The following is a 230,686-nucleotide window of genomic DNA, read 5'->3' as shown; positions in this document are numbered from 1 at the left end:
AGGTTTTTATCTAATCTTAAAACCTAAAAAAAATCAAAACTTTGATCAGTATTTTGAGAAGAAACCTGTTGATTTTACTAATAAAGAAAGCTAAAATTCTTAACTCCATCATATATCTTAAAAAGGGACATTTTTTAACAATGTCCCTTTTTTATGCTTGATAGCAAAGGGCAGGGAGCTTTGAGCTTTGCGCTATGGTCCTCTGCTCCATGCCATTTGCATTTTTGCCAAAAAAGAAACGGGGATCCCACCCTCAGGCAGTATCCCCGTCATCTAAATTAACGCTCTCATATACATAAACGCTGTAAACAAAATATATTGTGTTCAGCTTTATTTTTTTTGGTTTTTTTCGAGATATGGATAAATCTGGGAAAAGCATTGCTTAGCCACAACATTTATACGCTAAATTTTACGTAAGAACTAACTTCAAATGTTAAAATAAGTTAAAACTAAACAGCTAGTTTAGTTAGAGGCTTTTCAGAACCAAATATTGTTAACTTTGGGTATTGTAAAAAAACCGAACACCATACAGGAAGCTATTATGATTTTTAGACCTTACCGAGAACCATCATAATACCTTACCGCCATTAAACATTTATACGAATGAAAAAGAGCCTTTTATTCATAATCGCTTTATTATTTACAACTACCGCATTTTCTCAGAATGTGATTCAGCTTTTCAACGGCGCAAACGATTTTTTTAAGCTGTTACAGGAAGAAAAATTTAAAGATGCACATGCTTTCTTTGATGACACTTTGAAAACTAAATTAACAGAAGAAAATTTAAAGAAACTTTGGGGAGATATCAGAACAAAATATGGGAAGGCAGAATCATTAGATGCCATTCAAAGTAAAGCTCAGGGCGATTTTTTTGCTGTAACGGTTGAAGGTAAATTTGCTAATGGTGATCAGAACTTTATTTTAGGTTTTAATAAACAACAGAAAATTGTTGGAATCTTCCTAGCACCTTCCAGAAGAACATCATCCTATTTGAAACCGACCTATGTAGATACCAGTTTATACCAGGAAAAGTCGGTATATATTGGTCCGGCAGGAAAACAATTGGCCGCTATTATTACCACACCAAAAAATGTCAAAAATTTTCCTATTGTTGTTTTTGTGCATGGCTCCGGCCCTGCTGACATGGATGAAACCATTGGTGCGAATAAGCCTTTTAAAGATATTGCTGGCGGTTTAGCTTCTAAAGGAATTGCCTCTGTTCGATACGTAAAAAGGACTTTAATCTATCCTAACGAATTTAACAAAGCTTTTACCGTAAAAGAAGAGGTGCTGGATGATGCAGCTGCAGCTATAACACTTGCCAAAACAGTTGTTGGGGCTAATCCAAAAGCTATTTATGTATTCGGTCATAGTTTAGGCGGAATGTTAGCCCCTAAAATTGCCAGTCTGACGCCTGATTTAGCAGGTATTATTATGGCGGCAACACCAGCAAGAAAATTAAGTGATATTATTGTTGATCAGAATAAATATATGTTCGATCTGGCCAATGATACAACGGCTGCCTTTAAAAAACAATTGGCAGATGCTGCTGTGGAAATTGATAAAAGTAGAATTTCGCAGTTAGGAACTACCATAAAACCTGATTCTATTATTTTAGGTTTGCCGGCAAAATATTGGGCAGATTTAAATAGCTATAGCCAGGTTAATGTAGCTAAAAACCTTTCAAAACCTAAAATCTACATATTGCAAGGTGGTAATGATTTTCAGGTAGGTAAAGTAGATTTTGATTTATGGAATGATGCTTTGGGTAAAAAGAAAAATGTGGTTCTTAAATTTTATCCGGATTTAAATCACTTGTTGAGTTCGCAAACCGAAAAGGGGACAATGGCTCAATACCAGGCAGCTGTAAGCGTATCCGAAATTTTGATTAACGATCTTGCATCATGGATTAAGGCCAAATAAATCTGAAATCACTTATTGCAAAAGAACAAAGCTCCGATCAAAATCAGGAGCTTTTTTTGTGTGGTTAACTTCTTCTCACTCCCTCTTTGTTTATAATTTACAAACAATTCAAAAAAGAAGCGGTTTAAGTTTAGAGTAACTCATCTAAAATAATTTGTTTATGGAAAAGCGGAAAATCACTTTAAAAGGAATATGGGGCGTTTTAAAAGCATCGTTTACGGGATTTAACGATCATAAGGTAACGAAACTTAGTGGCTCTTTGGCCTATTATACCGTATTTTCCATGGCCCCATTATTAGTGGTGATTATTTCTCTATGTGGTATATTCCTGGGTAGGGAAATAGCGGAAGGGCAGGTTTATGCCCAACTTGAAGGTTTTCTAGGCAGGGAATCTGCGCTCTCACTGCAACAGTTGATCAAGAATGCTTATTTGGATGGAAAAGGCACAATCGCGCTAATTATTGGTATTATTACTTTATTAATTGGTGCAACAACCGTTTTCGGTGATATCCAGGATTCTATCAATACCATTTGGGGATTAAAGCCAAAACCGAAAAGAGGGTGGGTGAAAATGTTGCAGAATCGCTTTTTGTCTTTCTCGGTAATTATTAGCTTAGGCTTCGTATTATTGGTTTCACTGGCCGTTACTTCGGTATTAGATGCTTTTAGCAGTCGTTTACAGGCCAGATTTGCAGAAGTATCTGTTATTGTATTTTACATTGTCAACCAGATCGTAACCCTTGCAGTAATTTCATTAATATTCGGTGTAATATTTAAGGTACTACCTGATGCGATTATCAAATGGCGTGATGTAATTGCCGGTGCAATAGTTACTGCTGTATTGTTTATGATTGGTAAATTTGCCATCTCTATTTATATTGGGCAAAGCGATGTGGGAAGTACCTATGGTGCAACAGGTTCTTTAGTAGTTGTACTTTTGTGGACTTACTATTCTTCCATCATTTTATATTTTGGTGCCGAGTTTACCAAGGCTTATGCCGTTGCTTTCGGTTCAGAAATTTACCCTTCACATTATGCGGTAACAACCAAAGAAATTGAAGTAGAAACGGATGGTAAATCTATTCAGGATAATCACCCTGAAATTAAGGAAGAAGTACATAAAGCATAATTATTCTCCCCAGGCAGTGATTGTTAATCTTCTTTGTCCACCATGATTGCGGTGTTCGCAAAGGTAAATACCTTGCCAGGTACCAAGCGCTAACCTGCCATTTCTGATCGGGATAGTTACAGAGCTACCTAAAAGCGCAGCTTTTAAATGTGCAGGCATATCGTCTGATCCTTCATAGTCGTGCTTATAACCGGGGTCATTTTCTTTAACTGTTTTGTTAAAGAACATTTCAAAATCCATACGCACAGTTGGATCGGCATTTTCGTTAATCGTAAGGGAAGCAGAGGTATGTTGTATAAAAACCTGGCAAATGCCGATGTTAATCTCACTGATTTGCGGTAGTGCATCTTCAACCTCGTCGGTAATGATATGGAAACCCCTTCTATGTTCTCTTAATGCTATTGTTTGTTGGTATATTTTCATTTGAATTAATTCTCAATGACTTTGATAAAATCCTTTTCGCTAGGTAAAACGGTTAAATACTTACTTGCGAAAATTTGTTCGTTATTTTCCGGAAGTGTATATCTCACGACAGATTCACTTTTATCCTGGCAAAGGATAATGCCGATGGTTTTGTTTTCGTCCTCAAGTTTTATTTCTCTGTCAAAATAGTGCACATACATTTGCATCTGCCCAATATCCTGATGTTTGAGTTCTCCGATTTTTAAATCAATCAATACAAAACACCGTAAAATTCGATTATAGAAAACCAAGTCAATTTTAAAATGCTTTTCTTCAAAAGTTATTCTTTTTTGACGGGCTACAAAGGTAAAGCCATTACCCAGTTCTAATAGAAAGTGTTCAAGTTTATCAATCAATTTTTGCTCTAAATCACTTTCTGAATAAGTGTTTAGTTCCGGTAAACCCAAGAATTCCAATATATACGGATCTTTCACTAAGTCCTTGTTCTTTTCAATTATTTGTCCTTTTTGGCCAAGTGATCTTATCTCTTCCTTGTTTTTGCTTATCGCTAAACGAGTATATAGTGCGGAGTCATATTGACGTTGGAGTTCACGTAAGCTCCAATTATTCTTTATAGCCTCTATTTCATAAAAATTACGCTCATTCGCATCTGTTATCCTCATTAATTTAAGATAGTGCGACCAAGTGAGTTTGAATTGCATAGGCAGTGCCTGCTGATTTATAGATTTGCGAAATGCTGTATCAGCAATTTCTTTGTTTTTGAATTCGTTAGAGGCTGTTTGTTCTTTTCCTAATTCAGCAGACAGTGTCTGCTGAATTGAATAGAGTAAATAAAAATTACGTATTTGCCTCAAATTTGTTTCAGAAAAGCCTTTGCCAAATTCGGCTACTAATTTTTTGGATAGCTCTTTTAAAACCTGTTTACCATACTCAGCTTTTTCTTTTCCTTGTTGCTCTTCTTCAACAATCATTCTGCCAATTTCGAAGTATGCAATAGCCATTGTATTATTAATGGTTTGTGCTACGTTTTGCCTCGCTTGGTTAAGCAATTCAATAACTTTACTGTACAAATTTTGCTTTTCAACTTGCATGTTTACAACAATAGAATATATTTAATCTTATACGATTAAGCATTGATCAAATGAAATTAGTTTTTAAGGTTACTTCAAAAACTCCACATTCCATATTTTCTCTGCTTTTCTGCCAATCAACCAAAAAGAAGCCGCCAGTACAGAGAAGAATAAAGCTTTGTGCCAGCTATCCCAAAAATATTCGAAATATCGTGTGTAGAGATTGATAAAAAGAAAAGTAATGCCGAATTCACGGGCAATATCATCATGATACTTTAAGCCAAAAAGCGTACTGGCTATACAAATAGCCGCAGAAATTAATGCCCAGTAAAACAAACTCAATTGTCGTACCTGATACCATTCTTCTAGATTGGCAAAATTGCCAAATACCGACAACAGCCAGAGTGAAACAAAAAGATAAACCATGCCCGCGATATAGGTAACCTGAAAGAAATTTTGTGTTTTGGGGAAAGCTTTCATCAGGAATGATGCTGCTGTTAATGATGCACCGAAAATCACAAAACGCAACGGATAGTTCATGCCAAGGAAATAATAATTCCAACGGCTTAGATAGCCTGTTTCTGTACCGAACCATGCACCTAAAGAGATTAAGGCGAAAATCCAGATTAAACGCGAATTGAAAATATAACCCAAAGCACCATAAATGAAAAAGGATATTAATATCAGGACAGAAAAATTACCTGAACCATTATCTAAGGCCTTTCCAAAATAAGCAATAGCATTTGCCGTGAGCAAAATGGCAGAAAATACAATGGCTTCATTACTAAATTTTAGGTGTGCCAGCTTCTTTTTCCGATTAAAACCCAAGATATAAAGCCAGGCCGCTAATCCGCCTGAAACAATAGCTATCACAATATTTGGCGTGTTATAAACCCGCTTTAAATAGTTTAGGATCGAATTATCTATAAGGAGTGATCCAAGTGCAATAAAACCACAAGCCAGGGCTACCCAAAAAGCATACTGTGCCAGGCGCAACCAATCGAAGTTCTTGGCTTCATAACTTTTACGGAGTTTGTCACCTGTTTCATGATCAATTAAGCCGTCGCTTTGCCACTGCTCAATCATATCGTCAAGAAACTCACTCTTTTCTCTGTCAACTTTCATAGGTTAGGCTATACACGAAGATATAAAATTATATCGTCATTGCGAGGAGGTACGACGAAGCAATCTTTTGATTATGAGCGAGCGTTGTAAGATTGCTTCCCCGAAAAGTCGGGACAGGCTGTCGGCTGAAAAAGCCTTCTCGCAATGACAATCACCACTATATAACCTCCTTGATCTTCTTATTATTGCCTACAATCCAGATTACGTCACCCTTATCGAACACAAAATCTGATGAGGGGTTTAAGATGCGGTCGGCACCTCGTTCTATACCCACAATTAAAGCCTGTGCTTTTTCGCGGATCCCCGCATTTCTGATACTTAGGCCATAAACAGGCGATTCGGTATGAACCACAACTTTTTGCAAGGTCATTTCTTTATCCGGGAAATTACTTTCTTCGGCTGTTTCCGGGGCGTTAACTTCCAAAAGTGATTTAACAGCTGCAAGCTGGTCATCCGCACCGATTAATAACAGTTTATCATGTGGATAAAGCCGCTCATCTCTACCCGGTGTTGGGATATTATTTCTACCACGTTCAATTAAGGCAATATTCACCCCGTATTTTTCCCTGATCATCAATTCAGTAAGCGTTTTTCCAACAACTTCTGATTCTGGTGATACCTTAAGCTCGGTTAGATGGGTATCCCAAGGTAAAATATCTGGTTTCTGATTTTCCCTGGCATTTAAATTCCGGATAAACCGGCGTTCTAGTTTATCATAAAACGACTGCAGTTTTCTGGAAAAAATAACCATTCCAAGCACAATTAAAGACAAAGCAATCAAGGCTGCGACCCAGGTATCGAAAAACTCATACATCAAAAATCCGACAAAGAATATGCCTAGCGCAATCCTAAAAAACTCAATAGCAATCAGTGGACCGCGCGTATATTTTTTATTTAACCATAGGTGTGAGTAAGCGGTTTTCTGAATCCGGCGGATAGAAAGCGCCCATAGAAATGGAGACATCAAAATAAAGGAAAGTGCAACACTGATTAAGATGGAAGGCAGTCCATTGGTAATGTTTTTTACCATAAATGGCTGTAAAAACCTTGAAGTAAGAAAAATGATGGCAATAATAATTACAGAGTGGATAATGGTATTAAAAATATAAGAACGTAGCAAGATCTTCCAGTCGCTTAATGTGGTAATGCCGGCTGTACTGGAACTGTATCTCTGAATTCCATCCAACCATTTTTGTGGTAAAATCCGGTTTAAAAAGTTATAAAAACCTTCTGAAGACTTAATTAAATAGGGGGTTGTAAAGGTTGTAATGGCCGAAGCAGCTACAGCAATCGGATAAAGAAATTCGCTGGTAACCTTAAGTGTTAAACCCAGTGTGGCTATGATGAATGAAAATTCGCCGATTTGTGCAAGGCTCATCCCTGCCTGTACAGAGGTTTTTAAAGGCTGGCCAGATAATAATGCCCCTAAAGAGCTACTGATCAACTTACCAACGATTGTAGCGATGGTAACGACAACAATCGGAAAAGCGTAATCAACCAAAACTTTGGGATCAATTAACATACCCACAGAAACAAAGAAAACCGCGGCAAACAAATCTTTAACAGATTTTGTCAGGTGCTCTATTTTTTCAGCCTGGGTCGTTTCAGCTAAGATCGACCCCATAATAAATGCGCCAAGTGCGGGAGAAAAACCAACTTTTACCGCCAACAATACCATAACCAGGCATAGCGCTAAAGAAACCACCAACATGGTTTCATCATTCATCAATTTTCGCGTAGCTTTTAGGAAAGTTGGAATAAGAAAAATGCCTGCTAAAAACCATAATACAAGAAAAAAGGCAAGCTTTAATATAGAAATGAGCATTTCCGAGCCGGCAAATTGCTGACTTACCGCTAATGTAGAAAGCAGTACCAATAATAAAATGGCTACTAAATCTTCTACAATCAGCACGCCGAAAACCAATCCAGCGAATTTCTTATGTTTCACGCCAAGTTCCTCAAAAGCCCGGATAATAATTGTTGTGGAAGATACTGATAAGATTCCGCCAAGGAAGATGCTGTCCATTGTATTCCAGCCCATAAGCGAACCAGCTGCATAGCCAATTAAAAGCATAAACAGCACTTCAACAATGGCAGTAATTGAAGAAGAACCGCCAACTTTGACCAGCTTTTTAAAACTAAATTCTAAACCTAAACTGAATAAAAGAAATATGACACCTATTTCAGCCCAAATGGTTATACTTTTCTGGTCGGTTACTGTTGGCAGAAAACTGAAATGCGGACCAACCATTAAGCCAGCCAATATATAGCCTAGTACGAGTGGCTGTTTAATTTTTTTAAATAATAATGTTGTTATACCTGCAGCGGCGAGTATTAATCCTAAATCGGCAATTAAATCTGGTAAATGAATCATTTGATTTTTAAAATATTAAAAACTAAAAATTTTAAACTCGGCTGAAGCAATGGCATATATTGATGGACGCTGGCAGCCGTATAATGGATTGATTTACCAAAAAACGTGTTTTGGATAGAGCATCTTAAACAAGCACCAATAATTATACTTTAATCTTTTGATTATAACTTTGGTATGGTTGGTTTTGTTCTTAAGAAGCAGAAATAGCAAAAAAGTGATCAGGACAAAAGCACTGAAAGATATTTTTACAGAGGAAATATTAATAAAATCTTTTTGTAGGCTTTCGTTATCCTGATTAAAACCGAAGTGTTGCTTGATGATCTTTTTGTTTGTAACAGAACTTATTTTTGTGTATTTTAATTGCACCTCATTTCTGTTTTTTTGCGATGCGGCACCTGCAAAATTTATGGAAAGGGATAGAAATAAAATGATGTAAAATAGCCTCATTGCCGCTAATATAGCTAAAATAAGGCTTTTTTGAAAGGAAAATTAGGTAAAACTGACTTTTGAATTGGATTACCAAAATTGAATTTTGTAAAATCATATGCTCTCAAGTTATCGTCCTTTCGAGCGGAGTGCAACGAAGTCGAGAAATCTATTTAAATAGATCTCTCCCAGCCTGTATGGGCAGGCCTGTCCGCACAGGCGGGTATTCCACTGCGTTTCAGTCGAGATGACGACCTTAGGATAAGCTGAAAACTAACTACCCGCCAAAGTAAGCTAAAGTAGCTTCCTTATCTTTTTTTAACTGAACAGTTAAAGCCTCTAATCCGGTAAATTTTACATCGTGACGAAGAAATTTTAAGAAATTCATTTTAATATCCTGTCCATAAATTTCCTGGTTAAAATCAAAAATATTAACCTCAATATTTCTGGTCATCCCGTTAATGGTTGGTCTTTGCCCGATGTAAGCCATACCTTGATAAGGTTTAAGGTTCAGGGTTGAGGTTTTAGGGTTGAGAGTTGAGGGATGATGGGCCAGAACTTCGGACTCCATTTCAACCGTAACTGCATAAATGCCATCGCCTGGGATCAGTTTGTAAGTTTCCTCCACAAAGATATTTGCTGTTGGGAAGCCAATCGTTCTGCCTATTTTATCGCCTTTAATTACCCTGCCAAAAATAGAGAAAGGGTAGCCCAGGTAATCGTTTGCCAGCCCCACATCGCCGGCCAGAAGTGCCTGGCGGATCTTGGTTGAACTTACTGCCACATCGTGGATATCCTGTTCCATTATTTCTTCAACGGTAAAACCGAAATGTGTGCCGGCAGCTTTTAAAACGCTTAAATTGCCAGAGCGGTCTTTACCAAAACGGTGATCATAGCCAATAATAATATGTTTGGTGCCAATATTGTCAACTAGGATATTTTTAATATAATCTTCCGGTAACTGATTGGAGAAATCGCGGGTGAAAGGAGTAATAATTAAGTGATCTACGCCTAAACCCTTTAAAATTTCTGCTTTTTCATTGATGGTATTAATCATTTTCAGATCCTGGTTTTCAGGATCAATAATCATTCTGGGGTGTGGGAAAAAAGTTAATATTACACTTTCTCCGTGATCTGTCTTTGCTTTTTGTACCAGTTGTTTAATGATTTTTTGGTGCCCGAAATGCACACCATCAAAAGTACCAATGGTAACAATTGCATTATCTAACTTTTTAAATTCCGAAAGGTTGTGGTATATCTTCAATGGTAAAATTTATTTTGTGGGTTTTTTGTAAACGATGAAAGCGTAAATCCCGAACCTGCTCACAGCTTAGAAGCACACCCAAATTTTATTATTAATGTAAAGCATGGCGTTTAACCACCCCGCCTTTTAAATCGGCAATCTGTTGTTGTATCACAAAGGCATCCGAATCAATCTGCCTGATCGCCGTTTGTAATTTGCTCATTTCCAATTTGGTCACAACGGTAAAGATAATATCGATATCTTTTTTTTCACCATAGCCACCTTCGCCTTTATAAATGGTAACACCTCGTTTCATATCGTTAATGATAAATGCCTTAATGGCTTCCTGATGCTCCGAGATCACGGTAACCCCGGTATATTGCTCTAAGCCATTAACGATAAAATCGATTGTGCTTGAAGCTGATAAATAGGTTAAAATGGCGTATAGCGCCGTTTCAATGTTTAAGAAATAAGCAGCAAAGGCAAAAATAATGATATTCAAAATCAGGATGATATTGCCAACAGTTAAAATGCTGTTTTTGCTGATATAAAGTGCTAAAACCTCTGTACCATCAATTACACAGCCACCACGCATAGCCAGGCCAATCCCACCACCTAGAAACAAACCGCCAAAAAATGCAATCAGTAATTTATCGTGTGTAATGGGTTGGAAAGGTAAGATAATTAGTGCCAGTGAAAGTGTCGCAATTGCAATAGCTGTCTTAAATGCGAAGCCTTTACCAATCTGCCTGTAACCTAAAATCACAAATGGAATGTTGATAATAGCTATAAGGTATGATAAATTCCACCCAGTTAAGGTGCTGATCAAAAGTGAGATACCGGTAACGCCACCATCGATAAAATGACTGGGCATTAAAAAGCTTTTTAAGCCAAAACATGCCGAAGTTACACCTGCAATAATTAAAAGAATTTCTTTTACAAACCTGGTGTTCCTGTTTTTGATGTGGTTCATACTGTTGCTTCGGTTTTAGCTTGTTCTTTCTTGCTACGAATATAATCAACAAGTTCTAATACCTCAAACGCATCTTTAAGCATAAAGTTTCCACTTCGGGTGCGGATTAGTTTAGAAAGATAAGCACCGCTATTTAAAGTTTTACCAAAATCGGATATCAATGAACGGATATACGTGCCTTTGCTGCAAACAATCCTGAAATCGATTTCTGGAAGTTCGATTTTGGTAATTTCAAATTCTGGCACACTTACAAAACGTTTTCGTAATTCAACTTCTTCCCCCAATCTGGCTTTTACATATAAACGTTCGCCATTTACCTTTACAGCAGAGTGGGCAGGTGGATATTGTTCTATATCTCCAATAAATGGTTTGCAGGCTGCATAAATACCTTCTTCGGTGATGTTACTGATATCGAATGTTTCATCAACCTCGGTTTCCATATCAAATGATGGGGTAGTAGCCCCTAAAATCATGGTACCTGTATATTCTTTCTCTTCAGCCTGAAAAGTATCGATCTGTTTGGTCAGCTTACCTGTACAGATAATCAACAGACCTGTAGCAAGTGGATCTAAAGTGCCGGCATGGCCAACCTTTAATTTTAGCGGTTTTAAAGAATTACGGATTTTGCCCACCACGTCAAATGATGTCCATTTGTACGGTTTATTAATTAAAAGCAATTCGCCTTCAGCAAAATTGAAATCTTTGAATTTAGGATTTTCGGTACTCACAAATCTTTTTTGCGCAAAGATACGGATTCAATGTGGTTTGCCTAAGTTTTTTTAACCACAGATATACACAGATAAACAAGGATGATTGTTGTGTGTATGCCGCCCTTTTAACTGTGATTAAAATATTTACGTGAATTATATGATCTGTAAATTGTGTCCACTTAATAACAGGATGATAATGATTAAACCTGCTGCAATCCTATACCATCCAAAAACTTTGAAACCATGTTTGTTCAGGTATCCAATAAAACTTTTGATGGCCAAAAGTGCCACAATAAATGCAACAACGTTTCCAATAATGAGCATATTGGTTTGATCATGCGTAATGGTATGCCCTTCTTTATAAAAGTCGTACAGTTTTTTTGCGGTTGCAGCAAACATAGTAGGCACAGCCAGGAAAAACGAAAATTCTGCAGCTACTTTTCTGCTTAATTTCTGACTCATACCACCGACAATGGTTGCTCCCGAACGCGATACCCCCGGTAACATGGCAATACACTGAAAAAAGCCTATTTTAAGTGCCGTTAAATAGCTTATTTCTTCCTCTTCATTAATAGTTGGTTTATTAAACCATTTATCTACAAATAATAAAATTATACCGCCAACCAATAAAGAAATACCCACGGCCATAGGGCTTTCCAGTAACTCGTCGATTTTTTTGCTCAATAACAAACCAAATACCGCTGCCGGAATAAAGGCCACGAGCAATTTAATATAGAAATTTATCGATTTAAAGAATCTTTTAAAATACAGTACAACAACCGAAAGTATCGCGCCGAGTTGGATCACAATGGTAAACAGTTTTACAAATGGTTCTGATGCAATACCCATAAGCGACGATGCGATGATCATGTGGCCAGTGCTTGATACAGGTAAAAATTCAGTTAATCCTTCAACAATGGCAAGGACAATAGCTTCAAACGAATTCATATTGTTTAGTTAATGGGTTATTCCCACTGTAATTTTATTTTATAGTTTTTAAATTTTTCGTCTCGTGAAATCAATCCTAATTCTCTGAAATATCTTGAGATACAATAGTCCGATCAAAAGGGGGCATTAGTAATAAATTCAAGGTTTAGTAATCTTGCTCAAAAAGCAAGATGTACCGATATCAGATAACTTTTTTTGATTGAAAGCGACAATTGGTCATCACTGCCACAAACCATAAAAATGTTATGAGTATCTAATAAATAGGCCATAAATATTATTAACAAAATATTTCTAGAGGCTCGTCGAAATCATCTGATAATTTGATCTTGCCTTTTGCGTACCCAAATTCACGTGATTTTAATTTTGGCTTACTCTTATGTTTTGTTTTTAAGAATTCAACAAAATCTGCAACCTCCTGCCTAAGGTTTAGTGGAAACGAATTAATTTCAATCTGCAAATTTGTTGTTGTCATATTATAAAGTTAAAGCACACTTTACTGGATACAAAACATTTATTTTTTTAAGATGGCATAAATACCAAAAGCAAAACCAGCTAATACCACCAATGGCGCCAATAAAGTTCTTCTGAAATCGTAAATATCACCAGTGGTGCCCATCATCAGGATAAAACCAACTGCTACAATGGCAATGCTGATTAACAATAACTGATAGTTTTTTTTGGTGAAAACCAATTCGTTTTTAACGTCCTTTAAAACCGGACCTGTTTTTTTTTCTGCCATTATCTATAAAGATGATAAGATTTTAAACGTAAATACCTGCTTACTGCAAACCATGTACTAATGCCTGTTATAAAAATTCCCACTATTAAAAGGCCTATAAACACAAAGCCAAATTCCTGGTAGTTATTTAAAATAATAATTTCAGGCACTTCTTTGCGCGCATAAATTAAAGTGGCCAATAATATGATAATGGCTATAAATGCAGCTATTAAGCCATGTAAGGCAGCGTACAGTAAGAAAGGACGTCGGATAAAATTTTTTGTTGCACCAACCAGCTGCATACTTTTAATTAAAAAACGCTGTGAGTAGATTGCCAATCTTATGGTGTTGTTAATCAATGCTATAGAAATAATTAACAACAATACTGCGAAAGCTAAAATAATTAAACCAATGGTATTGATATTTTTGTTTACCATATCAATTAAAGAACTTTGATAAACTACTTCTTTAACTACAGGGTTTTTAGAAATACTTGTTTTTAACGCATCTATGCTTTTATTGTTTGCATATTCTGCTTTTAAATACACGTCAAAGGTAGAGGTTAGTGGATTGTATCCTAGGAAATTAACAAAATCTTCACCTAAATCCTGTGTTAAATTTCTGGCCGCAAGTTCCTTATTTACATACTGGGTTTGCTTTACCGCGGGATTGGCATTCAGTTCCTTCTGGAAAGCCAACACATCAGCTTCTTTGGCGCCTTCATCAACAATAATGTTTAAAACAATGTTTTCTTTAACGTAGTTAGATAGGTTTTTGGCATGTACAAGTACTAAACCAAGTAGCCCCAGCATTAATAAAACCAATGCAATACTGATGATGGTAGAAATATAAACGGTTTTGGTTTTCTTAGATGCATCACTTACTTCGAATTCTTCCATGTATTTCATTTTTGTTTCTGCGAAAATATAAATTATACCTGATAAACACCAATTAATGATTGCTAAATGAATACTAACGTAAGCAATTGGCTTTTAGTTTAGAGATTTAATTCTTCAGCAAAATCTGATTCTTTTTTTAAAGGCGGTACGAAATTTGCATAAATGGCGTTAATTATGAATATCTGAAAACTAAATTTAACTATGAAAAGACAAATTACCATTCTGAGCCTATTTTTACTTATCGCCTCTAATTTGATTTCTTGCAAAAAAGATACTACTTCTTTAAAAGCTCGAATGTTAGGGAAATGGACACTAAATAAAATTGTAACTTCTGGCTACACCCCTGAAGAAACATTGAAAGATCCAAAAAAGATAAATGGAACGGTGAACTATGGTACCACAAGTGACTATATTGACTTCAAGCCAAACAATGATGACCAAGTAGAATTGAGTTTATCAGGAAACAGGACAATTGGCACCTATGTGATCATATATTCCGATCAGTTTAGCATGGATATTAACGATGGACTGAATTATTGTATGGTAAATAGTATTACGGAGAACAAATTAGAGTTTACAGCCAAAATTGATAAAACAAACGTAACTAAAATATATTCCTTATCAAGATAAGAATTTAATCCCAATTATTTACTGCGCCATTGGTTTTGAAATCAATGGCGCTTTTTTATGGCGTCGGTTGTTACCAGCCGGCGCTAAACGATGATTGTTTGCTTGAAATTGTTAGATTAGGCAATACATAGATCAGCGTTTAGCTGTGGTGTCAGTTATTACCAGTCGACACTGAATAGCATATAGATTAATTTAATAGCAAGTCAGATGGTAACATTTGACCTAACAGGGAAATCATTTTTGATGGGGGAAATTCACAAACTACATTCTCGGTATCCAATTATTGTGGTGTCAGTTGTTTCCAACTAACACAAAACACCATTAAGATTTCACTTATCTGCTCCAATAGTTAAGTAGAAACTTCTGACTATACATAAAAGGCCAGGATTTTAGTGTTAACTTATTCTAATTCTGCATTTATATTAGCTAAATATTATCCTGAATCCACTTTTTAAAGCCCCTTAATTTCCGTATTTTTGCAGCTTTAGAAATTTAAAACTTGCAATGGATTACCAATTCAAAGAAATAGAACAAAAGTGGCAGAAATTTTGGGCAGATCATCAAACGTTTAAAGCCGAAAGCAATTCTGAGAAACCAAAATATTATGTGTTAGATATGTTTCCTTATCCTTCAGGAGCAGGCTTACACGTTGGTCACCCGCTGGGCTACATTGCATCAGATATTTTTTCAAGATATAAACGCCTTAAAGGCTTTAACGTATTGCACCCCATGGGCTACGATTCGTTCGGGTTACCAGCAGAGCAATACGCCATACAAACCGGGCAACATCCAGCCATTACCACTGAAGCTAATATTGCAACGTACCGCAGGCAGCTAGACCAGATCGGTTTTTCTTTCGATTGGAGCAGGGAAGTTCGCACCAGTGAACCTTCTTACTATAAGTGGACACAATGGATTTTTATGCAGTTGTTCAATTCCTGGTATAATATCGAAAACGATAGGGCTGAAGATATTAGTACACTGATCGAAAAATTCAATGCTTCTGGCACAACTGATGTAAAGGCGGTTTGTGATGAAGATACCAGGGTATTTTTGCCTAGTGATTGGGCAACCTTTACTGAAGAGGAAAAGCAGATTGAATTACTAAAGTACCGTTTGACCTATCTACGTGAGAGTACGGTGAACTGGTGCCCTGCTTTGGGAACGGTTTTGGCGAATGATGAAGTGAAAGACGGTTTTTCTGAACGTGGAGGTTTCCCGGTTGAGCAGAAGAAAATGATGCAGTGGAGTATGCGGATTACGGCTTATTCAGATCGCCTTTTGCAAGGTTTGGATACCATCGATTGGCCAGAACCGATTAAAGAAATGCAACGCAACTGGATCGGTAAAAGTGTTGGGGCATCCGTAAAGTTTGCAGTTGACAATTCGCAGTTGGCAGTTGAAGAAACTGAAAACTCAGAACCGAAAACTCGAAAATATATTGAGGTTTTCACCACCCGTGTGGATACCATTTTTGGTGTTTCATACCTGGTATTGGCTCCGGAACATGAGTGGGTTGCCGAATTGACCACTCCTGATCAGAAACAGGCTGTTGAGGAGTATATTGCTTTAACGAAAAAGAAATCGGAGTTAGACCGTATGGCCGATACCAAAACGGTATCTGGTGCTTTTACGGGTACATATGTAGTTAACCCGGTAAGTGGCGAACGCGTGCAGTTGTGGATTGCTGATTATGTATTGGCAGGATATGGAACCGGTGCTGTGATGGGCGTTCCTAGTGGCGATCAACGCGACTGGTTATTTGCTAAACACTTTAATTTGCCAATTGTACAGATTTTGGATGCACAGAAAGATATTGATATACAGGCAGATCCAACAAAAGAAGGGAGATATATCAATTCTGGTTTTATTAACGGGATGGAATACAAAGAGGCAGTTGCCTTTTTAAATAACTGGTTAGAAGAACGGGGTGCTGGCAAGGCAAAGGTAAACTTCCGTCAGCGCGATGCGATTTTTGGTCGCCAGCGTTATTGGGGTGAGCCAATTCCGGTTTATTTTAAAGATGGATTGCCTTATTTAGTTAAGGAAGAAGAATTGCCATTGTTGCTTCCGGAAATTGATAAATATTTACCAACTGAAAGCGGAGAGCCTCCATTGGCCAGGGCCGAAAACTGGTTGCCAAAAGAAGGCGGACATTATGAGCTAAGCACCATGCCAGGCTGGGCTGGAAGCAGCTGGTACTGGTACCGTTATATGGATGCGAATAACAACGACGATTTTGCCTCAATAGACGCGGTTGAATACTGGAAAGATGTTGATTTGTATATTGGTGGTTCTGAACATGCAACCGGCCACTTGTTATACAGCCGTTTCTGGAACAAATTTTTGAAAGATTTGGGTTACACCAAAGAAGAAGAGCCTTTCAAAAAACTGATCAACCAGGGGATGATTCAGGGAAGAAGTAATTTTGTTTATAGAGTAGGTAATTTTAGTTCGGCTTCAACAGGAGATATAGATCCTAATTCAATCTTAAGAAAAACTTTTATTTCTTTTGAAATTGTAGATAAAATCCAAAAAATATTTAAAAAATATTTAAAGTTTAAATCAATTTCATTTCATAGAGATAACTTTTCCACATACGGAGATGGAAGCGTTGAGTTTGAAAAGCAAGAATTGGATTTGTTAAATAAATTTAATACTTCATTATTTGATGTTTTAGGTGATATAAGGACTTCTTCAATAACAATCTATCCGGATACTTTTGTGCCTATACATGTAGATGTCAACATTGTCGAGAATGATATTTTAGATGTTAGTAAGCTGAAAACTTGGCGACCAGAATTCGAAGAAGCTCAATTTATTCTAGAAGGTGGAAAATACATTTGTGGTGTTGAAGTAGAAAAAATGTCGAAATCAAAATTCAACGTGGTCAATCCAGATGATTTGATAGAACGTTATGGTGCCGATACTTTGCGCATGTACGAAATGTTCTTAGGCCCGTTGGAGCAGAGTAAACCCTGGAATACCAATGGTATTGAAGGTGTATTTAAATTCTTGCGTAAATTCTGGAGATTGTTCCACAATGAGGCATGGGAATTCACCATATCGGATATTGAACCTACTAAGGCAGAACTGAAATCATTGCACAAAATCATAAAAAAGGTGCAGGACGATATTGAGCGTTTCTCATTTAACACTTCTGTATCAAGTTTTATGATTGCGGTAAATGAATTAACGGATCTGAAATGTAAAAACCGCCAGATTTTGAAAGATATGGTGATTATTCTTTCACCTTATGCACCACATATTTGTGAAGAACTTTGGGTATTATTGGGTAATGAAGCAGGAACTTTGTCATACGCCGCTTTCCCGACATTTAATCCGGAGTATTTGGTAGAAGATGAATTTGCTTATCCTGTTTCCATCAACGGTAAAATGAAAATGAACCTGAATTTGAGTTTGACATTAGCGCAACCAGAAGTAGAGCGCATTTTATTGGCTGATGAGCAATTCCAGAAATTTTTAGATGGAAAAGAGCCTAAGAAAATCATTTTCGTTAAAGGAAAGATTATTAATGTGGTTGTTTAGAGGTGGAAGGCGGAAGGTATAGGGTAGAGGGTTTTCCTTGCATTCGTCCTTAGAGAGGTGGAAGGCAGAAGGCAATAGGGTAGAGGGTTTTCCTTGCGCTTGCCTAAGCTAAAAGTACAAAAACCCGGGTTACGTTTCGTAACACGGGTTTTTTAATTAAGTATCGTCATTCCCGCGCAGGCGGGAATCTTAAAGCTTATTACATTAAGATTCCCAATCAAGTTGGGACGCTTTTTAATTTTTTAATCACCTTGTAGCTACTGCGTGGTCAGCATCTTCCTGCTATAAAGACCCTGAAATAAATTCAGGGTGACGGAGTAAATTAAATAAACGGGTATTTGATGTTTAAAGATGAATTAAACCTTCCACCTTTCAACCTTCAGCCTCACTAGTCTCTCTTCCTTCTGTTTCCGCCAAATTTCCTGTTGTTGCTGGCGTTGCGCGGTTTGCCGCTCATATTGCCGTCTCCACCTTTTTTAGCACCACCACCGCCTTTAGATTGAGCTTGAGGTTTACGTTTTACCTGGTTTTTGGCCAACATATTTTCCCAGCTTAATGGATACGGATGATCATCTACAACCGGAAGCGTAATTTTAATTAGTTTCTGAATATCCAATAAGTATTCATTTTCTTCCGCATCACAGAAAGAAATGGCAATACCGTTTGCACCGGCACGGCCTGTACGACCAATCCGGTGTACGTAAGATTCAGGAATATTTGGTAACTCAAAATTGAACACATGGGATAACTGATCAATATCAATACCGCGTGCAGCAATATCGGTAGCCACCAAAACACGTATTTTTCTATCTTTAAAATCGGTCAATGCCCTTTGTCTGGCATTTTGCGATTTATTACCATGGATAGCCGCCGCTTTGATCCCGGCATGACCTAAATCCTTCACAATACGGTCTGCGCCATGTTTGGTACGCGTAAAAACTAGGGCGGTCTGGATATTTTTATCCTCCAGAAGATGGATCAATAATTTCTTTTTATCTGGCTTATCTACAAAATAAACCGACTGAACGATGGTTTCTGCTGTGGAAGAAATCGGGGTCACTTCGACTTTCGTCGGACTAGATAAAATGGTGTTGGCCAACTTCTGGATTTCATCTGGCATGGTTGCCGAGAAAAATAAAGTCTGGCGTTTAGCTGGTAATTTAGCCACCACTCTTTTCACATCATGAATAAAGCCCATATCCAACATACGGTCAGCTTCATCTAATACGAAAAGTTCGATGGTATTTAAACTGATGAAACCCTGGTTCATTAAATCTAATAAACGGCCAGGGGTGGCCACTAAAATATCAACTCCTTTTTTTAATGCCTCTACCTGCGAAAACTGATTTACGCCACCAAAAATTACCAGATGGCGAAGATTCAAATTTTTGCCATAAGCTTTAAAGCTTTCCTCAATCTGAATGGCCAGTTCGCGAGTTGGTGTCAAAACCAACGCCTTGATATTTTTGGTTGCTTTGGTATTAATGTGTTTTTCGTGGAGTAACTGCAGCATCGGAATGGCAAAAGCCGCTGTTTTTCCGGTACCGGTTTGCGCGCAGCCCAATAAATCTTTGCCTTTTAATATGGTTGGTATGGATTGCTCCTGTATGGGGGTTGGTTGTGAATAACCTTCGGTCTCAAGCGCCTTTAAAATAGGCTCAATGAGGTTTAATTCTTTGAATAACATGTATGTTTTTTATAATTTATCGAAGAAGCTAGAACAATCAAATTGTTGAAGGACTAACTTGCGGAGAGAATATGCCATTCAGAATGGCAAGCCCTTATTCCTGCTTCGGCGGCAAAGATACAAAAAAATGTATAATGAACATATGTTCCAATGTCAATCATTATTACTCTGCATCAGCCTATATGTATTATTACGGTATATTATTTTTAATTAGTATTTTATAGATATATAATTTGTAGTATAATTATTTTTATATGTATATTTATTTTTATTTAAGTGTATATTTTACACTAATACATGATTAACGTTGGAATAAAATGTTATGTAAAGTGTAAATAAAAGCAACTAAAAAACCTGTCTAACCAACTATTTATGAGAAAAAAATTACTTACCCACAGGAGAAATCCATTCTTCTTACATGACTGCCTTATTTTTAAAACTAGCATAACCAGGCAAAATCAACTTGATAAATACTTCATCGTAAACTGATTGAAATAACTGATGCTGTTTGGCTTATCAAGCTAAATCGAACCCGAGTATAAATACGCATTATTTAACTAATCAATATAAACCTATGAAACAAAATTTATGCTGTATCAGGAGGAGGTTTCTTCTCTTGTGTTTGGGAATGTTATTTGCACTTGGTGCAATGGCTCAAACAAAAATCACTGGTAAAGTTATCGCGAGTGATGACAAATTACCGGTTGTTGGTGCTACAATCAAAATTAAGAATGGTACTGGAGGCACAACCACAGATGCCAACGGAACATTCTCTTTAAATGCAAAACCTGGCGATGTATTAGTGGTTTCCTTTATTGGATATGGGGGTAAGGAAGTAACAGTAGGCTCACAAACCAGTATTACAGTTATTCTGCAGGCTGAAAACAACAGTTTAACCGAAGTAGTGGTTACCGGTTATTCCGCTCAAAGAAAAAAAGACTTAACTGGTGCCGTTGCAGTGGTAAGCATGGATTTACTAAAAGCTCAGCCCGCCGCAAGTGCGGTAGAGGCACTTCAAGGTAAAGCTACCGGGGTACAGATCGTAAATGACGGCGCTCCAGGTTCCACACCACAAATCAGAATCAGGGGAAACAGTACCATTAATAATAACGACCCGCTTTATGTGATTGATGGAGTGCCTTTTGAAGGAAAGTTATCCTGGCTCAATCAAAATGATATCGAAAGTATGCAAGTTCTAAAAGATGCATCTTCAGCTTCTATCTATGGGGCGCGGGCAAATAATGGTGTCGTAATTATCACTACAAAAAAAGGTATATCCGGTGCACCAAAAATTTCACTTGATTCTTACTACGGTACGCAAGTACCAAGGCGAAGCAGCTTTCCTGAAATGATGAATCCTCAGCAATATGCACAATATGTATTTGACGGATACACCAATGCGGGCAAACCGATTGCTGCCGGTAAAAATTACGGTTCAGGTTCTACACCAATATTACCCGAATATTTAGTGGCAGGTTTGAAACTTGGTCAGGAGGTTACCGCGGCAGATGCAGACCCTTCCAAATATAATTACAGTCGTGATCCGAATCTATTTTACCAAATTACAAGGGCCAATAAAGAGGGTACCAATTGGTTTAGGGAAATTACGGAGGCTGCACCTGTTCAAAATTATCAGCTTAGTGCTTCAGGTGGCGGAGAAAATGCAACTTATGCCGTTAGTGCCGGATATCTCAATCAAAAAGGAACAATCAAGTATACCGATTTTAAACGTTATAGTTTTAGATCCAATACCGGGATATCTGCTTTTAATAAACGTGTGCGTTTTGGAGAGAATGCCCAATATAGTTATACTGAAGGTTACGGATTCGGGGTTAATCCCAACACCCCAGGTGGGTACCAGGATCAGGGAAGTGCACTAGGCTGGGCATACCGGATCCCTACCATTATTCCTGTTTATGATATTGCCGGAAACTTTGCCGGTAGTCGTGGTAGCCAGTTAGGTAATGCGGAAAATCCGCTTGCCTTTCTATATAGAGCCAAAGATAATATCAACAGAAACAATTTCTTTTTTGGTAACATTTTTGGCGAGGGTGATATCATTCCCGGGTTGGTATTAAAAACTAATTTTGGTATACGTTATGAAAACTATAATGGTTTATCTATGCGTTATCCAAACCTTGAATTTTCTGAAGGTAATAATTCAAACAATTTGAATGAGTATCAAGGATATAATACAGAATGGACCTGGACAAATACCTTAAATTATAGTAAAGTGTTCAATGAAAAACACAAGATAAATGCCCTAATTGGTACCGAGGCGATCAGGTCGAGATCCAGGCAATTAAATGGAGGCCGTAATGATTTTTTTCTCTTGGGTAATCCTGATTATTATTACCTGACTACTGGTTCTTCAAACATTAGCAACTCCAGTACCGGGGCCATAGGATCATTATTCTCCGTATTTGGTAAACTTGATTATTCCTTTAAAGATCGCTACCTGGCTAGTTTTACTATTCGTAGGGATGGTTCATCTAACTTTGGAGCAGCTAACAAATATGGTAATTTTCCAGCGGTTAGTGCCGGATGGCGGGTATCTGAAGAGGAATTTATGAAGAGTGTAAAATGGATTTCCGATTTAAAACTTCGCGGCGGTTACGGAGAAACCGGTAACCAGCGGATACCACCATATAATTACATGAACAGGTACGAAAGCTCTATTGCCAACGCTGCTTATGCAGTTGGTGGAGGAAATGGCCTTACCACTGGTGTGCGCCAAAATGCTTATCAAAATCCTGATATCAAATGGGAAGCAGTAAAATCTCTAAATATTGGTCTTGATTTTACCCTACTAGGCGGAGCTGTTGATGGATCGGTTGATTGGTATAACAAAAAAACAACTGATATGCTTTATCCTGTGCCTTTACCATCAAGTGTAGTTGGTTTAGGAAGTTCGCCTTTCGTAAACATCGGTGATATGAGCAATAAAGGGGTTGAATTTAATGTAGGTTATCATTATGGAAGAAATGCAGATAGCCCTTTTAAATTTGACGTTGGTTTAAACTTTTCAAAAAATAATAATAAAATTGTAAAGCTGGCACCTGGTATTTTTAACCAGGTATATGGTAATTACAGGAGTTTACAAACCAGTGTATTACAAGAAGGTTCACCTCTTGGCTCTTTTTTTGGATATAAAACAGCAGGAATTTATCAGAGCGCAGCCGATATTCAGAATAATCCTTCTTATTCAGGTGCAAGGGTTGGTGGATTACGTTATCAGGATATTAATGGTGATGGGATAATCGATCCGAAAGACCGCACTATAATTGGAAATCCGAATCCTGATTTTACCTATGGGGTAAACTTAAATGCATCTTATAAAAACTTCGATATTTCTGCTTTCTTATATGGTGTTCAGGGAAATGACATTTTTGAAGCTACACGTTATTTTACCGATTTTCCTTCCTTTGACGGTGCGAAAAGTGTTAGATTACTTAATGCATGGAGCCCAACCAATACCTCAAGTCTGATCCCGTCTTCTTATGCAGGTGCTTCAGATCTGGAGTTTGCTTCGTCAAGCTATTACATCCAAAAAGGAAGCTTTTTGAGGTTGAAAAATTTACAAATCGGCTATTCTATTCCAACGGCTAAAGTTTTTGGTCAAAATTCTGGTATCAGTAAATTACGGGTGTATGTTAGTACAAGTAACTTATTTACCATTACAAAATACACAGGTCTGGATCCAGAAATCAGTCAGATTGTAGACACTTTCACTGCTCCAGGAGTAGATCAAGGGGTTTACCCGTCACCACGTCAATTTTTAATCGGTATTAATGTTGGATTTTAATTAAAAGATATCAAGATGAAACATATAAAATATATTCTTCTTTCCTTTTTAGTTTGTATTACGTTTTCATGCAAGAAGGAATTTTTAACACTTCAGCCTCAAGGTCAACTATCAGAAGAACAGCTAATGAGCCAGGATGGAGTTGAGGGGCTTTTAATAGGTGCCTACGGCCTGTTAAACGGTAATGTGAATGGTACCTGGGGCAATTACGGTGCAGCACCCAGTCAATGGTTATTTGGTGAAGTCGCCTCAGATAATGCGCATAAAGGAAGCAGTACAGGCGATCAGCCTCCAATGAATGCCATTGAACAACATTCGCCAACCAGTACAAACGATAATTTATCAAATCTTTGGGACCGGTGTTTTGAGGGAATACAGCGTTGTAACAGTACGCTCAGAGTTTTAGCCAGTCTACAGGCCGGAGGAGGTTCTGCTAAATTTAATGATGCCCGTGCCAAGGAAATCCAGGGCGAAGCCAGGTTACTGCGTGCGCATTATTATTTCTTTTTGGTACGGGTATTTAAATCAGTACCTTATGTTACAGAAGCCAGTAATGGTACTTTTGTTCCAAATGATAAAGATATTTATCCTAATATTATAGCTGATCTTCAATTTGCTGTAGCCAATTTGAGTACCACAAAACCCAAAAACCAAAAAGGTAGGGTAGATAAATATGCTGCACAAGCTTATCTTGGGAAAGTTTATCTATATCAGAAAAAATATACTGAAGCATACGACCTACTAAACACGGTAATTTTGGCCAAGGCAGATTTAACCACAATGCCTTATTCAGATAATTTCGATATTACCAAAGAAGATGGTCCCGAAACGATTATGTCCGTTCAGCACTCCGTGGGTACGGATGGTACAGGCGGAGATAATGGAAACGTTGGCGATATGCTTAATTTTCCCTATGGTAATGCGCCAATTAACTGTTGTGGCTTCTTTCAACCTTCTATTGATTTAGCCAACTCTTTTAAAGTGAATGCTTTAGGTTTACCATTGTTGGATGGAAGCTATCGCAACGATCCATATAAATCTGATTTGGGATTGAGCGGTTCAGCTAAAGATAATTATGTGGTAGATAAAACTTTACCTTTAGATCCTAGAATTGAATCTACCATAGGGAGAAGGGGCGTTCCATACCGTGACTGGGGTTTAATGGCGGGCGACACCTGGATTCGTGATTCTAGTAATGGAGGGCCCTTTATCGCAGTTAAAAATACCATCGATATTGCTCAGTTAACCAGCGGAACCGCGCCAGGTTCTACCAACGTAAGTGGATTAAATGTGAATTTGATTCGTTTAAGCGATGTTTATTTAATGGCAGCAGAATGTGCGGTAGAAAATGGCGATTTAAACAGAGCATTAACGCTTGTAAATGCGGTAAGGGCACGTGCCGCTAAAATAACACCACAAACGATAAATGGAACACCGGCAGCTGCATATAAAGTTAGTCAGTACCTGGCATTTCCAGATGCTACTTATGCCAGAAATGCGGTACGTTTTGAACGGAGGTTAGAATTGGCATTGGAAGGACACCGTTTTTTTGATTTGGTACGTTGGGGAATAGTCAAACAAACCCTTGAAAGCTACTTCGCTTTTGAAGGCGGGTATTTTAACTACTTAAAAGGAATTACCATTGAAGCCAGGGATGAATATTTTCCTTTACCACAGGATCAGATTGACAGAAGTAAGGGTACATTAAAACAAAATACTGGATATTAGGCGAATTTTTAAATCGAATACACCTGTGGAGCGATGCTCAAAAGATTGCTCCGCAGATGTATTCTTACGTGATTTTAGGTCTTAATCTTTTTGCTGTAAGGGTGGCTTTTTGATAATCAGCAACTTTTGTTTTTCCAGATCATTTCACGGTCTCTGCCGATTGAAAAAAGTATTTTGCTTGGTAGAGGTTTAGCTGACTATAATATCGTTACTAAGGTTAGTTAAATAAATCCCTACCCGTTGCAGGTGGGCAACCGACAGCATTACCCCGATTATTTTATATGTTTTACTTACGGGAATTAAGCAAAGGGCAGCACTACTTTAACCGATACGGCACCGCAATTACTTTCCATAAAAAGATAGATATTATAGCAGTGTGCTGCTGATAAGGCTTTCAGGTTCGAACTTTTCAGATCCTTAAATTACTTTTCCTCTTTAAATCTGCTAAAAACCAACAGCGCTATTAAACAAAGCCCAAAACCTACCACGCCATTTAACCTTAATCCATAATCGTTGCCAGGATCTTTACCATAAATGGTGAGCATAGCGAAAATGGCAATTCCCAGGGTTTGACCAAGTTTTACAAAAAGATATTTCACCGCGAAGAACATGCCTTCGTGGTTTTCACCCGTTTTCAAAGTGTCTTTTTGGGCAATATCGGCCAAAATCGCAGTAGGTAAAATGCCCAGTGCTGCTAATGGAAAAGAGGCTGATAATACCAGGATGTAAATCTGCGTATATGGCCCAAATGGCAATTTACCTAAAAAGAAAATAGTAACGAAGATTAAACATAATACACCAAAGGCAAGCAATACAAAAGGTTTTTTGCCAATTTTAGCAGAACCAAAATTTACCAATGGATAAAATAACAAAGAAGCCATAACCATGGCGCCCATAAATTTTCCTCCTTCTGATTCTGGCAGGCCTAATAATACCGTACAGAAAAATAATAAACCGCTTGATATAATGCTCAACGCGGTATAAAAGGCAAAATCAGATATGAGGTAGTATTTAAAATTGCTGTTTTTAAACGTACTTTTTATAGCTGGCCATAATGGAACGTGAGTGGGCTTGGCAACGGTAAATTCTTTTTCGTTAATGAAAAGAATGGGTAATAACATCACCAATCCGGATAAGATACACAAACCCCATATGGCCGCCTGAATGGCTTCGCTGCGGTTGGCTACATGAAAATTAGCTTCAACCAGATCGGCAAAGTTGTTGGTGCAGGCAGATAAAATAATGCCGATAACGAAACCGACCTGCTGGTAGCTGGATAGTTTAACTTTTTGCCTGGGTGTATTGGTTACTTCGGCCAGTAAAGCATTATAAGGAATAATGTAGGTGGTAACCGATATAAAGAATAAACAAAGTGTAATGATGAGCCACCAGGCATTATGCAAACTTTCTGTTTTTTGGATGGGGTAAAAAACCAATCCGCAGAAAAGCATGGCTGGCACAATAGCCCATTTCATAAAAGGCATCCTGCGGCCGTTTTTGTCGGTACTCGCATCGCTTCTGGAGGCGATGAAAGGATCGTAAATGGCATCTACCAACCTGCCCGAGGCAGCAATTATAGAAAGGATATTAAATGCACCTAATAAAACAAGCTGTGGCACCAAAGGCGGTAAGCCAGCGTTACTTGGGGGCAGATAGAAATAGGGAAGCATGACGATGATGATGTTGGTCATCGTACTCCAGCCAATCATACCGGCGGCGTAAGCAATTTCTTGTTTTAAGGAGAGTGTTTTGTTCATTAATTATTTAAAAGGTGTTTTCTAAACTTCGCAGGTTTCAAAAACCTGCGAAGTTTGAATCGTGAATAAACTATTTTTTCTTAAACCACCTGCTCACAAAATAAATAGCCAGAAAGCCAGCAAAAATATATAAACCATTTAGCGCCGCATTTTGATCATCAGCATAAATACTGAAAGCAACAAAAGTATAAGCTGCAATAAATATAATAGGCAATATAGGATATAATGGCACAGTGTAGATGGTTTTTTTATCAAGATGCGCAGTTCTTTTTCGAAGAATGAAAATGGTGGCTGCAGAACTGGCCATACTGATGCTTTCTAAAAAAATGGTATAGTTTAAAATTTTATCGAAGGTTTTAGCATAGAAAATAATCACTACAGCAATCAAGGTGAAACCGGTTAAACTAATGGTAATTACTTCTGTTTTTTTGTTCATCCTGCTAAAAATTTTTGGCAGCGCACCTTCTTCGCCCATGGCAAACATAGCCCTTGGGTTGCTTAACAGATTTACATTGACATAACCCATTACCGAGAAAAAAATAATGACCGAAAGTGCATTAAATCCGGCCGGGCCAAATATTTTTGAAGCCAATATTGCTGCTATACTTTCGGCCGATTTTAACTCTTCGAAACCAATTACCTTTACGTATACATAATTAATGGCCAGGTAAAGAATTACGATGATGGTTAAACCGATAATAATAGAACGAGGAATTACTTTTTTAGCTTCTTTAACTTCGCCGCCAAAGTTGATGGTTTGTGCATATCCTGCATAAGAAAAAGAAACGGCAATCAAACAAAGGCCTAAAGCTTTTCCATAATCAGACCAGCTTGGTAAGGCACCGGTTGCGGTTTTAAAAATGGGTATAATGCTTTGTGTCTGGTTACCAAAAAATACCGCACAGATAAGCGTTAAAATCATTCCGATTTTAATAACCGTTAATACATTTTGTGTTTTGGCACTCGCTTTTAAGCCTAACAGATTAATTAAGTAAAACACCAGAATGGTGGTGATGGCTATGGCTACCCTTGATGTTTCGGTTTGTGCAGCCTGTGGTAAAATAATTTTGCTCAGGTATTCTGCTCCAATAATTGATATGGCTGCTACTGATGCCGCGCTTGAAATAATCACAATGCAGTTAATGGCAAAGGCAATGGAAGGATGGTAAGCCACCGAAAAAATTTTGTAATAGCCACCAGTTACCGGAAAACGTGATCCGATTTCGGCATAAGTTAATGCCCCACAAAAAGCCACAAAACCACCGATAAACCAGGCCAGGTAAAACAATTCGGGAATTTGCGCTTTCGCTGCTACGTTTACAGGTGTGCGGAAAACACCCATTCCAATAACCAAACTCACCACAATCATGGATAAATCAAAGAGCGACAGCTGTTTTTTCGGTTGCATCAATAAGAATATGAAATTAAGTGATGAAGATAGGGAAATTATGTAAAGATGTAATATGGATAATGGAAGAGGGAAGATGGATAATGGAAGATAGAAAAGGTTAGAAAGAGGATGAATTGGATCATGGTCTTTGGTTCATACTATGAACTATCAACCATCAAACAATCGACCATATGCTACCAGGCCTTATCCATTTTAACTATTCCATCCTTCATGTTTGTATGTTGAAACTTTCTTTTGTTTGCCTCGCGGAATAAATTTATTATTGTATGATAATTCTGAGGAACTTATTTAGAGATGTTTTTATTTCAATCATCAGGGTTATTTCTATACATTCTTCATCACTTTGCAGATCAAAAAATGCAGGGTTTTTTATTGAAGAACAGACGAACACATTATGGCAGAAGTAATTTATAACGACGACAGTATCCGCTCATTAGATTGGAAAGAGCACATCAGGTTACGCCCGGGTATGTATATCGGTAAACTTGGTGATGGCTCTGCACAGGATGATGGTATTTATGTTTTGTTAAAGGAAATTGTAGATAACTCTATTGATGAGTTTGTAATGGGAACCGGAAAAACCATTGAAATTACACTATCCGAACAAAAAGTGAACGTTCGCGATTATGGCCGGGGTATTCCGTTAGGTAAAGTAATTGATTGTGTAAGCAAAATCAATACAGGGGGTAAATACGATAGTAATGCTTTCCAAAAATCGGTGGGTTTAAATGGTGTGGGAACAAAAGCAGTAAATGCATTGTCGACCAGTTTTACCGTTCAGTCGTACCGCGATGGAAAAACCAAAAAAGTAGAATTTTCTAAAGGTGAAATTGTAACTGAAAACCCGGTTATTGACACCACGCAACGTAATGGTACTGCTATTACTTTTTATCCCGACGAAAGTATTTTCAGAAATTATCATTATATCCCCGATTTTGTAGAAAGCATGGTTTGGAACTATGTTTTCTTAAATACAGGTTTAACGATAAATTTCAATAATCAGAAATATTTTTCGGAGAGAGGCCTTTACGACCTGCTTTCTAAATTTAATAAACCCGAAGAAATCAGGTACCCGATTATTCACATGGTTGGTCCTGACATCGAAATTGCGATGACCCACGGTCAGCAATATGGCGAAGATTACCATTCATTTGTCAACGGGCAACATACCACACAAGGCGGAACCCATCAGGCAGCTTTTAGAGCAGCGGTGGTGAAAACCATTCGCGAGTTTTTCAAAAAGGAGTTTGATGCAGCTGATGTGCGTTCGTCCATTATTGCAGCCATTTCCGTACGCGTACAGGAACCTGTATTCGAATCGCAAACCAAAACCAAACTGGGATCACAGAACATGGGGCCGGAAGGGCCGTCTGTAGCTACCTTCATCAACGATTTTGTTAAGAAAGAACTGGATGATTATCTGCACAAGAATCCGGATGTTGCTGATGCCTTGCTAAAAAGAATTATGCAATCGGAGCGGGAGCGTAAGGATATTGCGGGGATTAAAAAACTGGCTAATGACAGAGCTAAAAAGGCATCTCTGCACAATAAAAAATTGCGCGATTGTAAGGTTCACTTCAACAGCACGCACGAAAAACGTTACGAAACTACTTTGTTTATTACAGAAGGAGATTCGGCTTCTGGTTCAATTACCAAATCGCGCGATGTAGATACCCAGGCCGTATTTAGTTTGAAAGGGAAACCGCTTAACTGTTACGAGCTGACCAAAAAGGTAGTATATGAAAATGAAGAGTTTAACCTGCTACAACATGCTTTAAATATTGAAGATGGTTTAGATGGATTACACTATAACAATATCGTAATTGCTACTGATGCCGACGTGGACGGCATGCATATCCGTCTACTGATGATGACTTTTTTTCTGCAGTTTTTCCCCGATCTGGTAAAAGCAGGCCATGTATATATTTTGCAGACACCGCTTTTCAGGGTCCGGAATAAAAAAGAAACCATTTATTGCTACAGCGATGAGGAACGTAAAAATGCGATCGAAAAACTGGGCAACAAACCTGAAATAACCCGATTTAAAGGATTGGGTGAAATTTCTCCGGATGAATTTGGTTTGTTTATTGGCAAAGACATTAGATTGGATCCTGTTATTTTGAAAGATCAGACCATTAAAAGCCTGTTAGAATATTACATGGGGAAAAACACCCCAGATAGGCAGCAGCATATTATCCGTAACCTCAGGATAGAGAAGGATGAGGTAACTGAAGAACCTAAAATGATTACGGAAGAGGTAGCTTAGCTATCCGTAGTTTATGTCTGTAGGAACCAGTTTTTCTTGCTAGTAAAAAGAGGTCAAGTTTTTAAAACTTCACCTCTTTTTTGTTTATTTAAAAAAAAATACTTTTTATTTTGGGCTTAAACACCATACAGTCAATGCCAAACGCTAATTAATACAGATTATAAATCTCCTTAATATCTTTCAAAATATTTTCGAAATCTATTTTAAGGTCGATTAATTTACCGGTGTGAATATCGAAAACCCAGCCGTGAACGGTTATTCCACGTTCGGTGATGGCTTGCTGTACCGCTGCGGTTTTTAACAGGTTAACACATTGTTCCTGCACATTCAGTTCTACCAATCTGTTATAACGCGCACCTTCATCCTCAATGGCATTTAACTCATCTTTATGGATACGGTAAACATCGCGGATATTTCTTAACCACGGATTTAATATACCCATATCAGCAGGTTGCATGGCAGCTTTAACGCCTCCACAGTTATAATGGCCGCAAACCACAATATGGTTCACTTTTAAATGCCGTACAGCGTAATTTAAAACAGTCATTACGTTTAAATCAACGTTGTTTACCAAATTGGCCACATTCCGGTGCACAAAAGCCTGCCCAGGTTGTATACCCATTAAGTCTTCAGCCGTAACACGACTATCTGAACATCCGATATACAAAAACTCCGGACTTTGTCCTTTAGACAGTTCAGTAAAATAATTGGGATCAATTGACAATTTTTCTGCGATCCATTTTTCATTGTTCTTAAAAACGTCTTCTACATTCATATTTATGCTTTAATTGGGTTTTTCGAGATAAATTGTTACTAAACTATTTATTCAATGATAATACCAAGGATAATCTTCTGCTACTAACGCATCAAAGTTAAAACGCCTCACAGTAGATTTCTTTTTAATAGAGTTATTAACAAAGTTTTATCCCTAAATGTTTAAGACCTGACAGATATTTAGAAAGGAAAGCTCCATGCGAAATTAAAGTTATGGTGTAGATTTTCAATGAAAGGAATTTACGGATTAGACTGACTTTAGCGGGTTCATAGGAAATAATTTATCCCAGGATTTATATTTTTAAAAGTATTGTTCCCTGTAAAAGTAGTTAAATTCGGTTATTTAAAGGATCATAAAAATGAATGGCTGATATTTGGCTTCTGGGTTCATAATTTAAATACTTCCCGTTATTTTAATCTTTCCAGTAGCTTTTTCATATTGGCTAGCTGGAGGGTATTTTTAAATTCAGATGTATCAAAATCTCCTTTAATTACAATCTGTTTTAAACTTCTGTTAAAGCTTCTTACGGAAATGCCGAGATAGGCTGCCATATCTTCTTTAGAAATGGAAATATGCTCATCAGCCTGTAGTTTGAGCAATTTTAAAAGTGCATATTCCAGGGTATACAATTGCTGGAAAGATGCACGTGTACTGGTTTGTATAATTCTTGTAGATAATTCCTGGAGTAAGAGCGTGGTGAATTCGTTATTTTTATCAATCAAAGAAAGAAAAAGAGGGTGAGGTATAACATAGGCCATAACATCATTAATTGCAGCAACATTGCACAGGCAAGTAATCTTTTTTAGCGCTTCCAGCTCGCCAACGACTTCGCCCTTACCTAAAAATTCGATAATAAAGTCCTTACCGTTTTCCTCAGAAATAAAACATTTGCTGATTCCATCTTTAATGATGTAAATATTACTGATTTTTTCCCCCTGTTCAATAAATCTATATCCTGCTTTAAAGTTTTTAAGCGTAATATCTGCCTCCTCGTTTTCAGCACAAAAGCGATCAATAAAAGATAAGAAAGTAAGGTTTGTACGTAGCATATTTATTTAATCGAGACAAATGTCCTTTTTTAAAGGGAATCGTTGCTTTACTTTTGAGGTACTAAAGTAAGCATAACCATGAAAAATCAAATTACTGTAATTGCTTTTGATGCAGATGATACGCTTTGGGTAAACGAGCCTTATTTCAGGGAAACCGAAAATCAGTTTGCAGGTCTTTTAGAAGATTTTATGCCACACCATAACATCCTGGCGGAGCTTTATAAAACGGAAATAGCCAATTTGCCGCTTTATGGTTACGGAATTAAAGGTTTTGTATTGAGTATGATCGAAACTGTTCTAAAAATAACAGACGGCAAAATAGATCCAATGGTAATTAACAGAGCGATAGAACTGGGACAGGAGATGCTTCAAAAACCGGTAGAATTGCTAGATGGGGTAGAAGAAGTGCTAAAAGCCTTAAATGGAAAATATAAACTGGTGGTGGCTACCAAAGGTGATTTATTGGATCAACAACGAAAATTAACCAAATCAGGATTGGATCATTATTTTCACCATATCGAAATTATGAGTGATAAACAGGAAAGAGATTATCTAAAACTGATCAAACACCTGGATTGTAAGCCTGAGGAATTCTTAATGTTGGGTAATTCCTTAAAATCGGATGTTTTACCCGTATTGAATATTGGTGGACATGCCGTTCATATCCCTTTTCATACTACATGGGTGCATGAGCATATTGATCATACCATTGAGCATACAAATTTTTACCAAATGGAAACGTTATCTGAAGTTTTACCAAAATTAATTGAATGAAAGAGAAAATAGATATCAATACCTGGATCAGAAAGGATCATTTTAAATTTTTCAGTGCCTTTGAAGAACCTTTCTTTGGTTTAACTGTGGAATTAGATTGTACCGCTACCTATAAAGAAGCAAAGGAACAAAACGTTTCCTTTTTCCTGCTTTATCTGCACAAATCATTAGTGGCCGCTAATCAGTTAGAACCTTTTAAGTTCCGCATTATTAATGATGAAGTTTGGAAATACGATACTGTAAATGCTGCGGCCACCATTAACCGCCCCAATGGAACTTTTGGATTTGGTTATATGGATTTTTATGAGGGTTTTGAAGATTTTAGAATTGCAGCTAACCAGGAAATTGAAAAAGTAAAAACCAGTACTGGTTTAATCCCTTCCGCATCAGGCGAAAATGTGATCCATTATTCTGCACTGCCCTGGTTAAATTTCACTTCTTTGTCACATGCCCGTAACTACGCTTATCAGGATAGTTGCCCTAAAATATCTTTTGGCAAGCTTAGGGATAAAAACGAAAGAAAAATAATGTCGGTTTCTATCCATGTAAATCATGCTCTGATGGATGGGTTTAACGTTGCCCAATTTGTAGATTGCTATCAGGCGCTGTTAGATAACAAAGAAGTTAATGTATATATCTAGTCTAAACCTTTAATTAAAAAACTAAATAACATTTAATATTTGGTTAACATTCGAAATTAATATTGGGTAATGTTTATCGTAGCCGTTATTATTATTCCTTTCTACCTTTTGGCGCTTATAGCCATGTGTTATATGGAGTGCCTTAAAGGCTATAATGTTTTGTATTATATTATTGGTTGCCATATTTGTATTCTTTCTGTGCATCAAATATCCCATGCAATCTGCTCTTGCGATAATCTGTTTAATGGCGTTGTTTGCTTTTAAATTTAAAGATTAATTAAATTTTAAATTATCATTTGCATTCGAGAAAGTATTTGTTATTTTTGCTGCTCAAGCAGGGAAGCTTGTTATTCAATGCGAAATTATTGAATAGTAAAAATTGGGGGATTAGCTCATTTGGCTAGAGCGCTTCGCTGGCAGTGAAGAGGTGATCGGTTCGAATCCGATATTCTCCACCATAATTAAAAACCTTTCAGGAAGCTGAAAGGTTTTTTTGCTTACATGATCCCTGTACTGCAAATAGGAACACTTAGTATTTTAATCATGCTAAGGATATTCAAAGATTCAGCTTAATTCACTTTTCTGATAAGAATACAGGCGCCACCACCAGGCGCGAGTTTAACGTGAACTATACTGCCAGATGTAACACTTATTTCTTTCGAGGTATAGCCTTCTTTATGCGTACGATAATCAGAGTCTTTACTATCCTGAATAACAGTTGCATGGTAGTTGCCTTTACCTAAGAAAGCTAACGGTATTTCGAGATCGCGTGGCTCCTCATTAGTAGCTGCACCCACCAGCCATGTTCCATCGGCTGATTGCCTGGCCATGGTAATGTATTCTCCAATAACACCACTAAGGGTTTTACTTTCTCTCCAGGGCATCTTTTCTGAAGCGTAAAACGCTAATATTTCCGGATGTTTTTTGTAATTTTCGGGGATATCCGGGATTACCGTAACACCTGAAAACATGATCAAAGTCCGCGCTGCTTCACCAACCAAAGTAGAGGGGACAGGTGAAGGTTCGTCAACGCGGCCAGCCTGAGTAAGGTCAGCCAGTCCATTATTCATATCAATAGGGCCAGCGAGCATGTTGACAAATACTTCTGTTACAAATGTTTTAGGGGCAACCACGCGATGCGCATCCAGTTGAGCAGGGCCATACTCGCGCGTTAGCGCATTTGGCCAGGTACGCATCTGTCCATATGGATGAACAGGGCCATCATGAAAATCGCATAACAAATGGTATTTGGCACATAATTCTGTGATGAGCTTGGTCCGGATATTTTTTTCTTCCGGATCGCCAATCATAAAGCCATATTTTATCCCTGCTGCACCCCAATCACTGTATTGTTTTAATGTTTGCTCAATTGGATATTTACGGCCGCCAACATCATTGATATAAAGCCAGATACCAATACCTTTAGTTTTGGCATAAGTAATAATTTCATGCACTTGGGCCACCTTGCCACCTTTAACCGGATCAGAACCTTCTGCAAATTCTGGCCCGTACCAATCAGCATCCAGCATCAGGTAACGCATACTGCTTTGCGCTGCGAAATCAACCATACGCTTCCATGATGGTAGCGACATTTTATACTCGAAGTTATCTACTCTGGCACCATTAATTCGCCAATCCCATACTGCAACTCCAGGTTTTACCCATGAAAAGTCAGTGTTTTTTGCTGGCGGTGGGTTTAATAGTTCTATCAAATGTGAGTCAACCAATTCTCCAGGTGTGCGTCCATACATTACAACCCGCCAGGCAGAATTAGACTTTGAAGCTATGGTTAAGTTTTTTGAGCCTTTTTTTGATTCCAGTATAAGCGGTTCACCCTGCTCTAAATCAGCCTCATGCACCGCCATATAATTATGGTCATCAGCCATTACCGTCATCACCGGCAAACGCTTTCCATCTACATCTGTTAATTTTTGCGGACCAATATTGTGAAGTTCTCCATTGTAAAACCATGCGGTGTAATCTCCCTGAAAATTAAATTGTGTTAAATCTTTTGTTCTGAGTCTTCCCGGAGGCAACAGGTATCTAATCGCAAAACCATTATTATATGCCCGTGCAACTATTTTATAGGCTTTTAAATCCAATGTAATTTCATTAAATTGATCTGGTACAACGGTTCGTTTTCCCCATACAGGCTTCCATACAGCATTTACTGATCGACGGCTTGCCCTGATAAATCGGGTTTGCTTTAAACTATCCAAACCCAGTGCCGATGGTCCAATTAGTATTTTTCCGTATGCGGTAAATGCATATGTGACTTGTTTTAGGTCTGAAAAATTAAAAGAAATTAGGAGTTTGCCATCAGGCGATTTAAGGGTTTCGGCTTTACGGGCTATTTGTGAAAAAACAGCGTTTACACTAAATGCGAAAAAAGCAATTGCTAAGCAACTTAACTTTAAAAATTTAATTTTATTCATAGTGCTAATCATCACCAAGGCTATTTATGCCTTGGTGATTTTGAAAAATGTAATGGCCAAAGGGGGTGCGATGCGTCCAGGGCCTTTTAATTGAATTCATAGAGCATGTTAAGCGGCCCGAAGAATCCACATCTCATATCTTGATAAGTAAGCCTTATCAGGTTGGTTATTTTAGCGAGACCCTTTTAAACTCATATTTAGGTAATTGCATTTTTTATTAATAGATGCGCTAAAATTAAACTTAAGGCGAGTGCCTTCATGAGGAATTGATTTCGCTGTTTCTCATACTAAATGTATTTAGTTAGTTATTGGCGAATCATCGATCAAAATTGATTGTATGGCTTTAATCCGCTGATACAAAACTACTTTCTGCTACATTTAAAATTTTGGTGCAAATGGACTTTTTTTTGTACAAATCCGACATATTTTGAATTTGTTAACAAGAATAGAAATATTTTTTAGTTTTTAAAAGAGAAAATATTTAGCGTTTAATCAATTTCATTTAGATAGTTATCGCCATACTTTACAAGCGTGACTATCATTGAGATGGCCAATGGAATTTTAGGCTTTTCTAAGTATATATAAAGATCACATAAATCTGGGGCAAGTGAAACTATATTGAATTATAATGACTGTTACCGATTTATTATACAGATGGAGGGAGGAGAAGATTATGAAATCAAGCCGTAACTAAGTTTATCGATTGCTTTGTTTTCCTTGCGTAAACTTCGCATGCATTGCGGCTAAATAAACCAAAAACTATTCTAAATTTGATCGATAAAATCCAAGCTCATGTTTACAACCTCGGACCTGAAAAAGTCCTTACTACTGATAACTTTTCTTTTTAGTTCTTATTTTGCTTCAGCACAGTTTAATCAATCCGCCTTCGAAAACAGGATCCGTTCGGATAGCAGTTTAACCAATGAGGTTCATCTTAACTTTTATAATTTAAACTACGTTCGTAATTACGAGTATACCAACGATTTTCATGACGGTTATACGCTATATGGAACACAGTTACAGCCTCAGTTGGTGTATTACGCACATCCAAACCTGGCCATCACCGCAGGTGCTTTTATCAGGAAAGATTTCGGGCGGAACGGAATTTCTGATGCGAAACCCTTGTTTAGTGTAAAATACCATAAGCGTAACCTCACTTTAATTTTTGGTAGTTTAGAAGGAAATATCCAGCATAAGTATATCGAGCCTTTATACGATTTCGAAAGGATTTTGACTACGCCGATTGAATATGGAACACAATTATTGGTAGAACGTAAGAAATTTACTTTAGATGCATGGATTGCCTGGCAAAAAATGATTTATAAGGGTGATCCAACCAAAGAAGAAATTATCGGTGGATTATCAACAGAGAGTTTTTTAATCAAGAACGATGACTGGAAGTTGAGCATTCCCGCACAGTTTTTAGCTTTCCATCAAGGTGGGCAGATAGATGTGCTAAAAGAAATCCCGATTACAACCATGTTTAATGGTGCAACGGGTATAAAGTTGCATAGAGACATTAATAGCAATATTAAACAGGTCTATACGGATAACTATATCGCTGTTTACAAAGATTTTTCTCCTGATAAAAGAAGGGCCTACCAAGGTGGTTTTGGTTTATGGTTAAATGCAGGGGTAGAAAGTAAATGGGGAAGTTTAGTAGCGTCTTACTGGAAAGGCAATAACTTTATTTCGATTAAAGGGATGCCGCTATACGAGTCAGTTTCCGATAATTTATATAGTCCGGGCTTAAAGCAAAGCTCCAGAAACCTTGTTTCGTTGCGTTATGCTTACCAAAAAGAATTGATCCCACATTTATACTTTGATGTGCGTTTTGAACCACATATTGATTTAGATCATACCGATAAACAACTTCAGTTTAACCATTCGTTTTTTATAACTTATAAGCAAGATTTTAAATTGTTTAAGGCGAAAAAGGAGGGAAGGTAGAGGGTAAAAAGGTAGAGGGTTTAAGGTTTAGGGTGTAGGGTTGAAATTCATCCATATCAAACCCATAGTTTTAAAAAGCTAAGGGATTTGTTATTTTTAAGCATTGCCTTTGGTTCTTAAACCCCTGCCCGTGCAGGCGGGCGATAGCAGCGGGAAACACGAAGGAGAGGAACGAGCCGAGGCTTTGAAGTGGATAGCGGGACGAACACTTTAAGATTGCTTCTGCCTTTGCTTTCCAAATCAGAAATCTATATCTTTCCTTAAAATTGTATGTAACCATTTGTTTTTCCTGAGTTATAAGCAGGATTTTAAATTGTTTACGGCGAAAAAGGAGGGAAGGTATAAGGTAAAAAGGTAGAGGGTTTAGGGTGTAGGGTTGAAATTCATCCATATCAAACCCATAGTTTTAAAAGCTAAGGGATTTGTTATTTTTAAGCATTGCCTTTGGTTCCTAAACCCGATAGCAGCGGAAAACACGAAGGAGAGGAACGAGCCGAGGCTTTGAAGCGGATAGCGGGACGAACACTTTAAGATTGCTTCTGCCTTTGCTTTCCAAATCACAAATCTATATCTTTCCTAAAAAATCTTAAGTAATTTATCTATTTGATAATCAGGTTTATAAATGATTTTTTAACATTATTTAACTTTTTTTCTCTCTCCATGCAACCATTGTTTGTAATCTGCCATCTTCTATATACAAACACACAATGAAATTGACGCGAAGCTATACAATAAACGATTTGATGGAAGGCTGCAAAGCTGGCGACCGGAAGATGCAAGAGTTGCTTTACAAGCAAACAGCATCAAAGATGTTGGCCGTTTGTATGCGCTACGCTAAAGATAGGATGGAGGCTGAAGATGTATTGCAGATGGGCTACATTAAAGTTTTTCAGAAAATTAAGGAATACCGGGGCGAAGGTTCTTTTGAAGGTTGGATTAGGCGGGTAATGGTGAATACCGCTATTGAGAGTTACCGTAAAAATTTACGCAGCTTAAATGTAGTGGAAATGGATGAGGCTTATGAACAACCATCAACCGGATTTGATTTTAGCCGTTTGGGTATGCAAGACCTGATGAAAGTGATACAAAAACTAGCTGATGGTTACCGGATGGTTTTTAACATGTATGTGATTGAGGGGTACTCACACAAGGAAATCGGCGAAACATTAGGCATCTCGGAAGGGGCGAGCAAATCGCAATTATCGAGAGCGAGAGCAATATTAAAAGAAGAAATTATAAAAATGGAGGGATTTGGTTATGCAACCTATACGGGATAAGGATTTTGATCAATTATTTAAGGATGCTTTTGCTGATGCGGAAGTAATACCCTCGAGAGATTTGTGGAGCAATATAGAAAGCGAAATCGCACCGAAGAAAAAAAGAATTATACCCATATATTGGTTATCGGCTGCAGCGATTTTATTGATCGCCACGATTGGAATTCTGATTTATCAGCAACAAAATGCAACCATTGCGGGTAAAAAATTAGTTAGTAATGCTATTAAAAACACTAAACCGGAGGTAGAGGAATCAATTGCTAAAGATACAGCTGGTACAATACGTGAAAATGTTGAACCAGTTTTACCAGTTGAACCTAAAGCCGTTAGCGCTGTTGCCAAAACAGATGTTAAAAAGGAAATAAAACCTACGGTATTAAAAGAAAAGAAAAGCATTGTTACCGCACCTGAAATGCTGAAAGAGGAAACCCTTATAGCTAAAGTTGAGGAGCCTAAAAAAGACCTTAAAACGAAAATTGAAGAAGCGATTCTGCAACCAAAAGAAGAGGTAATAACCGCGGCTGTTACAACTCCGGTTAAAACAGATGAACCTGTTAACGATAATGAACAAAGTAAGGGCATCCGTAATGTGGGCGATGTGGTAAACCTGATCGTTAACAAAATGGATAAAAGAAAAGATAAACTGATCCAGTTTCGTACTGATGATGATGATTCTTCCCTTTCATCAATCAATATCGGACCTTTTAAATTTGGTAAACGGAAAAAATAGCAGTTTTAGTTAACAGTTGCCAGTTTGCAGTTTTCAATTGGCTGTGTCCAACATTATAACTTTACAACATTCAAACAATATAAAACACACAAAGATATGAAACGTCTAATTTATACAACACTTTTGGTAAGCGGACTTGCCGGTGTTATGGCTCCTGGTGCTTTTGCTCAACAAGATAGTACTAAAAAGAAAACAGATTATAGTGAGGGACATGGCATCATCATTAAAACCAAAGCTGCAGATTCAGTAAAAAAGGGCCGTTTTGTGGGTGGTATTACTTTCACCCGTGTAGATTTAGGTTTCTCCAGGTTAATTGATAATGGCAGCTTCAATTTATCGCCAAATAACGATTTCCTGGATTATAAAGGCGGCAAAACCAGTACCTTCTCTTTCGATGTTTTGCAATTTGGATACCGTTTTAATTCAAACTTTAAGGTTTATGTAGCGGGAGGGTTTGACTGGACTTTGATCCGTTTAAGAAAAGATATTACCATTGCTAAAAACACGAACGAATTTGTTTACACAGATCAGTCGCCGGTACATTTCTCTAAAAACCGTTTCTCAAGCAGCTATGTACACATTCCATTGAATTTTGAATTCCGTACTGCAGAAAACAAAAATGGCAAAAGGTTTTACCTGGTATTAGGTCCGGAGGTTAGCTTCTTGTTAAACGGAAAAATTAAACAGGTTAGCGAAGAACGCGGTAAAGAGAAACAATACGATAACTACCACTTTCAATCAGTTCGTTACGGTGGTACCATTAGGTTTGGTTATGGCGGTTTAGGTCTGTTTACCAAATACTATTTCAACGATATGTTTACCACGCCACAACAAGCTGGTTTAAAAAATATGAGCTTCGGGGTTACTTTCGGCTTAAATTAGCCCCTATCAATTTAATAGACTAATCAAGTCTCTCCTTTAGGAGAGATGTCCGAAGGACAGAGAGGTTAACACACAAATAAACAGATCCTGTTTCGGTTAGGCGGAACAGGATTTTTTGTTCTATAATGTTTTTAGAAACATTTCAGGAGTGAGAACACTTAATTTACTCTTTTTATAATCTTTAATATTTCTGGTAATTATAGTACTGATTAAGCCATCCTTTTCGGCAGCAAAGTTTTGCAGCCCATCTTCAAAATCAGAAAATTCTGAATCGATGGATTGTAAGATAACTTCTTTGTTTACAATTATTACATCCAAAAATTTTAATAAATCCTTTATGCCATGTAGTATCGATTTAGGACTATGTTCTTTCCTTAATAAATAATATATATTAGCAATAGCGATTCCAGTTATAAAACCTTTTAGTTTTCCAATCTCACACAATGCTAAAACCTTTGATGAATCGTCAGAAAAAGGTTTTCTATCAAGAAAATAGTCAAGAATGATATCTGAATCTATGAATACATTATTGATTTTCATTACTTATGTATTTTTGATATCGCTCTTCTCTGATTTTATTTAATTCTTCTTCATAGTCAAAATCTGGAGACATTTTAAATGCACCTTTTAATGATTTAACTATAGGTGGGAGCTCATCATCTTTGCTCGCGACTTCTTCCTTTTTGATTACAGCTTTTAAATAATTTTCTACCACTGCAGACAAACTTCTTCCTTGCTGTTCTGCATAAGCCTTTGCCTGCTTAATAACAGACTTATCTATAGTTAATGTTAATTTGGTGTTCATATTACTTAATAATTGATGTCTCTATATGATGATATAAATATATAAACATATCCTTATACGTGCAAAAATAAAATATAACACACGTGTAATTTGCTTTCAGCTTTAGTCTTTCTGCTTTAACCTTTTACCTTCAGCCTCCAAACCCTCCACCTTTTTCTTATCTTTACCCGGTGAGCAATATCCTAATCAGTGTTAAAAATTTAACCAAGCAATATCAGGCAGAACAGGCTGGTGGCATTAAAAATGTAAGTTTCGACATTAACCGCGGCGATGTAGTTGCCATTATTGGCGAAAGCGGGAGTGGAAAGTCTACCTTACTAAAATCCATTTATGGTTTGTTAAAAACCGATGAAGGCGAAATCTATTTTGAAGATAAACGCGTTAAAGGACCAGATGAGCAGTTGATTCCTGGCCACAAGCAGATGAAAATGGTTACACAGGATTTTTCGCTTAATATTTATGCGAAAGTATACGATAATATTGCCTCCCAATTATCCAATACCGACCTGAAAACCAAAGCCGAAAAAACTTTGGCCATTATGGAACATTTACGGATTTCACCGCTCCAGAATAAGAAAATTATTGAACTAAGTGGGGGTGAGCAACAGCGTGTAGCCATCGCTAAAGCTATGGTTTCGGATACGCAGGTGTTACTTTTAGATGAGCCTTTCAGCCAGGTTGATGCTTTGCTTAAAAACCAGTTGCGTGCCGATATCAAACGTATCGCTGCAGAAACCGGTGTAACGGTAATATTGGTATCGCATGATCCTGCCGATGGTTTATTTTTAGCTGATCAGTTATTGATTTTGCGCAATGGCGAACTTTTGCAAACGGGAAAACCAGCTGAAATTTACCAGCAGCCTAAACATATTTATACTGCACAAATTTTAGGCAATGCTGTAGTTTTAACACGGGATGATGCGGAAAAAATTGGTTTAAAAACACAAAAAAATCATGTAGTTTTTTATCCTGAATGGGTAGAGATTAATAATAACTGGAGCAGTAGACGTTACGAGGTGAAAGATGTGTACTACAAAGGTTTTTATGACGAACTGTTGTTGGAAAGGAATGGCGTTAATATCCGTGCAATACAACTAAATAGGGGAGAACATCAAAAAAATGATTATGTTCAGTTAAATTTTAGTAGGCATTTAGAGTTTTAACTGTAGTTAAAAGAAAAAAAACGACCAATGTTCAGAGCTGAACATTGGTCGTTTTTTTAAACTTTAAATGCTTTTTTATTATTGAGAAGAAGTTACTATAACAACTCTTAAACCTATTGGTGCTGTAGGTTTTGTTGGTGTAAGTACATTATCTCCGGAAGTTTGAATGTCAATCGTGATTGAACCTCTTCTTACTATGTAGCTATAAGCTTGAGCATCAAATACCATTGGCAATTGTTTATATTCTGCAACGGAATTATTAGGATAAATATAAACTAATATGCCATCATTCTTGAAAGTAGCATCGTCGATTTCTGGAAAACTAATTGTCGTAGATAATCTTGTATTGTTTTCAGAATAAGTCCATTGATTTGCATTAATAACTGTTTCAATTGTTTGATTTGGAAGTCCAGTATCTGGAACAAGAACTTCTTTCTTGCATGAAGCCAGACCTAGTGTGGCAATGCAAAGCATTAGGATGGTAAATTTTTTCATGTTGATTAGTTTTTATTTGTGTGTGATTTTGATATTACAAATCTGCTGCCAAAAATGCTGCGTCCCATTTATGGATTAATTATTGTACAGTTAGCAACAGATATCCATTATAAAATTGCATTTATTTACACCATATGAAGGTCTTTTTTCGTCTCTTGCCCTGGTTAATCCTTTTGGTTGCAGCTTACTTTTTTATCGCCAAAAAGTTCAGTATCAATACCACTGTAGAAAGCAAACATCAGCTTTTGGTGGATAAAATTGAAGCTATAGGTAAATTAGAGCTGGTCAGGTACCAAATCAGCGATGTTTTGGAGCATAAGAATAAAACAGATTTTCTGCCGGAAGCCAGTGTTTTATTGATTGTTAAGGCCGAAGCGGTAGGTTGTATCGATCTCACTAAAATTGCCAAAGAAGATATTAGCATAGATGCGGACACTGCTGTAGTAAATTTACCACAGCCCGAAATCTGCTATGTAAAAATTGATCATAAAAACTCACGTGTTTACGATACCAAAATGGCTTTTTTTAGAGAGGCTAGTTTGGTAGATGAAGCCTACAAAGCCGCAGAAAGACAAATTACTGCTGAAGTTAAAAAATCGAGCATTTTAGCACAGACTAAAACCAATGCTACCACCGTGCTTAAGCCTATTATTGAGGGTTTGGGTTACAAAAATGTGAGGTTTACTTTTGAATGAGGTGAAAGGTTTGAGGTGGAAGGTAAAAGGTTTAAGGCGAAAGGTTTAGGGTAGAAGGTTCCTGGCGATCGTCACACCAGATTTCGTCATCTCGACTGAAGCAAAGCGTAATGGAAAGATCTACCTCTGGAAATCTAAGGAACATATTTCTGAAGTTTGCGTGGTATGTGAGCAGGGAAAATCTCGGAAGTCTGCATAGACCCTGAAATAAATTCAGGGTCACGTAATTAGGAAATCTTCCCTATGCGGATTAAAAATATCAACCAGTAATCCAGCTTCTAAACAAACCACGCCGTGAAAAACGTTTGATGGTGCAAAAAATACATCACCCTCGTTTAAGACCTTTTTATCATCACCCATGCTTACTTCAAAAATCCCTTTGGCAACATAACTCATCTGTAAATGCGGGTGATTGTGAATGGTACCAATGGCATCTTTCTCAAATGCTACTTTAACCAACATCAGGTTGTTATCATACGCCATGATTTTGCGCTTTACCCCATCCCCTAAATCTTCCCAGTCAATATCGCTGTCCGAAATTAAAGCTTTGTTGTTTAAGTATTTGAAATTCATTTTTTATATTTTATTTTTTACGTCACCCTGAACCGAGCCTTAGCGAGCTCACCGAAGGTAATTTATTTCAGGGTCTTTCACGCTAAAAAGATGCTGACCACGAAGTAACTACAAGGCAATTGAAAACATCATATTCACTTGTAAAATAAATTCAGCATGACGATAGTATAAAATTTTGCGGTGAGTTATTTAACCCTTAAACCAAATATTCAAATAAAGTCTGATCCTGGTTTAACTCGATAATTTCGAATTTAAAATCTTTCATACGCTGTAATAAACTGGCATAATCGTTTTTGTTGGAAAGCTCAATGCCCACCAGCGCCGGACCATTTTCCCTGTTGGTTTTTTTAATGAACTCGAAACGGGTAATATCATCCTGTGGACCTAAAACCTCATTTACGAACAACTTTAAAGCCCCTGGTCTTTGTGGGAAACGTACAATGAAATAATGTTTCAAACCTTCGAAAAGTAAAGACTTCTCTTTGATCTCCTGCATGCGCTCGATGTCATTGTTTCCACCGCTTACGACACAAACTACTGTTTTCCCCACAATCTGGTCTTTTAGCTGATCTAATGCGGCAATAGATAGTGCGCCGGCAGGTTCTACTACAATGGCATCTTCATTATATAACTTTAAAATGGTGGTACAGATTTTTCCTTCAGGGATTAGATGCATTTGATCGAGCAGTTCCTTACAATATTCGTAGGTAATGTGGCCAATCCTCTTTACGGCGGCACCATCCACAAAACGGTCTATTTCATCTAATGTATAAGGACCACCATGTTCCATAGCTGTAACCATGGATGGTGCCCCCAGTGGCTCAACACCAACCAATTTTACATCCGGTTTAACAGTTTTCAAATAAGCACTTACGCCTGATGCCAGTCCCCCGCCACCTACAGGCATTACGACCATATCTAAATCAGGCAGATCTTCAAAAATTTCTACGCCTACGGTAGCTTGTCCTTCAATTACTTTTTCATCGTCGAAAGGTGGAATAAAAGTAGCCGTTTTTTCTGCGCTATAAGCCAAAGCTTCTTTTAAACAATCGTCAAAAGTATCGCCAACTAAAATCACTTCCACATTTTCCCCTCCGAACATATAAGTTTGTTTTACTTTTTGCTTGGGCGTAATTTCCGGCATAAATATTACCCCTTTGATGCCCAGTTTTTTGCAAGAGTAAGCCACACCTTGTGCATGGTTTCCGGCACTTGCACAAACCACTCCGTTTACCAACAATTCGTGAGGCAGCGAACTGATTTTATTGTAAGCACCACGAAGTTTATAAGAGCGTACAATCTGCAAATCTTCTCTTTTTAAATAAATATTGGCATTGTAGAAAGAAGAAAGTCCGGCATTAAACTCAAGTGGGGTACGTTTTACCACGTTTTTGAGCCTTTCTGATGCTGATTTAAAATCTAACGTATGTGGTGTTGTTGTATTCATTATTATAGTATCAAGTAGAGAGATGTCAGTATCAAGACCAATATTCTCTTATTTTTTTGTAAAGCAGGGTTCAGTATTTCATCGGTTGCGGCTGCCCTGCTTTATATTTTATTCCGCTGCGCTTCATGCTCATTACATCCGATAGCTATCGGATCAGGTTTAGGTGGGCTTGGCTTGTTTTCAAATGTAAATCCTCTCCCTTCCCTTCAAAGGGGGAACAACCTAAACGTTTTTAAGGCAATTTCAGACTGCTTTTCGCTTTAGCCTTTAACCTTTCAGCTTCTAGGCTAAATGCAGCGCTACCAATTGGTTCAAATCAGTATCGTTAATGCCTTGTTTGCTATCGGCTAAAATCAAAAACTGTTTGTAAACAATATCCAGGTGTTCTTTTTCTAATTTATGCCCTAATCGCTCTAAATGGTGTTTTAAAGCATGGCGACCGCTTCTTGCTGTTAAAACGATAGTCGCATCAGGAAAACCAACATCTTCCGGTTTAATAATCTCGTAGTTTTCGCGGTTTTTTAAGAAACCATCCTGATGGATACCCGAACTGTGTGAAAATGCGTTGGCACCAACAATAGCTTTATTAGGCTGTACCGGCATATTCATCTGGTTTCTTACCGTGTGGCTGATGTCATAAAACTGGGTAGCATCAATGCTGGTATTTAAGCCCAATATTTTGTGCGTTTTTAAAATCATGACCACCTCTTCCATCGAAGTGTTGCCAGCACGTTCGCCAATGCCGTTAATGGTACACTCTACCTGGCGGGCACCATTTTGTAAGCCGGCAATAGAATTTGCTGTAGCTAAGCCTAAATCATTGTGGCAGTGCACAGAAATAATGGCTTTATCTATATTCTTTACGTTTTCTTTTAAATAGAGAATTTTAGAGCCATATTGGTCTGGCAGGCAATACCCATTGGTATCCGGAATATTTACCACTGTTGCACCAGCAGCAATTACGGCTTCAACCATTTTAGCCAAAAATTCGATATCGGCACGGCCTGCATCTTCTGCATAAAACTCCACATCCTCTACAAATTTTTTCGAATACCTCACGGCTTCTACTGCACGTTCTAAAATTTCTTCGCGGGTACTGTTAAATTTATGTTTGATGTGGAAATCAGATGAGCCGATCCCGGTGTGGATACGTGGTCTTTTGGCATAACGCAAGGCATCTGCCGCCACATCGATATCATTTTTATTTGCACGGGTTAAAGCACAGATAATCGGGTTGGTAACTGCTTTTGATAATTCGATAACGCTGTTGAAATCACCTGGGCTTGATACCGGGAAACCAGCTTCAATCACATCAACACCTAAAAGCTCTAGTGATTTTGCGATTTCTATTTTTTGGTTTGTATCTAACTGGCAGCCTGGAACCTGCTCACCGTCACGTAAAGTCGTGTCGAAAATATAAACTTTGTTTGGGTCGTGAATCATAATCTTGAGTTTAGGAGTTGATTAATTTTTGAGATAAGAATTTAAGTACCAGTTTACCCATTTCGGCGGTACCCAAAACTTTAAAACGGTTAGTACTTTGGTCGGCAATGTCGTGCGTTCTAAAGCCTTCTTTTAGTACCTGGTCAATGGTTTCAACTAATAATTTGGCTTCTTCTTTTAGTCCGAAACCAATTTCCAGCATGAGTGCTGCCGATAGGATAGAGGCTAGTGGATTGGCCAAATCTTTACTGGCAATATCGTGTGCAGAACCATGGATGGGTTCGAAGAAACCAGTGCTTTCACCAACAGAAGCTGAAGCCAGCATTCCCATTGAACCTGCAATTTGCGAAGCTTCGTCGGTTAAAATATCACCAAACAAATTGGCGGTTAATACCACGTCGAACTTTTTCGGGTTTTTAATCAGCTGCATCGCTGCATTATCGATAAACATGTGTTCTGTTTCTACATCGGGATATTGCTTGGCAATTTCCTGAACGGTTTCGCGCCATAGGCGAGAGCTTTCCAAAACGTTGGCTTTATCTACTGAACATAATCTTTTATTACGTTGTTGTGCTGCCTGATAGGCTTTGTGTGCAATACGTTCTACTTCATAGCGGTGATAAATCATCAGGTCTGAAGCCGTATTCCTATCTTCAGAACGTGTTTTCTCACCAAAGTAAACATCGCCCGTTAACTCACGGAAGAACAAAATATCGGTTCCTCTTAAAATCTCGGGTTTAATACTTGATGCCTGAAGAAGTTCATCAAATAGTAATATCGGGCGGAGGTTGGCAAATAAACCAAGTTCTTTACGGATTTTTAATAAACCTTGTTCGGGTCTAACTTTCAAACTTGGGTCGTTGTCATATTTGGCATGGCCAATAGCGCCAAAAAGGATAGCATCACTTTGTCTTGCTTTTTCTAAAGTTTCATCAGGCAGGGGTTCGCCAGTAACTTCAATAGCTGCGTGGCCCATTAAAGCTTCTTCGAACGTAAACTCATGGCCAAAAATCTCGGCAATTTTTTCTAATGCTGCTTTTCCCCAAGTGGTAACTTCGGGTCCGATACCATCTCCAGGTATTACTAAAATGTTCTTCTTCATTGTATTATATATTGTCATCATCGCGTAGTACTATGCAAAAGATTGCTTCGTGCCTCGCAATGACGAGTTTGGGTATTTAAACTTTCGACGACTTTTACCTCGCCTTTTTCTAACAATATTCTTTTTTCAATGCAGGTTGGCAGCTGCGATTCAAAATGGCCAACGTAAATTAAGGTCATCCCATTGCTGCTCAATTCATCAACCAATTGGTTAAAATGTTTTGTTTGCTGTTGGTCTAAGCCCTGGCAGGGTTCATCCAGAATTAACAGTTCGGGGTTTTTTATAATCGTTCGCGCTAACAGTACCAATCGCTGTTTACCGAGCGGAAGCGCATTTAATAATTCATTTTTGTTTTCAGTCAGGCCAAAATACGCTACGAGCTCATCCACCTGGATACTTTTAGTATAAGGCAACTGCTGGAATAAACCTACGGTATCGTAAAATCCAGAGGCGATGCTTTGCCAAACAGTAGCGCTGGGATCGAAATACCAATGAAACTCCGGCGATATTAAACCAATATGTTGTTTAATGTCCCATATGCTTTCGCCGCTTCCACGTCTGTTGCCAAATAAATAAAGTTCGTTGGCATAGGATTGTGGGTGATCGCCGTTGATCAGGCTTAATAAGGTTGACTTTCCTGAGCCATTATGCCCCTGTAAAAGCCACTTTTCTCCTGCTTTGATTTCCCAGTTAATGTTTTTTAATACCTGTTTTTCACCATAGCAGATGTTTACATTAACCATTTTTACGATATCCTGAGATTTATAAACGGGCGATTCTTTTAAAAAACCTGGAATTTCTCTTGACTGGATTTCGGTGGTGGAACTTTCAAAGGTGTCTGCTTCAACCAATTTCCCATCTCTTATTTCAACAAATGAACGTATAGAATTTGGCAATTCGGCGTCATTACTGATCAAGATTAATTGCACTCCTTCTTCAGTTGCCTGATCCAATAAAATGTTCAAATTTTTACGTGAGGCAGTATCTAAACCAGTATAAGGTTGGTCGATAATTAACAGTTGAGGTTTTAACCAAAGCGCTTTAACCAATTGCAATTTTTTATGTTCGCCACTGGATAATTCGATTAACTGCGAACTGGCAAATGTTGCAAACCCCAAAGCTTCTAAAATCGGTTCAACCTGATCGAAATGAAGGCTTTTCTCTTTGCCATAACTCACCAATTCAGCATGAACGGTTAAAGTATCATTAGCCTGTAAACTGGTATATCTTTGCTGATAATAAAAATTGGCTACACCTTCTAAATTTTTGAACTGGTACCAGCTTTCAACGTAAAGTACCTCCTGAGGTAGTTTGCTTTGCTCGTCAAAACTAATTTCTATACTTCCCTGGAAAGGGACGAGGCCGGCGATGGCTTTGGCCAAAGTTGTTTTGCCGGTTCCACTTTTGCCTACCATGGCATAGTTTTCACCAACATTCATTTTCCAATACAAATCCTTAAGTACCGGTTTGTTGCGGTAACCTAAATTTAAATCCTGTATGTAAACGAATGGTTTAAACATTATTTCTTTGTAATTTTAATTTTGGATGTCGGTGAAATTCTCTTTATTCTCCTTTCGGGATGATTACACGGATTAAGTGATTGCACCAATTTTTTTCTTTGGTCTTTGTGCTTTAGTCTTTTAGCTCCCTCGGAACTTCAACCTTTCTACCCTCTACCTTCTTCAGATTCTTCAATCAATTGTTTTTGGTTTAAGATGAAATCAATATCATCGTAACCATTTATCAGACATGATTTTTTATAAGGATTGATTTCAAAAGATTCTTGTGCACCTGTTTCCAGAATGGTAACGGTTTGATTTTCCAGATCAACTTCTAAGGCCGAATTCGGATTACTATTCACCGCTTTGAAAATTTGCGCCAAAAAATCGTCACTTACCTGGATGGGTAATAAACCATTGTTCAAAGCATTTCCTTTAAAGATATCGGCAAAAAAACTGCTGATTACGGCATCAAAGCCTGCATCCTGAATGGCCCAGGCGGCATGCTCTCGACTACTGCCACAACCAAAGTTTTTTCCTGCAACCAAAACCTGACCGCTGTAGGTAGGATTGTTCAATACAAATTCTGGTTTTGGGGTATTGTCACCATTATAACGCCAATCGCGGAATAGATTTTCACCGAAACCTTCGCGGGTAGTCGCTTTTAGAAACCTTGCAGGGATAATCTGGTCGGTATCAATGTTTTCTATGTTTAAAGGCACTACAGCCGATGTTAATTTTGTGAATTTTTTCATGTCAATTAGTATCAAGTAGGGAGTATTAAGTAGCGAGACTTAAATTCCGCTTTTTATCTTTTATCTTAAGCCATTTTGCTTAATGGTAGTAATTTTATGCCTCATGTGTTTACCTTCCGCCTTAAGCCTTACTACCTTCTACCTTGGTAAAGTGTTCAACTGTTGGAAAAGGATCGTAAAAGTGATGTAATAACTTTTTCCAATCCTGGTATGCTGCCGATCCCCTGAAACCTTCGGTATGTGCCTCCAGTGTTTCCCAGTTTACCAGCAGGATATATTTATTTTCTACCTCCATACATTTCTGAAGCTGATGCGAAAGGTAACCATCCATTGAGGAAATGATTTTTTGCGCTTTGCTAAAAGCCTTTTCAAAATCAGCCGATAACCCGGCTTTTACATTTAATATGGCAACTTCTAGAACCCCCAACCCCCTTGAGGGGGCTTTTGATTGTATATTGGCTATATCATTCTTCATCGCAATTAGGTCTCCTTCAGGGGATTTAGGGGTTAAACCTCTTCAAGCATTTCCCTTACATCGGTAATTTTTCCGGTCACTGCTGCAGCTGCGGCTGTAAGTGGACTGGCCAATAAGGTACGTGCATTTTGTCCTTGCCTACCCTCAAAGTTTCTGTTTGAAGTGGATACACAATATTTACCTGCCGGAATTTTATCTTCGTTCATTCCTAAACAGGCACTGCATCCCGGTTCGCGTAACTGGAAACCGGCGGCTTCGAAAATTTTATCCAAACCTTCGTTTTTAGCCTGTTGTTCTACCTGTTTTGATCCTGGAACAATCCAAACCGTAACATTATCCGCTTTGCGTTTATCTTTGACGAAATTGGCAACTTCACGTAAATCTTCTATGCGTGAGTTGGTACAGCTTCCAATGAAAACATAATCAACAGCTTTTCCGATCAATGATGAATCATCTTGAAAACCCATGTAATCCAAAGCTTTTTTGTAAGATACTTTTTCGGTTTCTGGTTGTGCCGTGGTTGCCGGAATATGTTCCTGAATACCCATTCCCATGCCTGGGTTGGTACCATAAGTAATCATTGGGGCAATATCTGCAGCATTGAAAGTTAAAACGCTATCAAATTTTGCATCAGCATCGCTATATAATGTTTTCCAGTAAGCTAAAGCTTTATCCCACTCTTCGCCAGCGGGAGCAAATTCTCTTCCTTTAATGTAATCGAATGTAGTTTGGTCTGGTGCAATTAATCCACCGCGTGCACCCATTTCGATACTCATGTTACAGATGGTCATGCGGGCCTCCATACTTAACGATTCGATTGCAGAACCTGCATATTCGATGAAATAACCGGTACCACCAGCAGCAGAAATCTGTGCGATGATATATAAGATAATGTCTTTTGCACCAACACCTTTTTCAAGCTCGCCGTTCACCTCAATTTTCATGGTTTTCGGTTTCGATTGCAATAAACATTGCGTAGCGAAAACCTGCTCTACCTGCGAGGTTCCGATACCAAACGCAATGGCACCGAAAGCACCGTGTGTTGAAGTATGACTATCACCGCAAACCATTGTTTTGCCTGGTAAAGTAATGCCTAATTCCGGACCGATAACATGCACAATACCTTGAAAAGGATGGCCTAAGCCATATAGTTCTATCCCAAACTCTGCACAGTTTTTTGTGAGCATATCTACCTGATAGCGCGAAAGCTCTTCTTTGATTGGCAACAATTGATTTAACGTAGGCACGTTATGATCTGCAGTGGCCACCGTCTGTTTCGGACGGAAAACAGGCAAACCTCTTTTGCGCAAGCCATCAAATGCCTGCGGAGAGGTTACCTCATGTATTAAGTGTGTATCAATGTATAAAATATCGGGAAATCCCTCTTCACTTTTTACAACGTGAGCATCCCAAATTTTTTCTACTAATGTTTTTGACATTTTACCCCCTATCCCCCTAAAAGGGGGAATTTAAAGTTTATAAATATATTTTCTAACCATCCAAAAGCCCCCATTAGGGGGATTGAGGGGTTATGCAGTTTTAATTGCTTTCATAGCAGTCATGGCTTTACGTAAAGTAGCACCAATCTGCTCTACCTGATGAGAACGGATCGCTTCGTTCACGTCGATTAGTTGTCTGTTATCTACAGCGCCATCTTTACCTTCGTTAAAATTTTTACCCACTAAATCGGTATCTACTTTCTTCATGAAATCAGCTAATAATGGTTTGCAGGCCTGATCGAAAAGATAACAGCCGTATTCAGCGGTGTCAGATATTACACGGTTCATTTCGAACAATTTCTTACGCGCAATGGTGTTGGCAATAAGAGGTGTTTCGTGTAAAGATTCGTAGTAAGCCGATTCTGGTTTAATACCTGCCTGTACCATGGTTTCGAAAGCCAATTCAACACCGGCACGAACAAAAGCAACCATTAAGGTATAGTTATCAAAATATTCCTGCTCACCGATTTTAACATCACCAGCAGGTGTTTTTTCAAATGCAGTTTCACCAGTTTCAGCTCTCCATTTCAACAGGTTTTGATCACCGTTTGCCCAATCTTCCATCATGGTACGGCTAAATTCGCCACTCATGATATCATCCTGATGTTTCTGGAACAATGGACGCATAATATCTTTCAGTTCTTCTGAAATTTCGAAGGCTTTGATTTTAGCTACATTGCTCAACCTGTCCATCATGGCAGTAATACCACCTTGTTTTAAGGCTTCAGTGATGACCTCAACACCATATTGAACCAATTTGGAAGCATAACCTGCATCGATTCCTTTTTCTACCATTTTATCGAATGATAGGATAGAACCGGTTTGTAATAAACCACAAAGGATGGTTTGCTCGCCCATTAAATCTGATTTTACCTCGGCTACGAAAGATGATCTTAACACACCAGCTCTGTGACCGCCCGTACCCACGCAGTATGCTTTAGCTTGCGCCAGGCCTTTACCTTGAGGATCATTTTCAGGGTGGACTGCAATTAAAGTAGGAACACCAAAACCACGAACATATTCTGCTCTAACCTCACTACCCGGGCATTTAGGTGCAACCATAATCACCGTTAAATCCTTACGGATCTGCATGCCTTCTTCAACGATATTAAAACCATGAGAATATAGTAAAGTGGCTCCTTCTTTCATTAAAGGCATAATAGCATTTACAACTGCTGTGTGTTGTTTATCTGGAGTAAGGTTGATTACAACATCTGCATTTGGAATTAGTTCTTCGTAAGTGCCAACGGTGAAATTATTTTCAGTCGCATTTTTCCACGAATCGCGTTTGCCTTCAATTGCTTCCTTACGTAAGGTGTAGCTTACATCTAAACCACTATCTCTTAAATTTAAACCTTGGTTTAAGCCTTGAGCGCCGCAACCTACGATTACCAGTTTTTTACCTTTTAATGCGCTAACGCCATCTAAAAATTCTGAACTGTCCATGAAGTCACAAACACCTAATTGGTTTAATTTTTCTCTAAGAGGTAATGTGTTAAAATAATTTGCCATTGTTTTTTTATTGGTTAATTTCTATTTAATTATCGTTTTATATATTCTTTTTTTCTTTCGGTTTAATTACAGTGATTGAGTGACTTTACCGATTTTTATTTTTTCTTGTCATGCTGAGCGTAGTCCAAGCATCTTTCTATTTTACAATTGTTTTTTTAACGCCCAGGCGTAGCCATAATGTACATTATCATGACCAATCGTAGTGATCAGTACTTCCTCAATACTTTTCATTTCAACATGAAAGGTAGATGTAGCGAATGGGGTGATGCTTGAAAATACGCCATTTGCATAATCTTCTTTTATCTTTTCGATGCTTTCCAAGGCGATCTTCTTCAATTCTGCAACTTCCGCTTCCGTTACGGTATAAGTTGGTTTAGTGTCTTTTTTGTAAAACTCATTAAACTTTATAGCACTTGCATCTGGCCAGATACCGGTACGGAAATAACAAAGTGTTTGTGTACTCACCACGATGTGCCCGAAATTCCAAATGATGTTGTTATTGTAACCATCGGGAATTTTATTCAATTGTTCGATCGTTAAGCCATCAACCAGCTTAATAAAAGCCGTTCTTGAGTTTATAATGAAATCGAATACCTGTTCCATTTTGTTATTGTTTTTCTGCTTCAGTTAAAGTTTGGTTAAAAGTTATTTTGTTGTAAAAAGGATCGTTTACAGTTACTGCCCAGGTTCCGTAAAATGTTTTCTCCAATCCAGGGCGGTTGTATTTATACTTTTTATCAATGATGGTTTTATGAAATTCTTTCAACCCCGTACAATCTACAAATACACTTGCACCCGGGGAACAGTCACCATGATGCTCACTTAAATGTAACTCAATTCCATTGAGCGAAATCTGCATATAAACCGGGGTGTTTTCTTCAAAAGTGTGTTCCCAGTCTATCTTAAAGCCCAGCCAGTTCACGTAGAACTCGATGGCCTTATTGTAATCGAATATTCTTAAAACTGGTATGGCTTTATTACATTTCATATTTTTAGATTAACCGCAAAGGGCGTAAAGTTCTTTCGCAAAGGTCGAAAAGTATTTTACTTTTACCTTCAGCCTTTCTACTCTCTACCTTAATACTACATGGTAAAGATCTTTTCTCCCTTATCCAAAAACTCATTTTCTACCAATTCTTCACCCGGTTCAAAGGCTTCAAATTCTTTTAACTTTTCGTGGAAACCGGCACTATCTTTAATAATGGCAACCCTTGCCGAGCGAACAAACTCGATCAATTCGTAAGGTTCCAAAGCTTTTACCAAAGCATCCGTTTCTTCCCGGTGACCGGTTACGGCGAAAACAGTATAATCTTTTCGGATGACAACTGCGCTGGCACCGTATTGCCTTAACAAACGTTCTACAGTTACCTTTTCTGCAATTTCATCTGTAGAAACTTTATAGAGTGCCAGCTCCTGCCAGATAATCTCATCGTTGGTATTAAAATAAACTTTTAATACTTCGATCTGCTTCTCAATTTGGCGGGCCAGTTTCCGTACAACTTCATAGCTCTCCTGAATTACGATGTTGAAACGGTGGATGCCATCAATTTCAGAAGGGGAGGTGTTTAAACTTTCGATGTTTATTTTCCTTTTCGAGAAAATAATCGCAATCCTGTTTAATAAACCTATGCGGTTTTCAGCATAAACCGTAATGGTGTACTCCTGCTTACCTTCGAAATCGGCTTTTGTTGTTTTATGTTCTAGTGTATTTTCAGTACTCATGATAATTTCTTATGGCAATTATTTGTTTAAATTGACTTTCTATCGCTTTAAGATTGCTTCGTGCCTCGCAATGACGATCTAGGCTGTTGGTTTTTACCTTAAACCTTACGCCTTTCTGCTTTATACTTTATTTTAGCCTGATTTCGCTTACGCTCATTCCTTGTGGCACCATAGGGAAAACATTATTTTCTCTTCCAACCATTACTTCAAGTAAGTAAGAGCCTTCGTGGTTGATCATGGTTTCCAATGCTGCTCTTAGGTTTGCACGTTCGTCAACTTTGGCTGCCTCGATGTAATAAGATTTAGCCAGTGCTACAAAATCAGGACTGGTAATGTTAACAAAAGAATAACGTTTATCATGAAATAATTGCTGCCATTGGCGAACCATCCCTAAGAAACGGTTATTCAGGATCAGAATTTTAACAGCTGCGCCAAACTGCATGATGGTACCCAGTTCCTGGGGAGTCATCTGGAAACCACCGTCACCAATAATGGCGATAACCGTTTTATCCGGCGCACCATATTTAGCACCGATTGCAGCCGGTAAACCAAAACCCATGGTTCCTAAACCGCCTGAGGTGATGTTGCTCCGGGTATTGTTAAATTTAGCATAACGACAAGCTACCATCTGATGTTGGCCAACATCGGTAACAATTACAGCATCACCACCGCATATTTCATTAATATTACGCAATACTTCCCCCATGGTCATTTCATCGCCAGTTGGGTAAAGCTCTGGAGTAATCACCTGGTCGATTTCTTCCTGGTTATATTGTCTGAATTTTGCCAACCAATCCTCGTGTTTGTTTTCGTTAACCAAGTTAGTTAATAGGGGTAGGGTTTCTTTGCAATCGCCCCAAACGCCTACTTCAGCTTTAACGTTTTTGTCAATTTCGGCAGGGTCGATGTCCAAGTGAACAATTTTAGCCTGCTTGGCATATTTATCCAAGCGACCGGTTACGCGGTCATCGAAACGCATACCAACGGCAATAATTACATCAGCCTCATTTGTTAAAACGTTTGGCCCATAATTGCCGTGCATACCCAACATACCTACGTTTAGCGGATGAGTGGTTGGGATGGCACCATCACCCATAATTGTCCAGGCAGCAGGGATACCCGCTTTTTCGATAAAGGCTTTAAATTCTTTTTCGGCCTTGCCTAAAATAACGCCCTGACCAAACAATACAAATGGTTTTTTAGCGCCATTAATTAATTCGGCAGCTTGTTCAATATATTCAACCCTAACTTTTGGTTTTGGGCGATAACTGCGGATGTGGTTACATTTTACATACTCAGGGAATTCTTCAAGCTGTATTTGTGCATTTTTAGTAATGTCGATCAACACCGGGCCTGGTCTGCCACTTTTAGCAATGTAAAAAGCTTTGGCCAATACTTCCTGGATCTCTTTGGCATCTGTAACCTGGTAGTTCCATTTGGTAACTGGAGTGGTAATATTAATCACATCGGTTTCCTGGAAAGCATCCGTTCCCAATAAGTGAGCAAACACCTGACCGGTAATACATACTAAGGGTGTACTATCTATTTGTGCATCTGCCAAACCGGTAACCAGGTTGGTTGCGCCCGGTCCGCTGGTTGCGAAACAAACACCAACTTTGCCGCTTGCTCTAGCAAACCCTTGCGCGGCATGGATACCGCCTTGTTCATGGCGAACCAGTATATGTTCTAATTTATCGGCATAATCGTAAAGAGCGTCATAAATTGGCATGATTGCTCCTCCCGGATAACCAAAAATGGTGGTAACACCTTCTTCAATTAATCCATTCAACAACACCTGAGAGCCTGTACCTTTAAATAAGGTTTTTGAGGTTTCTGCTTTCGCCCCGGTTTGTTGCATTGTTTCTTGTGCAGTTTCCATAGTTATGTTTTTGCAGTTCTTATTCTTTAATTTTAAACCCTATTCTTTCTCTGTCTTTCCACTTTAGCTGAGCAATTTTCTCGTCAATTAGGTTTTCCATGGCATCATAAAGTTCATTGAGCTGAACATCATGTTCACCAATCCGTTCTTTAATTTCCGTTAATTGTTCGTTAATGTTGCTCTGTTTCAGCAATATTTTACGCACATCAACAAAAGCCCTCATAATGGCGATGTTCATGTTAATGGCCTTATCGCTATTGACAACTCCACTTAACATAGCTACCCCTTGTTCTGTAAAGGCATAAGGTGTTACTCCCACATTTCTTTTATTTTGACTTACCATCAAAATTTTTGGGGAGCCATCAGCCTTTTCTAAAGATGCGGTCACAAATTGTGACCGGATACTTTCCCATTCAACTGGAGTGAGCCGAAACATAAAATCGTCCGGAAAACGCTTGATGTTACGTTTTACTGACTGATTAAGTGCTTTCGTTTCCACTTCATAGAGTGCTGCCAGATCGAAATCCAACATTACCCTTTCTCCCCGGATTTCATAAATCCTGTTCTGAATACTTTTAATTATTTGCATAATCTGTTTTTTTAGTAATCAATTGATCCAGGGATGATTTTTGATTTAATATTCGTCGGTTACGCAACCACTTGCTGCGTCTGCAACCGTTTTAGCATATTTATATAAAACGCCTTTTGTAACTTTCAGGGCGGGTTGTACATATTTTTTTCTACGTTCAGCAATTACCTCTTCGCTCACCTGCAGGTTGATGATGTTATTTACCGCATCAATTAAAATCGGGTCTTCATCTTCAACCAGGCCGATTAAACCGCCTTTGTAAGATTCAGGTGTGATGTGCCCAACCACAAAACCATGTGTGCCACCAGAGAAACGGCCATCGGTAATTAAAGCAACCGATTTACCTAAACCGGCGCCGATAATGGCTGAAGTTGGTTTCAACATTTCTGGCATGCCCGGAGCACCAACCGGACCTGAATTCTTGATTACGATGACATCGCCAGGTTTTACGCGACCGCTCGAGATACCGGCAATTAAATCGTGTTCGCCATCGAAAACGCGCGCCGGACCTTCAAATTTTTCGCCTTCTTTACCACTGATTTTTGCCACTGAACCTTTTTCGGCCAGATTTCCGTAAAGAATCTGCAAGTGACCGGTTGCTTTGATGGGTTCGCTTAATTTTTGAACGATTTTTTGGTCATAATCCATAATCGATTTCACATCAGCTAGATTTTCAGCCACTGTTTTACCAGTAACGGTTAAGCAATCGCCATGGAGTAAGCCTTCATTTAACAGATATTTCAATACCGCAGGGATACCGCCATATTGGTGTAAATCCTGCATCAGGTATTTTCCGCTAGGTTTAAAATCGGCAAGTACCGGTGTTATATCGCTCATGCGCTGGAAATCATCTTGTGTAATTTCTACTCCGATGGCTTTACCCATGGCAATAAAGTGCAATACGGCATTAGTACTTCCACCTAATATAATGATTGAACGAATGGCATTTTCGAATGCTTTTCGCGTCATGATATCTGATGGTTTGATATCTTTTTCTAATAATATTTTGATGTATTTACCCGCATCTAAACATTCTTGTTTTTTCTCCGGACTTATAGCTGGGTTTGAAGAAGAGTAAGGTAAGCTCATGCCCAAAGCCTCTATGGCTGATGCCATGGTATTAGCGGTATACATCCCGCCACATGCGCCTGCACCAGGGCAAGTATGTTTGATGATGCCCTGATAATCTTCGTCGGAAAGATTACCGCAGATTTTTTGCCCTAACGCTTCGAATGCAGAAACAATATTCAATTCTTTACCTTTATAATGGCCTGGGGCAATAGTTCCACCATAAACCATAATAGATGGGCGATCTAAACGTGCCATGGCCATAATAGCACCTGGCATATTTTTATCGCAGCCTGGTATGGCAATTACACCGTCGTAGTATTGTCCGCCGCAAATGGTTTCGATACTATCTGCAATAACATCCCGGCTAACCAATGAGTAACGCATACCATCAGTGCCATTGCTCATTCCATCACTTACCCCAATGGTATTAAAAACCAAGCCCACTAAATCATTTTTCCAGACCCCTGCTTTGACCTCTTTTGCAAGGTCGTTTAAGTGCATGTTGCAGGTGTTGCCATCGTAGCCCATACTTGCAATACCGACCTGTGCTTTAGCCATATCAGCATCGGTTAAACCGATTCCGTAAAGCATAGCCTGGGCAGCCGGTTGTGTTGGATCTTGTGTAAATGTTTTACTGTACTTGTTTAATTCGCTCATTGTTTAAAATGTATATTCTGGTTCTGTTAGTTGTAATATTTTAAGGCAAAAAAAAACCGCCTCTTTTAGGAGGCGGTTTCGATAAGGGTATATTTTAAATTATACGCAACGATTTCCACCTCTTTTTATAGAAATGACAATAATAAGGTTGCTAATAATGTTTGTATTTGTATTCATGTCGTTGACTGAATTACAAACATACTAACTTCTTTAAAAATGCAAAGAACTATTTTACTGTATTTCTCTTATTTTTGACTTCGGACTCCCTGACTTACCGACCTCTAACTATATGATCACTTCGTAGTTTACTTTTTCAAGCACCAGGTTTTTATAGGCACGTTGTATCGTATAACCAATAGATTCTCTCCATAATGGGCGATAAACGATATCATCGATAGAGGCAATGCCTGCTATTTCGGTTGCTGTTCCACATAAAAAAGCACTATCGGCATTTTTAAGGTCTTCTATGGTGAGTTTTCTCTCCACACATTCAATATCCAAAGCATTGCACAATTCTTTGACAGTTGCTCTGGTAATACCGGGTAAAATATTGCCTGGCGATGGGGTATATAATTTGCCATCTTTCTCCAGGAAAATATTTGCGCCAGAAGCTTCAGCAACAAAGCCGTGCATATCTAAAAGTAAAGCTTCGTCATAACCTTTAATATTTGCTGCTGTTGTAGCTAAAATGGAATTGACATAGTTTCCACTCAATTTCGCTTCCATTGGAACCGATTTTGGATTTGGTCTTTCATAATCGGAAACAGTTAATTTTAACAATTTGTTACCTGAATAGGCATCCCATTCCCACGCGCATATTAAAATCGAAACGCCATTTGGTTCATTTAATTTCATGTTAGGGTGGCAAAACACCAAGGGGCGGATGTAAGCATCTTTCAGCTTGTTTAGCTGAAGCAATTTATATGTCGCCGCAATTAACTCCTGTTTATCCCATGGAAAAGGAATATTTGCCAACTGGCAGGAACGCTCCAGGCGGTCGAAATGGGCTGCAGCCTTGAAAATGCGGTTACCATTGTGCGTTTTATAGGCTCTAATGCCCTCGAAAGCGGCATAACCGTAATGTAGTGATTGCCCGTAAAGATCAGTGCTGCTGTTTACAGCCTTTTCAAAAGCGCCGTCAAGGTAAATAATCGTATTAGAATTGTAGTATTTCATAATACTGTGTTTTGTTATTTAAAAAAAGCGTCCCGTTTGTATCGGGACGCTTTAAGTATATTTAGTTTTTTAAAATCTATTTAAACTGCGTCCGCTTCTTGCCTAAAATATTTAGGAGTAGGAGATTAAGTAAAATGACAGGAAATAACACCACACTAACAACTGTTGCAGCTAAGGCTTTTAGGTTAAAGGTGTGATTTTCAATCGCCATGATTATCTTATTGTTTATAAAACCAATTTAGTTTTTGGTTCATTAATATGCAAGAGAAATTAAAAAAAAGTTAATTAAAAATATTATTCTTTAATTTGTTTCTATGTCGGAATATTATTCTTTTTTGTGATTGAATTAGTTATTTAATGTCGATTGATGTAGACTAAATATCAAAACGGTATACGGTCTATTTATTATGCTTGCATTATAAATTTTCTATTTTTCTGCTTAAAATGCACTAAACCGCACTAAAATTGAAAATTTTTAAGGTATTTTAGTGAAGAAATTATTAAGAAAATCATAATAATAACTTAGTAAGCAACTGGGATTTTATATGTCTGAAATTTATCGGAAAATAGTTAAATCACTTACCTGCAGACACTAGAGCGCTGAAACCGCGAAATATAAAGAATACTGATTTTAATATGGATACTTTGGCTAGTGTATTTGTTGGATTTTACTTCTAGGGCTATTAATCTGAAGGATGCTGAAACAAGTTCAGTATGACGGTTATCTTTTAAAATACTTAAATCAACTATTTATTTAACAGATAACCGAACTCAAATTAAAAAATGGGATACAATGAAAAAAGCATTCTGATTTTTAAATCAGAATGCTTTTTTTAAATGAGTTAACAATTTTACCTAAGCGATACCTTCGGCTAAAACCACCACTTTATTGTGGATAGCCTCAACTACACCGCCTTTGATAAAAAAGCGTTGCTCGTCAGCTTTGTTTGCTTTAATAATAACTTCTCCATCTTCCAAAGTTGAGATGATAGCGGCGTGGTCTCTTAAAATCTGAAAAGAACCTAAAGTACCAGGAACCGTAACAGCTGTTACTTCACCTTCGAAAACTTTTTTATCTGGAGTTAATATTTCTAAATTCATTTTTTTTTAGTTTGGCGTAGCGCGTGGGGCGTGGGGCGTTTAAAAACGCTTAGCACCTAACGCTTAGCGCGTTTCTTAGTTCGCTTCTGCTAATAATTTTTTACCTTTTTCGATGGCATCTTCAATGCTACCAACTAAGTTAAATGCAGCTTCAGGGTACTCATCAACTTCACCATCCATGATCATGTTAAAACCTTTAATGGTATCTTTAATGTCAACCAACACGCCTTTTAAGCCTGTAAACTGCTCGGCAACGTGGAAAGGTTGAGATAAGAAACGTTGTACACGACGTGCTCTTGATACCACTAATTTATCTTCTTCAGATAATTCGTCCATACCTAGAATCGCGATAATATCCTGTAATTCTTTATAACGTTGTAAGGTTTCTTTAACACGTTGTGCAGTGTTATAGTGCTCATCACCTAAAACCGCTGGAGAAAGGATACGTGAAGTAGAATCCAATGGATCTACCGCCGGGTAAATACCTAACTCTGCAATTTTACGCGAAAGCACGGTAGTTGCATCTAAGTGGGCAAAAGTAGTTGCCGGAGCCGGGTCAGTTAAATCATCAGCTGGTACATATACCGCCTGTACTGATGTAATTGATCCACGTTTTGTTGAAGTAATACGCTCTTGCATTAAACCCATCTCAGTTGCTAACGTTGGCTGGTAACCTACCGCTGATGGCATACGACCTAATAAAGCCGATACCTCAGAACCTGCCTGGGTAAAACGGAAGATGTTATCAACGAAGAAAAGAATATCTTTTCCAGCGCCTTCACCATCACCATCACGGAAATATTCCGCAACAGTTAATCCTGATAAAGCTACACGTGCACGTGCACCAGGAGGCTCGTTCATTTGACCGAAAACCAATGTTGCTTTAGATTCTTTTAATTTTTCAGTATCAACTGAATTCAGATCCCATCCACCTTTTTCCATTGAGTGTAAGAATTCGTCACCATAGTTGATTACGCCTGACTCGATAAACTCACGTAGTAAATCGTTACCTTCACGGGTACGCTCACCAACACCTGCAAATACTGATAAACCAGCATAAGCTTTAGCGATGTTGTTAACCAACTCCATAATCAATACCGTTTTACCTACACCAGCACCACCGAACAAACCGATTTTACCGCCTTTTGCATAAGGTTCTAATAAATCGATTACTTTGATACCTGTAAAAAGCACCTCAGTTTCAGTAGATAAATCTTCGAACTTAGGAGGGGTTGCATGGATAGGACGACCATCTGTTTTATCAACCGTGTTGATACCGTCAATCGCTTCTCCAACTACATTAAATAAACGACCTTTAATCTGGTCGCCAACTGGCATTTTAATCGCAGCGCCAGTATCAACTACTTGCATACCACGAACCAAACCATCGGTAGAATCCATCGAAATTGCACGTACACGGTCTTCACCTAAGTGCTGTTGAACTTCTAAAACGATTTTTTGTCCATTTTCTTTCGTTATCTCTAACGCATCAAAAATTTTAGGTAGATGGGCATCATCAGCAAAGCTAACGTCAACCACAGGGCCGATAATTTGTGCTATTTTTCCTAAGTTAGGCATATCTGTTGTGAGTAAATTTATTACAGTCAATGAATTAAAGCTGTTTATAGGGGCTCCAATTCGGTTGGCAAAGTTAAGTTATTCTTGCTGAATTTTAAATATATATTATAAAATTTTTTAACACAGTAAATCTGACCAGATTTTGCTGAAAAATTCGTTTAAAAACCTTTCAATTTCAAATCGTTAATGGCTATGCAATATTAAAAAGTGTAACCCAGTCCAATGCCTATGGTTAATAGGGTTTCGTCACCTGTGATCAGCAGTGCACCTGTTCTGTACATCAATCCTCCGGTCTGTTTTTGGTGTCTAAAGCCAGCCCTTATCATCACCTGGGTATTAACGGCTTTATTTTCAAAATTATAATCATATCCGTTAATGGTAAGTAATTGTCCTGAAAAACCATTTAACGGTTTTAATATGGATAAACCGATACCTGTTTCGAAGAAATTTTTAGATGTGCTGATTTTACTTAAGAGCAGGTTTGCCTCCAGTGGGAAAATCAAGACATCTCTAAGGGTTGAAAAACCAACTCTGGGTACAATTTTTATTTGATTGCTAATTGAAATATCCTATCATAATTAATCGAGTATACACCGCCATTTCCGAGGAGTTCGGCATAAATGCTGTTTTTTTTGAGGTAAGGTTTAGTTAATGTTGAATCCTGGGCAATGGCTTTAAGGCTAAACAGAAATAATAGAGCAGTTAAAATAGGTTTCATCGTTATATTTGGTTCTTGATTAGTTTGAAATTTTTGGCATAAACCTATTACAATTAGTCGTAAGTGACAAATATTAATTGAATATAAAGAATGAAAAGAATACTGGTTACCGGTAGCAATGGGCTATTAGGACAAAAAATAACAGAGAAAGTACTGGCCGAAGGGCGGGTAAAGCTAATCGCGACTTCAGTAGGGGTTAACCGTTATCCTGTTAAAGAAGGATATTCGTATGCTGAAATGGATATCTTAAATCCTGAACAGGTAAAAGTAGTTATTGAAAAATATCGCCCTGATGCGGTTATCCATACTGCTGCAATGACGAATGTAGATACCTGTGAGGAAAATAAGGCGCTTTGCCATCGGTTAAATGTTGATGCTGTCGCAACCTTGTTGTCTATATGCGAGGAAAAAAATATTCAGTTGATCCATTTGAGTACCGATTTTGTTTTTGATGGAAAAAACGGACCATATCAAGAGGAAGATGTGGTAAATCCGGTTAGTTATTATGGGAAATCGAAAGTGATGGCGGAAGAGCTGATCAAAAAATCAAAAGCAAATTATGCCATTTTAAGAACCATACTGGTATATGGCATTAGCCATGACATGAGCCGGAGCAATATTGTGCTGTGGGCTAAGGGTGCATTAGAAAAAGCATCACCCATTAATGTAGTGAATGATCAGTGGCGCATGCCAACCCTGGCCGAAGATTTAGCCGAGGCCTGCCTGTTGGCTGTAGAGCAGGATGCGAGGGGGATATACCACATATCAGGTAAAGATTACATGAGCATTGCCGATTTAGTGAGAAAAGTTGCCGACTATTGGAAACTTGATCATTCGTTTATTAATGAAATCAGCTCTGCGAGTTTAAATCAAACGGCTAAACGGCCTATCAGAACAGGATTTGTGCTAGATAAGGCCGTTAAAGATTTAGGCTACAATCCGCATTCTTTTGAGGAAGGATTGTTAATTTTGGAACAACAGATGGCGCGGTAGTCCTGAGTCGGTAGCCTTAAGTCGGTAGTCTTAACCTCTTTAAACAAAAAAATACTTTACGTTATACCCTAAATAAAAAATACAATGGCATTACAAGTTGGCGATACCGCCCCAGATTTTAAATTATACAGTTCTGATTTAACAGAAGTTTCACTTTCCGCCTTTAAAGGCAAAAAAGTAATTATTCACTTTTTTCCGATGGCTTTTACTGGAACATGTACCGAACAATTATGTACCATGCGAGATAATTTCAGCTATTACGAAGGAATAGATGCGCAGGTAATCGGTATCTCTGTAGATTCTCCTTTTTCGTTAGGCAAATTTAAAGAAGAACAAAGTTACCAGTTCCCATTATTATCTGATTTTAACAAACAAGTATCGGCAGGATATGGTGCTTTTTATGATGAATTTGTGTTTGGATTAAAAGGTGTTTCTAAAAGAGCAGCCTTTGTAATCGATGAAGAAGGCAAAATTGTTTATGCCGAAGTTTTGGAAAATGCAAAGGATTTGCCTGATTTCAAAGCAATTAATGATGTTTTAAAGGTTTAAGGGAAAATTTTCAAAGAATTATTTTGAGATTTTTTTAAAATTTAGTTGGAAATTAAAATATCAAATTATACCTTTGCAGTCCGTTAACGATACGGAAATGCATTCGTAGCTCAATTGGATAGAGCATCTCACTACGGATGAGAAGGTTTGGGGTTCGAATCCCTACGAGTGCACAGAGAAGCCTTAGAGAAATCTAAGGCTTTTTTCTTTAATAGAATTCTAATCTATTTCTAGACCTTCAATGTATCCCATAGATTTAAGTCTTTCCTTTATAACCTTATCTATTTTAGCCTTAGTGGTATAAAAGGCAAGAGTTTTCAGTGAGTTTGGTCGGGGAAGCTTAATAAAATTTTCAAAGTCAATTGCAGTTTTGTAGATTCTTAGATGACTTAGTTTATTTAATTTATCTATATCTGTCAATGTGGTAAAGGTTTTGCAGTTCAATAGCTTAATATCTTCTAGGTCTTTTAAGGGCTGATCAAAGTGTAGCTCTTTTAATTGTATATTGTCCTCAACTCGCAAAGTTTTTAACTTCCCAAAGTTTGATATATTACTTAAACTGTTAAAACCTCGTACCCAAACAATTTCTAAGTTTTCAATATTATTTTTTCCTATTTCCTCAATATTGCTTCGACCACCAAGGATAATCTTTAAGGTCTTAAGTTCTTTGAGTTTGTTAATAAAGTGTAGTGGCGCCTTGGAAATTGAATTCAGATTTAGCTGATTCAATTGACTAAGTTCACCTATAGAATCGATGTTTTTGGTATGTCCACAGACCATTAGTGTGGTCAAGTTTTGGTAGTTTCTTAGGTGGTCTAAATCAAATGCTTTTGTTCTAGTATCTGTCAGCATTAGGTATTTAATCTTATGGAGATTTTCCGCACCTAATATTTCGGATTCTTTCATTTCAAAAATACCAAGTCCAAATCGTTCAAGATGCATAAGTTTAGTAACGATCTCCAAGTTTTTAACTTCCAACATGCAGTCCAGCGACAAATATTTTACATCAGGTATCTGTTCCAGATTTTTACAGTCGAAGGTGTGCCCATAGAACCTGACACCAAAATGAGAATTATAGTGCTTACAAAGGTTGTTAATCTCACTGAGAAGTTTGTCAGTATAAAATTTATCGGAAAATTGTACGATGACATCCCAACCTAATTTGATTTGTTGTTCGATTATCTGAAGGTCAAGTTCCTTTGGATTTTGGATTCTATTTTGTAGGATCATGAGCATTACTTTGAGAGTCCAAGATAATCGATCCGAATTCAAAATTCAATGAGTATTTGGGATCTGATTATCTTCAGCCAGTTTTGAAGGGATTTCCATAAACTATTTGTGTTCAACTTTTCTTTCTATCGTGTCAATTATCTGAATCTTCAAAGTGCTCTTAAAAAAATAAAGAGATGTTGAGTTTATTAGTTGTGTTTTAACGATTACACCTGTGCGACTAACCCACTAATCCGAGCAATTTTTCTCCAATCTTCTATGTATTTTTTTGAGTTCAGTTCGAAAGTGAGTACTGAAAAGATGCTGTATCAGAAATAATTTTGGAGATTTTTGGCAGAATAAAATTTTGAAAGGTCGTCATTCCCGTGAAAACGGGAACCACGAAGTGCTCAGCGAAGCTAATCTTAATGCAATAGAACTGCAAATAAGTAAGTCCCTGCCAAATCGTTAACATAAGATGCCCAGTCAAGCTGAGCATGACAACACCTCCAAATTTAATTCTCTTGCCAGCTCTGAATCTGTTATTTTGGTACAACCTACTTTTTTGTTGGTAATTATATATGTAAATGACTCATTTTAAGTTTTGCAATGTTTTAGGTTGTTTACTTAATAGTTCGATTCGGCAACCCTGCTTTTGCATGTCACATAAAAGAGCATCCATAACCAATACCTGCGACTTTCAGCCTTTTTCTATTCACATTCCTTATCCTTAAAATTCAAATTGACTTCAACCCTCATTATAGCCTAAACAGTTCCATTTACCTATTTCTATTTACCGTAAATAAGTTCTATTTTTACTCATCAATGGACCAGAATTACGCCACATACGATGACGGTAGATTACTTTCGCTATTAATAGCACGGGATAATGGGGCGTTTTCAGAAATTTATAGCCGGTACTGGCCATTACTCTACAAACATGCTTTGCGGATGCTCAAGGATGAGAACGAAAGTGAAGATGTGGTTCAGGATGTATTCACAAAGTTATGGCAGAAAGCGCCTCAATTATCATCTGATACTTCGATTGGTGCCTACCTTTATGTTTCAACCCGAAATGCGATTCTGAATTTTTTTAGTAAAAACCAGGTGCACCATGCTTATCTGACCGATCTTGGTCAATTTTTAGATCAGGCACAAGAAATTACCGATCACCTCATCAGAGAAAAGATCTTAGCTAAACTTATTGAAGAGGAAATTGAGAAACTTCCTCCCAGAATGCGCGAGGTTTTTGAATTAAAGCGAAAACAAAATCTTTCCTACAAAGAAATTGCAGCGGTTATGGATATTTCTGAACTCACGGTTAAAACGCAGATGAACAAAGCGATTTCTACGTTGCGAACCAAATTTGGAAATCATTTACCTTCCTTTTTTATTGCGTTATAGCTCTTTTTCGAATAAATTAATAAAAAAGTAACTTTTTTTTAATGTTGAATACAACATTGATCTGAGATGGCTGTCATTACTATTATACTGCCTATAAAAAACATGAACAAACAAACGATAAGTGGATTTATCAGAGACTATCTGCATAATAAACTTAATGAAAAACAAAAAGCCCAGCTCGAAACCTGGTATTTATTAAAAGCTGAAGAAAATAAATCAGTTGATCCGCCAATAGCATACGAAAAGTTAGAAGCAAAAATCTGGAATAAAATCATTTCTGATGTTTCACAAGGCGAAGCGGAATTACCAAAAGTTAAAAAGCTGAATAAACCATATAAAAGAATAATTTCAATAGGAATTGCAGCAAGCGTATTATTGATCGCTGGCATAGGTTATCTGACGCTTAAAAATAGCGATACTGCTCCAGACCGGTTTGTGATTGCAAAAAAATATGACCTGCCTGCTGGTACTGATAAGGCTACCTTAACTTTATCTGATGGTAAGGTAATTGATTTAAATAAGGACGCCGTTGGAAAAATTGCTACCGAAGCTGGAATGGAAATTACTAAAGCTGCTGATGAAACTTTGGTTTATAAAGCCTTAAATACTGGTAAAAGCGTGGGGTTTAATACCATCACCACACCCATTGGCGGACAATACGCGGTTATTCTGCCTGATGGATCAAAAGTTTGGCTAAATGCAGGTTCGTCTTTAAAATATCCAACGGCATTTGCTTTAAGCGGAAGAAACGTAATCTTAACAGGAGAAGGATATTTTGAAGTGGCGCATGTGGAGGGGCCTAAAGGAAGAGTACCGTTCTCTGTAACAGTAGTTAAAAACCAAACACCATCAGAAAAAGTAGAGGTGTTGGGCACACATTTTAATATAAATGCCTATGCTGATGAGCCTTTCATTAATACTACTTTATTAAAGGGAAGCGTAAAGGTGGCGCTAAATGCTAATAAAACGGCATTGCTTAAACCGGGGCAGTTGGCCAGGTTAAGTAATGAAAACATACAGGTACAACAAGCGGATACCGAAATGGCAGTTGCCTGGAAAAATGGAGAATTCGTTTTCAGGGAAGATTTACGTACCGCAATGAGAAAGGTAGCACGATGGTATGACGTGGAAGTCGTATATGAAGAAACGGCACCAGAAAATTTAATGCTAGGTGGTTGGATGTCCAGAGGTACCAATATTTCAGAAGTACTCAATCATATTCAGTTAACCGGAAAAGTACACTTTAAACTTGAAGGAAGGAGGGTAATCGTTTCCAAATAACATTAAAAACGATTCCGAAAAAACCAGAGGTGCTTGGCGGCACCCCTGGATATTTTGGCAGTCGACTATAATAATCAACTAATCACGCATAAGGCCTTGATTTCGAAGCCCAGGCCAAATGCAATAAACCAAACAAACAAATGTATAAAAATTTTACTTCACTCGGGTTGCCCTACAGGCAGCTCCGCAAACTGCTACTCGTTATGCGATTGACGGCTGTGATTTTCTTGGCGGCTTTAATGCAATTAAGTGCATCAACCAAGGCACAAAAAGTTTCTATTGTTGAAAAAAATGCGCCGTTGGAACGCGTACTGAAAGAGATCCGCAGACAAAGCGGATACAATATCATCTATGATCTAAACCTGATCCTGGACGCCAAACCGGTATCCATTCAGGTGAATCAGGTGAATGTTTTAGAAGCCGTTCAAAAATCGTTAAACAACCAGCCGCTTACTTTTTCTGTAGATGGTAAAACCATTGTAATTAAGGAAAGAAGTATGGCTGATCAACTGGTTGATTTGGTGAAAGACATTGATGTTAAGGTTAGCATTAGAGATTCGTTAGGACGTCCGCTTCCTGGCGCCAATGTATATAATAAAACCATTAACAAAATGTACGTAACTGATAAAGAGGGAGATATTCTTATTAAGGATGTTCCTGCCAATGGTTATGTATTACAGATTTCCTATATAGGATATAAAGGGGAAGAAATTTTTGTAGATAGAAAAACCGTTACCTATTACGTTAAACTGACGGCAGCTTCATCAGCGTTGGATGAGATTAATGTGATATCAAATGGTTACCAGAAAATCAGTAAAGAACGTGCAGCGGGTGCCTATAGCACAATTTCTGGAAAAGAACTGGAAGGAACACCTGCCGTTAACCTTATGGAACGTTTGGAAGGTAAAATTCCAGGAGTAAAATTTGATATTAAAAGTAATGCCATTCAGATCCGTGGTGTAAATAGTTATGCCGGTGCTTCCGGAACACCATTAATTGTGGTGGATGGTTTCCCTTTGATGGACCCAAGTGACAGGGCCCAGTTAACGAAAACGAATGGTGTAGGTTGGGGGAATTCGATTATTAGTAATATCAATATTGCTGATATCGAACAGATTACCTTTTTAAAGGATGCCTCAGCTACATCGATCTGGGGTTCACGGGCGGCCAATGGTGTAATTGTAATTGATACGAAAAAAGGCCGTAACGGTATGTCACAGGTTAATCTCAGTTACGTTTTCGGAATTTCCAAAAATCCATCTATTGCCAATCAGCGCTGGATGAGTGCTGCGCAGTATATAGATCTGGAGCAGGAAATGGTAGATAAAGGTTTTCTGGTAGATCCTGCGTCAGCTACACCCGGGAATGCCATTTATACACCCAATAATAGTGAAGCTACCGAATGGATGTTTCGCGTAAAACGCGGAACGGCAACTGTTGCGGAGCGCGATGCTGCCTTAACACAAATAGCCATGCGCGATGCTGCAGGCCAGATCGAAAAAAATCTGTTGCAAAATGCAGTTAACCATCAATATAACCTCTCTTACTCAGGTGGTACTGAAAATAGTAATTTTTATATTTCTGGAAACTACACGAAGGATGTGCCCATCTTTAAAAGTAATTTTGCTGAAAATGCATTTATTAATGCCAATACCAGCACAGCTTTATTTAATAAGAGGATTACATTAAGAGCATTAATCAATTATCAATATTCGAAATCACAATCCAATAGTGCTGCGGTAGATGCCCTTTCTGTTAGTACAACAGCATTAAGACCTTACGATTTGCTGTTTGATGATAATGGCAATAGTATTGGAAGAACAGTTATTTTCCGCCAATCATTAGCCAATACCATGATGGCACAAGGATACCTGCCTTTCAGTTACAGCGCAATAGATGAACTCAATTACTCTAACTCTATCGCCAAAAACAATATCATCAGATTGAATGGCGGAATCAATGGTAAAATTACCAAGTGGTTAAATGCAGATGTTTCCATTTCCAATCAGCGCCAGTTTGGTTCAAATAATACTTTGAATGAGTTAAACAGTTATGCAGGCAGGCTTTTAGTTAATACGGGTACAGTTGTTACGAACGGCAAACTGGTTTACAATGTACCTTATGGCGGACGCTACTTTACTATAGGCAATAATTCATCTGAAACTGCACTAAGGGGGCAGTTGAATGCTGATGTAACTTTTGCCAACGATCATCATTTTACCGCAATTGCCGGGACTGAATTGAGGGAAACCCAATCGGGCAATACATCCGAAATCCGTTATGGTTATAATGAAGATACCGGAGCTGTGGGCATTGCAAATCCAAGCGTTTCTTACATGACCATGTATGGTTATACACAAACCTTAGGCGCAAATTTAAGTGGCTTCGGTGCAACCAGAAAGCGTTTTCTTTCTTATTATAGCAATGGCTCTTATAGCTATAAAGACAGGTATTTTCTTACCGGTAGTGTCCGTTTTGACGATTATACCATGATGGGTGTAGACCGAAGTAAAAGGGCTAAACCATTCTGGTCGCTAGGTTTAAGATGGAATGTTAACCAGGAAGAATTTATTAAAAGTATAGACTGGTTGAATTCATTGTCCTTAAGGGCAACCATTGGAACTGCTGGTGTTGTGCCACAGGGCGGTTCAAATATCCCTATTCTGACCCTGACGGGCAGCGATTCCCGTACGGGTCAACCCGTTGCCAGCATTGAAACACCGGCAAATTCTGATTTAGGATGGGAAACCACCAGGCATAGCAATCTTGGTTTAGATTTTGGTGTTTTGAAGGGACGTTTAAATGCAAGCTTTGATGTATATGCGAAACGTACAAGCGGGCTCCTGGCTAATTTTAGTTACAATCCTACTTATGGTTGGTCATCGCTAAATTTCAACAGTGGAACATTGAAAGGGCATGGTTATGAACTCTCCCTTAATGGTGAGCCATTAAGGGCCGGAAGATTCAGCTGGAAATCGTTGTTCAACTTCAGCTATACAACCAATATGGTAACAGAAGCCAGGTTTGAAAATAATTCCAGCACTTTGGCCGGATCAGGGTCAACGGTAAATGGTGCTACTTTAGGAACCTTATATGTATACAGATGGGCCGGTTTAGATAACAAGGGTCAATCGCAGATTTACGACCGCAATAACAACATCATCAATAATACCACCAATTTAACCAGCACTTTTACAAAAGAAGATTTGGTTAAAGCGGGTGTGCTTTATGCGCCATATTCAACCGGATTTTTCAACACCTTTAAATATGGTGAATTTGAAGCTGGAATTCAGATTACGGGTTATTTCGGGCATGTATTCATGAAAAATGCGGTAACCAATTATCCAACTTTCCAAGGCAGTTACAGCGGGGTTTTAGGCAGGCAGCAGGAATTAGCAGATCGCTGGAGAAATCCTGGAGATGAAGCCAAAACTAACGTGCCTGGGTTAAGCAACGTAAATTTTAATAGTATTAACCGGTATCGTTTTTCTGATGTGTTAGTGAGGAAAGCAGATAATATCCGTTTGCAACAAATTTCCCTCGCTTATCAGTTACCGAAACGTTTTTTACCAAGAAATACCTTCAAATCGATTTCAGTTTCTGCTAATGTCAGGAATCTGGGGATCATCTGGAGAGCCAATAAAGACGGTATCGATCCTGAATTTATCAGCAATGGAAATTTTGGCACCGTAACCCCTACACCTAGTTACATCTTTGGAATCAATGCAACGCTATAATCACATGAAGACAAAATATATCATCATCCTGCTTGCGTTGGTAATTGCCTTCGCAGGCTGCAGAAAATATGTAGAAATAGATCAGATTTCTATACGTACTTTAAAATATACCTCCGATTACCGGTATACCATGAATAATAACAGTGTGTTAGAAGGTAGTTTCTCCTACCCGATTTTATCGGGCGATGATACGGAAATTACTGATGCCACCCGGCAGAACAATCTGGGCGATATCCTGGGAAACGTATATAGCTGGGCTGCCCTTTATACCTCTGATACGCAAAATGACAGTGATTGGGACAGGCAATATAAAACCATTTATACCTGTAATGAAGTAATTAATGGTGTGTTAGGTTCACAAAATGGAACGGAACAGGAAAAGCAAAAAATTTACGCTGAAGCATTGGTACACCGTGCCTATGCTTACCTGGTGTTGATTAATACTTATGCCAGGCAATATAACAGCGCTACTGCCACAACAGATTTGGGCGTGCCCTTGCTTACCACACCAAATTTATATACCAAACTTAACCGTACACCAGTAGCGGACGTATATAACAAAATCGTGCAAGATTTAAAGGCATCCATCAGTCGTTTGCCTGATCTTCCCGAATTTAACGTAAGGCCTGCAAAGGTATCAGCCTATGCTTTATTGGCTAAGACTTACCTTAATCTTCGTGATTTTAATAATGCTTCATTATATGCTGATAGCACGTTGCGTTTACAAAACACATTAATCGATCTGAAGAATTATGAAAGTACGCCAGGCACACTTCCTGTTAGGTTAAATAATCCTGAAATTATATTTTCTAAAATTGCAGGTGTATCCTATCAGGCCATTTCGTTAAGTAATGATCTGCTTTCTGCCATGGGAACTACAGATTTGCGCTATAAGTTGTTTACCGATGCCAGAAGCCGATTTGGTTCGCAATTTAGCACCAGCTTTACCGGCCGTGCTTCCACTAAGTATTTCTACAATGAATTTGTGATTAGTAATGGCCCATCGGTACCTGAAATCATGCTCATTAAAGCAGAATGTTTGGCGAGAGCAGGTCAAACTGCCGATGCCATGACAATTGTAAATAACCTCAGGGTCAAACGTTTCAATAATGCGAATTATGTGCCATTAGCTGCTTCATCTGCTACCGACGCTTTAAGGATTGTAGTGGAAGAAAAGAAAAAGGAATTGTTCGGCACAGGTTTACGCTGGTTTGATCAAAAAAGATTAATGCTTGATAATGCCTTTAACCAAACTAAAACCCGCAATTATAAAGGAATAGATTATACGCTCGCACCAAATTCAAATCGCTATATCTACCCGATTGGTGATAAGTACATTTTATTAAATCCCGAATTGCAACAGAATCCGAGATAGACTACGGAACACTTATGAAGAAGAATCTATTACTGAATGGTCTGCTACTGCTTTGCCCTTTTTTTGGGCAGCAGCTGGCAGCCCAGACCTTAAGCTGGAAGCCAGAATTGTTAAGGCAAAATCAACCCGCTACGTTTTATTACCAGCCAAAAGGTGGCGACCTCGAATTTAGCGACGAACCCAAAGCAACATTGACTTATTTTAATGGCAAACGCTGGGATTCCATACCGCTTGTCCTAAAAAAGGATAACAATGAATGGCAAGCCAGTTATACCTTGCCTGGTAACGCTGTTTTTCTGGCACTTAAATTTTACCAGGGCCCCGAACTTACGCCGGAGGCCAGTGATAATAACCAGGGCAAAGGTTATTTTACCAAAGTTTTAGGTAGCAATGGCAAGGAACAAAGTGGAAGCTACCTGGCAGAAGCCGCATTTCGGTCTAATTTAACCGGCGATTGGAGTTTAAATAGTTTTGTTTCGCCTGAAAAAAATGCAAAAACCACTGATTCCTTGTTAAAAAAGGAGGAAAAAATTTCCGGAAAAGCAATTGGATCAGGAACTACGCTATTTACCTATCTCAATTTAAAGCGTTTAACGATGCCTGCCGAAGATTTTAAGGCGTTTGCCGATGCAGCAATACAATCATCCATCAAAAAAGGAAAATATAGTGAAATGTTGCTGGCAGAAGCCCATAATTACTATATCCGTGAAAAACGGGATCAGCAAGCAAAGGAAATGGAAAAACTGATTTTCCAATATCAGCCAAAAAGTGGAACTGCAAAATTGCTAAGTTTCCGCGAGGCAACCAAAGGAGCATCGGTAGAAGCCTATCAAGCGGCCTCTGAAGATTTTCTGAAAAAATATCCATATGCAGAATGGAAGAAAAATCCAGATGATAAGGGTTTCTTATATTATGAAATTTATAGGGGCTTGGGTACCACCTACTTTGATAGCAATCAAATCGATAAATTCTTATCGCTATTTAAGGATATTGACTTTAGAACGGCTAACGAAATTTATCGCTGGAACATTACACGGAATCAAATGTCCATGTCTGGAAAAGCAGATTACAAATTGCTTTATGAGCTGAGCAAAAAGATTATCCCTTACCTATTGGAACGCCAGCGTGATCAGTCCTATCTAACCGACTTTGGTAGGGATGCGGTGAAAGCACAGGAAAACTCCGATAAACAAATGGATGATCGGTTATTTACGCATATTGCCTTAGCCATTAACCAGAAGGATTTTGCAGCAGCGAAAAACTTTTTCCAATACCTATCAAAAGATGGGATCTATAGCCATGCAGAAATGAACGCCATGCACCTGCGTGTATTAAGCGAGGTGAAAGATGACAAAGCCATTAAATCGTTACTTGAAAATAGTGTAGCAGCCAACGCAGTTACTCCAGAAATGTTTAGCAAGCTAAAGGAACTATATAAAAGCGAACACCAGGACCAGGAAAAAGGCTATGAGGAGTATTTATCGTCGTTGATGCCAAATGATAAAAAAGCAGAAATGAAGACGCATGTATTATCCAATATGGTAAACTTCCCCTTAAAACCTTTTAGCCTGGAAGATGCTAATGGTAAAATCGTAAATTCTGACGATTGGAGAGATAAAATTGTAGTCATAGATTTTTGGGCTACCTGGTGCAGACCTTGTATTGAGGCTTTTCCAGGTATGCAATTGTTGGTAGATCAATATGCAAAAGATCCGGAGGTTGCGGTTTACATGATCGGCACGATGCAAACCGGCGATTACAAGGCCAAATCTGTAAACTATGTTAAAAGTCAGGGTTTCCGTTTTAATCTTTTACACGATGCGGTGCTCCCTAACGGAGAGCAGGCTGCGGTTTTTTTAAGCCTAAAGCCACTATTTAATTCTTCAGCCATTCCGCGAAAAATTATTGTAAAAAAAGGTGTAGTACGCTATACTTCAGAAGGATATTCCGGTAGTCCGAGTCAGTTACGCGATGAATTATCAACCGCGATTGAAATATTAAGAGCAGAGAAATAATGATAAGAAAAACGATAATTACAGCTTTTTTTTCCTTTTGGATAGGGCTTACTGTTCAGGCACAAATGAATCCGAAGATTAAGTTGCAGGATGCCTTGAAGCTGATCCAGGAAAACTATGTAGATCCGGTAAATGACGAACCCGTTGTAGATGCCGCTATCAAAGGGATGTTGGGCAGCCTTGATCCGCACTCCAGCTACATTAGCCGTGAAGAAGTAGAGGCGATGAACGAATCCATGTCGGGAAGTTTTGCTGGTATTGGAATTGGATTTGCGATGCTTTCAGATAGTACATTTATCATCAATGTTAATCCGGATGGACCAGCCGCACGGGCGGGCTTAAAGGTGGGCGATCAAATTGTGAACGTAGATGCGCAGCCGATTATGGGTAAAAACCTGAAAAACCAGGAAGTGATGCGACTGCTCAGGGGAGAAAAAGGAAAAGCCGTTAACCTTGATATCAGGCGTAAAGGACAGTCAGAACTTTTAAAATTCTCAGTAATGCGGGAGCAGATTGCCGAATTATCCATTACGGCCAGCTACATGGTTACCAAGCAGATCGGTTATATTGCACTATCTGTTTTCAGTCAATCTACCCGCAGAGAAATGGATGCAGCTTTAAAAAGCTTGAAGGCCCAGGGCATGACCAAGCTGATCCTCGATTTACAGATGAATGGGGGAGGCATAGTGGATATGGCTATTGGCGTAGCGGATGAATTTCTTCCTCCTGAAAAAACAGTTTTTTATTCGGTAACCAATACTGGTGGGAAAAATTATTTTCTCACCGGTGGTTACGGACAGTTTATGGACGGCGAATTGGTGGTGTTGGTTGATGAATCTACTGCCTCTTCCAGTGAAATCCTGACCGGTGCTTTACAAGACTGGGATCGGGCTGTGATTGTTGGACGTAGAACTTTTGGAAAAGGATTGATGCAGAAAGGATTTCCATTAAGCGATGGTTCGGTGATCAGGTTGACAGCCGCCCGCTATTATACCCCTTCAGGCCGATCTATCCAGAAACCTTACACCAAAGGCAAAGCTGACTATTTCGAAGATTTTAACCGGAGAATGGCATCCGGAGAATTAAAAGAAGCAGGACATTATCATTTTCCCGATTCGCTTAAATATACTACACTCAATCATAAAAGAACGGTGTATGGCGGTGGCGGGATAATGCCCGATCAGTTTGTTCCGATAGATACAGCATTATATAGTACGTGGCTCAACCAAACCATGAACAGTGGTTTAGTGAGTAAAGTAGCCTTTGAACTGGTGCAACAGCGGCGTAATCAGTTAACGGCTACCTACCCGGATTTTGAGGCTTTTGATAAGGGATTTAACGTAGAAGAAACCACGGTTGATGGAATTTTTGATGCGGCTGGAAAACTCCGGATCAAAATGCCTGCAAAAACAGATCAGGTTGCAAGAAAAACCATCCGTGTAGAATTAAAAGCTGGGATAGCCGATATGTTATATGCAGGAAAGGGATATGCCCTGCGTGTTCGTAACGAAGCCAGCACTGCCTTTGATAATGCTTTATCTATCCTTAATTCAAAAGTTACTTATAATAAATTGCTTGCCGGAAGTACCACCAGTAAATCATCTCCTAATCAAAAGAAAAAAAACTAACATGAAAACACTAATAATTGGTGCCGTAGCTGCACTTTGTTCCTTGAGCGCAACGGCACAAAAAGGATATACCATTAAAGGCCAGATTGGTAAACTGGGCAAACCTGCAAAAGCCTTTTTATTGACAAACAAGGATGGCAAACAGGTTTTGGATTCAGTACAATTGGTAAACGGAAGTTTTATCTTCAAAGGCCATGTAGACGGCCCCGTGGAAGCTACACTACGTTTAAAACATGATGATGCAGTGGAGATTCCGGGCAAACGCATTAAAATAGACGGTTTAAGCCTGATCCTTGATAATGAAGATATTAACATTACTGGTAAAGATTCTTTAAAAACTGCTGTAATGAAAGGATCGACCCAAACTGATGAGAGTCGCCGTGTAGATGACCTCCTGCGTCCCCTTTATAATAAAATGCAGGCTTTGAATAAGGAATATCAGGATATGCCTGAAGCCAAAAAACAGGATAAGGCTGTGATTATGGACCTGGAAAAACGGGCACAGGAAGCCGAGAAAGATATTGTGGATGCGAAGATCAGTTATGTGAAAAAAAATCCCAATAATTTCATGTCGTTAATGGCTTTAAATTCTACGCTGGCACCAGGTTTCGATGCGGTGGAAATGGAAAAGATATACCTAGCGATCAACCCGAAGTTAAGAGATTCTTACTTTGGTAAAGAGGTTGGTCTACGTATCGCTACTTTCAAAAAAACGCAGGAAGGTGTAGAGGCCCAGGATTTCACCCAACCTGATGTTGATGGTAAAATGGTTAAGCTTTCTGATTATCGTGGAAAATATGTATTGGTTGATTTCTGGGCTTCATGGTGTGCGCCATGCCGTAGAGAAAACCCGAATGTAGTTAAGGTTTATGAACAATATAAATCAAAGGGATTTGAAATTTTAGGTGTGTCGCTTGATAAAGCGGCTGATAAGGCTAAATGGATTAAAGCAATAGCCGATGATAAATTAACCTGGAAACAGGTTGGCGATTTAAAAGGATGGGAAAACGATGCGGCAGCCAAATATGAGGTTAAAGCTATCCCTATGAATTTTTTAATTGATCCGAGTGGAAAAATTATCGCTAAAGAGCTTAGAGGTGAAGCCTTAGCTGCGAAAATCAAAGAAATATTTGACGGACGCAGTAAGTAAAACATCTTATAGTTAATGATGACTAATGCAGGTTGATGGATGTCGCCTGCATTTTTTGTATCTTTTGTTTTGAGCGTATCAATTAACTGCAGGATTAAAAGTCATGCAATAGCAGGATGCCTAACAAGCTAACTTCGATTAATAATCCGATCTGAAGATGTTTTATGAACGTTTTTACTTTCTGGTCGTCACCCTGACCTGTAGCGCAACGAAAAGCTACGCAGTAAACCGAGCCATAAGCGAGCTCACCGAAGGTAATTTATTTAAGGGTCTATTTTGTAGAAAGGATGCTGACCACGAAGTAGCAACAAGGCAAATGAAAACACTATTTCTACTTGTAAAATAAATTCAGCATGGCTAAACGGCCAGCCAATTCGTTCTAATAAGTACATTAATTTTTAAACATTAATTAAATTCAGATTAACAAATCAAATCCACAAGGATAGTATGGCAACTACCAACGCCGCTGTCATAATTATGCTTCCCAATTTTAAAAATGTCCAGGCACTTACGTCCTGTCCCTCTCGTCTTAACGCCACCAACCAGAGTATAGTGGCTAGCGAACCAGTTATGGAGAGGTTGGGTCCAAGGTCTACCCCAATCAATACCGCACTTTTGACCATATCCGGTGTATGCGCATTTTGCAATACACTACCTGCTATTAATCCGGCAGGCAAATTATTCATTAAATTGCAGGCTACTGCAGTCACCGTGCCACTTAACCAAACGGCTGCCGTTTCAGATTGTGCTACCGCATCATTTAACCATGCACTTAAATGCTGTGTCATTCCGGTTTTATTTAGCGCTTCAACCACTACAAATAAACCTGCTACTAAAGGAAGCACCGCCCAGGAAATTCCTTTAATCACGTTAACAGGATTTTTTTTTGCGCTGGCCAATACGATAGCACTAGTGGCAACACCAGTAATCAAAGTAGGCAACCCAAGTTCAATATTCAAAGCCGAAGCGGCTAATAAAACCACTGCAGTTCCACAGATTCCGATTAAAGCAGTCTTACCACCAGGGCTTAATTCAGGTAAATCAATCTCCGTTCTGATCTTTTGTTTAAAACATGCCCGTTGAGAGAACCGGAGCATAAAATAAGTAACGGTAATGGCGCATATAGATGGGATGAGATATAAACTGAGCCAGTGCATCAAAGATGGCATGTGTGTACCATAAATAACCAGATTTGCAGGGTTTGAAATGGGAAGAATAAAAGAAGCTGCGTTGGCAATGAAAGCACAGATTAATAAGTATGGCAGTGGTTTTTCTACTTTGGCTGCTTTAACTGCGGCGGCCACAGCTGGTGTTAATACCACAGCAGTAGCGTCATTAGAAAGAAATGTGGTTACCACTACGCCGACCAAATAGATCAGTAAAAACAATCTCCCTGAAGATCCCCTGGCCCTTAAGGTTGCATGGGCCGCCAGCCAATCGAACAGTTTTTCCTCTCGCGCGGTTTCAGCTAACAACATCATGCCCGTTAGAAATAAATATACATCCAAACCTTTCGCTATACCAGAAAACGCATCAGATGGGCTGATCAATTGGAATAATAATAATAGGGCAGCCCCAATGGTGGCGTACACCGCTTCGGTAACTTTAAAAGGCCTGATGATTACACCCGCTATTGCAAGGAAAGAAATAATCCAGATGAGTATGTTAGTCATATTTTATAGCGCTAAGATATTGCTTTTAGCTTAGGGTTTGCTTAGCTGTTTCTGTATATATTCATTGATTACTTAGCAGACTTCCTTAATGGTTTTGGCAAAGATGATCCACAATAGGATGGAACCGATGGCAAACGCACCCAGAATCATAAAAGTATGATTGTAACCTATTCCCTCAGCTATCCAGCCGCCAATGGCGGGGCTAAATGAAGCACCCAGCCCCTGTACCGTCATCACCGCGCCCTGCCCGATATTTACCCGACCCGTGCCATTCAGTATATGCGCAACCAAGCCGGGAACGGCAACACTTTGCAGGCCCGCTCCAATTCCGTCTAAAATTTGTACGGGGTAAATACCGATGTGACTGTGCATGTAGGCCGCGAATAAACCGCGTATTGGCAACGACAGGAAAGATATGAATAAAACCAACCAATAGCCTTTTTTATCTGCCATCTTCATGGCTACCAATGAGGTAGCGATCATAATCAGCTGTGCAATGATAATCGTCATGGCTACGAACATGGAAGCGTTACCCTGGCCATTAGCAGCAGCGGCGAGGCCATAGAGGGGTAGCATGGCGCCATTACCCAAATGAAAAAAGGCTAATGCGCCGGCCAATACCAATAATGATTTACACTGAAATAATACTTTAAATCCACTGGCTTTTTCATTTTTTTCTCCTTCTTTCATCCCTCTCGCAACGTTGTCATCAATAGATTTGGCCGGAATCAACAACACTGAAATAATGGATAGTATGCCAAAAAAACCAGCCAGAATAAATATCGCAGTGATGCCAAATTTATAACCCAGGTAACCAGAAAGTGCAGAACCGACTACATTGCCTGCATGGTTGAATGCCTGGTTATAACCATTTTGTTTGTTAAACCCTTTTTGTTTGACTATACCCAGCGTAATGCCGATGATGGCTGGGCCAATAGCAGACCCGGCAATGGCTGTTGCCACCTGCGAAATGCTCACCAGCCAAAACTCCTGGGTAAATAAAATGATCGCTGATGCCAGTATGGTAAAGATTGCAGATATAACCACATAAAACCGCTTCCTTTTAGTAGCATCGATTAATGCACCAGCCGGAATAGTCATAATCATTCCGGCTACACCGCCAATGGTCATCACTGAACCGATCAAGCCGCTTTTCCAACCATGTGCCAAAAGGAAGATGCCTAAAAACGGTCCGACACCAGCCTGGAGATCAGCCATGAAAAAATTAAGGGATTGTAGGGGCCAGATGATCCGCTTGTCTGTTACGCCTAAAGCTGCTTGTTTGCTCATACGATTCTCCTAACACCAGATGAAATATTATGTTTAGACGCTAAACAGGAATATTTTATTTAATTGCCTGTAATACAGATATTTGTGTTGGTAATTTGCGAAATTAATTTTTCTTCATATTAAAGTAGATGCGAAATGAAATTTTAGATTAGTGCCAAAAGCTATGTACTAATCGGCAAGTCAACTATTGCTTCAAAAGTAAAGTTGCTGCTTTCCATGTGGAAATTTCCATGATGCAGGTGCGTAATCTCTTTAACCAGCCAGAGGCCAATGCCGGCACCATTTGAATCTATCGCTTCCCTGTGAAAGGCATTTTGGAGGTTTTCAGTTCGGAAACTTTCTTCGCTGATGGTGTTTTTTAAGCTTATGGCGATATGATCCTTTATAGTAGATTGCTTAACAGAACAATTGATTGTGGTATCTGGAACAGCATATTTGATTGCATTTTCGACCAGGTTCATCAGTAAGATATTCAGTTTATCATCATCGGCAAAGATTAAAAAGGTTTCGGCATCCTGATCAAAATCAATCATTGATTTTAAACTTTTTTGCTGCAAAAACGGCTGGAACCTGTTAAATAACCGAAGTATGACCAGCGAAAGATCTATTTGTTGCTTGTGTAAAGTAATGCCACTGCTTTTTAACTGGCTTACCAGTAAGAATTCCTGTACCACCTGTTGCAGCCTGTTGATTTCAGCAAGCTGACTTTCCATGAGGCTCGATAGCGCTACAGCTAAACCTGGTTTTGATAGGTGAACTTCTATTTCAGCGCGCATGATGGCCAGAGGTGTTTTTAACTCGTGCGAGGCAGAGGCAAAAAAGTTCTGCTGCTGTTGTAATGATTCATCAATCCTAACCAACATGGTATTTATGGTTTCCGTTAATTCCTGAAGTTCATCATTCGTTTTTTTCACCGGAATAACATCCCGGAGTTTCTGCGCATTGATGAGTTTGGCCGCGTTAATAATGCGTTGTACAGGTTGCAGCAGATAAAAAGATAAAATATAGGCAGTGAGTCCTGCAAGTAAAACACTAAGTATGCTGCAGGCGAAAAGTAAAAGAAGCAAGTATTGTAAGTTACTATTTAATTGATCAGCACTGCGTACGAGCATCAATTCGGCGGGATTGTCCTCGTTATTGCTGACCACGTAGGCAACCCTCATGCTCAGAGTATCGGTTACGCCAGTTTTTGTGGGGGTACGGATGTTTTTAATGATGCCTGGTGACTGAAAAACGACGATGGGTTTTCCTGCAGAGTGGTATAATACCCTGATGGAGGTATTGTGATCAGGCAAAGGAATGATTGCAGGTAATACTTCGGTTTTATCCAAAAGGGTTTGGGCCCTGGCTATTAGATAGGCATCATTATCAGATATCATCAGCATCCTGATTTTCCGGTAACAATAGAGGTTGAAAGATAAACTCAATAAAATGAAAATCAGGCTGAACGCTGCCGTAATTTTAAGTTTGATACCGAACTGACGCTTTCCTATTTTCATTTAACCTTGTTTTACATCACCTTTCAAGATATAACCCCGCCCCACAACCGTATGGATCAATTCTTCCTCATAACCTCTATCCATTTTTTTTCGAAGCTGATAAAGGTGTACTTCTATTACATTGCTACCGGGATCGAAGTTGATGTCCCATACTTTTTCCAGGATTTGAGATTTAGTAACCACCTTGTTCTGGTTGGCAAGCAGAAATTCTAATAGGGCAAATTCGCGGTTGCTCAGCATAATTGCTTTGCCGGCACGGCTAACTTCTCTGGTCAGCAAGTCTACTTTAAGGTCTGATACCTGTAATTTCAGCGAACCCTGTGCTAAAGAGCGGCGTTGTACTGAACGTATCCTGGCTAGAAGTTCCTCAAGTTCAAACGGCTTTTTAAGATAATCGATAGCGCCATGGTCTAGTCCGTTTATCACATGTTCTGTATCGTTCAGTGCACTGATAATGATCACCTGGGTTTGGTTATTAAAGCTGCGCAGGTTTTTTAAAACTTCAAGGCCATTGAGCGAGGGTAACATCATATCCAATAAGATCAGATCGTAATGGCCAACCATCGCCGTTTCCAAACCTTTATTGCCATCTGCAACCACATCACAGATATGGCCGGCTTGTGTGAGGCCGTCGGCAATAAATCCTGCTAACTTTAACTCATCTTCTATTAATAATATTTTCATCTTACCAGGAATGTTTTGTTATCGATCGTAATGCGGAGCACAATGTATACTTTGTCATGATTGATGTTAATAAAACCTTGATCATTCTGACGTCTTACCGCTTCAAGATGAAAGTTATTACTTTCTTTAATGAGGTGTGCAATATCATCAACCAGCCCAGGTTTAAAGTGAAATAACAGGTTGTTTTTTCTTAGCGCTACAATTCCGCCGTATTGGTCTGTGATTAAAACAGGCTTCTCCAGATCAAATTTTTCTATTTGCTGATTGGGAACATCAGGCGGCGGGGGTAATTCATTAAGGACCTGGCTGATGCCCGTTCTATTGTTCTTGACGGCTATTAATTGATAGCCGACTACCTCATCGCTGGGATTTAAGCCATAAGTTACGGTAACCGAATCACCAATGGTACCAATTTTAGTTATCCTGGCTGCTGTATGTGGACGAAAATCGATAGTGATTAAACCAGCCTTTATCGTTTTCAATTCCAGGGCATTGATATCCATATGTGGATTGTTTCTATACCCTATAACAGTTCCAGTAATGACCTTTTGTTTATACGGCCGTTCCATTTTTGGACCATGATGAGGTAATGGTGGTTTAGGTAATACAGGTACCGGAGGTTTGATTAACAACCAGATAATGACCAGGAGCAAAATAATGATTACGATCAGCAATGGACGGTAACTGTTCATTTTTATTGGCTTATTTGTTCAGTCATTATCTTGCTTCATTTTCATACACCCTGCAAAATGTTTGTGTATTTTATCAGTTAACAGTAAAGCAGCCAATTAGTTCATGCGCATTGACAATTATTTTAAGATAAGGGGCTGTATCATAAATATAAAATTGTCATTCTGAGGGATAGTTTATTTTATAAAAATCAATATGAGTCACAGATAATTTTGCTAGGTAATATCCCATCGGGGAATCGTCATTCCCAACTTGATTGGGAACCACGCAGTGCTCATGAATGCCGCTAAATAAAAGCAAACCCTCATGAATAATCTTAAAGCGCTTGTATTAAGATTCCCACATGCGCGAGAATGACGGAACGGACTAATGAATTATGCCAATGGTAGCCTGTCGAAGGACCTGTTTAAATACCTGTAAAGCGTTTCGATACTTCGTTAAGCTCAGTACAGGCCGAGCTTAACGTGACAATTTCTAATGGAATTATAACTTATGGTACAGCCCCATCTAATTACTATCTTAGCAGATAAGTTTGTCCATTGATCTCGATGGTTTCCGGATGGATAGTGGTTGGCGCACCGGTTTCAAATGCTACACCTGATGGTGGCGTATCTTTAATGCCGGTTACCTTCACCTTATCTCCTGCTTTCAATAGCGGTTGTAATTGTTCAACTGCGTGTGGCGGTAAATCTATTTCTATTTTGTTATCAAGGCTGAGCCCGCGGATTGCGCCGCCCTGATCACGTTTAAAATCATTAATTTTTCCGGTAAATGTTCCGGATGGTGCATTAACGGGTACAATAGGAATATTGGGTGGTGTATCTGCTATTTGTGTTCCGTCAACCAATAAACTTACCATCTGGAACACGTTCACACCATCTGGACCGTTATCTGTGAAGCCTTTCACAGTTACTGATTTGCCTTTAGCTGCGGTACTCATTAATTGTTTGCCTAATTGTTCCGGAAATCTGACTGTGATAACCTGGTTGCCATTTTGCAAGGTGAAACGATTATAAATATACCTGTCGTTTGTTTGGTAGGCGATCACCTTTCCGTTCAGCGAGGTTAAAACCTTTAAAGCACGTCCTGGTTCCAAACCGCCTCTGTGTCGTCCGGGACGAGCAGGCATTTCTCCAGGCCCTCCGGCCGGTGGTGCTGGAACGTTATCGGTTGGGCGTACTTGCGCAAAGGTTACGATACTCATTAGCGCGAAACAGGCAGTTATAGCTGTTTTTTTAATTTGGCTTTTCATATGCTTTCTTTTTAATATTCAATGAATTTATAATTCAAAAGTACATTAGCGATCTGAAGTGGGTATGAAAAGCAAATTAAATTTAGTTCATCTGAATGATTATTCTTCATCGTTTAAAGAATAATCATTTCTACTACGAGCTTCAGATGGAAATATAATGCCACGGATATTTTATAATTTGGTACAGACGCCACAAACAGATCAGCATGCTATGTAGCACCCGAGGTGTTGCAATGTTCATCTTTTCGGATTCAATTTTTTTTATAATTTTACTGACTATGCGCAACCAACATAATCATACCGATGAAGAGCTGATCGAAATGTTGAGGGAGAATGAGGTGGTTGCTTTCAAGAAAATCTACACAAAATATTGGTACGACTTATATCTAATTACCAATAAAAGACTAAGGTCTAAAGAAGCTGCAGAAGAGATTATCCAGAATTTCTTCACCACATTCTGGATCAATCGGGGGAAAATAAACATCAAAGGCTCTCTAAAGGCTTATCTTCATTCTGCTATTCGCTACTCTATTATTGATTATCTGGCTAAGGAAGCCACGAGGAACAATTACCTTGAATTACTTTCTTTTAGTTACGAAGAAGCTACGAACAGCACTGAAGAAGCCATATTCATGAAAGAGCTGGAAAATGGAATTGATGGGGTGATTTCAAAGTTGCCAGCCAAATGCAGAAAGGTATTTGAACTCAGCAGGAAAGAACATAAATCCAATAAGGAAATTGCCCAATTACTCGGGCTTTCTGAAAAGACGGTAGAAAACCACATTACCAATGCACTGAAGTATTTTAGAGTACATTATAAGGTGGTTTTGATTGCTTCTGGTTTTGCTTGGTTACTCAGATAATTAACAATGTTCAATAAAAATCGTCGTTATCTCGACTGAAACGCAGTGGAACGCCCGCCTGTGCGGACAGGCCTGCCCGTACAGGCGGGGAGAGATCTTTTCCGTATGAAAGACCCCGAAACAAATTCAGGGTGACGATATCCCGGGGGAATTAATGAACAGATTTAACATCGCTTAACTTTTTCGTTCTCTATTTAAACTGATCATCATTTAGCCATATTTTAATTTTTTTTATTTTTTTTTGGGGGCAAAGCCTGGGTTCCCCGACTATACTATTAACGAACCAAATATAACGATATACCAATATGGGCAGATCAATAGCTGTTTCCTTACTTAAAAAATATCTTTCTGCTGATTGTACTGTTGCTGAAGTAAAAGAAGTAGACCAATGGTTTGACAGTATGGATGCTATACCCGAAGATCTTGTCGGCCTATCTGACGAACAGCGAAAGCTTGTTGAAGATAAAATTTTTGAGCGTATTCTGCTCAACATCCAAGCCAAAGAACAGCAAAACATCATAGCTATTCCAAAAAAGTCAATACGTATAAGTACCCTATTATGGGCGGCGGCATCGCTGATTCTGGTATTGGGCGCAGTGATGATCTGGAGATACAATGCACAGCTAAATCTGCAAAACAAAAACGCAAAATTACAATCAGTGCATATAAAGCCGGGTGGCAATAGGGCAGTTTTAACATTGGGTGATGGATCGGCAGTGGTATTAACCGAAGCCAAAATTGGTGCTCTGGCCGACCAGCAAAATGTGAGTGTGGTAAAAACAGCCGAAGGTGAACTTAGCTATAAAATGCATAAGGGATCTGCATCAGCTAAAATAACTTATAATAAGATTGCCACACCGCTTGGCGGCAAATACAGCGTGGTTTTACCTGATGGTACCAAAGCCTGGTTAAACGCAAAATCGAGCTTAAGGTTTCCAACGGCTTTTACGGGTGCTGAGCGAGTAGTGCAGATGACGGGCGAAGTATATTTCGAAGTAGCCAAAAATCCTAATCAACCCTTTAAAGTGCAATCAGGCGGAACGGAAATTAAGGTGTTGGGTACGCATTTTAACGTAATGGCTTATGGCGATGAGGCCGGACAGAAAACAACGTTACTTGAAGGCAGTATCCATTTATCATCTGGTAAATTTTCTCAGCTATTAAAACCTGGACAACAAGCATTGGTAGAACCAGCTGGTATAAAGGTGAATAACAATTGCGATCTGGAAACGGTGATGGCCTGGAAAAACGACCTTTTTATCTTCAAGGATATGGAGATCAAAGAAATTGCCAGGCAATTGGTTAGGTGGTATGATATCCAGGTTGTATTTAAAGGAACACCTTCAAAAATATCATACACAGGAACCATATCTAAAGACGTGGAACTTTCAGAGTTGTTGAGCATGCTTCAATTTACCGGATTGAAATATGAATTGAACGGACACCAGCTAACGATCATCGATTAAAGAGATTAATCGATAAACAATAAATTTTAACCAAATAAATTATTTACATGAGAAACTACTACAACACTGCATAAGGTAAAGGCGTAACCATGCTTTTTAAGAAAAAACCGGATCGTGTTCGCAGCACATCCGGTTACTGTAAAGGTTACTTACAATCCCGATTTAGACAACATTATAATTTAACCAAAACTCCATAAAGATATGAATTTATTTTTTAGGATCAGGCAGGTATTGCGCCGTGATTCTTACCAAATCTTATTAACAATGAGACTCGTAGTGCTTTTTTTTACGCTCGCCCTGATGCAGGTTAGCGCTAGCAGCTTCAGTCAGAATATAACCCTTAAAGAGCATAATTCTGACATCATTTCCATCTTAAAGCAAATCGAAAAACAGAGCGGTTATCACTTGCTTTTCAGACGTGCTGATATAGACGATAAATATAAAATAAACCTTAATGTAACCAATATGCCCCTTGAGCAGGTAATGGGCGTAGTGTTAAAAAATACCAACCTTGATTTCAAAATCATTAAGAAAACCATTGTTCTTAAAAAGAATGCCTATTCGCCATTTACAACCATTTCTGTTCGTGATATAGAAATTTCTGGTACGGTAAGCGATGAAAAAGGCGTAACGCTGCCCGGGGTAGTGGTGAATGTAAAGGGCACGAAACAATCAACGGTAACCGATATTAATGGTAAGTTTAAGATTTCGCTGCCTTCGGGATCAACCACCCTTGTGTTTTCTTTTGTTGGGATGGAACCCCAGGAAGTTAATCCTGGCAACAAAAGCATCCTCAATGTGGTACTTAAGGCACAAACTACCTCACTTTCTGATGTGGTGGTGATTGGTTACGGTACACAAAAACGTACCGATCTTAATGGATCTATTTCATCTGTAAAAGCGGCCGATATTGCCAACGTACCTCAAACCAGTATCGACCAGATGCTGCAGGGTAGGGCTTCGGGATTAACAATTACGCAAAACTCTGGTGCACCAGGTAGCAATACCTCTGTGCGGGTACGTGGCGTAACTTCTTTAAGCGGTAGTAATGAGCCATTATATGTAATCGATGGTGTGCCAATTTCTGGCGATGCAGGTAATCAGAGCACCAGCGGAAGATCTCCGTTGCAGGCTTCCTCTTCCAATGCCAATTCGCAAACTACTGTGAGTCCGTTGTCTTTGATCAATCCAAACGATATCGAGTCAATCGATGTGCTAAAAGATGCATCTGCAACAGCAATATACGGAAACCGGGCTTCAAACGGTGTGATTATCATCACCACCAAAAGGGGTAGAAGCGGAAATTCATCTATCAATTATGATGGTTATTACGGTTTCCAGCGTGTGGCGAAATACATGGATGTAATGAATCTTCGCCAGTATGCGACACTTCAAAACGCGCTGGGCGATATTTATGGTACTGGTAGAAGGGTTGAATTTGCAGATCCTTCCATATTGGGAGAAGGCACCAACTGGCAAAAAGAAATATTTAGAACTGCACCACAAGAAAGTCATCAGGTAGCTGTTTCAGGAGGTAAAGAGGGATTGACCTATTACATTTCCGGTGGATATCTTGGTCAGGATGGTACCGTTATCGGTTCTGATTTTCGCCGCTATAGCCTTCGCGTAAATGCTGATGCCCAGGTGAAAGAATGGTTTAAACTCGGTATTACCTTAACCGGAAGCCGATCTGCAGAAAACGTAGTAACCAGTGATAATAACGGGATAATTTACAATGCTTTATTGCAGGCGCCTGATTTAGCTGTAACCAACCTTGATGGTTCGTATACCGGTCCTCCTGTTTCCGACCCACTGGCTGCCGCAGCGGCATTGAATCCGGTAGCCCAGGCGCAGCAAATCAAAAATAAACTGAACAGGACTAACATTAACACCAATATTTATAACGAGATTAAGTTTCTTAAACCATTATCGCTAAGATCAGAATTGGGAGGTGATTTCAATTTTTCGGATAATAATGTATTTACGCCGAGTTATTCATGGGGCCGTTTTACCAATCCTACAGCATCATTAAAGGAGAGGTTCCAGCAAAGTACATTTTTGATCTGGAAAGAATATCTTAATTATAACCAAACCTTTGGTGAAAAACATAACCTAAGTGCCATTTTGGGTTACGAGGTCCAACAGTCAAACTGGAGGGGAATTGAGGGCTCGCGTCAGGGATTTTATAGTAACGATGTACAGTCGTTGAATTTAGGACAGGCCATAACGGCTACCAATGATGAATATATTGGTACACAACGCCAGGAATCAATTTATGCGCGTGCTATTTATACTTATAATTCTAAATATAGCCTTACGTCTACAATCAGGAGAGACAAGACTTCTAAGTTTGCCGAAGGTTCTCAATCGGGTTATTTTCCGTCATTTGCCGCTTCCTGGAAATTGTCTGAAGAACCGTTTATGAAAGGGATCAATAAGGTCGTAAACGGACTTAAGATCCGTTTGGGCTACGGAGAGGTGGGCAATCAGGATGTTCCCAATTATTTATACAGCTCTTTATTAAGATCTTCACAAACGGGTTTGGGAACTGGTTTTTTAGCCGGACGGATTGATAATAAATCATTAAAGTGGCAAACCTCTATCCAATACAATGGTGGTGTTGATATGAGCTTTCTGAATGGTAGGATTAGTACCAGTATAGATGTTTACAAAAAAACTTCCAAAGATTTTTTGTTCCAGCTTACGCTTCCAGCCTATTTAGTGGGTGGGCCTGATTATTTGGGCGGTATTAATCCTCCATACGTAAATCTTGGAAAGATTGATAACGTAGGTTTTGATTTGAACATCAACTCGCGCAATTTTGAAAAAGGCGATTTTAAATGGAATACAAGTGTAGTGCTATCACATTATAATAATGAAGTTAAAGCGCTTGGTAACGGCCTTACCGAACTTTTCGGTACAGTAACCAATGCTTACCTGCAAACGCCGGTTACCCGAACGGTGGTTGGCCGATCGGTAGGTGAATTTTATGGTTATAAAGTAAAGGGAATATTCAAAACACAAGAGCAACTTCAATCTGCTCCGGTTCAATTTGGCCGTGGCATTGCCAACAACAGCAGCAGTACCTGGTTAGGCGATGTGCAATATGAAGATGTAAATGGTGATGGCGTAATAAACGAAAAAGACCGTACGGCGATCGGAAACCCAAATCCTAAATTTACCTATGGCATTACCAATACTTTTAGTTATAAAGCTTTTGATTTTACCGTATTCCTGAACGGATCTTACGGCTCCAAAATTATGAACCTGTTAAACAATACCATGGGTAACCTGGCAGCTGTATATCAGAATCAATATGCGGCATATAGTAATTTCTGGTCACCACAAAATCCTGATTCTAATATTCCTGCACCTAAAATCGGTATTGATAATCCCAATCTGTTTGTATCTGACCGTTACGTGGAAAGCGGATCTTTCTTGCGCATACAGAATGTGAGTTTGGGTTACAGGGTACCAGCTTCATGGATCAGGAAATTTAAATTCTCAAATTTAAAAGTATACTCCAGCGTACAAAACCTTTACACCTTTACAAAATATAAGGGTTATGATCCGGAAATCGGAGCGATGAACCAGAGTGCCATTTTAAATAATATCGACCTGGGCAGATATCCAATTGCCAGGACCATCACTTTTGGGATAAATGCACAATTTTAGTGACCTACAATTATTGACAAAATGAAATCATATTTAGTATATAGCTTTATTTTTATGGCCATTGTTAGCGCGGGCTGTAAAAAAGAATTTTTTAATATTCCTCCACAGGATTCACTCAGTGCTGATAATTTTTACCAAAGCACTGAACAGGTGCAGGCCAGTACCATTGCGCTGTACAACTCCCCATGGTTTGATTGGAATGCCAAAGCTTCCTGGTGTATTTCAGAATTGCTAAGCGGTAATGCACACACCTATTCTCCGGATGTGATTAACTTTGGGAATTTTTCTGTAACTGGTGATAATACCCAATTGGCATCAGCCTGGAATTCGCTCTATAGTGTGGTTGCCCAATCTAATGCTCTGATCAATAACCTGAAGGCTAAAGTACCAGCTAGTGTGCCGGCATCAGTGGTAAATAATGCCATTGGCGAAGCCAGGTTCATGCGGGCGATGGCTTATTTTTATCTGGTAAGAACATGGGGAAATGTGCCAATTATCGAAAATAGCCTGGATTATGTAAACAATTATCAGATTAATACCAATCCGGTAACTGATGTTTACAAATTCATCATCAACGACCTCAAATTTGCAGAAGATAATTGCGATAAAATGATCAGAACGGGTTCTGTTTCTCAGGGCAAGGTATCCAGTGGATCAGCATCTGCATTATTGGCTAAGGTTTATTTATACATGCGGGACTATGCTAATGCCCGTTTAAAAGCAGAACAGGTAATTAACAGTGGCGAATTTAAATTGTATGGAATAGATGTTTCGGGCAAAACCTATGCTGACTTGTTCAAAACGGCCAATAATAATAACGAAGAAAGTATTGCTGCTATTCAATGGTTGGGTGGAGCTGCTTATGGACATGGTAACGCTTTACAATCTTTCCTTGCCTTCAACTCTGAAATTACAGGTACTGGAGACGGTTATGGAAGCGTTACGCCCTCAATAGATTTGCTTACTGCTTTCGAGCCTGGCGATTTAAGAAGAAAGCCAACGGTGATGATGCAGGGCGATGTTTACCCTGAAATAAACCAGGCCAAAGGTGGCTACACTTTACCTGCCGGAGCGGTTGCCCAGGGGATGCCGGCATTTATTAAAAAATACGTAGTGGGTACACCTGCAGATAATGGCGGTAAAGGTGCAGCATTTTCTACAGGTAATAATACTTATTTAATGCGTTATGCTGATGTATTGCTAATCGAGGCAGAAGCAGTACTTGCCGGGGCTGAACGTACTTCTGATGATGCAGCACTGGTACCGTTTAATAAAATCAGAAGAAGGGCTGGCCTCATCCCTAAAACTTCGATCACCATCCAGGATATTTATCAGGAACGTCGCATGGAATTCGTTTTTGAGGCTGATTACTGGTTTGATTTGGGCAGGTTAGATGGTTTCAATGTGACCTCGCACCCTAAAGCAATAGCCATTATTTCCAATCAGGAACGAGGAATTTACAGCAATACCACACCTGTTGTCATCTGGGGACAAAAGTATACCCCAACCGATGCCAATTTCCGTTTGCCTTATCCTACAACAGAAACCATTCTAAATCCAAAATTACTATTGCCTCCAGTGCCTTACAATTTTAAATAAGCTAATATGAAAACGTTATATAAAAATACTATAGCCCTTTATCTGATTGGCGTATTTTGCATGCTGATCTTTGCCACCTCCTGCAAAAAGGAAAAAGAAGGACAGGGAGCGCCAAGCATTACCCGGGTGCGTACTTTAGTTAGGCCAGGAGATACTAACGTTACGCCGCTGGATTCAACAGTTACATCGGGCGATGTTGGTGTAACCTATGTGATTGAAGGGGTAAATTTAAAATCAACCAACAGGGTAGAGTTTAATGGAGCATCAGCTTACCTGAATACGGCACTTTTTAGTGACAACAGTATTATTGTGATGATTCCGACAACTGCTACATGGATTAATCAAACCGGAAAGTTAACACTGACCAATGCATATGGGAGTACATCATTTAACTTCAGTATTAAACAACCTGCTCCGGTAATTAGTGATTTGAGTCAGTTTGCCGGTAACCCTGGTGATGTAATTACGATCACCGGTTTACGTTTTGATCAGGTATCAAGCGTTAAGTTCGGTACAACAGAAGCCAAGGTAGTCTCTTCAACAAGCACTGAATTGAAGGTAACTGTTCCAACAGGTGCGCTAGGTGCAGTAAGTGTTACTACTCCGGGCGGTACGGGTACCGGCCCATACGTATCTTACGATGGCGTTGTGGTTCCAATATTGTTGCCATTTGGATTTACTCATTTATTTTATGATGATCAGATCACAGCTGGTTATGATTTTAATTTTGGAGGTGCTAATGCAGATGTGAATAATACCGAGATGGTAAAACGCGGTACTCATTCCATTAAACTTACCTATACCGGAAGTTATGCAGGATATGCCGTTGGCAGTAACACGCCTGTTGATTTAACTGATAAAACCTATGTTAAGTTTTCGATCTATGGTACAACTGGTACCGAAGGTAAAGTGGTAAAAGTTGCATTAGGTGATTTTGATAACCGTAATGTAAGTGTGGTACTGCATGCCGGCAAGTGGACAAACTATGTAGTTCCAATAGATCGTTTCCAGAGCGCTAGTCAGCCGGGTAAACCTACCAGTTTAAATTGGATCGGTTTTCAGGAGTTGAGTGGAAACGCACCGGAAACCATTTACCTTGACGATATTGGCGTGTATTAATGAAGGGATATTTTAATTTGATGAAATAGCTCCATCAAGTTATCGTCATTGCGAGGAGGAACGACGAAGCAATCTTTCATGCTAGCAAACCGTTGCCATAAAGATTGCCAGCCTGTTGCCGGCAGGCTTTGTCGGCTTAAATAACCTTCTCGCAATGACGATTTTATGAAGGAAATCCATACCGCAATATGTTCCTCCCTTCCAAAATTTATAATCTTAACTAATTAATCAATGAAATTAATACAATATATGCTAGCTGGTATCATGATGCTGGTAGCTAATTCTACTGTTTTTGCACAAAAAAACCTGGTGCTTAATGCTGGTTTTGAAAATGAATTGGAGAACTGGGTTGATTATTCAGCAAAAGTGACCCCTTATATGTATAGCGCCGGGAAAATGAGTGCGGCTTTATTTTCTTCTGATCCTTCAAAATGGACGGGCATGCACCAAATTGTATCGTTACCTAAAAATACACAGTACATTCTCATGAGTGCGAAGATTAAAGTAGATGGTGTAAGTACCGGAAAAGATGCCTGGAATGGTGCGTTATTTCTTTTCGAGACACTTAATAAACAGGAAACTAAAATAGGCGAGGGAATCAACATTGCCACAGTTAGGGGAGATGAAGATTGGAAGTTATATGAAAAAGCTTACATTATTCCACCAGGCATTACGAAGATAAAATTGTTATTTGCCCTGGGGTATGTTACGGGCACCATGTTCGTAGATGAAGTAAGTTTGAAAGTGATCACGCAATCGGAATTTGAAAAATATTTGTAGTATGATGAATGGCATATTATATAGATTGTTCTTAATGGGGCTATCGCTGGCGGCAACTACGATTAACGCTCAGCAAATGATAGCTCCTAAAGTTGTGTTGAACCAGTTGGGTTATTATCCAAAGCTCGAAAAAAGTGCGGTTGTCATTAATCCCGTTTCAGAAAGCAAGTTTGAGTTATTATCCATGCCAGACCGAAAATCGATGTACACAGGTATATTATCGGAGCCGAAAACCACCGGCTATTCTAAAATCAAAACAAAAATAGCAGATTTTAGTGCTTTTGATCAAGCAGGCCATTACATTATCCACATTGATGGCGTTCCAGAATCACCTGTTTTTAAAATTGCAGATGGAGTACACCATAACCTTGCCGTGGCAGCATTAAAGGCATTTTATTATCAGCGTGCTTCATCTGTGTTAGATGTAAACTACGCAGGAAAATGGTACCGAGCTGCCGGACATCCTGATACTTCGGTTTATATTCATCCATCGGCCGCTTCTAAAAATCGCAAGATTGATAGTAAGATTAACGTCTCGGGCGGATGGTACGATGCCGGAGATTACAATAAGTACGTGGTGAATAGTGGGATCTCTACCTCCACCTTACTTTCTGCTTATGAAGATTTTTCGGAATATTTTATGAGCCGGGAAGTGCATATTCCATACGCTAAAAATAAAGTTCCGGATGTTTTAACAGAGGCGGTTTACAATTTGCGATGGATGCTAAAAATGCAGGATCCTGGTGATGGTGGCGTTTACCATAAATGTACCAACCTGGATTTCGATGGAATGGTGATGCCGGATCAAGCCTTATCAAAACGTTACGTGGTGGCGAAAGGTACTGCCGCCACACTTAATTTAGCGGCTGTTGCCGCACAGGCTTACCGGATTTTTAAACGTTTTCCAGAACAATATCCCGGATTGGCAGATAGTTGCCTGTTAGCCTCAAAGATTGCCTGGCGTTGGTCGTTAAATAATCCTAACGTTGTTTACGATCAGGATCTGCTCAACAAAACGTCCGACCTTAAAGTAACCACAGGTGCTTACGGTGATAAGGACTTTGAAGATGAGTGGATTTGGGCTTCTGCAGAACTATTGGCTTCAACGGGAGAGCAGACCTACTACGATGCCTTTTTTGCGCGTTTAAATGCACCGGTAAGCTTGCCAAGTTGGAGTAACGTAGGCATATTGGGATATTATACTTTGATCAGATGTGAGGGGCAGCTACCTGAAAGTTCTAAAAGCATCACCAGCATTTTGAAAAAGAAAATACTGACGCTGGCTGATCAGTACGTAGCTGCATTTAAAACAGGCGCCTATCATACGGTAATAGGCGCTTCGATTTACGATTTCGCATGGGGAAGTAACTCTTCAGCAATGAATCAAAGCATATTATTGATTAATGCTTATTTATTCACTAAAAATAATGCTTATCTGGATGCTTCGGTAAGTAACCTTGATTACGTTTTGGGTAAAAATGCCACCGGTTATTCTTTTGTAACTGGCATGGGTTCCAAATCGCCTATGCACCCACATCATCGCCTGTCATTTGCGGATGGCATTGCTGAACCCATTCCGGGCTTGCTGGTTGGTGGGCCGAACCGGGAAAAACAAGATGGATTAAAGTATGATTCCGAGCCCGAATTGTCATACCTCGATGATGTCAATTCTTATGCGAGTAATGAAATTGCCATCAATTGGAATGCCCCATTGGTATATGTGGCAAATGCAATGGAGTGTATTGAAAAGGGAGAAAATAGGGATTGATATAAAGATCCCCCTTATAAAAATGATTGATACATTTATAAGATTGATTTTTTTCAGCTCAATCTCTTTTAACCCGGTCGTTACCCTGATCCGATAGCTATCGGATTCATTTCAGGGTCTTTCATGCTAAAGATGCTAAAATAAATTCAGCAACGATTGCATAATAATCCTGTCTATTAAACTTTTATGATATTAAAAGATTCTTCACTGCGTTCAGAATGACGAACTGGGAAATTTAGCTAGCTGGCAGAACTAAGCGGAATACTGAATGAAAATGTACTGCCTTTTCCAAACTCACTCTCCACCCATATTTTTCCCTGATGGCGGGTTACAATTTCTGCACATAAATATAGCCCTATCCCAAAGCCGGCTATAGTGCTGCCATTTTCAACCCTATAGTACCGATCAAAAAGTTTTTGTTGATGTTCTGGTTTAATACCAATGCCATTATCAATCACACTAATGATGATGTGGGACTGATCAGTACTATATTTTATGTTGACTTCACTTCCCAGATCAGAATATTTAATGGCATTACCGATCAGGTTTTGAAGCACCTGGTTTAATTTGTTCCGGTCGGCATAAATCGTCACCTCATCGGCAAGATGTAATTTTACATCATAACCTGTGGTTAATACTAAGGCTTCTTCGCAAACCTCTTTTAATAAACTGGTAATTTCAAATTGTTGTTTATCAATCGCTATCTTTCCTGATTCCAAACGGGAAACATTTAAAAATCCATCAATCATCCTGGTCATCCGCTTCACCTGGTTTAGCGATTTATCAATGGTAGAAAGCATTCTGTCTTCACTTTGCAGGTTGGCAAGATATTGCAAAAGTTGCAGGTAGCTATTTATCGAAGTAAGGGGTGTTTTGAGCTCATGACTCGCCATGCCGATAAAATCGTTTTTGCGTTGCTCATCTTCCTTTTGCTCTGTAATATCCAACACTGAGCCTATAAACCTCAGCGGTTTCTCGTTGGCATCAAAATAAACTTGTCCCTTGGCTCTTATCCACCTTAAGCGTTTATCTTCAGATCCAATAGTGCGGTATTCTACATCATAAATGCCATTGCTGGCCTTTTTATCAAACACGTAGGCCAAAACGGCGTTAATCCTTTCTAAATCATCTGGATGGAGGTTATGTAAAAAGTCACGCTCAAATTCAATTTCATTTGAATGGCTTATGCCAAATAATAATCTGCAGCGGTCGTCCCATTGTAAATGGCCGGTAACCATGTTCATATCAAAAGTACCTAACTCTGCAGCCTCTTTTGATAACCTGATCTGTTCATAGGCCTTAAGCAGTTTTTCTTTTGAAGTAACATGCTCCGTAATGTCGGTGGCTGTTTGCATCAGTCCAATTACTTTTCCATTTACTTTCAAAGGTGTATAGGTGAGGTCGTAATAGCCTAATGTGGGTTCGCCATTTTTGATCAGCGAAATGCCAACGCCCGGTACATAATGCGTGAGTCCCGTGCGGTAGGCGTAAAACAGTTCATCTATTACGGGTTGTCCAACTAATTCAGGGATGGCCTCAAACCAGGGTTTTCCCAAAACGGAGCTGTCTCTACCAATTAAATTAAGCATGGCATCATTAATCACATCAAAAACCATGTCTTCACCCTTGGTAATCAACATCGGCACAGGAGAGGAGCGAACCATATTCTTAAACCACTCACGGCTCGCTTCCAATTGTGTCCAGGTTTCTGCCGGAATTTGCTGTAATTCCTGCGCTTCACTTTTTTGAAGATCATCTTCGGCAATGGGTAGAAACTCAGTTTCTATCGCCAGGCTGTCTTCATTAACTTGTATATATTCTATATTAGGGCGCTTTACTTCAAGTTCCATTGCCGAGATTGGCCTGAAGATAGAATCATCTTGCTCCGCTGAAACGATCTTTTTAGCTACCAACCAAACTGCAATTTTCAACTTATTATTTCCTTCTTCAAATCTACTTGCAAAATAATGATAGTTTGAAAATGGCGCTACGCTACTCTCTAAATCAGGGATCTGTACCGGCATTGCAGCATGATTTGATGTGTTTTTTAATTGCAAAAAGAAAGTAGAAATGGTTGCAGGCAGATTTTGTCCAAAAATGTCATGAAGATTAAGTGTTAGGATTTTCTCCAGACTTCCATTTATTAAATCTAAAAATCGGGCATTTGCATATGCTAATCGCAGTGAATCAGGATCAATGATGAAGATTGGTATCGGCGCGAGGCTTATAAAACTTGAAGTATCCTTTAAAGTTAGCATTGATGATATCCCTTTAAATCAAAAGTAATTATTTCGATAATTTACAGTGATAAGATTTTTAAACCATGTATTGATTGATTTAATATTGCTGAATTAAATAGTTCCACAATTAGTTAGGTAAAAATTATCCCGACGTACTTCAACCTAATCACAAGGGCCATTTTGTTCATCGATGCGTTTGAGTATCGAAGATAAAATAATATTATAAGCTACATAGGCCACAAATATAAAAAAGCCCAACTGTAATGCAGAGTTATTTGCGGTAACCACTTTCAGTGCTTCGGTATCGATATTAAGTCCGGATAGCTGGCTCTTTAAAATCCCGTTCAAACCAATATAAGTCATGGCTATACCAACTACCATAACATCTGCCATATCCCATTTGCCCAGATCAAATGCCAAAAACCGGATGAATTTAGCATTTCCCAATAACGCGCTGCATGATACCTGTAGTCCACGGGCAATGAGGCGCAATAAAGGCAGTATAACAACAAAAAGCATCAGCAATATGCCCACCAATACGGCATCTGGTTTAGGTTGTTCTACCAATGTGCCAATAATACCCAATATACTCTGGCTTTGAAAAAAGAGTACCTGATTGGTGAAAACAAGTTTTTCTCCCATCAAAGCAAATTCAAGTGTCTTAATTCTGGCATCTACCTCAATAATCGGAGAAGAAACACCTACAGCAAGTAGAATGAAAGCAAAAAGCAATGAGATCACAAAAAGTGTAACCTCGCTATCTACCCGCTTGCGCAAGATGAGCCATAGCATTAGGGCAATAACAATACAGGCAGTCATCCCGATTGCATACCGGTAGCTTAGGCTTTTTATTTGGTTGAGTTTGGTATCTACAACTTTGTCAAAAGCAGCGGCATTATCTACTTTGTACTTTTTAAAAATGCTATGCTCTACAGATGAAATGGTTTGATCACTACGATCATAAGTTTGCGCTTCCAGTTCATCCAGTTTTCCAGCAGCTACATATTTTAACTTTTTTAAGCTTCTGGGACTGGTTATTTTCGTCACAATGGTATGAGAGAAAGATGGCACCAGTGCGTGTATTTCCTTAACATCTACAAATGTATTGAAGGCAAGTTTTTTGAGTTTGGCCCCAAGCCCTTTCTGTGGCCTGGTTACTTCTGCCACAGCCTTATTAACCATGCCGTGCAATTGCTTTTCAACCTCTTGTTGCATATCCGCTTTTTGGCTTTTGGTCAGGTTAAATCCCTTTACCTTTCGATCAACTACGGCCGAAATTTTATCTCCCCAACGGTCAACCGAAAATATACCAAAAGTAATGTTATTGGAAAGGCTATAATCCTCCTTAATGTGTTTTTGCTCATAGGCCAGTTCGCGGAAGTGGTATCCAAAATAACCTGCAGCCACCAACAGCAGCGAAAGCGCAGCAATCAGGATAAAAGATGCTGACCTGGATTGGCCTGGCTTACCCTGCTTATTTGTACTCATGTTATCTTTTTGCAATTCGCTCATTCGTTTTCAGATTTAGTGCACCTTGTGCGGAGTGATAGATTTAAGGATGGTCGAAAGGATCAATCCATAAAGTACAAAACAAATAAAAACAATGTAGCCCGGTTGCAGGGCGGTATTATTTGTAGTGAGGATAGTTAGCGAATCATTGTTGATATTCAATGCCCTCAACTGGTTTTCAAGCAATCCGTTAAGACCAATATATGCCATTAAAATAGCGATCACGATTACATCGGCCATACTCCACTTTCCGGATTGAAAAGCAAAATATTTAATGATACCATTTTCTGCCCACTTTTTGCCGCCCAGCAGGTGTATCCCTGTTGAGGTTAGTTTAACTACCGGGAACAGGATGCTAAAAGCCAGAATCAGTACACCAACCAGAACAGAATCTATTGCCGATTGGCTAATGAGTACCCGCACTACATCCATAATACTTTTGCTCTGGAAAAAAAGTACCTGATCATTGAAAACCACATGTTCTCCCAGTAAAACAAAATCTAAAGAGCGGATTCTGGCATCAACCTCAATCATAGATGCAGTTAGGCCTACAGCTAAGAGAATAAAGGCAAAAAGTAACGATAGGATGAAAAGCGTGGTGTGCAAGTCAGTACGTTTACGCAGTAGCCACCAAAACGCCAGCACAACAATTACGCAGCTTAACATGCCAAAACAATAATAGTAGGTTTGTTGCCGTATGCTGCTTAATAAACCAGTTAGCTTTTGGTTTAACTGTTTATTGTTAGATACACCATAACGATTGTAAATTTTTTTCATGATGGCATTATTGGCAACAAATGCGGTGTCCTGACTTTCCTCTTTAGCTATTTCATTAAATTCACCCAAGGCCATTTTTCCCAGTTGCTTTTTATTTTTTGGGTTATCTATTTCTGCAATTATCTTTCTGGCAAATGCGGGTACCTGTGCGCGAACGCTATCTGAATTAACAAAATTTTTGATGGCAAACTTTTGGATCTTTCCACTGATGGTTTTTTTTGGTTTGTTTACCAAAGCCTCTGCTTTATCAATAAGTGCCAGCAGCACCTGCTCAACTTCACCTTGCAAAACCTTCTTTTGTTTGCGGGTTATTTTGAGTCCAGAAACCTGGTGGTGCACAATATGAGATACCTTATCTTTCCATTGTTGTACAGAAAACACCCCGTAAGTGATGTTGTTTACCCTTGAGTAATCGTGCTTAATCTGTTCCTGTTTTTCTGATAGGTCATGGAGTCTCAAACCAAAAAAGCCCTCGGCCACAAGCAGTGTGCCCAGCGCAAGAATCAGCAAAAGCCGGTAAATAAGTTTTCCTGATGCGGGTTTGTTGATTATTTTTTCCAATCTGTGCGTTATAATGGTGATTACATCTCTTCGAAAAGGGCTATTTGCTGATAAACATAAATTTTTGCAAAATGTTTTATACCCTAATAAGCTCTATTTGAGGAGTATTTCGAAATCATCATATCTGGGTGAATATTCGATTGTAGTGAGATAAAATATGGTGAATTGCCAAGCCTGTAAACAGGTTATCGCATTATTAAAAATTTGTTGACGCTATTTACACTATCTTTATCGCCATAAACAAAAATATAATGGATAATCATAGCTTCTCAAACGAACAGTTTTTATCTGGCGGTGGAGAAATGGGAGCGCTAATCCGCTCAATGGACTGGTCTGATAATCCATTAGGTCCGGTAGAAACCTGGCCACAAAGTCTTCGGACGTCTGTAAGTTTGTGTCTTTCTTCCACATTTCCGATCCTCATTGCCTGGGGGCCAGAAACCATACAGATTTATAACGATGCCTATCGCCCCATATGCGGGGCAATGCACCCACAATCGATGGGTATGAACTTTCGCATCTGTTGGGAATCTGCCCTCGAGGTAGTTGGCGACAAATTTACACGCGGACAGCAAGGAGAGGGTACTTACATTACCGATCAACAGATGTTTTTGTTTAGGTATGGTTACCTGGAGGAAGCTTTTATGACTTTTTCATTTGCACCCATACGGGATGAATCTGGAGAGGTGGGCGGGATATTTCACCCCATTACCGAAACTACCGATAAAATGCTCAATGGCCGAAGAACGCAGGTGCTACGTGATTTGGCATCGGTTTTGGCCAGGGCAAAATCCATTGAAGATATTGGCAGCCTGATTGTTGAAAAGCAACCAGATTTTGTTGCCGATTTACCTTTTATTTTATTTTACAGTGTAGCAGATGATGGTGCATCTGCCAGTTTGATCAATAGTGCAGGTACAGCGCTTGCCCCGGCATTGGTTATTCCGGAAATAGTATTCGATGGGGACGAACCCACCTGGCCACTCAATAAGGCCGCTGACACACCTTTGGTTTTAGACGATTTGGCTTTGAGGTTTGGTGACTTTGCCTGTCAGCCCTATCCCGAAACCCCAACTAACGCAGTAATCTTACCTGTATTTATTTCAGGTAAGGATAAACCTTTTGGTTATATCGTGGCTGGAGTGAGTGCGAGAAGGGCCATTGATGAAGAATACCTGGGCTTCTACTCGCTTTTGGCCAATACTTTTAGTAGCGCTGTTTCTAATGTATATGCGTACGAGCAGGAGCAGAAACGGGCTGAAGCCCTGGCTGCGATAGACAGATCGAAGACCGCTTTTTTTAGTAACGTAAGTCACGAGTTCCGTACCCCGCTTACGTTAATGCTTGGCCAGTTGGAAGATCTTCAGGCCAAGGCCATTATGGCTGATCCTGAAATTGGTGAAATTGTACTTTCTACACACCGTAATTCCATGCGCCTGCTCAAACTGGTTAACAACCTCCTCGATTTTAGCAGGGTAGAGGCCGGGAGGGTAAAAGCTGCTTTTCAGCCGGTTGATATTGTAGGGGTAACTACCGACCTCGCCAGTAGTTTCAGATCTATTATCGAAAAAGCAGGTATGGAACTTGTTGTTAAAGCCGATTTACACGCTTTTGAAGTTTTTCTCGACATCCAAATGTGGGAAAAGATTGTACTCAACTTGCTTTCCAATGCATTTAAATATACCCTTGAGGGGAGAATTACCGTCGAATTAATTAAAGAAGGTGACCATGTGATCCTAAAAGTTTCAGATACTGGGGTAGGCATTCCAGAGGCTGAACTTCCGCAGATGTTTGAGCGTTTCCACCGCGTTGAAAATGCTGTTGGCAGAACTCATGAAGGAACCGGTATTGGACTCTCACTGGTTAGCGAGCTAGTTGGGTTACATGGTGGAAATATAGCAGTCGAAAGTGTTTTTGGAACAGGATCGACTTTCACTTTACGGGTCCCTTTAGGAAGCTCGCATTTGCCTGCAGAACAAGTGCATCAAAAAGATTTTCAGGGACTAATGAGGGGTTTGCGGGAATCTTTTCTTCAAGAGGCTTCAGGTTTGTTAGGCGAGGAATATAGCGAGGAAGTGTTTGAAAATAAACCTACTCCAGCTGACAATGGGCAACAGCACGATGCTAGAGTGCTGATTGTTGATGATAATAACGATATGCGCGCTTACCTGAAACGCTTGCTTGAATCCGAGTTTACCGTTTATACGGCAGTAAATGGAGAGGATGCCCTGCAAAAACTTAGCACTTTTACTCCCGAACTCATTCTTAGTGATATTATGATGCCAGTTATGGACGGTAAAGGCTTGCTTAAAAAAATCAGGGAAAGAGAAGAGAAACATTGGATTCCGCTTATTTTTCTATCAGCAAGGGCAGGTGAAGAAGCCCGGATTGATGGGTTGGAAGCCGGCGCAGACGATTACCTGGTTAAACCTTTTTCGGCACAGGAGTTATTGAGTAAAGTACGTGCGCAGATCAAAATAAACAGGGTAAGGCTTTACAATGAGCGGCGCATGCGCGATTTTGTGGCCGTGGCCACCCACGAACTAAAAACACCATTAACTGCACTTTTCGGTTATGTTCAGCTCATAGGTAAAAAGTCTGCTACCATGAATGAGCCTTTAATTACCAATGCAGCAGAAAGGGCAGGCTACCAGATTACCAGAATGGCAAGGCTGGTAGACGATTTTCTTGATGTGAGCAAACTGGATGAAGGGATGTTGCACCTGAACTGGGCACATTTTGATATCGATGATCTTATTAAGGAAATTATAGCCGAAGTGCAATCCACCTCTCCTGAACACATCCTTCAATTCGATGGTGCGGATAAACTTCAGGTAAAAGGTGACCGTGAAAAAATCGGACAGGTAATTACCAACCTGTTGGTAAATGCGGTCAAATACGCTCCCGAAGCGCCAAAAATTGAAATCGCCATGATAGAAAACGAAGGGGAGGTAGTGATTAACATTCGCGATTATGGAGTTGGAATTAAAAAGGAAGATCAGGCGCATCTATTTAAAAGGTTTTACCGCACCGAATCGGCCAACAAAGGCTTCAGGGGATTTGGTGTTGGTTTGTACCTTTGTGCAGAGATCGTTAACCGTCATGGCGGCATCATCGGTGTAGAGAGTGAACCAATGTTAGGTTCAACTTTTTATTTTTCTATACCGCTGACAGATAAAGTAAATGTTCACCGGTCTATCGCCTAATTAAACTAAAAAAAGCGGCCACCGGTTTTGCCGGTAGCCGCTTCAACTAACTGATTGTACAGTTGTATATTCTAGGTAGATGTGCGTTTATAACAGATGTAATTCCCGGATTGTTTTGAAAAAAAGCTATTTTAGCATGATATTTTATTTAGTCGGGTTTGAGAGAAAATATTTAAATAGTTGTCTGTCCTTGTCCTGCAGAGATAATTTTCAGCATTCGTTCATGCCTAATCGTTATTAGCGATATAGTGATATAGTGATAAAGAAATAAAACAAATTATCGCTTAAGGGGTTATATGATGGATTTTATTCATTAAAATGAAATTAGAGGTGATTAATCACATTAAAAATATAAGTCAGATACTCACAATTTTATACAGATCAATTGGAAACGTCTAACAATAGAAAATTTGAACTTTCAGGAAATGCAGGTGCATCTAATTTCCAACTGATGACCATGGCATTAGATGCCTCTATTTCTGGCATCATTATTACTGATAATACCCAGCAAGACAATCCGATCATTTATTGCAATAAAGCCTTTGAAAAAATTACCGGATATTCTCGAAAAGAGATTATTGGTCATAATTGCAGGTTTTTGCAGGCACAGGACCGAAACCAAAAAGAACGGGCAATTTTAGGCAGATGTATTGCAGAAGGGATAGAATGTCGTGTAGAAATCAGAAACTATAAAAAAAATGGCGATCTCTTCTGGAACGAGCTTTATATGTCGCCAGTTAAAAATGCTGAAGGCGAAGTAACCCATTTTATAGGGGTACAGAACGATGTGACTGCAAGAAAGAATGCGGAACAAGATCTTCGGCAGCAAAAGTCGGTAATGGAAAAGCGGATTGAGGAACGAACCAATGAGCTTCGGGAAAGCGAAGCCTTCCTATCCAGTATTATAGAAACGGTTCGTGAGGGGCTTTTGGTGCTTGATCCTAGTTTCAATGTGCTTAGTGCAAACAATCACTTTTTAAGAACATTTAAGGTAAGTAAAGAAGAAACGGTTGGCCGTCAGTTATATGATTTAGGTAACCACCAGTGGGATATTCCGAAGTTGCGTGATCTGCTTGTTGAAATCCTGCCAACCAATAATCCTGTCGTTGATTTTGAAGTTGAACATGATTTTCCACATATTGGAAAGAAACTCATGCTATTGAATGCTTACCGGGTAGAATTTGAAGGACAATACAAAGACCAGATTCTGCTTGCCATTGAGGATATTACAGAAAGGCGTGAAGTAGAAGTTAGAAAAGATGACTTTCTATCTATCGCCAGTCACGAACTCCGTACACCACTTACTACAATAAAAGGTTATGTGCAGTTATTAGAACGCGCCATGCCTCAAAATGCCAGCGAGAAATTTCTATCTACTTTTGGCAAAGTATCAGTATATGTAGAACGCTTAAATTCATTGATTAGTGAATTGCTTGATGTATCACGGATCCAAAGTGGTCACATGGAATTGCACATGGCACAATTTGATTTTGATAACATGATTTCTGAAGCTGTTGAAGGCATGCGCACGACAGTGCCCGGTCATCAGATCATATTAAATGGCCAAACTGGTGCTAAAGTAGTTGCTGATGAATCGCACATTGCCCAGGTAGTGAGCAACCTCTTATCAAATGCCATTAAATATGCCCCTGATTCTGAAAAAATTGAAGTTAATATTGCCAACGTAAGTGATTATGTAAAAGTATCAGTAAAAGATTTTGGCCTGGGAATGAGTGCTGAAGACAGAAAAAAAGTTTTTGAGCGGTTTTACCGGGGTGTCGAAATCCAGAAAAAGTTTCCGGGCATGGGCATAGGGCTTTATATTTGCGACCAGATTATTAAAAGACATAACGGAACCCTTTGGGTAGAAAGTGAAATAGGCAAAGGTTCTATATTCAGTTTTACTTTACCTAAGGCAGGAAAGGAAACGAATGGATAAAAAGAAAATCATGATCTGTGATGATGATGAAGGGATTATTGATGTATTGGAAATGATTTTAGATGAGGTAGGGCATACGGTGATTTCGGTAAATGACAGTTTAAAAGTGCAGGCGGCTATTGATCAGGAGCAACCAGATTTATTAATCCTTGATCTGTGGATGCCACGATTGTCTGGTCAGGATGTGTTGAGGCACTTAAGAAAACATTCGACCCATAATCAACTTAAAGTGATTGTAATATCGGCAAGTAGGGATGGTGCACAGATTGCCAATGATGCAGGTGCCAACCAATTCATAGCCAAACCTTTTGATTTAAACAATATTTTAGATTCAGTTAATGCCCTCCTTAATTAAAGGAGGTTGATTGTTATTTCTGAATTCTTATCGTTTAATCGTCATTGCGAGAAGGCTTTTTCAGCCGACCGAAGCAATCTTTGTAATTGGATTGCTTGCATGAAAGATTGCCAGCCTGTTGCCGGCAGGCTTCGTCGTTCCTCCTCAATGACGAACGCACTAATGAATTCTTTCAATGGTAGTAGCTTCGTAACTACACCATTTTCTTAAGCTCAATTGCATTAAAAGCGGCATAACCTTCCTGGTCATTATCAAAATAGAGGTAAACATCTTTTTTTTCGCTCAGCCAGGAACTACACCTCTCAGCCCATTTTGCCAGGGCAGAATGACTGTATGAACCCTGGTATTTTTCTCCGGGTCCGTGCAGCCTGATGTATACAAAATCGGCAGTGGCAATAATGGGCGATTGATGTCCGGCTAAATCATAAATGAAGAAAGCACAATTGTATTTCTTTAAAAGTGTAAATACCGTTTCGTGGTACCAGGTTGGGTTTCTGAATTCGAAAGCATAGTGAAATCCCGGAGGAAGCATTTCCAGAAATCTTTCTAAACGCTCAACGTTAATTTGCCATTTTGGTGGGAGTTGAAAAAGGATAGGACCCAATTTCTTTCCCAGTCCAAGGCTAGCATTTAAAAATTCAACGATATCATTTCGAGATACATTCAGCTTTTTTAAATGGGTAAAATACCGATTGGCTTTTACAGCATAAGTAAAATGAGCAGGGCTTTGTGCCTGCCAGGCTTCAAAATTTTGTAACGTCGGCTGGCGATAAAAAGAATTGTTCAGTTCTACAGTATCGAAATTTGCTGTAAAATATTGCAATTGGTCTTTCTTTTTAAGGTCTGCAGGATAAAAAGTACCTTCCCAATGGCGGTATTTCCATCCCGATGTACCGATGTATGCCTTTCCTGATTTCATTTACTCGCGATCTTGTTCAAAAATATTTTTGCAGTTATCCTATACGGTATGCTATTCTATTTCGCCCTCAGCAAGTCCGTCTAAAAACCACCCCGATCTATAGTCAAATCTTGCGTATTCGGTTTTCGATTGATTGGTCACTTTTCCAGTAAAATCATGTGCAATATCACCTTCGCTTTCAAGGATTTGTTTGGCAAGCAGCGCATATTCATTGAGGTCGAGCCCATCTTTAATGATATACATTAATTCTCCATTTTCGCTCCACAATGATTCTATCAAGCCCTCATCAAACTTTTTCTTTAATTCATTTAAATCCTCTTTCGGGCTGTTCATAGGCGTTTCATTCATATTGGTATTTTTTTAATGTTCTACTAAGAGTTAAGTTTGACCTGGATTTCAGGTTTTATTTGTTCGTATTGGCAGATGTTATCTCATGCAATGGAACAGGCTCTAGATCTTTTTGCGGTGGTCCGGTAAGCACTTGTCCGTTAACAGAAAAGCGTCCTCCATGGCAGGGACAGTCCCAGGTTTTTTCGCTTGGATTCCAGTTCACAATACAACCGGCATGCGTACATACCGGGTTTAGCGCTGTCACCTTTCCGACATCATCCTTATATAAGGCCAGTTTTTCTCCCTCAAATTCCACTATTTTTCCCTCGCTTCTGCCAAGTTCATTGGTTGATTTAATGATTTCCGCGCCAAACCGGTCTGCAACAAAATGGTAGGCCACATCTGCATTTTCCTTCACAAATTCTGTAAATCCGGCTATGGGTTTCAACCTTGATGGACTGAACAATTTTTCATAAGAATTTTCTTTTCCCAGGATCAGATCGCTGATGAGTACAGCTGAAAGACTACCCAGTATCATCCCGTTTCCGTTAAAACCGGTTGCAACATAAATTCCTTTATTGCCCCCCGGTAAATGGCCAACATAAGGGAGCCCATCAACCGGTACATAATATTGTGACGACCATTTGTACGTGATCTCGCTGATGTCGAAGTATTTCCTTGCGTAATCTTCGAGGTCTTCAAAGGCTTTTAATGGGTCGCCGTGGCCGGTTTTATGATCGGCACCACCGATAATCAGGTGTTTTTGACCATCAATTTCATGACTCCTGAAATAATGATAAGGCTCTTGCATATCGTATGACAGGCAATCGGGATATTCGCCGCTATTCAGTTTTACGGCAAGTACATAACTGCGGTAAGGTGCATTGCGTAACGAAAGAATATTTATACCCGGCGGAATATGAGTTGCATAAACAATATTTTTAGCCTTTAATGTAAATTGCTCACTCTTTGCATAGTGAATGTCTTCACGCAGTTCAGTGCTGTGAATAAACGTTTGTTCTATAATTTTGCCGCCTAGTTTTTCAAATTCCCGGGCAAGGCCCAGAATATATTTTAATGGGTGAAACTGCGCTTGGTTTTCAAAACGTAACGCCTGCTTAAAGGGGATTGGAACGCCATTCTCATTGGCCTCACTTACTGCCACACCTGCAGCTTGCGATGAAGTTAATATGGATTGAAGTTCCTTTGTTTCTTTTTCGTCCTGCGAAAAAAGATAAGCTATCTTAAGTTCAAAATCGGCATCAATTTGCAAGTCCTGTACGTTTGTGTTGACCATTTCGATCATCTTTTTTGTACCTTCTGCCATTAGGGTGGAGGTTTCTTTACCAAAGTTGCTGTCTATTTCTGGATAGGTAGTATCCAGAAAAGTGTTCAAGTGGGCTGTGGTGCCGCCAGTTGTACCAAATCCGAGGTTTTTTGCTTCAGCCAATACACAATGCTTTCCCTGTTTTTGCAACAAGTACGCGGTTGTTAACCCTGTAATTCCACCCCCTATAATCAGCGTATCGTATATTTCTTCCTGATCAGTATGATGGGTTGCCGGATCGTTTACTGAAGCGGCCTGCCACATACTGGCGTTGGCTCCATCTCTCCTGTTTAGTGCTGTTTCGTTATTATTCATTTTCAAAGCAGTTGATAAATTAAAAACCTGTTATCAAACGTAAAGGTTTTAGAATTTCGTTTAAACTGCTTGCAGGAGGCCAGGATGTTTATTTTCAATAATTTGATATTGATTTTTAAGCTATTTGATTCTGTTTGATAAATGACGAAACTAAGCAGAGAGACACATGGTTTTTATAGAAAAAGATTATGGGGAAATTGAAGAACGATCTGGTTCCGCAACAACTTGTAGGCAGCCAGATGGATGTGGTTGAAGAACGTAAATTAAACAGCCTCATTCAGGCGCAGGAATTTTTCGCAGCAGCCGAAAAAAGATTACTGGCAGTAAATGAGTGGGGCAAAATTTCCGGCTTATCAGACTTTAAGGTTTTTACACCTGAAGGGAAAGAAGCAATGCGGTCAGCGCAGAAGGAAGATTTTATCAGAATCGATATCCCAGGCCCTGGTCCATTATCCGGTGATGGTTTTGATTGGGTGATGGTAGAAGAAATTAAAAGCGAGCATGATGGCGACCAGGAAATGATTGGTATGTGTGTACGGCCTTGTTCTTCACCTTTAAATCAGGATAAAGAGGTTGCTCATTTTTTGAAAGACCATGCCGCTTCTACTTTTATTATCCGCAGAGATCGGATTAGGGTATGGGCAGAAGAGCATGGCCGGAATGAACAGGCAAATGTTGATGATGGTACTTTAATTGATAGGGCACGGAATCTGATTGTTGGTTTTAGTGCAAAGCTGGGCTTATCTTATCCGCAATGGAAATTACTGGTTAAAGGACTGCTCGATGGCAAACCTTAATGTTGTAACTGTAACATAGCAAGCCCTTCTTCATTGCCCTGCATGGCTGCAAGTTCTGCCGCGCGCTGCCCGCGTACATCGGTAATCGAACTATCCGCACCATTTTCAAGCAAAAGTTTTAGCAGATCATTTCGGCCAAACATGGCTGCGAACATCAAGGCAGTTCCGCCATTTCCATGTTGAAGATCTAATTTTGCGCCTTTGGCAATTAATAATTCTGCAATAGGAAGGTAACCCTTAAAGCAAACACCCATCAGTGCCGTATTGCCACCAAAGTCTGCCGCGTTGATATCTGCCCCGGCTGCTAAAAGTATTTCTGCACATGATAAACGGTTATTATAACAGGCAATAATTAGTGGGGTGTAACCTTTTTCATCCCTGACATCTACATTTGCACCCCTGCTAATCAGTTCTTTTAATACTTCGGTTTCACCTTGCCTGGCTGCAGGTATCATCAATTGGTCTAAATTTTCCATGTAAATATAACTGTGGTTGTAGAGAAAAGGTTTTCAATTGCCACGCTGGTTTTCATTTTATCATGCTGAATGCAATAAAGAATCTTTTCTGCTTAATTGCAATTCAACCGATTATTTCAATTAGTTTTTTAGTTGTCCTGGAGCTGCTATTTTTTGAGCATTTTTTCTGCAAAAGAAGACCCTGAAATAATTACCTTCGGTGAGCTCGCTAAGGCTCGGTTAAGGGTGACGCCAGGAGATTGAAACAGGATAAAACAAAAGGCTCCGAAGAGCCTTTTAAATTATTATTCTGCTACCGCTTCCTCATTAACTGCGTTAACCGCTATTTCCGTTAGCGCTACATCGGTAGCCTTTTCATTTTCGAGGGTTTGTGTAAGGAGTTCGGCTACATCATCGTGGCCCATATTCTCTGCAAATACCCTTAAGGTACCATAGGTTGCAATTTCATAATGCTCAACTTTTTGTGCTGCAAGAATAAGTCCGGCATCACGGATCATGGTACCTTTATCGGTATCAGCAATAATGCCGTCAGCTTCTTCTAGTAATCCGGCCATGGCATCACATTTTTTAGCAGCTGCTTTTTCACCTAAAAGGCTAAATACTTCTTCAAGCGTACTGATGTGTTGTTCTGTTTCTTCAGTGTGTTTCTCAAAAGCTGCAGCCAATTCCGGACTTGTAGCGGCTTTCTTCATTTTCGGAAGCGCTTTTGCAAGGTGTTTCTCTGCCCAATAAATATCTTTTAACTCGTCAATAAAAAACTCGTGGAATTCTGAATTTTCCATTTTTCCTGTTTTACCTGTAGGTTTTGCGGTTTTCTTTTCGGTTTTTTTTGTAGTTGCCATAATTATATTTTTTATAGGTTGTTTATGTATAGAACAGGTCAAAATTTATGATAGTTTTGACTTTTTTGATTGTTTGTATAATTTGTTCAGAACTGATGGCGTCAGCCGGTCATCTTATTTTCCTGTTTCCATATTCGGCGCATCAACAGGTTTTGATTCAGGTGAACCTTTCTGTCTTAGAAAAATGGTCAGTATTACAATAGCCGCAACAGACAGGAATTCGCTTTGCCAATTTTGAAAGGTTTCAAACCAAAAAGTGGTCTGCCTTAAGTATGCACCCATGCTGTCTGTTGGCTTTCCTTTCAAAGCTTGTTCTATATTATGGTCTTGCCAGCTACCATAAAAATGCAGATACCAGCTGAGCAAAAACAAGATGATAAAGACAATGGAAAGGGAATTAGAATAGAGTTTTAAAATCCATCCGCCCTGGCGTACGGCCCATGGCGCATCTTTGGAGGGAACAGGCTCGCGGTCTACTTCTTCCTTCTGATCTATTTTTTTTGATTCTGCAGAACCGATCTGCCGTAGTTTTATCGTTAATAAAACATAGAGCATCATCTGCAAAAATTCGCTTTCAAAATTTTCGAAGGTTGCAGAGATAAAATGGCCCGACTGCAGGTAAGTGCAGAAATTTAGGCTGCGTGCCCCATGTTCGTTGAGCTCATTATTGTGTTCATTCCAGCCGGTAAGCGCCTGCGCTAAAAGGGTAAATACAAAAAGGCCGATGAATACTACAGATAATCCATTTTTATATAGCCAGGTCTTTTTAGGAAATAATTTGTTAGTTTTCATGATCGTATTAATCTATAGCGCTGAGGTAATCTATAAGCAGGTTTGCACAGGCCTCTACCGTTGCCGAAACAATTTCTTCCCGTTCTCCTTTAAAATTAAACCTTTCTGAAAAGGCCAGCTCGCCTTTGCTGATCGCATAAATAAATACAGTACCTACGGGTTTTTCTTTGGTTTCACTTCCCCCCGGAGCGGTAAGTCCGGTAATGCCAATATGAATATCAGCTGGGATCAACTGTGACAGGCCCAAGCTGATGGCCCGGGTAACCTCCATTGATTCAGGTGTATAAGTTTTTATCAGCTCGTGATTAACTTGTAAAAGATCTTCCTTTAGTTGTGCATCATAACAGGCAATTCCACCTTTAAGAAATTCTCCTGCATGATCGATCATTGAAAATTCTGCCGAAAGCCGGCCGGCGGTTGCACTTTCGGCAAAGGCAATTGTTAATTTTTTACCAATGAGCATTTTGCCCACGGCATCCATTTTATCGCTTTTCATACATACTTAAATTTGGTTAGTACCTCTTTATAATCTGATTGAAGGGTGCATAAGCTAAATAACAAGGCGTTTTTACAAATGGTTTTGGATTGAAGGTTGCGTTAAGTATCCGTTTTTTTACCAAATGCGTATTAAAACACGGATAAATTACGGAAACTATATAGCGATATACACGGTTCTAATAAGTGATGGTTAACAAAGAAACATCCTTAAACAAAACATACCATGAAAAAACAAGACAGCGGCAGTAAACCAAAACTGAGTGCTAAAGCCACGGTAGAGGCTTCTCCGGCCTTAAAAGAACTCTTTAAAGATGGAATCTGTGATCTTTATTGGGCAGAGAATCATTTGGTTAAAAATTTGCCTAAAATGATTGCTAGTGCAACAGCACCAGCGCTGAAAAGCGCAATTGAATCCCATCTTTCTGAAACTAAGGGACATGTAGCCAGACTTGAACAGGTATTTGAGCTGCTTGGCGAAAAACCTATTGCAAAAAAATGTGATGCGATGGAGGGATTGAGTAAAGAGGGTGAAAGTATTATTGAAGAAACAGAAGCCGGAACAGCAACACGTGATGTGGGCATCATACTGGCCAGCCAGAAGGTAGAACACTATGAAATTGCTTCTTATGGTGGACTTTTCCAATTGGCTACAACATTGGGTTTGACGGAGGTTGCAGATTTACTGGAACAAACCCTGGCTGAAGAAAAACTTGCTGATACCAAGCTTACCGATATTGCCATAAATGAGATTAATTATCAAGCAGTCGAGGAGGCTTAAGAAAGGAGAATAAAATGGCAAAAAAAACAACGGTAAAAGATACCGGTCCGATAAAACAGGACAATGATAAAACCGCTAAACTAGAGGCTTTTGTTGCAGATGATAAGGGTGAAAAACTCACAACCAATCATGGTGTTAAAATAAATGATGATCAGAATTCGCTTAAGGCGGGAGATCGCGGCGCAACATTACTGGAAGATTTTATATTAAGGGAAAAAATTACTCATTTCGACCATGAGCGGATTCCTGAACGCGTGGTACATGCCAGGGGATCTGGAGCACATGGCGTATTTAAGGTGTATGAGGATATGTCTGATGTTACGAGGGCAGCTTTTCTTTGCGATCCGGGAATCGAAACACCTGTATTTGTTCGGTTTTCAACCGTAGCTGGATCCAGGGGTTCTACAGATCTCGCCCGTGATGTTCGTGGTTTTGCGGTAAAATTTTATACACAGGAAGGTAATTTTGACCTCGTGGGTAACAATATGCCTGTATTTTTTATTCAGGATGCAGTCAAATTCCCTGATTTAGTGCATGCTGTGAAGCCAGAACCAGACAATGAAATTCCGCAGGCTGCGTCTGCACATGATACCTTTTGGGATTTCATTTCCTTTATGCCCGAATCTGCACATATGATCATGTGGTTAATGAGCGACAGGGCGATTCCGAGAAGTTACCGTATGATGGAAGGTTTTGGGGTACATACTTTCCGTTTTGTTAATGCATCCGGAGTGGCCAGTTTTGTGAAATTTCACTGGAAACCATTACTGGGCGTACATTCCGTTGCCTGGGATGAAGCACAGAATATCTCTGGAAAAGATCCTGATTTTCATAGAAGAGACCTTTGGGATGCCATAGAAGCTGGCGCTTTTCCGGAGTGGGAACTTGGCGTTCAGATTGTGGCCGAAGAAGATGAATTTAAGTTTGGCTTCGATTTATTGGATCCGACCAAAATCATCCCCGAAGAGCTGGTTCCGGTGCAACGTATCGGAAAAATGACTTTAAACCGCAATCCGGATAACTTCTTCGCAGAAACGGAACAGGTAGCATTTCATGTTGGACATGTGGTACCGGGAATAGATTTCACCAATGACCCGCTGTTGCAGGGAAGGTTGTTTTCTTACACAGATACCCAGCTGATCAGGTTGGGCGGACCAAATTTTCATGAGATTCCGATCAACAGGCCTGTGGTGCCTATACACAATAACCAGCGAGACGGTTACATGCGCCAAACCATAAACCGGGGAAAAACCAGTTATGGTCCAAATGGAATAGCGGCAAACGATCCACGACAGGCTAAAGCGGCAGAGGGTGGTTTTGTGAGTTATAACGAACGTATTGATGCAAAAAAAATCCGCGCAAGAAGCAGAAGCTTTTTCGATCATTTTTCGCAGGCGAGGTTGTTTTTTAATAGCCAGTCTGAAGCCGAAAAAAACCACCTGATTGATGCCCTTAGTTTTGAGTTGGGTAAAGTAACAATGGTTGAGATCAGAGAACGTATGCTGGGCTTACTTAACCATGTGGATAAGGGCCTTGCAGCAGCTGTGGCTTATGCGCTTGGGCTTCATGTTCCAACCATTCCTTTAGCAGAACTTAACGGAAGTATACCTGCAGATGCCGATCCGGCTGATTATACTCCGGAACAGAAGGAAGGTGAACTGGCAAAGTCAGAAGCATTGAGTATGGCTGGAACGCCTAAAGATTCAATTGCTACCAGGAAAATTGCCATTCTGGCAGCGGATGGAATAAATGGTAAATCACTAAGTAAGGTTAAAGATACGCTCGTTGCCCAGGGCGCAATGGTACATATTATCGCACCAAAGCTAGGCACCATTCTTTCGCAGGAAGATCAGCAGATCGATGTGGATGAAAGTTTTTTAACGGCTGCCTCGGTACTTTATGATGCCGTTTATCTTCCCGGAGGAACAAATAGTTCTGCTACGTTAGAAGCAGAGGCTAATGCCGTACATTTTCTGAATGAAGCTTTTAAACACTGCAAGGCAATAGCCGCTGATGCTACAGCCATACAGGTTTTGGAGGCAACCTATTTCTATAAGAAGCTTCCGGACGAATATTCGCAGGAAACTGTTCTGCGCGAAGGCATATTGGTTTCGGACGATCTTTCTTCATTGGCAGAATTGTTTACCAGGATGATTGCACTGCACAGATTCTGGGATAGAGAGGTGCCGAGAAAAATTCCGGCATAAGTGACATTAATTTTAATACAATAATCCCTAATATCATTTCAACCAGGTTATCATTAGCCTGGTTGTTTTTTTACAAATAAACCAAACTGCCAAAGCTTTCAACAGGTTCTATAAAGGAGGGGGCATTGATAAGGAGAAATATCATTTACAGACTATAGCGGCAAATTCTTCCGCCAGCTCATAGCAATTATAAAAAAACTTAAAAATTATGGAAAATAAAAAAACAGATTCCGAGACACAGAATGAGGATAAAGTGGGCGTTATTCCGGTCTCTCAGTTGGAGGGAAGCGATGCTGATACCGATCAGCAAGATGATGATGCAGCAGAAAAACTGGCTGAACAAACCAAAAAATCTGATTCGGACGCAGATGAGCAAACCACTGAAAGCCAAACTGACTAAACGGATTATTATTTACACTGGTTATCACTAACCCAAAAATACTTATTATGGATAACACAAAACATTTTGCCCTGATTACCGGGGCAAGTAGCGGCATCGGTTATGAACTGGCGAAGCTGTTTGCAAAAGATAGCTTTAATCTGATTATTGTTGGCAGGGAAGAGGCTAGCCTACAACGTACCGCAGTTGTACTTGAAGAACAAGGGGTTGAAGTCATCACAATTATTGCCGATCTTTTCGAACCAAATGCAGCTTTTAATCTTTATGAACAGATAAAAGCGAAAAATATACAGATCGATGTATTGGTTAACGATGCCGGGCAAGGCGTTTATGGTAAGTTTGTGGATACCGATCTTAATCAGGAGCTCGATATTATCCAGCTGAATATCGCTTCTTTGGTCACCCTAACCAAACTGTATGTACGCGAAATGGTTGCGCGTGGAAGCGGCAAAATCTTAAATGTTGCCTCAATTGCAGGGAAAGTACCTGGACCTTACCAGGCCGTTTACCATGGAACCAAGGCATTTGTCCATTCTTTTAATGAGGCTGTCCGCGCTGAGATTAAGGATACAGCAGTAACCATCACTTCTTTATTACCTGGGCCTACAGACACCGACTTTTTTAGAAAAGCAGATATGCTGGATTCTAAAGCGGTACAGGAAGGAGAACTTGCTGATCCTGCAGATGTGGCGAAAGATGGTTATGAAGCCATGATCGCCGGGAAGGATATGGTCATATCTGGGTTTAAAAACAAATTACAGGTAGCTGTGGGAAATATAACGCCTGATAGTATGCTGGCAGAACAGACGGGTAAACAACAGGAGCCAGTGGATAAATCGTAATATTATCCTATTATTAAATTTGGCAGTGTCGTCATGCTCAGCTAGACTGGGCATCTTAATGATTCGGTAGGGACTTACTTATTTGCCTTTCTATCGCTTAAGATTAGCTTCGCTGAGCACTTTGTGGTTCCCGTTTTCACGGGAATGACGACCTTTCCTCTCAAAATATTACTTTGCCAAAATCTCCAAAATCATTTCTGATACCGCCTCCTCTACCCGCCTTTATGGGCAGGCACGACGCTGCCATTGACAAAATCCACCAGCGCGATCGTCATTGCAAGGAGGAACGACAAAGCCCGCCGGCAACAAGTTGGCAATCTCTCATGTCGGCAGTCTTTTGCCAGAAAGATTGCTTTCCCAAAAGTTGGGACAGGCTTCGTCGGCTGAAAAAGCCTTCTTGCAATGACGATTCCTAACTACCTGTCAGCTACCCTTAAGGTTGCCCATTTCCGCCGGCGGCGCCATAAATCTGCCCGGTAGAAAAACTGGCGTCATTTGCAGCAAGCTGAACATAAATCGAGGCCAGCTCAGCAGGCTGTCCGGGTCTGCCTAATGCCGTATCTTTACCAAATTCTTTAAGTTTCTCGGGTGTTGATCCACCTCCCATTTGTAAAGGTGTCCATATTGGCCCCGGCGCAACGCCATTTACCCGGATGCCTTTAGGGCCAAGTTGTTTAGCTAGAGATTTTACAAAATTTGTGGTAGCGGCTTTGGTCTGTGCATAATCATAAAGATCGGGTGATGGATCGGTTGCCTGTACCGAGGTGGTTCCAATAATGGACGAGCCTGGTTTTAAATGTGGTAAGGCTGCTTTAATAATCCAGAAGGGAGCATATATATTTGTTTTTATCGTCCAGTCAAATTGCTCGCTGGTTAAATCAGCAAGCGAAGGCGTGCTTTGTTGTCTTGCGGCATTACTAATCAGGATGTCAAGTCCGCCTAGCTGACTTACAGCGGTATCAACCAGCTTTTTACAAAAAGCCTCATCTCTGATGTCGCCAGGAATGGCAACGGCTTTACGACCCGCTTTTTTGATCAGCTCAACTACTTCTCTAGCGTCGGGCTCCTCTTGTGGTAGATAATTGATGGCCACATCTGCACCTTCTCTGGCATAGGCAATAGCTGCAGCTCTTCCCATACCAGAATCGCCACCCGTGATCAGTGCTTTTCTCCCCATCAATCTTCCTGAACCTTTATAACTGGTTTCACCATGATCAGGCTTCGGCACCATTTTACTGGCTAATGCCGGCCATGGTTGATTTTGATGATTAAAGGGTGGTCGCGGATACTTGGTTGTAGGATCTTCGAGCGCTGCAAGTGGCGAGTAATAGGTTTGATCTACTGTGGCTGCAGTTAGTGTTGGTGCGATGGCCATGCTGGCCAGTCCGATCCCGAGACCCCCAAGCGCCTCGCGTCGTGTAAGATTTTTTTTCCCGTTCATAAAAATGTTTTTAATAGGTATAGATATAACCAGATAAAATTTTAGAAGGTTTGGCTTTTTTGAACATTAATAAACGAGCCAGCCATTTCTAAAACTTTTGAGACATTTTTCTTGTTTTTTGCTAAAGTGCTTCAATGGAAATAGATATACGCAAGAGAAAAATAGGATTAAATTTTAATGAAAACGGGGATGCAGAAATTCGGCTTTGGGCGCCATTGGCAGCACAGGTCTCTATTTTAATAGAAGCACGCGAATTGACGTTACAGTTAGTTGATGAAGGCTATGGTTATTGGTATTTGCGAACAGACCAGGTCAGAAAGCATGATCAGTATCGCTTTAAAATCACGCCTTTAGCTGGGGGAGAAATCCTGAAACGCGCAGATCCCGCTTCTTTATTTCAGGAAGAAGGACCAATAGGACCATCTACTGCATTTGATGTAAATGCTTTTGGGTGGACGGATGCCGATTGGAAGGGTTTAGCCTTAAAAGATCTGATCATATATGAGCTCCATACCGGGACCTTTACGTCAGTTGGAGATTTTGCCGCTATCGAAACCAAACTTGATTATCTGGTTGAACTTGGCATTACGGCTATCGAAATTATGCCCGTAGCACAATTTTCAGGCAATAGAAACTGGGGATATGATGGTGTATTTCCCTTTGCGGTACAAAATACTTATGGTGGACCATCATCCTTGCAGCGCCTGGTTAATGCCTGCCATGCTAAAGGTTTGGCCGTTATTTTAGATGTTGTTTACAACCACGTAGGGCCTGAAGGCAATTATTTCTCAGATTTTGGAGAATATTTTACGGATAAATATAACACGCCATGGGGCAAAGCCATCAATTTTGACGATGCAAACTGCGATGCCGTACGCAATTTCTTTATTGAAAATGCCTTGATGTGGTTCAGGGATTTTCATATCGATGCCCTTAGGCTGGATGCCGTACACGCCATTAAAGATCTGAGCCCTGTCCATATTTTATCGGAGATTAAAACACATACCGATAAACTATCTGAGGTTAGCGGCAGACCTTACCAGTTAATTGTTGAACTTGATTTAAATGATGAACGTTATATCCGGTCTCAAAGTGACTATGGCTATGGTATGGATGCCCAATGGGTAGATGAATTTCACCACGCCCTTCGGGTTTGTACAGGGCAAGCGAAAGAGGGCTATTATTCAGATTTTAGCGGGGTAGCCGATCTGGCTAAATCCTACCAGGATGCTTATGTGTATACCGGCCAGTATTCTCCACATCGGCAAAGAAATTTTGGAATGCCTTTACAGCAAGTTTCAGGTGCTAAATTTATTGTTTTTTCACAAAATCACGATCAGGTGGGTAACCGTATGCTTGGCGAAAGAAGCAGTAGCCTGGTTAGTTTTGAATTATTGAAAGTAATGGCAGGAGCAGTTTTTTGCAGTCCGTTTTTACCCTTGATATTTATGGGTGAAGAATGGGCTGAAACCAATCCTTTCCAGTTTTTTGTAAGTCATATTGATGAAGAACTGATTGAAGCGGTAAGAAAAGGAAGAAAGGCAGAGTTTGCCGCTTTCCATACTCATGGCGAAACACCTGACCCCCAGGCCGTGTCTACTTTTGAACGTTCCAGGCTCGATTGGGGAAAAACAGGAGAACAGCGCCACCAGATCATGCTCAATTATTATAAAACCTTAATTGCACTGCGGAAACAAAATCCTGTGCTTGCCAACCTGGATCGGAAAAATGCACGCGCAGAGGCTTTCCCTGAAAAAAACTGTCTCATATTAAAACGATGGAAAGACAGCAAAGAAATTTTGGCGATGTTCAATTTTTCAAACCAGATACGAACCTTACCCATTGATCCTGCATTTCAACAGGCATCGGTGTTATTAGATTCTACCTTAATACAGTGGAACGGCCCAAATCAAGAATCAAATCATCATGTGGCTAAGGGCCAACTTAATTTATTTCCCGAATCCATTCTTATTCTTTACAAAGCAGATGCATAAACCAACTTCTACCTACCGGATCCAGTTTCATAAAGACTTTAACTTTAAATCGCTCGATCAAATTATTCCCTATTTAAAAGAACTGGGGATCGGGACTTTATACGCTTCGCCAATTTTTGAGGCCATGCCGGGAAGTACACACGGCTATGACGTGGTGAATCCCCTGAAGATAAATCCAGAGATTGGTACAGAGGCCGAATTGATCAATATTTCAGAAAAGTTAAAGGCTGCAGGCATCAGCTGGCTTCAGGATATCGTGCCTAACCATATGGCTTTCCATCCGGATAATGCCTGGTTAATGGATGTGCTGCAAAAAGGAAAAGCCTCAGATTTTGCAAATTTTTTTGATATTGATCTGCAAAAAGGGGATGGCCGTTTGATGGTCCCTTTTTTAGGCGAAGACCTTGAAGAAGCAATTGCATCTCAAAAAATAAAGTTAGTGGCCGTTAAAGATCAATACTACCTTAATTACGGCGAATCAAACTGGCCGGTTAATGCAGAAACGGCAACGATGCTTTCGAAACGAAATCTGGATGACATAAATAGCGATGCCGAAGCTTTAACCCAGCTTGTTCAAAACCAGCATTACCGCTTATGTAATTGGCAAGAAACCAACTATAACATTAACTATCGCAGGTTTTTTACCGTTAATGCATTGATCTGCCTGAATATGCAACATCAGGAAGCCTTCGATCGCTATCACCGTTATATTTTCGAATTGATAGATAAAGGTATTTTCCAGGGCTTGAGGATTGATCATGTTGATGGACTTTACAATCCTGAAGAATATGTGCAACGACTCAGGAAAGTGGTAGGTAAAGACATTTACATCGTAGTTGAAAAAATTCTAGAACAAGGGGAAGTGTTACCGCAAACGTGGAAAGTACAGGGAACAACCGGTTACGATTTTTTGGCAACGGTAAACAACCTTTTAACCAATAAAGCGGCAGAAAAGCCTTTTAACAAACTTTATCAGGAGGTAACTGGCAAAAAGCTGGATCCGGCTAAGCTGATTTACGAGAAAAAAAGTAATATCCTGTTTAAGCACATGCAGGGCGAACTGGATAATTTATTCGAAAATTTTCTTGCACTTAAATTGGATGATTTTTCAACCATAAATCAGGCCGATCTTAGAATGGCGTTTGCAGAAATGCTGATTGCCATGCCCGTATACCGATATTATAATTATCGCTTTCCCTTGGCGGAAGAAGAAGCAACTCATGTTCAAAATCTGATTAAACCCATTCTTCAACACAAAAAGCTAGCTAAAGCAGGAGAACTATTGATCAAAATATTTTTGGAACTTCCAAAAAAGAAAAATGTAGACTTCAACAAAAAGTTAAGTCATTTTTTTCAACGCTGTATGCAGTTTACCGGACCACTCATGGCCAAAGGGGTTGAAGACACCGCCATGTTTACCTATAACCGCTTTATAGGCCATGCAGAAGTGGGCGACGCACCCGATGCTTTTGGAATGACGATGGTTGAGTTTCATGATGAAATGCATAACCGACAGCATGACTGGCCATTTAGCATGAATGGAAGTTCTACTCACGACACCAAAAAAGGGGAGGATGTGAGGGCAAGATTAAATGTTCTAACCGATCTAACCGATGAGTGGACCCTACTTGTTCAACAGCTAAAAAAGACTTTTACTGCCCTGCAAGAAAAAAATACAGCTTTTAAGCGATTACATGATAATGATATTTATCTAGTCCTGCAGACCATTATTGGTGCTTTGCCCTTTCATGAAGATGATGATGCTGAAATCGAAAACCGTTTGGCCGAATTTATTATAAAAGCACTAAGGGAATCGAAAAAGCGGTCAGATTGGGCAAATCCAGATGAAGATTACGAGAACAAACTTACAGAATTTTCGCAGCTTATCTTAACTGAGCCCCAGGAGAGCAATCGTTTAATCAAAAATTTTTTAAAGAGAATTGCTGATTTTGCGGTCATCAATAGCTTAACTCAGCTTACCCTTAAATTTACCTGCCCGGGTATCCCTGACATTTACCAGGGAACGGAATTATGGGATTTAAGTCTGGTCGATCCCGATAACAGAAGACCTGTAGATTTTGACAACAGGACTAATCTGTTGGCTTCATTTGATGATCCTGTAGATTTTAAAAAACTGTTAAAAGAAAGATCTTCAGGAAAGATAAAAATGTGGTTAACCCAAACTTTGCTAGCGATCAGGAAATCAGAGGCAGAAGTTTTTGAGCGTGGGGCCTACCTCCCTTTGCAGGTTCAAGGTAAGTACAGCCAGCATATTTGTGCTTTCGCCCGACAATATGAACAGCAATGGTTAATCACTGTGGTTCCTTTGGGTTTTGCAAAATGCTGTAAAAATCAAAATGTAACAGCGGATAATTTCGACTGGGAAGATACCGAAGTGTTGTTGCCAAATGATGCACCATTGAGTTGGCAAAACCTGCTAACAGCGAAAAAAGAGTATAAAGATCCGTTGCATAAAGGTGTTCAGATCAGTCAATTGTTTCACCAGGTTCCATTGGCGGTAATTAAGTTAACCTCAGGAGATAATCAGCGTGCTGCAGGGGTGCTCATGCACATCACCGCTTTGCCATCCCGTTTTGGTATGGGCGATTTAGGCCCTGGAGCATACCAATTTGTAGATTTTCTGGCCGAATCACGACAACGCTACTGGCAGGTTTTACCACTTAACCCAACCAAGAAAGAAACTGGCTATTCACCTTATTCCAGTAGTTCTTCAATGGCCGGTAATACAATGCTCATCAGTCCTGAAAGCCTGGTTGAACAAACGCTTTTAAGTGAAAGTGATCTGAATGCTGTTATGCTGCCAGAAACCGGGCCGATAGATTTTGAGAAAACTGAAAAAATGAAACGGCAGGTGTTACATCAGGCTTATCAGCTGTTTAAAGTTAGCGGAGATGAACAACTGATAAACGAATTTAACCTGTTTTGCAAAGGCGAACAAAGTTGGTTGGCCGACTTTTCTGTTTACACCTGCATAAAGCAACATTTTAAAGGTAAAGAGTGGTTTAACTGGTCAGAAAAATATAAATTAAAAGATCCACAAACCATCGCTGACTTTGAAAAAAACAATCAGGCAGAAATAGAAGAAATAAAATGGAACCAGTTTATTTTCTATCGTCAGTGGTACCGTTTAAAAGAATACGCAAATGCGAAAGGCATAGGCCTGATTGGCGATCTTCCATTTTACCTTGATTATGATGCTGTTGAGGTATGGTCGCATCGGGAAAATTTTCTACTGGACGAAAGTGGAAATATGACCGTGGTGGCTGGCGTTCCTCCCGATTATTTTAATGAAAAGGGACAGCTTTGGGGCATGCCGATATACAACTGGGAAAAAATGAAAAAGGATGGTTTTACATGGTGGGGAGACCGCCTGAAGAAAAATCAACAGTTGTTTAATCTTCTTCGCTTAGATCATTTTATCGCCTTTTCCACTTACTGGCAGGTTGCCGCAGGTAGTAAAGATGCAATTGATGGTACATGGAAGCCAGGAGTAGGTGCCAATTTTTTTAAAACAATAGAAAAGAACTTGGGCAAACTTCCTTTTATTGCTGAAGATTTAGGCGAAATTTCAGAAGATGTAGAACATTTGAGAGCGCAATTCCAATTGCCAGGTATGAAGGTACTACAGTTTGCATTTGGCGAAGATTTAGCCGGATCAGTGCATATTCCGCATCAGTTTGACTCCGCAAATTGCATTGCTTATACCGGAACGCATGATAACAATACCACTTTAGGCTGGTTTAAAAATGAAGCAGATCCAACCGTTAAAGAGCGGCTTTCCAGGTATGTAGGTACAGCGATAAATGAAAAAAATATCAATAACATCCTGATCAAACTGTGTTATGCTTCCATTGCCAAAATCGCCATCATCCCTATGCAGGATATTCTAAAATTGGATGAAAAGGCCCGGATGAACATACCGGGGAAAGCAACCGGAAACTGGACCTGGAGAGCAGATAAAAATTTTATAACAGATGAAACGCTTAATTGGTTGAAAGGCGAAACCGAACTGTATGGACGTTAACATCCAGTAAAATCAGGTGCATATCCATTTCACTTAGTACAGCATAAGATCAAAAGTCCTGCAAATACTATAAAACTACTTAAAATGTAAAAAGAATCTTTCGGCAATATGACCTGTTATTTGAAGAAAATTTTGCTAAATATAAAAATCGCACAAGATTCTTCTTAGAAGAAGATAAATGTCATTAAAATAGCCATTTTTTAAATATATTATCAATTTTAAATGCCATCTAAATTAATAATTATATATTTGCAGCCTTGAAAGTAAGTAATGTCTACTCCTCTTAATCAGAGATTTAAACATAACTTGTAACCGAGCCATAGGAATAAGGCTTTTTAATTTTTGAAGACAACCTAAACAACCTGAATGCTTAATTTAGTTCTCTTTGGCCCTCCAGGGGCGGGTAAAGGCACCCAATCTGAAAAGCTGATTGCAAAATATCAGTTGGTACACGTTTCAACAGGCGATCTTTTTAGAGCACATGTTAAAGGAGAAACCGAACTGGGAAAAAAAGTGAGTCGATTATTGGCTGACGGGGAATTGGTTCCTGATGCCATTACCATTGCCATGCTTGAAGAAGAAGTAGATAAAAATCCTGATGCTAAAGGATTTGTATTTGATGGATTCCCACGTACTGTTCCGCAAGCAAAAGAGCTTGATTTATTTTTAGAGCGTAAAGGCAGTAAAATTGCCGGCGTTATTGCTTTAGATGTTGACCAGGAAGAACTTACCAAACGTATTGCTGAACGCCACAAAATTAGCGGCCGTCCGGATGATGATGCTGAAAAACTGAAAAAACGGATTGCAGAATATTTTGATAAAACCATTCATGTATTGCCTTATTACGAAGCACAGGGAAAGTTGAATAAAGTAAACGGAATTGGTGAAATTGAAACCATTTATAATGATCTTTGCGCGGTAATTGATCAATATAAGGTTTAATTCATTAATTAAATATTAGGTGTAAATACCAATTATCAGGTATCATGAAAATGCATTAGGGTTAATTTTAACACCTGATATCATTTCAAAACATACAAGGAGTTATAATGTTAAAAACGTTATAACTCTTTAATTTTAAAGGAATTGTTGCTTCAACTTTCCATTATTAAACATTACAATAATAAAATATGTCGCAGGGTTCGAATTTCGTAGATTATGTAAAAATTTGTTGCCGTTCCGGTAAAGGCGGTGCAGGTTCGGCACATTTACATCGTGATATTTTAACGTCAATGGGTGGTCCCGATGGTGGTGATGGCGGTCGCGGCGGCCACATTATCGTCAAAGGCAGTATCCATATCTGGACATTATTACACCTTAAATACCGCAAGCACATTATTGCTGAAGATGGAGGAGCGGGTGGTAGTTCCCATAAATCTGGTAAACAAGGCAAGGATGAAATATTAGAAGTTCCGCTGGGTACCATTGCCAAAGATGCTGAAACCGGAGAAATCCTTTTCGAAATTACCAAGGATGGCGAAACCAAGATTTTGACTCCTGGCGGTCGTGGAGGTTTGGGTAATGCCCATTTTAAAAATGCGGTTCAGCAAACGCCTCGCTTTGCGCAACCGGGCGAGCAGGGGCAAGAGGTTTGGAACATTTTAGAATTAAAAGTTTTAGCCGATGTGGGCCTTGTCGGTTTTCCGAATGCAGGAAAATCTACTTTACTTTCTGTCGTTTCTGCGGCTAAACCAGAAATTGCCGATTATCCTTTTACTACCATTGTTCCTAATTTGGGTATTGTAAGTTACAGGGGCGGAAAATCTTTTGTGATGGCTGATATTCCTGGTATTATAGAAGGTGCATCAAAAGGCAAAGGTTTAGGATACCGTTTCTTGCGTCATATCGAGCGTAACTCAGTATTATTGTTCATGGTTCCAGCTGATACAAGTCGCTCAATTAAAGAAGAATATGCCATTCTTAAAAGCGAGCTGGAATCCTACAATCCAGAATTAATGCAAAAACCCCACGTTTTAGCCATTACCAAATCAGATATGTTGGATGAAGAACTGATGGAAGAAATGAAGCAGGATCTGCCAAATATTCCTTCTATATTTATCTCGTCAGTAGCTGAAAAAAATATTTTAGAACTGAAAGATATGCTTTGGAAAGCAATTGAAGGGTAAAGTGGTTCATTCCATTCAGTGGTCATTTGTTTATTAGTTTGTACTTGCCAGCAATTAGCCAACAAACTAACGGTCAATTTACAGATTAAAAGGTTCTTGGCATGTGTTTGTTAATCCATACCAAAAACCTAATTTTACTTATTTAACCCTGTCCTTCCTGAACCTGTCCATTTTCATGTGCATGTTCCAGAATTTCTTTCACATCCGATTTGCGTTTTTTAGCAATTGTGTGCTTAAAATGAGGTACCTCATGTTCAACAATATCTTCTTCAATTGCTTCAACACCAAAAACTTTTTCTTTTAGTAAGTTATATTTGTCTTGAAAACCATAACGAAGGTTTTTAGCACCGCCCGCAATTTTTCCACGCGTGCCTGCGCCACTATCAGGGGCAAATAAAATACTAATTACTGCTCCAGCCGCTAAACCAGCTACTAAGGCCAGGGCTATTTTTGCACTGTTATCTGATTCGTGCTTTAAATATTTTCCGATTAACTTTCTGTATTTCATAAGGTAGTGTTTTTAAAAAGGAACAATTGGCATGTTATAATGTTTGAGTTTTTTTGATTTTGAAAGTAATTGCAGTCGCTTATTTTGAAAAAGGATTTTCAGTTTAAGCCGTTCATAAAAAAAAGACCAGACAATTACATATGTTTAAAGTTAAAGACCAATATTTGGATTACTAAAACGAATTACGATGGTAAAAGCAACGATAAATAGAGAACACTATGCCTGTTCGGTCACTAATGGCTCGCATGATATTATAGTAGATGAACCGCTGGAATTGGGGGGTACACACAAAGGTTTTGCCCCGAAAGGATTATTAATGGCTTCTTTGGCCTCTTGCGTAGCCATAACCTTAAGGATGTATGCAGATAGAAAAGAATGGTCAATTGATAAAATTGAAGTAGAAGTAAACATTGATACTGAAAACGGCGAGACGATATTTTTAGAAGAAATTACCTGTACGGGTATACTTAGCGAAGAACAGAAACTTAGGCTGGAGGAAATTGCAATAAAATGCCCGGTAAGTAAACTGCTAGCGGCTGGTCATGAAATCAGATCGAAAGTGCTTTAGGTAATGGTGCAAAACTCATCCATGCAATCATAAAAAGCTTTAATTATCTTTGCAATCCCCAGTTTTTGCTGCGTTAAAAAAATAATTTATGCCTACTGAAATAAAATGCCCTAATTGTGCCCATGTTTTTCCGATGGAAGAAGCCATGGCCGAAGATTATAAGAAAGAGTTACGTGAGAAAGCGGCTGCTTATGCCAGGCAGAAAGATGAAGAATATCACCGTAAACTGCAGGTTTTTGAGTCAGAAAAACAGCAGCAGTTAAAAGCGTTTGAAGCTAAACTTGCCGAAGAAAAAAACAAGCTTAAAGATAACCTGGAGGAAAACCTCCGTAAAAGTATCTCGGCCGATTTTGAAAACAAGCTGCAGATATTGGAGGGTAATGCAAAAGATAATGCCGAAAAGCTAAAGTTGGCACGCGAAAAAGAACTCGATTTTTTACGACGTGAGGAAAGCCTGAAGGTGAAAGAAGAAGAAATGGAACTCGCTTTTCAACGTAAAATGCAGGAACAGCGTAATGAACTGGTAGAACAGATTCGTAAACAGGAGGCAGAAAAAAATAGCATTAAAGATACAGAGCATCAATTGCGCTTAAAGGAGCTGGAAAAACAGCTTGATGATCAGAAAAAATTGGCCGAAGAGATGAAACGTAAAGCCGAGCAGGGGAGTATGCAATTGCAGGGTGAGGTGCAGGAATTGATTTTGGAAGAACTGCTGCGTACCAATTACCCTTTCGATTTAATTGAAGAAGTAGGTAAGGGGGTGCGTGGGGCAGATTGTATACAGGTGGTGCGTAACCAGTTCGGACAGGAATGCGGTAAAATAATTTACGAAAGCAAACGGACTAAAGATTTTGGTGGTGACTGGATTGAGAAATTGAAGAAAGATATGCGAAGCATGGGCATTGATGTAGCCGTAATTGTGAGTCAGTGTTACCCAAAGGGAATGGATTGTTTTGGGCAGCGTGATGGGGTTTGGATCTGTTCTTTCGAAGAAGTTAATGCGGTAGCTTATGTATTGCGCGAAGGTATTTTGCGTTTGGCCGGAGCAATAAAGTCGCAGGAAAACCGTGGTGAAAAAATGCATATGTTATATGATTATTTAATGGGTGCAGAGTTTTCTGAACAATGGAAAGCCATTAGGGAAGGTTTTATGAGCATGAAACTTTCGATACAGCGCGAGCGTGATGCAATGGAACGTTTATGGAAAGCCCGTGAAAAACAATTGGAGAAAGTACTTTTAAACGCGACTCATATCCGTGGCTCAATAGAAGGAATTGCCGGTAGTGATAGTGTGCAGCTGAGTTTAACCGATGATGACGACGACACGTTGCTTTTGGAGTAATACGAATAATTTAGACATTGCAGATTTTTAGAAAATGGTTCGTGGCGACACGAACCATGGCGTAGGAATAAAAAATATAAATCTCATATACTCGCTGCGGTTAGTTTCGCCACGAAACGGAACATTGCAGACATTTCCATATTAGGTAAACCAAAACCTGCACGCGCTAATATGATAAATTAGTAATAATAATAATTAAAAGACAACATGAATAAAAAAACTGACCAATTATTTACCGGCTCTATAATCCTTATGCTAATATGCAATCTGCTATTTTTTGGGAATGCTTTCGGGAACGTTCCCGAAAAAGATTTGAAGTCTCCGGATGGCAATATGGTAGCCCGTTTCGCTCTGGCCGATGGGGGAATACCTACCTACAGCTTAAAGTACAAAGGAAAAGAGGTAATCAAAACGAGTAAGTTAGGTTTGGAACTTAAAGAGGGTAAATCTTTAATAGATGGTTTCTCCATCACTGATACAAAAACCAGCACTTTTAACGAAAGCTGGAAACCGGTTTGGGGCGAAGTGAAAGAAATTCTAAACCATTACAACGAACTAGCGGTAACTTTAACGCAAAAAGAAACAAACCGTTATATTATTATCCGCTTGCGTTTGTTTAATGATGGCCTGGGTTTCAGATATGAATTTCCCGAGCAGAAAAATCTGGATTATTTTGTAATCAGAGAGGAGAAAACGCAATTTGCCCTGGCTGGTGATCATAAAGCTTTTTGGCTTCCCGGAGATTATGATACACAGGAGTACAGCACCGTGACTTCAAATTTGTCGGAAGTTCGTGGTAAAATGAAAGCTGCTGTAACACCAAATGCCTCTCAGACTACTTTTTCGCCAACGGGCTTACAAACGCCTTTGATGATGAAGAGCAAAGATGGCTTGTATATCAACATACATGAAGCAGCGTTGGTCAACTATTCTTTGATGTCATTAAATCTGGATGATCAGCATATGATTTTGGAATCATGGTTAACACCAGATGCAGTAGGCGATAAGGGATATATGCAGGCACCCTGTTTGTCTCCCTGGCGTACCATTATAGTGAGCGATAAAGCTGGTGATATCTTAACTTCGAAGCTTACCTACAACCTTAACGAACCCACAAAATTCAAAGATGTATCGTGGATAAAGCCAACCAAATATGTTGGGGTTTGGTGGGAAATGATCACTGGAAAAAGTACCTGGGCCTACAATGATTTAACCAGTGTGCAGTTGGGTGTAACCGATTACTCGAAAACAAAACCCAATGGAAAACATGCCGCAAATACTGCGCACGTTAAAGAATATATCGATTTCGCTGCGAAAAATGGTTTAGATGCTGTTTTAGTTGAGGGCTGGAACGAAGGTTGGGAAGATTGGTTTGGTAAAACAAAAGATGATGTATTTGATTTTGTTACTCCCTACCCCGATTTTGATGTTAAAGAGCTACACGGTTATGCGGCAAGTAAAGGCGTAAAAATGATTATGCACCACGAAACTTCTTCATCGGTTCGTAATTATGAACGTCATTTAGATACGGCTTATAAATTTATGAAAGCCAATGGTTACGATGCGGTTAAAAGTGGTTATGTAGGTAATATCATTCCAAGGGGAGAACACCATTACGGTCAGTGGTTAAATAATCATTACTTGTATGCCATTCAAAAAGCGGCCGAGTATAAAATTATGGTGAATGCACACGAAGCGGTCCGCCCGACAGGTTTAGCGCGGACTTACCCAAATTTAATCGGAAACGAATCGGCCAGGGGAACCGAATATGAGGCATTTGGCGGGAATAATGCCGATCATACCACCATTTTGCCTTTTACCCGTTTAATCGGCGGTCCGATGGATTATACCCCCGGTATATTTGAAACCAGGGTAAGTGCGTATAATCCTGCAAATACTTCTTTTGTACACAGTACTTTGGCGCGTCAACTGGCGCTTTATGTAACCATGTATAGCCCTTTGCAAATGGCTGCCGATTTACCAGAAACGTATAACAAGTATATGGATGCTTTCCAGTTTATTAAAGATGTAGCGGTAGATTGGGACGATACCAAAGTATTAGAAGCTGAACCTGGTGATTATATCACTTTTGCACGTAAGGCAAAAGGTAAAAATAATTGGTTTGTAGGCCGTACCAATGATGAGGAAGCCCGCATTTCAAAAATCGACTTCAGCTTTTTAGATCCGGGTAAAAAATATACGGCAACCATTTATGCTGACGCAAAGGATGCCCATTATGAAACCAATCCAAAAGCCTATACCATCCGCAAAATGGAAGTAACCAATAAAACGAAGTTGACACAGTATTGCGCCCCGGGCGGTGGATATGCAGTTAGTATCATAGCTAAATAATTTGAATTAGTGGTGTCAATTGTAAGCGTGGTGTCGGTTGTGGCCAACTGACACGATTTTCTTCTGGTCGTAGCGCTTTTCTGGTCGTGGCGTCTCACTACGACTTTTTTAACTGCTGTTTTTTTGCCACGGATAAGCACAGATAAATACGGATTCAAATTATTATCTATGTTTATCCGTTTTATCTGTGGTTAAACTTGGCGATGTAGGTTCTTACCAACTGGCACCAGGTTACCTATCACTCAGATGGCAACACCTGATTGCACCCTTAATCTACTTTTTTATTATACCGTATTTATAATATCTTAGCAAACCATTAAATCAGCTAATTATGCCCAAAGCCAAAAACCATATCGAACTTCAATTTTTAAGCGAACCCTCTGATGTTAACTATGGCGGTAAGGTACATGGCGGGATGATGATGAAATGGATCGATCAGGCTGCTTTTGCCTGCGCCCTGCAGTGGAGCCAAACCTATTGTGTAACCGTTTATGTGGGGGGAATCAGGTTTTTTCATCCTGTTCACATCGGGCATTTGGTTAAAATGGAAGCACGCATTATTTACACGGGTAAAACCAGTATGCATATCGCCGTTGATGCTTATTCAAAACCGGTAGAGCAAACCGATTTTGTTAAAAATACACACTGTATTATTGTTTTTGTTGCGGTAGATGACAATGGTCAACCAAAGCCAATTCCGGCTTTTAAACCTAAAACAGAAAAAGAAATTGCCATGCACGGTTACGCTATCAAATTAATGGAACTGCGTAAAAGTATCGACAAGGAAATGGAACCGTACATTGTATAGGTGAGGGTTGAGCCGTTGGCTTTTAGCGTTAACTACAGAAAAAATGAGGTAATACATCGGGTGCTAGGAGTTATTTTTGCAAACATGTTACCACTTAATTCTCTGTGATAAATAGCTGATTACTTGGGTTTGATTAATAAGCTCTTCAGAAGATTTTCGTAGATATTTTTATTTCTAGTCGTCACCCTGACCTGTAGCGAAGCGGAAAGCTACGAAGTAAATTTATTCCAGGGTCTATTTTACAGTAAAAGATGCTGACCACGAAGTAGCTACAATGCAATTGAAAACGCTAGCACTACTTGTAAAATAAATTCAGCATGGCGATTTGCTCTATATAAATAATTGCATCAAAAATCTTAATAGCTACCTGAACTTAAGCTCTTAAGCTCTTCGAAAAGCGTTGCGTCCTTTGCGTTAAAAAATAGAACCTATTCCGCAACAGGTAAACTAAAACAAAACTTGCTGCCTTCCCCAATGGCACTGACTACCCATATCTTCCCATTTTCGGCTTCGATAAAATCTTTAGAAATAGCTAAGCCTAATCCAGAGCCAGATTTATTCTGACCATCAGTTGGTACCTGGAAATACCTGTCGAATAATCTTTTCTGGTATTTTTCTTCAATTCCTTTTCCAAAATCGCGCACAGAGAATTCGACAAAATTGTCTTTTTGTAAAACATCAATAACTACTTTCGATTTTTCTGAACTGTAACGCAAGGCATTAGATAAAAAGTTAACCATTACCCAGGCTGTTTTTTGGATATCGGCATTTACATTGGGTAAATTCTGGTCGCAATTAAGCACCAGTTGAATCGATTTCTGTTCGGCCTGGAACTTAACTGCATCAACAGCATAATGCACAATTTCTTGTGGCTTGATTAGGGCAAAAGTAAGTTTCAAATTACCGGTTTCCACTTGCGAGAGATCAAGCAGTTCACTGGTGATTTTTAGCAGTCTGTCGCTATCTTCTTTAATGTGGTTAAGCAACTCGTGCTGTTCTTGGTTCATCATACCCACACGTTCATCGTTAAGCAATTTCAAGCTCATTTTGATGGATGAAAGCGGTGTTTTTAGTTCATGTGAAACCGTGGCAATAAAATTGGTTTTAGCTTCATCAAGCTCTTTAAATTGTGTAATGTTTTTTAAGGTGTAAACGCTTCCGGCCGATTTACACGAAGCAATCAAGGTGTTATCATCCTGCTCCTCATAATTTGGAATAATGATTTCGCGATTCTCCAGCAGAAAATAAGATTCTTTGTCATCAGCATAAATTTTTAAGGTGTTGTCATTGGTTTCAGGTTTAATGATCCGTTTCAGCAACTCATTTTTTTGCATCAGTTCGGCGACGTTTTGACCAATCACCTTATCTTCATCCAGGCTAATCAGTTTTGCTGCCAGGTGGTTCAAAAAGAGTACTTCTCCTTTCTCATTTAAACCGATAATGGCATCCTGCATTTGCGCAATTATGGCTTCTATACGTGATTTTTCGGATTTAATTTTAGATAAGTTGCTGTTTTCCCATTCATTTAATTTAATTACCATTCCGTTAAAGGAGTGTGCCAGTTCTGTAAACTCATCTTCGTTTTTGAAATGCAAACGCTGTTTATAATTTTTACGACTAATCTGTTTAATTGCCGCACTAAATTCGGCAAGGGGATTGGCCACAAAACCCGGAAAGTTGACAATGAAGGTAAAAAGGATGATAAAACTTAGGGTTGCCGCTATCATAATATAGAGGTTTGCCCTTGATGAGGTCTCGTTCGCCAGTTCGTTTTTATCGTAAATGGCCTTCATGTTCACCTGTTCTATATTCTGCAGTGCAACGCGCACGTTTTTAATGCTACTTGCTTTAATCGTTGCTGATGGTGAGCCTTTCAGCGCATTAAAAGCTATTTCCAATTTCCGGAAGGCTGCTTTTTCTCCGGGTTCGGTAATGTTTAAGCCCTCATTTTTCAGATTATCCTCAAACGTCGTCAGCTGTTTGTTGTTTAAGGGAAAAGCATACTGGTCGATTATATTGCGCATGGCGGCAACATATTTCAAAGATTTGTAGTTGTCTTTAAGAATTACCTTCGATTTATTGGAAAGCTCATTTAAAAAAAAGAGTGCAATTAATCCGAAGGATAAGACGATGATAAAGAGAAAGCCGAATCCGAGGCGGAGTTTGGTTTTTATTTTCATGGTGATTTATTTAACCGCAAAGCGTAAAAATTTTTCCGCGAAAAACGCAAAGCAATTCACTCTTTTCGTGGTAAAAGTAACTTATAATTGAATCTGTTTACTGGTGAACTAAATTAAATAACAAAGGTTAGATAATTTGCATCCGTTCAGCTTGTGATCAATAGTGATGCCAGTGCATCAACTTGGTATTTAAATGGTTGTTGAATAGGTGTTTACGTTATTTTCGTGATGGCAATAAATAAAATAGTCTTTTCATTTTGGAAGGGTTTTTATCATAATGAACTATTATTCCTGAAAGTTCACAGCACTGTTTTGCGTGTCTAAACCCTTGCCCGTTGCAGGCGGGTGATCGGAGCGAACCTCGGTTGCAACGAAGTAAAGCGAAGAGCAGGAACAAACCTTACTATGCAACACAGGTTTTGCTTTCTAAATCAGAAAACTTTCGAACTATTTTTAGGAAAGCAGTTTTCAGAGCATTTAGGTTACTTTAGTCCTGCTTTTGCTTATAGTCCTCGCTGCGCTGCGGGCTATTCCGCTCGATCAGGTTTAGGTGGCACGGCCTGTAAGGAGATTTGGGGTTGCAAAGCGTATAAATTATTATGCCTTTAACATTATTCGTGGGTTTTACCGCACTGTCCAGTGTTCCTAAACCCCTGCCCGTTGCAGGCGGGTGATCGCAGCGAGCACGGAGTGTAACGGAGTAAAGCGGAGAGCAGGAACAAATATTCCTATTAAACACAGGTTTTGCTTTCCAAATCAAAAAACTTTGAAATTATTTTTTAGGAAGCAGTTTAGTGAGGTTTAGGGTACTTTAGTCCTGCTGGGACGGTCGCTGATCTTCAGAAATAACGATATTTTATTAAAACTTAATAAACTTCTCTATCTGCTCATCTGTAAACTTAACGGTATCCGGCTGATTGAGGTTACCCGCTTCATCTAATTCGGTTTTGATATTTGGAATATGCAACCGTAAGGGTAAAATATTCAGGTGAATATAGTGGCAAACACCTGTAAAATGATCTACACCTCGGATATTGCCATATTTGCCGGAGGAAATGCCCACCAAAGCTGCTTTTTTATCGTAAAAACTATCAGGGAAATTGCAGGCATCTATTAATACTTTTAGTACGCCCGGGTAGCTGCCGTTATACTCCGGCATGATAAATAAGAACTTTTCGGTATGATTAATCATGTTCTGGATTTCCTGAAAGGCTACTGATCGTTTGCCATACATATCGGTATTTAAAACATCTGCAGGCAGGTGCTCCAGGCTGAATAGATTGGCTTCGGTTCCTTTTTCTTTTAATTGCTTTTGGTAATATTTAGCAACTTTTAGCGTATTGCTATTGGGCCTGTTGGTTGCAGCTATAATCGTAATCATGGATAATTGTTAATAAGATGTGTAAAACCCAAATACGCTTCTTGCTAAAATTGCCATATAGTTTGTATCTTAGCTGATTGTGAAAAAGGCCGTAAACAAGGCAAAAATAGAACTTTTTTGTTGATTTTACATGCATAAATAACACAGCCCAAATAAACGTTAAGTAAATTTCGGATACATAGATGAGCAAAATTATTGCATTAGCAAATCAAAAAGGTGGTGTTGGTAAAACAACTTCATCTATAAACCTGGCTGCTAGTTTGGCCGTACTAGAATACAAAACTTTACTGGTAGATGCTGATCCTCAAGCCAATTCAACTTCGGGTATCGGTTTCGATCCCCGGAATATTAAAGATAGCATTTACGAGTGTATCATCAATGATATCGATCCTTTACAGGCCATCCAAAAAACGGATACACCGAATTTAGATTTATTACCCGCCCACATTGATCTGGTAGGTGCTGAAATCGAAATGATCAACCTCAATAACCGTGAGTATAAAATGAAAGCGGTTTTAGAGAAAGTTAAAGATCAGTACGACTTTATTATCATCGATTGTTCGCCATCTTTAGGTTTAATTACCATCAATGCTTTAACTGCTGCCGATTCCGTTATTATTCCGGTACAGTGCGAGTATTTCGCTCTGGAAGGTTTAGGTAAGTTATTAAATACCATCAAGATTGTTCAGAACCGTTTAAACCCCGACCTGGAAATTGAAGGTATTTTATTAACCATGTATGATGTACGTTTGCGTTTATCTAACCAGGTAGTAGAAGAGGTAAAAACGCATTTTAACGAATTGGTTTTCGATACCATCATTCAACGTAATACCCGTTTAAGTGAGGCACCTAGTTACGGTGTTTCGGTAATTATGCACGATGCGAATTGCAAAGGTGCCATTAATTACCTGAACCTTGCCCGCGAAATCGTAAAGAAAAACGGCCTTTTAAAGGAAGAAGAAAACATTGGAACAGCAACATTATAAATTATAGATGACATCTTTTCAGCGAAAAACAGGTTTAGGAAGAGGGTTAAGTGCGCTTTTAGATGATAGCGAATCTGCTCATCCACCGAAACAGCAGGTAAATGCGGTGAGTGAAACCGAACAGATTGGCAATATCAGTCACGTCAATTTAACTGAAGTTGAAACCAATCCATATCAGCCCCGTACAGAATTTGATCAGGTAGCGTTAAACGAGCTTGCCGATTCGATAAAGATCCAGGGTTTAATACAGCCTATTACCGTTAGAAAACTGGCTGCAAATAAATACCAGCTCATTTCTGGCGAACGTAGGTTCAGGGCTTCTAAACTGGCTGGTTTAACGAAGGTACCTGCTTATATCCGCAGTGCCAATGATCAGCAGATGTTGGAAATGGCCCTGATCGAAAATATTCAGCGTGAAAATTTAAATGCCATAGAAGTAGCATTAAGTTTCCAAAGGATGATTGATGAGGTGGGTTTAAAACAAGAGCAATTAGGCGAGCGTGTAGGTAAAAACCGTACCACGGTGACCAATTACCTGCGTTTGTTAAAACTTCCCCCTGCTATTCAGGCCTCTATCCGCGATCAGAAAATTAGCATGGGACATGCACGGGCCTTGATTAATGTTGATGGCGTGGACAAACAATTGTTTATTCATCAGGAGATTTTAGAAAAAGGTTTATCTGTGCGTAAAGTGGAAGAGCTTGTGCGTAATTTGCAACATCTACCGTTAAAAGCCAGCGAAAAGCCAAAAGAAAAAGCCGTTTCCTTTCAGTATCAAAAATTACAGGACGATCTCGCTTCTAAATTTGCTACCCGTGTAAAATTAAAGGTAAGTCAGAACGGTAAAGGGGCAATAGAAATTCCTTTTATGAGCGATGACGACTTAAACCGGATTCTGGAACTATTAGACTGGTAATGCAAAAGATTAAGCTTTTTATACTGGTTGCTATATTCGCATTTTTTCTGGTGAACTTTGCCGCTGCGCAGGTTAAGGATACCTTATTAAAACCCGCTGATACCTCAAAGATCAAATTTTCTAAATCTTTAGATACCGTGGCTAAGAAACCGATGACCAGAAAGGATTCGATGAAAGCCAAGTATGTTAACCCAGGTAAGGTTGCCGGTAGAAAAGCTGTTTTCAGATCGATGATTATACCCGGCTGGGGCCAATTGTACAATATTCAATTACTTAACGATGGTTACGGCACCAGGGCAGGAAAAAGCCAGGTTTTTCAAAAGATCTATACTGGTGGCAAAATTGCAGCCATTTACGGCGGTGCAACTGCGCTTACTTTATCGCTAATGGATAGCAGAAAAAACTATAAACGTTTTTTGAACGAAGCACAGTACCGCCAGGATCATCCAGGAAAAAAGTTAGATTTAACGCAGTATAGTGATCAAGGTGTTCTGGACGGTAAAAGTTTGTACAAGCGGAATTCGCAGATTGTATACTTTTCGTATGGGTTGCTGTATGCGGCCAATATTATCGATGCTTATGTTGCAGCCCGTTTGCATTTCTTTAATATTGATGATAACCTTTCGTTTAGGGCAGTGCCATCTGTGATGGGCACCGATTCGATGTATGGTTTCAATTTAACGCCGGCACTAAAATTATCGCTGACATTCTGATGCCTCAAACCATCATGAATAGCAAGGAAAGTATGAACTTTGGGTTGGTAACGATTTATGAATTAAGTGTCGACATTACGTGCTCAAATAATAACAAAAACTAAAAAACAAACATAAAGAAATGAAAATTGCGCTTTTAGGATATGGTAAAATGGGGCAGATTATCGAAAAATTTGCGTTGGAACGCGGCCACGAAATTGTGCTTAAAATAACAATCGATAATCAGGAAGATTTAACCAGACAAAATTTGAAATCAGCTGATGTGGCCATCGATTTCAGTACGCCTGATTCCGTTTTAAAAAATATTGATGCCTGTTTTGATGCCAATGTTCCTGTGGTGGTAGGAACAACCGGCTGGTACGGCAAATTACAGGAAGTAAAAGATGATTGCGATAAAAGTAACAATACTTTGCTTTATGGGTCTAACTTCAGTATTGGCGTAAATTTGTTTTTTAAGCTTAACCAAACTTTGGCCAGGCTCATGAATAATTATCCCGCCTATGATGTTCAGGTTGAAGAAATTCACCATACACAAAAGCTGGATGCGCCGAGTGGTACGGCCATTACCCTGGCAGAAGGAATAGTAGATAACCTGGATCGGAAACAAGAATGGTTAAATGAAGTGGTAGGAACTGATGTTGAGTTATTTCCAAAAGCCGAACAATTATTGATAGAATCGCATAGAATAGAAAATATTCCAGGCACACATACCGTAATTTACAGTAGCGAGGTTGATGAGATAGAAATTAAACATACAGCCCATAACAGAGCTGGTTTTGCCTTAGGTGCGGTAGTTGCGGCAGAATGGTTAAAAGATAAAAAAGGATTTTTCAGTATTACTGATATTTTTGAATAAGCAGAAGTTTTTAGTTAACAGTTGGAAATTTTCAGCTGGCAGTTTATTCAACCCGGAAATCAAGTTAGGGAACCACAGTAAAGGATTACAGATAACAGGTAGCCGATTTTATAAATCGCTAAACCAAAAATAAGACATATGAATTATAAATTCTGGCAACGAAAAAAAGATGCCCCAAAGAAGAAAAAAACGAAAACCCGCGAATGGGCAGATGCAATTGTTTTTGCAGTAGTGGCTGCAACCATCATCCGTGTATTTTTTATCGAGGCCTACACTATTCCATCTGGTTCAATGGAGCGGTCATTACTAATTGGCGATTTCCTTTTTGTAAGTAAAGTTAATTATGGGGCACGTATCCCAATGACGCCGGTTGCTTTTCCTTTTGCTCACCACACCATGCCTTTAACTACTTCTACCAAAGCTTACTGGGATGGCGTACAGTGGAAATATCACCGTTTACCCGGTTTATCTAAAATTAAAAGAAATGATGTAGTGGTATTCAACTTTCCCGAAGGAGATACCGTTGCAGTAGAAAACCAGGCAGAAAGTTATTATGCGTTAGTGCGGAGCATGGGCCGGGAACAGGTAAGGAGTACCTATACTATTGTAGACCGTCCGGTAGATAAACGTGAGAACTTTATTAAAAGATGTATTGGTATTCCGGGCGATGTCATTTCGATGAGCAATGGTATCGCCAATGTAAATGGTAAGGATGAACCTTTAAAAAATACAGGTATGATGCCTTATCGCATTGAGTTTAAAACCATGGAATTTAATTATGCCGCGCTTGATGAGTTTAATTTAAACCTGGGAAGTGTACCTGCAGTGGCTGCCAATACCTACATCGTAGATGCTAGCCCGGAAATTGCAGAAAAGCTGAAAACTTTTGATTTTGTAAAATCAGTAACCTTAAGCCCTGATCCTGCCGGAGCCGTTCCGGGCGGTGTTTTTCCGAATGATCCAAACAGGGTTTGGAACAGAGACAACTTCGGACCGATTAAAATTCCTTCAAAAGGCTGGACGGTTAAAATCGATAGCACTACCATGCCATTGTATTACAGGGCAATCAGAACTTACGAAGGCAATAAAGTGGAACAAAAAGCCGGTGTTTGGTATATTAATGATCAAGTAGCCACTACCTATACTTTTAAAATGGATTATTATTGGATGATGGGCGATAACCGCCATAATTCAGCTGATTCGCGTTATTGGGGTTTTGTGCCTGAAGACCATATTGTAGGTAAAGCTTTATTTGTTTGGATGAGTTGGGACAGCACCGCATCTTTTTTACATAAAATAAGGTGGAGTAGATTATTTATGGGAATCCATTGATAAAATATAATTCTTTAAAAAGGGCGGATAATCGAAGATTATTCGCCCTTTTTGTTTCCAGGACATTTTTAATTGACTTTTAAAAAAAATTAAAAAGTATATGAATGTTTTAAAAATATTTTTTAAGTTTGAGATATAATCAAATATCATGTCTGTAATTGTTGCGAAAAATCAGCTGCTTAGGGCTGGTATTATTAAGCATTTATACTATAAAAAGTCGCTTTCACTTACAGACCTAAGTAAGCTGACGCAAAAGAGTTTGCCTTTGGTTACCGCTGTGGTTAATGGTCTAATTGCTGAAGGCTATGTTATAGAGGAGGGTTTCGCTCCATCAACAGGTGGTAGAAGACCGGCAATGTTCCTGATCAATCCGAATCTAAAAAAATATATAGTGGCTGTTGCAATGGATCAGCTTACATCGAGGCTGACCATTTATAACCTTTCAAGAAAAATGGTTACACCCATACAGACTTTAGAATTTGAGTTGTCAACAAATGAGTGTAATATTGGCGACCTTGTTGATTTTATCAATAGCAGTATCAATCAATCTAAAATCGACCGGGCAGATATTTTAGGTGTTGGGATTGGTATGCCAGGTTTTGTGAATGCAGATGAAGGCATAAACCATTCTTTTCTGAAAGTTAATGAAAGTACAACCTTACAGCATTACCTCTCTTCCAAAATCAATTTACCTGTACATATAGATAACGATTCCAGTTTAATTGCACTGGCCGAATTAAATTTCGGAGAAGCGGTTGATTTAAAGGATGTAATGGTCGTGAACATCGGCTGGGGAACAGGCTTGGGCATCATTGTAAATGGTAAATTATATCGGGGAAGTGGCGGCAATGCAGGTGAGTTTAGTCATATCCCACTTTCAGAAAGTGACAATTTGTGTTCTTGCGGCAGAAGAGGCTGCTTAGAGGTGGATACTTCATTATTGGTAATGGCTAAACGAGCCGAAGAAGCCATCGCTGCAGGCGCCGAATCGAGTATGGAAGCACTGTTCAAAGATAAAAGTAAACACCCAGCAGATCATTTTTTACATGCGGTACGTGAACAAGACCCTGTAGCCATATCTGTTTTAGCTAAAGCAATTTTTCAATTGGGTAAAGGGGTAGCTACTTTGATTCACCTATTAAACCCTGAATGTATTGTTTTAAGTGGACGTGGTGCAAAGGCTGGTAAAATGCTCTTACCGCCAATCCAACAAGCCATCCATGAATTTTGTATTCCCCGAATAGCCGAGCAAACCGAAATAAAACTTTCTACCCTGACGGACGAAGCTGAGTTATTAGCTGCCGGAAGTTTAACAATAGAACATAACCAGTTCGATTAGAAAGATAACTAACAATTTGAAGATAAATATTTAACCAAAACCAATACGATATGGCAAGATAAAAAGGCTCAATGCAAAATCTAAATTTTTTAAACTAATCCTAAACTAAACAAAAGAAAATGAAAAAAATGTACTTAAAGTGTTTGAGTATATTGTTGTTATGCTGTATAACAATAAGTGCTTTCGCACAGAAAAATATTACCGGTACGGTAAAAGACGCATCAGGGCCTCTTCCTGGTGTAAGCGTTTCTATTAAAGGAACTTCCAAGGTAACCCAGACAGATGGTAGTGGAAAATTTTCATTATCGGTAAATCCTGGCGAGGTTTTGGTTTTCACCGCAATAGGTTTCGCTAAACAAGAAGTTGGCATAAATAATCAGACATCACTTAATGTTATCCTCAAAGAAAGTAGTAATCAGCTTGATGAAGTTAATGTGGTTACAACTGCACTAGGTATTAAGAGGCAGGAAAAATCTCTTGGTTATGCAGTGAGCACTGTAACTGCTAAACAGCTAACAGAAGCTGGCAACACCAACTTTGCATCAGCACTTTACGGTAAAGCTGCAGGGGTAAAAATTACAACAGCTCCAGGTGGTGCAAGTAGTGCGGTGAATGTTCAGATCAGGGGTATCAATTCTATTAACTATAATCAGCAACCTTTATATGTTGTGGATGGAGTAATGATCAGAAACGATGGACAAAATGGTGCTGCTGGTGCTAACAATAATAATTATTGGGATGATCAACGTGTTCGTGGTAATGGTATCTTGGATATCAATCCTGCGGATATTGAAAGCTTAACCGTTTTAAAAGGTGCCAGTGCATCGGCATTATATGGCTCTGATGCTGCAAGTGGTGTTGTTGTCATTACGACTAAAAAAGGGTCGAAAAATAGAGGTCTAGGTGTTGATTTTAACTACCAGGGTTCAATTGATCAGGTTGCGTTCTTGCCTAATTTCCAAAATACCTATGGTCCTGGTTATGATAGAGAAACTAACGTAGCAAATGGTGCAACTGAAGAAGGTTGGATTGCTGATGCTGCTTCTCCTAGTGGTTTCCGTCCTTATTTTAGGGCATATGCTAATTTTGGTCCTAAAATGGAAGGCCAACAGGTAAGATGGTGGGATGGTTCAATCCGTTCATTCACTCCTCAACCCAATAATTACAGAGATGTATATCAGAATGGATATACTTCTAACGCAAACGTTGCCATTTCGAATCAAACAGAAGGTGTTAACTATCGTTTTTCGGCTTCACGTTTAGACTATAAGGGTACTCAGCCAGGAAATACCGGATCAAAAAATACCTTTAACTTAAATTCTACAATTAAACTTGCTCCAAAGTTATCTGCAGATGTGATTGTGAGTTATGTAAATACCATTACCAAAAACAGACCTTATCAATTAGGACAGGTTCTGGGTTCATTTGGTGGTTTTTTCAGTCGTGCAGAAGATATGGGCTTGATGAAAGAGAGATTTCAAACAAGCAATGGTTATAAGTATGCTACTTTTGATCAAACTGCTCGTCCTGAACCATTTATTTTCAATATCAGAGCCACTAATTTGCTGGATTTTTACTGGCAACAATTGAAAAACCAATATAATGAAAATGAAAACAGGTTGTTATCTAGTTTCACGCTAAACTACGATGTTGCGAAAAATTTGAAGTTAAGAGGCCGTATCGGTAATGATTATACCAGCGCTAAAACGGAAAACCGTCAGTATACTGAAATTCCTAGTGCATTGAACGGTAATACAAGCACAGGATCATATACCACTACCCAAGGTCAGTATGCTGTACTTTACGGAGATGCATTATTAACATATTCAAACAAAATCGGTGAAGATTTTGGCATCTCGTTGAGTGGAGGTTATCAAGGTAGAAAAGAAACTTATAAAGACTTAAAATCGAATACCAGAGATGGACTAGTAACGGAGAATTTCTTCGCCCTATCTAACTCATTCAATGTTCCTGAAACTACTGAAGCACGTAAAGAACAGCTTAAATACGCCTATTTAGGTTTAGTAAATTTAAGTTATAAAGATTTCTTATTTGCTGAGGGTACAGCCAGACAAGAATATGTTTCTACGCTTCCTCCGGGAAACAATCAATACTCATATTACTCAGTAAACAGTGGTTTTGTTTTTAGTGATCTTTGGAAGTTACCAAAATTCTGGAGCTATGGAAAGTTAAGAGCTTCTTATGGTGTGGTAGGTAATGCCCCCCCTATTTATGAGGCCAACATTTCATATAAACAAACATCATTACAATCCATAAATGGTGCGGTACCATCACTTGTTTCATTATCTTCATACGGTAACTTAGGCCTGATGCCTGAGAAGAAACATGAAGCTGAGTTCGGCTTAGAAACAAGGTTCTTAAACGGGAGATTAGGTTTGGATGTAAGTTATTACAATAACAGAATTAAAAATCAAATCTTACCACTGGATGTTACTTCAACCAATGGGGCTCAAAAACAGATTATTAACGTAGGTGAAGTAGGTAATAAAGGCTGGGAGATTGCTTTAAACGCAACGCCTGTTTCCGGAAAATTCAGATGGGATACCCGTTTAAACTTCTCAACCAATAAATCGAAAGTAAATTCATTGTATGATGCCAATTCCGAGATCAATTTCTATTCTTCAGATCAGGCTACTGCTAAAATTGTGGCCAGGGCCGGCGAGGATTTGGGTAATATTTATATCCGTCCGAGAAAAACTGATGCAAATGGAAATTACCTAATCAATGATGACGGTTTCTATGTAATGGATAATTCTGTGTATGTTAAGGCAGGAAACATCATGCCTAAAGCAGTTGGAGGTTTCTCTAATACGCTTAGCTATGATAATTTCGCACTAGACTTTACAATCGATTACCGTTTTGGAGGTAAAATGATTGCGCCTAATCTGAAATACATGCGTGGTGCAGGTATGTTAGAGAATTCAATGGAGTTTAGAGATGTAACTAACGGTGGTTTAACTTATACCAGCAATGGTAAAACCTACAACGACGGTGTGGTATTGAAAGGTGTAAATCAAACAACCGGACTGCCGAACACTAAGGTACTCTCTGCCGCTGATTATTACTTAACAACTTATAACTGGGGTGAAGGTTCACTAACCGAAGCAGAAATTTTTGATAATAATTATATCAAAATGAGGGAAATTGTATTGAGCTATAAAATTCCGGCATCGTTCACTAAAAAACTAAAAATTTCTAATCTAAGATTTTCATTGATCGGACGTAACTTATTCTATATCCACAGAACGTTGAAAGATCTTGATCCAGAGGCACCACTTGGAAACAAATGGTGGTCACAAGGGGTAGATGTAGGCTCAACAGCAGCATCTAGAAACTTCGGATTTTCATTAAATGCAAATTTTTAGCCAACACAAATAAGATATTATGAAAAAGTTAATCATAAAAGCAAGTTTTCTTGTATTGTCACTAACTGTTGCGGTTGGTTGTAAAAAGGATATTGATGATAAATTTAATAATCCTGAAAACGTTTTAGATCCGAATTTGCCGGGATTGTTTACTGGTATGCTTAATAATGATCGTGTAGCTACTAAATATTGGAACGTACGTACATTCTTAACTCAAATGCCAGGTGTATACGCACAAACTGCCTACATTGCCAATGGTAATACCGTTTATCAGCAAAGCGATAGTTATTCACAACAATATTGGGATGACTTTTACAGTCCTGGTGGTAACGGGAGCGGTACCATTGCCTTGTATAGAGCAATGGAAAAAAAGTTTAATGCCCTTTCAAACACTGATCAGGCAGCTCAAAAAGTAATTTTACAAGCTGCCAAAGTAGTGATGATTGAACAGGCGGCGAAAATGGTAGATTTATGGGGTGATATCCCATATTCTGCTGCTGGTAGCTTACCTACAAACAGTACCATTAGCAATCCAAAGTACGACGATCAAAAGGCGTTATATACTTCCTTTATTGCTGATTTGGATGCAGCAGCTACATTTTTTAAGTCGGCAAACACTACTGCGGCTTTTGCTAAATCAGATATTCTTCTTAAAGGTGACATATCAAAATGGACGCGCTATGCAAACTCATTACGTTTGAGATTATTAATGCGTATTTCTAAAACTGATGAAGCAACCGCTAAAACTGCAGTTTTGCAGATGCTGGGTAATCAATCCGGATATCCGTTAATTGATGGTGGCAATGTTGGAACCTATAACCCAGGCAACAGTGACGTGTTACTACAACCTTTAACCAATAGTACAAGTGATTTGCATGATGCCTTTTTCGAAGGCAGTTGGTACGCTACTGATTATATGTTAAACACAGTTCTATTGCCAACTAACGATCCACGTATTCCTGTATTGTATGATAAATTTGGTCGTACTGTTGGTGGTAAGTTTGTTCAAAATGCAACTTATAGAGCAATGCCGGTAACTTTTACTACTGCCCAACAAGAATCGAGCTTTGCCGATTATTCTGTGTTAGATTCTGGTACTTTTGTTTTCAACCAAAAGCTTCCAGGGATTTTAATCACAGCTTCCGAAGTGAACCTGTTAAAGGCAGAAGCTTACGAGCGATGGGGCAGTACAACAGATGCAAAAACTGCGTATGAAGTGGCTTTAAGGCAGTCTGTTTCATTCTATTATTATCTTAATAATCTGAATCAGGGTGCTTATGTGAGATTAGATGCGCCTGCTGCTGCAACTGTTGATACTTGGATAAACACTTCTACTGCGGCTTACACCGGTGCTTCGGTAGATAAGTTAACTAAGATTTATACTCAAAAATGGGCTCACTTTGGTGTGCTACAATCTATTGAAGCATGGTCTGAATATAGAAGAACTGGTGTGCCCATGTTAACATTTCCTACAAATGGAAAGCAGGCAGGATTTGAGACTCCACCAACAAGATTGGTTTATCCGGCAAAAGAGAAAACTTTAAATAGTGCAAACTATCAGGCTGTACAGGCTAAAGATACCCGCAAAACTAAAATATTCTGGATGCCTTAATCCATTTAAATTAAATCCCGGTAGTTTCTGCCGGGATTTTTAATGATATTACAATATGAAAATACTGAGCCTTTTAATTGCCTTTATCTCTTGTGTCAATATCGCTTTTGCGCAACGGAATGATATCATGAAAGAATCAACCCAATACGAATGGCCTAAAGATGAAACAGTAAAGAAGAAGCTGGAACATTGGCAGGACCAGAAGTTTGGCATGATCATTCATTGGGGCGTATATGCGGTTCCGGGAATTATTGAATCCTGGTCAATCTGCTCGGAAGACTGGATTGAGCGAGACAGTACGATGAAGTACGATGATTACAAGAAATGGTATTGGGGATTAAGTGAGAAATTTAATCCAACGCAATTTAACCCTGAGCAGTGGGCAAAGGCTGGTAAAGATGCCGGAATGAAGTACCTGGTCTTTACCACCAAACATCATGATGGCTTTGCCATGTTTGATACTAACGAAAGCGATTATAGTATTGCAAAAGGTCCATTTGCCAATAATGCTAAAAAAGATGTTGCCAAATATGTGTTTGATGCTTTCCGGAAGCAGAACTTTATGATTGGTGCTTATTTTTCAAAGCCCGACTGGCATTCGCAATATTATTGGTGGGATAAATACGCTACCGCAAATAGGAATAATAACTACGACATCAGAAAGAACCCATGGCGTTGGAACAAGTTTAAAAGCTATACCCAAAACCAGATTGGCGAGTTAATGAATAATTACGGAAGTATTGATATTTTATGGTTAGATGGTGGTTGGGTAAGGCCTTTGGCTTCAGTAAATGAAGAGGTACTTTCATGGGGTGCACCCATTCCAGAGTGGAGCCAGGATATTGATATGCCTAAAATTGCAGCTGATGCCAGACAAGCACAACCGGGTTTGATCGTTGTAGATAGGACGGTGCATGGACAATACGAAAACTACCAAACCCCTGAACAAAAAATCCCTGAAAAACAGTTGGATTACCCATGGGAAAGCTGCATGACTTTAGGCGGAGCCTGGGGGTTTGTGCCCAACGATCAGTATAAACCGGCAAAAGAAGTGATTCATAAACTGGTAGAAATAGTGGCTAAAGGAGGAAGTTTGCTTTTAGGTGTTGGCCCAAAGGCCGATGGAACACTTCCCAATGATGTAATTACAAAGTTGGAGGAGATTGGTAATTGGACGAGCAAAAATGGTGCGGCCATATACGGCACAAGAATTACCAAGAATTATCATGATGGGCAAAACTGGTTTACCCAAAGTAAAGATGGCAAAACCATTTATGGGATTTCTTTACTGGATGGTTATGCACCTCAAGAAATTTCCTGGCGTGGCAGTATCCCGAAGAAAGGAACTTCGATTACGTTATTAAGCAATAAGAAAAAAGTAAAATGGAAATTAACAGAGGGTAAAGTGCATTTTGATTTTCCAAAAGCCGATGAGAAAATTGCGTTGGCTTTCTCTTTTACACCGGAAACCAATTAGTAATGCCGAAACAGAGAAAATACCTATTTTTATTGCCTGCATTATTTGTATGCAGCAGCCTTTTTGCCCAGGTTAAAAAAAGCCAGTCTTTTCCCTATAAAAATTCAAAGTTAAGTATTGATTTAAGGGTAAAAGACCTGATTTCGAGAATGTCTCCCGAAGAAAAATTTTGGCAGTTATTCATGATTCCAGGTGATGTAACCGAACAAAATAAAAATCAGTTTAAGCACGGTATTTTTGGCTTGCAGGTAAGTGCGGCTGCACAAGGCAGTGGCAATGCACAGCAAATGTTGACCTATAATACCGCTGAAGACGGCCTATCCCTGGCTAAAAAGATTAACAAAATTCAAAAATATTTTGTTGAAGAAACCCGTTTGGGTATCCCGATTATTCCATTTGATGAAGCTTTACATGGTTTGGTGAGACAAGGGGCAACAGCTTTCCCGCAATCAATTGGTTTAGCGGCTACTTTTGATACCACTTTAGTGGGTAAGATTGGTAAGGCTATCGCCACTGAGGCCAGGGCACGTGGCTTAAGAGATCTTTTGGCGCCGGTAATTAATATGGCAACTGATGTAAGATGGGGCAGGGTAGAAGAAACCTATGGGGAAGATCCCTATCTAACAACTGTGCTGGGCCATGCTTTTATGAGCGCCATAGAAAAACAGAATATTATTGTTACACCAAAGCATTTTATTGCCAATGTAGGCGATGGTGGGCGTGATAGTTACCCCATAGAAATGGACAAACATTTGCTGGAAGAAATCCACTTTCCTGCATTTAAAGATGGTGTCAGGAATGTGGGTATCCGTTCATTAATGACCTCTTACAACAGTGTCTTTGGTTCACCTGCAACTTCCAATAAATGGTTGCTCACCACTAAGCTAAAACAGGAGTGGGGCTTTAAGGGTTTCGTCATTTCCGATGCAGGTGCAGTTGGAGGCGCCAATGTATTACATTTTACGGCTAAAGATTACAAAGATGCCACGGCGCAATCTATCAATGCCGGACTCGATGTAATTTTTCAGGTAGATTATAACCATTACAAACTTTTTCTTCCCGCTTTTTTAGATGGTAGTATTCCCAAATCGAGAATAGATGATGCCTTAACAAGGGTTTTGAAAGCCAAGTTTGAATTAGGCCTTTTCGAGCATCCTTACGTTGATGAAAGTATTGCTGAAAAGATGCTGAACGATCAAAGTAATCGCCATCTGGCCGAAGAAGCGGCTTTAAAATCTTTTGTGCTTTTAAAAAATGACCATAACACGCTGCCACTAAAAAGCGCAAAGCGTATCCTACTCTTAGGTGAGGATGCTATTGACGCGAGGTTAGGCGGCTACAGTGGCACAGGAAATAATAAGATAAATATACTGGATGGCCTGAAAAATTCGGTATCCAAAGATGTTCAGGTCAATTATTTAAAAGGTAGCAGTAGAGAACTACATTCTTATCTTCCAATTGACAGCCAGTTTCTTTCTACTAACGGAAAGGCAGGATTAAAGGGGACTTATTACAAAGGACTCGATCTGTCTGGAAAAGCAATTAAAGAAACTGACGATAAGGTTATTAATTTCAGCTGGACATTATACCCGCCTGATGATCAGTTACAACTGGATGATTACTCGGTAAGGTGGGATGGAAAGATTAAAGTGCCACAAAATGCCGATGTTAATATCGGATTGGAAGGCAATGATGGTTACCGGTTATATCTCGATAATCAATTATTGATCGATAACTGGGACAAAAAGTCTTACAATACCAAAACTGTACCTTTTCATTTCGAAAAAAATAAAGAATACGCCATTCGGGTCGAATTTTTTGAATCTAAGGGCAATGGTAAGATCAAGCTGATTTGGGATTATAATATTGCGAAATCTAACGAAATCGCCGATGCCGTAGCTGCGGCAAAAAATACTGATGTAATCGTATTTGTTGCCGGGATAAAAGAAGGAGAATTTTTAGATCGGGCGATGTTAAATCTGCCGGGTAATCAGGAAGTCTTATTGGAAAACCTTGCAAAAACAGCAAAACCTATTGTAGTACTATTAACTGGTGGAAGCGCCATCAATATGCAATCCTGGTTGAATAAGGTAAGCGCAGTTTTAAATGTGTGGTACCCTGGCGAAGCTGGAGGTACTGCCATTGCAGAGGTATTGCTGGGCAAAGTAAGTCCATCAGGCAAACTTCCAATTACTTACCCGATTGATGAATCGCAATTGCCACTGGTTTATAACCATAAGCCTACCGGTAGAGGCGATGATTACAACAACTTAAGTGGTGAGCCCCTTTTCCCATTTGGATATGGATTAAGTTATACCAACTTTTCTTATCAAGATTTGAAGTTTAACCGTAAAAGTATCACGAAAAATGAGACTGCTACAGTAAGTTTCGAGCTGAAGAATACAGGTTATTATGATGGTGATGAAGTGGTGCAATTGTATATGAGGCCGTTGATCAATAAATTGGCACAGCCCGTTCTTGCATTGAGAGGTTTCCAAAGAGTGCATCTAAAAGCCGGTGAAACCAAGTGCATTTCATTCAAACTAGATAAAGAAGTGCTTAAAACCCTTAATATTAATAATGTTTGGGAAGTAGCCCCTGGAGCATATAGAATCATGATTGGATCATCAAGCAAAGCGCTTTACTTAAAAGACAACTTAATCGTTAAGCCAAAAAAAACACCTTTATGTTTAAATATAAACCACATCATTAATAGTTGCCGCAGATCTTGGTTAAATCAGCGGCTTGTTTATTTTCGTCATTGCGAGGAGGTACGACGAAGCAATCTTACAACGATCGCAAATAGCGCGCGCTCCTTAGGGATAATTTGTTTTATAAAAATCAAAATGAATGATAGGCTTTTTAGCGAATTGTAGGTTGGGAGGAATCGTCATTCCCAACTTGATTGGGAACCACAAAAGTGCTTATGAATGCCACCAGATAAAAGCAAACCCTTATGAATAATAATCGCAATGCAAGCGATTTAAGATTCCCACCTGCGCGAGAATGACGAATCAGTCTATTGGCGTTTGTTATCCTGAGCGTAGTCGAAGGATCTTTAACTTAACTCAGCTATATCCAATTTCAACGCCAGCTCATTCAGATCTTTCACCACCACGTCAATGATCGGAATACCATTTATTTTTCTTTCCTGCTCAAATTCGTGTTCAGGCTCTCCTGGTATAATAACCTTTTTGTTGGGATCTATTGTTTTTGCGCTTTTAAAGCGTTCTATCCAATTATCTAAATGATCTTTAAATTCTGCAGCTGGCCTGAAACCATCTACGCGCATAGCACCTAAAAAATGGCCAAGTCCTTCGCCAACCGGATGAGCAGAGGGTTCTAAGAAGGCTACAAAAGGAGGTACCCACGGACCATAATTTGCGCCAGATAGTATCGCTGATAAAATATCGACCGTGGCACTCAGACCAAATCCTTTATGACTACCATGGTCTTTATCGCTTCCTAAGGGTAGGAGCGAACCACCATTTTTTAATTCGTTAGGGTCAGTTGAGTTTTTTCCGTCTTTATCCTGAACCCATCCATCCGGAACACTTTTATTTGCTCGCTGTGCAATTTCCAATTTCCCGTTTGCCGCTGCCGCTGTCGCCATATCTACAATTACCGGTGGATATTTTCCCGCCGGGAATGCATAACACATCGGATTGGTGCCCAGCAAACGTTCGTTAGCGTAAGTAGGTGCTACCAAAGGGCTCGCATTTGTCATACTGATGCCGATCATATCTCTTTCTACAGCCATTAAAGCATGGTAACCTGCTATCCCAAAATGATTGGAATTTTTTACCGATACCCAGCCGCTGCCATATTGCGCTGCTTTTTCGATGGCAACCTGCATCGCAAAGGGCGCTACAACCAATCCTAGCCCGGCATCGCCATCAATTGTTGCCGTAGTTGGGGTTTGATGTACAATTTTAATGTTTGGGGTTGCATTGATTCTTTTCTTTTCCCAAAGGCGTACGTAGCCACTTAAACGTGCAACGCCATGCGAATCGATTCCGCGTAAATCCGAGCGGATCAAAACATCGGTTGCCAAATCGGCATGCTCATCAGAACAGCCCATTTTTTTAAAGACGTTGTAGGTAAAGGTTCTAAGACTGGTTTCGGTAAAAGTGATGAAGTTCATTTTGGGTATTAAGTATCGAGTATCAAGATTGACTGCGGACTTCGGACTCCCGACTCCGGACCATTATCATGGCAACAAAACTGTAAAGTCACCGCCCAAAGGTTCAAAATTTTCTATGCAAGATGAAAGAAAATCTTCACCATAATTTACATACATGGGGGCTATATTCAAGATTCTTTCCTGCAGCGCACCATTTGGGAACAGTCTTTTCTTTACGTTATCAATCTGCAGCAATGCCGTTTCATGTTTTCTTTTCTCTGCCCTGAATAGTTTCTTTTCCAGGTTAGCCAACAAACGGTTGGCTCTTTGCTTTGCCGTATCTGCAGATACAGAAAGGGTTTTATCTATTTTATAAGCATTTAACTTAATTTGGTCGAAAATGCTATTAATGGCCCGGGTTTCATCGGCTAAACTAAGTTCGGCATTCGTATTCCGCTTTACCCAGACGTTTTTCAGTTCTTCTGCAGGGAGGAAAATATCTTCTAGCGAAAAGCCAAGTCTGTAAAGATTTTCTGCACTGCGTCTGTCTATCAGTAAAGCCGAATTACGCAGCAATAATACCGGGAAATCTATCTTATAATAGTCGAAATTTGCTTTAAGCTGCATCCAGTAAGCCACTTCAGCACCACCACCAATGTAAGCAATGTTAGGCAAAATTACTTCCTGGTACATGGGGCGCATCACCACATTCGGGCTAAACCGCTCAGGGTGAGCATCGATTTCTGCTTTTAATTCAGCTTCGGTAAAATTGATGTCGGTATGGTTCACAATATATTTGTCATCTTCAAAAATCAGGCGTTCGCGAAGATTATCAATCAGGTAAAAGAAATTAATATCACGACCGTTCACCTGTGTTTTATAACCCAGTTCTTCGAGATTTTTGGAGCTATTCTCAATATTTTTTGCACTGTTATGCTGAATAATATCTTCGGTAATGATATTTGCAAATTGCTTTTTTAATTGAGCGTCATCTGCATTTACAATTACTAAGCCATATTTCTCGAATAAGTTGTTTACTAAATACCGGGTGGCATCAGCTAAATTATCATGTTGCAAATAAGCCTGTTCTACCAGTTTGGCAATCCGTTTTCCATTTTTCGAGATGCCCAGGTATCCCTTGTATGCGGTTACTGCTGCGGCAACTGTTTTGGTACTTAATCTTCCGGTAGCACCATTGGTTTGCTGGATCCAGCTGATGTTTTTTTCATCAACACTTACATGGTTGATCTCTTCAAAATCATGATCCTCTGTCGCCATCCAATAAACCGGGACAAAGTTTTTTTTGGGATGAGCCATTTTCAGCTCGATGGCTAAATTAATGGTGGTAACAATTTTATAAATAAAATAAAGTGGACCTGTAAATAAATTTAACTGGTGACCGGTTGTTACCGTAAATGTATTATCAAGTGCTAAAAGTTCTATGTTTTTGCTAACCGATTTATTGGGCTGTAAATGCCGATATTGATCTTGCAGGACCTGAACCAAAGTAGCCCGGTTTCCGAGGAAACTTCTGTGCTCAATTGCACTGGCTAAACCCGCCATGTCAGGGCGGTAACTATAAAAAGATTTAAGTTTTTCTTCGTCGTTAATATAATCTAAAACCAGTTTTGAAAATGATCCGGTTTCCTGATAGGAAATATATTTTGCCTGCATGATGTGCGAAAGTAATGCAATTTAAGGATAATCGTTAAGTCGCACCACTATTTTACAATAGTTAAATAATTTTTGTCATGGAAGCACAGTAATCAGGATGACAATAGTCTGATTCAGTTCCGGAAAAAATGAAAAAATCATGATTCGTTTTTCGCGGATTCGTCATTTCAACCGTAGGGAGAAATATTTCTACAATATTGAGAAATCTCGCTTAAGATTTAACATTCGGGATTTCACTTCCGTAGAGATGGCGATTTTCTATCAGAGATTATTTTTTGTACGGCATATAACTCCAGGATATAGGTAACCAATGTTCGTTTTAAATACTTGTAAACGAATATAATGTTTAGAATATTTTAAATTGAATTCTTTTAAACTTGGTGTAAAAATGATAATTATATTAACCTGTATTACCCTAAACAAAAAAGCCGTCCCGAAAAATCGGAACGGCTGTAAAATATTTGGTTTTTGCTTTACCATTTTTTACGGCGTTCGCCGCTTCCACCTTCTCGGCGTGAACCTCCAGTGCTGCCACCTTTGTCTTCACGGCTACGACCAGAAAAATCTCTGAAACCGCCACCGCTGTTTCCGCCTTCACGTCTTCCTCCACCAGATCTTCTGTCGCCACCACGGTAACCACCGCCACCGCCGCCTCTGCGTTCTCCGCCGAAACCACCGCCACGTCTTTCACCGCCACCACGTCTTTCACCACCGCCATCACCGCTTTTTTCAATACGTACCTGGCGACCATTAAATTCAACTGATTTAAAGCCTTCAAAAACTTTATCTGCAACAGCATCTTCTACTTCAAAGAAAGAGAAAACGCCTTTTAAATCAATCTTACCAACGCTTTTGCCACCAATTTTACCATTATTACAGATAAAAGATAACATATCGCCACGGGTAAATTCATCTACAGAACCTAAGTTGATGAACAAACGGGTATAGCCTTCGCTACCACGTCCGCGTCTTTCGCCACGTTCACCTCTTTCGCCACGCTCATCACCAACAGCTGCATTTAAATCAGGCGCTTTAGAATAGTATTCCAAGAAACGGTTAAATTCTAATGAAGCAAAACGTTTAATCACATCCTCTTTAGACAAATCTTTAAATTCATCCATAATACGAGGGATGTATTGGTCGATTTGTTCATCGTTAACCTCTACATTATTCACTTTATGTACCAAAGAGAACAATTGTTTTTCACAAACATCAAATCCGGTAGGTAATTCAGCTTTAGTAAATTGTTTACCAATAATGCGCTCCAACTGGCGGATTTTTCCTAATTCCTTAGAGTTGATGATACAGATTGAGATACCGGTTTTACCTGCACGACCAGTACGGCCAGAGCGGTGGGTATAACTTTCAATCTCATCAGGTAAAGAATAATTGATTACGTGTGTTACATTGTTTACATCAATACCACGTGCAGCAACATCAGTAGCAATTAATAATTGCATATTACGTTCACGGAAACGCTGCATTACCTTGTCGCGTTGTTGTTGCGATAAATCACCGTGTAACGCATCTGCATTGTAACCATCTTTAATTAAATGCTCGGCAATATCCTGGGTATCTAATTTGGTTTTGCAGAAAACAACACCAAAAATATCAGGGTTAAAATCTACAATACGTTTTAAAGCAGCGTACTTATCACGTGCACGAACAATGTAATATTCGTGTTCGATGTTAACGTTACCTGTATTTTTTGTGCCCATGGTTAATTCTACAGGGTTGTCCATATAGTTTTTAGCTATACGGCGAACTTCTGATGGCATTGTAGCCGAAAATAACCAGGTTTTTTTGTCATCAGGAGTGGTTGATAAAATGTCGTTGATGTCGTCCTGGAAACCCATGTTCAACATCTCGTCAGCTTCATCAAGCACCACATATTTAACATTTGAAAAATCAATGGCTTTACGGCCAATGATATCCAACATACGGCCGGGCGTGGCCACTACGATCTGAACGCCTTGGCGTATTTCGCGTAGTTGTTGCATAATGTTCGCGCCACCGTAAACGGCAACAACGTGGGCATTAGCAATGTTTTTAGAAAAGTTTTTAAGGTCGTTAGCGATTTGTAAGCATAACTCACGGGTAGGGCATAAAATCAATGCCTGTGGTTTATTAACTTTAAAATCGATTAGTTCTAACAGCGGCAAACCAAATGCGGCTGTTTTTCCTGTTCCTGTTTGGGCCAAACCAACAAAATCATTAGTGCCTTCTAACAGTACAGGAATACTTTGCTCCTGAATCGGCGTTGGATTTTCGAATCCAAGGTCCTTTACGGCATTAACGACGTCATCACTTATCCCCAATAATTGAAATGGGTTTGTCATTCGTCTATTTATTTTTAATTGAGCCGCAAAGGTACGGTTAATATTTTGTATTTCACAGAGAATCAAGTAAATAGTTTTTTAGGCTAAATATTTGGAAATAAGGGTGAAATAAAAGGTGAGAAAAGATAAAAAGAAAACGGGCGATTTACAGGACGCAAATTACCGACTAAAAATTCATTTCAAAATCACATTAAAAACCTGATGACGTCATCAGCCGAATTTGAAAGTCGATCAGATGCGAACCATTTGATTTTAGTCTAACCCAGCCCGTAAAATTTTTTCCATCGCTTTGCCTTTGGCTAATTCATCAACCAGTTTATCTAAATAGCGTACTTGCCTGGTCAATGGATATTCAATTTCTTCAATCCGGTAACCACAAATTACACCTGTTATCAAATGCGCTTTAGGATTGATATTGGCTTGCTCAAAAAAATCTTTAAAGGTTGTTTTCTGTTGGATGTATTTTTGAAGTTGTTCTTCATCATAACCCGTTAACCATTTAATTACCAGGTGCAACTCTTCAATCGTTCTTCCTTTTTTCTCAACTTTTGTAACATAATGGGGGTAAACAGATGAAAAAGTCATTTTAGCTATTTTTTCATTATGTTCTGGCGTTACATTCATCATAGAGTTTAAATTAAACGATTAAACAAGCCCTGAAAGCCCTCGCTGCATAATAAGATTCTGCTCCGTTATGATAAGTGAAAACTTTTCCGTAGCGGTAGTCGCAAAACAAGGCGCCGCCCAGCTTTCTAATATCTGCAGGCGTTTTGATCCAGCTTGAGCTTTTACTGTCAAATTTGCCAAATTGCTGCAAATAGTGGTATTGGGTTTCAGTTAAAAGTTCAACATCCCATTCATTTGCCAAATTAACTGCGCTATCTTTTGGCTTATGTTCTTTTCTTGAGGCCAGTGCTTCTGCATCATAACACAAACTTCTACGTCCTTTCGGACTTTCGGCAGCACAATCGAAAAAAAGATAGGTGCCTGTTTTTTCATCAAAATCAACTACATCCGGTTCACCACCGGTTTCTTCCATTAGATTTAGCGCCCAGAGTTTCTGCGGATCGGCTTCTAATTTATTCTGCACATTTTGCCATTCCAGGCCTTCATGCCGGTTCCTGTTTTTTTCAAAACGGCTTTTTAGTATGTTTAGCAAGTGTTGAGTTTGATCTGTAGATAACATTTGATTCATCATGCAATTGATTAACTATCTCAACCTTTCGGCAGAACGGATTAGTCTTTCGTCTTTATTGATACCGAAGATCCCTAATACAATAAACAGGATAGCTACAGCTGGCAAATAAGCACCAATGCCAAAGCTGGCGCCTTCTATTCCCCCAGGAAGTTCTTTTGCATAAATGCTGCACCAAAAAGCAAAACCAACAATTAATATAATCGAAACAATGGCAAAGCGTTTTTGGAAACTTCTTTTTTTGTAATTAAAAATATTGATGAAACAGATAATTGCTATTGCAATATTGGCGATCAATAATGGTAAAGATACCTCAACATTTAATACCTTTCCTGTTTTCCCTTCCAGATAATGATGTAGCCCGTTGGTAAAAATCTTTGCTTCAGAACCATCAACTGTTTTTGTTGCAATGGGTAAAAATAGCATTAAAATCAAGGTTAAAACCGCTAAAAAAAACCAGATGGATTGTATTCTTTGTATCATGGACGTAAAAATATAGAAACAAAGCTAATTTTTTTAAGAAAAGAAAAAAAGATTAATGTTGCTGAATAGATGTATAAATTGAAAAAGAAACGTCAATTGCGATTGGTTTTGAAAGATTCACGCCAAACGCCCAACTCCAAACGCTTAGCTCAACGCTTTGCCCTTTGCACCTTAAACTGTACTTTTGCATCGTTTTGAGTAAAAAAAGGTATTTTATCCAATTGGCTTATGATGGCAGCTTGTACCATGGCTGGCAAACGCAACCTAATGCAATCACCGTTCAGGAGGTATTGGATAAGGCGATGTCTGTGTTCTTTCGGCAACCTGTTGAAACATTGGGCTGTGGTAGGACTGATGCAGGTGTACATGCCAAAGATTTTTATGCCCATTTTGATGTTGAGAATGTAGATGAAATTAAAGTGTTAAATGCCATTACCGGCATCAACGCCATGTTGCCCTATCAAATTGCAGCAAAACGCATCATACCGGTTCACCCCGATGCCCATGCCCGTTTTGATGCTTCAGCACGTGCTTATCAATATTATATACACTTCGAAAAAGATCCTTTTAAAATAAACAGGTCGTGGTTGGTAAAAGATCAGCTGGATGTTGAAGCAATGAACGAGGCCGCAGCTGTTTTATTAAACTATACTGATTTCTCTTGTTTCAGCAAATCGAATACCCAAACGTTTACCAATAATTGCAAGATCACTAAAGCTGTGTTTGAACGGCAGGAAGGCAGCTTGGTTTTTACCATTCAGGCTGATCGTTTTTTGCGGAACATGGTGAGGGCTATTATGGGTACTTTAGTATCAGTTGGTAAAAAAGAAATAAATTTAGCTGCTTTTAAAGCGATAATAGAAAGTAAAAACCGAAGCAAAGCCGGTCAATCGGTACCTGCATGTGGTTTATATTTAGTGAAGATAGACTATCCGTATTTCAGGTAGAAGGTCGAAGGTTTAAGGCGGAAGGTGCAGCGACCGTCAAAAAAAAGCGAAATTGCGATAAATGATAGTATAATGTAAAATTGTTAAGAAGGTGTCAGGCCTTATACCCTAAGCCTTACACCCTAAACCCAAAAAATGGCAGTTACAGGCGACGTATATAATACCGGATTACTAAAACGTATTTTTCAATATGTAAAGCCTTATCGTGCCGTGTTTGTATGGTCGGTTATTTTAACCATTTTACTTGCGGCCATTTCTCCTGTGCGTCCGTTTTTGATCAAATACACACTCGATCATTATATTTTAAACGGAAATTATTCTGGCCTGGTGAACATGACCATGTTGATGATTTTTATGCTCGTTTTGCAGAGCTTAATCCAATATAACCATACGCTGTTAACCAATACACTAGGTCAGTCTGTTATCCGCGATCTGCGGATTAATGTATTTAATCATATTACTAAGTTGCGGCTTAAGTTTTTCGATAAAACACCAATAGGACAATTAATTACCAGAACGGTTTCGGATTTGGAAACCATTGCAGATATTTTTTCAGAAGGTTTAATTTCCATGATTGGCGACAGTTTGCAGGTAGTGGTGATTGTAGGTGTAATGTTATACACTGACTGGGAGTTAAGTTTAGTTGTGCTTTTGCCCATTCCGCTGCTCATTTTAGCTACACGGAAATTTCAGAAAGCGATTAAGGTCGCCTTCCAGGAAATCAGGAATGAAGTTTCTAACCTGAATACTTTTTTGCAGGAACACATCACAGGTGTGTCTATTGTGCAGTATTTTGCCAGGGAGACACAAGAGTACCGAAAATTTTATGCCATTAACAAACGTTATCGCGATGCCAATATCCGCAGTAACTGGTATTATTCTATATTCTTTCCAGTGGTTGAGCTAATTTCGGCCATGTCTCTAGGCTTATTGGTATGGTACGGCGCAAAAAGCATTCTTTCCAAGCCGTTGGATGTTACACCTGGTACCATCACACAATTTATTATGTACCTGGGCATGGTGTTTACGCCTATCCGCCAACTGGCTGATAAATTTAATACCCTGCAAATGGGTATGGTTGGGGCAGAACGTGTTTTTAAAGTTTTAGATACCGATGAAACTACACCTGACCATGGTAAACAAAAACCTGCCAAACTGGAGGGAAATATTAAGTTCGAAAAGGTCTGGTTTGCCTACAATGATGACAGCTATGTGTTAAAAGACCTTAGTTTTGAGGTAAAAGCTGGCGAAACGGTTGCCTTGGTTGGTGCAACTGGTGCAGGCAAATCTTCTACCATTAACATCCTGAACCGTTTTTATGAGGTTAAAAAAGGAAACGTTACTGTTGATGGTATTCGTATTGAAGATTTTGAACTCGATTACCTCAGAAGCCACATTGCTACTGTACTCCAGGATGTTTTTTTGTTTTCAGACACTATTTTAAACAACATCACACTTAATAATCCCGAAATTACAATTGAGGAAGTGATTAATGCGTCGAAAAAAGTGGGTGCGCACGATTTTATCGAACGCTTGCCTGGTGGTTATCAGTATAATGTAATGGAAAGAGGAGCCACCCTTTCTGCAGGTCAGGCGCAGCTGATTTCCTTTATCCGTGCATTGGTTCATAATCCGGCGATTCTGGTATTAGATGAGGCCACCTCATCCGTAGATACGGAAACCGAATTATTAATCCAGAAAGCCATTGATAATTTAATGGAGGGCCGGACTTCAATTGTAATTGCCCACCGTCTGTCAACCATACAAAAAGCCGATCAGATTATCGTGCTCGATAAGGGCGAAATCAAAGAAAAGGGCACTCATCAACAGTTGTTAAAACTGAACGGTTATTATAAAAAGCTTTACGACCTGCAGTTCTCTTCTAAAGGGATTGCCAAAGTGTAACAATTGCGATCCAATTCTTGAAATTATTTGACCTCGTGCTCATTATCATTATTTTGCAATAGTGAGCTATAGTTCGCTAATAAGTCCCTGATATTTCAAGATGTTTTGATGAGAAATTTTATATCCACTTTTAGACATTACCTGTTTTTAACATTAACGTTACTGCTTTCAATAGCATTACAGGCACAGGAAGCTAAACTTCCTACCAAATGGACGGTTTCTGCTGCCACGGCAAAAGTGCCTTTCCCGGATTATCCACGCCCACAGCTTCAGCGCAAAGATTGGCTCAACCTAAACGGCAGTTGGGCATATATTGGCGGAAAGGATGCGCCATCGGCCCTGGCGCCCAGGCAGGCAATAGAATTCCCTGGCAGGGCTGAAAAAATCCTGGTGCCTTATTGTCCTGAATCTTTTCTTTCAGGGATTGAGCGTAAGCAGGAAATCAATATGTGGTATAAACGGGATTTTGAGATCCCTGCTGATTGGAAAGAGAAAAAAATTATTGCACATTTTGATGGGGTGGATCACGATGCAACAATATTTGTCAACGGAAAACTTGCCGGTCGCCATTCAGGAGCTTATGATTCTTTTGGTTTTGATATTACCATGCTTTTAAAAACTGGTTCCAATACCTTGATTGTAGCAGCCTATGATCCTAACGATGGAAAAGCGCCTTCTGGCAAAAACGGTCCGCGCGGCGATTATACATTTAGTTCAGGTATATGGCAGAGCGTATGGCTGGAGCCGGTTGCCAATACCTATATCGAACAGATCCGGATTACACCCGATGTGGAAAATAAGCGGCTTCTTCTTTCAACCAAAGCAACCAGTGGCCAGATTGAGGCTACCGCATATGAGGGAAACAAGGTCATTTCTCAGATAAAGGGGGCAGTGGGCAATCAATTAATACTTCCGATAAATCAACCCAGGTTATGGTCGCCAGGGGATCCTTTTTTATACGACCTGAAAATTGTGCTCAAAGACAAAAATGGGAAGGTAACCGACGAGATCATGAGTTACTTTGGGATGCGTGATATCAGGCTGGGTAAAGTAAATGGTGTGGTAAGGCCGCTTCTGAATGGAAAATTCGAAATGCAGGTCGGCTTACTGGATCAGGGTTACTGGCCAGACGGGATTTTAACCGCACCAACTGAAGAGGCGTTAAAATCCGATCTGGAGTTTACAAAGAATGCAGGCTTTAACCTCATCAGAAAGCATATGAAAACTGAACCTAAACGGTTCTACTATTTAGCTGATAAAATGGGGATATTAGTTTGGCAGGATATGCCCGCCATGTGGTACCAAAACGAGGATACATTGAAAAATCGAAGCGTTTTTAGAAAAGAGCTTAAAGCAGTAATGGATGATCTCTACAATTCACCATCAATTATCAGTTGGGTGCCCTTCAATGAAAACTGGGGTGCATTTGATATTAAGGAAATCACCGCCTGGGTAAAAAAATATGATCCATCCAGATTGGTTAATGGCAATTCCGGGTTTAACAATAATCCGGGTTACCAGAAACCGCTGGGCGACCCTGGAAATGGTGATTTTGTAGATACACATATTTATATTGGTCCGAACGGGGCATCGCAACCAGATGAAAAGCGAGCCGCTTCATTGGGCGAATACGGTGGTATCGGACTCTTTGTTAGGGGGCACATGTGGCCTGTTGAAAATAACGCCTACGGATATGAACCTACTGTTAGTGCGCTTACGGATCGTTATATACTGCTGATGCAGCAGGTTGAACAGTTGATGCTTTATAAAGGTTTGAGTACAGCAGTTTACACCCAGACCACCGACGTTGAACACGAAATAAACGGTTTACTTACCTATGATCGCGAGGTGGAAAAAATGGATATCAAATGTGTAAGGGAAATTAACCAGGCTGTTATCGAATCGGGTAGAATCCTTGGTACAGCTCCAAAAAAATGATAACTTAAAAATAAGTGCATTGCGGATCTTCAATTCTCGTCTGAAAGCATTTACATAATTCCTTAAAAATGATTATGTTTGGTTTCGCAACCAAAAAAATCATTTGAATATCGAGAAAAACCGTGAGCATGATTATGCCCTTTTTGACTTATTAAAGCAAGGAGATGAGGTCGCATTTGGCAAAATTTATACTCTATATTGGGCCGAACTCTATAATGCAGCCTATAAGCGCCTGCCCGAAAAAGAAAAGTGCCAGGATATTATTCAGAATATTTTTACCGATCTATGGAACAGAAAAGCTGAACTCGATTTGGAAAATCCATTGGCTTATCTGCATACAGCAGTCCGTTTTCAGGTTTTAAAACATATTGCCAGAAGTCCAAAAAGCAGCTTTTTCGGAAAATCTTTCGAAAATGAGTTGATTTCTCCTTTACATGCTGATGGCATGTTGCTTGAAAGAGAAGTAGCTGCATTACTGGAATTGTTTATTAAAGCGCTGCCCGAAAAAACGGCGTAATATATTTATTATGCATTATTTTGAAGGTTTGTCCACAGCCAAAATTGCTTTTAAACTCAATATCTCGCAAAAAACTGTTCAAAATCAGTTAACCACTGCAACACAAGCACTTCGTTTAAGGCTTACGCACTTATTTTTGGTAATTTCACTTGTTATCTCGTTGGTTTCCGACTAGGTTTAAGTTCTTTTTTAAATTTATCTAAAATATTTTAAAATTCTTTTAGGATATTTTCTGCTTTCTGGTACATCTATATAAAACCAGAAAAAATGAACGCCTTCAAACCTCAAAAAGAACTGCAAAAAATTATTCAACGTTATGTATCGGGTACGGCTACGGCAGAAGAGATTCTTTTTGTAGAAAAATATTATCAATATTTAGACAAAAATGCTGATATTCTTAATCAGCTCGATGCCGATGAAATAGCAAAAATGGCTGATGTCAATTTCTCGGCAATTTATGCTAAAATGAATGGTTATCAAAAACGTAAAACCATTCGGCTATATCGATACGTAGCGGCGGCGGCTATATTGCTGATTGTCTATGGGTTAACATTTGCTTTGCTACATCAAACCAAACCGTCGCTCAAGACTGTGATAGTAACTAAAAAATCCCTGGATGTTCTGCCAGGTACTGATAAAGCTGTTTTAACCCTTGCTGATGGTTCAAAAATTGTTTTAGATGAAAATACTGCAGCTAATATCAGCGATAAAGATGGCGTAAAAATCTCAAGAACAAAAGATGGGCAATTGGTATATACCGTTTTAGATCAAGGCAATTTAAAATTGGAATCAGCAATTTCCTATAACACCATTCAAACGCCTAAGGGTGGACAATACCAGGTGATTTTACCAGATGGTACAAAAGTATGGCTAAATGCTGCATCCTCTTTAAAGTATCCGGAAGTTTTTAACGGTAGCGAACGGCGTGTAGAACTTAGCGGAGAAGCATATTTCGAAGTAGCCAAAAACAAAACACAACCGTTCCATGTCAAAAATCAACGTCAGGATGTAGAAGTGTTGGGTACGCATTTCAATATCAATAGTTATTTAGACAACAATACCATTAAAACCACTTTGCTAGAAGGCCGTGTTCGGATCACTAATGGTCAATCCGTAAAGATTTTGAAACCTGGGGAGCAAGCCATTGCCGAGGTTTCAGGTGACGGTATCAGGTTGGCAACTGGTGTAGATACAAATGACGAAACGGCATGGAAAAATGGTCTTTTCCAGTTTAACAATGCAGACCTGAAAAGCATTCTGAAGCAATTGGAAAGGTGGTACAATGTTCATATTGATTATAGCACTATCCCAAATAAAAAATACAATGGTATGGTTCCACGTAAGGCCAAACTATCTGAAGTACTAAAAATGCTCGAGAAGACTGGAAACATCAGGTTCGAAATAGCCGAGGGAAAGAAGTTAACTGTATCGTCAGAAAAATAATCGCCAAAGGCAGACAGCCTTTATCAATTAATCCGCAAATAAACTAATCAATTTAAACTTAAACCAAACTGAATGTATGAACTTTTACACTCAAAGTAATGTGCCCAATGCCTTAAAGGCAGTTGGGTTTGTTACAAACTATTTTAACCTAACTTTTATTAGAACCATGAAACTTTTTGTTGTTTTAGTAACAGTTCTGTGCTTACAGGTTAGTGCATCGGCATTTTCCCAGAACATTAGCATAAACCAAAGGAATGTGCCTCTTGTGCATGTTTTAAAAGAAATTAAGAAACAGAGTGGTTACTTTTTTCTATATGATGCCGATTTGATCGAAAAATTGGCCAAACCCGTAACTGTTGATGTTAAAAATGCCGAAATCAAGGATGTGCTTGCACAGGTTTTAAGATCGCAGCCTTTTAGCTGGGAAATTAAAGAAAATACCATTTTGATTATGCCCCTTGCCCGGAGCAATAACGCTAAGGCTATTGATGTGAGCGGAAAAATTGTTGATGAACAAGGCAATCCTATGCCGGGCGCTTCTGTAAAGGTTAAGGGACAACTGGCTGCTTCGGTTACCGATAGCGATGGAAATTTTATCATCAGAAACGTAGATGAGAATGCGATACTGGTTATCTCATACATTGGTTATACAGATAGGGAAGTGGCTGCCAAAAGCCAGTTGGGTACACTTAAACTGAGTCTATCAGCAGGGACTTTGAGCGATGTGGTGATAACGGGTTACACCAGTTATAAAAAATCACAATCAGCGGCAGCAAGTTCTCTGGTTACTGCCGACAAAATTAATCAGGTTCCTGGTCTAACATTAGATCAGATTTTACAGGGTCGTGTTCCAGGTATGAGTGTGATTTCAACTTCAGGTCAGCCAGGTACAAGTGCATCAGTGGTCATTAGGGGAATTGGTACCATCAATGGAGTTAGAGGTCCGCTTATTATTTTAGACGGCGTTCCGATTGAAGCCGGCTATTTTCAAACCATCAATCCAGATGATATTGAATCGGCAACGGTATTAAAAGATGCATCGGCAACAGCTCTGTATGGCTCCAGGGGAGCCAATGGTGTAATTGTATACACTACTAAAAAAGGTAAGGCCGGCCATGTTTCCGTAAGTTATAATTCTCAATATGGTTTTTCAAATTTGAGCAGACCAAACTTTGTGATGATGAACACCAATGAGCGTTTGCAATTTGAAGAGGAAATAGGTTTAACAGGAGTTAATATTGGTCCGGGGTGGACGTATTCTCCGAAAAATCCATCTTACGCGGCAGGTACCGCAAGCTCAAGAGCTCGCGCTGATTTTATTTTGGACAGTTTAAGGCAGATCAATACCGATTGGAGAGATATATTTTTTAGAAGAGGTAAATTTCAGGAACAGCAGGTAAGCATCAGCGGGGGTAATGATAAATTACGTTTTTACAATTCATTAAATTATTACAGCCAGGAAGGAGTTGCCGTAAATACAGGCCTTAACCGTTATGCGCTCAGAAGTAATTTAGATTTCAATGATGATAAATTTAGTGGAAGTGTTAACGTTTCTTTAGGTTATTCTCAATCAACTTTTATTGATGGGGAAGGCGCTACTACGGCCGGCACACCAATGTCGGCAGTGTATTATGCACTTCCTTACGAAAAACCCTATGCCTCTGACGGTACTTTAGTGCATCCCGGCATTAGCTCACAGGCAAAATATAATATTTTAGATCAGCGCGAAGGTACTCTAGCGCTGGAGCGTTTACTTAATTCCAGCAATAAAACCGATCAGTTTAAAGCTATAGTGGGCGGTTCATTTGCTTATCAGATTTTTCCATCATTAAAGGCAACAACCAGGTTTGGTATTGATTATAGAAATTCTTCTGACGAAAACTATGTTAATCCAAATTCTTATTATGGATCAAGATCTGTTGCCAATACATTAGGCGGAAAAGGCCGCTTGGATGAGATTAGCCGAAGAAATTTTGGTATTGTATCTACCAGTGGCCTGACTTTTGCCAAAACATTTGATGGTAAACACGATGTCGAATTTTCCGCATTATACGAATATATTTATAACGATTATAAATCTTTTGGTTACAGGGGATTTGGTATAGATGATCGTTTGCCCGAAACACCTGCCGGTATAACAGTAAGTACTGTTTTTCTGCCTTCACTTTCTGGTGGCAAAACACGGAATGCCATGGCTTCGTTTATGGGCATTGGCCGTTATACGTACGATCGTAAATATACCTTGAATGCCAGTTACCGTTATGATGGTTCTACCACTGTAGTAGCAAAAAACAGGTGGCATGGTTTCTATTCGGTAGGGGCCAACTGGAATGCGAAGCAAGAAGAGTTTCTTAAAAGCGTAGCCCTTATTTCAGACTTGAGCTTTAGGGCAAGTTACGGCACTGCAGCAAGCTCGTTCGGTGGTAATTTCGATTACCAGGAGGCTTACGGCAATACGAGCTATGGTGGTAATATCGGAATCCGTGCAACAGCAGCTGGTAATATAGATTACGACTGGGAATATGTAAGTACGTTTAATGCCGGTTTCGATCTGGGTTTATTCAAGACCAACAGATTGCGTTTAAGTGCCGATTTTTATAATAAAATCACCACCAATATGTTTATCAACCAGCCGCCTTCTGCCGTTGCCGGTTATTCAACCTTGCCGCTAAGTTCAGGTAAAATGAGAAATAGGGGTATCGAGTTTGATATCAGCGGAGATGTAATTAAAACCACAGATTTTACGTGGACTTTGGGCGCCAACGCAGGTTATAATAAAAATATGATCTTACGTGTAAGCGATGTAACTGATAATTTTCCAGATGGAGATTCGAGGATTATCAAAGTGGGATTGCCATATGGAACTTATTTTGCACCAGATTGGGCAGGTGTAAATCCACAAACCGGAGAAGCCCAGTATTACAATCTTGATGGCAGTATTACTACTTTGTACAATGCAAATGCCCAAAGTACTACTAATTCTGGCAGCATGTACCCAACCTTTACCGGTGGTTTTAATACCTCGTTAAGTTATAAAGGTATTACAGCTTCTGCTTTATTCTCTTTTGTAAGCAATGTGATGCGTTGGAACAACGAGGATTTTTATAATGAAAACAGAACTTATCGTACCAGTAACCAATCGGTTAGGATGTTATATAACCGGTGGAAAAACCCTGGAGATACTGGGGATAATGCCATTCTTCAAAGGTTTGATATCCCTAGAAACTTTACTTCTAAAGATATTCAGGATGCTTCATTCCTAAGATTGAGAAACGTAACCATTGGATATACTTTGCCAAAATCCATACTTGAAAAAACCAAGGTCATTAAAGGAGTTAAAGTATTTGTTCAGGGACAAAATCTGTTTACCTGGACCAGCTGGAGGGGCCTAGATCCGGAGAACAATGATGTTTTCGGGCGTTTTCAATATCCTAACACCAGAACATATACTGCAGGAATTAATGTTAACTTTTAATAAACAGGTTATGATTAACAAAATATATACAAAATGCACTGTTTTATTGGCAGTTGTATTATTGGCAACATCTTGTACCAAGCTGGATTTTAAGCCAACCGATTTAATTTTGCCAGAACAGGCATTCAGAAATATTAACGATATTAATTTGGGTGTAATCGGTGCCTATGCGCCAATTGATTATTCTACTTTAAGTTACAGCGCCATTGTTTCGGATGAAGCGATTTATCCTCAGGAAAATACGGTAGGTAACAGCGATGCGTTTAGATGGCTTTATAATGGTTCAAATGGTTCCGTTACCGGGCTTTATTACACAAATTATACTGGCATTGATCGGGTAAACCGTGTTTTAGAAGCCATGGATAAGTTAACTTTTACCGGCGCTGATGCTACTTTGGCCAATCGGTACAAAGGTGAGCTGCTGGCTTTACGTGCATATTTGCATTTCGAATTATTAAGGGCATACGCGTCTTCTTATCAAACAGGTGCATTGGGCGTAACCTATATGCAGCGGTCAGCCATCATTTATCCGGCAAGAGAAACTTTTGAGGCAGTAATTGCAAAAGCCAAAGCAGATCTGATTGCAGCTAAAGCATTGATTCCATCAAGCTTTACTGATAAAACAAGAATTACCAAAACCGCAGTTTCGGCTATTCAAGCGCGTGTGGCACTATATGAAAAGAATTGGACAGATGCCATTGCCTACTCAACGGAAGTGATAAATGCGGTTCCATTGTCCACAAAAGCACAGTTCCCTGGTATCTGGACGGATGCCAACGATGCTGAAGTGATTTGGAAACTGAAACGGGTAACCGGCGATTCAAGAACCGGGGATTTCTTTTTTAGGCAATCAGGGAGCTATGTTTTATATGCGCCTTCATTTAAATTAATTGCAACATTTGATCAGACAAATGACATCAGATTTATACCTTATATTAAATTTGACAATTCGCGTACAGGAACAAAATCTAAATATCTGGTTAATAAATATATTGGAGGAACTTCTTCAACCCCTGGTTTGGCAGATGTAAAACAATTTAGAACCGGCGAAATGTATCTGATCAGAGCCGAAGCCAGGGCAGAAACAACAGGAGATGCTGCGGGTGATATCAATACTTTGCGTGCCGCAAGAATTAACAATTATGTTAATGCATCCTTTGCGGATAAAACGGCTTTAATTAGTGCAGTTTATGACGAAAGATACAAGGAGCTGGCATTTGAAGGCCATCGTTTCTTTGATTTAAGGCGTAGAAATATGGTAATTGAAAGAACAGCTGCAGATGTAGCTGCAACGCAAAGCGCACTCACATTGTCTCCAACCCAGGCACAATATGCCTTGCCAATCCCTGCGACAGAAATATCGGTAAACAAAAATATTGTTCAAAATCCTAAATATTAGGTTGTCTTAATGTCGGGGAGATGATTTGCATCTCCCTCGACATTTTTAATTATTACTATGAAACAATCATTACTTGCGCTATTCATGGTTTTTTGCATCTCAACAGTAGGATGTGGTAAATCGGATGGCACATCCGTTACACCAACAAAACCTTCAGGGGGAGAAACACCATCATCCAAAAGACCAGGTTCTATTGGAATTATAGGTGATTCGGCTAATGTGGTAAAGCCTGTTAACGGCGGTATGGTTTTAATGGGTGGCGGTACTGATGTGGAAGCTGCTTTTAGATGGATGATTGCCAGAAGTGGAGGTGGAGATGTAGTGATCCTCCGTGCAACCGGAACCGATGCCTACAACCCTTTTGTAAATGCTTTGGGTACCGTTAATTCTGTAGAAACCCTTCTGATCAATTCCAGGGAACTGGCTAATGACGATGGGGTCGCCTATATCATCCGCAATGCGGAAATGGTTTTTATTGCCGGTGGCGACCAGTCTGATTATATGAAATACTGGAAAGGCACCAAAACCGAACAGGCCTTAAATTATCTGTTAAACGATAAAAAAGCACCAGTTGGTGGTACCAGTGCAGGTTGTGCCATTTTGGGTGGTTTTTATTACAGCGGAGAAACCGGTGGCTTAACTTCTGCGCAGGCATTAGCAAATCCATACCATACAAATGTTACCTTGTATAATAATGATTTTCTAAAGGCACCTTATCTGCAAAATGTAATTACCGACCAGCACTATTTAACACGCAATCGCGAAGGAAGATCTATGGTATTTTTAGGGAGAATTAATAAAGACTTTGCAGTTCAGGCTAAATGCATTGCTGTGGACGAGCGTACGGCTGTTTGTATTGATAAAGACGGAAAAGCACAGGTTTTTGGCGATTATTCGGCTACAAGGGCCTATAGTTATGCTTATTTCATTATTCCTGATGCAACTAAAAAACCAGAGCAGTTTGAGGCAAACCAAAAAGTAAATTGGAACAATAGCGGAAAAGCTGTTTCTGTTTATGAAATTGTTGCCTCGGCTAACGGTGGAGGAAGTTTTAATGTTGCTAACTTTAAGGTAAACGAAGCCAGCGGTGGCAAATGGTATTCATGGTGGATAGATAACGGCGTTTTAAATAAAAAAGATCAATAGAATAAAATGAAAGTATTAAAATTATTTACGGTATTGTTATGCGCTGTATGGACATTGAATGTAAGTGCACAACAGAAAAAATATGTAATGGTAATTCATGGTGGTGCAGGTACCATTTTAAAGAAAAACATGACACCAGAAAAAGAGGCCGCTTATGTAGCTGCTTTAACAAAGGCTTTGCAGGCCGGTTATGCAGAAATTAAAGCGGGTAAATCAAGTCTCGACGCGGTTGAGGCAACAATCCATGTTTTAGAAAACGATCCGCATTTTAATGCAGGTAAAGGTGCTGTTTTTACACATGATGGCAGAAATGAGTTGGATGCAGCCATTATGGACGGAAAAACGTTGATGGCAGGTGCAGTAGCTGGTGTTACCACCATTAAAAATCCCATTTCAGCTGCAAGAGCCGTAATGGAAAAATCGGAACATGTGATGATGGTGGGGTCGGGAGCCGATCTCTTTGCGAAAGAGGCGGGCCTTGAAATCGTAGATCCTAAGTATTTCTGGACAAAGGAACGTTGGGAGGGTTTGCAGGAAGCCATTAAAGAAGATTCTACAAAAGCAGTTTTGGATCATGGTAGTAAAAAATCGGGCTTGCTTGGTATCAAAAACCACGATTATAAATTCGGTACTGTGGGCTGTGTAGCTTTGGATAAAGCTGGCAACCTGGCCGCAGGAACATCAACAGGAGGTATGACCAATAAAAAATATGGCAGGGTAGGTGATTCACCGATTATTGGCGCAGGAACCTACTGTAACAACGAAACTGCGGGCATTTCGTGTACGGGTTGGGGCGAGTTTTATATCCGCAATGTGGTAGCTAAAACCATTTCAGATTTAATGGAATATAAAGGCATTTCGGTAGCAGAAGCTTCGAAAATTGTATTGGAGAAAGTGGGCAAAATGGGTGGCGATGGTGGTTTGATTGCTTTAGATAAAAAAGGCAATGTGGCCATGCCTTTTAATACCGAAGGCATGTACAGAGGCACCATCACTGCAGATGGAAAAATTGAAGTAAACATTTATAAATAATGAAGAAAATATTTTTGATTTTTTGGCTTGCCAGCCTTTCATTATTGGCAGTTGCGCAGGGAAATGCTAAGGGTAAGCTGTTCATTATTGGCGGTGGCGACCGCTCGGATGCCTTGATGAAAGAAATGCTGAATTCAGCCTCACTAAAAGCAAACGATTATATTATTGTATTACCAATGGCCAGCGAAGTGCCAGATGTAGGTTTCGGAGCCATTTCTGCCCAATTAAAAAGACTTGATAACAGGACCATCAGGAATTTTAATTTCAGCAAACATGATGTGAATGATCAAAAATGGGTTGACTCGCTCTCTGGAGCAAAACTAATCTATATTTTAGGTGGTGATCAAAACCGTTTTATGAAATCGGTGCTAAATACTCCGGTTTACGCTGCTATCCATAAAGCCTATCAAAATGGGGCAACCATTGCCGGAACAAGTGCTGGCGCTGCGGTAATGAGCAAGTATATGATTACCGGAAAACAACTTTTAGATACCGTTTACAAAGAGACCTTTAACAAATTATGGGATCAAAATATCGAATTTTCCGAAGGAATGGGTTTATTGCAAAATACCATCATTGATCAGCATTTTTTAAAACGTAACCGTTATAACCGATTGATTTCTGCTTTGGCAGCACATCCTGGTCTGGTTTGCATAGGCATTGATGAAAGTACTGCGATCATTGTTCATGGTCATACAGCAACTGTTGCAGGTGAAAGTCAGGTTGTTCGTTTGGCTAAACCAAAAGCGCTTAAAAAAACTGATAAAGGTTTGTTAAAATTTAAACAGGCTGATTTTGGCATTTTTACAGCTGGTGATGTAATTGACATTACACCCTAATACATTTGCGCTCGTTTTCAACTAGTGCACAAATAGCACAGCGATTTAATCGCTATATAAACAAAAGCCTGTCTTGAGAAATCAAGATAGGCTTTACTTTTAAATCAAATATTAACAAGCTGTTTTAACAAAAGAAAAATTACCTATCTTTCATGTTTCCTAAGCATAAATGAAAAAGGTCTTTTCCAATTTAACAGTCCAGGTTTTAATTGCCATCGTCATAGGAATCGGTGTGGGTACTTATTTTCCCGGTTTTGCACCTACGGCTGAATTGATCAATAAGGGGTTCATCAACCTGATTAGCATGTTAATTGCCCCGATTATATTTTTTACCATTGTTTTGGGTATCGCACACATGGGCGATATGAAAAAAGTAGGTAGGGTAGGCGGTAAAGCGCTTTTATATTTCGAAATCGTTAGCACGGTTGCCATCGCCATTGGTTTGCTGGTAGCCAATATATTAAAACCAGGTGCCGGAATGGTGGCAAAGACCAGCGATGCGACAAAAATTGCAGGATATGCTGAACAGGCCAAAGAAATGAACTGGGCAGAATTTTTTCTACACATTATCCCACACAATGTAATGGCGGCTTTTGCAGATGGAAATATTTTGCAGATTTTACTTTTCGCCATTCTTTTCGGTTATGGATTGAATAAATTGGGTGCTGATGGAGTCAGTGTTTTAAATGCTTTCGACAAGATATCGAAGGTATTATTTAAAATTATGAAACTCATTATGCGATTAGCCCCTATCGGTGCTTTCGGCGGAATGGCCTTTAGTATTGGTACGCATGGCCTGGCAAGTATAGTAGGGATGGCTAAACTGATGGGTTCAGTTTATTTAACCTGCATTTTATTTATTTTTATTGTGCTGAATGCCATTTGCCGCTATTATAAATTTAGTCTTTGGCAATACCTGAAATACATCCGCCAGGAGATCTTGATTGTATTGGGTACTTCCTCTTCAGAATCGGCTTTGCCCAGCATGATGCAAAAGATGGAAAGCATAGGTTGCGATAAGTCGGTGGTAGGTTTGGTTATTCCAACCGGCTATTCCTTTAACCTCGATGGAACAGCCATTTACCTGGCCATGGCGGTCATATTTCTTTGTCAGGTTTTTCATGTCGATTTAACCTTAGGGCAGCAGATCACCATTTTAGGGGTGCTAATGGTGACTTCAAAAGGCGCTGCAGGCGTAACCGGCAGCGGTTTTATTGTATTAGTGTCGACCCTTACGGCCCTAAAAATTATGCCGATTGAACACATTTCTATTTTAATTGGTGTAGACCGTTTTATGAGTGAGGCAAGGGCTATCACCAACGTGATTGGAAATGGTGTAGCTACCATCGTTATTGCCAAAAGTGAAAACCAGTTTGATCAGGAGAAATATTTGAAAGCGATTCAATCTGCAACGATAGAAAAAGGTGAGGAAGGGTAGTTTGGCGTTCTCCCCTCGAAGCGTCACCCTGAATTTATCTCAGGGCCTTAATTGCAGGAAAGATGCTGACCACGAAGTAGCTACAAGGCAATTGAAAACACTATTTCTACTTGTAAAATAAATTCAGTATGACGACAATTCGTAAAACCTGCTCACCTTAAACCTCTTTATCTATTGAAACAAATTCGACAGTTATCGGATCAATGTGGCAATCACTTTATTTCTGCACTTGGTAACTCCCAACTAAAACCTCCCAACTCCAAGCTAATTCGTTATTTTCAAACCTCCCAGCCTTTAACCTTCCCACCCTCAACCTTTTTCCGTATCTTTGCAGCAGAAACAGGCAACACAGCATGTTTAATTAAACCAGATCACATTGGCTCAGGAAGAACAAAATAACCGCAAGGAGAAAAGCGAGTTACACCCACGCAATAAACACCGTGCGCGTTACAATTTCAAACAACTTACTGCATCTTCAAAAGAATTAAAGCGTTTCGTTTTTAAAAACGAATATAATGATGACTCTATCGATTTTGCTGATCAGAACGCCGTTAAAGCGTTAAACAGAGCTTTGTTGAAACACTATTACGATGTTTCGCAATGGGATATTCCAAAAGATTATCTTTGTCCGCCTATTCCTGGCAGGGCCGATTACATTCATTATGTGGCTGATCTTTTAGGTTCGAGCAACAAAGGGAAAAATCCAGGCGGTCCAAATATTAATGTGCTGGATATTGGTATTGGAGCCAACTGTATTTACCCAATTATCGGACACCGGGAGTATGGTTGGAATTTTGTAGGCTCAGATATCGATCCGCTTTCAATTGAAGCTGCTAAAAGAATTGTGGAAGCCAATAAATCATTGCAAGGTGCTATTGAACCGCGTTTGCAGGGATCAAAAATGGGTATTTTTAGAGGAATTGTCGGCAGAACAGAACGTTTTGATGCCGTAGTTTGTAACCCACCTTTCCATTCTTCGTTAAAAGAGGCAGAGCAAGGTACCCGACAAAAATGGCGTAACCTTGGCGGTGGCGAAAAGGAAGTAAAACACGTATTGAATTTTGGAGGAAACAAGGCAGAGCTTTGGTGCCCAGGTGGTGAACGTGCTTTTGTTGAGCAGATGATTATTCAAAGTGCACAGATTAAAAACCAGGTGCTATGGTTTACCTCGCTGGTATCAAAAAGTGCCAACCTAAAAAGTATTTATAATGCTTTAATCAAAGTAAATGCCTTTGAAGTAAGAACCGTACAGATGAGTCAGGGCCAGAAAATCAGCCGCTTTGTCGCCTGGACTTTCCATGACGAAAAAGCGCAGGAAACTTGGGCTAATGGATGGAAGGTCTGAGTTTGGAGTTCGCCGTTTGGAGTTTTTAGTTTTGGGTGCATAATCCAATCAGATGATATCGTAATGCCGAGTGGATATTATCATTCGGCATTTTTTTTTATTACTCCCATTAACTGCTTGCTGAAAATTGTCAACTATAAAATGTAAACTGCAAACTGAAAACTGCCAACTGAAAACTGTCAATCACTTCTTTTCATAAACAATCAAAATCACTAGATCATTGTCTGCGTTTGGTGCAATTCCATGCGAACTGCCAGGTCGGGTTAAAATTGCATCGCCAGGTTTAACTGCAAAAATCTTTCCGTTCATTTGCATAGTGCCATTCCCACTGATCACATAATAGATTTCATCTTCTTTTTGCAGGTGATAGCCGATGGATGAGCCTGGTTTCAAAATTCTTTTCCTAAAGGCTGTTTTCAGGTTTTTGGCCTTCGCAAAAAAGTTAAAGCCGATGGTTTTACCTCCGCCATTATGGGTGCCTGACTCCTCCTTGGCTACGTCGGTGTCATTTTGCAAAATGTACTTACTGGTATCGGCTGTTTGAGCTTTCGCAGCAATTGAAATAAAGAATGTGGAAAATAATAGTGTCGCTAATGTTTTATTACGCATGCGCTTCGTTTTTATATCTATGCTGGTTTCAAGCTTTCGTCTTTCTGCTTTGAGCTTTACTCTTTAAAGGTAAATTTAATCTTTTGCCCTATTTTTGCCTAGATCGTCTAAACTTTGTTACTAAACCAATCGAAGACTGGTCATTTTTTTTCCTAAGCGTTAATGTTTTTGATTAGGAAACGGACGTGCTGTGTCTCTTGGTGGTCTTTAGTCCTGCCATTCGCTTTACTTCGTTGCACTTCGTGTTCGCTGCTGTCAGGTTTATTACCTAAGGGCTTGCTCCAGGCATGTTGCCAAAGGCATCTAACTTTGTTACTGAACCAATCGGAGACTGTTCATTTTTTTTTCTAAGCGTTAATGTTTTTGATTAGGAAACGGATGTGCTGTGTCTCTTGGCGGTCTTTATTCCTGCCATTCGCTTTCTTTCGTTGCACTTCGTGTTCGCTGCTGTCAGGTTTATTACCTAAGGGCTTGCTCCAGGCATGTTGCCAAAGACATCTAACTTTGTTACTGAACCAATCGGAGACTGTTCATTTTTTTTCTAAGCGTTAATGTTTTTGATTAGGAAACGGACCTGCTGTGTCTCTTGGCGGTCTTTAGTCCTGCCATTCGCTTTACTTCGTTGCACTTCGTGTTCGCTGCTGTCAGGTTTATTATCTAAGGGCTTGCTCCAGGCATGTTGCCAAAGGCATCTAACTTTGTTACTGAACCAATCGGGGACTGCTCATTTTTTTTTCTAAGTGTTAATGTTTTTGATTAGGAAACGGATTTGCTGTGTCTTTTGGCGGTCTTTAGTCCTGCCATTCGCTTTACTTCGTTGCACTTAATTAAAGGGCTTGCTCCGGTTTATTGCCTAAAGTCTTTTATCCTGCAATTTAACATTTTCAAAAAGCGAGATGTGACTCCTGCTAGAATTTTTTGTAACAGTAATATAATAATTGATTTCGCTTTGCGCTTTCAGCTTTGGTCTTCCCCTCTTCTAGCTTTAGTCTTTCCACTTTTTGTTTAAAACCATTTCCTTACATTTTACTGAAAAAACGGACTAAATAATATGGTTTTAGATTTGAATTCCAGTTCAATAATATTAGCTTTGCACAAAAAAATATTGATACATGAGCGTTTTAGTAAATAAAGATTCTAAGGTTATCGTTCAGGGTTTTACCGGAAACGAAGGAACTTACCACGCTGAGCAGATGCTGGCCTATGGTACAAACGTAGTTGGTGGTGTAACACCTGGCAAAGGTGGGCAATTACATTTAGAAAAGCCTGTTTTTAATACTGTTAAAGATGCCGTTGATCAAACGGGTGCAAATGTATCGATCATTTTTGTACCACCAGCTTTTGCGGCTGATGCCATTATGGAAGCTGCCGAAGGCGGTATTAAAGTTATCGTTTGTATTACTGAAGGTATCCCGACAAAGGATATGATTCAGGTTAAAGAATATATTGCAGATCGTGATGTGACGCTTATCGGTCCTAACTGTCCGGGTGTAATTACTGCTGACGAGGCTAAAATTGGTATCATGCCAGGTTTTATCTTCAAAAAAGGTCATGTAGGTGTGGTTTCTAAATCTGGAACGTTAACTTACGAAGCGGTAGACCAGGTGGTCAAAGCAGGTTTAGGTATTACTACTGCCATTGGTATTGGTGGCGACCCAATCATCGGAACACCAACGGTAGAAGCAGTAAAGTTATTAATGAACGATCCTGAAACACATGGTATCATCATGATTGGTGAAATTGGTGGCGGTATGGAAGCTGAAGCAGCCCGTTGGATCAAAGAACACGGTACTAAACCTGTTGTTGGTTTTATCGCTGGTCAAACTGCGCCTCCGGGACGTAGAATGGGCCATGCCGGAGCAATTGTTGGCGGTGCTGACGATACTGCAGCTGCAAAAATGAAAATCATGCGTGAGTGTGGCATCCGCGTAGTAGAAAGTCCTGCTGAAATCGGAGTTGCAATAGCTGAAGAATTAGCGAAATAAGATTTAGAAAATTTATTTATATGAAAAGCGTTTCGATTAATTTCGGGACGCTTTTTTGTTTGCACTTTTTCGATCACAAATGGAGAATAGGGAAGGTGTGCAACGCCAAGTTTATTAAAATAATTACCACGGAGACACAGAGGTTCACGGAAATAATAAAGGGAGAATATCGGAATTATCTTTAGATTAGTTCAAAATTATTATTATGAATTATGAGATAAGATAAGATAATTTTCCCTATAAAAATGAAACTGATTTAATTATTAATGCTGCTATCGCTGTTCATAAAGAACTTGGAAATGGTTTTTTAGAAATCGTCTACAAAGATGCGCTTTGTATTGAATTAGATGGTAGAGGCTATTTTTACGAGCGAGAAAAGTTTTATCCGGTTTATTATAAAAAGGTTTTATTGCCTCATAGCTTTTATGCTGATTTTGTAGTTTTTGATTCGCTTGTATTAGAGGTTAAGTCTAAAAATGGGATTGCCAATGAGGATCTGGCTCAAACTATTAATTATTTAAAATGCTCAGGTTGTACAGTAGGGCTAGTTTTAAATTTCGGTAAACCAACTTTAGAAATTCGACGTGTTGTTCTTTAAAGATTAGCTTCCGTGCGTTTCGTGTTTCCGTGGCAAAAAAAACTTTTGAAAATTTAAAAAGCTTTCCTATCCTTCAGTGGCAAACCAGCAATTCTGGAATGATGGCACCTTTAGCATCCAGATTTACCAATTCCCAACTGAAAACTCTCAACTGCCAACTGGATTATCATTCCTTTGTAAACACTAACACAAACCCTTAAACCAGTAAACCAAATTAACATCTATACCGTATATTGAAGTATGAAAACGATGTTAAATAAACTATTTTTGCTTTCAGCTGTTGTTTTAATTACCGGGCTTTCTGCCTGTGCACAAAAGCAGGATAAAAAAGAAACAAAACAGGCGATAGAAGCGACACAAATTATACCCAAGAAAAAGATGAATTGGAATCCATTAACTCCCGAAGAAGAAAGGGTAATTGTACATAAAGGTACCGAATATCCGGGCACAGGTAAATATGAGCATACTACAGATAAAGGAACTTATACCTGTAAACGTTGTAATGCTCCTCTATACCGCTCAGAAAGCAAATTCGATGCCCATTGTGGCTGGCCCGCTTTTGATGACGAAATTAAAGGTGCTGTTAAGCGAATTCCAGATGCGGATGGCTCCCGTACAGAAATTGTTTGTGCCAATTGTGGCGCGCATCTTGGTCACGTGTTTTTGGGCGAAGGATTTACCAATAAAGACACCCGTCATTGCGTAAATTCAATCTCTATGAACTTTGTGCCAGATCAAAAATAAGGTAGATGTAGGAGGGTTAGGTAAGGGCGTAAGGCAATAAGCTTTACGCCTTTTTTAATTCACAAAAATCAGCTGTTTTTCCACAAATTATTGATTATAAACTAAATGCTTATATTTGCAGGCTCGATAAAGAAAATTTAGCCTATGAAGTATCTGCTGTTATTAAGTTTTTGTTTCCTGTTTTTACAAGGTCAAGCGCAAAATTCAGGTTCATCAAATGAACCTGATAGTATCAAAAAAACAGTTCTCGCCACTTATTACCACAGAAAATTTGAAGGTCACCGCACCACCAGCGGAGCCAAATACCGGGCAAAAAAATTCACTGCTGCTCACCGTACGCTACCTATGGGTACTATGGTTAAGGTAACCAATCCCGATAACGGAAAATCGGTTGTGGTTAAAGTGAACGACCGTGGTCCATATTCTAAAAAACTCGCTATTGATCTGTCTGAACGGGCTGCAAAACAGATCGGTATCTACCGCAAAGGCATCGCTAAAGTAAGTCTCAGTTATACCGTTGAGTAATACGCTTTTTAGCTTCATTTAAAGTTCAAAATACTCCTAAAATTTAAGTTATTAACACTCATTTTCGTTTGTTATAGCCTTGAAAAGAAACGATTAGCTTTTTTTTCGCTTGAAAATGATATTGGGCTGATCGTTTTTCCCCAGTAATCAGGTGGGGTGTTAACAACTTTGGTTCACAAAAAATGGCCGCCGTATATATATTTGTTATAACAAAGTTTTTTAACTTCTTGCGCTTGGAAACAAATATAAAAGCTTAGTTTTTAGTTAATTGTAAGTAGATCTCTCAGATTATCATTCTAAATTTTCGCAACTAAAAGCTCAGTTGTTTGCCAGGTAATAGGGTTAGCACTTTCACAGCAGCGTTTTGATCAGGACATAACAATCATCATATTAAAATTGGTGGATGCATGTCTTTGTCGGCTCTGTAAAAAAAAATAAGATTTTAAAAACATCAGCGTATGGAACAGGAATTATTACTACAAGAAAACAAAGACCGGTTTGTGCTTTTGCCGATTAAGTATCCTAAAGTTTGGGAGATGTATAAAAGAACAGAAGCTAGTTTCTGGACTGCCGAAGAAATCGACCTTTCAGATGACTTAAAGCATTGGGAGAACCTTAATGACGGTGAAAGGCATTTCATATCTCATATTTTAGCCTTTTTTGCAGCCAGTGACGGTATTGTAAACGAAAATCTTGCGGTAAACTTCATGAGTGAAGTTCAAATTCCGGAAGCGCGCTGTTTTTATGGTTTCCAGATCATGATGGAAAATATCCATTCAGAAACCTACGCCTTATTAATCGATACTTATATTAAAGATCCGGAAGAAAAGGATCGTTTGTTCCATGCTATTGATACGGTTCCGGCAGTAAAAAGAAAGGCTGAATGGGCTTTGCGCTGGATTGATAACGGAACTTTTGCAGAGCGTTTGGTGGCTTTTGCTGCGGTTGAAGGTATTTTCTTCAGCGGTAGTTTCTGTTCAATTTTCTGGTTAAAAAAACGCGGTTTAATGCCTGGCTTAACATTCAGTAACGAATTGATTTCAAGAGATGAGGGTTCTCACTGCGAATTTGCCTGTTTGTTGTATAGCATGTTAAGCAATAAATTGAGTGAAGAGCAGGTTCATGGCATTATCAGCGATGCAGTTGAAATTGAAAAAGAATTTATTACTGATGCATTGCCAGTTGCCCTGATTGGTATGAATGCAAAACTAATGAGTCAGTATATCGAATTTGTGGCCGATAGATGGTTACAGGAATTAGGGTACAAAAAAATATACAACGCAACCAATCCTTTCGATTTTATGGAAATGATCTCGTTACAGGGTAAAACCAATTTCTTCGAAAAACGTGTTGGCGACTATCAGAAAAGTGGTGTATTAACTGCTGCTGATAACAAAGCGCAGGCTTTTTCTTTAGATGAAGACTTCTAAGGTGGAAGGAGAGAAGGTTGAGGGTGAAAGGTTTAATCTTGATACTTGTTACCTGCTACTTGATACTAATTAATAAATAACAAAAATATAAAGGTGGATATTAAGTCTTGATACTTATTACCCGCTACTAAATATTAACTAAAAAATCTCATAAAATATGTTCGTACTAAAAAGAGATGGCCGGAAAGAACCGGTGCAATTTGACAAAATCACAGCACGTATTCAAAAGCTTTGCTATGGTTTAAATTCAGATCTTGTTGATCCGATTGACGTTGCCAAAAAGGTAATTGAAGGTTTATACGATGGTGTAACCACGTCGGAATTGGATAACCTTGCTGCAGAAACTGCTGCCTCGTTAACCACAAAACACCCTGATTATGCTTTGTTGGCCTCGCGTATTGCGGTTTCCAACTTACATAAAAACACCACTAAGTCATTCTCGGGTACGATGAAAATGTTGTACGAATATTTCGACCCGAAAGCGCAGAAAGAGGCTCCTCTTATCGCTGATGATATTTATGAGATCATTGAAAAAAACAAGGATATTTTAGATAGTTCAATCATTTACGACCGCGATTTTGGTTTCGATTATTTCGGTTTTAAAACTTTGGAAAAATCGTACCTGTTAAAAGTTAATGGTCAGATTGTAGAGCGCCCTCAACATTTGTTTATGCGCGTTTCTGTTGGTATCCATAAAGAAGATATCGAAAGTGCGATTAAAACCTATAACTTAATGAGCGAGCGTTGGTTTACACATGCTACACCAACCTTGTTCAATGCGGCTACACCAAAACCTCAAATGTCGTCATGTTTCTTGTTGACCATGCAGGATGACAGCATTGAAGGTATTTACGATACATTAAAGCAAACTGCTAAAATTTCACAAAGTGCTGGCGGTATCGGTTTAAGTATCCACAATATCCGTGCTACGGGATCATATATTGGCGGCACCAATGGTACGAGCAATGGAATTATCCCAATGTTACGCGTATTTAACGATACTGCCCGTTATGTAGATCAGGGTGGGGGTAAACGTAAAGGTGCTTTTGCCATTTATCTAGAGCCTTGGCATGCTGATGTTTTCGAATTTTTAGATCTTCGTAAAAACCACGGTAAAGAAGAAATGCGTGCGCGCGATTTATTCTATGCCCTTTGGATCAACGATTTGTTTATGCAACGCGTAAAAGATAATGGCGAATGGACGTTGTTCTGTCCACACGAAGCGCCAGGTTTAGCAGACTGTTTTGGCAAGGAATTCGAAGAATTGTATACTAAATACGAAGCAGAAGGCCGTGGCCGTAAAACCATTAAAGCACAGGAGCTTTGGTTTGCTATCTTGGATTCGCAAATTGAAACCGGTACACCTTATATGTTGTTTAAAGATGCAGCAAACAGCAAATCTAACCAACAGAACTTAGGTACCATTAAGAGTTCTAACTTATGTACCGAAATTATCGAGTACACCTCTAAAGATGAAGTTGCAGTTTGTAATTTAGCTTCATTGGCATTGCCTCGTTTCGTAATCAACGGTGCTTTTGATCACCAAAAATTATATGATGTAACTTATCAGGCTACATTAAACCTGAATAAAATCATCGATCATAACTACTATCCGGTTCAGGAAGCTGAAAACTCTAACATGCGCCATCGTCCGGTTGGTTTAGGTGTGCAAGGTTTGGCCGATGCCTTTATCCTGTTGCGTTTACCTTTCGAAAGCGATGAGGCCAAACGTTTGAACAAAGATATCTTCGAAACCATTTATTTCGCTTCGATGTCGGCTTCGCACGATTTGGCGGTGAAACATGGTCATTACCAAACATTTAAAGGTTCGCCATTATCTGAAGGTAAATTCCAGTTTGATCTATGGAACGTAACACCAGATAGTGGCCGTTGGGATTGGGAAACACTGCGTGAAAAAGTAGTTAAAGATGGTGTGTACAACTCATTATTGGTTGCTCCAATGCCTACCGCATCTACTTCACAGATTTTAGGTAACAATGAATGTTTTGAACCTTATACTTCTAATATTTATACACGCCGTGTATTAAGTGGAGAGTTTGTGGTTGTAAACAAACATTTATTAAAAGATTTAGTAGCTTTAGGTTTATGGAACAACGATATGAAAAACAAAATCATATTGGCAAATGGTTCAATCCAGGCTATTCCTGAAATTCCTGATTACATTAAAGAATTGTATAAAACCGTTTGGGAGATCAAGATGCGTAACATCATCGATATGGCTGCCGACCGTGGTGCCTATATATGCCAGTCGCAATCATTGAACTTGTTCGTAAACGCACCAAATACATCAAAATTAACATCAATGCATTTCTATGCATGGGAGAAAGGTTTAAAAACCGGCATGTATTATCTACGTACACAAGCAGCTTCTCAGGCAGTTAAATTTACAGTAGAGAATCAGGGAGGTAAAGCGATCGAGGCAGTTATTCCTGCCGAAATTCCACAAGATCAGGTAGCTGAAGAAATCATCACTGGTCCGGTTTGTACCATGGAAGAAGGTTGCATCAGCTGCTCTGGTTAAGCCTTAAATCCCCTAAAGGGCAATTTAAAGTGGTCGTCATGCTGAATTTAGTTCAGCATCTTTTCTAACAGATCCTGAAGCACCCGTCAGACTGGCCGGGCAGAAGTTCAGGATGACGAATCTAATCATATCGTAAGGTTTTGGGCAAACGTCCAAAACCTTATTTTTTGTTTATATTTTTGTATGCAATAGGTTTTACCTTAAACCTTATACCTCATGCCTTATACCTCAAGTCATAGCAAACACGAAATCATTCCATGCGAAAGATGCGGAAGCGCCATTGAATGTAAGGCAAATTCCTATACCAAATGCCAGTGTAGCGTGGTGCAACTCAGCATTAACGAAGTACAGTACATATCTGAACTCTACGATGGCTGTCTTTGTGCAAAATGCCTGTTTGAGTTACAGCAAGAGTATAGAGAAGAGATTGGAATTTAATTTTGCAGTCTTCTTCGCCAGTTCAAGGATTCAAAGTGGCTTTTAAATACCTGCTGTAATTAGCATGCTTTTAAGTAAAGTAACAGATATAATAAATACCGAGGTTTGAATTATTTTAACGCTTTACTATCTTTGCGAGGTGAATAAAGTTGTCCTTTTACTACTTTTCCCGGTACTCATTTTTAATACCTCTGTTCGGGAAGTGATTAAGGCGCCTCAACTTGTTCTTCACTTTTTACAGCATCACCAGCTAAACGCGGAACTCAGTTTTATTGACTTTCTTGAAATGCATTACCTGGGACATGATTTGGACGATCATGATGATGAAGAAGATATGAAACTTCCTTTCAAAAAGATCGATGGCCATCATATTATTTCGGTCGGCGTTCCAACAGAAAAATTTAGATTATTAAAAGCGGTGTGCTTAAATATTTATACCAGAAAAACTTTCGATTACACCAATTGTTACAGTAACCCTGCTTTCGGAAGCCTGTTTCGCCCACCCATTTTCATAGCTTAAAATTTCTATTTCAAATTTTATCAGAACCATTTTCCGATGGCTTCTGGATATGTCTGTTATTTTAAATTAAGTTATGATGTTAAATAAAATCATCGGTTTTTCCATCCGGAATAAACTGATCATTGCTTTGTTTGTATGCTCACTAATTGGCTGGGGTACTTACGAAGTTACCAAATTACCGATAGATGCACTTCCCGATATCACCGACAATCAGGTACAGGTCATTACCGTTTCTCCTTCATTGGGCGCACCAGATATTGAACGCCTTATCACGTTTCCTATTGAGCAGGCCTGTAGCAGTATTTCAGGTCTCAAGCAGATCAGGAGTTTTTCACGTTTCGGACTTTCTTTGGTTACCATTGTTTTCAATGAGGAAACCGATGTTTACTGGGCCAGGCAGCAGATTGCCGAGCGCTTGCAGCAAGTACAGCAAGAAATTCCACAAGGTATAGGTTCTCCTGAAATGGCGCCTGTTTCTACTGGTTTAGGTGAAATATATCAATATGTAGTTCGACCGAAAAAAGGCTATGAAGGCAAATTTAACGAACAGGAATTACGTACTATTCAGGATTGGATAGTGAGAAGACAGCTTTTGGGGACACCAGGAGTCGCCGAGGTATCCAGTTTCGGTGGCAGGTTGAAACAATATGAAGTTGCAGTAAGGCAAGACCAACTTAAAGCCTATGGACTTACCATTGCTGAAATATTTGATGCCCTCGAAAAAAACAATGAAAATACCGGTGGTGCATACATTGAAAAAGGACCAACTGTTTTGTATATCCGAAGCGAAGGATTAACAACCAGTCTGGCTGATATCGAAAAGATTGTGGTAAAAACGCTTGATAACGGAATGCCTGTTTTAATGGGCCAGGTTGCCAAAGTTCAATATGGCTCGGCAATACGTTATGGTGCTATGACCTATAATGCCCAGGGTGAGGTGGCAGGTGCCGTTGTCATGATGTTGAAAGGGGAAAATTCTTCTGTCGTAGTAAAACGGGTAAAGGATAAAATTGCGAAGATCCAAACCATGGTTCCCGATGGTGTGGTGATCGAGCCCTTTTTAGATAGAACGAAAATGGTTGATAATGCCATTAGCACTGTAGAAACCAACTTAATGGAAGGTGCCCTGATCGTAATTTTTGTATTGGTGTTTTTCCTGGGGAACCTTCGTGCAGGTTTGATCGTATCTTCTGTAATTCCGCTATCCATGCTTTTTGCCATCATATTGATGAATAAGTTTGGCGTTGGCGGAAACCTGATGTCGCTTGGGGCGATCGATTTTGGTTTAATTGTAGATGGTTCTGTAATTGTGGTAGAGGCCATTCTTCACCGCTTCTCGCATAGTAAGCATTTTAGGGCCATCGGCAAAATAGATCAGAATCAGATGGACGATGAAGTAGAAAAATCAACGGGATCGATGATCAAATCGGCAGTATTTAGCCAGATCATCATTCTTATTGTTTATCTGCCCATTTTATCATTAGAAGGTATTGAGGGTAAAATGTTTAAACCCATGGCCTGGACCATTGCTTTTGCTATTCTTGGAGCCTTCCTTTTATCCATTACTTATGTTCCAATGATGTCGGCTTTGTGTCTCAATAAAACCATCAGTCACAAGAAAAATTTAACTGATAAGCTGATGGCATGGATAGAAAGAAAGTATCAGCCCATACTGAGTAAAGTGCTTCGTTTTCCCAAAACTATTCTGGTGCTTACACTTTCGTTATTCGCCATTTCCATTTTCATTATGGGTACGCTGGGCGGAGAGTTTATTCCACAGCTAGAAGAAGGGGATTTTGCAGTTGAAACCCGTTTACTTACGGGAAGTAACCTGAACAATACAATTGAAACTACACAAAAAGCCTCGAAAATTCTGTTGGATAAGTTTCCTGAGGTGCAAAAAATAGTAACCAAAATAGGTAGTGCCGAAGTGCCAACCGATCCTATGCCTTTTGAAGCAGGGGATATGATGGTGATTTTAAAACCGAAGAAAGAGTGGACTTCTGCCAAATCATTTCCAGAGTTGAGCGCTAAAATGACCAAAGCCGTTGAAGTGATTCCTGGCATTACGGTAGGTTTCCAATTTCCGGTGCAAATGAGGTTTAACGAGTTGATGACGGGTGCAAGGCAAGATGTGGTTTGTAAAATATTTGGAGAAGATCTGGATTCGCTGGCCATTTATGCAAAACGTTTAGGGGACATAATCGGTACAGTTAAAGGTGCCATAAATGTTTACGAAGAACAAGTTACAGGAATGCCGCAGGTGGTCATCAAATACAACCGAGATGGAATGGCTAAATATGGGATAAACGTTGGTGATGTTAATCGGGTGGTGAATACTGCTTTCGCTGGTCAGGTAGCAGGTCAGGTTTATGAAGGGGAAAAACGTTTTGATATGGTGGTGAGGCTCGATGAAGCGGCCAGAAAAAATATTAAAGACGTAGAAAATTTGATGGTCTTAACCAGGTCGGGTAATCAGGTCCCTTTAAGTATGGTTGCCAATATAGAAGAGGTGGAAGGTGTTAATCAAATTCAAAGAGAAGATACCAAACGCAGGATAATTGTTGGGTTTAATGTTAAGGATCGGGATGTACAGTCTATTGTAGAAGAATTACAGCAGAAAGCAGGGGCAAAACTTAACTTATCTAAGGGCTACACCATCTCGTATGGCGGCTCTTTTGAAAACATGACAGCAGCAAAATCACGCTTGGCAATTGTGGTACCAATTGCATTACTGCTCATTTTCTTACTCCTGTACTTTGCCTTCAGTTCAGTTAAACAGGGCCTTTTAATTTATACCGCCATTCCGCTTTCTGCAACAGGTGGCATATTTGCCTTGTGGATCAGAGATCTTCCGTTCAGTATTTCTGCAGGAGTTGGTTTTATCGCCCTTTTCGGAGTAGCCGTATTAAATGGAATTTTACTGGTTTCAGAATTTAACCGGTTAAAAAAAGAGGGCTGGACGGATGTAAAACGCATCGTCATTCATGCTACAAAATCAAAGCTTCGTGCCGTTTTAATGACAGCATTAGTCCCATCATTAGGTTTTATCCCGATGGCCATCAGTACCGGGGCGGGTGGTGCAGTTCAAAAACCGCTTGCAACGGTAGTTATTGGCGGTTTATTAATCTCTACCTTATTAACATTATTCGTATTACCTATGTTATATATTCTATTTGAAAAGGGCTTCTCGTATTTCAAACCGAAAATTAAACCAGCTATCATTGCGATAATCTTATTTTTTGTTGCTTTAAATGTAAATGCTCAACAGCAAATCGGTTTAAAAGCAGCATTGGATACGGCGGTTAAAAACAACCTATCGTTGCAGATTGCGAAAACAAATGCTCAATATTATCAGCAAATCACTAAAAGTAGCTTTGATGTGCCAAAAACAGCAGTCAGTTTCGATTATGGCAAATTCAATAGCCTGGCGAATGATAATAAAATTTCTGTAGTACAAACACTTGATTTTCCAACGGTGTACGCAAGGCAATTTGCTACCCATAAAACGAATTTGCGTATCAGCGAGATTGAAGTTGATGCCCGCCGGCTCGATTTGAAAACCGAAGTTAAATCAGCATACTATAATCTTTTATTGATAAATGAAAAACAGAAATTATTGCTTTGGGCCGACAGCGTTTATAGTGCATTTCTGGATAAATCCAATCAACGGTTTAAATCAGGTGATGTTGATCTGCTGGAACTTCGAACTGCAGAAAATCAAAAGCAACAAATTAACAATCAACTCGAGTTGCTTAAAACAGATGCTGTATTGATGCAAAACAGGTTTAAGTTTTTATTAAATACCGATGAAAATCTGCAGCCTATCGCTGATAGCCTACTTTATTCCACTGAAGTTTTATTTGATCGGGAACAAGTTAAACACCCTTTGCTAAAATTGGGAGAAGAACAATTGGTGTTGGCCAGACAACAAAAGGCACTCGAAAAAAGTAAATTGATGCCCACCCTTAGTTTCGGTTATAACAACTCAAGTATTATTGGTTGGCAAACCAACAGTATTGGGGCAGAGCAATATTTCGACAAAAGCAAAAGGTTTTCGTCAGTTAGTGTTGGTGTTGGAATTCCGATTTTTTTCGGCGCACAAAATTCCCGTATTAAAGCCAATGGTATTTTAATACAACAACGTGAAAAAGAATTAGCGTTAACTAAAAAAACGCTGGATAATAACTTAACAAGTGCTGTTGAACGTTATACCCGACTTGAAAAACGGATCCATTCGTACCAGAAAATTGCATTAAGAAATGCTGGTGATATTGTTAAAACAGCATCTGATAAACTTAGTGCTGGCGAAATTGCCTATCTGGATTGGGTACTCCTGGTTAACCAGTCTATACAACTTAAAGTAGAATATTATGATAAAGTGCAGCAATTTAACGAAGCTGCTTTTGAAATTGAACGTATTACAGCCACCGATAAATAAGATAAAATGAAAACTCAAATATTAGCAGGATTAGTTTGCTTGTCTCTTTTGATGGCTTGCAACAATAAAGATAAAAAAGAAGTTGTACAGACAGAAAAACCCGCAACTGTAAATACAGATGAGGTGCAACTTACAGATGAACAAGCAAAAAATGCTGGGATTTTAACCGGTAAAATAATACAAAAAACCATGCATAGTGTCATTAATGTTAACGGTGTTGTAGATGTACCCCCAGAAAACAGCTATTCTGTAAGTGTGCCTATGGGCGGTTATATCAAGAAAATGATTATCATGCCCGGAATGTTGGTTAAAAAAGGGACAGTGTTAGCAACCGTTGAAGATCAGCAGTACATTCAACTACAGCAAGATTATCTAACTTCTCAAAACAGACTGAAGTTTTTGGCGACTGATTATACCAGGCAAAAGGGATTAAACCAAACAAAGGCAACAAGCGATAAAATCTTTCAGCAAACTGAGAGCGATTATAACAACCAAAAAGTGTTGGTCAAAGCACTTGCTCAAAAACTGAGGCTAATTGGCATTAATCCTGAAACTTTAAATGAAAATTCGATAACCCGTACTATCAAAATTTATTCGCCCATTGGAGGTTATGTTACCAAGGTTAATGTAAATACGGGCAAATTTGTAAATGCAACTGATATTTTATTTGAATTGATTGGTTCTGGGGAGTTACACGCAAACCTCACTGTATTTGAAAAAGATGCAGCCAGTTTGAAAAAAGGGCAAGAGGTTATCTGCAGTTCAACGATGAATCCTGAAAAAAAATATATCGCTAAAATACATCTGATTACGCCTAATATCGAAGACGACCGGACTACAACCGTGCATTGCGATATTCAAAATCCAGATCCTAAATTATTACCGGGCGCATTTCTAAATGCAGCGATTGCTGTTAGCAATCAAACAGTGAATGCCTTGCCGGAAGACGCCATAGTTAAATGGGAAAATAAATATTACATTTTTGAGGAAGCTGGCCATCAACGCTATCAAATGATTCCTGTTGAAATTGGGCCGACAATGGATGGCTTTATTGAAATTAAAACCAGTAAAAGGCTAGGTAATGTAGTGACAAAAAATGCTTATGCAATTTTAATGAAAATGAAAAACGGAGGAGAAGAAGGCGAATAAATATGAAATGATTTGAGAGTTGCGAGGAACTTTAAAATTAAATAAGACAATTGAAGCATGTTGTTTGCTCTTGTGAGCTCGAGTTTAACAAATTATCATCTTGAAAAGAAATGATCGAAGCTTATTTTAAATAACATTTACAATTTTATGCCGTTCTACTCTCAAACAAATAGTAACTTTGCAGCCTAATTTAGAATGACTGAAGTTTGAATGATGGAATGATTGGTAAATTCACTCATTCTACCATTCGCTCATCCAATAATTTGAAGAAATGAAGAAAGTAAAAGTTGGCTTAGTGCAGATGAGCTGTACTAAAGATAAGCAGGAAAATTTAGATAAAGCCATTGCGAAAGTAAGGGAAGCTGCTGCAAAAGGCGCGCAGATCGTGTGTTTGCAGGAGCTTTTCACTTCTTTGTATTTCTGCGATGTTGAAGATTACGATAACTTCGACCTGGCAGAAGCTATTCCAGGTCCATCAACTGATGCTTTGCAGGTAGTTGCGAAAGAATTGGGTGTAGTGATTATTGCTTCACTATTTGAAAAACGCGCTGAAGGTTTGTACCACAATACCACTGCTGTTTTAGATGCTGATGGTTCATACTTAGGTAAATACCGAAAAATGCATATTCCTGATGATCCCGCTTATTATGAAAAGTTTTATTTCACCCCTGGCGACTTAGGCTATAAGGTTTTCCAAACCAAATTTGCGAAGATCGGTATTTTAATCTGCTGGGATCAATGGTATCCGGAAGCATCACGCATTACTGCGCTAATGGGTGCCGATATCATGTTTTATCCAACAGCAATTGGTTGGGCTACTGATCAGGATGAGGAAACCAACCAGGATCAGTACAATGCCTGGCAAACCATTCAACGCTCGCACGCTGTCGCCAATGGTGTACCTGTTGTAAGTGTAAATAGAGTTGGCTTTGAACAAGATGGTGCCATGAAATTTTGGGGTGGAAGTTTTGCTACGAATGCTCAGGGTCGTTTGCTCTATTTAGCGTCACACGATCAGGAAGAAACGGAAGTAGTGGAACTGGATCTGGATCAGAGTGATTTCATGCGCAAGCACTGGCCGTTTTTGAGAGACAGAAGAATTGATTCTTATCAGCCAATTACAAAAAGGTATATTGATGGGGATTAGGCAAGTCAGAAGTCAGGAGACCGAGGTCGGAAGCCCAGGCTTATAATTGCAAATGGCAAAGGTTTGGTTTGAATTTTAAGAAGTCGTAATTTGTATAGATTTTAACAGATTATCTCAGAAAGATTTGATTTTGGAACTTTAACCTTTGACAACTTATGGCTTTTAAATTTGAGAAACTTAAAGTCTGGCAAAAAGCTTTAGACCTTGCAGATGAGATAGATAAAATGACAAAATTTTTTCCAAAAGAAGAGATTTATGTGCTAACATCTCAAGCGAAACGTGCTGCTGACTCCATTTCAATGAACATTGCCGAAGGAAGCACTGGCCAGAGTAACCCTGAATTTAAAAGATTTTTGGGTTATGCCCTAAGATCAGATATCGAGGTGGTGAATTGTTTGCACCTTGCCATAAGAAGAAATTATATAACAGAAGAGATTTTTCAAAAACATTATAAATCGTGTGAAGAGATTTTGGTTATGATTTCTGCTTTGATCAAATCGCTGAATTGATTCGGGGTTCGGTAGACCGAAGGCTGACGATAGCGGAGATTTATGATTTCACCAAATTGTCAGATCTCGTACACCCGACTTCGGACTTTATTAACACTAAATCATCGGACTTCGGACATCCGACTTTCGGACTTTTTATAACACTAAATCACCGGACCTCGGACATCCGACTTCGGACTACAACATATGTCAAATTTCCCTCCAAGAAAAGATTTAAATATCAATCAATTCGATTATTCTCCAAAGCAGCAAGGTTATGCCTTCCCAGCGGAGTGGGCCAAACATGAGGCTACCTGGTTAAGTTGGCCACATAAAGAAGCCAGTTGGCCTGGTAAGATCGAAACTATTTACGCTCCGTATTGCCAGTTTATTAAAGTGGTGGCCGAGGGCGAAAAAGTACGGATCAATGTAAAAGACGAAGAAATGAAAACTTTTGCCATTGCTGAACTTCAAAAAGTAGATGCCGATTTAACGCAAATTGAATTTTATTTTAACGAAACCAACGATGCCTGGTGCCGTGATCATGGGCCTGCATTTGTGCTTAATGGCAATGAAAAAGCAGTTATAGATTGGGGTTACAATGCCTGGGGCGGTAAATACCCGCCATTTGATCTGGATGATGTTGTGCCAACTAAAATTGCAAAACATTTCAATTTACCTTTATTCAATCCTGATATTGTAATGGAAGGTGGTTCGGTAGAGTTTAATGGCGCTGGTACAGTTTTAACCACTACAGCCTGTTTGTTAAATGAGAACAGAAACCCACATCTAAGCAAAGAGCAGATTGAAAAATACTTGATTGAGTATTATGGACAGGAACAAGTGTTATGGTTGGGAGATGGGATTGTAGGTGATGATACCGATGGCCACATTGACGATATTACCCGTTTTGTAAACGAGGATACTGTTTTAACTGTTGTAGAGAGTAATCCCTTGGATGAAAACTATGGGTTGCTACAGGAAAATTTAATTGCCCTAAAGGAAATGAAATTAAAAGATGGCAGGCCATTAAACATTGTTGAATTGCCTATGCCTTCACCCGTAATTTACGATGATACCCGTTTGCCGGCTTCTTATGCCAACTTCTACATCGCCAATTCAGCAGTAGTTGTTCCGGTTTTTGATGATGTGAACGACCAAAAAGCTCTAGATATCATCCAAGGTTGTTTTCCAGATCGTAAGGTAGTAGGAATCAATTCGATTGATATTATTTGGGGTTTGGGTAGTTTCCATTGCCTGAGCCAGCAGGAACCCGCCGTGTAAGTTTGGAGTTTGCAGTTTTGAGTTTGCAGTTGTTACTTATGCGGTAATCAAACAATTTAATAATATTTCGGTAGAGTTATTAACTTTACAACATTACAAACATTAAAACATTTCAACTTTACAACATTTCATAATGAAATTACTAGAAGGAAAAACAGCATTGATTACCGGCGCATCAAAAGGAATCGGTCGTAAAATAGCGGAGAAATTTGCAGAGCAGGGTGCTAATGTAGCATTCACCTATTTATCATCAGTAGAAAAAGGTCAGGCTTTAGCGCAGGAATTGCAAAGCTTTGGCACTAAAGTTAAAGGTTATCGTTCTGATGCGTCTAAATTTGATGAGGCTGAGCAATTGATCAATGATATCGTTGCAGAATTCGGCGGCATTGATGTTGTGGTAAATAATGCCGGTATTACCAAAGATGGTTTATTAATGAGGATGAGTGAGGAGAACTGGGATGATGTAATTAATGTGAATTTAAAGTCGATCTTTAATGTAACCAAGGCAGCTTCTAAAGTGATGATGAAAGCACGGAAAGGTGTTTTCATTAATATGAGTTCGGTAGTTGGCGTTTCAGGTAATGCTGGTCAGGCTAATTACGCCGCTTCAAAAGCGGGTATTATTGGTTTTACTAAATCAGTTGCAAGAGAATTGGGATCGAGAAATATCCGTGCAAATGTAGTCGCGCCAGGTTTTATCCGTACCGAAATGACCGAGGTTTTAGATCCTAAGGTAGTTGAAGGCTGGGAAAAAGATATTCCGTTAAAACGTGCTGGCGAGACCGAAGATATCGCTAATGTTTGCGTTTTCCTGGCGTCTGATATGAGTGCTTACGTAACCGGACAAACTTTATCGGTTTGCGGCGGAATGCTGTAAGAAAGGTTGAAGGTGTGAAGGCTTAAGGTGGAGGGTTTTCTTTCCGGTTTTATATAATATAAAGAAGTCAAGTTTTAATGGCCAGTGTGCGATGGAAAACTTGACTTCTTTGGTTACTTTACAAGGTATTGTCCTTTAACCTCAACAATATCCGGCTGGGTTTTATTTTGCTCAAAAGCTAAATAGCCAGGCTGCAAGGATTTCCAGAAGCTGGCCTGATCCGGAAACTTCTTAGTATATTTCTTTAAATTCCTATCCGTCATTCTGAAAGGATAGATGTTTACTGGAATCGTTTCCTGGCCTGCATTTCGCGCTTCAACGCCTAAAATATATACTTCCTTAATTTTCTCGTCCGTTAGCGGAATGCATCCAACCGAAACACAATCTCCATGGATGTAAATATCACTTCCAGGTTTTCGATCCTTTCCCGTTCTAGCATCATCAACCGTGTTAGGATAATTTATTCCCATTGATAGATAAAATTTGCTCATCGGGTTAAAAACGTTAATGTAGTAGAAACCTTCAGGTGTTTGTCCGTCGCCTTCCATTACTTTGGGCCCCAGTGTGCCCGAATGTGCGCAAAAATCATAAGTACGGAACAATTTATAACATTTATCAGCATTTGCCTTTAGCCAAATTTCCAGTTTACCTTCACTTTTATAAGCATTAATCACCATCGAAAATTGATCGCCAAAACCATCAGCCTGGATAAATTTCTTTAATGTTTCCCATTTTTCACTGTAGGCTTTTTCTACTCTTTCAAACTGGATTTGACTGGCTTTGAAATTATTTTGGGCATTGACCATGAGGCTTAAAGATAACAGAGATGTTAAAGCGATTAATTTCATAAAGATTGATTTGGGTTAAAAGTAAGTATTCAATCACAGAGGCCATAGAGATTTTTTGTTGTTTAGCACAGAGATCACGGAGCGGTCGAATTTAATACTTTAAACTTTGTGTTACTCTGTGCAATTTCTTTGTGTATTCTGTTGTAAACAAATTTGAGTTTTAGTACATGCATAAATTCTTTGCATAGTTCGCGGTTAAAGCCTTGAAAATACCATCAAATTTACCATCTTTATGAATTATGAATGGTTTTTTTTTCAGGTACTGCTATTTTATCTTTTCTGGGTTGCCTTGCGTTAGGCGTGCTGTATGCCTGGTTGCTTTACCGTGGTAACAAAAATCTGGATAGAAAACTCCATTATGGTTTAACGGCATTGCGGATCATAGTAGTGACAACAATTGCCTGGTTGATATTCGCACCACTCATTAAAACTTTAAACTATACTTTAGATAAACCTGTAATTATCATCGGACAGGATAATTCCCTATCCGCTGGTCAGATTAAAGCGGCTGGTTTTGACCAGAAACTTTACGAACAAAACCTTGAAAAATTACGGGATAAGTTGGCAGGCAAATACGAGGTAAAAACGCTTCACTTTGGCGAACAGGTTGCTGACGGCTTCGACTTTAAAAACCAGGGGAAATTAACAGACGCCTCAGCATTTTTTCAGAAAATCAGAGATGAATATATCAACCGCAATGTGGGGGCAGTTGTTTTAGCTACCGACGGGATTTTTAATCATGGCGGCAACCCCTTATATAGTGTCAATCAGATCAATGCACCAATTTACACCATTGCCCTTGGTGATAGTATTCCCAAACGCGATGTGCTGATCTCGAATGTGAATTACAATAACATTGTATACCTGGATGATGATTTTACGGTCGAAGTTCAGGTTCAGGCCTTTCAAAGCGATGGTGAAAGTACTTTATTAATGGTCAGCCAAAATGGTACGAAGATAGCGCAACAGAGCGTGTTGTTTAAGGGAACTTCCTTTGTTAAAACCGTACCAATAAAAATCCATGCGGGCAAAATTGGTGTTCAGAAGTATACCATTCAATTAGGTACTTTACCAAATGAAATTACGGCCAGAAATAATACGCAGACGTTTTATGTAGAAGTTATTGACGGCAGGCAGAAGGTATTGGTCGCTGCTGCTGCGCCTCATCCCGATCTGGGCGTTTTAAAGGAAGCTATTTCACTAAATAAACATTATGAAGCTAAACTGGCTCTCGCAGATGATATCAATGCAACAGATCCTTCTAAATTCGATTTAATTGTATTATATCAGTTACCCGATGTACAGCATATTTCTTCAGGCTTTTTAAAGAAATTATCGGGATTAAAGAAACCGATCTGGTACATTTTAGGGGCTCAGAGTAATGTAAATGCTTTTAATCAGATTCAAAATCAGGTCAATTTGAGTTCAGCCGATGGTTCTGTTCAAGAAGTATATGCCGATTTTGCAAACGGATTTACAAGTTTCAACCTGATCGATGAGTATAAAAAGCAGTTTTCATCTTTCGATCCCTTGCTGAGTCCTTTTGGCAGGTTAACAGTAAATACAGGGATTATTCCGGTTTTTAACCAACGCATTGGTAAGGTGCGTACGCAGCAGCCATTGTTGTTTTTTGCGAATGAAAACGGCTTAAAAAATGGTTACTTAATGGGCGAGGGGTTGTGGCGATGGAAACTTGCGGAGGCAGAAAATGAAGCCCCCCAATCTGTTTTAAACGATCTGATCTCAAAAACCGTTCAATACCTTTCGGTTAAAGACGATAAACGCAGGTTTAAAGTGTATACTGCTAAAGCAGCTTACGATGAAAATGAAAGCATCCAGTTTAATGCAACTCTTTATAACGAAAGTTATCAGGCAGTTAATGAGCCAGAGGTGAATTTGCAGGTTAAAAATGAAGCTGGAAAGTTGTTCAGTTATACTTTCTCTAAAACAGAAACGACTTATCAGCTAGATGCAGGTGCCATGCCTGCTGGCAATTATTCATATGTTGCCAATACAGAACTGGGTGGAAAGAAATACATGGCTTCCGGGAGTTTCTATGTAAATGCGCTAATTGCTGAATACCAACAGACAACCGCCAATCACCAGCTTTTAAATACCATGTCCAAACAAAGCAATGGTAAATTGTTTATGCCTGAAAACCTGCTAGCAATAGCCGATGAAATCCTGGAAAATGAGAACATCAAAACCATCAGCTATGAAGATCGGAAATATGATGAACTGATCAATATGAAATGGTTGTTTGCTTTAATGATGATCTTGCTTGGCACAGAGTGGTTTTTAAGGAAAAGGAATGGGGAGCTTTAAGTTGGGAGCTGGGTGTTGTGAGTTTGGAGACTCATAACTCCGAACTGAAAACTCCAAACTGTCCTAGTGCCATTCATCCCGGTAAACAAACTTTGGCATGTGCCACTTGTAGCGGATCGAAAGCACTCTTAGAGCTAAGCCCACTATGGCTGCAGAAACAGTTGCAAGCATTTGTGAACCCTGAAAATGTTCTATCCCGATATAAACTGCGCCGGTAACAATGGCCGCACTGGCATAGATCTCTTTGCGGAAAAGAAAAGGCACTTCATTACAAAGCACATCACGGAGCACACCGCCTGCACAGCCGGTAATCATTCCGCTAAAAAGTACAATTAAATGAGGTAAATGGATCTGTTGTGCCACCTGACAGCCAATAATGGTAAATACCACTAAACCCAGAGCATCAAGATAAAGAAAAAGCTTCTTGAGTTTGGTCATAATCGAGGCAATAAATGCCGCGAATAAAGCAGCTACGGCGGTTATTACTAAATATTCTGGATGCTCAACCCAACTCATCGGGTAGTGACCAAACAATACATTTCTAACCGTTCCGCCACCCAAGGCCGTAACCCAGGCAATAATACAAACACCAACCCAATCCATATCCCGCCTGCCTGCAGACAGTGCCGCAGTCATGGCCTCAGCAGTTATGGCGATCATGTAGAGGATGTGGAGCATGGCCTAGTTGAAACGTTACCTGTTGTAAAGTTGGAAGATTAATTATCAAGAAATAGTTTTATGGTTTGATTGCTAAACTGGTTACTGCAAACGGCAACTTGCTAACTGAAAACTGCCAACTGAAACTAATCTTTCTTATCTTCCCTAATAATCACGAAAACATCTTCATTGTCTTTCTTCATGAAGTACTTTTCGCGTGCAAATTTTTCGGCCGTATTTAAGTTGGTATTCAACTCGTTTAAATCTTTTTTAACCTGGGCAGTTTCTTTCTCGAAATATTCTTTTTCTTCCTGTAGTTTATTGGCCTGACTGCGGTATTCATATTGCGACATCATATCATTTTTGTCGAAAAATAGCATCCACATCGCAAAGGCGACCGTTGCAAGGAAATATTTATTGCGGAAGAGATCTATTAAACGTTTCATATATTTTGATATGAGATTTTAAATGTGAGATTGAGAAACCCGAATCCAACAGACAAATATAGTATTAAAATAAAAACATCCGAAGATTTAAAATCTCCGGATGTTTCGCAACTCAATTTTTCAACTTGTTAACAATAGCGATGGGTTTAAACCCATCGCTATGAATTATTTTTTAGCGTATTTGAATTTAGAACCGATAAAACGGGCATTCTCGCCCAATTCTTCTTCAATACGTAATAATTGATTGTATTTTGCAATCCTGTCCGAGCGTGAAGCCGAACCGGTTTTAATCTGTCCGCAGTTTAATGCAACAGCTAAATCAGCGATGGTCACATCTTCAGTTTCGCCAGAACGGTGACTCATTACCGATGTATAACCACTGTTTTGCGCTAAAGTTACCGCATTGATGGTTTCAGTTAATGAACCAATCTGATTTACTTTGACTAAGATTGAGTTAGCTGTATCTTCGTCTATGCCACGTTGTAAACGCGTAACGTTCGTTACAAATAAATCATCACCAACCAATTGAACATGGTCACCAATTTTATCAGTTAAGCTTTTCCAGCCCGTCCAGTCGTTTTCGTCCATACCATCTTCAATAGAAATGATTGGATATTTGGCTGATAAATCCGCTAAGTATTGTGCCTGCTCTTCGCTTGAACGAATTACACCTGTAGCACCTTCAAATTTGGTATAATCATATTTACCATCTTTGTAAAACTCAGATGAAGCACAATCTAAAGCCAAACAGATCTGTGAACCTGGTTGGTAACCAGCAGTTTCAATTGCTTTTAATACGGTTTCGATTGCATCTTCAGTACCATCAAAAGTTGGTGCAAAACCACCTTCATCACCTACTGCGGTAGATAAACCTCTATCGTGAAGAATTTTTTTCAAGCTATGGAAAACTTCAGTTCCCCAACGTAATGCCTCAGAGAAAGAAGGTGCCCCAACTGGCATAATCATAAACTCCTGGAATGCGATAGGGGCATCAGAGTGAGAACCGCCATTGATAATGTTCATCATCGGAATAGGTAAGGTGTTTGCATTAACGCCGCCTATGTAACGGTATAATGGCTGGCCAATTTCGTCAGCAGCAGCTTTTGCAACAGCTAAAGAAACACCTAAAATAGCATTAGCGCCTAGGTTACCTTTGTTTTCGGTACCATCAAGGTCTAACATAATTTTGTCAATGGCGTTTTGTTCAAAAACATCAATACCTCTTAATGCATCAGCAATTTTGGTATTTACATTTTCTACTGCTTTTAAAACGCCTTTTCCTAAATATGTAGATTTATCTCCATCACGTAATTCAACAGCTTCATATTGTCCGGTAGAAGCACCACTTGGTACTGCAGCACGGCCAAATGCACCTGCTTCTGTTGCAACTTCTACTTCTACTGTTGGATTTCCTCTTGAATCAAGGATTTGTCTCGCATGGACATTAACAATTATGCTCATTTTTATTTTAATTTTTTTGTTGATTTCTTAACCTGCTTAGTGTACAAAGTACAATTACTAAGCCCAACATCAAAGTTAGTATAATTTTTAAATAAATAAAGCGTTTTGAAGCCTATTGTTACGATAGTTGTTTGAGTTAATAGGTGGTTAATTTTAAGTTAATATTGATCGCCAAACTCATGGTCTTATCAGTATGGACCGTTCATGTTTTTTTGAAAAGCAATTGCAGGGTTACTTGGGTTAGTGTTGGCTCCGCTTTCCATTACAAGTCTTCCCCCGATGAAAAATCCTACCGTGTGGACACATCTTTTTAAGAATAGTTTAGGCATTTTGCTAGCCAACTTTAATAAGTTACTGGTTTTAGCTAAGGACGCTGTCAATCCCAAGAGCCAAGGAAATCAAAAAAACAGTTGCAGTTCAGGTAAATTAGCACTAACAAACCCGAAACGCAGTGGTTTTGTGTTCATTACGATGATTTGATTTTTAAAAAGATATTGAACACAAAACGAAGTACCGCTGTTTTTTTGATGGGGATGGGATTGTGCAAAAGGCTCATTGCTGGATTGACGAAGCGCTTTGGGTACTTTGGCGCTCCAAAGTACCATGCCCCCGCGGCATAGAGCGGCTGAAAAATATTATGATCAATTGCGTCCACACCGTAGGATGAAAAATCGGAATTGCGGGCTTTCCATTACAATCGGGTTATTTATCGGTCGGTGTCTCACCGACCGAAATAGAATTTCTTTATTTTTTAGCCTCAGCTAAAAGTTCTGAATTCAGACGTATGTATTCATCAATCTTCTGGGCCTTTGCGGCTTCAATACCTTGTTGCGCTGTAACTGTAGCGGCAGCTTTATCGCCCATTTTCAATTGAATGCGACCCTTCCAAAGTTTAAACCAAGGGGCTTTAGGATCCGATTTTTCTGCTTCCGTCATCCATTCTAAAGCCTGTTTTAAATCTTTTCCATGCTGAAAATAGTATTGTGCAGCTGCAAAATAAGGTTTCTTTTCACCTTTCATTGCTTCAGCAATATTGGCCATCACTTTTTCATCAATAGACGTTGTAATATTAATGGCATATGCACTGTTCTCCCACATCATGTTTAAAGTTGCCGAGGTTTCTTCAACGGCCGAAAATTGCATGGTTAAAGTTTCTACTTTATCCTTTAAAGCGATCGTTTTTACCTTTACACGCAACACATCATCACTTTCCTTATATTCGTATGCACCCCATTGATTGGCAATTTTATTAAAAATAACCGTCCATTCGGTTTTACCAGGAATACTGAACAGGCCATATTCTCCCGCTGGTAAATCTTTACCTTCAATTTTAACGTCATCTGTAAATTTAACCCGGGTAGCTGCGTTTGCACCGTTTCTCCAAACTACACCTAAAGGTTCCATACCGCCAAAAATTTTGCGGCCTTTTACATTCGGACGTGAGTAGGTTAGCATTATTTTACCCAATCCAAAATCCTGGATTAAGGTTTGTCCACTACTTGGTTGAGGGAATTTGACTTCCTGGGCATTTGCTAAATTTGCTGCACCTAAAAGTGCTACAAACAGCATTAAAGAGCTGATTGATAATTTCATTGTTTTGTTGTTTTTGCTTCCGCGAATTTACGTAATAAGCTCCTGGTTCAGCAAAAGTTTTAATGCTACATTTAGATCAATTGATTTTTTCTGAAACCAAAAATCAGTTCATCAAAATATTCTTCATTTTTAAAAATAGTACCCTTTAATTCCGCTTCGAAGATAAACCCCGATTTCTGTAAAACCCTTTGTGAAGCCAGGTTGGTATGGGTCGTCCTGGCGAAAATCCTTTCAACATCGAATGTTTCGAAACCATATTTTAGCATTTCTTTTATGGCGAATGTAACAATGCCTTTGCCCCAATGTTTCTCGGAAATCCAATAACCCATTTCTGCACTTTTGCTGTAAATGTCTGCCAGTTGATGCACACCGATCGATCCGATTACTTCACCATTTAATACAATCGCTTTAATCTGTAGTGGATCATGACTTAAAGCCAATTGAATAAAAGCTTCTCCATCTTTTTTTTCGTATGGAAACGGAAATTTATTGGTTAGGTATTTAGAAATGTTGGAGTTATTGGCGTGTTTAACCAGGTTATCCACATCAGTTGATTGAAAGGCACGTAAAGTGAGTTTCATGGTACAAGGTTTTGATGTAATTGTCGCAATCTATAAACTTTTGCCAAAATATCAATCAAATCCTCTGATTCTAATTATTAAGGCTTTTGTGGCATATTTACTCAAATCAGATGACCATCGATTTAAGATCTTCAATTCTTTCGAAATGCTTTTTGTTTAGCGTGGCAATTTTTATGTTTCTGGATAGTGCTCTGGCTCCAATAAAATATCATTGATTTTAATGGATTTCCCTTAAAAGCTTATTCTAATACTGCAGTAGCTTCTTAAATATTTGCAAACAAAAAGTTTAACCTGGCAAGTTCTGCTTTGATCTGGTTCATGCCAATTAAACCGCCCGACATGCCGCTGGATTGCTGAAAAACATTTACCGTAAGTTCGTTTTCGCTTCCCTGCATCATGGTTACGCTGAATTTGTAGTAAGTGGCAAATGCACCGAGTAAGAGCCTTTTGGTCCGGCTACCTTTTTCTAAAATCAAATTCCCGAACTGTTGATCAATTACTTTGTAGCCCTGTAATTCAAATAGCTCGGTAATTTTTTTGGTCATTTCCTCTACAGAAATATCTTTATATAGATTCGAAATTAATCCGTCAACGGTTTGCAGGTTTTTTATAAAAAACGTCATATTATTTAAAATAGGGTTTATTTTAATTCATCCAACACCTTAAACAACTTTTTGTTGATACTGTTTCCGCTATAGTTATTTATGTTGATCACGACTACATATTTGTTACCAGCAGAATCAGTATGGTAACCTGCAAATGCCGAAACATCATTTATGGTCCCGCTTTTAATTTTCATGCCATTGTATTCTGGCAATGCTTTATAATAATCAGGAAACCAGCTTTCTTTTTGAGTCTGGAAAAGTATATTGGCCATTGCCGACGTTGTGATTCTGTTGCCAGGAGAAAGTCCGCTGCCATCAATGATGTTAAGTGCCGTTTTATCGATTCCCTTAGCAGCCCAAAAGTTGATTTCAGTCTCTGCACCTTTGCTTGTTGTAGCTTCTTTGCCCGATTTTATGGCGATGGTTTTTAAAAGTGACTCACCGTATAGATTAATGCTTTTCTTTAAAAACCAATAAGTAATCTCGCTTAAATTGGGCGAAATAATGGTACTTATTTTCTGCGTGATAGAAGGGATAACCTGATTGTTCAATGTCATTAATCTCGCAGTAGTGGCTTGCTGGCCAGCAGAAATTCCCAGCCTTTTCAATGTATCCAGCAAACGGTAAGCGCAATCAAATGTGGGATCTGGCAATGCAACTGAAATACCTTTTTTAGTTATCCCCATTCCCCAGCTTCCGCGTAGGTAAGCCACATTGCTATAGGGTGGGAGAAAAGCATAACTTCTGTCGCCGGTGCCAGATGCACCGGTTTTCAGTTCATTTACAATTTGAACGTATGGAGTCGCCGGAACGGTTTTTATCATTTTCACCTCGTCAGCTGTGCTGCTGCCTGGCCTGAGGTGAATGTCGAACTGATTTTCCCGCCAGGCTAGGCCTGAAGTTCCCGCACCATAATAATTGCCAATATCCTGCCAAACCCAACCTTCTGGCGTAGTTTGCGTACCAAAAATACGATCATCACCAATCACGGTACCGTCAATTTTTTTTATTCCTGCTGCTTTTATGGCGGCAACCCATTGTGTTAAAACAGCATTTTCTTTATTTTAGTAACGCCAGGAACCCAAAGTTGGGTCACCGCTTCCAATTATCATTAAATTCCCTTTTAAGATTCCATCGGTGGTAATCGTGCCGGTGTAAGCCAACGTGGTCTGGTATCGAAAATCTTTTCCTAAAATGCTGAAAGCAGTGGCTGCAGTAATGGTTTTCAATGTTGAAGCAGTAGCCAAACCAATCTGCTCATTTTTGGCATATAGTGTTTTACCCGTATTGGCATCCAAAATACAAAGCGATACAAGTGCATGTTTAGCCTGTTCGTCGTTTAATAGATTATTAAAAGCTTTTTCAATGTTTTGGATCCTGTTTTGAGCATTTGCCGCTATTGTAAAGCATAGCAATAAACATAATATTTTGTAAAACTTCATTTTTATGCAGAAGGTTATTTTATACCAGGAAACTGGTATAGTTAGCTTTGTTTATAACGCGTGTTTCGTTAGTGGGGTATGCCTCTAAAAAAGTTGTTGGAAACTTTACTTTTTTGTTCTCGTTCCATTTAATCTCAATTGCATTTATTTTTCCATCAATTTCTTCTATTAAATCAATTTCCTGCTGTTGAAAGCTACGCCAAAAATAATATTTAGCGTGTTTTCTTTTGTTATTGCTGGCTTTTACATATTCCGAAATGATATAGTTTTCAAAAAGCTGACCAGCATCCTGCCTTAATCCCAGCATGCTAAAATTTTCGATTACAGCATTGCGGATCCCTGTATCGTAGAAGTATATTTTTTTGCTCTTTTTTATCTCATTCCGAAGATTGCTGCTATATGCACCCAGCCTAAATACGACAAAACATTGTTCTAACAAATCAATATAACGTTCAACAGTGAGTTTATCAGCTTCAATCATCTGGCCAAGCTCAGTATAGGATATTTCATTTCCAATCTGCAGTGCCAAGGCCTGTACCAGTTTTTCAAGCTGTAAAGGTTTCCGGATACCCGTAAGTGATAAAATATCTTTAAAAAGATAGTTGTTGGATAAATTTAATAATAACTCTTTTTCTTCTCCAGGATAGTTGATGGCATCAGGATAAGAACCATAAATCAATCTTTTTTCTAGAGCTTGTTCTTCAACGATCACATTTGTATCATCAACAAGTTCTGCAACTGAAAAGGGAAAGAGGTGATATTCGAATTTTCTTCCAGTTAATGATTCTTTTATGCCGGCAGCTAAATCTAAAGATGAAGAGCCAGTAACCAAAAGTTGCACATCAATAAAGTTATCAACTATTAATTTTAGTGCTAAACCAATATTTGTTACCCTTTGTGCTTCATCTATAAATATAAATTTATTTGAACCAATAATTGATTTTAACCGCTCAATACTAATATCGGTTAGGGTGTTGCGAACATTGGCCTCATCACAGTTTAGAAAAACCGACGGCAACTCTGTTTTTTTTACCAATTGTTTTAACATAGTAGTTTTACCAACCTGTCTTGCTCCGGTAACTATAATTGCTTTTTGTTTAAAAAACTTCGATTCGATGTGGGTTTGCAAACTCCTTATGATCATTTCATGATATCTTATTAAAGTACAAATATAGTCAAACCAATATTATAATCACTAAATTATATATAATTCGGTGATTATAATCTCTTTTTTATATATAATTTAGTGATTACGATCTCTTTTTTTTGTTTCTTACTTTGGAAGTTTTAGCCGTTGAAAAGTTTATTCCGTTTAATTTCTTTTCCCTGTCTGAGTTTTGCGGCGTGGTAAATGGTAGGTACATCATTTGTCCATTGTCTGAGTGTAAACACAATGGCGAGTATTTCCGATCTTGTAACCAGGCCAATCCAAAAGCAAAGTTCAAAAAATACAACTGACTCGCAGTGAACCATAATTTCAACCAGACTGGCGAATATGGTTAATGTCCAGATTTTGGCGCCAATAGAGTGTGTAGCAATCTCCTTTTTAAATTTAAGATAACTTACGGCATAAGTAGAGGCCTCAAAAGCACCTAGCACAATCAGTTTTACAAGATTGGTTTTGAAAAAATCTGGACATTGGATGTACGTGGCAATTGCTACAGAAATAAAGAATACCTGATCTATACTGGAGTCTAAGCGTCTTAATTTTTCAGATGAGATATTCAGCCTGCGTGCAATAATGCCATCAAAAACGTCAGTTAGCAAACCAATAGATAAAAGTGTAATGGCCAAAAAGGAGTAATAAGTGGTATGAAAAATACTGAGTAAAATGATTATGAAACCGATTAACAGCCGTGAATAAATTAAGGCAATAGGAATATTTTTCATGAATGGAGGGCGCATAAAAAAGCCCCAATTTTACATCGGGGCTGGAGATTTTATAGATTATACTAATTCTTTCTGAACCAGGTATTCTGCAATTTGAACTGCGTTGGTTGCTGCACCTTTACGTAAGTTATCAGCAACAATCCAAAGGTTTAATGCTTTTGATGCCGATTCATCTCTACGGATACGACCAACAAAAACTTCATCTTTTTCATGTGCATCTTTTGGCATAGGGTACTTTAGGTTGGCAACATCATCTACAACAATTACGCCTGGCGCTTTTTCTAAAATACTACGCACCTCGGCTAAATCAAAATCATTTTCAAATTCGATATTAACTGATTCGGAGTGGCCGCCCATAACCGGGATTCGAACTGTTGTAGCGGTAACCTTAATGTTGTTATCGCTCATGATTTTATTTGTTTCCTTCACCATTTTCATTTCTTCTTTGGTATATCCGTTATCGGTGAAAACGTCAATGTGAGGAAGCACATTTAAGTCGATTTCGTATGGGTAAGCTTTAGGGCCATCAATGCCATTGCGCTCGTTCATTAACTGCTCAACTGCTTTAACTCCAGTACCCGTAACCGATTGGTAAGTAGAAACGATTACACGTTTGATTTTGTATTTATCGTGTAAAGGCTTCAAAACTACAACCATTTGAATGGTAGAACAGTTCGGGTTAGCAATAATTTTGTTATCAATAGAAAGTTCGTGTGCATTAACTTCTGGTACAATTAATTTAATTGCAGGGTCCATTCTCCATGCTGAAGAGTTATCAATAACAGTTGTTCCGGCTTCTTTAAAGCGAGGCGCATGTTCTAACGAAGTATTGCCACCAGCTGAAAACAAAGCGATATCCGGTTTCATGCTGATTGCAGTATCCATGCTAACAATTGGGAACTTCTTACCCTTAAAAGTAATTTCCTTACCAACACTCTTTTCTGATGCTACGGGAATTAACTCTGTTAAAGGGAAATTTCTTTCCTCCAATACTTTTAACATGACAGTACCAACCAACCCGGTGGCACCCACTACTGCTACTTTCATTTTAATTTTTTTTATATTATTAATTATTTGATATGAGCTCAAATATGCTAAAAATTAAGCTGATATCCCTATTGTTGCCAATTAAATTTGCTTTTAACGTTTGAATTTTTTGATTTTCGATAGAAAATATGGTTAAAAATAAAGTATGAGCGGAGACTTGAGACGTTTCTTGAGGAGGGGACACGGGATAACTTTGGCAGTCAACGTGGATGTTTTTATTTTGGAAAGCAGGTTTTAGAGCGTATCGGTTACGACAGTCCTGCTATCACTATAATCTTTTTAAACAATAACCGTTATGCCGAAGTACGAAGCGTCTGTTTCATCGGGTACGGTGAGCAAGTTTATGGCTCCTGCAATTAAAAAGTATTGCCGTTCTATAAGGTTTAATTAACCCAAGTCATCTCCCTTCTAACATTGAGAAGATTTTTAGTGAAAGATTCTGCGTTAGGGATTGGAAGGGTTCAGTACCGATATTTTCATCGGTACCGTAGCGAAGCGAAGCCCGACCTTTGCGCAGCTTGGGGAACGCCCATATCAGTTTGCAATATGCAGTTTACAGCCAGAATCGTTTTTTATAAACCCCACATGTTTTCAAAACTGTGGGGTTTGGATAAATTTAAATCAAATTAGCTTTGATATAATCGCAGCTGGCTTTAATCGAACCGATAGGATCTGGCTGATAATTGGTTTCGTGCTCCACAAAGAAATGCTGCATACCCGAAAGTTTTGCCTCGGCAAAAATGGTTTTAAAATCAATTGATCCTTTACCCACCTCGGTGTTCCATTCCGGTTTGGCTTTATCCATATCTTTTACATGCCACATCGGGAAACGGCCAGGATATTTTTTAAACAATGCTAAAGGATCGTTACCTGAACGGACAACCCAGTATAAATCCATTTCAAAGTTGACCAGGTTTTTTTCGGTTTCGCTTAAATAAACATCATAGCCAGTGGTACCGCCCAATTTCTTAAATTCGAAATCGTGGTTGTGGTAAGCAAACTTTAAGCCTGACGCTTTGGCAATTTCAGCCACTTTATTAAAATCATCAGCTGTTTTCTTAAAGCCGTCTACACCTTTGCTCATATCAACATGGGCGCCGGCAATGGTAAAATATTTACCGCCAATAGCTGCTGAAGATTCGATATCTGCTTTTAACTTGTCGGTTTTTCCGGTTTTAGAGAATTCATCCATTCCGTAATGCCCGCTTGGTGCTTTTAAACCGTTAGCATTTAATAAAGCTTTAAACTCTTTAGGGGTTAAGCCCCAGAATTTTCCGTTAGAAAAACCATAGGTTTCCACTTCTTTGTACCCGGCTTGCGCTACTTTTTCGATAACGCCTTTTACGTCTTTTGGTATTTCATCGCGCAAGGTGTAGAGTTGTAAACCAACATTTTTACTTGCCCTATCAAAAGCAAAAGAGGGGATTAGTAGTGCTGCTCCGGCCGCTAATCCTGCCTGCTTTAGGAATGTCCTTCTTGAATTCATCTCTTCAATTAAATAATTTCTTTCTTAATATAAGCACAGCTTGCCGCAACAGATTCCATCGGGTTTGGTTTGTAATTGGTTTCGTGCTCTACAAAGAAATGTTTCATGCCTGAAAGTTTAGCCTGGGCAAAAATCCGTTTGAAATCTATAGATCCGGTGCCGACTTCAGCATTTAAGGCTGGGTTTGCTTTATCCATATCTTTAACATGCCACATGGTAAAACGGCCGGGATTTTCTTTGAATAATTTAATCGGATCGTTTCCTGAACGTACCACCCAATACAGATCGAGTTCGAAATCAACTAATTTTTTATCGGTACTTTTTAACAAAATTTCGTAACCTGTGGTATTGCCAATTTTATCAAATTCAAAATTGTGGTTGTGGTAAGCCAAACGGATACCGGCCGCTTTGCACATCTTTCCAGCTTCGTTTATTCTGGCTGCAATTTTCTTATAATCGTCAGCATTCTTCCTGAGGCTCGCATCTAACCAGGGGATGGTTACATATTCGCTTTTCAATACTTTTGCTGCTGCAATTGCCGCTTTCAGTTCGGTGGTATTGCCATCGCTTAAATAAGTGCCTAAGCCATAATGGCCACTTGGTGCCTTTAAACCATGAGCATCTAACAGCGCTTTGAATTCTTTAGGTGTTAAACCCCAAAATTGATCATTTATAGAAAAACCATAAGTTTCTACTTCTTTAAAACCAGCTTTGGCAATTTTTGCTATCGTCCCTTTTACATCTTTAGGCAACTCATCCCTTAAAGAGTACAACTGGAGGCCAACAACTCTTTTATTATCGGCTGCGAAAACAAATGAAGGTACCAGCAGCGCCGCTGCTGCAGCCACGCTGCTGTTGATTAGGAAATTTCTTCTTGATATCATAACATAGATTAAATATCGCAGATAGATACCGCCTTTTTCAATGAGGCTATTTTATCTGCTTGTTTAGGTATAAATTCTTGTGCAACGTAACCTTTGAAGCCGGTTTCGGCAATGGCTTTCATAATGGCAGGGTAATATAATTCCTGGGTATCATCTATTTCATTACGTCCAGGTACGCCAGCGGTATGATAATGGGCAATGTATTGGTGGTACTGCCGGATGTTACTGATTACATCACCTTCATCAATTTGCATATGGTAGATATCATATAACAATTTGAAGTTTTCAGATCCCAAACGTTTGCAAAGTTCAGCTCCCCAAGATGTTCTATCGCATTGGTAATCTTTATGGTTTACTTTGCTGTTAAGCAACTCCATTACCAATACGACGTTGTGCTTTTCAGCCAAAGGAATTAACTGTTTTAAGCCCTTAACGCAATTATTCCAACCGGTCTCATCATCTTTACCACGGCGGTTTCCACTAAAGCAGATCAGGTTTTTATAACCAGCTTCGGCCACAAGCGGAATCATTTTGGTATAATTTTGAATTAATTGTTCGTGGAATTTTTCATCATTAAAACCATCAACCAAATTAATCTCAGCACCATTACACATGGTTGATTCTAAGCCATGTTTTTTTAAGGTAGGCCAATCGTTAGGCCCCACCAGATCAATGCCTTTTATCCCTATTTTTTTTGCTTCAATACAAAGTGTATCTACATCAAAGCTGCTAAAACACCAGCGGCACACGGCATGGTTAATATTTCCTTTTAGCCCAAGTGGCTCATTTGATTCTGTTTTATTCATGGCTAGTGCTGATAAGCCTGAAGAAACACCCACTGCTGCAGTCCCTGCAACGATGTTCTTTAACGCATTTCTTCTATTGATGTTAGCGTTCATATTAAACAGTTTTAACTTCTACTTCTGATTTGGTTTTATCATTAAATATCAGGGCGAAAAGCAAAAATACCACCAACGCAATACCCGCAGGAATAATCCAGATCATTTTCCAGTCCATAGTACCATCAACGGCTTTATAAGCATCAGAAATTTTCCCGGCAACTGCAAAGCCGATGAGCATACCTACACCATAAGTTGCCAAAGTAATTAAGCCCTGGGCAGAGCTTTTAAATCTTTCTCCTGCTTTTGAGTTGGTATAAATCTGACCGGAAACAAAGAAGAAATCATAACAAACCCCGTGTAAAGCAATACCTAAAATGAGCATGAAGCTTAATTCACCGGCGTTTCCATAAGCGAATAGGGCATAACGTACAGCCCAGGCCAACATACCCACCAGAATGGTCATTTTGAATCCGAAACGTTTAAAAAATACAGGTATAAACAATAAAAATAATACTTCTGAAGCCTGACCAATCGTCATCTTACCTGTTGGGTTATCCATACCGATATTAGAGAGAAAAGGGTTCGCATTCTGGTAATAAAAGGCTAATGGAATACAAATCAAGATAGAAGAGATGAAGAAGATGAGGAAGTTTCTGTCTTTTAATAATTTCAAGGCATCAAGACCCAATACATCAGAAATGGTAATCTTTTCATCAGATGAAAGTTTTGGTGGAGTTTTAGGTAAAATAAAGCTGAACAAGCCTAAAACTAAAGAAACAATGCCAGCCATAAGAAACGTATTTTTAAGTAAGCCTGCCTCTGTACCTTCTTTTGAATCCCAATGGAAGAAATAGCTGATCAATAAACCAGCAGCAATCCAGCCAATGGTACCAAAAATACGGATAGAAGAAAATTCTTTCTCCGGATCTTTCATCTGATTGAAAGAAACAGAGTTGACCAGGGCCAGGGTAGGCATAAAAAGGATCATGTAGCCTAGAACGTAAGGATAGAATACGCTTACATCGGTTGCATTATACATTTGATACATTAAGACGGCACCGATAATATGTAGAACACCTAAAATGCGCTCGGCGTTAAAATACCTGTCGGCAATTAAACCAACGATAAAAGGGGCAATAATAGCCCCCCAGGATTGTGTAGAAAATACAGCACCGGTTTCAGCACCGGTAGCCTTTAAATTATTTCCTAAGAAAGTACCAAGGGTAACAAACCATGCGCCCCAGATAAAAAATTCCAGGAACATCATGGCAGAAAGTTTAAAGCGTGTAGTGCTATTCATTTGGTTTAGATCAGGTTATTGGGTTTAAGGTTTAAGGCGTAGGGTTAAGAGTGAGGGATATTACCCTCAACGTTTACCCTACGCCTTCAGCCACATTATATTTTAAGTTTTGAATGTATGGTTGGAGCAGACGAAAGAAAGCCTTTAGCCTTCTACCTTACACCTTTTACCTCTTTTTATAATTCTTTAATAGAGATGTTTTTGTACCATACTTCATCTCCATGATCTTGCAGGGCAATTTTACCGGTTTTAAAGGTTCCCCAGTTTTCCCATGTAGCAAATTTGCTGCCTGCAACAATTTTTTTCCAGTTATCATCCCAAAGCGTTGTTTTGACTACTTCAACACCATTTAAGATTAAGGTTAATTTACCTTTCTTGCTAATGATCTCTGCTTTGTTCCATTCGCCAACTGGTTTAACTGGTTCTGACGAACTTTTTACCAAATCATAAAGATCGCCGGCACGGTGTTTAGTGATTTTTCCATCAGGATGGCCATCATTATCGATCACCTGCATTTCTAAACCGGTAGAATAAGTAGCATGATATTTAGGTTCTTCATGAACATAAAAAATAACACCGCTATTTGCTTTGGGAGCTACCTTCCAATCATATTTTAAGTGGAAATCACCATACTCTTTATCGGTGACTAAATCGCCACCGCCATCTTTACCTTTTTTAGCTAAATCTAAGTGTAATGCACCATCCTGAACCTGCCAACCACTACCAACAGTAGTTTTGTTGTAGGTATGCCAACCTGTTGTAGTTTTACCATCGAATAATGGTTTAAAGCCTTTTTGTGCGTTTGATATTTGTGTAACTGCTAGCATAATGCAAGCAGAGAGAAAGATTTTTTTCATTTTTTTGAATTTAAACATGATAGATTAAATCTGTCACGTTTGTAAGTACTTTTAATTAAAGTGTTAAATTGTTCCAGCCTTTACGGTATTCGCGTTTTACAAACTGGTTTGCTTCATCAAAGTTGGTCACTTTCATATTATCGTTGTCCCAAAGCATTTTCATATACCTTCCTGGGTAGGTAGTTTTGCCGTTTACCGTTTTTTGCACATCAAAACTTCTGATCGCCAGGTTGGCCATCAATAAAGCTTCCGTTAACGGACCAGCAATTTCAAAAGGTGAACTCACTTCCTGTTTGCCATAACCGGCAATTGCTGCTTCAACCCATTGTTTATAATGTCCGTTTGCACCATCTGGTACGCGTGCATATTTTGGCGCAACTTTAATGTCCTTGTTTTTACTTAAAGGCAATAATTTAGGGTTTGCGCTATATGTTTCAGACATCATTTTACCTTTTGTTCCGATAAATAATGTACCGTTACCACCATCACCAAAAGTTTCATTTGCTTCTAATTCTTCCGGACGTTCTGGCTGGATCCCACCATCCATCCAGTGTAAAGTAACATCACCTTTTGTTTTATTCGTTTTCGGAAATTTTAAGGTAACATGGCTTGACGGAGGGCAACTTTCAGGAAAATAACCGCGTTTAAATTCATCTACATAAACAGAACCTACACTTGCCTGAACTTCTTTGGCATATTTTAAATTTAATACACTGAAAGGAGCTTCGATTAAGTGACAACCCATATCGCCCAAAGCGCCGGTTCCGTAATCCCACCAGCCACGCCAGTTAAAAGGAACCAATTTATCAACATAATCCTTTTCAGGAGCCGTTCCCAACCATAAATTCCAGTCTAATTCTTTAGGAATTTCCGCTTTTTTGCTTGGCCATGGAATACCTTGTGGCCATACCGGACGGTTAGTCCAGGCATAAACCGTATGTACATCGCCAATTAAACCAGCTTCATACCATTCCTTCATTTGGCGCGGACCATCGTTTGATGCACCTTGATTGCCCATTTGCGTAACCACCTTATATTTTTTTGCAGCTGCGGTCAGAATCCGCGCTTCATAAATATCGTGTGTTAACGGTTTTTGAACGTAAACATGTTTGCCCAACTGCATGGCAGCTAAAGCCTGGATAGCATGGTTATGATCTGGAGTAGAAACAGAGACAGCATCGAAGTTTTTATGTTCTTTATCTAACATCTCGCGCCAATCTTTATAGTATTTTGCTTTAGGGTAAGCTTTTACACTATTGGCTGCACGGCGATCGTCTACATCACATAAAAAAGCAATATATGCTTTTCCGCTTTTGTAAAACATTTCTAAATCGCTTTGGCCTTTTCCGCCAACGCCAATGCCCGCAACCAATAAACGATCGCTTGGTGCTAAATAACCTGTTCCGCCCAAAACATGGCGCGGAACAATCATAAAGGCAGCGGCAGCGATTGCCGACGTTTTAATAAAATCACGACGGTTACTCGTGTTTTTATTTTCTTGCTCTGTTTTCATATGTAGTAAATCGATTTGCTAGAGGAATTCGACTATTTTTTCTTTAAAGATAAAATATACTTCACCATTAATTTTGCATCATCTTTTTTAAGGGAAGCATGAGCGGTCATTGGCATATTGCCCCAAACTCCGGTACCTCCTTTAATAATCTTATCGGCCAGCATGTTGATGTTTTTTTCGGTAGCCGGATATTTTTTTGCGATGTCTACGTATGCAGGACCAATAATTTTGTTGGTTTTGTTGTGGCAACCTAAACAATCTGATTTATTGATCAGTTTTTCTCCAGGATTTGATTGAAAGTTTGCATGGTTTGTTGTGGTTGCCGTTGCAAGCACAGCCTTTTCTTTTGCTAAATCAGCTTTTGAAAACGACGCCATAAAAATGACTACAGCGCCTAAAACTAAAAATGTTTTTTTCATGTTGTGTGTGTTTTGTGTGTTGTTATTCTTGTAATCCTAATATTCTTTTATTGAAAGCGCTATCACTACCCGATGCGGCAAAATCATCAAATGCCTTATCAGTTACGTTAATGATGTGTTTTTTGATAAATTCTGCGCCTTCACGTGCACCATCCTGCTGATTTTTAATACAGCATTCCCATTCCATAACGGCCCAGCCTTCGAAATCATATTGGGCTAATTTACTAAAAATCGTTTTAAAATCAACTTGCCCATCACCTGGCGAGCGGTAGCGTCCTGCACGGTTTGCCCAACTCTGGTATCCGCCAAAAGTGCCTTGTTTGCCCGTAGGGTTGAATTCTGCATCCTTTACGTGGAAGGCTTTAATGCGTTCGTGGTAAAAATCGATATACTGAATGTAATCCAATTGTTGCAACACAAAGTGAGATGGATCATACAATAAGCATGCCCGAGGGTGATTATCTACTGCCGCAAGGAACATTTCGTAAGTTTCTCCATCAAATAAATCCTCTCCAGGATGTATTTCATAGCAAACATCTACACCACATTGGTCAAATTTATTTAAGATAGGTGTCCAGCGTTTGGCTAGTTCTGCAAAACCTTCTTCAACCAATCCGGCCGGACGTTGAGGCCAAGGGTGGAAATATTGCCATAATAACGAACCACTAAAAGTGGCGTGTGCATTTAAACCGAGGTTTTGTGATGCTTTAGCCGCATATTTCATCTGCTGCACTGCCCATTCCGTTCTGGCTTTCGGGTTTTTGTGTACTTCTTTTGGTGCAAAAGCGTCAAATAGATCGTCGTAAGCAGGATGAACGGCTACCAACTGGCCCTGTAAGTGTGTAGATAGTTCGGTAATTTCCAAACCATAAGTGGCAATTTTACCTGTTAACTCATCAGCATAGGTTTTGCTTTCTGCTGCTTGTTTAAGATCAATAAAACGGGTATCGAGCGTCGGCATCTGAATACCTTTAAACCCTAAATCTGCCGCCCATTTGCAAATACTGTCTAAAGAATTAAACGGAGCTTCGTCGCTTATAAACTGTGCTAAAAATACAGCTGGTCCTTTTATAGTTGTCATACCGGAATTATATTTTATAGTCGAACCATTTTTGATCTGATTGGCCCGAGGCCACTACATTCTCAATAAATGCCATTCCTCTGATTCCATCTGAGGTGCCAGGGAAATCGAGCATCTCGGCCGTAGGTTGCTCGTTATTTAATTTCGCATTTACGGTAAGTGCAAAGTTTTTGTAGATATTGGCAAATGCCTCTAAATAACCTTCCGGGTGACCGCCTGGTGTACGGGTATTGTGTTTTGCAAAACTACCCATATAGCCGTTTCCTGTCCTGTAGATTTGGGTTGGTGCATCTAACCACCTTACAATCATGGTATTTGGTTCCATCTGGTGCCATTCTAAACCACCTTTTTCGCCATAGACCCTGATTTTTAATGCATTTTCTTCGCCTGCGGCGATTTGTGAGGCTACCAACACGCCGTTAGCACCATTATCGAATTTTAAAAGTACGTTACCATCATCATCAATGGCTCTTCCTGGTACCACGATATTTAAATCGGCACAAATTTTAGTGATTTCTAACCCCGAGATATATTCGGCAAGATGTGCTGCATGTGTACCGATATCGCCCATGCAACCGCTTTTTCCCGTTTTAGAAGGGTCGGTACGCCAGGCGGCCTGTGCATTGCCTTCGCGCTCTGAAAGTGTGCTTAACCAGCCTTGTGGGTATTCTACTACAATTTTACGGATATTACCCAATTTGCCTTCGCTAACCATTTGTTTGGCTTGCTTAACCATCGGATATCCCGAGTAAGTGTGTGTTAAACAAAGGGTTAATCCGGTTTCTTCTACTTTAGCATGAAGCTGTTTTGCTTCTTCCAAAGTTAAAGTCATCGGTTTTTCAATCACCACGTTAAAACCTTTGTCCAATGCCATCATCGCAGGGGCAAAATGGGCAAAGTTCGGAGTAACGATGGTTACGAAATCAATCCTTTCTTCTGCTGGCAACTCACTTTCCTTAGTCAGCATTTCTTCGTAATTGTTGTAGATTCTGTTATCGGGAAGAAAAAGCATTTTCCCAGATTCGTATCCAACTTCAGGATTTACACTTAAAGCTCCGGCAGATAATTCTATCAGGCCATCCATGTTAGCCGCCAAACGGTGTACGGCACCAATAAAGGCGTCTTTTCCGCCGCCTATCATGCCCATTCTTAATTTTCTTTTCATTTTATAAAGGTGTGAGGTTTAGGGTTAAAGGTTTAGGATGATTTCCCTATGCCTAAAATCTTTACCTCTTGCTTTGTTTTTTATTAGGTTGTGGTTTAATAATTATGGTTTAAGGTAAATTCTTGTTCCTGCTACCTTAAAAAGGCTCAGGGTAAAAGGTATAAGGTTTTCGGGTGATTAAACCTTATACCTTACGCCTTCTACCTTGAACCTTAAGTTTTAAGCCTTTTTAGATATTCTTTTTCTTAAGCTCTTTTACCGCATAATCAGCAGCACGTGCTGTTAGCGCCATAAATGTTAGCGAAGGGTTTTGGCAAGCGATTGATGGCATGCACGATCCATCGGTTACAAAAACATTATTTACCTCGTGCATTTGGTTCCATTTGTTCAGTACTGAAGTTTTCGGATCGTTACCCATTCTGGCGGTCCCCATTTCATGGATCGCCATACCAGGATAGCAACCATTATCGTATGTTCTGATATTTTTTATGCCCGCTCTCTCTAACATTTCAGCAGCATCATTCATCATATCTACACGCATTTTTTTCTCGTTTTCTTTGTATTCGCAATCAATTGCCAATACAGGCTGGCCCCACTTATCTTTTTTGGTTTTATCGATGTAAACCTTGTTTTCGTAGTAAGGTAACATCTCTCCGAAACCGCCTAATCCCATGGTCCATTTGCCCGGGGTAGTCATTTTTTGTTTCAGATCTGCCCCAAATGATAATTCAGCAACGTCATTCTGCCAATTGCTTCTGCTCGCACCGCCCTGATAACCAAAACCACGTAAGTAGTCACGTTTATCTTTACCAATGTTTTGATACCTAGGTACATAAATGCCGTTTGCACGGCGACCATAGGTATATTTATCATCAAAGCCTTCAGCCTCTCCTGATGCGCCGCAGCGGAAATGGTGATCCATTAAGTTATGCCCTAACTGGCCACTGCCATTGCCTAATCCGTTGGGATGTGCTTCTGATGTTGAATTCAGTAAAATAAATGTAGAGCCTAATGTAGAACCATTTACAAAAATGATCTTAGCATAAAACTCCATTGTTTTGTTGGTCTCTGCATCAATAACCATTACGCCTTTCGCCTTCTTGGTATCTTTATCATAAATGATATGATTTACGATAGAGTATGGCCTTAAAGTTAAGCGTTTGGTTGCCATTGCCGCAGGTAGGGTAGAAGACTGCGTGCTGAAGTAAGCGCCGAACGGGCAACCGCGGCTACACAGGTTTCTGTATTGGCAATTGCCACGTCCTTTATGTGGAACGGTCAGGTTGGCCACACGGCCAATCATCATAATCCGTTCTCTTTTATAATGTTCTTCTATCCGTGCTTTTACTGATTTTTCTACAATGTTTAAATCCATTGGAGGTAGGAACTGCCCGTCAGGACAAGTTGGCCAGTTTTCGTTAGAACCGCTGATACCTGCAAAACGTTCGGCATAATCGTACCATGGTGAGAGTTCTGCGTAACGGATAGGCCAATCGCTTCCATGACCATCTTTGGCATTATCTTCAAAGTTATGATCGCTTAAACGGTAACTTTGACGGCCCCACATCAATGATTTACCACCTACGTGGAAACCACGGTACCAATCGAAACGTTTATCTTCGGTGTATGGGCATTCTAAATCGTTTACCCACCATTTCTCGTTTGCCTCCTGGTATGGATAGTCCCTTTTTTGTACCGGATGGGTACGTTTTTGTTCTTCGGTAAGTCTGCCCGCATGTTTAAAATCCCATGGGTTTTTCATGGCATTCTCATATCCGGTAATGTGCTCTATATTCATCCCTCTTTCGAGCATGAGTACACGTAAGCCCTTCTCGGTAAGTTCTTTTGCAGCCCAGCCGCCACTAATACCTGATCCTATAACAATAGCATCGTAAGTATTTTCTGCTTTTAAATTTGTATTTAAATTCATGATGTTTTGTCGTTGTTGTTAAGAGGTAGCCCAAGATCTTTGACCAGGTTTCAAAGGCGCATTGCCATCATATCGGCCCGGAATAAGGACGTATTCCCTTGCTTTGGTACAACCAATTTCTGAAGAATAATAACCGAGCAGGGTCAAATCTCTTGCCGTAATAAAAAAATAAGCCAGATCTTTATTCTCATCTGATTTGCTATCTTTTTGGGCGAGTGCAATAGCCCTCAAATCGATCATTAGTTTTGTGCGGTCGGCAGGTGTTAAAGCGATATAACTTTTTCCAAAATCTTTCATTGATTTTGCCTGAAGATCTTTAAAGCCTTTTGCAAAAGACGTTTGCATGGTAGCTGGATAACAATCTTTCATCATCATTGGAATAAACTTACCTAAGCCTGCTGCTTTGGCACCTGCAGATGATTTGGTTGTAGGAACTATAATATCAGCAAATTCGGCAAAAATCTTTTCGTCTTCCAGTGAATAATTTACAAAGTTTTTTTCATTTTCAGGGAGTGTAAAACTTTCAAATAACACGCCCATTGTACTTGCCGAGATTGCTCCACCAAGCAAAAATGCAACGTTTTTGAGTGCTTCTCTTCTGTGCATCGTATTTATGATTTTTATATTTTGGTTATTGATGTGTTGAATTAGTAATATTAGAAAAAATATAGCGTAAAGAATGAATTTTTAAGTTAAATTATTAGCGTGCAATATGATTGTTACCGGGTAGAATTGTTCTAAATAATGTGGGTTTTCTGCTTTATAAGCTGCTTGAAGCATGTTTTTATTTGGGTTTTGCTTGGTGTAAAAAGTACATTTACTGTAAGTAAAGGTAATTTGTGCCAATAAATTTAAAAATGAAGATTTGTCAGGAAAAATCAGGCCTATGAACAGGTTTAAATTAGCGAATTTATGATTCACAATTGAGCAAAGTTATCAAATTTCAAACAGCAGTATTTAGTTAGCAGTTTAACGTTATTTAATGATGTAAACTGGTTAACAACTTACTGGTTTATGCATTGATGGTGTAACGCCTTCTTAAAATATTTTATTGCCTTTTATCCCATTTTTTTACCTTTGCTCATTCTCAAAAAAAATATGCAGGAAAAAATTGTTGTTTTAGGTTCAAACGGGCAAATTGGCACCGAGTTGGTAACTACTTTACGTAAAATATATGGTGATGATCATGTTGTTGCATGCGATATACGCAGGCCAGATTATGATATCAAAAACGCCGCTCCGTTCGAATTTGTGAATGTACTTGATAAAGAAATGATCAATGGCATTTTTCATAAATACAGGCCAACACAAGTTTACCTTTTGGCTGCCTTGTTATCGGCTACGGGTGAACAAAATCCAAAGCTAGCCTGGGATTTAAATATGAACGGTTTATTGAATGTGTTAGATTTAGCTTTAGAATATAAAACGGCAAAAGTTTATTGGCCAAGTTCTATCGCCGTATTTGGGCCAAATTCGCCAAAAGATCATACGTCACAATATTGTATCATGGATCCGAACACTGTGTACGGAATCAGTAAGCTGGCAGGGGAGCGCTGGTGTGAATATTACAACCAAAAATACGGATTGGATGTGCGTAGTATCCGCTATCCGGGACTGATCAGCTGGAAAGCTGCCCCTGGAGGTGGAACAACAGATTATGCGATTCATATTTTTCATGATGCCTTGAAAAAGGGCAGTTACCAGAGTTTTTTAAATGCGGAAACAGAGCTGCCTATGATGTATATGGATGATGCGATCCGTGGAACAATCGAGCTGATGGATGCGCCAGCAGACCAGATTTCAGTGCGTAGCAGTTATAATTTTGGTGGCGTAAGTTTTACACCTGAGGTTTTGGCTGCTGAAATTAGAAAACATATTCCGGATTTTACACTAACTTACGCGGCTAATGATCCACGTCAGCAGATTGCGAACAGCTGGCCACGTTCTATCGATGATAGTTATGCTGCAAAGGATTGGGGATGGAAACCAGCATTCGATTTATCGAAACTGACAATTGATATGTTAAATAATTTAAAAAAATAGATAGAGAGATTAAAGGTGTAGGGTTTAAGGCATAAGGTTAATCTACTGTCCTGATACTCGATTCTCTATACTTGATACTAAAATACTCCAAAAAATGGGAAGAGCATTCGAATTTAGAAAAGAGAGAAAATTTAAGCGTTGGGCCAAAATGGCAGTTCAGTTTACGCGTATTGGTAAAGATATTGTGATGGCGGTAAAGGAATCAGGACCTCATCCGGAAACCAACTCCCGTTTGCGTACAGCGATACAAAATGCGAAGGCAGTAAACATGCCGAAAGATAGGGTAGAGGCCGCAATTAAACGTGCTTCCGATAAATCGATGGCCAATTATGAGGAAATTGTGTACGAAGGGTATGCACCACATGGTGTAGCCGTTTTAATTGAAACCGCTACTGATAATACCAACCGTACCGTTGCAAATGTGCGTAGTTATTTTAATAAAACGAATGGTACCTTAGGGAAAACCGGATCATTGGATTTTGTTTTTAATCGCAAATCTATTTTCCGTTTTGTGCCTGCTGAAGGTTTAGACCTGGAAGAATTAGAGTTCGAATTAATTGATGCTGGTTTAGAAGAACTTTATGTGGAGGCCGATGAAGAAGGAAATGATATTGTGGTAGCACAGGGTGCATTCGAAAACTTTGGTTCTTTACAAAAAGCTTTAGAAGAGAAAGGCATCGAGTTGAAAAGTTCAAAACTGGAGCGTATTGCTTTATCTCACCATGAGGTTACTGAAGAGCAGGCCGCCGATGTATTAAAATTGATTGATAAGCTGGAGGAAGATGATGATGTGCAGGCGGTTTACCACAATATGGCAGAGTAATAGCAATTAGATATTTTACAGAAGCCTGAAGATTTTTGCTTCAGGCTTTTTTGTAATTTCTATTTTTTGAAGAGCAAAACCTGTGCATTTCGGTTACAGCAGTCCCGCCATCATTTCAAGTCCTCGGCCTCGTACCTCAACCTCCGGGCTTTCCATTCTGTCGGGTCTAGATTACTTAGGTCAACTATTGAAGAAAGACCCTGAAATAAATTCAGGGTGACGATAGCGAGAAACCTGCGAGGTTTGATTAGCCAACTATTTCTTATGCGAAAATAACCAAGGCAACAACTCTGGTTCGGCAAATGCACTATCCCAGCTATTATGGTTTGCGTTAGGATAAAGTGTAAACTTCACCTCTCCACCAACACTTTTTAACCGTTCGGCAATGGCCATCGATAATACTGGATCTACAATATCATCTTTAGCACCATGGAAAATCCAAAGCGGTACCTTTCTATACTTTTTAATGTTGTTGGTATTGTCGCCACCACAGATGGCAATTGCTGCTGCAAATTTATGCCTTTCTCTCCTTAAGAGCTCATAGGTACCCATAGCGCCCATTGACAAGCCGCCAACATAAACCTGATGTCTGTTTACATACGGCTTTTTAAGGAAATCTTTGATCATTCCCTGTAAAGCATGCATTATTTTGGTGGGTTTACCGCCTTCAACAAAACTAAACTTTCTTTGTCCATTGCCATCTTTCTCAATATTAACATTGGCCCAATAATCGCTTTGTGGACATTGAGGAAAAACCACAATAGCAGGGAAATTTTTCCGGAAATCATTTTTTAAAAACAGTTTGCCACCATGTACCAGTTGACTAGTATTATCACTGCCCCTTTCTCCGCTTCCATGCAAAAAGAAAACGATCGGATATTTTTGGTCGGGATTAAAATTCTCTGGAAACAAAATCCTGTAATAAATAGAATCCTTTCCTTTAGTAAAACTTCCCCTGTCGTATTTTTTTAAGTCTTGAGCGTTTAAAAAGAGTACAGGAAAAAGAATGCAAATCGTTAGAATAATCTTTTTCATCTGTTTAATTTATTAATTGGTTAGTATTATTTTAGCTTTTAAGCCCCGGCTGTTTTTAATGGTGCAGAAGCGATCATAATTGTTATTACTAAACACCATCAGGTAAGTTGCAACGGTTCATCAGGCAAAAATAGACAATCTGAGTTATTTCACAATAACCCAGTGTCTACAACCAACCTAAACTATCTTATTTTAATATAAAAGATGCTTCCTTTACATCTCGTGAATTAGTGCCAATAAATACCTTAAAATCGCCAGGTTCTGCAACGAGTTTAAGATCTGAATTGTAAAATTTAAGGTCATTCTCCGAAATATTGAACGTAATCGTTTTGCTTTCTCCAGCTTTTAAATTAATTTTTTGGAAACCTTTTAGTTCTTTAACCGGGCGGGTAATGCTCCCAACTAAATCCTGGATATATAGTTGAACCACTTCCTTGCCTTCATATTTACCTGTATTGCTTAGTGTAACGGATGCTGTGATCGATTTTCCTTTGCTCAAGGTATTTGCACTCAGTTTAACATCACTATAATTAAATGAGGTATAACTTAAACCGAAACCAAACGGATATAATGGATCATTGCTTACATCTAAATAGTTTGAACGGAATTTTTCGAACCATTTACCCTCAGCTAATGGACGGCCTGTATTTTTATGGGCATAATACAACGGCACCTGACCCACATTTTGAGGGAAAGTTGCACTTAGTTTACCAGAAGGATTAACATCTCCGAAAAGCACATCGGCAATTGCATTTCCAGCTTCACTTCCCGGGAACCAAACATTCAAAATTGCCGGGATATTTTGCTGTTCCCAATTTAGCGCTAGTGGGCGACCTGTAAACAATACCAATACCACAGGTTTTCCTGTTTTGGTCAAAGCTTTTAAGAGATTTTTTTGTGTTTCAGGAATCTGGATATCGGTTACGCTACTGCTTTCGCCTGTAAATTCAGAACCTTCTCCAACGATAGCCACGATCACATCTGATTTTTTCGCCACTTCTAAAGCTTCTTTGATCATTTCAGCTTCTGTACGCGGATCACGTTTATATGTTGGGTTATGCACGTTAACATAACGATGTTCCATAGCAGAATCTGCTAGAAAGTTTGCACCGCGTGCAGTTAATATCTTTGCTTTATCGCCCAGCACATTTTTAAAGCCCTGAAGTACAGTTACCGATTGATCAAAAAGTGCAGCAACACTCCAGGTACCGTACATATTAGCGGTATTATCTGCCAACGGGCCGATTAAGCCAATGGTACCTGATTTTTTTTAATGGGAGTACATTATTGTCATTTTTCAACAGCACAAAACTTTCTGTTGCAACTTCGCGTGCCACCTGGCGGTTAGCCGGACTAAAAACCTCTTTTGCTGCTCTTTCTGTATTGCAAAATTTATAGGGATCTGTAAATAAACCCAATTTGTATTTTGCCTGAAGCACTAACCGGCAGGCCCTATCGATCTGAGCGATGCCCACTTTTTTCTCTGCCAATGATTTTTTTAAAGTGCCTAAAAAGCCTTCACCCACCATATCCATATCAATGCCTGCATTTAAGGCCAAAGCAGAAACAGTTTGTAGATCGCCCATGCCATGTGCAATCATTTCAGGAATGCCGGTATAATCGGTAACCACAAAACCTTTAAAACCCCATTGATTCCTCAAAACATCTGTCATTAACCATTTGCTTCCCGTTGCCGGAATGCCGTCCACTTCATTAAAAGAAGCCATAATGCTGGCTGCACCTGCATCAACAGCGGCTTTATAGGGCGGAAAATATTCGTTGTACATGCGTACTTTACTCATATCGGTGGTATTGTAGTCTCTGCCGGCTTCAGCTGCACCATATAATGCATAATGTTTAACGCACGCTAAAATCTCGTTATTGGCCTGGAGTTTTCCCTGATAGCCTTTTACCATTGCTGCTGCAATTTGTGAGCCTAAATAAGTATCTTCACCACTTCCTTCTGAGATGCGGCCCCAGCGCGGATCCCTCGAAATATCAACCATAGGAGAGAAGGTCCAGTTAATTCCACTTGCACTGGCCTCTATAGCAGCTATACGCGCCGATTTTTGCACGGTGGCCATATCCCAGATACAGCTAACGCCTAAAGGAATGGGGAAAACTGTGTTATAACCATGGATCACGTCCATTCCAAAAAGCAATGGAATTTTCATGCGGCTGTTTTCTACCGCTATTTTTTGTACCGCTTTAATCTTATCAACCCCCTTGATGTTGAATAAACCACCAACTTGTCCGGCTTTTATTTTTTTAGAAATATCACTGCTGTTGGCCTGTCCTGTGGTAATATCGCCGGAACTCGGCAGATTCAGCTGTCCAATTTTTTCATCAATAGTCATTTTCGCCATCAGGTTGCTGATGAAGGTATTCATCTTTGCTTCTTCTGCCGAAACAGGTTTTTTGTTTTGCGCTGATCCGTTCAGTACAAAAAGGGTTAAAAAAACAACCAGGATATTCGCTCTCTTCATTATATATGTATTTTATTCTTTATTTATCAAATTGTTGCTGGCGCTCGTTTTCAACGAGTGCCTGAATAGCGCAACGATTCTATCGTTTTACTTTTAGTCGTTAAAAACGATTTGTTATTTCCACACTCGTTAGAAACGAGCATGAGCTTCTTATTCTTTACTCGCCGGCGCTCGCTTCCAACGAGTGCTTAAATAGCTTTATGGCGCTGTCGTATCTAAAAATTAATAGTTAATCAACTTTCTTTACTTCAGTTTTTAGCGATACGCCGTTCTCATTAATCGCCTCCATCGCAAAATAATATGCTTTTTGACTGTCCATTGCTTTAAACCAATATTCATTAAAATCGTGGATCATGATGCAGTTGTATAGCTTATCAGGCGCTGTGCCATAGTACAGATTATAAGCAAAAGCATTATCAACAGGCTCCCATTTAATGTAGGCACTGCGTTTATCTTTTTCTGTTCTTAATACAATGAGGTTTTTTACTTTTGTTGGTTTCTCTCCGTTTCCGTTACCAAAAACGCGTAAGCCACTGATGGCAAATTTTCCGGTAGGCATGTGGATGTTTACCATTTTGATAAACCTGGTTTTAACCGGTTTTTCAAGTTCGATGAAGTCATGTGGAACATCTGTTTTATTCTGGCTTTTATCAACAAGCGTGCTCCATTTTTTTCCATCTGTTGATGAAAGGATTTTATATTGATGATAAATTCCAGCCTGTTTTCCTAAAAATTCGGCATCCTGATCGGCATAATTGATTTGGATGGCATTAACGGTTGCCAGGCTGCCGAGATCAGTCTGGATCCACTCACCATTATTTGCTGTTTTGGCACTCCAATAGGTTTTAATGTTCTCATCAACCGCATTATTGGCATTATAGCCGCCCAGGGTAGAGGATACAGTTACCGGTTTTTTATAGTTAATGAGCATCCAGCCCGGCCCCGCAGGCCCGCCTTCCTTTCTTTCGGCTGGTAAATAAAGCGGATAATCACCAAATGCGGTATTGGTCCACATCACATCATCCTGGTCAAAACCAGTTGGCCAAATGCCCATGCGGCGTTCCCAGGTATTTTTTACGCAGATAATGCTGGTAGAAATGTGCCAGTAATTTTTGCTGTTATCCTGAAAGGTTGCACCGTGCCCGGCACCGCGTGAAAATCCTCCACCTTTATAACTCAAAGGATCGGATTGTGGTGTTGTAGGTGTATCATAGAACAAAGGTTTGGTACCTACCACCACGCCGTCTGAATAGCCGCTAAATTCGGTTCCAGGTGCGCCGTACTGAAAATAATATTTGCCGTTGTGTTTAGTCATCCAGGCGCCTTCGGCAAAAGGGTCGAGAAAGGTATTATCCATATATTCGCCAAAACGCTGCCAGCCATAGCGCCAACTTTCCAGCAAGTACATTGGTGTACGTGTACCTTTAGGTTGAAAAGTTCTGCGGTCAAGCTCTACTCCATACATAGGGTAATTATTGCTGCTGCCATTGTACATATAAAATTTACCATCATCATCAGTAAAAAAGGCCGGATCCCAGCCACCAATTTCTAAAGAATCAACCAATGGAAACCATTTGTTACCTTTAGGATCCGTGCTGCCCCAAAGGGTGAAGTTTTTGGTGTAAGTACTGCCAAAAACCACCATGGTATCACCAACAATGCCCACACCAGGTGCGCAAAGCTCATCTTTGGTTTTGTTCCATGGGCGCAAAAACTTTCTTTCGTGGAATTTCCAGTTCAGCATATCAGCACTGTGCCAATATCCCCATTGATTGGTGCTAAACAGGTAGAAATCGCCTTTGTAGTTTACAATAACAGGATCGGCCGTAGCCCGATGCTTGCCCCATTCGGTAAAAGACTCGAAAGGGGTGTAACCGTAATCTACATTGATGGGGTTGCAAAAGGTTTTCTGCTGTGCATATGAGATATAAGTATTGCAGAACAGGGTGAATATGATTAATATTTTGAATAAATGTTTAGCCATTATCCTTAGGTAATTAATTAAAAATGTTTATTCTGGCACAGCTGGAACAACCTATCGACATGCCGCTAACCGTTAAACCGGTAACATGCGACTGGTGCTCCCAGTAAACCCACATATCATGTGCACCGCCTGTTGAAGTTAGTGTAACGGTATAAACATCTCCATTTTCGGGTATCTGGCCGATAACCGTTCCACTTGGAGAATTTGGTTGAATAAAGAATGAGTAAACCCCTCCGCTGGTATTATTTTCTAACTTTACATATACACCATCTGTAGTGGAGTTTGTTGCGGTTACATTTACCGTGGCGAATTTTGATTTTATGGTTTTATGTTTAGCTCCAACTACATTAGTGAAGCCCGAATTAAGGATTACACATCCTATCACTGCTGTTAATATTAAAATTACTTTTTTCATGGTTCTGTAGATTTAATTTAAAATATATGGTGGCTAAACATTTATATACAAATTAATATTAGGGTTGGAACTGGAAATCTA

General features: G+C 39.3%; 182 protein-coding genes, 2 tRNA genes and 2 pseudogenes (2 of these 186 cut by a window edge). 90 read left to right on the top strand and 96 right to left on the bottom strand.

Translation table 11 applies throughout. The annotated features are described in order from the left end of the window. The 3 genes from PGN18_RS06445 to PGN18_RS06435 all read left to right on the top strand — a co-directional run. Positions 1–94: the end of a LiaF transmembrane domain-containing protein gene (locus tag PGN18_RS06445; RefSeq protein ID WP_335318595.1), read on the top strand. The gene continues 296 nt to the left of window position 1, outside the view; 94 of the gene's 390 nt are visible here — the last part of the coding sequence; the start codon falls outside the window, past its left edge; its stop codon occupies positions 92–94. A 509-nt stretch (positions 95–603) separates the two neighbouring features. Next, the gene (locus PGN18_RS06440) at positions 604–1,923 is read left to right on the top strand and encodes an alpha/beta hydrolase (RefSeq protein ID WP_335318594.1); all 1,320 of its coding nucleotides are present in this window, start codon (positions 604–606) and stop codon (positions 1,921–1,923) included. A 160-nt stretch (positions 1,924–2,083) separates the two neighbouring features. Beyond that, on the top strand, positions 2,084–3,052 hold the full coding sequence (locus PGN18_RS06435) for a YihY/virulence factor BrkB family protein (protein ID WP_335318593.1): 969 nt from the start codon (positions 2,084–2,086) through the stop codon (positions 3,050–3,052). Here the strand turns inward: PGN18_RS06435 and PGN18_RS06430 are convergent, their stop codons facing one another. The 11 genes from PGN18_RS06430 to PGN18_RS06385 form a co-directional block, all read right to left on the bottom strand. Further along, positions 3,053–3,475 (bottom strand): secondary thiamine-phosphate synthase enzyme YjbQ, encoded by a 423-nt coding sequence (locus PGN18_RS06430; protein ID WP_335318592.1) that lies wholly within the window; start codon positions 3,473–3,475, stop codon positions 3,053–3,055. A gap of 5 nt (positions 3,476–3,480) precedes the next feature. Further along, on the bottom strand, positions 3,481–4,566 hold the full coding sequence (locus tag PGN18_RS06425) for a PDDEXK nuclease domain-containing protein (protein WP_335318591.1): 1,086 nt from the start codon (positions 4,564–4,566) through the stop codon (positions 3,481–3,483). Positions 4,567–4,635: 69 nt separating this feature from the next. Beyond that, entirely contained in the window at positions 4,636–5,670 is a 1,035-nt protein-coding gene (locus PGN18_RS06420) for a DUF2157 domain-containing protein (RefSeq protein WP_335318590.1), read from the bottom strand. Positions 5,671–5,827: 157 nt separating this feature from the next. Further along, the gene (locus tag PGN18_RS06415) at positions 5,828–8,044 is read right to left on the bottom strand and encodes a cation:proton antiporter domain-containing protein (RefSeq protein ID WP_335318589.1); all 2,217 of its coding nucleotides are present in this window, start codon (positions 8,042–8,044) and stop codon (positions 5,828–5,830) included. Positions 8,045–8,747: 703 nt separating this feature from the next. After that, a complete protein-coding gene (locus tag PGN18_RS06410) occupies positions 8,748–9,734 on the bottom strand; it encodes a bifunctional riboflavin kinase/FAD synthetase (protein ID WP_335318588.1) in 987 nt (328 codons plus the stop codon). Positions 9,735–9,825: 91 nt separating this feature from the next. After that, positions 9,826–10,686 (bottom strand): YitT family protein, encoded by an 861-nt coding sequence (locus PGN18_RS06405; protein WP_335318586.1) that lies wholly within the window; start codon positions 10,684–10,686, stop codon positions 9,826–9,828. Next, a complete protein-coding gene (truB, locus tag PGN18_RS06400) occupies positions 10,683–11,414 on the bottom strand; it encodes a tRNA pseudouridine(55) synthase TruB (protein ID WP_335318585.1) in 732 nt (243 codons plus the stop codon). Before truB ends, PGN18_RS06405 begins: the two co-directional genes overlap by 4 nt. Before the next feature lie 135 nt (positions 11,415–11,549). Next, complete coding sequence (locus tag PGN18_RS06395; protein WP_335318583.1) at positions 11,550–12,344, bottom strand: undecaprenyl-diphosphate phosphatase; 795 nt, start codon at positions 12,342–12,344, stop codon at positions 11,550–11,552. A gap of 277 nt (positions 12,345–12,621) precedes the next feature. Further along, a complete protein-coding gene (vapB, locus tag PGN18_RS22350; RefSeq protein WP_442955339.1) occupies positions 12,622–12,816 on the bottom strand; it encodes a type II toxin-antitoxin system VapB family antitoxin in 195 nt (64 codons plus the stop codon). A gap of 39 nt (positions 12,817–12,855) precedes the next feature. Then, positions 12,856–13,083 carry a DUF3098 domain-containing protein gene (locus PGN18_RS06390; protein ID WP_335318582.1) on the bottom strand — a complete coding sequence of 76 codons (228 nt, stop codon included), beginning with the start codon at positions 13,081–13,083 and terminating at the stop codon, positions 12,856–12,858. Then, positions 13,083–13,961 (bottom strand): cell division protein FtsX, encoded by an 879-nt coding sequence (locus PGN18_RS06385; protein WP_335318581.1) that lies wholly within the window; start codon positions 13,959–13,961, stop codon positions 13,083–13,085. The genes PGN18_RS06390 and PGN18_RS06385 overlap by 1 nt, the downstream gene beginning before the upstream one ends. A 294-nt stretch (positions 13,962–14,255) precedes the next feature. Between PGN18_RS06385 and PGN18_RS06380 the strand changes: the two genes are divergently transcribed. Together PGN18_RS06380 and PGN18_RS06375 are read left to right on the top strand one after the other, a co-directional pair. Further along, a complete protein-coding gene (locus PGN18_RS06380; RefSeq protein ID WP_335318580.1) occupies positions 14,256–14,591 on the top strand; it encodes a hypothetical protein in 336 nt (111 codons plus the stop codon). Between the two features lie 504 nt (positions 14,592–15,095). Beyond that, entirely contained in the window at positions 15,096–18,140 is a 3,045-nt protein-coding gene (locus PGN18_RS06375; protein ID WP_335318578.1) for a leucine--tRNA ligase, read from the top strand. 388 nt (positions 18,141–18,528) lie between these two features. Here PGN18_RS06375 and PGN18_RS06370 read toward each other — a convergent pair whose 3' ends face one another. Then, on the bottom strand, positions 18,529–19,827 hold the full coding sequence (locus PGN18_RS06370; RefSeq protein ID WP_335318577.1) for a DEAD/DEAH box helicase: 1,299 nt from the start codon (positions 19,825–19,827) through the stop codon (positions 18,529–18,531). Between the two features lie 574 nt (positions 19,828–20,401). Here PGN18_RS06370 and PGN18_RS06365 point away from each other — a divergent pair. Both PGN18_RS06365 and PGN18_RS06360 read left to right on the top strand, forming a co-directional pair. Then, positions 20,402–23,632, top strand: a complete 3,231-nt coding sequence (locus tag PGN18_RS06365; RefSeq protein ID WP_335318576.1) for a SusC/RagA family TonB-linked outer membrane protein — start codon at positions 20,402–20,404, stop codon at positions 23,630–23,632. 15 nt (positions 23,633–23,647) lie between these two features. Beyond that, positions 23,648–25,360, top strand: coding sequence for a RagB/SusD family nutrient uptake outer membrane protein (locus PGN18_RS06360; RefSeq protein ID WP_335318575.1), 1,713 nt, complete (start codon positions 23,648–23,650; stop codon positions 25,358–25,360). A gap of 422 nt (positions 25,361–25,782) precedes the next feature. On the opposite strand, the gene PGN18_RS06355 is transcribed toward PGN18_RS06360, so the two are convergent. Both PGN18_RS06355 and PGN18_RS06350 read right to left on the bottom strand, forming a co-directional pair. Beyond that, positions 25,783–27,117 carry an MFS transporter gene (locus tag PGN18_RS06355; RefSeq protein ID WP_335318574.1) on the bottom strand — a complete coding sequence of 445 codons (1,335 nt, stop codon included), beginning with the start codon at positions 27,115–27,117 and terminating at the stop codon, positions 25,783–25,785. 70 nt (positions 27,118–27,187) lie between these two features. Continuing rightward, positions 27,188–28,525 (bottom strand): APC family permease, encoded by a 1,338-nt coding sequence (locus tag PGN18_RS06350; protein ID WP_335318573.1) that lies wholly within the window; start codon positions 28,523–28,525, stop codon positions 27,188–27,190. Positions 28,526–28,922: 397 nt separating this feature from the next. Here PGN18_RS06350 and PGN18_RS06345 point away from each other — a divergent pair, with 397 nt between their 5' ends. Further along, a complete protein-coding gene (locus tag PGN18_RS06345) occupies positions 28,923–30,794 on the top strand; it encodes a DNA topoisomerase IV subunit B (protein ID WP_335318572.1) in 1,872 nt (623 codons plus the stop codon). Positions 30,795–30,942: 148 nt separating this feature from the next. Here the strand turns inward: PGN18_RS06345 and PGN18_RS06340 are convergent, their stop codons facing one another. Next, the gene (locus PGN18_RS06340; protein WP_335318571.1) at positions 30,943–31,569 is read right to left on the bottom strand and encodes a carbonic anhydrase; all 627 of its coding nucleotides are present in this window, start codon (positions 31,567–31,569) and stop codon (positions 30,943–30,945) included. A 407-nt stretch (positions 31,570–31,976) separates the two neighbouring features. Continuing rightward, a complete protein-coding gene (locus PGN18_RS06335) occupies positions 31,977–32,618 on the bottom strand; it encodes a Crp/Fnr family transcriptional regulator (RefSeq protein ID WP_335318569.1) in 642 nt (213 codons plus the stop codon). Between the two features lie 78 nt (positions 32,619–32,696). On the opposite strand from PGN18_RS06335, the gene PGN18_RS06330 reads away from it, so the two are divergent. From PGN18_RS06330 to PGN18_RS06320, 3 genes are all read left to right on the top strand, one after another. Next, complete coding sequence (locus PGN18_RS06330; protein WP_335318568.1) at positions 32,697–33,392, top strand: HAD family hydrolase; 696 nt, start codon at positions 32,697–32,699, stop codon at positions 33,390–33,392. Further along, positions 33,389–34,033, top strand: coding sequence for a CatA-like O-acetyltransferase (locus tag PGN18_RS06325; RefSeq protein WP_335318566.1), 645 nt, complete (start codon positions 33,389–33,391; stop codon positions 34,031–34,033). The genes PGN18_RS06330 and PGN18_RS06325 overlap by 4 nt, the downstream gene beginning before the upstream one ends. Before the next feature lie 381 nt (positions 34,034–34,414). Continuing rightward, positions 34,415–34,491, top strand: a tRNA-Ala gene (locus PGN18_RS06320). A gap of 111 nt (positions 34,492–34,602) precedes the next feature. On the opposite strand, the gene PGN18_RS06315 is transcribed toward PGN18_RS06320, so the two are convergent. Then, positions 34,603–36,468 (bottom strand): glycoside hydrolase family 97 protein, encoded by a 1,866-nt coding sequence (locus PGN18_RS06315; RefSeq protein ID WP_335318565.1) that lies wholly within the window; start codon positions 36,466–36,468, stop codon positions 34,603–34,605. Between the two features lie 792 nt (positions 36,469–37,260). Between PGN18_RS06315 and PGN18_RS06310 the strand changes: the two genes are divergently transcribed. The 4 genes from PGN18_RS06310 (at position 37,261) to PGN18_RS06295 (ending at position 41,307) form a co-directional block, all read left to right on the top strand. Then, complete coding sequence (locus tag PGN18_RS06310; RefSeq protein ID WP_335318564.1) at positions 37,261–38,418, top strand: hypothetical protein; 1,158 nt, start codon at positions 37,261–37,263, stop codon at positions 38,416–38,418. A gap of 707 nt (positions 38,419–39,125) precedes the next feature. Continuing rightward, a complete protein-coding gene (locus tag PGN18_RS06305) occupies positions 39,126–39,695 on the top strand; it encodes an RNA polymerase sigma factor (RefSeq protein ID WP_335318563.1) in 570 nt (189 codons plus the stop codon). Next, positions 39,676–40,425 (top strand): hypothetical protein, encoded by a 750-nt coding sequence (locus tag PGN18_RS06300; protein ID WP_335318562.1) that lies wholly within the window; start codon positions 39,676–39,678, stop codon positions 40,423–40,425. Before PGN18_RS06305 ends, PGN18_RS06300 begins: the two co-directional genes overlap by 20 nt. A 96-nt stretch (positions 40,426–40,521) precedes the next feature. Further along, positions 40,522–41,307 (top strand): outer membrane beta-barrel protein, encoded by a 786-nt coding sequence (locus tag PGN18_RS06295; RefSeq protein WP_335318561.1) that lies wholly within the window; start codon positions 40,522–40,524, stop codon positions 41,305–41,307. Positions 41,308–41,427: 120 nt separating this feature from the next. Here PGN18_RS06295 and PGN18_RS06290 read toward each other — a convergent pair whose 3' ends face one another. Both PGN18_RS06290 and PGN18_RS06285 read right to left on the bottom strand, forming a co-directional pair. Beyond that, complete coding sequence (locus tag PGN18_RS06290) at positions 41,428–41,847, bottom strand: PIN domain-containing protein (RefSeq protein ID WP_335318560.1); 420 nt, start codon at positions 41,845–41,847, stop codon at positions 41,428–41,430. Continuing rightward, positions 41,834–42,112, bottom strand: coding sequence for a DUF6364 family protein (locus tag PGN18_RS06285; protein WP_335318559.1), 279 nt, complete (start codon positions 42,110–42,112; stop codon positions 41,834–41,836). Before PGN18_RS06285 ends, PGN18_RS06290 begins: the two co-directional genes overlap by 14 nt. A gap of 170 nt (positions 42,113–42,282) precedes the next feature. On the opposite strand from PGN18_RS06285, the gene PGN18_RS06280 reads away from it, so the two are divergent. Continuing rightward, positions 42,283–43,275, top strand: a complete 993-nt coding sequence (locus tag PGN18_RS06280) for an ABC transporter ATP-binding protein (RefSeq protein WP_335318558.1) — start codon at positions 42,283–42,285, stop codon at positions 43,273–43,275. 78 nt (positions 43,276–43,353) lie between these two features. Here the strand turns inward: PGN18_RS06280 and PGN18_RS06275 are convergent, their stop codons facing one another. After that, positions 43,354–43,770, bottom strand: a complete 417-nt coding sequence (locus PGN18_RS06275) for a hypothetical protein (protein ID WP_335318556.1) — start codon at positions 43,768–43,770, stop codon at positions 43,354–43,356. Positions 43,771–43,904: 134 nt separating this feature from the next. Between PGN18_RS06275 and PGN18_RS06270 the strand changes: the two genes are divergently transcribed. Next, the gene (locus PGN18_RS06270; protein WP_335318555.1) at positions 43,905–44,465 is read left to right on the top strand and encodes a DUF4230 domain-containing protein; all 561 of its coding nucleotides are present in this window, start codon (positions 43,905–43,907) and stop codon (positions 44,463–44,465) included. A gap of 219 nt (positions 44,466–44,684) precedes the next feature. Here PGN18_RS06270 and PGN18_RS06265 read toward each other — a convergent pair whose 3' ends face one another. The 20 genes from PGN18_RS06265 to PGN18_RS06170 all read right to left on the bottom strand — a co-directional run bounded on the left by PGN18_RS06265 (position 44,685) and on the right by PGN18_RS06170 (position 65,261). Further along, a complete protein-coding gene (locus PGN18_RS06265; protein ID WP_335318554.1) occupies positions 44,685–45,038 on the bottom strand; it encodes a cupin domain-containing protein in 354 nt (117 codons plus the stop codon). A gap of 196 nt (positions 45,039–45,234) precedes the next feature. Next, the gene (gene ilvA / locus PGN18_RS06260; RefSeq protein WP_335318553.1) at positions 45,235–46,485 is read right to left on the bottom strand and encodes a threonine ammonia-lyase IlvA; all 1,251 of its coding nucleotides are present in this window, start codon (positions 46,483–46,485) and stop codon (positions 45,235–45,237) included. Between the two features lie 282 nt (positions 46,486–46,767). Then, positions 46,768–47,928, bottom strand: coding sequence for a 2-isopropylmalate synthase (locus tag PGN18_RS06255; protein ID WP_335318552.1), 1,161 nt, complete (start codon positions 47,926–47,928; stop codon positions 46,768–46,770). Positions 47,929–47,938: 10 nt separating this feature from the next. Continuing rightward, on the bottom strand, positions 47,939–49,030 hold the full coding sequence (gene leuB, locus PGN18_RS06250) for a 3-isopropylmalate dehydrogenase (protein ID WP_335318551.1): 1,092 nt from the start codon (positions 49,028–49,030) through the stop codon (positions 47,939–47,941). Between the two features lie 17 nt (positions 49,031–49,047). Next, complete coding sequence (locus tag PGN18_RS06245; RefSeq protein ID WP_335318550.1) at positions 49,048–50,550, bottom strand: ATP-binding cassette domain-containing protein; 1,503 nt, start codon at positions 50,548–50,550, stop codon at positions 49,048–49,050. Positions 50,551–50,696: 146 nt separating this feature from the next. Next, positions 50,697–51,284, bottom strand: a complete 588-nt coding sequence (gene leuD / locus PGN18_RS06240; protein ID WP_335318549.1) for a 3-isopropylmalate dehydratase small subunit — start codon at positions 51,282–51,284, stop codon at positions 50,697–50,699. A gap of 121 nt (positions 51,285–51,405) precedes the next feature. Further along, a complete protein-coding gene (locus tag PGN18_RS06235) occupies positions 51,406–51,759 on the bottom strand; it encodes an antibiotic biosynthesis monooxygenase family protein (protein ID WP_335318548.1) in 354 nt (117 codons plus the stop codon). A gap of 32 nt (positions 51,760–51,791) precedes the next feature. Further along, entirely contained in the window at positions 51,792–53,198 is a 1,407-nt protein-coding gene (gene leuC, locus PGN18_RS06230) for a 3-isopropylmalate dehydratase large subunit (RefSeq protein ID WP_335318547.1), read from the bottom strand. Between the two features lie 90 nt (positions 53,199–53,288). Beyond that, positions 53,289–54,770: a ketol-acid reductoisomerase gene (gene ilvC / locus PGN18_RS06225; protein WP_335318546.1), complete on the bottom strand. Its 1,482-nt coding sequence runs from the start codon at positions 54,768–54,770 to the stop codon at positions 53,289–53,291. Between the two features lie 141 nt (positions 54,771–54,911). Further along, a complete protein-coding gene (locus tag PGN18_RS06220) occupies positions 54,912–55,373 on the bottom strand; it encodes a DinB family protein (RefSeq protein ID WP_335318545.1) in 462 nt (153 codons plus the stop codon). A 4-nt stretch (positions 55,374–55,377) separates the two neighbouring features. After that, positions 55,378–55,758 carry a glyoxalase superfamily protein gene (locus PGN18_RS06215; RefSeq protein ID WP_335318544.1) on the bottom strand — a complete coding sequence of 127 codons (381 nt, stop codon included), beginning with the start codon at positions 55,756–55,758 and terminating at the stop codon, positions 55,378–55,380. Between the two features lie 95 nt (positions 55,759–55,853). Further along, on the bottom strand, positions 55,854–56,492 hold the full coding sequence (gene ilvN / locus PGN18_RS06210) for an acetolactate synthase small subunit (RefSeq protein ID WP_335318542.1): 639 nt from the start codon (positions 56,490–56,492) through the stop codon (positions 55,854–55,856). 127 nt (positions 56,493–56,619) lie between these two features. Continuing rightward, on the bottom strand, positions 56,620–58,371 hold the full coding sequence (ilvB, locus tag PGN18_RS06205) for a biosynthetic-type acetolactate synthase large subunit (RefSeq protein ID WP_442955338.1): 1,752 nt from the start codon (positions 58,369–58,371) through the stop codon (positions 56,620–56,622). Between the two features lie 19 nt (positions 58,372–58,390). Beyond that, a complete protein-coding gene (locus PGN18_RS06200; RefSeq protein WP_335318541.1) occupies positions 58,391–58,960 on the bottom strand; it encodes an ORF6N domain-containing protein in 570 nt (189 codons plus the stop codon). Positions 58,961–59,005: 45 nt separating this feature from the next. Further along, the gene (ilvD, locus tag PGN18_RS06195) at positions 59,006–60,688 is read right to left on the bottom strand and encodes a dihydroxy-acid dehydratase (protein ID WP_335318540.1); all 1,683 of its coding nucleotides are present in this window, start codon (positions 60,686–60,688) and stop codon (positions 59,006–59,008) included. Between the two features lie 285 nt (positions 60,689–60,973). Continuing rightward, a complete protein-coding gene (gene ilvE / locus PGN18_RS06190; RefSeq protein WP_335318539.1) occupies positions 60,974–61,864 on the bottom strand; it encodes a branched-chain-amino-acid transaminase in 891 nt (296 codons plus the stop codon). Between the two features lie 855 nt (positions 61,865–62,719). After that, a complete protein-coding gene (atpC, locus tag PGN18_RS06185) occupies positions 62,720–62,965 on the bottom strand; it encodes an ATP synthase F1 subunit epsilon (protein ID WP_293784679.1) in 246 nt (81 codons plus the stop codon). Between the two features lie 75 nt (positions 62,966–63,040). Beyond that, positions 63,041–64,543: a F0F1 ATP synthase subunit beta gene (atpD, locus tag PGN18_RS06180; RefSeq protein ID WP_335318536.1), complete on the bottom strand. Its 1,503-nt coding sequence runs from the start codon at positions 64,541–64,543 to the stop codon at positions 63,041–63,043. 200 nt (positions 64,544–64,743) lie between these two features. Continuing rightward, on the bottom strand, positions 64,744–65,046 hold the full coding sequence (locus PGN18_RS06175; RefSeq protein WP_335318535.1) for a hypothetical protein: 303 nt from the start codon (positions 65,044–65,046) through the stop codon (positions 64,744–64,746). A gap of 41 nt (positions 65,047–65,087) precedes the next feature. Next, the gene (locus PGN18_RS06170) at positions 65,088–65,261 is read right to left on the bottom strand and encodes a hypothetical protein (RefSeq protein WP_335318534.1); all 174 of its coding nucleotides are present in this window, start codon (positions 65,259–65,261) and stop codon (positions 65,088–65,090) included. A 90-nt stretch (positions 65,262–65,351) separates the two neighbouring features. On the opposite strand from PGN18_RS06170, the gene PGN18_RS06165 reads away from it, so the two are divergent. The 3 genes from PGN18_RS06165 to PGN18_RS06155 all read left to right on the top strand — a co-directional run bounded on the left by PGN18_RS06165 (position 65,352) and on the right by PGN18_RS06155 (position 66,976). Further along, a complete protein-coding gene (locus tag PGN18_RS06165) occupies positions 65,352–66,254 on the top strand; it encodes an SDR family oxidoreductase (protein ID WP_335318533.1) in 903 nt (300 codons plus the stop codon). A gap of 84 nt (positions 66,255–66,338) precedes the next feature. Then, a complete protein-coding gene (locus tag PGN18_RS06160) occupies positions 66,339–66,803 on the top strand; it encodes a redoxin domain-containing protein (RefSeq protein WP_335318532.1) in 465 nt (154 codons plus the stop codon). 99 nt (positions 66,804–66,902) lie between these two features. Then, positions 66,903–66,976: transfer RNA gene (locus PGN18_RS06155), tRNA-Arg, on the top strand. Positions 66,977–67,022: 46 nt separating this feature from the next. Here the strand turns inward: PGN18_RS06155 and PGN18_RS06150 are convergent. Beyond that, complete coding sequence (locus PGN18_RS06150) at positions 67,023–68,033, bottom strand: hypothetical protein (protein WP_335318531.1); 1,011 nt, start codon at positions 68,031–68,033, stop codon at positions 67,023–67,025. 804 nt (positions 68,034–68,837) lie between these two features. Between PGN18_RS06150 and PGN18_RS06145 the strand changes: the two genes are divergently transcribed. The 7 genes from PGN18_RS06145 (at position 68,838) to PGN18_RS06115 (ending at position 80,602) form a co-directional block, all read left to right on the top strand. Continuing rightward, positions 68,838–69,416 (top strand): RNA polymerase sigma factor, encoded by a 579-nt coding sequence (locus tag PGN18_RS06145; RefSeq protein ID WP_335318530.1) that lies wholly within the window; start codon positions 68,838–68,840, stop codon positions 69,414–69,416. Between the two features lie 102 nt (positions 69,417–69,518). Continuing rightward, the gene (locus tag PGN18_RS06140) at positions 69,519–70,697 is read left to right on the top strand and encodes a FecR family protein (protein ID WP_335318529.1); all 1,179 of its coding nucleotides are present in this window, start codon (positions 69,519–69,521) and stop codon (positions 70,695–70,697) included. Positions 70,698–70,837: 140 nt separating this feature from the next. After that, positions 70,838–74,434 carry a SusC/RagA family TonB-linked outer membrane protein gene (locus PGN18_RS06135; protein WP_335318527.1) on the top strand — a complete coding sequence of 1,199 codons (3,597 nt, stop codon included), beginning with the start codon at positions 70,838–70,840 and terminating at the stop codon, positions 74,432–74,434. A gap of 4 nt (positions 74,435–74,438) precedes the next feature. Next, the gene (locus PGN18_RS06130) at positions 74,439–75,809 is read left to right on the top strand and encodes a RagB/SusD family nutrient uptake outer membrane protein (protein ID WP_335318525.1); all 1,371 of its coding nucleotides are present in this window, start codon (positions 74,439–74,441) and stop codon (positions 75,807–75,809) included. A 14-nt stretch (positions 75,810–75,823) separates the two neighbouring features. Further along, a complete protein-coding gene (locus tag PGN18_RS06125) occupies positions 75,824–77,824 on the top strand; it encodes a TlpA family protein disulfide reductase (RefSeq protein ID WP_335318524.1) in 2,001 nt (666 codons plus the stop codon). Beyond that, a complete protein-coding gene (locus PGN18_RS06120; protein ID WP_335318523.1) occupies positions 77,824–79,452 on the top strand; it encodes a S41 family peptidase in 1,629 nt (542 codons plus the stop codon). The genes PGN18_RS06125 and PGN18_RS06120 overlap by 1 nt, the downstream gene beginning before the upstream one ends. Before the next feature lies 1 nt (position 79,453). Then, on the top strand, positions 79,454–80,602 hold the full coding sequence (locus PGN18_RS06115; protein WP_335318522.1) for a TlpA disulfide reductase family protein: 1,149 nt from the start codon (positions 79,454–79,456) through the stop codon (positions 80,600–80,602). A gap of 428 nt (positions 80,603–81,030) precedes the next feature. Here PGN18_RS06115 and PGN18_RS06110 read toward each other — a convergent pair whose 3' ends face one another. The 6 genes from PGN18_RS06110 to PGN18_RS06085 form a co-directional block, all read right to left on the bottom strand. Then, entirely contained in the window at positions 81,031–82,275 is a 1,245-nt protein-coding gene (locus PGN18_RS06110) for an arsenic transporter (RefSeq protein WP_335318521.1), read from the bottom strand. Positions 82,276–82,347: 72 nt separating this feature from the next. Continuing rightward, entirely contained in the window at positions 82,348–83,565 is a 1,218-nt protein-coding gene (locus tag PGN18_RS06105; protein WP_335318520.1) for an MFS transporter, read from the bottom strand. Between the two features lie 161 nt (positions 83,566–83,726). Next, entirely contained in the window at positions 83,727–85,064 is a 1,338-nt protein-coding gene (locus PGN18_RS06100; protein ID WP_335318519.1) for a sensor histidine kinase, read from the bottom strand. Continuing rightward, positions 85,065–85,748, bottom strand: a complete 684-nt coding sequence (locus tag PGN18_RS06095; RefSeq protein ID WP_335318518.1) for a response regulator transcription factor — start codon at positions 85,746–85,748, stop codon at positions 85,065–85,067. After that, the gene (locus PGN18_RS06090) at positions 85,745–86,440 is read right to left on the bottom strand and encodes a hypothetical protein (protein ID WP_335318517.1); all 696 of its coding nucleotides are present in this window, start codon (positions 86,438–86,440) and stop codon (positions 85,745–85,747) included. The genes PGN18_RS06095 and PGN18_RS06090 overlap by 4 nt, the downstream gene beginning before the upstream one ends. 512 nt (positions 86,441–86,952) lie before the next feature. Then, positions 86,953–87,690 (bottom strand): OB-fold nucleic acid binding domain-containing protein, encoded by a 738-nt coding sequence (locus tag PGN18_RS06085; protein WP_335318516.1) that lies wholly within the window; start codon positions 87,688–87,690, stop codon positions 86,953–86,955. 278 nt (positions 87,691–87,968) lie between these two features. On the opposite strand from PGN18_RS06085, the gene PGN18_RS06080 reads away from it, so the two are divergent. From PGN18_RS06080 to PGN18_RS06050, 7 genes are all read left to right on the top strand, one after another. Beyond that, positions 87,969–88,553: an RNA polymerase sigma-70 factor gene (locus tag PGN18_RS06080; protein WP_335318515.1), complete on the top strand. Its 585-nt coding sequence runs from the start codon at positions 87,969–87,971 to the stop codon at positions 88,551–88,553. 305 nt (positions 88,554–88,858) lie between these two features. Beyond that, positions 88,859–90,019, top strand: a complete 1,161-nt coding sequence (locus tag PGN18_RS06075; RefSeq protein WP_335318514.1) for a FecR family protein — start codon at positions 88,859–88,861, stop codon at positions 90,017–90,019. Between the two features lie 201 nt (positions 90,020–90,220). Continuing rightward, the gene (locus PGN18_RS06070) at positions 90,221–93,694 is read left to right on the top strand and encodes a TonB-dependent receptor (RefSeq protein WP_335318513.1); all 3,474 of its coding nucleotides are present in this window, start codon (positions 90,221–90,223) and stop codon (positions 93,692–93,694) included. A gap of 21 nt (positions 93,695–93,715) precedes the next feature. Beyond that, positions 93,716–95,293 (top strand): RagB/SusD family nutrient uptake outer membrane protein, encoded by a 1,578-nt coding sequence (locus PGN18_RS06065; RefSeq protein ID WP_335318512.1) that lies wholly within the window; start codon positions 93,716–93,718, stop codon positions 95,291–95,293. Positions 95,294–95,299: 6 nt separating this feature from the next. Further along, positions 95,300–96,412: an IPT/TIG domain-containing protein gene (locus tag PGN18_RS06060; protein ID WP_335318510.1), complete on the top strand. Its 1,113-nt coding sequence runs from the start codon at positions 95,300–95,302 to the stop codon at positions 96,410–96,412. 231 nt (positions 96,413–96,643) lie between these two features. Beyond that, the gene (locus PGN18_RS06055) at positions 96,644–97,192 is read left to right on the top strand and encodes a hypothetical protein (protein WP_335318509.1); all 549 of its coding nucleotides are present in this window, start codon (positions 96,644–96,646) and stop codon (positions 97,190–97,192) included. Between the two features lies 1 nt (position 97,193). Next, positions 97,194–98,960, top strand: a complete 1,767-nt coding sequence (locus tag PGN18_RS06050) for a glycoside hydrolase family 9 protein (protein ID WP_335318508.1) — start codon at positions 97,194–97,196, stop codon at positions 98,958–98,960. A gap of 239 nt (positions 98,961–99,199) precedes the next feature. Here the strand turns inward: PGN18_RS06050 and PGN18_RS06045 are convergent, their stop codons facing one another. From PGN18_RS06045 to PGN18_RS06035, 3 genes are all read right to left on the bottom strand, one after another. Continuing rightward, positions 99,200–101,218, bottom strand: a complete 2,019-nt coding sequence (locus PGN18_RS06045) for a PAS domain-containing sensor histidine kinase (protein WP_335318507.1) — start codon at positions 101,216–101,218, stop codon at positions 99,200–99,202. Between the two features lie 144 nt (positions 101,219–101,362). Further along, on the bottom strand, positions 101,363–102,712 hold the full coding sequence (locus PGN18_RS06040) for a paraquat-inducible protein A (protein ID WP_335318506.1): 1,350 nt from the start codon (positions 102,710–102,712) through the stop codon (positions 101,363–101,365). 12 nt (positions 102,713–102,724) lie between these two features. Next, positions 102,725–104,047, bottom strand: coding sequence for a paraquat-inducible protein A (locus PGN18_RS06035; protein ID WP_335318505.1), 1,323 nt, complete (start codon positions 104,045–104,047; stop codon positions 102,725–102,727). A gap of 251 nt (positions 104,048–104,298) precedes the next feature. On the opposite strand from PGN18_RS06035, the gene PGN18_RS06030 reads away from it, so the two are divergent. The 3 genes from PGN18_RS06030 (at position 104,299) to PGN18_RS06020 (ending at position 109,547) form a co-directional block, all read left to right on the top strand. After that, on the top strand, positions 104,299–107,253 hold the full coding sequence (locus tag PGN18_RS06030; RefSeq protein WP_335318504.1) for an ATP-binding protein: 2,955 nt from the start codon (positions 104,299–104,301) through the stop codon (positions 107,251–107,253). Positions 107,254–107,638: 385 nt separating this feature from the next. Further along, the gene (locus tag PGN18_RS06025) at positions 107,639–109,192 is read left to right on the top strand and encodes a PAS domain-containing sensor histidine kinase (protein WP_335318503.1); all 1,554 of its coding nucleotides are present in this window, start codon (positions 107,639–107,641) and stop codon (positions 109,190–109,192) included. Beyond that, positions 109,185–109,547 carry a response regulator gene (locus PGN18_RS06020; RefSeq protein WP_335318502.1) on the top strand — a complete coding sequence of 121 codons (363 nt, stop codon included), beginning with the start codon at positions 109,185–109,187 and terminating at the stop codon, positions 109,545–109,547. Before PGN18_RS06025 ends, PGN18_RS06020 begins: the two co-directional genes overlap by 8 nt. Before the next feature lie 193 nt (positions 109,548–109,740). Here the strand turns inward: PGN18_RS06020 and PGN18_RS06015 are convergent, their stop codons facing one another. The 3 genes from PGN18_RS06015 to PGN18_RS06005 are packed head-to-tail and all read right to left on the bottom strand — an operon-like array spanning position 109,741 to position 112,438. Then, positions 109,741–110,466: a DUF72 domain-containing protein gene (locus PGN18_RS06015; RefSeq protein ID WP_335318501.1), complete on the bottom strand. Its 726-nt coding sequence runs from the start codon at positions 110,464–110,466 to the stop codon at positions 109,741–109,743. A gap of 51 nt (positions 110,467–110,517) precedes the next feature. Continuing rightward, entirely contained in the window at positions 110,518–110,814 is a 297-nt protein-coding gene (locus PGN18_RS06010) for a hypothetical protein (protein WP_335318499.1), read from the bottom strand. A gap of 55 nt (positions 110,815–110,869) precedes the next feature. Next, complete coding sequence (locus PGN18_RS06005) at positions 110,870–112,438, bottom strand: FAD-dependent oxidoreductase (RefSeq protein WP_335318497.1); 1,569 nt, start codon at positions 112,436–112,438, stop codon at positions 110,870–110,872. A 188-nt stretch (positions 112,439–112,626) separates the two neighbouring features. Here PGN18_RS06005 and PGN18_RS06000 point away from each other — a divergent pair, with 188 nt between their 5' ends. Next, positions 112,627–113,235 carry a hypothetical protein gene (locus PGN18_RS06000; protein ID WP_335318496.1) on the top strand — a complete coding sequence of 203 codons (609 nt, stop codon included), beginning with the start codon at positions 112,627–112,629 and terminating at the stop codon, positions 113,233–113,235. On the opposite strand, the gene PGN18_RS05995 is transcribed toward PGN18_RS06000, so the two are convergent. The 4 genes from PGN18_RS05995 to PGN18_RS05980 all read right to left on the bottom strand — a co-directional run bounded on the left by PGN18_RS05995 (position 113,232) and on the right by PGN18_RS05980 (position 115,841). Next, positions 113,232–113,711 (bottom strand): ankyrin repeat domain-containing protein, encoded by a 480-nt coding sequence (locus PGN18_RS05995; RefSeq protein ID WP_335318495.1) that lies wholly within the window; start codon positions 113,709–113,711, stop codon positions 113,232–113,234. The genes PGN18_RS06000 and PGN18_RS05995 overlap by 4 nt on opposite strands. Positions 113,712–113,995: 284 nt before the next feature. After that, on the bottom strand, positions 113,996–114,553 hold the full coding sequence (locus PGN18_RS05990; protein ID WP_335318494.1) for a YciE/YciF ferroxidase family protein: 558 nt from the start codon (positions 114,551–114,553) through the stop codon (positions 113,996–113,998). 114 nt (positions 114,554–114,667) lie between these two features. Beyond that, the gene (locus PGN18_RS05985) at positions 114,668–115,345 is read right to left on the bottom strand and encodes a DUF6766 family protein (protein WP_335318493.1); all 678 of its coding nucleotides are present in this window, start codon (positions 115,343–115,345) and stop codon (positions 114,668–114,670) included. 7 nt (positions 115,346–115,352) lie between these two features. Beyond that, entirely contained in the window at positions 115,353–115,841 is a 489-nt protein-coding gene (locus tag PGN18_RS05980) for a CinA family protein (RefSeq protein WP_335318491.1), read from the bottom strand. Positions 115,842–116,066: 225 nt separating this feature from the next. On the opposite strand from PGN18_RS05980, the gene PGN18_RS05975 reads away from it, so the two are divergent. The 4 genes from PGN18_RS05975 (at position 116,067) to PGN18_RS05960 (ending at position 120,070) form a co-directional block, all read left to right on the top strand. After that, a complete protein-coding gene (locus PGN18_RS05975) occupies positions 116,067–116,621 on the top strand; it encodes a YciE/YciF ferroxidase family protein (protein WP_335318490.1) in 555 nt (184 codons plus the stop codon). A 14-nt stretch (positions 116,622–116,635) separates the two neighbouring features. After that, complete coding sequence (locus PGN18_RS05970; RefSeq protein WP_335318489.1) at positions 116,636–118,828, top strand: catalase; 2,193 nt, start codon at positions 116,636–116,638, stop codon at positions 118,826–118,828. Between the two features lie 208 nt (positions 118,829–119,036). Further along, complete coding sequence (locus PGN18_RS05965) at positions 119,037–119,228, top strand: hypothetical protein (protein ID WP_335318488.1); 192 nt, start codon at positions 119,037–119,039, stop codon at positions 119,226–119,228. 47 nt (positions 119,229–119,275) lie between these two features. Further along, a complete protein-coding gene (locus PGN18_RS05960) occupies positions 119,276–120,070 on the top strand; it encodes an SDR family NAD(P)-dependent oxidoreductase (RefSeq protein WP_335318487.1) in 795 nt (264 codons plus the stop codon). Positions 120,071–120,503: 433 nt separating this feature from the next. On the opposite strand, the gene PGN18_RS05955 is transcribed toward PGN18_RS05960, so the two are convergent. Then, complete coding sequence (locus PGN18_RS05955; RefSeq protein WP_335318486.1) at positions 120,504–121,511, bottom strand: SDR family oxidoreductase; 1,008 nt, start codon at positions 121,509–121,511, stop codon at positions 120,504–120,506. Between the two features lie 134 nt (positions 121,512–121,645). Between PGN18_RS05955 and treZ the strand changes: the two genes are divergently transcribed. From treZ to obgE, 4 genes are all read left to right on the top strand, one after another. Further along, positions 121,646–123,505 carry a malto-oligosyltrehalose trehalohydrolase gene (treZ, locus tag PGN18_RS05950; RefSeq protein WP_335318485.1) on the top strand — a complete coding sequence of 620 codons (1,860 nt, stop codon included), beginning with the start codon at positions 121,646–121,648 and terminating at the stop codon, positions 123,503–123,505. Next, positions 123,498–127,550, top strand: a complete 4,053-nt coding sequence (treY, locus tag PGN18_RS05945; protein ID WP_335318484.1) for a malto-oligosyltrehalose synthase — start codon at positions 123,498–123,500, stop codon at positions 127,548–127,550. Before treZ ends, treY begins: the two co-directional genes overlap by 8 nt. Before the next feature lie 366 nt (positions 127,551–127,916). Further along, positions 127,917–128,492 (top strand): adenylate kinase, encoded by a 576-nt coding sequence (locus PGN18_RS05940; RefSeq protein ID WP_335318483.1) that lies wholly within the window; start codon positions 127,917–127,919, stop codon positions 128,490–128,492. 188 nt (positions 128,493–128,680) lie between these two features. Continuing rightward, entirely contained in the window at positions 128,681–129,676 is a 996-nt protein-coding gene (obgE, locus tag PGN18_RS05935) for a GTPase ObgE (RefSeq protein ID WP_335318482.1), read from the top strand. A gap of 142 nt (positions 129,677–129,818) precedes the next feature. Here the strand turns inward: obgE and PGN18_RS05930 are convergent, their stop codons facing one another. Next, a complete protein-coding gene (locus PGN18_RS05930; RefSeq protein ID WP_335318481.1) occupies positions 129,819–130,184 on the bottom strand; it encodes a YtxH domain-containing protein in 366 nt (121 codons plus the stop codon). Positions 130,185–130,371: 187 nt separating this feature from the next. On the opposite strand from PGN18_RS05930, the gene PGN18_RS05925 reads away from it, so the two are divergent. From PGN18_RS05925 to PGN18_RS05910, 4 genes are all read left to right on the top strand, one after another. Continuing rightward, the gene (locus PGN18_RS05925; RefSeq protein WP_335318480.1) at positions 130,372–130,752 is read left to right on the top strand and encodes an OsmC family protein; all 381 of its coding nucleotides are present in this window, start codon (positions 130,372–130,374) and stop codon (positions 130,750–130,752) included. A gap of 88 nt (positions 130,753–130,840) precedes the next feature. Continuing rightward, positions 130,841–132,094 carry a DUF2130 domain-containing protein gene (locus PGN18_RS05920; RefSeq protein WP_335318479.1) on the top strand — a complete coding sequence of 418 codons (1,254 nt, stop codon included), beginning with the start codon at positions 130,841–130,843 and terminating at the stop codon, positions 132,092–132,094. Positions 132,095–132,301: 207 nt separating this feature from the next. Beyond that, positions 132,302–134,446, top strand: a complete 2,145-nt coding sequence (locus PGN18_RS05915) for a glycoside hydrolase family 97 protein (protein ID WP_335318478.1) — start codon at positions 132,302–132,304, stop codon at positions 134,444–134,446. A gap of 331 nt (positions 134,447–134,777) precedes the next feature. After that, positions 134,778–135,254 (top strand): acyl-CoA thioesterase, encoded by a 477-nt coding sequence (locus tag PGN18_RS05910; protein ID WP_335318477.1) that lies wholly within the window; start codon positions 134,778–134,780, stop codon positions 135,252–135,254. Between the two features lie 428 nt (positions 135,255–135,682). Here PGN18_RS05910 and PGN18_RS05905 read toward each other — a convergent pair whose 3' ends face one another. Both PGN18_RS05905 and PGN18_RS05900 read right to left on the bottom strand, forming a co-directional pair. Beyond that, entirely contained in the window at positions 135,683–137,434 is a 1,752-nt protein-coding gene (locus PGN18_RS05905; protein WP_335318476.1) for a HAMP domain-containing sensor histidine kinase, read from the bottom strand. Between the two features lie 859 nt (positions 137,435–138,293). Next, a complete protein-coding gene (locus tag PGN18_RS05900; RefSeq protein ID WP_335318475.1) occupies positions 138,294–138,815 on the bottom strand; it encodes an NADPH-dependent FMN reductase in 522 nt (173 codons plus the stop codon). 182 nt (positions 138,816–138,997) lie between these two features. On the opposite strand from PGN18_RS05900, the gene PGN18_RS05895 reads away from it, so the two are divergent. The 10 genes from PGN18_RS05895 (at position 138,998) to PGN18_RS05850 (ending at position 154,308) form a co-directional block, all read left to right on the top strand. Continuing rightward, a complete protein-coding gene (locus tag PGN18_RS05895; protein WP_335318474.1) occupies positions 138,998–139,801 on the top strand; it encodes a ParA family protein in 804 nt (267 codons plus the stop codon). A 7-nt stretch (positions 139,802–139,808) separates the two neighbouring features. Beyond that, a complete protein-coding gene (locus PGN18_RS05890) occupies positions 139,809–140,717 on the top strand; it encodes a ParB/RepB/Spo0J family partition protein (protein WP_335318473.1) in 909 nt (302 codons plus the stop codon). After that, complete coding sequence (locus PGN18_RS05885) at positions 140,717–141,430, top strand: DUF5683 domain-containing protein (RefSeq protein WP_335318472.1); 714 nt, start codon at positions 140,717–140,719, stop codon at positions 141,428–141,430. The genes PGN18_RS05890 and PGN18_RS05885 overlap by 1 nt, the downstream gene beginning before the upstream one ends. A gap of 121 nt (positions 141,431–141,551) precedes the next feature. Next, entirely contained in the window at positions 141,552–142,286 is a 735-nt protein-coding gene (gene dapB / locus PGN18_RS05880; RefSeq protein ID WP_205056345.1) for a 4-hydroxy-tetrahydrodipicolinate reductase, read from the top strand. Positions 142,287–142,424: 138 nt separating this feature from the next. Next, positions 142,425–143,618 carry a signal peptidase I gene (gene lepB / locus PGN18_RS05875; protein WP_335318470.1) on the top strand — a complete coding sequence of 398 codons (1,194 nt, stop codon included), beginning with the start codon at positions 142,425–142,427 and terminating at the stop codon, positions 143,616–143,618. Positions 143,619–143,766: 148 nt separating this feature from the next. Further along, a complete protein-coding gene (locus PGN18_RS05870) occupies positions 143,767–144,957 on the top strand; it encodes an ROK family protein (RefSeq protein WP_335318469.1) in 1,191 nt (396 codons plus the stop codon). Positions 144,958–145,076: 119 nt separating this feature from the next. After that, positions 145,077–148,343, top strand: coding sequence for a SusC/RagA family TonB-linked outer membrane protein (locus PGN18_RS05865; protein WP_335318468.1), 3,267 nt, complete (start codon positions 145,077–145,079; stop codon positions 148,341–148,343). A gap of 19 nt (positions 148,344–148,362) precedes the next feature. Then, positions 148,363–149,955: a SusD/RagB family nutrient-binding outer membrane lipoprotein gene (locus PGN18_RS05860; RefSeq protein ID WP_335318467.1), complete on the top strand. Its 1,593-nt coding sequence runs from the start codon at positions 148,363–148,365 to the stop codon at positions 149,953–149,955. Positions 149,956–150,010: 55 nt separating this feature from the next. Further along, positions 150,011–151,432 (top strand): alpha-L-fucosidase, encoded by a 1,422-nt coding sequence (locus PGN18_RS05855; protein WP_335318466.1) that lies wholly within the window; start codon positions 150,011–150,013, stop codon positions 151,430–151,432. A gap of 2 nt (positions 151,433–151,434) precedes the next feature. Beyond that, positions 151,435–154,308 (top strand): glycoside hydrolase family 3 protein, encoded by a 2,874-nt coding sequence (locus PGN18_RS05850; RefSeq protein WP_335318465.1) that lies wholly within the window; start codon positions 151,435–151,437, stop codon positions 154,306–154,308. Between the two features lie 182 nt (positions 154,309–154,490). On the opposite strand, the gene PGN18_RS05845 is transcribed toward PGN18_RS05850, so the two are convergent. The 6 genes from PGN18_RS05845 to PGN18_RS05820 form a co-directional block, all read right to left on the bottom strand. Then, positions 154,491–155,576: an Ldh family oxidoreductase gene (locus PGN18_RS05845; protein ID WP_335318464.1), complete on the bottom strand. Its 1,086-nt coding sequence runs from the start codon at positions 155,574–155,576 to the stop codon at positions 154,491–154,493. Between the two features lie 66 nt (positions 155,577–155,642). After that, positions 155,643–157,229 (bottom strand): bacillithiol biosynthesis cysteine-adding enzyme BshC, encoded by a 1,587-nt coding sequence (gene bshC / locus PGN18_RS05840; RefSeq protein WP_335318463.1) that lies wholly within the window; start codon positions 157,227–157,229, stop codon positions 155,643–155,645. Between the two features lie 473 nt (positions 157,230–157,702). After that, entirely contained in the window at positions 157,703–159,568 is a 1,866-nt protein-coding gene (locus PGN18_RS05835; protein WP_335318462.1) for a DEAD/DEAH box helicase, read from the bottom strand. Positions 159,569–159,820: 252 nt separating this feature from the next. Beyond that, complete coding sequence (locus tag PGN18_RS05830; RefSeq protein WP_335318742.1) at positions 159,821–160,192, bottom strand: DUF2200 domain-containing protein; 372 nt, start codon at positions 160,190–160,192, stop codon at positions 159,821–159,823. Positions 160,193–160,205: 13 nt separating this feature from the next. After that, the gene (locus PGN18_RS05825; RefSeq protein ID WP_442955340.1) at positions 160,206–160,763 is read right to left on the bottom strand and encodes a DUF4256 domain-containing protein; all 558 of its coding nucleotides are present in this window, start codon (positions 160,761–160,763) and stop codon (positions 160,206–160,208) included. 15 nt (positions 160,764–160,778) lie between these two features. Beyond that, positions 160,779–161,246, bottom strand: coding sequence for a DUF4293 domain-containing protein (locus PGN18_RS05820; protein ID WP_335318460.1), 468 nt, complete (start codon positions 161,244–161,246; stop codon positions 160,779–160,781). A gap of 194 nt (positions 161,247–161,440) precedes the next feature. Here PGN18_RS05820 and truA point away from each other — a divergent pair, with 194 nt between their 5' ends. From truA to rlmF, 13 genes are all read left to right on the top strand, one after another. Then, entirely contained in the window at positions 161,441–162,193 is a 753-nt protein-coding gene (gene truA, locus PGN18_RS05815; protein ID WP_335318459.1) for a tRNA pseudouridine(38-40) synthase TruA, read from the top strand. 135 nt (positions 162,194–162,328) lie between these two features. Further along, on the top strand, positions 162,329–164,098 hold the full coding sequence (locus PGN18_RS05810; protein ID WP_335318458.1) for an ABC transporter ATP-binding protein: 1,770 nt from the start codon (positions 162,329–162,331) through the stop codon (positions 164,096–164,098). Positions 164,099–164,206: 108 nt separating this feature from the next. After that, a complete protein-coding gene (locus tag PGN18_RS05805; protein WP_335318457.1) occupies positions 164,207–166,036 on the top strand; it encodes a glycoside hydrolase family 2 protein in 1,830 nt (609 codons plus the stop codon). Positions 166,037–166,139: 103 nt separating this feature from the next. Further along, entirely contained in the window at positions 166,140–166,553 is a 414-nt protein-coding gene (locus PGN18_RS05800) for an RNA polymerase sigma factor (protein ID WP_335318456.1), read from the top strand. Positions 166,554–166,563: 10 nt separating this feature from the next. Further along, positions 166,564–166,728: a sigma factor-like helix-turn-helix DNA-binding protein gene (locus tag PGN18_RS05795; RefSeq protein ID WP_335318455.1), complete on the top strand. Its 165-nt coding sequence runs from the start codon at positions 166,564–166,566 to the stop codon at positions 166,726–166,728. 92 nt (positions 166,729–166,820) lie between these two features. Further along, a complete protein-coding gene (locus tag PGN18_RS05790) occupies positions 166,821–167,996 on the top strand; it encodes a FecR family protein (protein WP_335318454.1) in 1,176 nt (391 codons plus the stop codon). Positions 167,997–168,072: 76 nt separating this feature from the next. Then, on the top strand, positions 168,073–171,471 hold the full coding sequence (locus PGN18_RS05785; RefSeq protein WP_335318452.1) for a SusC/RagA family TonB-linked outer membrane protein: 3,399 nt from the start codon (positions 168,073–168,075) through the stop codon (positions 171,469–171,471). A gap of 10 nt (positions 171,472–171,481) precedes the next feature. Further along, positions 171,482–172,870, top strand: coding sequence for a RagB/SusD family nutrient uptake outer membrane protein (locus PGN18_RS05780; protein ID WP_335318450.1), 1,389 nt, complete (start codon positions 171,482–171,484; stop codon positions 172,868–172,870). A gap of 57 nt (positions 172,871–172,927) precedes the next feature. Beyond that, a complete protein-coding gene (locus PGN18_RS05775; RefSeq protein WP_335318449.1) occupies positions 172,928–174,016 on the top strand; it encodes a cyanophycinase in 1,089 nt (362 codons plus the stop codon). Positions 174,017–174,022: 6 nt separating this feature from the next. After that, positions 174,023–175,048: an isoaspartyl peptidase/L-asparaginase family protein gene (locus PGN18_RS05770; protein ID WP_335318448.1), complete on the top strand. Its 1,026-nt coding sequence runs from the start codon at positions 174,023–174,025 to the stop codon at positions 175,046–175,048. After that, entirely contained in the window at positions 175,048–175,887 is an 840-nt protein-coding gene (locus PGN18_RS05765; RefSeq protein ID WP_335318446.1) for a cyanophycinase, read from the top strand. The genes PGN18_RS05770 and PGN18_RS05765 overlap by 1 nt, the downstream gene beginning before the upstream one ends. Before the next feature lie 169 nt (positions 175,888–176,056). Then, complete coding sequence (gene dctA / locus PGN18_RS05760; RefSeq protein WP_335318445.1) at positions 176,057–177,325, top strand: C4-dicarboxylate transporter DctA; 1,269 nt, start codon at positions 176,057–176,059, stop codon at positions 177,323–177,325. Positions 177,326–177,701: 376 nt separating this feature from the next. Beyond that, positions 177,702–178,670: a 23S rRNA (adenine(1618)-N(6))-methyltransferase RlmF gene (rlmF, locus tag PGN18_RS05755; RefSeq protein ID WP_335318444.1), complete on the top strand. Its 969-nt coding sequence runs from the start codon at positions 177,702–177,704 to the stop codon at positions 178,668–178,670. Positions 178,671–178,853: 183 nt separating this feature from the next. On the opposite strand, the gene PGN18_RS05750 is transcribed toward rlmF, so the two are convergent. Then, on the bottom strand, positions 178,854–179,279 hold the full coding sequence (locus PGN18_RS05750) for a cupin domain-containing protein (RefSeq protein ID WP_335318443.1): 426 nt from the start codon (positions 179,277–179,279) through the stop codon (positions 178,854–178,856). 1,112 nt (positions 179,280–180,391) lie between these two features. Here PGN18_RS05750 and sucD point away from each other — a divergent pair. From sucD to fabG, 14 genes and pseudogenes are all read left to right on the top strand, one after another. After that, complete coding sequence (gene sucD, locus PGN18_RS05745) at positions 180,392–181,264, top strand: succinate--CoA ligase subunit alpha (RefSeq protein ID WP_293788988.1); 873 nt, start codon at positions 180,392–180,394, stop codon at positions 181,262–181,264. Between the two features lie 256 nt (positions 181,265–181,520). Beyond that, a pseudogene (locus PGN18_RS22345) lies at positions 181,521–181,862 on the top strand (GxxExxY protein); the annotation flags it as partial. Positions 181,863–182,102: 240 nt separating this feature from the next. Beyond that, entirely contained in the window at positions 182,103–182,606 is a 504-nt protein-coding gene (locus tag PGN18_RS05740) for a methionine-R-sulfoxide reductase (protein ID WP_335318441.1), read from the top strand. 144 nt (positions 182,607–182,750) lie between these two features. After that, positions 182,751–183,131, top strand: coding sequence for a septal ring lytic transglycosylase RlpA family protein (locus PGN18_RS05735; RefSeq protein ID WP_335318440.1), 381 nt, complete (start codon positions 182,751–182,753; stop codon positions 183,129–183,131). A gap of 458 nt (positions 183,132–183,589) precedes the next feature. Beyond that, entirely contained in the window at positions 183,590–184,561 is a 972-nt protein-coding gene (locus tag PGN18_RS05730; RefSeq protein WP_090771670.1) for a ribonucleoside-diphosphate reductase small subunit, read from the top strand. Between the two features lie 157 nt (positions 184,562–184,718). Beyond that, positions 184,719–187,103 (top strand): ribonucleoside-diphosphate reductase subunit alpha, encoded by a 2,385-nt coding sequence (locus tag PGN18_RS05725; RefSeq protein WP_335318437.1) that lies wholly within the window; start codon positions 184,719–184,721, stop codon positions 187,101–187,103. Between the two features lie 216 nt (positions 187,104–187,319). Next, positions 187,320–187,541, top strand: coding sequence for a cysteine-rich CWC family protein (locus PGN18_RS05720; RefSeq protein WP_335318435.1), 222 nt, complete (start codon positions 187,320–187,322; stop codon positions 187,539–187,541). Between the two features lie 139 nt (positions 187,542–187,680). Further along, positions 187,681–188,061 (top strand): hypothetical protein, encoded by a 381-nt coding sequence (locus PGN18_RS05715; RefSeq protein WP_335318434.1) that lies wholly within the window; start codon positions 187,681–187,683, stop codon positions 188,059–188,061. 73 nt (positions 188,062–188,134) lie between these two features. Next, positions 188,135–192,502 carry a CusA/CzcA family heavy metal efflux RND transporter gene (locus PGN18_RS05710; protein WP_335318433.1) on the top strand — a complete coding sequence of 1,456 codons (4,368 nt, stop codon included), beginning with the start codon at positions 188,135–188,137 and terminating at the stop codon, positions 192,500–192,502. Between the two features lie 6 nt (positions 192,503–192,508). Beyond that, positions 192,509–193,651 carry an efflux RND transporter periplasmic adaptor subunit gene (locus PGN18_RS05705; protein WP_335318432.1) on the top strand — a complete coding sequence of 381 codons (1,143 nt, stop codon included), beginning with the start codon at positions 192,509–192,511 and terminating at the stop codon, positions 193,649–193,651. Between the two features lie 271 nt (positions 193,652–193,922). Then, a complete protein-coding gene (locus PGN18_RS05700) occupies positions 193,923–194,798 on the top strand; it encodes a carbon-nitrogen hydrolase (RefSeq protein ID WP_335318431.1) in 876 nt (291 codons plus the stop codon). 155 nt (positions 194,799–194,953) lie between these two features. Beyond that, positions 194,954–195,307: a four helix bundle protein gene (locus PGN18_RS05695; protein ID WP_335318430.1), complete on the top strand. Its 354-nt coding sequence runs from the start codon at positions 194,954–194,956 to the stop codon at positions 195,305–195,307. A gap of 186 nt (positions 195,308–195,493) precedes the next feature. Continuing rightward, positions 195,494–196,570: an agmatine deiminase family protein gene (locus PGN18_RS05690; RefSeq protein ID WP_335318429.1), complete on the top strand. Its 1,077-nt coding sequence runs from the start codon at positions 195,494–195,496 to the stop codon at positions 196,568–196,570. A 133-nt stretch (positions 196,571–196,703) separates the two neighbouring features. Next, the gene (gene fabG / locus PGN18_RS05685) at positions 196,704–197,447 is read left to right on the top strand and encodes a 3-oxoacyl-[acyl-carrier-protein] reductase (protein ID WP_335318428.1); all 744 of its coding nucleotides are present in this window, start codon (positions 196,704–196,706) and stop codon (positions 197,445–197,447) included. Between the two features lie 113 nt (positions 197,448–197,560). Here the strand turns inward: fabG and PGN18_RS05680 are convergent, their stop codons facing one another. Continuing rightward, the gene (locus tag PGN18_RS05680) at positions 197,561–198,295 is read right to left on the bottom strand and encodes a L,D-transpeptidase family protein (protein WP_335318426.1); all 735 of its coding nucleotides are present in this window, start codon (positions 198,293–198,295) and stop codon (positions 197,561–197,563) included. A 243-nt stretch (positions 198,296–198,538) separates the two neighbouring features. On the opposite strand from PGN18_RS05680, the gene PGN18_RS05675 reads away from it, so the two are divergent. Beyond that, entirely contained in the window at positions 198,539–200,620 is a 2,082-nt protein-coding gene (locus tag PGN18_RS05675) for a hypothetical protein (RefSeq protein WP_335318424.1), read from the top strand. 63 nt (positions 200,621–200,683) lie between these two features. Here PGN18_RS05675 and PGN18_RS05670 read toward each other — a convergent pair whose 3' ends face one another. The 21 genes and pseudogenes from PGN18_RS05670 to PGN18_RS05570 all read right to left on the bottom strand — a co-directional run bounded on the left by PGN18_RS05670 (position 200,684) and on the right by PGN18_RS05570 (position 222,425). Further along, the gene (locus PGN18_RS05670) at positions 200,684–201,298 is read right to left on the bottom strand and encodes a trimeric intracellular cation channel family protein (protein ID WP_335318423.1); all 615 of its coding nucleotides are present in this window, start codon (positions 201,296–201,298) and stop codon (positions 200,684–200,686) included. Positions 201,299–201,423: 125 nt separating this feature from the next. Continuing rightward, the gene (locus tag PGN18_RS05665) at positions 201,424–201,723 is read right to left on the bottom strand and encodes an FtsB family cell division protein (protein ID WP_335318422.1); all 300 of its coding nucleotides are present in this window, start codon (positions 201,721–201,723) and stop codon (positions 201,424–201,426) included. Between the two features lie 165 nt (positions 201,724–201,888). Continuing rightward, positions 201,889–203,184, bottom strand: a complete 1,296-nt coding sequence (gene eno / locus PGN18_RS05660; RefSeq protein WP_335318421.1) for a phosphopyruvate hydratase — start codon at positions 203,182–203,184, stop codon at positions 201,889–201,891. A 744-nt stretch (positions 203,185–203,928) separates the two neighbouring features. Continuing rightward, on the bottom strand, positions 203,929–204,777 hold the full coding sequence (locus tag PGN18_RS05655) for a DUF2911 domain-containing protein (protein ID WP_335318420.1): 849 nt from the start codon (positions 204,775–204,777) through the stop codon (positions 203,929–203,931). 71 nt (positions 204,778–204,848) lie between these two features. Further along, entirely contained in the window at positions 204,849–205,358 is a 510-nt protein-coding gene (locus PGN18_RS05650; RefSeq protein WP_335318419.1) for a GNAT family N-acetyltransferase, read from the bottom strand. Between the two features lie 263 nt (positions 205,359–205,621). Then, positions 205,622–205,981 carry a hypothetical protein gene (locus PGN18_RS05645; RefSeq protein WP_335318418.1) on the bottom strand — a complete coding sequence of 120 codons (360 nt, stop codon included), beginning with the start codon at positions 205,979–205,981 and terminating at the stop codon, positions 205,622–205,624. 17 nt (positions 205,982–205,998) lie between these two features. Continuing rightward, positions 205,999–207,405: pseudogene (dacB, locus tag PGN18_RS05640) on the bottom strand (D-alanyl-D-alanine carboxypeptidase/D-alanyl-D-alanine endopeptidase). A gap of 19 nt (positions 207,406–207,424) precedes the next feature. Continuing rightward, a complete protein-coding gene (locus PGN18_RS05635) occupies positions 207,425–208,549 on the bottom strand; it encodes an ATP-binding protein (protein WP_335318417.1) in 1,125 nt (374 codons plus the stop codon). Between the two features lie 143 nt (positions 208,550–208,692). Beyond that, entirely contained in the window at positions 208,693–209,310 is a 618-nt protein-coding gene (locus PGN18_RS05630) for a CDP-alcohol phosphatidyltransferase family protein (protein ID WP_335318416.1), read from the bottom strand. Between the two features lie 42 nt (positions 209,311–209,352). After that, positions 209,353–210,342 (bottom strand): aspartate-semialdehyde dehydrogenase, encoded by a 990-nt coding sequence (locus tag PGN18_RS05625; protein ID WP_335318415.1) that lies wholly within the window; start codon positions 210,340–210,342, stop codon positions 209,353–209,355. 616 nt (positions 210,343–210,958) lie between these two features. Continuing rightward, positions 210,959–211,828 (bottom strand): sugar phosphate isomerase/epimerase family protein, encoded by an 870-nt coding sequence (locus PGN18_RS05620; protein ID WP_335318414.1) that lies wholly within the window; start codon positions 211,826–211,828, stop codon positions 210,959–210,961. Between the two features lie 8 nt (positions 211,829–211,836). Further along, positions 211,837–212,712, bottom strand: a complete 876-nt coding sequence (locus PGN18_RS05615) for a sugar phosphate isomerase/epimerase family protein (RefSeq protein ID WP_335318413.1) — start codon at positions 212,710–212,712, stop codon at positions 211,837–211,839. An 8-nt stretch (positions 212,713–212,720) separates the two neighbouring features. Beyond that, a complete protein-coding gene (locus tag PGN18_RS05610; RefSeq protein ID WP_335318412.1) occupies positions 212,721–213,611 on the bottom strand; it encodes a hydroxypyruvate isomerase family protein in 891 nt (296 codons plus the stop codon). Position 213,612: 1 nt separating this feature from the next. Next, entirely contained in the window at positions 213,613–214,854 is a 1,242-nt protein-coding gene (locus tag PGN18_RS05605; protein ID WP_335318411.1) for a nucleoside permease, read from the bottom strand. 176 nt (positions 214,855–215,030) lie between these two features. After that, entirely contained in the window at positions 215,031–215,711 is a 681-nt protein-coding gene (locus PGN18_RS05600) for a 3-keto-disaccharide hydrolase (RefSeq protein ID WP_335318410.1), read from the bottom strand. Between the two features lie 55 nt (positions 215,712–215,766). Next, on the bottom strand, positions 215,767–217,224 hold the full coding sequence (locus PGN18_RS05595; RefSeq protein ID WP_335318409.1) for a Gfo/Idh/MocA family protein: 1,458 nt from the start codon (positions 217,222–217,224) through the stop codon (positions 215,767–215,769). Between the two features lie 32 nt (positions 217,225–217,256). Then, the gene (locus PGN18_RS05590) at positions 217,257–217,643 is read right to left on the bottom strand and encodes a c-type cytochrome (protein WP_335318408.1); all 387 of its coding nucleotides are present in this window, start codon (positions 217,641–217,643) and stop codon (positions 217,257–217,259) included. Positions 217,644–217,665: 22 nt separating this feature from the next. Then, positions 217,666–218,724 carry a sugar phosphate isomerase/epimerase family protein gene (locus tag PGN18_RS05585; RefSeq protein ID WP_335318407.1) on the bottom strand — a complete coding sequence of 353 codons (1,059 nt, stop codon included), beginning with the start codon at positions 218,722–218,724 and terminating at the stop codon, positions 217,666–217,668. Between the two features lie 7 nt (positions 218,725–218,731). Further along, positions 218,732–219,889, bottom strand: a complete 1,158-nt coding sequence (locus PGN18_RS05580) for a Gfo/Idh/MocA family protein (protein ID WP_335318406.1) — start codon at positions 219,887–219,889, stop codon at positions 218,732–218,734. 229 nt (positions 219,890–220,118) lie between these two features. Beyond that, positions 220,119–221,819, bottom strand: coding sequence for a GMC family oxidoreductase (locus PGN18_RS05575; RefSeq protein WP_335318405.1), 1,701 nt, complete (start codon positions 221,817–221,819; stop codon positions 220,119–220,121). A gap of 18 nt (positions 221,820–221,837) precedes the next feature. After that, positions 221,838–222,425 carry a gluconate 2-dehydrogenase subunit 3 family protein gene (locus PGN18_RS05570; RefSeq protein WP_335318404.1) on the bottom strand — a complete coding sequence of 196 codons (588 nt, stop codon included), beginning with the start codon at positions 222,423–222,425 and terminating at the stop codon, positions 221,838–221,840. Positions 222,426–222,917: 492 nt separating this feature from the next. Here PGN18_RS05570 and PGN18_RS05565 point away from each other — a divergent pair, with 492 nt between their 5' ends. After that, a complete protein-coding gene (locus PGN18_RS05565) occupies positions 222,918–223,862 on the top strand; it encodes an NAD-dependent epimerase/dehydratase family protein (protein ID WP_335318403.1) in 945 nt (314 codons plus the stop codon). A gap of 94 nt (positions 223,863–223,956) precedes the next feature. Next, positions 223,957–224,685, top strand: a complete 729-nt coding sequence (locus tag PGN18_RS05560; protein WP_205056412.1) for a YebC/PmpR family DNA-binding transcriptional regulator — start codon at positions 223,957–223,959, stop codon at positions 224,683–224,685. Between the two features lie 255 nt (positions 224,686–224,940). On the opposite strand, the gene PGN18_RS05555 is transcribed toward PGN18_RS05560, so the two are convergent. The 6 genes from PGN18_RS05555 to PGN18_RS05530 all read right to left on the bottom strand — a co-directional run. Beyond that, complete coding sequence (locus tag PGN18_RS05555) at positions 224,941–225,720, bottom strand: prolyl oligopeptidase family serine peptidase (protein WP_335318402.1); 780 nt, start codon at positions 225,718–225,720, stop codon at positions 224,941–224,943. Between the two features lie 187 nt (positions 225,721–225,907). Next, entirely contained in the window at positions 225,908–226,957 is a 1,050-nt protein-coding gene (locus tag PGN18_RS05550) for a glycoside hydrolase family 3 C-terminal domain-containing protein (protein ID WP_335318400.1), read from the bottom strand. Next, a complete protein-coding gene (locus PGN18_RS05545) occupies positions 226,947–228,206 on the bottom strand; it encodes a glycoside hydrolase family 3 N-terminal domain-containing protein (protein WP_335318399.1) in 1,260 nt (419 codons plus the stop codon). The genes PGN18_RS05550 and PGN18_RS05545 overlap by 11 nt, the downstream gene beginning before the upstream one ends. A gap of 229 nt (positions 228,207–228,435) precedes the next feature. Next, positions 228,436–230,190, bottom strand: a complete 1,755-nt coding sequence (locus tag PGN18_RS05540; RefSeq protein WP_335318398.1) for a discoidin domain-containing protein — start codon at positions 230,188–230,190, stop codon at positions 228,436–228,438. Positions 230,191–230,203: 13 nt separating this feature from the next. Beyond that, complete coding sequence (locus tag PGN18_RS05535; protein WP_335318397.1) at positions 230,204–230,605, bottom strand: hypothetical protein; 402 nt, start codon at positions 230,603–230,605, stop codon at positions 230,204–230,206. Between the two features lie 58 nt (positions 230,606–230,663). After that, a protein-coding gene (locus PGN18_RS05530) for a glucoamylase family protein (protein WP_335318396.1) crosses the window boundary here: on the bottom strand, positions 230,664–230,686 show its end. Its footprint extends 1,348 nt past the window's final position; only the last 23 of its 1,371 coding nucleotides appear in the window; its start codon lies off the right edge, out of view; its stop codon occupies positions 230,664–230,666.

The sequence above is a fragment of the Pedobacter terrae genome, assembly GCF_036946585.1.
GTDB lineage: Bacteria > Bacteroidota > Bacteroidia > Sphingobacteriales > Sphingobacteriaceae > Pedobacter > Pedobacter terrae_C.
The sequence above is the reverse complement of the archived record's forward strand: the minus strand, read 5'-3'. Positions and strand labels throughout refer to the sequence as shown.

Excerpts from the sequence above, each read along its gene's own strand:
- PGN18_RS06440 (WP_335318594.1), top strand. The coding sequence starts at position 604 with ATGAAAAAGAGCCTTTTATTCATAATCGCTTTATTATTTACAACTACC.
- PGN18_RS06435 (WP_335318593.1), top strand. The coding sequence starts at position 2,084 with ATGGAAAAGCGGAAAATCACTTTAAAAGGAATATGGGGCGTTTTAAAA.
- PGN18_RS06430 (WP_335318592.1), bottom strand. The coding sequence starts at position 3,475 with ATGAAAATATACCAACAAACAATAGCATTAAGAGAACATAGAAGGGGT.
- PGN18_RS06425 (WP_335318591.1), bottom strand. The coding sequence starts at position 4,566 with ATGCAAGTTGAAAAGCAAAATTTGTACAGTAAAGTTATTGAATTGCTT.
- PGN18_RS06420 (WP_335318590.1), bottom strand. The coding sequence starts at position 5,670 with ATGAAAGTTGACAGAGAAAAGAGTGAGTTTCTTGACGATATGATTGAG.
- PGN18_RS06415 (WP_335318589.1), bottom strand. The coding sequence starts at position 8,044 with ATGATTCATTTACCAGATTTAATTGCCGATTTAGGATTAATACTCGCC.
- PGN18_RS06405 (WP_335318586.1), bottom strand. The coding sequence starts at position 10,686 with ATGAACCACATCAAAAACAGGAACACCAGGTTTGTAAAAGAAATTCTT.
- PGN18_RS06395 (WP_335318583.1), bottom strand. The coding sequence starts at position 12,344 with ATGAATTCGTTTGAAGCTATTGTCCTTGCCATTGTTGAAGGATTAACT.
- vapB (WP_442955339.1), bottom strand. The coding sequence starts at position 12,816 with ATGACAACAACAAATTTGCAGATTGAAATTAATTCGTTTCCACTAAAC.
- PGN18_RS06390 (WP_335318582.1), bottom strand. The coding sequence starts at position 13,083 with ATGGCAGAAAAAAAAACAGGTCCGGTTTTAAAGGACGTTAAAAACGAA.
- PGN18_RS06385 (WP_335318581.1), bottom strand. The coding sequence starts at position 13,961 with ATGGAAGAATTCGAAGTAAGTGATGCATCTAAGAAAACCAAAACCGTT.
- PGN18_RS06380 (WP_335318580.1), top strand. The coding sequence starts at position 14,256 with ATGTTAGGGAAATGGACACTAAATAAAATTGTAACTTCTGGCTACACC.
- PGN18_RS06375 (WP_335318578.1), top strand. The coding sequence starts at position 15,096 with ATGGATTACCAATTCAAAGAAATAGAACAAAAGTGGCAGAAATTTTGG.
- PGN18_RS06370 (WP_335318577.1), bottom strand. The coding sequence starts at position 19,827 with ATGTTATTCAAAGAATTAAACCTCATTGAGCCTATTTTAAAGGCGCTT.
- PGN18_RS06365 (WP_335318576.1), top strand. The coding sequence starts at position 20,402 with ATGAAACAAAATTTATGCTGTATCAGGAGGAGGTTTCTTCTCTTGTGT.
- PGN18_RS06360 (WP_335318575.1), top strand. The coding sequence starts at position 23,648 with ATGAAACATATAAAATATATTCTTCTTTCCTTTTTAGTTTGTATTACG.
- PGN18_RS06355 (WP_335318574.1), bottom strand. The coding sequence starts at position 27,117 with ATGAACAAAACACTCTCCTTAAAACAAGAAATTGCTTACGCCGCCGGT.
- PGN18_RS06350 (WP_335318573.1), bottom strand. The coding sequence starts at position 28,525 with ATGCAACCGAAAAAACAGCTGTCGCTCTTTGATTTATCCATGATTGTG.
- PGN18_RS06345 (WP_335318572.1), top strand. The coding sequence starts at position 28,923 with ATGGCAGAAGTAATTTATAACGACGACAGTATCCGCTCATTAGATTGG.
- PGN18_RS06340 (WP_335318571.1), bottom strand. The coding sequence starts at position 31,569 with ATGAATGTAGAAGACGTTTTTAAGAACAATGAAAAATGGATCGCAGAA.
- PGN18_RS06335 (WP_335318569.1), bottom strand. The coding sequence starts at position 32,618 with ATGCTACGTACAAACCTTACTTTCTTATCTTTTATTGATCGCTTTTGT.
- PGN18_RS06330 (WP_335318568.1), top strand. The coding sequence starts at position 32,697 with ATGAAAAATCAAATTACTGTAATTGCTTTTGATGCAGATGATACGCTT.
- PGN18_RS06325 (WP_335318566.1), top strand. The coding sequence starts at position 33,389 with ATGAAAGAGAAAATAGATATCAATACCTGGATCAGAAAGGATCATTTT.
- PGN18_RS06315 (WP_335318565.1), bottom strand. The coding sequence starts at position 36,468 with ATGAATAAAATTAAATTTTTAAAGTTAAGTTGCTTAGCAATTGCTTTT.
- PGN18_RS06310 (WP_335318564.1), top strand. The coding sequence starts at position 37,261 with ATGTTTACAACCTCGGACCTGAAAAAGTCCTTACTACTGATAACTTTT.
- PGN18_RS06305 (WP_335318563.1), top strand. The coding sequence starts at position 39,126 with ATGAAATTGACGCGAAGCTATACAATAAACGATTTGATGGAAGGCTGC.
- PGN18_RS06300 (WP_335318562.1), top strand. The coding sequence starts at position 39,676 with ATGCAACCTATACGGGATAAGGATTTTGATCAATTATTTAAGGATGCT.
- PGN18_RS06295 (WP_335318561.1), top strand. The coding sequence starts at position 40,522 with ATGAAACGTCTAATTTATACAACACTTTTGGTAAGCGGACTTGCCGGT.
- PGN18_RS06290 (WP_335318560.1), bottom strand. The coding sequence starts at position 41,847 with ATGAAAATCAATAATGTATTCATAGATTCAGATATCATTCTTGACTAT.
- PGN18_RS06285 (WP_335318559.1), bottom strand. The coding sequence starts at position 42,112 with ATGAACACCAAATTAACATTAACTATAGATAAGTCTGTTATTAAGCAG.
- PGN18_RS06275 (WP_335318556.1), bottom strand. The coding sequence starts at position 43,770 with ATGAAAAAATTTACCATCCTAATGCTTTGCATTGCCACACTAGGTCTG.
- PGN18_RS06270 (WP_335318555.1), top strand. The coding sequence starts at position 43,905 with ATGAAGGTCTTTTTTCGTCTCTTGCCCTGGTTAATCCTTTTGGTTGCA.
- PGN18_RS06265 (WP_335318554.1), bottom strand. The coding sequence starts at position 45,038 with ATGAATTTCAAATACTTAAACAACAAAGCTTTAATTTCGGACAGCGAT.
- ilvA (WP_335318553.1), bottom strand. The coding sequence starts at position 46,485 with ATGAATACAACAACACCACATACGTTAGATTTTAAATCAGCATCAGAA.
- PGN18_RS06255 (WP_335318552.1), bottom strand. The coding sequence starts at position 47,928 with ATGATTCACGACCCAAACAAAGTTTATATTTTCGACACGACTTTACGT.
- leuB (WP_335318551.1), bottom strand. The coding sequence starts at position 49,030 with ATGAAGAAGAACATTTTAGTAATACCTGGAGATGGTATCGGACCCGAA.
- PGN18_RS06245 (WP_335318550.1), bottom strand. The coding sequence starts at position 50,550 with ATGTTTAAACCATTCGTTTACATACAGGATTTAAATTTAGGTTACCGC.
- leuD (WP_335318549.1), bottom strand. The coding sequence starts at position 51,284 with ATGAAAAAATTCACAAAATTAACATCGGCTGTAGTGCCTTTAAACATA.
- PGN18_RS06235 (WP_335318548.1), bottom strand. The coding sequence starts at position 51,759 with ATGAAGAATGATATAGCCAATATACAATCAAAAGCCCCCTCAAGGGGG.
- leuC (WP_335318547.1), bottom strand. The coding sequence starts at position 53,198 with ATGTCAAAAACATTAGTAGAAAAAATTTGGGATGCTCACGTTGTAAAA.
- ilvC (WP_335318546.1), bottom strand. The coding sequence starts at position 54,770 with ATGGCAAATTATTTTAACACATTACCTCTTAGAGAAAAATTAAACCAA.
- PGN18_RS06220 (WP_335318545.1), bottom strand. The coding sequence starts at position 55,373 with ATGGAACAGGTATTCGATTTCATTATAAACTCAAGAACGGCTTTTATT.
- PGN18_RS06215 (WP_335318544.1), bottom strand. The coding sequence starts at position 55,758 with ATGAAATGTAATAAAGCCATACCAGTTTTAAGAATATTCGATTACAAT.
- ilvN (WP_335318542.1), bottom strand. The coding sequence starts at position 56,492 with ATGAGTACTGAAAATACACTAGAACATAAAACAACAAAAGCCGATTTC.
- ilvB (WP_442955338.1), bottom strand. The coding sequence starts at position 58,371 with ATGGAAACTGCACAAGAAACAATGCAACAAACCGGGGCGAAAGCAGAA.
- PGN18_RS06200 (WP_335318541.1), bottom strand. The coding sequence starts at position 58,960 with ATGCAAATAATTAAAAGTATTCAGAACAGGATTTATGAAATCCGGGGA.
- ilvD (WP_335318540.1), bottom strand. The coding sequence starts at position 60,688 with ATGAGCGAATTAAACAAGTACAGTAAAACATTTACACAAGATCCAACA.
- ilvE (WP_335318539.1), bottom strand. The coding sequence starts at position 61,864 with ATGAAATACTACAATTCTAATACGATTATTTACCTTGACGGCGCTTTT.
- atpC (WP_293784679.1), bottom strand. The coding sequence starts at position 62,965 with ATGAATTTAGAAATATTAACTCCAGATAAAAAAGTTTTCGAAGGTGAA.
- atpD (WP_335318536.1), bottom strand. The coding sequence starts at position 64,543 with ATGCCTAACTTAGGAAAAATAGCACAAATTATCGGCCCTGTGGTTGAC.
- PGN18_RS06170 (WP_335318534.1), bottom strand. The coding sequence starts at position 65,261 with ATGAAACCTATTTTAACTGCTCTATTATTTCTGTTTAGCCTTAAAGCC.
- PGN18_RS06165 (WP_335318533.1), top strand. The coding sequence starts at position 65,352 with ATGAAAAGAATACTGGTTACCGGTAGCAATGGGCTATTAGGACAAAAA.
- PGN18_RS06160 (WP_335318532.1), top strand. The coding sequence starts at position 66,339 with ATGGCATTACAAGTTGGCGATACCGCCCCAGATTTTAAATTATACAGT.
- PGN18_RS06150 (WP_335318531.1), bottom strand. The coding sequence starts at position 68,033 with ATGATCCTACAAAATAGAATCCAAAATCCAAAGGAACTTGACCTTCAG.
- PGN18_RS06145 (WP_335318530.1), top strand. The coding sequence starts at position 68,838 with ATGGACCAGAATTACGCCACATACGATGACGGTAGATTACTTTCGCTA.
- PGN18_RS06140 (WP_335318529.1), top strand. The coding sequence starts at position 69,519 with ATGAACAAACAAACGATAAGTGGATTTATCAGAGACTATCTGCATAAT.
- PGN18_RS06135 (WP_335318527.1), top strand. The coding sequence starts at position 70,838 with ATGTATAAAAATTTTACTTCACTCGGGTTGCCCTACAGGCAGCTCCGC.
- PGN18_RS06130 (WP_335318525.1), top strand. The coding sequence starts at position 74,439 with ATGAAGACAAAATATATCATCATCCTGCTTGCGTTGGTAATTGCCTTC.
- PGN18_RS06125 (WP_335318524.1), top strand. The coding sequence starts at position 75,824 with ATGAAGAAGAATCTATTACTGAATGGTCTGCTACTGCTTTGCCCTTTT.
- PGN18_RS06120 (WP_335318523.1), top strand. The coding sequence starts at position 77,824 with ATGATAAGAAAAACGATAATTACAGCTTTTTTTTCCTTTTGGATAGGG.
- PGN18_RS06115 (WP_335318522.1), top strand. The coding sequence starts at position 79,454 with ATGAAAACACTAATAATTGGTGCCGTAGCTGCACTTTGTTCCTTGAGC.
- PGN18_RS06110 (WP_335318521.1), bottom strand. The coding sequence starts at position 82,275 with ATGACTAACATACTCATCTGGATTATTTCTTTCCTTGCAATAGCGGGT.
- PGN18_RS06105 (WP_335318520.1), bottom strand. The coding sequence starts at position 83,565 with ATGAGCAAACAAGCAGCTTTAGGCGTAACAGACAAGCGGATCATCTGG.
- PGN18_RS06100 (WP_335318519.1), bottom strand. The coding sequence starts at position 85,064 with ATGAAAATAGGAAAGCGTCAGTTCGGTATCAAACTTAAAATTACGGCA.
- PGN18_RS06095 (WP_335318518.1), bottom strand. The coding sequence starts at position 85,748 with ATGAAAATATTATTAATAGAAGATGAGTTAAAGTTAGCAGGATTTATT.
- PGN18_RS06090 (WP_335318517.1), bottom strand. The coding sequence starts at position 86,440 with ATGAACAGTTACCGTCCATTGCTGATCGTAATCATTATTTTGCTCCTG.
- PGN18_RS06085 (WP_335318516.1), bottom strand. The coding sequence starts at position 87,690 with ATGAAAAGCCAAATTAAAAAAACAGCTATAACTGCCTGTTTCGCGCTA.
- PGN18_RS06080 (WP_335318515.1), top strand. The coding sequence starts at position 87,969 with ATGCGCAACCAACATAATCATACCGATGAAGAGCTGATCGAAATGTTG.
- PGN18_RS06075 (WP_335318514.1), top strand. The coding sequence starts at position 88,859 with ATGGGCAGATCAATAGCTGTTTCCTTACTTAAAAAATATCTTTCTGCT.
- PGN18_RS06070 (WP_335318513.1), top strand. The coding sequence starts at position 90,221 with ATGAATTTATTTTTTAGGATCAGGCAGGTATTGCGCCGTGATTCTTAC.
- PGN18_RS06065 (WP_335318512.1), top strand. The coding sequence starts at position 93,716 with ATGAAATCATATTTAGTATATAGCTTTATTTTTATGGCCATTGTTAGC.
- PGN18_RS06060 (WP_335318510.1), top strand. The coding sequence starts at position 95,300 with ATGAAAACGTTATATAAAAATACTATAGCCCTTTATCTGATTGGCGTA.
- PGN18_RS06055 (WP_335318509.1), top strand. The coding sequence starts at position 96,644 with ATGAAATTAATACAATATATGCTAGCTGGTATCATGATGCTGGTAGCT.
- PGN18_RS06050 (WP_335318508.1), top strand. The coding sequence starts at position 97,194 with ATGATGAATGGCATATTATATAGATTGTTCTTAATGGGGCTATCGCTG.
- PGN18_RS06045 (WP_335318507.1), bottom strand. The coding sequence starts at position 101,218 with ATGCTAACTTTAAAGGATACTTCAAGTTTTATAAGCCTCGCGCCGATA.
- PGN18_RS06040 (WP_335318506.1), bottom strand. The coding sequence starts at position 102,712 with ATGAGCGAATTGCAAAAAGATAACATGAGTACAAATAAGCAGGGTAAG.
- PGN18_RS06030 (WP_335318504.1), top strand. The coding sequence starts at position 104,299 with ATGGATAATCATAGCTTCTCAAACGAACAGTTTTTATCTGGCGGTGGA.
- PGN18_RS06020 (WP_335318502.1), top strand. The coding sequence starts at position 109,185 with ATGGATAAAAAGAAAATCATGATCTGTGATGATGATGAAGGGATTATT.
- PGN18_RS06015 (WP_335318501.1), bottom strand. The coding sequence starts at position 110,466 with ATGAAATCAGGAAAGGCATACATCGGTACATCGGGATGGAAATACCGC.
- PGN18_RS06010 (WP_335318499.1), bottom strand. The coding sequence starts at position 110,814 with ATGAATGAAACGCCTATGAACAGCCCGAAAGAGGATTTAAATGAATTA.
- PGN18_RS06005 (WP_335318497.1), bottom strand. The coding sequence starts at position 112,438 with ATGAATAATAACGAAACAGCACTAAACAGGAGAGATGGAGCCAACGCC.
- PGN18_RS06000 (WP_335318496.1), top strand. The coding sequence starts at position 112,627 with ATGGGGAAATTGAAGAACGATCTGGTTCCGCAACAACTTGTAGGCAGC.
- PGN18_RS05995 (WP_335318495.1), bottom strand. The coding sequence starts at position 113,711 with ATGGAAAATTTAGACCAATTGATGATACCTGCAGCCAGGCAAGGTGAA.
- PGN18_RS05990 (WP_335318494.1), bottom strand. The coding sequence starts at position 114,553 with ATGGCAACTACAAAAAAAACCGAAAAGAAAACCGCAAAACCTACAGGT.
- PGN18_RS05985 (WP_335318493.1), bottom strand. The coding sequence starts at position 115,345 with ATGAAAACTAACAAATTATTTCCTAAAAAGACCTGGCTATATAAAAAT.
- PGN18_RS05980 (WP_335318491.1), bottom strand. The coding sequence starts at position 115,841 with ATGAAAAGCGATAAAATGGATGCCGTGGGCAAAATGCTCATTGGTAAA.
- PGN18_RS05975 (WP_335318490.1), top strand. The coding sequence starts at position 116,067 with ATGAAAAAACAAGACAGCGGCAGTAAACCAAAACTGAGTGCTAAAGCC.
- PGN18_RS05970 (WP_335318489.1), top strand. The coding sequence starts at position 116,636 with ATGGCAAAAAAAACAACGGTAAAAGATACCGGTCCGATAAAACAGGAC.
- PGN18_RS05965 (WP_335318488.1), top strand. The coding sequence starts at position 119,037 with ATGGAAAATAAAAAAACAGATTCCGAGACACAGAATGAGGATAAAGTG.
- PGN18_RS05960 (WP_335318487.1), top strand. The coding sequence starts at position 119,276 with ATGGATAACACAAAACATTTTGCCCTGATTACCGGGGCAAGTAGCGGC.
- PGN18_RS05955 (WP_335318486.1), bottom strand. The coding sequence starts at position 121,511 with ATGAACGGGAAAAAAAATCTTACACGACGCGAGGCGCTTGGGGGTCTC.
- treZ (WP_335318485.1), top strand. The coding sequence starts at position 121,646 with ATGGAAATAGATATACGCAAGAGAAAAATAGGATTAAATTTTAATGAA.
- treY (WP_335318484.1), top strand. The coding sequence starts at position 123,498 with ATGCATAAACCAACTTCTACCTACCGGATCCAGTTTCATAAAGACTTT.
- PGN18_RS05940 (WP_335318483.1), top strand. The coding sequence starts at position 127,917 with ATGCTTAATTTAGTTCTCTTTGGCCCTCCAGGGGCGGGTAAAGGCACC.
- obgE (WP_335318482.1), top strand. The coding sequence starts at position 128,681 with ATGTCGCAGGGTTCGAATTTCGTAGATTATGTAAAAATTTGTTGCCGT.
- PGN18_RS05930 (WP_335318481.1), bottom strand. The coding sequence starts at position 130,184 with ATGAAATACAGAAAGTTAATCGGAAAATATTTAAAGCACGAATCAGAT.
- PGN18_RS05925 (WP_335318480.1), top strand. The coding sequence starts at position 130,372 with ATGGTAAAAGCAACGATAAATAGAGAACACTATGCCTGTTCGGTCACT.
- PGN18_RS05920 (WP_335318479.1), top strand. The coding sequence starts at position 130,841 with ATGCCTACTGAAATAAAATGCCCTAATTGTGCCCATGTTTTTCCGATG.
- PGN18_RS05915 (WP_335318478.1), top strand. The coding sequence starts at position 132,302 with ATGAATAAAAAAACTGACCAATTATTTACCGGCTCTATAATCCTTATG.
- PGN18_RS05910 (WP_335318477.1), top strand. The coding sequence starts at position 134,778 with ATGCCCAAAGCCAAAAACCATATCGAACTTCAATTTTTAAGCGAACCC.
- PGN18_RS05905 (WP_335318476.1), bottom strand. The coding sequence starts at position 137,434 with ATGAAAATAAAAACCAAACTCCGCCTCGGATTCGGCTTTCTCTTTATC.
- PGN18_RS05900 (WP_335318475.1), bottom strand. The coding sequence starts at position 138,815 with ATGATTACGATTATAGCTGCAACCAACAGGCCCAATAGCAATACGCTA.
- PGN18_RS05895 (WP_335318474.1), top strand. The coding sequence starts at position 138,998 with ATGAGCAAAATTATTGCATTAGCAAATCAAAAAGGTGGTGTTGGTAAA.
- PGN18_RS05890 (WP_335318473.1), top strand. The coding sequence starts at position 139,809 with ATGACATCTTTTCAGCGAAAAACAGGTTTAGGAAGAGGGTTAAGTGCG.
- PGN18_RS05885 (WP_335318472.1), top strand. The coding sequence starts at position 140,717 with ATGCAAAAGATTAAGCTTTTTATACTGGTTGCTATATTCGCATTTTTT.
- dapB (WP_205056345.1), top strand. The coding sequence starts at position 141,552 with ATGAAAATTGCGCTTTTAGGATATGGTAAAATGGGGCAGATTATCGAA.
- lepB (WP_335318470.1), top strand. The coding sequence starts at position 142,425 with ATGAATTATAAATTCTGGCAACGAAAAAAAGATGCCCCAAAGAAGAAA.
- PGN18_RS05870 (WP_335318469.1), top strand. The coding sequence starts at position 143,767 with ATGTCTGTAATTGTTGCGAAAAATCAGCTGCTTAGGGCTGGTATTATT.
- PGN18_RS05865 (WP_335318468.1), top strand. The coding sequence starts at position 145,077 with ATGAAAAAAATGTACTTAAAGTGTTTGAGTATATTGTTGTTATGCTGT.
- PGN18_RS05860 (WP_335318467.1), top strand. The coding sequence starts at position 148,363 with ATGAAAAAGTTAATCATAAAAGCAAGTTTTCTTGTATTGTCACTAACT.
- PGN18_RS05855 (WP_335318466.1), top strand. The coding sequence starts at position 150,011 with ATGAAAATACTGAGCCTTTTAATTGCCTTTATCTCTTGTGTCAATATC.
- PGN18_RS05850 (WP_335318465.1), top strand. The coding sequence starts at position 151,435 with ATGCCGAAACAGAGAAAATACCTATTTTTATTGCCTGCATTATTTGTA.
- PGN18_RS05845 (WP_335318464.1), bottom strand. The coding sequence starts at position 155,576 with ATGAACTTCATCACTTTTACCGAAACCAGTCTTAGAACCTTTACCTAC.
- bshC (WP_335318463.1), bottom strand. The coding sequence starts at position 157,229 with ATGCAGGCAAAATATATTTCCTATCAGGAAACCGGATCATTTTCAAAA.
- PGN18_RS05835 (WP_335318462.1), bottom strand. The coding sequence starts at position 159,568 with ATGACAAACCCATTTCAATTATTGGGGATAAGTGATGACGTCGTTAAT.
- PGN18_RS05830 (WP_335318742.1), bottom strand. The coding sequence starts at position 160,192 with ATGAATGTAACGCCAGAACATAATGAAAAAATAGCTAAAATGACTTTT.
- PGN18_RS05825 (WP_442955340.1), bottom strand. The coding sequence starts at position 160,763 with ATGAATCAAATGTTATCTACAGATCAAACTCAACACTTGCTAAACATA.
- PGN18_RS05820 (WP_335318460.1), bottom strand. The coding sequence starts at position 161,246 with ATGATACAAAGAATACAATCCATCTGGTTTTTTTTAGCGGTTTTAACC.
- PGN18_RS05810 (WP_335318458.1), top strand. The coding sequence starts at position 162,329 with ATGGCAGTTACAGGCGACGTATATAATACCGGATTACTAAAACGTATT.
- PGN18_RS05805 (WP_335318457.1), top strand. The coding sequence starts at position 164,207 with ATGAGAAATTTTATATCCACTTTTAGACATTACCTGTTTTTAACATTA.
- PGN18_RS05795 (WP_335318455.1), top strand. The coding sequence starts at position 166,564 with ATGCATTATTTTGAAGGTTTGTCCACAGCCAAAATTGCTTTTAAACTC.
- PGN18_RS05790 (WP_335318454.1), top strand. The coding sequence starts at position 166,821 with ATGAACGCCTTCAAACCTCAAAAAGAACTGCAAAAAATTATTCAACGT.
- PGN18_RS05785 (WP_335318452.1), top strand. The coding sequence starts at position 168,073 with ATGAACTTTTACACTCAAAGTAATGTGCCCAATGCCTTAAAGGCAGTT.
- PGN18_RS05780 (WP_335318450.1), top strand. The coding sequence starts at position 171,482 with ATGATTAACAAAATATATACAAAATGCACTGTTTTATTGGCAGTTGTA.
- PGN18_RS05775 (WP_335318449.1), top strand. The coding sequence starts at position 172,928 with ATGAAACAATCATTACTTGCGCTATTCATGGTTTTTTGCATCTCAACA.
- PGN18_RS05770 (WP_335318448.1), top strand. The coding sequence starts at position 174,023 with ATGAAAGTATTAAAATTATTTACGGTATTGTTATGCGCTGTATGGACA.
- PGN18_RS05765 (WP_335318446.1), top strand. The coding sequence starts at position 175,048 with ATGAAGAAAATATTTTTGATTTTTTGGCTTGCCAGCCTTTCATTATTG.
- dctA (WP_335318445.1), top strand. The coding sequence starts at position 176,057 with ATGAAAAAGGTCTTTTCCAATTTAACAGTCCAGGTTTTAATTGCCATC.
- PGN18_RS05750 (WP_335318443.1), bottom strand. The coding sequence starts at position 179,279 with ATGCGTAATAAAACATTAGCGACACTATTATTTTCCACATTCTTTATT.
- sucD (WP_293788988.1), top strand. The coding sequence starts at position 180,392 with ATGAGCGTTTTAGTAAATAAAGATTCTAAGGTTATCGTTCAGGGTTTT.
- PGN18_RS05740 (WP_335318441.1), top strand. The coding sequence starts at position 182,103 with ATGAAAACGATGTTAAATAAACTATTTTTGCTTTCAGCTGTTGTTTTA.
- PGN18_RS05735 (WP_335318440.1), top strand. The coding sequence starts at position 182,751 with ATGAAGTATCTGCTGTTATTAAGTTTTTGTTTCCTGTTTTTACAAGGT.
- PGN18_RS05730 (WP_090771670.1), top strand. The coding sequence starts at position 183,590 with ATGGAACAGGAATTATTACTACAAGAAAACAAAGACCGGTTTGTGCTT.
- PGN18_RS05725 (WP_335318437.1), top strand. The coding sequence starts at position 184,719 with ATGTTCGTACTAAAAAGAGATGGCCGGAAAGAACCGGTGCAATTTGAC.
- PGN18_RS05720 (WP_335318435.1), top strand. The coding sequence starts at position 187,320 with ATGCCTTATACCTCAAGTCATAGCAAACACGAAATCATTCCATGCGAA.
- PGN18_RS05710 (WP_335318433.1), top strand. The coding sequence starts at position 188,135 with ATGATGTTAAATAAAATCATCGGTTTTTCCATCCGGAATAAACTGATC.
- PGN18_RS05705 (WP_335318432.1), top strand. The coding sequence starts at position 192,509 with ATGAAAACTCAAATATTAGCAGGATTAGTTTGCTTGTCTCTTTTGATG.
- PGN18_RS05700 (WP_335318431.1), top strand. The coding sequence starts at position 193,923 with ATGAAGAAAGTAAAAGTTGGCTTAGTGCAGATGAGCTGTACTAAAGAT.
- PGN18_RS05695 (WP_335318430.1), top strand. The coding sequence starts at position 194,954 with ATGGCTTTTAAATTTGAGAAACTTAAAGTCTGGCAAAAAGCTTTAGAC.
- PGN18_RS05690 (WP_335318429.1), top strand. The coding sequence starts at position 195,494 with ATGTCAAATTTCCCTCCAAGAAAAGATTTAAATATCAATCAATTCGAT.
- fabG (WP_335318428.1), top strand. The coding sequence starts at position 196,704 with ATGAAATTACTAGAAGGAAAAACAGCATTGATTACCGGCGCATCAAAA.
- PGN18_RS05680 (WP_335318426.1), bottom strand. The coding sequence starts at position 198,295 with ATGAAATTAATCGCTTTAACATCTCTGTTATCTTTAAGCCTCATGGTC.
- PGN18_RS05675 (WP_335318424.1), top strand. The coding sequence starts at position 198,539 with ATGGTTTTTTTTTCAGGTACTGCTATTTTATCTTTTCTGGGTTGCCTT.
- PGN18_RS05670 (WP_335318423.1), bottom strand. The coding sequence starts at position 201,298 with ATGCTCCACATCCTCTACATGATCGCCATAACTGCTGAGGCCATGACT.
- PGN18_RS05665 (WP_335318422.1), bottom strand. The coding sequence starts at position 201,723 with ATGAAACGTTTAATAGATCTCTTCCGCAATAAATATTTCCTTGCAACG.
- eno (WP_335318421.1), bottom strand. The coding sequence starts at position 203,184 with ATGAGCATAATTGTTAATGTCCATGCGAGACAAATCCTTGATTCAAGA.
- PGN18_RS05655 (WP_335318420.1), bottom strand. The coding sequence starts at position 204,777 with ATGAAATTATCAATCAGCTCTTTAATGCTGTTTGTAGCACTTTTAGGT.
- PGN18_RS05650 (WP_335318419.1), bottom strand. The coding sequence starts at position 205,358 with ATGAAACTCACTTTACGTGCCTTTCAATCAACTGATGTGGATAACCTG.
- PGN18_RS05645 (WP_335318418.1), bottom strand. The coding sequence starts at position 205,981 with ATGACGTTTTTTATAAAAAACCTGCAAACCGTTGACGGATTAATTTCG.
- PGN18_RS05635 (WP_335318417.1), bottom strand. The coding sequence starts at position 208,549 with ATGATCATAAGGAGTTTGCAAACCCACATCGAATCGAAGTTTTTTAAA.
- PGN18_RS05630 (WP_335318416.1), bottom strand. The coding sequence starts at position 209,310 with ATGCGCCCTCCATTCATGAAAAATATTCCTATTGCCTTAATTTATTCA.
- PGN18_RS05625 (WP_335318415.1), bottom strand. The coding sequence starts at position 210,342 with ATGAAAGTAGCAGTAGTGGGTGCCACCGGGTTGGTTGGTACTGTCATG.
- PGN18_RS05620 (WP_335318414.1), bottom strand. The coding sequence starts at position 211,828 with ATGAATTCAAGAAGGACATTCCTAAAGCAGGCAGGATTAGCGGCCGGA.
- PGN18_RS05615 (WP_335318413.1), bottom strand. The coding sequence starts at position 212,712 with ATGATATCAAGAAGAAATTTCCTAATCAACAGCAGCGTGGCTGCAGCA.
- PGN18_RS05610 (WP_335318412.1), bottom strand. The coding sequence starts at position 213,611 with ATGAACGCTAACATCAATAGAAGAAATGCGTTAAAGAACATCGTTGCA.
- PGN18_RS05605 (WP_335318411.1), bottom strand. The coding sequence starts at position 214,854 with ATGAATAGCACTACACGCTTTAAACTTTCTGCCATGATGTTCCTGGAA.
- PGN18_RS05600 (WP_335318410.1), bottom strand. The coding sequence starts at position 215,711 with ATGAAAAAAATCTTTCTCTCTGCTTGCATTATGCTAGCAGTTACACAA.
- PGN18_RS05595 (WP_335318409.1), bottom strand. The coding sequence starts at position 217,224 with ATGAAAACAGAGCAAGAAAATAAAAACACGAGTAACCGTCGTGATTTT.
- PGN18_RS05590 (WP_335318408.1), bottom strand. The coding sequence starts at position 217,643 with ATGAAAAAAACATTTTTAGTTTTAGGCGCTGTAGTCATTTTTATGGCG.
- PGN18_RS05585 (WP_335318407.1), bottom strand. The coding sequence starts at position 218,724 with ATGACAACTATAAAAGGACCAGCTGTATTTTTAGCACAGTTTATAAGC.
- PGN18_RS05580 (WP_335318406.1), bottom strand. The coding sequence starts at position 219,889 with ATGAAAAGAAAATTAAGAATGGGCATGATAGGCGGCGGAAAAGACGCC.
- PGN18_RS05575 (WP_335318405.1), bottom strand. The coding sequence starts at position 221,819 with ATGAATTTAAATACAAATTTAAAAGCAGAAAATACTTACGATGCTATT.
- PGN18_RS05570 (WP_335318404.1), bottom strand. The coding sequence starts at position 222,425 with ATGCACAGAAGAGAAGCACTCAAAAACGTTGCATTTTTGCTTGGTGGA.
- PGN18_RS05565 (WP_335318403.1), top strand. The coding sequence starts at position 222,918 with ATGCAGGAAAAAATTGTTGTTTTAGGTTCAAACGGGCAAATTGGCACC.
- PGN18_RS05560 (WP_205056412.1), top strand. The coding sequence starts at position 223,957 with ATGGGAAGAGCATTCGAATTTAGAAAAGAGAGAAAATTTAAGCGTTGG.
- PGN18_RS05555 (WP_335318402.1), bottom strand. The coding sequence starts at position 225,720 with ATGAAAAAGATTATTCTAACGATTTGCATTCTTTTTCCTGTACTCTTT.
- PGN18_RS05545 (WP_335318399.1), bottom strand. The coding sequence starts at position 228,206 with ATGAAGAGAGCGAATATCCTGGTTGTTTTTTTAACCCTTTTTGTACTG.
- PGN18_RS05540 (WP_335318398.1), bottom strand. The coding sequence starts at position 230,190 with ATGGCTAAACATTTATTCAAAATATTAATCATATTCACCCTGTTCTGC.
- PGN18_RS05535 (WP_335318397.1), bottom strand. The coding sequence starts at position 230,605 with ATGAAAAAAGTAATTTTAATATTAACAGCAGTGATAGGATGTGTAATC.